224 protein-coding genes, 2 tRNA genes, 3 pseudogenes and 1 riboswitch (2 of these 230 running past the window's edge) are annotated in these 224217 nt (G+C 62.5%); of the genes and pseudogenes, 111 read left to right on the top strand and 118 right to left on the bottom strand.

What is annotated here, in order from left to right:
• Positions 1-1346: the 3' portion of a transglycosylase domain-containing protein gene (locus tag J4E08_RS07115; RefSeq protein ID WP_349537881.1), read on the top strand. It extends 838 nt beyond the left edge of the window; the window shows 1346 of its 2184 coding nt (coding positions 839-2184); its start codon lies beyond the left edge, outside the window; its stop codon occupies positions 1344-1346.
• An 81-nt stretch (positions 1347-1427) separates the two neighbouring features.
• Here J4E08_RS07115 and J4E08_RS07110 read toward each other — a convergent pair whose 3' ends face one another.
• From J4E08_RS07110 to J4E08_RS07085, 6 genes are all read right to left on the bottom strand, one after another.
• Positions 1428-1718, bottom strand: a complete 291-nt coding sequence (locus J4E08_RS07110; protein WP_183962841.1) for a 4a-hydroxytetrahydrobiopterin dehydratase — start codon at positions 1716-1718, stop codon at positions 1428-1430.
• Positions 1715-2914, bottom strand: a complete 1200-nt coding sequence (locus J4E08_RS07105; RefSeq protein WP_349537880.1) for a GNAT family N-acetyltransferase — start codon at positions 2912-2914, stop codon at positions 1715-1717. Before J4E08_RS07105 ends, J4E08_RS07110 begins: the two co-directional genes overlap by 4 nt.
• A 31-nt stretch (positions 2915-2945) precedes the next feature.
• Entirely contained in the window at positions 2946-3701 is a 756-nt protein-coding gene (locus tag J4E08_RS07100; RefSeq protein ID WP_349537879.1) for a glycerophosphodiester phosphodiesterase family protein, read from the bottom strand.
• Positions 3701-4165, bottom strand: coding sequence for a RidA family protein (locus tag J4E08_RS07095; protein ID WP_349537878.1), 465 nt, complete (start codon positions 4163-4165; stop codon positions 3701-3703). Before J4E08_RS07095 ends, J4E08_RS07100 begins: the two co-directional genes overlap by 1 nt.
• Before the next feature lie 124 nt (positions 4166-4289).
• A complete protein-coding gene (locus J4E08_RS07090) occupies positions 4290-5558 on the bottom strand; it encodes an HlyD family type I secretion periplasmic adaptor subunit (RefSeq protein WP_349537982.1) in 1269 nt (422 codons plus the stop codon).
• Positions 5559-5863: 305 nt separating this feature from the next.
• Entirely contained in the window at positions 5864-7597 is a 1734-nt protein-coding gene (locus J4E08_RS07085) for a type I secretion system permease/ATPase (RefSeq protein WP_183962838.1), read from the bottom strand.
• Between the two features lie 204 nt (positions 7598-7801).
• Here J4E08_RS07085 and J4E08_RS07080 point away from each other — a divergent pair, with 204 nt between their 5' ends.
• Positions 7802-8551, top strand: coding sequence for an MlaA family lipoprotein (locus tag J4E08_RS07080; RefSeq protein ID WP_349537877.1), 750 nt, complete (start codon positions 7802-7804; stop codon positions 8549-8551).
• Between the two features lie 55 nt (positions 8552-8606).
• Positions 8607-9206 (top strand): MlaC/ttg2D family ABC transporter substrate-binding protein, encoded by a 600-nt coding sequence (locus tag J4E08_RS07075; protein WP_349537876.1) that lies wholly within the window; start codon positions 8607-8609, stop codon positions 9204-9206.
• An 83-nt stretch (positions 9207-9289) separates the two neighbouring features.
• Here J4E08_RS07075 and panC read toward each other — a convergent pair whose 3' ends face one another.
• The 3 genes from panC to J4E08_RS07060 all read right to left on the bottom strand — a co-directional run bounded on the left by panC (position 9290) and on the right by J4E08_RS07060 (position 12407).
• Positions 9290-10171, bottom strand: coding sequence for a pantoate--beta-alanine ligase (panC, locus tag J4E08_RS07070; protein ID WP_349537875.1), 882 nt, complete (start codon positions 10169-10171; stop codon positions 9290-9292).
• On the bottom strand, positions 10168-10995 hold the full coding sequence (panB, locus tag J4E08_RS07065; RefSeq protein WP_349537874.1) for a 3-methyl-2-oxobutanoate hydroxymethyltransferase: 828 nt from the start codon (positions 10993-10995) through the stop codon (positions 10168-10170). Before panB ends, panC begins: the two co-directional genes overlap by 4 nt.
• Before the next feature lie 173 nt (positions 10996-11168).
• Positions 11169-12407 (bottom strand): hypothetical protein, encoded by a 1239-nt coding sequence (locus J4E08_RS07060; RefSeq protein ID WP_349537873.1) that lies wholly within the window; start codon positions 12405-12407, stop codon positions 11169-11171.
• 166 nt (positions 12408-12573) lie between these two features.
• Between J4E08_RS07060 and J4E08_RS07055 the strand changes: the two genes are divergently transcribed.
• The 5 genes from J4E08_RS07055 (at position 12574) to J4E08_RS07035 (ending at position 18558) form a co-directional block, all read left to right on the top strand.
• Entirely contained in the window at positions 12574-14043 is a 1470-nt protein-coding gene (locus J4E08_RS07055; RefSeq protein WP_349537872.1) for an ABC transporter substrate-binding protein, read from the top strand.
• 21 nt (positions 14044-14064) lie between these two features.
• Positions 14065-15018 carry an ABC transporter permease gene (locus tag J4E08_RS07050; protein WP_349537871.1) on the top strand — a complete coding sequence of 318 codons (954 nt, stop codon included), beginning with the start codon at positions 14065-14067 and terminating at the stop codon, positions 15016-15018.
• A complete protein-coding gene (locus J4E08_RS07045; protein ID WP_349537870.1) occupies positions 15015-15830 on the top strand; it encodes an ABC transporter permease in 816 nt (271 codons plus the stop codon). Before J4E08_RS07050 ends, J4E08_RS07045 begins: the two co-directional genes overlap by 4 nt.
• A gap of 11 nt (positions 15831-15841) precedes the next feature.
• Positions 15842-17398 carry a dipeptide ABC transporter ATP-binding protein gene (locus J4E08_RS07040; RefSeq protein ID WP_349537981.1) on the top strand — a complete coding sequence of 519 codons (1557 nt, stop codon included), beginning with the start codon at positions 15842-15844 and terminating at the stop codon, positions 17396-17398.
• A 170-nt stretch (positions 17399-17568) separates the two neighbouring features.
• The gene (locus tag J4E08_RS07035; RefSeq protein ID WP_349537869.1) at positions 17569-18558 is read left to right on the top strand and encodes a P1 family peptidase; all 990 of its coding nucleotides are present in this window, start codon (positions 17569-17571) and stop codon (positions 18556-18558) included.
• Here the strand turns inward: J4E08_RS07035 and J4E08_RS07030 are convergent.
• Together J4E08_RS07030 and J4E08_RS07025 are read right to left on the bottom strand one after the other, a co-directional pair.
• Positions 18555-19346 (bottom strand): SseB family protein, encoded by a 792-nt coding sequence (locus J4E08_RS07030; protein WP_349537868.1) that lies wholly within the window; start codon positions 19344-19346, stop codon positions 18555-18557. The genes J4E08_RS07035 and J4E08_RS07030 overlap by 4 nt on opposite strands.
• Entirely contained in the window at positions 19343-19924 is a 582-nt protein-coding gene (locus J4E08_RS07025) for a uracil-DNA glycosylase family protein (protein ID WP_349537867.1), read from the bottom strand. Before J4E08_RS07025 ends, J4E08_RS07030 begins: the two co-directional genes overlap by 4 nt.
• 107 nt (positions 19925-20031) lie before the next feature.
• Here J4E08_RS07025 and J4E08_RS07020 point away from each other — a divergent pair, with 107 nt between their 5' ends.
• The 5 genes from J4E08_RS07020 to J4E08_RS07000 all read left to right on the top strand — a co-directional run bounded on the left by J4E08_RS07020 (position 20032) and on the right by J4E08_RS07000 (position 24508).
• Entirely contained in the window at positions 20032-20376 is a 345-nt protein-coding gene (locus J4E08_RS07020; protein ID WP_349537866.1) for an ArsR/SmtB family transcription factor, read from the top strand.
• Positions 20369-21403, top strand: a complete 1035-nt coding sequence (locus J4E08_RS07015) for a permease (RefSeq protein WP_349537865.1) — start codon at positions 20369-20371, stop codon at positions 21401-21403. The genes J4E08_RS07020 and J4E08_RS07015 overlap by 8 nt, the downstream gene beginning before the upstream one ends.
• Before the next feature lie 301 nt (positions 21404-21704).
• Positions 21705-22364 (top strand): ABC transporter ATP-binding protein, encoded by a 660-nt coding sequence (locus J4E08_RS07010; protein ID WP_349537864.1) that lies wholly within the window; start codon positions 21705-21707, stop codon positions 22362-22364.
• Complete coding sequence (locus tag J4E08_RS07005) at positions 22342-24252, top strand: KpsE/RkpR family capsule polysaccharide export protein (protein WP_349537863.1); 1911 nt, start codon at positions 22342-22344, stop codon at positions 24250-24252. Before J4E08_RS07010 ends, J4E08_RS07005 begins: the two co-directional genes overlap by 23 nt.
• Positions 24253-24418: 166 nt before the next feature.
• Positions 24419-24508 (top strand) — tRNA-Ser (locus tag J4E08_RS07000).
• 84 nt (positions 24509-24592) lie between these two features.
• On the opposite strand, the gene J4E08_RS06995 is transcribed toward J4E08_RS07000, so the two are convergent.
• The 4 genes from J4E08_RS06995 to J4E08_RS24500 form a co-directional block, all read right to left on the bottom strand.
• Entirely contained in the window at positions 24593-24721 is a 129-nt protein-coding gene (locus J4E08_RS06995) for a hypothetical protein (RefSeq protein WP_349537862.1), read from the bottom strand.
• 63 nt (positions 24722-24784) lie between these two features.
• On the bottom strand, positions 24785-24970 hold the full coding sequence (locus J4E08_RS06990) for a recombinase family protein (protein WP_349537980.1): 186 nt from the start codon (positions 24968-24970) through the stop codon (positions 24785-24787).
• On the bottom strand, positions 24967-25449 hold the full coding sequence (locus J4E08_RS06985) for a recombinase family protein (protein WP_349537861.1): 483 nt from the start codon (positions 25447-25449) through the stop codon (positions 24967-24969). The genes J4E08_RS06990 and J4E08_RS06985 overlap by 4 nt, the downstream gene beginning before the upstream one ends.
• A 255-nt stretch (positions 25450-25704) precedes the next feature.
• Positions 25705-26367 carry a TrbI/VirB10 family protein gene (locus tag J4E08_RS24500; protein ID WP_502949248.1) on the bottom strand — a complete coding sequence of 221 codons (663 nt, stop codon included), beginning with the start codon at positions 26365-26367 and terminating at the stop codon, positions 25705-25707.
• A 187-nt stretch (positions 26368-26554) separates the two neighbouring features.
• On the opposite strand from J4E08_RS24500, the gene J4E08_RS06975 reads away from it, so the two are divergent.
• From J4E08_RS06975 to J4E08_RS06945, 7 genes are all read left to right on the top strand, one after another.
• Positions 26555-26821, top strand: a complete 267-nt coding sequence (locus J4E08_RS06975; protein WP_349537860.1) for a hypothetical protein — start codon at positions 26555-26557, stop codon at positions 26819-26821.
• A 166-nt stretch (positions 26822-26987) separates the two neighbouring features.
• On the top strand, positions 26988-27275 hold the full coding sequence (locus J4E08_RS06970; protein ID WP_349537859.1) for a hypothetical protein: 288 nt from the start codon (positions 26988-26990) through the stop codon (positions 27273-27275).
• 180 nt (positions 27276-27455) lie between these two features.
• Positions 27456-27716 carry an amphi-Trp domain-containing protein gene (locus J4E08_RS06965; protein ID WP_349537858.1) on the top strand — a complete coding sequence of 87 codons (261 nt, stop codon included), beginning with the start codon at positions 27456-27458 and terminating at the stop codon, positions 27714-27716.
• Positions 27717-27819: 103 nt separating this feature from the next.
• Positions 27820-28665: a glycosyltransferase family protein gene (locus tag J4E08_RS06960; protein WP_349537857.1), complete on the top strand. Its 846-nt coding sequence runs from the start codon at positions 27820-27822 to the stop codon at positions 28663-28665.
• 475 nt (positions 28666-29140) lie between these two features.
• Positions 29141-29287 (top strand): hypothetical protein, encoded by a 147-nt coding sequence (locus J4E08_RS06955; RefSeq protein WP_349537856.1) that lies wholly within the window; start codon positions 29141-29143, stop codon positions 29285-29287.
• Between the two features lie 77 nt (positions 29288-29364).
• Positions 29365-29853: a metallophosphoesterase family protein gene (locus J4E08_RS06950; protein ID WP_349537855.1), complete on the top strand. Its 489-nt coding sequence runs from the start codon at positions 29365-29367 to the stop codon at positions 29851-29853.
• Positions 29854-29947: 94 nt separating this feature from the next.
• On the top strand, positions 29948-30877 hold the full coding sequence (locus J4E08_RS06945) for a metallophosphoesterase family protein (RefSeq protein ID WP_349537854.1): 930 nt from the start codon (positions 29948-29950) through the stop codon (positions 30875-30877).
• A 74-nt stretch (positions 30878-30951) separates the two neighbouring features.
• On the opposite strand, the gene J4E08_RS06940 is transcribed toward J4E08_RS06945, so the two are convergent.
• A complete protein-coding gene (locus J4E08_RS06940; RefSeq protein ID WP_349537853.1) occupies positions 30952-31533 on the bottom strand; it encodes an HD domain-containing protein in 582 nt (193 codons plus the stop codon).
• Between the two features lie 28 nt (positions 31534-31561).
• Here J4E08_RS06940 and J4E08_RS06935 point away from each other — a divergent pair, with 28 nt between their 5' ends.
• Positions 31562-32497: a MurR/RpiR family transcriptional regulator gene (locus J4E08_RS06935; protein WP_349537852.1), complete on the top strand. Its 936-nt coding sequence runs from the start codon at positions 31562-31564 to the stop codon at positions 32495-32497.
• A gap of 14 nt (positions 32498-32511) precedes the next feature.
• On the opposite strand, the gene J4E08_RS06930 is transcribed toward J4E08_RS06935, so the two are convergent.
• From J4E08_RS06930 to J4E08_RS06865, 14 genes and pseudogenes are all read right to left on the bottom strand, one after another.
• The gene (locus J4E08_RS06930) at positions 32512-32691 is read right to left on the bottom strand and encodes a hypothetical protein (protein ID WP_502949247.1); all 180 of its coding nucleotides are present in this window, start codon (positions 32689-32691) and stop codon (positions 32512-32514) included.
• A gap of 104 nt (positions 32692-32795) precedes the next feature.
• Positions 32796-33164: pseudogene (locus J4E08_RS24495) on the bottom strand (aspartate/glutamate racemase family protein); the annotation flags it as partial.
• Positions 33165-33204: 40 nt separating this feature from the next.
• A complete protein-coding gene (locus tag J4E08_RS06920; RefSeq protein ID WP_349537850.1) occupies positions 33205-34113 on the bottom strand; it encodes an ABC transporter substrate-binding protein in 909 nt (302 codons plus the stop codon).
• 19 nt (positions 34114-34132) lie between these two features.
• Entirely contained in the window at positions 34133-35314 is a 1182-nt protein-coding gene (locus J4E08_RS06915) for an ABC transporter ATP-binding protein (RefSeq protein ID WP_349537849.1), read from the bottom strand.
• 4 nt (positions 35315-35318) lie between these two features.
• Positions 35319-36149: a carbohydrate ABC transporter permease gene (locus tag J4E08_RS06910; RefSeq protein ID WP_183962809.1), complete on the bottom strand. Its 831-nt coding sequence runs from the start codon at positions 36147-36149 to the stop codon at positions 35319-35321.
• Positions 36146-37051, bottom strand: coding sequence for a carbohydrate ABC transporter permease (locus J4E08_RS06905; protein WP_349537848.1), 906 nt, complete (start codon positions 37049-37051; stop codon positions 36146-36148). Before J4E08_RS06905 ends, J4E08_RS06910 begins: the two co-directional genes overlap by 4 nt.
• A 32-nt stretch (positions 37052-37083) precedes the next feature.
• Positions 37084-38334: an ABC transporter substrate-binding protein gene (locus J4E08_RS06900; RefSeq protein WP_349537847.1), complete on the bottom strand. Its 1251-nt coding sequence runs from the start codon at positions 38332-38334 to the stop codon at positions 37084-37086.
• Positions 38335-38376: 42 nt separating this feature from the next.
• Positions 38377-39801: a M24 family metallopeptidase gene (locus J4E08_RS06895; protein WP_349537846.1), complete on the bottom strand. Its 1425-nt coding sequence runs from the start codon at positions 39799-39801 to the stop codon at positions 38377-38379.
• A gap of 815 nt (positions 39802-40616) precedes the next feature.
• A complete protein-coding gene (gene cydX, locus J4E08_RS06890; protein ID WP_183962806.1) occupies positions 40617-40751 on the bottom strand; it encodes a cytochrome bd-I oxidase subunit CydX in 135 nt (44 codons plus the stop codon).
• 14 nt (positions 40752-40765) lie between these two features.
• The gene (cydB, locus tag J4E08_RS06885) at positions 40766-41929 is read right to left on the bottom strand and encodes a cytochrome d ubiquinol oxidase subunit II (protein WP_349537845.1); all 1164 of its coding nucleotides are present in this window, start codon (positions 41927-41929) and stop codon (positions 40766-40768) included.
• A gap of 6 nt (positions 41930-41935) precedes the next feature.
• Positions 41936-43555: a cytochrome ubiquinol oxidase subunit I gene (locus tag J4E08_RS06880; protein WP_349537844.1), complete on the bottom strand. Its 1620-nt coding sequence runs from the start codon at positions 43553-43555 to the stop codon at positions 41936-41938.
• 106 nt (positions 43556-43661) lie between these two features.
• Complete coding sequence (locus tag J4E08_RS06875; RefSeq protein WP_349537843.1) at positions 43662-45296, bottom strand: amino acid ABC transporter ATP-binding/permease protein; 1635 nt, start codon at positions 45294-45296, stop codon at positions 43662-43664.
• The gene (gene cydD / locus J4E08_RS06870) at positions 45293-46888 is read right to left on the bottom strand and encodes a thiol reductant ABC exporter subunit CydD (RefSeq protein WP_349537842.1); all 1596 of its coding nucleotides are present in this window, start codon (positions 46886-46888) and stop codon (positions 45293-45295) included. Before cydD ends, J4E08_RS06875 begins: the two co-directional genes overlap by 4 nt.
• Positions 46889-47000: 112 nt before the next feature.
• The gene (locus J4E08_RS06865; protein WP_349537841.1) at positions 47001-47552 is read right to left on the bottom strand and encodes a hemerythrin domain-containing protein; all 552 of its coding nucleotides are present in this window, start codon (positions 47550-47552) and stop codon (positions 47001-47003) included.
• 358 nt (positions 47553-47910) lie between these two features.
• On the opposite strand from J4E08_RS06865, the gene J4E08_RS06860 reads away from it, so the two are divergent.
• Complete coding sequence (locus tag J4E08_RS06860; protein WP_349537840.1) at positions 47911-48600, top strand: response regulator transcription factor; 690 nt, start codon at positions 47911-47913, stop codon at positions 48598-48600.
• Between the two features lie 173 nt (positions 48601-48773).
• Here J4E08_RS06860 and J4E08_RS06855 read toward each other — a convergent pair whose 3' ends face one another.
• Both J4E08_RS06855 and J4E08_RS06850 read right to left on the bottom strand, forming a co-directional pair.
• Entirely contained in the window at positions 48774-49274 is a 501-nt protein-coding gene (locus J4E08_RS06855; RefSeq protein ID WP_349537839.1) for a PASTA domain-containing protein, read from the bottom strand.
• A 48-nt stretch (positions 49275-49322) separates the two neighbouring features.
• Entirely contained in the window at positions 49323-49640 is a 318-nt protein-coding gene (locus tag J4E08_RS06850) for an antibiotic biosynthesis monooxygenase family protein (RefSeq protein ID WP_349537838.1), read from the bottom strand.
• Positions 49641-49844: 204 nt separating this feature from the next.
• Between J4E08_RS06850 and J4E08_RS06845 the strand changes: the two genes are divergently transcribed.
• From J4E08_RS06845 to J4E08_RS06835, 3 genes are all read left to right on the top strand, one after another.
• On the top strand, positions 49845-50552 hold the full coding sequence (locus J4E08_RS06845; protein ID WP_183962795.1) for a DUF484 family protein: 708 nt from the start codon (positions 49845-49847) through the stop codon (positions 50550-50552).
• A 189-nt stretch (positions 50553-50741) separates the two neighbouring features.
• Complete coding sequence (locus tag J4E08_RS06840) at positions 50742-51668, top strand: tyrosine recombinase XerC (protein ID WP_183962794.1); 927 nt, start codon at positions 50742-50744, stop codon at positions 51666-51668.
• Positions 51669-51750: 82 nt separating this feature from the next.
• Positions 51751-52353: a glutathione S-transferase gene (locus J4E08_RS06835; RefSeq protein ID WP_349537837.1), complete on the top strand. Its 603-nt coding sequence runs from the start codon at positions 51751-51753 to the stop codon at positions 52351-52353.
• 35 nt (positions 52354-52388) lie between these two features.
• Here the strand turns inward: J4E08_RS06835 and J4E08_RS06830 are convergent, their stop codons facing one another.
• Positions 52389-53042, bottom strand: coding sequence for an outer membrane protein (locus J4E08_RS06830; RefSeq protein WP_183962791.1), 654 nt, complete (start codon positions 53040-53042; stop codon positions 52389-52391).
• A gap of 234 nt (positions 53043-53276) precedes the next feature.
• Here J4E08_RS06830 and petA point away from each other — a divergent pair, with 234 nt between their 5' ends.
• The 3 genes from petA to J4E08_RS06815 are packed head-to-tail and all read left to right on the top strand — an operon-like array spanning position 53277 to position 56076.
• Positions 53277-53867: a ubiquinol-cytochrome c reductase iron-sulfur subunit gene (petA, locus tag J4E08_RS06825; protein ID WP_183962790.1), complete on the top strand. Its 591-nt coding sequence runs from the start codon at positions 53277-53279 to the stop codon at positions 53865-53867.
• A gap of 12 nt (positions 53868-53879) precedes the next feature.
• Positions 53880-55217, top strand: a complete 1338-nt coding sequence (petB, locus tag J4E08_RS06820; protein WP_183962789.1) for a cytochrome b — start codon at positions 53880-53882, stop codon at positions 55215-55217.
• Positions 55218-55236: 19 nt separating this feature from the next.
• Positions 55237-56076: a cytochrome c1 gene (locus J4E08_RS06815; RefSeq protein WP_349537836.1), complete on the top strand. Its 840-nt coding sequence runs from the start codon at positions 55237-55239 to the stop codon at positions 56074-56076.
• 84 nt (positions 56077-56160) lie between these two features.
• Here the strand turns inward: J4E08_RS06815 and J4E08_RS06810 are convergent, their stop codons facing one another.
• From J4E08_RS06810 to thiB, 3 genes are read right to left on the bottom strand one after another with little or no spacing between them, the layout of a single operon-like run.
• Positions 56161-56865 (bottom strand): thiamine ABC transporter ATP-binding protein, encoded by a 705-nt coding sequence (locus J4E08_RS06810; RefSeq protein WP_349537835.1) that lies wholly within the window; start codon positions 56863-56865, stop codon positions 56161-56163.
• Positions 56852-58363 carry a thiamine/thiamine pyrophosphate ABC transporter permease ThiP gene (locus tag J4E08_RS06805; protein ID WP_349537834.1) on the bottom strand — a complete coding sequence of 504 codons (1512 nt, stop codon included), beginning with the start codon at positions 58361-58363 and terminating at the stop codon, positions 56852-56854. Before J4E08_RS06805 ends, J4E08_RS06810 begins: the two co-directional genes overlap by 14 nt.
• Positions 58339-59316 (bottom strand): thiamine ABC transporter substrate binding subunit, encoded by a 978-nt coding sequence (gene thiB, locus J4E08_RS06800; RefSeq protein ID WP_349537833.1) that lies wholly within the window; start codon positions 59314-59316, stop codon positions 58339-58341. The genes J4E08_RS06805 and thiB overlap by 25 nt, the downstream gene beginning before the upstream one ends.
• A gap of 35 nt (positions 59317-59351) precedes the next feature.
• Positions 59352-59462: riboswitch (TPP riboswitch) on the bottom strand.
• 91 nt (positions 59463-59553) lie between these two features.
• Here thiB and aroC point away from each other — a divergent pair.
• Entirely contained in the window at positions 59554-60657 is a 1104-nt protein-coding gene (gene aroC / locus J4E08_RS06795; protein ID WP_349537832.1) for a chorismate synthase, read from the top strand.
• Here the strand turns inward: aroC and J4E08_RS06790 are convergent, their stop codons facing one another.
• The 7 genes from J4E08_RS06790 to J4E08_RS06760 form a co-directional block, all read right to left on the bottom strand.
• Entirely contained in the window at positions 60658-62622 is a 1965-nt protein-coding gene (locus J4E08_RS06790) for a methyl-accepting chemotaxis protein (RefSeq protein ID WP_349537831.1), read from the bottom strand.
• 93 nt (positions 62623-62715) lie between these two features.
• Positions 62716-63606, bottom strand: coding sequence for a DMT family transporter (locus J4E08_RS06785; protein WP_349537830.1), 891 nt, complete (start codon positions 63604-63606; stop codon positions 62716-62718).
• Positions 63607-63819: 213 nt separating this feature from the next.
• Positions 63820-64920 (bottom strand): site-specific DNA-methyltransferase, encoded by a 1101-nt coding sequence (locus tag J4E08_RS06780; RefSeq protein WP_349537829.1) that lies wholly within the window; start codon positions 64918-64920, stop codon positions 63820-63822.
• 113 nt (positions 64921-65033) lie between these two features.
• Positions 65034-65633, bottom strand: coding sequence for a ribonuclease HII (gene rnhB, locus J4E08_RS06775; RefSeq protein WP_349537828.1), 600 nt, complete (start codon positions 65631-65633; stop codon positions 65034-65036).
• A 633-nt stretch (positions 65634-66266) separates the two neighbouring features.
• Entirely contained in the window at positions 66267-66560 is a 294-nt protein-coding gene (locus J4E08_RS06770; protein WP_349537827.1) for a hypothetical protein, read from the bottom strand.
• Between the two features lie 163 nt (positions 66561-66723).
• The gene (gene groL, locus J4E08_RS06765; protein ID WP_349537826.1) at positions 66724-68367 is read right to left on the bottom strand and encodes a chaperonin GroEL; all 1644 of its coding nucleotides are present in this window, start codon (positions 68365-68367) and stop codon (positions 66724-66726) included.
• Positions 68368-68463: 96 nt separating this feature from the next.
• Complete coding sequence (locus J4E08_RS06760; RefSeq protein ID WP_183962776.1) at positions 68464-68751, bottom strand: co-chaperone GroES; 288 nt, start codon at positions 68749-68751, stop codon at positions 68464-68466.
• 319 nt (positions 68752-69070) lie between these two features.
• On the opposite strand from J4E08_RS06760, the gene J4E08_RS06755 reads away from it, so the two are divergent.
• The 5 genes from J4E08_RS06755 (at position 69071) to J4E08_RS06735 (ending at position 74289) form a co-directional block, all read left to right on the top strand.
• On the top strand, positions 69071-69910 hold the full coding sequence (locus tag J4E08_RS06755; protein ID WP_349537825.1) for a UDP-2,3-diacylglucosamine diphosphatase: 840 nt from the start codon (positions 69071-69073) through the stop codon (positions 69908-69910).
• Positions 69907-71118 (top strand): BtaA family protein, encoded by a 1212-nt coding sequence (locus J4E08_RS06750; protein WP_349537824.1) that lies wholly within the window; start codon positions 69907-69909, stop codon positions 71116-71118. Before J4E08_RS06755 ends, J4E08_RS06750 begins: the two co-directional genes overlap by 4 nt.
• Positions 71119-71121: 3 nt before the next feature.
• Positions 71122-71760: a class I SAM-dependent methyltransferase gene (locus tag J4E08_RS06745; protein WP_183962773.1), complete on the top strand. Its 639-nt coding sequence runs from the start codon at positions 71122-71124 to the stop codon at positions 71758-71760.
• Between the two features lie 335 nt (positions 71761-72095).
• Positions 72096-73025, top strand: a complete 930-nt coding sequence (locus J4E08_RS06740) for an L-lactate dehydrogenase (protein ID WP_349537823.1) — start codon at positions 72096-72098, stop codon at positions 73023-73025.
• A gap of 313 nt (positions 73026-73338) precedes the next feature.
• On the top strand, positions 73339-74289 hold the full coding sequence (locus J4E08_RS06735) for a DMT family transporter (protein ID WP_349537822.1): 951 nt from the start codon (positions 73339-73341) through the stop codon (positions 74287-74289).
• 1 nt (position 74290) lies between these two features.
• Here J4E08_RS06735 and J4E08_RS06730 read toward each other — a convergent pair whose 3' ends face one another.
• Entirely contained in the window at positions 74291-74974 is a 684-nt protein-coding gene (locus J4E08_RS06730; protein ID WP_349537821.1) for a DUF2161 domain-containing phosphodiesterase, read from the bottom strand.
• 79 nt (positions 74975-75053) lie between these two features.
• On the opposite strand from J4E08_RS06730, the gene J4E08_RS06725 reads away from it, so the two are divergent.
• Positions 75054-76043 carry a TraB/GumN family protein gene (locus tag J4E08_RS06725; RefSeq protein WP_349537820.1) on the top strand — a complete coding sequence of 330 codons (990 nt, stop codon included), beginning with the start codon at positions 75054-75056 and terminating at the stop codon, positions 76041-76043.
• Positions 76044-76086: 43 nt separating this feature from the next.
• Here J4E08_RS06725 and J4E08_RS06720 read toward each other — a convergent pair whose 3' ends face one another.
• The 4 genes from J4E08_RS06720 to coaBC form a co-directional block, all read right to left on the bottom strand.
• Complete coding sequence (locus J4E08_RS06720; RefSeq protein WP_349537819.1) at positions 76087-78096, bottom strand: M3 family metallopeptidase; 2010 nt, start codon at positions 78094-78096, stop codon at positions 76087-76089.
• Positions 78097-78197: 101 nt separating this feature from the next.
• On the bottom strand, positions 78198-79235 hold the full coding sequence (locus tag J4E08_RS06715) for a HesA/MoeB/ThiF family protein (protein ID WP_349537818.1): 1038 nt from the start codon (positions 79233-79235) through the stop codon (positions 78198-78200).
• The gene (gene dut, locus J4E08_RS06710) at positions 79235-79693 is read right to left on the bottom strand and encodes a dUTP diphosphatase (protein ID WP_349537817.1); all 459 of its coding nucleotides are present in this window, start codon (positions 79691-79693) and stop codon (positions 79235-79237) included. Before dut ends, J4E08_RS06715 begins: the two co-directional genes overlap by 1 nt.
• Positions 79694-79826: 133 nt before the next feature.
• Positions 79827-81041, bottom strand: a complete 1215-nt coding sequence (gene coaBC, locus J4E08_RS06705; RefSeq protein WP_349537816.1) for a bifunctional phosphopantothenoylcysteine decarboxylase/phosphopantothenate--cysteine ligase CoaBC — start codon at positions 81039-81041, stop codon at positions 79827-79829.
• 95 nt (positions 81042-81136) lie between these two features.
• Here coaBC and J4E08_RS06700 point away from each other — a divergent pair, with 95 nt between their 5' ends.
• Positions 81137-81664 carry a putative metalloprotease CJM1_0395 family protein gene (locus tag J4E08_RS06700; RefSeq protein ID WP_349537815.1) on the top strand — a complete coding sequence of 176 codons (528 nt, stop codon included), beginning with the start codon at positions 81137-81139 and terminating at the stop codon, positions 81662-81664.
• A gap of 1 nt (position 81665) precedes the next feature.
• Here J4E08_RS06700 and J4E08_RS06695 read toward each other — a convergent pair whose 3' ends face one another.
• The 3 genes from J4E08_RS06695 to J4E08_RS06685 all read right to left on the bottom strand — a co-directional run bounded on the left by J4E08_RS06695 (position 81666) and on the right by J4E08_RS06685 (position 85039).
• Positions 81666-82466, bottom strand: coding sequence for a ChaN family lipoprotein (locus tag J4E08_RS06695; protein WP_349537814.1), 801 nt, complete (start codon positions 82464-82466; stop codon positions 81666-81668).
• Entirely contained in the window at positions 82463-83341 is an 879-nt protein-coding gene (locus J4E08_RS06690) for an RNA polymerase factor sigma-32 (protein ID WP_349537813.1), read from the bottom strand. The genes J4E08_RS06695 and J4E08_RS06690 overlap by 4 nt, the downstream gene beginning before the upstream one ends.
• A 327-nt stretch (positions 83342-83668) precedes the next feature.
• A complete protein-coding gene (locus tag J4E08_RS06685) occupies positions 83669-85039 on the bottom strand; it encodes an aspartate aminotransferase family protein (RefSeq protein ID WP_349537812.1) in 1371 nt (456 codons plus the stop codon).
• Positions 85040-85273: 234 nt separating this feature from the next.
• Between J4E08_RS06685 and argE the strand changes: the two genes are divergently transcribed.
• Together argE and J4E08_RS06675 are read left to right on the top strand one after the other, a co-directional pair.
• Positions 85274-86428, top strand: coding sequence for an acetylornithine deacetylase (gene argE, locus J4E08_RS06680; RefSeq protein WP_349537811.1), 1155 nt, complete (start codon positions 85274-85276; stop codon positions 86426-86428).
• Between the two features lie 226 nt (positions 86429-86654).
• On the top strand, positions 86655-88763 hold the full coding sequence (locus J4E08_RS06675; RefSeq protein WP_349537810.1) for a DEAD/DEAH box helicase: 2109 nt from the start codon (positions 86655-86657) through the stop codon (positions 88761-88763).
• Positions 88764-89019: 256 nt separating this feature from the next.
• Here J4E08_RS06675 and J4E08_RS06670 read toward each other — a convergent pair whose 3' ends face one another.
• Positions 89020-91512: a chemotaxis protein CheB gene (locus J4E08_RS06670; RefSeq protein ID WP_349537809.1), complete on the bottom strand. Its 2493-nt coding sequence runs from the start codon at positions 91510-91512 to the stop codon at positions 89020-89022.
• Between the two features lie 152 nt (positions 91513-91664).
• Between J4E08_RS06670 and J4E08_RS06665 the strand changes: the two genes are divergently transcribed.
• Positions 91665-92570 (top strand): hypothetical protein, encoded by a 906-nt coding sequence (locus J4E08_RS06665; protein WP_349537807.1) that lies wholly within the window; start codon positions 91665-91667, stop codon positions 92568-92570.
• Positions 92571-92579: 9 nt separating this feature from the next.
• Here J4E08_RS06665 and J4E08_RS06660 read toward each other — a convergent pair whose 3' ends face one another.
• The 4 genes from J4E08_RS06660 to J4E08_RS06645 all read right to left on the bottom strand — a co-directional run bounded on the left by J4E08_RS06660 (position 92580) and on the right by J4E08_RS06645 (position 98778).
• The gene (locus J4E08_RS06660; protein ID WP_349537806.1) at positions 92580-94925 is read right to left on the bottom strand and encodes a TRAP transporter fused permease subunit; all 2346 of its coding nucleotides are present in this window, start codon (positions 94923-94925) and stop codon (positions 92580-92582) included.
• A 56-nt stretch (positions 94926-94981) separates the two neighbouring features.
• Positions 94982-96034 carry a TAXI family TRAP transporter solute-binding subunit gene (locus tag J4E08_RS06655; RefSeq protein ID WP_349537805.1) on the bottom strand — a complete coding sequence of 351 codons (1053 nt, stop codon included), beginning with the start codon at positions 96032-96034 and terminating at the stop codon, positions 94982-94984.
• A gap of 36 nt (positions 96035-96070) precedes the next feature.
• Positions 96071-97735, bottom strand: coding sequence for a sulfatase-like hydrolase/transferase (locus tag J4E08_RS06650; RefSeq protein ID WP_349537803.1), 1665 nt, complete (start codon positions 97733-97735; stop codon positions 96071-96073).
• A gap of 125 nt (positions 97736-97860) precedes the next feature.
• On the bottom strand, positions 97861-98778 hold the full coding sequence (locus J4E08_RS06645) for a LysR substrate-binding domain-containing protein (RefSeq protein WP_349537801.1): 918 nt from the start codon (positions 98776-98778) through the stop codon (positions 97861-97863).
• Positions 98779-98894: 116 nt separating this feature from the next.
• Here J4E08_RS06645 and J4E08_RS06640 point away from each other — a divergent pair, with 116 nt between their 5' ends.
• Positions 98895-99020 (top strand): hypothetical protein, encoded by a 126-nt coding sequence (locus J4E08_RS06640; RefSeq protein WP_349537800.1) that lies wholly within the window; start codon positions 98895-98897, stop codon positions 99018-99020.
• A 523-nt stretch (positions 99021-99543) separates the two neighbouring features.
• Here J4E08_RS06640 and J4E08_RS06635 read toward each other — a convergent pair.
• Positions 99544-99619: transfer RNA gene (locus J4E08_RS06635), tRNA-Lys, on the bottom strand.
• A gap of 733 nt (positions 99620-100352) precedes the next feature.
• Here J4E08_RS06635 and dapF point away from each other — a divergent pair.
• The 4 genes from dapF to J4E08_RS06615 all read left to right on the top strand — a co-directional run bounded on the left by dapF (position 100353) and on the right by J4E08_RS06615 (position 103940).
• Entirely contained in the window at positions 100353-101189 is an 837-nt protein-coding gene (gene dapF, locus J4E08_RS06630; protein WP_349537799.1) for a diaminopimelate epimerase, read from the top strand.
• A complete protein-coding gene (gene mtaB / locus J4E08_RS06625) occupies positions 101182-102447 on the top strand; it encodes a tRNA (N(6)-L-threonylcarbamoyladenosine(37)-C(2))-methylthiotransferase MtaB (RefSeq protein ID WP_349537798.1) in 1266 nt (421 codons plus the stop codon). Before dapF ends, mtaB begins: the two co-directional genes overlap by 8 nt.
• 92 nt (positions 102448-102539) lie before the next feature.
• A complete protein-coding gene (locus tag J4E08_RS06620; RefSeq protein ID WP_349537796.1) occupies positions 102540-103166 on the top strand; it encodes an FMN-binding negative transcriptional regulator in 627 nt (208 codons plus the stop codon).
• A gap of 66 nt (positions 103167-103232) precedes the next feature.
• Positions 103233-103940, top strand: coding sequence for a CDP-alcohol phosphatidyltransferase family protein (locus J4E08_RS06615; RefSeq protein ID WP_349537795.1), 708 nt, complete (start codon positions 103233-103235; stop codon positions 103938-103940).
• Between the two features lie 260 nt (positions 103941-104200).
• Here the strand turns inward: J4E08_RS06615 and xylB are convergent, their stop codons facing one another.
• Positions 104201-105652, bottom strand: a complete 1452-nt coding sequence (gene xylB, locus J4E08_RS06610; RefSeq protein ID WP_349537794.1) for a xylulokinase — start codon at positions 105650-105652, stop codon at positions 104201-104203.
• Positions 105653-105865: 213 nt separating this feature from the next.
• Entirely contained in the window at positions 105866-106111 is a 246-nt protein-coding gene (locus J4E08_RS06605) for an accessory factor UbiK family protein (RefSeq protein WP_349537793.1), read from the bottom strand.
• A 95-nt stretch (positions 106112-106206) separates the two neighbouring features.
• Here J4E08_RS06605 and lgt point away from each other — a divergent pair, with 95 nt between their 5' ends.
• The 5 genes from lgt (at position 106207) to J4E08_RS06580 (ending at position 110468) form a co-directional block, all read left to right on the top strand.
• Positions 106207-107088: a prolipoprotein diacylglyceryl transferase gene (lgt, locus tag J4E08_RS06600; RefSeq protein ID WP_349537792.1), complete on the top strand. Its 882-nt coding sequence runs from the start codon at positions 106207-106209 to the stop codon at positions 107086-107088.
• Complete coding sequence (locus J4E08_RS06595) at positions 107085-108158, top strand: class I SAM-dependent methyltransferase (RefSeq protein ID WP_349537791.1); 1074 nt, start codon at positions 107085-107087, stop codon at positions 108156-108158. The genes lgt and J4E08_RS06595 overlap by 4 nt, the downstream gene beginning before the upstream one ends.
• A 13-nt stretch (positions 108159-108171) precedes the next feature.
• A complete protein-coding gene (gene pgeF / locus J4E08_RS06590) occupies positions 108172-108927 on the top strand; it encodes a peptidoglycan editing factor PgeF (RefSeq protein WP_183962745.1) in 756 nt (251 codons plus the stop codon).
• A gap of 175 nt (positions 108928-109102) precedes the next feature.
• Positions 109103-109246: a hypothetical protein gene (locus tag J4E08_RS06585; RefSeq protein ID WP_349537790.1), complete on the top strand. Its 144-nt coding sequence runs from the start codon at positions 109103-109105 to the stop codon at positions 109244-109246.
• Positions 109247-109787: 541 nt separating this feature from the next.
• Positions 109788-110468, top strand: coding sequence for a Hint domain-containing protein (locus J4E08_RS06580; RefSeq protein WP_349537789.1), 681 nt, complete (start codon positions 109788-109790; stop codon positions 110466-110468).
• Between the two features lie 63 nt (positions 110469-110531).
• Here the strand turns inward: J4E08_RS06580 and J4E08_RS06575 are convergent, their stop codons facing one another.
• Positions 110532-111032, bottom strand: coding sequence for an Lrp/AsnC family transcriptional regulator (locus tag J4E08_RS06575; RefSeq protein WP_349537978.1), 501 nt, complete (start codon positions 111030-111032; stop codon positions 110532-110534).
• A gap of 317 nt (positions 111033-111349) precedes the next feature.
• On the opposite strand from J4E08_RS06575, the gene trxB reads away from it, so the two are divergent.
• The 3 genes from trxB to J4E08_RS06560 all read left to right on the top strand — a co-directional run bounded on the left by trxB (position 111350) and on the right by J4E08_RS06560 (position 115217).
• Positions 111350-112366, top strand: a complete 1017-nt coding sequence (trxB, locus tag J4E08_RS06570) for a thioredoxin-disulfide reductase (RefSeq protein WP_349537788.1) — start codon at positions 111350-111352, stop codon at positions 112364-112366.
• A gap of 59 nt (positions 112367-112425) precedes the next feature.
• A complete protein-coding gene (locus J4E08_RS06565; protein WP_349537787.1) occupies positions 112426-112776 on the top strand; it encodes a ribonuclease E inhibitor RraB in 351 nt (116 codons plus the stop codon).
• 353 nt (positions 112777-113129) lie between these two features.
• Entirely contained in the window at positions 113130-115217 is a 2088-nt protein-coding gene (locus J4E08_RS06560) for a bifunctional sulfate adenylyltransferase/adenylylsulfate kinase (protein WP_349537786.1), read from the top strand.
• Positions 115218-115617: 400 nt separating this feature from the next.
• Here the strand turns inward: J4E08_RS06560 and J4E08_RS06555 are convergent, their stop codons facing one another.
• Both J4E08_RS06555 and J4E08_RS06550 read right to left on the bottom strand, forming a co-directional pair.
• A complete protein-coding gene (locus tag J4E08_RS06555; protein ID WP_183962739.1) occupies positions 115618-115848 on the bottom strand; it encodes a DUF1150 family protein in 231 nt (76 codons plus the stop codon).
• A 4-nt stretch (positions 115849-115852) separates the two neighbouring features.
• A complete protein-coding gene (locus J4E08_RS06550) occupies positions 115853-116263 on the bottom strand; it encodes an Hsp20 family protein (RefSeq protein ID WP_183962738.1) in 411 nt (136 codons plus the stop codon).
• Positions 116264-116427: 164 nt separating this feature from the next.
• On the opposite strand from J4E08_RS06550, the gene J4E08_RS06545 reads away from it, so the two are divergent.
• Positions 116428-116652 carry a YdcH family protein gene (locus J4E08_RS06545; protein ID WP_183962737.1) on the top strand — a complete coding sequence of 75 codons (225 nt, stop codon included), beginning with the start codon at positions 116428-116430 and terminating at the stop codon, positions 116650-116652.
• A 3-nt stretch (positions 116653-116655) separates the two neighbouring features.
• Here J4E08_RS06545 and J4E08_RS06540 read toward each other — a convergent pair whose 3' ends face one another.
• Positions 116656-116817, bottom strand: a complete 162-nt coding sequence (locus J4E08_RS06540; protein WP_349537785.1) for a hypothetical protein — start codon at positions 116815-116817, stop codon at positions 116656-116658.
• 103 nt (positions 116818-116920) lie between these two features.
• Between J4E08_RS06540 and purE the strand changes: the two genes are divergently transcribed.
• The 3 genes from purE to J4E08_RS06525 all read left to right on the top strand — a co-directional run bounded on the left by purE (position 116921) and on the right by J4E08_RS06525 (position 120281).
• Entirely contained in the window at positions 116921-117409 is a 489-nt protein-coding gene (gene purE, locus J4E08_RS06535; RefSeq protein WP_349537784.1) for a 5-(carboxyamino)imidazole ribonucleotide mutase, read from the top strand.
• A gap of 192 nt (positions 117410-117601) precedes the next feature.
• The gene (locus J4E08_RS06530; protein WP_349537783.1) at positions 117602-118669 is read left to right on the top strand and encodes a 5-(carboxyamino)imidazole ribonucleotide synthase; all 1068 of its coding nucleotides are present in this window, start codon (positions 117602-117604) and stop codon (positions 118667-118669) included.
• 163 nt (positions 118670-118832) lie between these two features.
• Positions 118833-120281, top strand: coding sequence for an MDR family MFS transporter (locus J4E08_RS06525; protein WP_349537782.1), 1449 nt, complete (start codon positions 118833-118835; stop codon positions 120279-120281).
• Between the two features lie 5 nt (positions 120282-120286).
• On the opposite strand, the gene J4E08_RS06520 is transcribed toward J4E08_RS06525, so the two are convergent.
• On the bottom strand, positions 120287-121432 hold the full coding sequence (locus tag J4E08_RS06520; RefSeq protein WP_349537781.1) for an alpha-D-ribose 1-methylphosphonate 5-triphosphate diphosphatase: 1146 nt from the start codon (positions 121430-121432) through the stop codon (positions 120287-120289).
• Between the two features lie 203 nt (positions 121433-121635).
• Entirely contained in the window at positions 121636-125091 is a 3456-nt protein-coding gene (locus tag J4E08_RS06515; RefSeq protein ID WP_349537780.1) for a chromosome segregation SMC family protein, read from the bottom strand.
• Between the two features lie 227 nt (positions 125092-125318).
• On the opposite strand from J4E08_RS06515, the gene J4E08_RS06510 reads away from it, so the two are divergent.
• Positions 125319-125858, top strand: coding sequence for a hypothetical protein (locus J4E08_RS06510; RefSeq protein ID WP_349537779.1), 540 nt, complete (start codon positions 125319-125321; stop codon positions 125856-125858).
• Between the two features lie 27 nt (positions 125859-125885).
• Here J4E08_RS06510 and J4E08_RS06505 read toward each other — a convergent pair whose 3' ends face one another.
• From J4E08_RS06505 to J4E08_RS06475, 7 genes are all read right to left on the bottom strand, one after another.
• On the bottom strand, positions 125886-126266 hold the full coding sequence (locus J4E08_RS06505) for a hypothetical protein (RefSeq protein WP_349537778.1): 381 nt from the start codon (positions 126264-126266) through the stop codon (positions 125886-125888).
• Between the two features lie 151 nt (positions 126267-126417).
• On the bottom strand, positions 126418-127227 hold the full coding sequence (locus J4E08_RS06500) for a division plane positioning ATPase MipZ (protein ID WP_183962728.1): 810 nt from the start codon (positions 127225-127227) through the stop codon (positions 126418-126420).
• A gap of 195 nt (positions 127228-127422) precedes the next feature.
• Entirely contained in the window at positions 127423-127980 is a 558-nt protein-coding gene (locus J4E08_RS06495; RefSeq protein ID WP_183962727.1) for a F0F1 ATP synthase subunit B, read from the bottom strand.
• A 3-nt stretch (positions 127981-127983) separates the two neighbouring features.
• A complete protein-coding gene (locus J4E08_RS06490; protein ID WP_349537777.1) occupies positions 127984-128535 on the bottom strand; it encodes a F0F1 ATP synthase subunit B' in 552 nt (183 codons plus the stop codon).
• Between the two features lie 83 nt (positions 128536-128618).
• Positions 128619-128840 (bottom strand): F0F1 ATP synthase subunit C, encoded by a 222-nt coding sequence (locus J4E08_RS06485; RefSeq protein WP_183962725.1) that lies wholly within the window; start codon positions 128838-128840, stop codon positions 128619-128621.
• 78 nt (positions 128841-128918) lie between these two features.
• Positions 128919-129689 carry a F0F1 ATP synthase subunit A gene (locus J4E08_RS06480; protein WP_349537776.1) on the bottom strand — a complete coding sequence of 257 codons (771 nt, stop codon included), beginning with the start codon at positions 129687-129689 and terminating at the stop codon, positions 128919-128921.
• Positions 129679-130056 (bottom strand): AtpZ/AtpI family protein, encoded by a 378-nt coding sequence (locus J4E08_RS06475; RefSeq protein WP_349537775.1) that lies wholly within the window; start codon positions 130054-130056, stop codon positions 129679-129681. The genes J4E08_RS06480 and J4E08_RS06475 overlap by 11 nt, the downstream gene beginning before the upstream one ends.
• A gap of 297 nt (positions 130057-130353) precedes the next feature.
• On the opposite strand from J4E08_RS06475, the gene J4E08_RS06470 reads away from it, so the two are divergent.
• Positions 130354-130698: an ArsR/SmtB family transcription factor gene (locus tag J4E08_RS06470; RefSeq protein ID WP_183962722.1), complete on the top strand. Its 345-nt coding sequence runs from the start codon at positions 130354-130356 to the stop codon at positions 130696-130698.
• Between the two features lie 57 nt (positions 130699-130755).
• On the opposite strand, the gene J4E08_RS06465 is transcribed toward J4E08_RS06470, so the two are convergent.
• Both J4E08_RS06465 and J4E08_RS06460 read right to left on the bottom strand, forming a co-directional pair.
• Positions 130756-131646, bottom strand: a complete 891-nt coding sequence (locus J4E08_RS06465; RefSeq protein ID WP_349537774.1) for a DMT family transporter — start codon at positions 131644-131646, stop codon at positions 130756-130758.
• Positions 131643-132527, bottom strand: a complete 885-nt coding sequence (locus J4E08_RS06460; protein WP_349537773.1) for a LysR family transcriptional regulator — start codon at positions 132525-132527, stop codon at positions 131643-131645. Before J4E08_RS06460 ends, J4E08_RS06465 begins: the two co-directional genes overlap by 4 nt.
• A gap of 121 nt (positions 132528-132648) precedes the next feature.
• Between J4E08_RS06460 and J4E08_RS06455 the strand changes: the two genes are divergently transcribed.
• Entirely contained in the window at positions 132649-133233 is a 585-nt protein-coding gene (locus J4E08_RS06455) for an FMN-dependent NADH-azoreductase (protein ID WP_183962719.1), read from the top strand.
• Positions 133234-133246: 13 nt separating this feature from the next.
• Here the strand turns inward: J4E08_RS06455 and J4E08_RS06450 are convergent, their stop codons facing one another.
• Positions 133247-133690 (bottom strand): hypothetical protein, encoded by a 444-nt coding sequence (locus J4E08_RS06450; RefSeq protein WP_349537772.1) that lies wholly within the window; start codon positions 133688-133690, stop codon positions 133247-133249.
• Between the two features lie 309 nt (positions 133691-133999).
• Here J4E08_RS06450 and ffh point away from each other — a divergent pair, with 309 nt between their 5' ends.
• The 12 genes from ffh to J4E08_RS06390 all read left to right on the top strand — a co-directional run bounded on the left by ffh (position 134000) and on the right by J4E08_RS06390 (position 142616).
• Entirely contained in the window at positions 134000-135517 is a 1518-nt protein-coding gene (gene ffh, locus J4E08_RS06445; protein ID WP_349537771.1) for a signal recognition particle protein, read from the top strand.
• Between the two features lie 93 nt (positions 135518-135610).
• Positions 135611-136138, top strand: coding sequence for a GNAT family N-acetyltransferase (locus J4E08_RS06440; protein ID WP_349537770.1), 528 nt, complete (start codon positions 135611-135613; stop codon positions 136136-136138).
• Positions 136135-136665, top strand: coding sequence for a GNAT family N-acetyltransferase (locus J4E08_RS06435; RefSeq protein ID WP_349537769.1), 531 nt, complete (start codon positions 136135-136137; stop codon positions 136663-136665). Before J4E08_RS06440 ends, J4E08_RS06435 begins: the two co-directional genes overlap by 4 nt.
• Entirely contained in the window at positions 136662-137171 is a 510-nt protein-coding gene (locus J4E08_RS06430) for a GNAT family N-acetyltransferase (RefSeq protein WP_183962714.1), read from the top strand. Before J4E08_RS06435 ends, J4E08_RS06430 begins: the two co-directional genes overlap by 4 nt.
• Positions 137168-137767: a GNAT family N-acetyltransferase gene (locus J4E08_RS06425; protein ID WP_349537768.1), complete on the top strand. Its 600-nt coding sequence runs from the start codon at positions 137168-137170 to the stop codon at positions 137765-137767. Before J4E08_RS06430 ends, J4E08_RS06425 begins: the two co-directional genes overlap by 4 nt.
• Entirely contained in the window at positions 137764-138366 is a 603-nt protein-coding gene (locus J4E08_RS06420; RefSeq protein ID WP_246429216.1) for a GNAT family N-acetyltransferase, read from the top strand. The genes J4E08_RS06425 and J4E08_RS06420 overlap by 4 nt, the downstream gene beginning before the upstream one ends.
• Positions 138359-138664, top strand: a complete 306-nt coding sequence (locus tag J4E08_RS06415) for a chorismate mutase (protein ID WP_246429215.1) — start codon at positions 138359-138361, stop codon at positions 138662-138664. Before J4E08_RS06420 ends, J4E08_RS06415 begins: the two co-directional genes overlap by 8 nt.
• Before the next feature lie 56 nt (positions 138665-138720).
• The gene (gene rpsP / locus J4E08_RS06410; protein WP_183962712.1) at positions 138721-139086 is read left to right on the top strand and encodes a 30S ribosomal protein S16; all 366 of its coding nucleotides are present in this window, start codon (positions 138721-138723) and stop codon (positions 139084-139086) included.
• A 393-nt stretch (positions 139087-139479) separates the two neighbouring features.
• A complete protein-coding gene (rimM, locus tag J4E08_RS06405; RefSeq protein WP_349537977.1) occupies positions 139480-139983 on the top strand; it encodes a ribosome maturation factor RimM in 504 nt (167 codons plus the stop codon).
• Positions 139984-140181: 198 nt separating this feature from the next.
• The gene (locus tag J4E08_RS06400) at positions 140182-141315 is read left to right on the top strand and encodes a hypothetical protein (protein WP_349537767.1); all 1134 of its coding nucleotides are present in this window, start codon (positions 140182-140184) and stop codon (positions 141313-141315) included.
• Between the two features lie 52 nt (positions 141316-141367).
• The gene (gene trmD, locus J4E08_RS06395; RefSeq protein ID WP_349537766.1) at positions 141368-142165 is read left to right on the top strand and encodes a tRNA (guanosine(37)-N1)-methyltransferase TrmD; all 798 of its coding nucleotides are present in this window, start codon (positions 141368-141370) and stop codon (positions 142163-142165) included.
• Positions 142158-142616 carry a GNAT family N-acetyltransferase gene (locus J4E08_RS06390; protein WP_349537765.1) on the top strand — a complete coding sequence of 153 codons (459 nt, stop codon included), beginning with the start codon at positions 142158-142160 and terminating at the stop codon, positions 142614-142616. Before trmD ends, J4E08_RS06390 begins: the two co-directional genes overlap by 8 nt.
• A gap of 3 nt (positions 142617-142619) precedes the next feature.
• On the opposite strand, the gene J4E08_RS06385 is transcribed toward J4E08_RS06390, so the two are convergent.
• On the bottom strand, positions 142620-143549 hold the full coding sequence (locus tag J4E08_RS06385) for a YihY/virulence factor BrkB family protein (protein WP_349537764.1): 930 nt from the start codon (positions 143547-143549) through the stop codon (positions 142620-142622).
• 177 nt (positions 143550-143726) lie between these two features.
• On the opposite strand from J4E08_RS06385, the gene J4E08_RS06380 reads away from it, so the two are divergent.
• The 4 genes from J4E08_RS06380 to rpmE all read left to right on the top strand — a co-directional run bounded on the left by J4E08_RS06380 (position 143727) and on the right by rpmE (position 145952).
• On the top strand, positions 143727-144059 hold the full coding sequence (locus J4E08_RS06380) for a hypothetical protein (protein WP_349537763.1): 333 nt from the start codon (positions 143727-143729) through the stop codon (positions 144057-144059).
• 69 nt (positions 144060-144128) lie between these two features.
• Positions 144129-145115 (top strand): sensor histidine kinase, encoded by a 987-nt coding sequence (locus J4E08_RS06375; RefSeq protein ID WP_349537762.1) that lies wholly within the window; start codon positions 144129-144131, stop codon positions 145113-145115.
• A 219-nt stretch (positions 145116-145334) separates the two neighbouring features.
• Positions 145335-145718 (top strand): 50S ribosomal protein L19, encoded by a 384-nt coding sequence (gene rplS / locus J4E08_RS06370; protein ID WP_183962704.1) that lies wholly within the window; start codon positions 145335-145337, stop codon positions 145716-145718.
• Positions 145719-145730: 12 nt separating this feature from the next.
• On the top strand, positions 145731-145952 hold the full coding sequence (rpmE, locus tag J4E08_RS06365) for a 50S ribosomal protein L31 (protein WP_183962703.1): 222 nt from the start codon (positions 145731-145733) through the stop codon (positions 145950-145952).
• Positions 145953-146018: 66 nt separating this feature from the next.
• Here rpmE and J4E08_RS06360 read toward each other — a convergent pair whose 3' ends face one another.
• Positions 146019-147383: a sensor histidine kinase gene (locus tag J4E08_RS06360; RefSeq protein WP_349537761.1), complete on the bottom strand. Its 1365-nt coding sequence runs from the start codon at positions 147381-147383 to the stop codon at positions 146019-146021.
• Positions 147384-147701: 318 nt separating this feature from the next.
• On the opposite strand from J4E08_RS06360, the gene J4E08_RS06355 reads away from it, so the two are divergent.
• Positions 147702-149051: an aminotransferase class III-fold pyridoxal phosphate-dependent enzyme gene (locus J4E08_RS06355; RefSeq protein WP_349537760.1), complete on the top strand. Its 1350-nt coding sequence runs from the start codon at positions 147702-147704 to the stop codon at positions 149049-149051.
• Positions 149052-149182: 131 nt separating this feature from the next.
• On the opposite strand, the gene J4E08_RS06350 is transcribed toward J4E08_RS06355, so the two are convergent.
• Entirely contained in the window at positions 149183-150739 is a 1557-nt protein-coding gene (locus tag J4E08_RS06350) for an alanine/glycine:cation symporter family protein (protein WP_502949246.1), read from the bottom strand.
• A gap of 22 nt (positions 150740-150761) precedes the next feature.
• A complete protein-coding gene (locus J4E08_RS06345) occupies positions 150762-151196 on the bottom strand; it encodes a universal stress protein (protein WP_183962699.1) in 435 nt (144 codons plus the stop codon).
• A gap of 566 nt (positions 151197-151762) precedes the next feature.
• Here J4E08_RS06345 and J4E08_RS06340 point away from each other — a divergent pair.
• Positions 151763-153535 (top strand): SulP family inorganic anion transporter, encoded by a 1773-nt coding sequence (locus J4E08_RS06340; RefSeq protein WP_349537759.1) that lies wholly within the window; start codon positions 151763-151765, stop codon positions 153533-153535.
• Here J4E08_RS06340 and J4E08_RS06335 read toward each other — a convergent pair.
• The gene (locus J4E08_RS06335; RefSeq protein ID WP_349537758.1) at positions 153512-154240 is read right to left on the bottom strand and encodes a metallophosphoesterase family protein; all 729 of its coding nucleotides are present in this window, start codon (positions 154238-154240) and stop codon (positions 153512-153514) included. The two genes, J4E08_RS06340 and J4E08_RS06335, sit on opposite strands and share 24 nt — an antisense overlap.
• Before the next feature lie 139 nt (positions 154241-154379).
• On the opposite strand from J4E08_RS06335, the gene J4E08_RS06330 reads away from it, so the two are divergent.
• A complete protein-coding gene (locus J4E08_RS06330; protein ID WP_349537757.1) occupies positions 154380-154748 on the top strand; it encodes a hypothetical protein in 369 nt (122 codons plus the stop codon).
• 62 nt (positions 154749-154810) lie between these two features.
• On the opposite strand, the gene serA is transcribed toward J4E08_RS06330, so the two are convergent.
• The 3 genes from serA to J4E08_RS06315 form a co-directional block, all read right to left on the bottom strand.
• Positions 154811-156409 (bottom strand): phosphoglycerate dehydrogenase, encoded by a 1599-nt coding sequence (serA, locus tag J4E08_RS06325; protein ID WP_349537756.1) that lies wholly within the window; start codon positions 156407-156409, stop codon positions 154811-154813.
• A gap of 105 nt (positions 156410-156514) precedes the next feature.
• Entirely contained in the window at positions 156515-157669 is a 1155-nt protein-coding gene (locus J4E08_RS06320; RefSeq protein WP_183962694.1) for a phosphoserine transaminase, read from the bottom strand.
• A 209-nt stretch (positions 157670-157878) separates the two neighbouring features.
• The gene (locus J4E08_RS06315) at positions 157879-158448 is read right to left on the bottom strand and encodes a TetR/AcrR family transcriptional regulator (RefSeq protein ID WP_349537755.1); all 570 of its coding nucleotides are present in this window, start codon (positions 158446-158448) and stop codon (positions 157879-157881) included.
• 336 nt (positions 158449-158784) lie between these two features.
• Here J4E08_RS06315 and J4E08_RS06310 point away from each other — a divergent pair, with 336 nt between their 5' ends.
• Positions 158785-159132, top strand: a complete 348-nt coding sequence (locus tag J4E08_RS06310) for a DUF2794 domain-containing protein (RefSeq protein WP_183963002.1) — start codon at positions 158785-158787, stop codon at positions 159130-159132.
• Positions 159133-159141: 9 nt separating this feature from the next.
• On the opposite strand, the gene speB is transcribed toward J4E08_RS06310, so the two are convergent.
• The 4 genes from speB to J4E08_RS06290 all read right to left on the bottom strand — a co-directional run bounded on the left by speB (position 159142) and on the right by J4E08_RS06290 (position 162850).
• The gene (speB, locus tag J4E08_RS06305) at positions 159142-160104 is read right to left on the bottom strand and encodes an agmatinase (RefSeq protein ID WP_349537754.1); all 963 of its coding nucleotides are present in this window, start codon (positions 160102-160104) and stop codon (positions 159142-159144) included.
• Positions 160105-160156: 52 nt separating this feature from the next.
• On the bottom strand, positions 160157-161032 hold the full coding sequence (locus J4E08_RS06300; RefSeq protein ID WP_349537753.1) for a C40 family peptidase: 876 nt from the start codon (positions 161030-161032) through the stop codon (positions 160157-160159).
• Complete coding sequence (locus J4E08_RS06295; protein WP_349537752.1) at positions 161029-162411, bottom strand: leucyl aminopeptidase family protein; 1383 nt, start codon at positions 162409-162411, stop codon at positions 161029-161031. The genes J4E08_RS06300 and J4E08_RS06295 overlap by 4 nt, the downstream gene beginning before the upstream one ends.
• Positions 162412-162511: 100 nt before the next feature.
• The gene (locus tag J4E08_RS06290) at positions 162512-162850 is read right to left on the bottom strand and encodes a hypothetical protein (protein WP_183962689.1); all 339 of its coding nucleotides are present in this window, start codon (positions 162848-162850) and stop codon (positions 162512-162514) included.
• Between the two features lie 198 nt (positions 162851-163048).
• Between J4E08_RS06290 and J4E08_RS06285 the strand changes: the two genes are divergently transcribed.
• Entirely contained in the window at positions 163049-163687 is a 639-nt protein-coding gene (locus J4E08_RS06285) for a carbonic anhydrase (protein ID WP_183962688.1), read from the top strand.
• Between the two features lie 21 nt (positions 163688-163708).
• Here the strand turns inward: J4E08_RS06285 and J4E08_RS06280 are convergent, their stop codons facing one another.
• Positions 163709-164047, bottom strand: coding sequence for a hypothetical protein (locus J4E08_RS06280; RefSeq protein WP_349537751.1), 339 nt, complete (start codon positions 164045-164047; stop codon positions 163709-163711).
• An 842-nt stretch (positions 164048-164889) separates the two neighbouring features.
• Entirely contained in the window at positions 164890-165909 is a 1020-nt protein-coding gene (locus tag J4E08_RS06275; RefSeq protein ID WP_349537975.1) for an aspartate-semialdehyde dehydrogenase, read from the bottom strand.
• A 357-nt stretch (positions 165910-166266) separates the two neighbouring features.
• Between J4E08_RS06275 and J4E08_RS06270 the strand changes: the two genes are divergently transcribed.
• Positions 166267-168135 carry a polysaccharide biosynthesis protein gene (locus J4E08_RS06270; RefSeq protein ID WP_349537750.1) on the top strand — a complete coding sequence of 623 codons (1869 nt, stop codon included), beginning with the start codon at positions 166267-166269 and terminating at the stop codon, positions 168133-168135.
• 30 nt (positions 168136-168165) lie between these two features.
• Here the strand turns inward: J4E08_RS06270 and J4E08_RS06265 are convergent, their stop codons facing one another.
• Complete coding sequence (locus tag J4E08_RS06265; protein WP_349537749.1) at positions 168166-169008, bottom strand: LOG family protein; 843 nt, start codon at positions 169006-169008, stop codon at positions 168166-168168.
• Positions 169009-169534: 526 nt separating this feature from the next.
• Between J4E08_RS06265 and dapD the strand changes: the two genes are divergently transcribed.
• Together dapD and J4E08_RS06255 are read left to right on the top strand one after the other, a co-directional pair.
• Positions 169535-170362 carry a 2,3,4,5-tetrahydropyridine-2,6-dicarboxylate N-succinyltransferase gene (dapD, locus tag J4E08_RS06260; RefSeq protein WP_349537748.1) on the top strand — a complete coding sequence of 276 codons (828 nt, stop codon included), beginning with the start codon at positions 169535-169537 and terminating at the stop codon, positions 170360-170362.
• A gap of 118 nt (positions 170363-170480) precedes the next feature.
• Complete coding sequence (locus J4E08_RS06255; RefSeq protein WP_183963001.1) at positions 170481-170804, top strand: DUF8846 family protein; 324 nt, start codon at positions 170481-170483, stop codon at positions 170802-170804.
• A gap of 821 nt (positions 170805-171625) precedes the next feature.
• Here J4E08_RS06255 and J4E08_RS06250 read toward each other — a convergent pair.
• The 5 genes from J4E08_RS06250 to J4E08_RS06230 all read right to left on the bottom strand — a co-directional run bounded on the left by J4E08_RS06250 (position 171626) and on the right by J4E08_RS06230 (position 176527).
• A complete protein-coding gene (locus J4E08_RS06250) occupies positions 171626-172381 on the bottom strand; it encodes a FadR/GntR family transcriptional regulator (RefSeq protein WP_349537747.1) in 756 nt (251 codons plus the stop codon).
• Positions 172382-172389: 8 nt separating this feature from the next.
• Entirely contained in the window at positions 172390-173700 is a 1311-nt protein-coding gene (locus J4E08_RS06245; protein WP_349537746.1) for a TRAP transporter large permease, read from the bottom strand.
• Positions 173701-173702: 2 nt separating this feature from the next.
• Complete coding sequence (locus J4E08_RS06240; protein WP_349537745.1) at positions 173703-174281, bottom strand: TRAP transporter small permease subunit; 579 nt, start codon at positions 174279-174281, stop codon at positions 173703-173705.
• A 77-nt stretch (positions 174282-174358) separates the two neighbouring features.
• Positions 174359-175384 (bottom strand): TRAP transporter substrate-binding protein, encoded by a 1026-nt coding sequence (locus tag J4E08_RS06235; RefSeq protein ID WP_349537744.1) that lies wholly within the window; start codon positions 175382-175384, stop codon positions 174359-174361.
• Between the two features lie 678 nt (positions 175385-176062).
• Complete coding sequence (locus J4E08_RS06230) at positions 176063-176527, bottom strand: hypothetical protein (protein ID WP_349537743.1); 465 nt, start codon at positions 176525-176527, stop codon at positions 176063-176065.
• A 200-nt stretch (positions 176528-176727) separates the two neighbouring features.
• Between J4E08_RS06230 and J4E08_RS06225 the strand changes: the two genes are divergently transcribed.
• The 6 genes from J4E08_RS06225 to J4E08_RS06200 are packed head-to-tail and all read left to right on the top strand — an operon-like array spanning position 176728 to position 181573.
• The gene (locus tag J4E08_RS06225) at positions 176728-177030 is read left to right on the top strand and encodes a type 1 periplasmic-binding domain-containing protein (RefSeq protein WP_349537742.1); all 303 of its coding nucleotides are present in this window, start codon (positions 176728-176730) and stop codon (positions 177028-177030) included.
• A 2-nt stretch (positions 177031-177032) separates the two neighbouring features.
• Positions 177033-177320, top strand: coding sequence for a type 1 periplasmic-binding domain-containing protein (locus J4E08_RS06220; RefSeq protein WP_349537741.1), 288 nt, complete (start codon positions 177033-177035; stop codon positions 177318-177320).
• A 5-nt stretch (positions 177321-177325) separates the two neighbouring features.
• Entirely contained in the window at positions 177326-178765 is a 1440-nt protein-coding gene (locus tag J4E08_RS06215) for a sugar ABC transporter ATP-binding protein (RefSeq protein ID WP_349537740.1), read from the top strand.
• A complete protein-coding gene (locus tag J4E08_RS06210; protein ID WP_349537739.1) occupies positions 178762-179697 on the top strand; it encodes an ABC transporter permease in 936 nt (311 codons plus the stop codon). Before J4E08_RS06215 ends, J4E08_RS06210 begins: the two co-directional genes overlap by 4 nt.
• 5 nt (positions 179698-179702) lie before the next feature.
• Positions 179703-180644 (top strand): ABC transporter permease, encoded by a 942-nt coding sequence (locus tag J4E08_RS06205; protein WP_183962674.1) that lies wholly within the window; start codon positions 179703-179705, stop codon positions 180642-180644.
• Positions 180641-181573: an SMP-30/gluconolactonase/LRE family protein gene (locus tag J4E08_RS06200; protein ID WP_349537738.1), complete on the top strand. Its 933-nt coding sequence runs from the start codon at positions 180641-180643 to the stop codon at positions 181571-181573. Before J4E08_RS06205 ends, J4E08_RS06200 begins: the two co-directional genes overlap by 4 nt.
• A gap of 206 nt (positions 181574-181779) precedes the next feature.
• Here the strand turns inward: J4E08_RS06200 and J4E08_RS06195 are convergent, their stop codons facing one another.
• The 3 genes from J4E08_RS06195 to J4E08_RS06185 form a co-directional block, all read right to left on the bottom strand.
• The gene (locus tag J4E08_RS06195) at positions 181780-182190 is read right to left on the bottom strand and encodes a GFA family protein (RefSeq protein WP_349537737.1); all 411 of its coding nucleotides are present in this window, start codon (positions 182188-182190) and stop codon (positions 181780-181782) included.
• A gap of 204 nt (positions 182191-182394) precedes the next feature.
• The gene (gene map, locus J4E08_RS06190; protein WP_349537736.1) at positions 182395-183144 is read right to left on the bottom strand and encodes a type I methionyl aminopeptidase; all 750 of its coding nucleotides are present in this window, start codon (positions 183142-183144) and stop codon (positions 182395-182397) included.
• A gap of 51 nt (positions 183145-183195) precedes the next feature.
• Positions 183196-184269 (bottom strand): Hint domain-containing protein, encoded by a 1074-nt coding sequence (locus tag J4E08_RS06185; RefSeq protein ID WP_349537735.1) that lies wholly within the window; start codon positions 184267-184269, stop codon positions 183196-183198.
• Between the two features lie 442 nt (positions 184270-184711).
• On the opposite strand from J4E08_RS06185, the gene dapE reads away from it, so the two are divergent.
• The 6 genes from dapE to J4E08_RS06155 all read left to right on the top strand — a co-directional run bounded on the left by dapE (position 184712) and on the right by J4E08_RS06155 (position 191500).
• A complete protein-coding gene (gene dapE / locus J4E08_RS06180) occupies positions 184712-185851 on the top strand; it encodes a succinyl-diaminopimelate desuccinylase (RefSeq protein WP_349537734.1) in 1140 nt (379 codons plus the stop codon).
• A complete protein-coding gene (locus J4E08_RS06175) occupies positions 185851-186279 on the top strand; it encodes a GNAT family N-acetyltransferase (protein ID WP_349537733.1) in 429 nt (142 codons plus the stop codon). The genes dapE and J4E08_RS06175 overlap by 1 nt, the downstream gene beginning before the upstream one ends.
• Complete coding sequence (locus J4E08_RS06170; RefSeq protein WP_349537974.1) at positions 186276-186848, top strand: TIGR04282 family arsenosugar biosynthesis glycosyltransferase; 573 nt, start codon at positions 186276-186278, stop codon at positions 186846-186848. The genes J4E08_RS06175 and J4E08_RS06170 overlap by 4 nt, the downstream gene beginning before the upstream one ends.
• A gap of 184 nt (positions 186849-187032) precedes the next feature.
• Complete coding sequence (gene rnr, locus J4E08_RS06165) at positions 187033-189330, top strand: ribonuclease R (RefSeq protein ID WP_349537732.1); 2298 nt, start codon at positions 187033-187035, stop codon at positions 189328-189330.
• Between the two features lie 43 nt (positions 189331-189373).
• Entirely contained in the window at positions 189374-190072 is a 699-nt protein-coding gene (locus J4E08_RS06160) for a helix-turn-helix transcriptional regulator (protein WP_349537731.1), read from the top strand.
• Positions 190073-190141: 69 nt separating this feature from the next.
• Complete coding sequence (locus J4E08_RS06155; RefSeq protein WP_349537730.1) at positions 190142-191500, top strand: lytic murein transglycosylase; 1359 nt, start codon at positions 190142-190144, stop codon at positions 191498-191500.
• Positions 191501-191516: 16 nt separating this feature from the next.
• Here J4E08_RS06155 and J4E08_RS06150 read toward each other — a convergent pair whose 3' ends face one another.
• Genes J4E08_RS06150 through gpmI form a run of 6 tightly spaced genes read right to left on the bottom strand, consistent with a single transcriptional unit; the run spans position 191517 to position 196801 of the window.
• The gene (locus J4E08_RS06150) at positions 191517-191798 is read right to left on the bottom strand and encodes a hypothetical protein (RefSeq protein WP_183962665.1); all 282 of its coding nucleotides are present in this window, start codon (positions 191796-191798) and stop codon (positions 191517-191519) included.
• Between the two features lie 12 nt (positions 191799-191810).
• Entirely contained in the window at positions 191811-192299 is a 489-nt protein-coding gene (locus J4E08_RS06145; RefSeq protein ID WP_349537729.1) for a hypothetical protein, read from the bottom strand.
• Positions 192299-192793, bottom strand: coding sequence for an RNA pyrophosphohydrolase (locus J4E08_RS06140; protein WP_349537728.1), 495 nt, complete (start codon positions 192791-192793; stop codon positions 192299-192301). Before J4E08_RS06140 ends, J4E08_RS06145 begins: the two co-directional genes overlap by 1 nt.
• 52 nt (positions 192794-192845) lie before the next feature.
• On the bottom strand, positions 192846-194186 hold the full coding sequence (locus J4E08_RS06135; protein ID WP_183962662.1) for a S41 family peptidase: 1341 nt from the start codon (positions 194184-194186) through the stop codon (positions 192846-192848).
• A 3-nt stretch (positions 194187-194189) separates the two neighbouring features.
• Positions 194190-195296 (bottom strand): murein hydrolase activator EnvC family protein, encoded by a 1107-nt coding sequence (locus J4E08_RS06130; RefSeq protein ID WP_349537727.1) that lies wholly within the window; start codon positions 195294-195296, stop codon positions 194190-194192.
• Positions 195293-196801, bottom strand: a complete 1509-nt coding sequence (gpmI, locus tag J4E08_RS06125) for a 2,3-bisphosphoglycerate-independent phosphoglycerate mutase (RefSeq protein WP_349537726.1) — start codon at positions 196799-196801, stop codon at positions 195293-195295. Before gpmI ends, J4E08_RS06130 begins: the two co-directional genes overlap by 4 nt.
• A gap of 270 nt (positions 196802-197071) precedes the next feature.
• Here gpmI and J4E08_RS06120 point away from each other — a divergent pair, with 270 nt between their 5' ends.
• On the top strand, positions 197072-197803 hold the full coding sequence (locus tag J4E08_RS06120; protein WP_349537725.1) for a MipA/OmpV family protein: 732 nt from the start codon (positions 197072-197074) through the stop codon (positions 197801-197803).
• Positions 197804-197913: 110 nt separating this feature from the next.
• Here J4E08_RS06120 and carB read toward each other — a convergent pair whose 3' ends face one another.
• Together carB and J4E08_RS06110 are read right to left on the bottom strand one after the other, a co-directional pair.
• Complete coding sequence (gene carB, locus J4E08_RS06115) at positions 197914-201246, bottom strand: carbamoyl-phosphate synthase large subunit (RefSeq protein ID WP_349537724.1); 3333 nt, start codon at positions 201244-201246, stop codon at positions 197914-197916.
• A gap of 165 nt (positions 201247-201411) precedes the next feature.
• On the bottom strand, positions 201412-201771 hold the full coding sequence (locus tag J4E08_RS06110) for a hypothetical protein (protein ID WP_349537723.1): 360 nt from the start codon (positions 201769-201771) through the stop codon (positions 201412-201414).
• 312 nt (positions 201772-202083) lie between these two features.
• Here J4E08_RS06110 and aspS point away from each other — a divergent pair, with 312 nt between their 5' ends.
• Positions 202084-203865 carry an aspartate--tRNA ligase gene (aspS, locus tag J4E08_RS06105; RefSeq protein WP_349537722.1) on the top strand — a complete coding sequence of 594 codons (1782 nt, stop codon included), beginning with the start codon at positions 202084-202086 and terminating at the stop codon, positions 203863-203865.
• A 58-nt stretch (positions 203866-203923) separates the two neighbouring features.
• Here the strand turns inward: aspS and J4E08_RS06100 are convergent, their stop codons facing one another.
• The 3 genes from J4E08_RS06100 to J4E08_RS06090 form a co-directional block, all read right to left on the bottom strand.
• The gene (locus tag J4E08_RS06100; RefSeq protein WP_349537721.1) at positions 203924-204163 is read right to left on the bottom strand and encodes a hypothetical protein; all 240 of its coding nucleotides are present in this window, start codon (positions 204161-204163) and stop codon (positions 203924-203926) included.
• A 197-nt stretch (positions 204164-204360) separates the two neighbouring features.
• Positions 204361-204837, bottom strand: coding sequence for a hemerythrin domain-containing protein (locus J4E08_RS06095; protein ID WP_349537720.1), 477 nt, complete (start codon positions 204835-204837; stop codon positions 204361-204363).
• Positions 204838-205295: 458 nt separating this feature from the next.
• On the bottom strand, positions 205296-206012 hold the full coding sequence (locus J4E08_RS06090; protein WP_183962653.1) for a response regulator: 717 nt from the start codon (positions 206010-206012) through the stop codon (positions 205296-205298).
• 223 nt (positions 206013-206235) lie between these two features.
• On the opposite strand from J4E08_RS06090, the gene mce reads away from it, so the two are divergent.
• Together mce and J4E08_RS06080 are read left to right on the top strand one after the other, a co-directional pair.
• Complete coding sequence (mce, locus tag J4E08_RS06085; RefSeq protein ID WP_349537719.1) at positions 206236-206640, top strand: methylmalonyl-CoA epimerase; 405 nt, start codon at positions 206236-206238, stop codon at positions 206638-206640.
• A complete protein-coding gene (locus J4E08_RS06080) occupies positions 206640-206930 on the top strand; it encodes a DUF1467 family protein (protein ID WP_349537718.1) in 291 nt (96 codons plus the stop codon). Before mce ends, J4E08_RS06080 begins: the two co-directional genes overlap by 1 nt.
• 40 nt (positions 206931-206970) lie before the next feature.
• Here J4E08_RS06080 and J4E08_RS06075 read toward each other — a convergent pair whose 3' ends face one another.
• A complete protein-coding gene (locus tag J4E08_RS06075) occupies positions 206971-207663 on the bottom strand; it encodes an EI24 domain-containing protein (protein WP_349537717.1) in 693 nt (230 codons plus the stop codon).
• Complete coding sequence (locus tag J4E08_RS06070) at positions 207660-208238, bottom strand: nitroreductase family protein (RefSeq protein ID WP_349537716.1); 579 nt, start codon at positions 208236-208238, stop codon at positions 207660-207662. Before J4E08_RS06070 ends, J4E08_RS06075 begins: the two co-directional genes overlap by 4 nt.
• 101 nt (positions 208239-208339) lie before the next feature.
• Between J4E08_RS06070 and J4E08_RS06065 the strand changes: the two genes are divergently transcribed.
• Complete coding sequence (locus J4E08_RS06065) at positions 208340-208594, top strand: DUF167 domain-containing protein (protein ID WP_183962648.1); 255 nt, start codon at positions 208340-208342, stop codon at positions 208592-208594.
• 7 nt (positions 208595-208601) lie between these two features.
• On the opposite strand, the gene J4E08_RS06060 is transcribed toward J4E08_RS06065, so the two are convergent.
• Positions 208602-208832: a DUF8831 family protein gene (locus tag J4E08_RS06060; protein ID WP_183962647.1), complete on the bottom strand. Its 231-nt coding sequence runs from the start codon at positions 208830-208832 to the stop codon at positions 208602-208604.
• A gap of 136 nt (positions 208833-208968) precedes the next feature.
• Between J4E08_RS06060 and J4E08_RS06055 the strand changes: the two genes are divergently transcribed.
• The 8 genes from J4E08_RS06055 to J4E08_RS06020 all read left to right on the top strand — a co-directional run bounded on the left by J4E08_RS06055 (position 208969) and on the right by J4E08_RS06020 (position 215031).
• The gene (locus J4E08_RS06055; RefSeq protein WP_349537715.1) at positions 208969-209697 is read left to right on the top strand and encodes a M48 family metallopeptidase; all 729 of its coding nucleotides are present in this window, start codon (positions 208969-208971) and stop codon (positions 209695-209697) included.
• A 95-nt stretch (positions 209698-209792) separates the two neighbouring features.
• On the top strand, positions 209793-210062 hold the full coding sequence (locus tag J4E08_RS06050; protein WP_349537714.1) for a DUF6455 family protein: 270 nt from the start codon (positions 209793-209795) through the stop codon (positions 210060-210062).
• On the top strand, positions 210055-210345 hold the full coding sequence (locus J4E08_RS06045) for a DUF6455 family protein (protein WP_349537713.1): 291 nt from the start codon (positions 210055-210057) through the stop codon (positions 210343-210345). The genes J4E08_RS06050 and J4E08_RS06045 overlap by 8 nt, the downstream gene beginning before the upstream one ends.
• A gap of 406 nt (positions 210346-210751) precedes the next feature.
• Positions 210752-211276 carry a hypothetical protein gene (locus J4E08_RS06040; protein WP_349537712.1) on the top strand — a complete coding sequence of 175 codons (525 nt, stop codon included), beginning with the start codon at positions 210752-210754 and terminating at the stop codon, positions 211274-211276.
• Between the two features lie 83 nt (positions 211277-211359).
• A complete protein-coding gene (locus J4E08_RS06035; protein ID WP_349537711.1) occupies positions 211360-212574 on the top strand; it encodes a glutathionylspermidine synthase family protein in 1215 nt (404 codons plus the stop codon).
• 41 nt (positions 212575-212615) lie between these two features.
• Positions 212616-213197, top strand: coding sequence for a DUF1190 domain-containing protein (locus J4E08_RS06030; RefSeq protein ID WP_349537710.1), 582 nt, complete (start codon positions 212616-212618; stop codon positions 213195-213197).
• Positions 213198-213454: 257 nt separating this feature from the next.
• A complete protein-coding gene (locus tag J4E08_RS06025; RefSeq protein ID WP_183962640.1) occupies positions 213455-213925 on the top strand; it encodes a MarR family winged helix-turn-helix transcriptional regulator in 471 nt (156 codons plus the stop codon).
• Positions 213922-215031, top strand: coding sequence for an FUSC family protein (locus tag J4E08_RS06020; protein WP_349537709.1), 1110 nt, complete (start codon positions 213922-213924; stop codon positions 215029-215031). The genes J4E08_RS06025 and J4E08_RS06020 overlap by 4 nt, the downstream gene beginning before the upstream one ends.
• Here the strand turns inward: J4E08_RS06020 and J4E08_RS06015 are convergent.
• Positions 215028-215975, bottom strand: a complete 948-nt coding sequence (locus J4E08_RS06015; protein WP_349537708.1) for a LysR family transcriptional regulator — start codon at positions 215973-215975, stop codon at positions 215028-215030. The two genes, J4E08_RS06020 and J4E08_RS06015, sit on opposite strands and share 4 nt — an antisense overlap.
• Before the next feature lie 185 nt (positions 215976-216160).
• On the opposite strand from J4E08_RS06015, the gene J4E08_RS06010 reads away from it, so the two are divergent.
• Together J4E08_RS06010 and J4E08_RS06005 are read left to right on the top strand one after the other, a co-directional pair.
• The gene (locus J4E08_RS06010) at positions 216161-217822 is read left to right on the top strand and encodes a GMC family oxidoreductase (RefSeq protein ID WP_349537707.1); all 1662 of its coding nucleotides are present in this window, start codon (positions 216161-216163) and stop codon (positions 217820-217822) included.
• Positions 217823-217858: 36 nt separating this feature from the next.
• Entirely contained in the window at positions 217859-220369 is a 2511-nt protein-coding gene (locus J4E08_RS06005; RefSeq protein ID WP_349537706.1) for a CoA transferase, read from the top strand.
• A 277-nt stretch (positions 220370-220646) separates the two neighbouring features.
• Here J4E08_RS06005 and J4E08_RS06000 read toward each other — a convergent pair whose 3' ends face one another.
• The 4 genes and pseudogenes from J4E08_RS06000 to J4E08_RS05990 all read right to left on the bottom strand — a co-directional run bounded on the left by J4E08_RS06000 (position 220647) and on the right by J4E08_RS05990 (position 223296).
• Positions 220647-221114, bottom strand: a complete 468-nt coding sequence (locus J4E08_RS06000) for a TRAP transporter large permease subunit (protein ID WP_349537705.1) — start codon at positions 221112-221114, stop codon at positions 220647-220649.
• A 127-nt stretch (positions 221115-221241) separates the two neighbouring features.
• Positions 221242-221573, bottom strand: a pseudogene (locus J4E08_RS24490) (TRAP transporter large permease subunit).
• Between the two features lie 48 nt (positions 221574-221621).
• A pseudogene (locus J4E08_RS05995) lies at positions 221622-222169 on the bottom strand (transposase); the annotation flags it as partial.
• 185 nt (positions 222170-222354) lie between these two features.
• A complete protein-coding gene (locus tag J4E08_RS05990; protein ID WP_349537704.1) occupies positions 222355-223296 on the bottom strand; it encodes an MYG1 family protein in 942 nt (313 codons plus the stop codon).
• Positions 223297-223466: 170 nt separating this feature from the next.
• Here J4E08_RS05990 and J4E08_RS05985 point away from each other — a divergent pair, with 170 nt between their 5' ends.
• Positions 223467-224150, top strand: a complete 684-nt coding sequence (locus J4E08_RS05985; RefSeq protein ID WP_349537703.1) for a hypothetical protein — start codon at positions 223467-223469, stop codon at positions 224148-224150.
• A gap of 2 nt (positions 224151-224152) precedes the next feature.
• On the opposite strand, the gene J4E08_RS05980 is transcribed toward J4E08_RS05985, so the two are convergent.
• Positions 224153-224217, bottom strand: the end of a protein-coding gene (locus J4E08_RS05980; protein ID WP_349537702.1) for a c-type cytochrome. It continues 343 nt past the right edge of the window; only the last 65 of its 408 coding nucleotides appear in the window; its start codon lies off the right edge, out of view; the stop codon is at positions 224153-224155.

Below are 224217 nucleotides of genomic sequence, written 5' to 3'. Positions count from 1 at the left end.
CACCCTCCACGTTGTCCCCCACCTCGAACCTGGAACGGTCGCAGGCGCGCGCCGCGACGGTGCTGCGCCTGATGGAGGAGCAAGGCTACCTCACCGCCGAGCAAGAAGCAGAAGCGCAACGCAACCCGGCGAGGCTGTCCTCGCAGGCAGACAGTCTGGGCGGCGGGTACTTTGCCGACTGGGTCATGCAGTCCGGGCCGGAGTTCTTTACCAAGGACACGACGGAGGATGTGCTCATTTCCACCACCATGGACCCGCGTTTGCAGCAGGCAACCGAGGACGCGGTGGATAAGATCTTTCGCGAGAAGGTCTCTGACAGCTCAAAGGCGCAGGTGGCCGTGATCGTCATGTCCGCCGACGGGGCGGTCCGAGCCATGGTCGGCGGGCGCGACGTGGACGCCACGGGGCTGTTCAATCGCGCCTTCCAGGCGGTGCGGCAGACCGGCTCTGCCTTCAAGCCGTTCATCTATGCCACGGCGTTGGAACTGGGCTATTCGCCCTACGACACAGTGCTGGACGAGCCTTACTGCCTGAACATTCCCGGGTCGGGACAATGGTGTCCCGAGAACTACACCCGCAAATACTCGGGCCGCGTGACGCTGATCGACGCGCTGAAACGGTCGCTGAACATTCCCGCGATCAAGGTGTCCGAGTCGGTAGGCCGCGACCTGGTGATGCGGGTGGCCCGCGATTTCGGCATCTACCGGGATCTGCAGGATGTGCCCTCCATGGCTTTGGGCACCTCCGGGGCAACGCTGCTGGAAATGACGGGCGCCTATGCCGGCATTCTGAACGGCGGGTCGTCGGTGACGCCCTACGGGCTGAAGGAGCTGCGTCTGAAGGGTGAGCAAGAGCCGCTCATGGGGACGGGCGGTGGCATCGGGGAGCGCGTCATTCAGGAAAGCGCGGCGCGGCAGTTGGCCTGGATGATGGAAAAGGTCGTGAGCGAGGGCACCGGCGGGCGTGCCAAGGTCGACGGCTGGCAAGTGGCGGGCAAGACCGGCACCAGCCAGGAGGCGCGGGATGCATGGTTTGTCGGCTTTACCTCGGAATACGTGGCCGGTGTATGGATGGGCTACGACGACAACACCCCACTGACCGGCGTGACCGGCGGCGGCTTGCCTGCGGAGATCTTTGGCGAAGTCATGGCCCGCGTTCACGACGGGATGACCCCGCAGCCGCTGCCGATGGAGGCCCCGGTGCCCCCTGCCCCCGAGCCGGAGCCCGCCCCGCAGGTCGTCCAACAGCCGCAGGTGCAGCCCGCGCCGCGCTCACCGGGCCGCACGCGGCAGGTGGAAAGCAACTCTCTGGAGGATGTGCTGCGCAGCATCTTTGGCGGCAACTGACCGCCGGGCAGCATGATCGAGACACTAAAAAGGGCGGGGAAAATCCCCGCCCTTTTTGTCATGAGGCTATTGAGGTGGGCCTTACAGCCCGTCCATCTTCCGCGCCAGTTTGGCGTCCAGCGAGGACAGGCCATCCACGTCATGCGTGGTGAGCGTGACCTCTACCGTGTTGTACGTGTTGGACCACTCAGGATGGTGGTTCCACTTTTCCGCGTAGAAGGCGGCGCGCGTCATCCAGCCGAACGCCTCCACGAAGTTTTCGAACTTGTAGGTCTTGCGAATGGCATCGCGCCCTTCGACCATCTCCCAGCCGGTGTCGAACAGGGGGGCCAAGACGGTTTTGCGGCCAGTGTCGGACAGACGTTCATTCATTGCTGTTCTTCCCTTTGGTCTTTGCGAAACGGGCCGAAAGAGGTCATGATTTCAATGTCCTCGTCGATGGCGCGTCTCTCTTCTTCAAGGTAGCGGGCAACGGCGTCACGGAAACCCTCGTTCGCCAGCCAATGCAGCGAATGGACCTGCGCGGGCAAATATCCGCGCGCCAGTTTATGTTCCCCCTGGGCGCCGGCTTCGACCCGGGACAGGCCGTGGGCAATGGCGAAGTCGATGGCCTGATAATAACACGCCTCGAAATGCAGGCAGGGGTGGTCTTCGACACAGCCCCAATAGCGGCCATAGAGCACGTCGCGCCCGATGAAATTCAGCGCGCCTGCCACAGCGGTGCCGTCGCGTTCACACATGACCAGCGCGATATCGTCGCGCAGTGTCTCCTGCGCTGCTTCGAAAAACGCGCGGGTCAGGTAGGGCGTGCCCCATTTGCGACTGCCCGTGTCCTGGTAAAACTGCCAGAAGGCGTCCCAATGTCGGGGCTGAATGTCGTGACCGGTGAGCGTGCGAATCGTGCCGCCAAAGTCCTGCGCGGTGCGACGTTCCTTGCGGATGTTCTTGCGCTTGCGCGACGACAGGTCGGCAAGGAACGCGTCGAAGTCGGCGTAGCCATCATTGTACCAGTGGAACTGCTGGGTGACGCGACGCAGGAGGCCAAGCTCTTCGCCGGTTTCGGCCTCCTCTTCCGTACAAAATGTAATGTGCAGGGAGCTGAGCTCGTGATTGCTGGCGAATTGCACCGCGCCTTGGGTCAGGGCGGACTGCCCCAGCGCCTCGTATCCCGGTTTGGTCAGAAAGCGTCGCCCCGTGGCGGGGGTGAAGGGCACGGCGATCTGCATTTTCGGATAATAGCGCCCGCCCGCGCTTTCCAGTGCATGCGCCCAGTTGTGGTCAAAGATGTATTCGCCCTGGCTATGGCCCTTGGCGTACATGGGCGCGACGGCGACCGTCTCTCCCTCAACCTCGACCGCGAGGTAATGCGGCTCCCACCCGGTGCCGGGACCGACGGAGCCGCTGTCCTCCAGCGCCTTCAGGAACCGGTACGTGGTGAATGGGTCGTTTGGGCGACCGCCATCTGCGGCCTCCGGACAGGCACAGGCATCCCACACCGCCGCATCTATTTGCGACAGGGAGGGTAGAACATTGACGGCGACGTCACGGGCAGCGGTTTCGGTGGTCATGTTGTTGAATTTGGCCCACGGCACGCGGGGTTCAAGCGGCGTAGCCTTCGAAGGTGACATTGTCCGCGATTTGGCGCGCTTGCGCCTCTTCCTCCGGTGTCCGGATCGTCCAGCACAGGATGGGCAGACCGGCTTCGTGCAGTGCCTTCACCCTTGGGTTCGTCAAATCCGTGTGATCGTGACTGATGAAGGCGAGGCGGATCTCGTCCGCCAGGGCGATCCGGGACAACTCCGCGCGCTCCTCGGCAGAGAGGGTCGGGAAATCCTTCGCGGTGCCCGCACAGGTGGTCAGCCCCACGGGGCGATCCGGGCAAAGGTCCCTGAGCAAGCGGACCGTGTGCGGGTTGAAGGACATCAGCGCTGCGGGCCCGTCGTAGGCGGTCAGGGCCTTAGACGTGGCACGCTCCAACGCGCCGGTGTCGGGGCCCATGGCGCCGTCCTGGTCCTTGAGCTCGATCAGCAGCGGCACCTGGCCTGCCACGAGGGTCAGGATGTCGGCCAGCGTAGGGATGCCCTCGTCGGTGCCGGAGAGATGGATGGCCCCGAGCGCCGCAGCATCGCGTTGGCGCAGGGGGCCTGTATCGCCGGTCAGCCGGGACAGGTCATAGTCGTGAAAGACCATGGCCTGCCCGTCTGCGGAGAGTTGCAGGTCGATCTCGATACCGTAGCCCGCCGCAATGGCCGCCCGGATTGCGGCGCGGGAATTCTCCGGCCGCCCCTTCGCGCGATCATGCAGGGCACGGTGCGCGATGGGCGTGGCCAAGAATGCGTCGGGCAGTATTGCCATCAGGCGACCTCGAAGATGCCTTCGATTTCGACAGCGACACCCAAGGGCAGCGACGCAGCGGACACGGCAGAGCGCGCGTGACGGCCCGCATCGCCCAAGACCTCGACCATCAGGTCGGAGGCGCCGTTGATGACCTTCGGCTGGTCGGTGAACTCGGCGGGGGAGTTGACGAAACCCACCAGTTTCACAACGCGCTTGAGGCGGGACAGGTCACCGTCACAGGCGGCCTTGACCTGAGCCAACAGGCTGAGCGCGCAGGCGCGTGCGGCGGCGGCCCCCTCGTCGACCGACAGGTCTGCGCCGACCTTGCCGGTGACAAGTGCGCCGTTGGCCATGCTGATCTGGCCGGAGACATATAGCGTGTCGCCCGTGCGCACGAACGGCACGTAGTTGGCGGCGGGCGCAGGGGCGTCCGGCAGGGACAGTCCAAGTGCGGAAAGGCGATCTTCGATCGGGTTGCTCATGGTGGGATCCTTTGGTCGCGAATTTTCCGCGACCGTATCGCCCGTGCAGCGGATTGCAACGGGATAAGCGCAGGTGGCGATGGGCGCGGCGGATCGGTCGGGAGGCATCCCGACCGAAGCGGGCTCAGCTCTCGCGGAAGGCGCGGGCGAAGTAGTCCATGAAGGGCTTCACCAGATAGGCCAGCGGTGTGCGATCCTCGGTTCGAATGAACGCTTCGACCGGCATGCCGGGGATCAGCTTCGCCCCTTCTGGCAGGCGCTCGATCTCGCCGTCGTTCAGAAGGATTTCCGCGCGATAATAGCGCACGCTGGAGCGTTCGTCCTCAAATGCGTCGGCAGAGACCTGCACCACCTCGCCGAACAACTCGGGCGTTTGTTTCTGGTCAAGCGAGGAGAACCGGAGGCTTACGTCCTGATCGACAAACAGCTGATCGATGTGGATCGGTTCCACCTGCGCGGCGATAACCAGCGGACGGTCCTGCGGCACCAGGTAGAGCACCGGATCAGCTGGCCGGATGACCGAGCGCGGGGCAAAGACCGTCAACCCGTAGACCACGCCGGAGACGGCTGCCTTTATCTCCATCCGGCTGAGCCGCTCACGCAGGGCGCGGCTTTGTTCTGCCAGCTCGCGCTCGCGAAATTGAAGGTCGCGCAGGGTGGTGATGGCCTCTTCGCGGCGGCGGGTGGTGAGAGAGATAATCTGGATCTCTGTCTCCGTGATGCGGCCTTCGGCTTGGGCCTTCTGCGCCACCAGCTCGCCCACGGTGCCCGACAGGCGCGCCAATTCGCGTTGCAGCGCCAACACTTCGGGTTCGCGCACAAGGCCGCTGCGCCGAAGGGTCTGCTTGCTGGCCAGCTCCTGCTCGATCAGGTCGAGTTGTGCGTTCAGCGCGTCTTGTTGGGCCTCGATGCCGCCGACCTGATCGGTGATCTGATCGGTCCGCTTGTTAAGCTGTTCCACCTCCCCGGTGAGCGATTCCGCGCGGGCGAAGAACAGGTTGCGCTGCCCTTCGACAAGTTCGGCGACCTCTGGATCGTTTTGAGCGGCGGTCAGCACAGCCTCGGCAAAGACAATTTCCTCTGCCAGATCGCGTTCTGCGACAAGCCGCGCGCGACGCGCCATGAGTTCGTACAGTTGCCCCTCCACGATGGTCAGTTCGGAGCGCAACAGGGTGGGGTCAAGTTTGATGAGCGTGTCACCCTCGGCCACTGTGTCACCTTCGCTGACAAGGATTTCCGAGACGACCCCGCCGTCGGGATGCTGGACCACCTGCCGGTTCTGATCGACCTCGATCTGACCGGACGCGACGATAGCGCCGGAGATGTTCGTCGTCGCGGCCCAGGTCCCGAAGCCACCGAACAGAATCGCCACGGCAATCAGGCCGACCACCATGGGTGTGCGCGTCGAAAAGCTGGCGTGACCCGTAGGCGGGGGGCTGCCTGGGGGGGCCTTTGGCGCGGCGGTGTTCGGGCCGGAGGGCCCGCCCGCTTGCGGCGCGGAGGGTGCCTTGTCCTGGGTCATCGGCTGCGGCTGCTGTGCGGCCTGAGGTTGCGGGGCGGCTTGCCGTGGCTTTGGTCGAGACTGGGCCGGTGCAGGTTGGCTTTGCACCACGCGGTCAGTCGGGATCTTTCCCAGGATGGCCTTGCCCTCTGGTGCGGGCTGCGTCGGGCGGTTGCCCTTTGGGTTGTCGGCGTCGCTCATCTCACCCCTCCCGGCGTTGCCGCCTTTTGGATCTGCTGATGGTTCTTGACCATCTGTTGCAGCACCTCGTCCTTGGGTCCAAAGGCCACCCGTTGACCGGCCTCCAGCATCAGCAACTTGTCACATTCCTTGATGGCTGCGGGTCGGTGCGCCATGATCAGCACGGATTTGCCCGCCGCCTTGAACCCCTTGATGGCAGTGTTCACCGCCTCCGACCCCTCGTTGTCGAGGTTCGAGTTCGGTTCATCCAGCACAAGGATCACCGGGTCACCGTACATCGCCCGCGCCAGACCGATGCGTTGCATCTGCCCGCCGGACAGGCGCCCCCCGATGGAGGTTACGCGCGTGTCGTAGCCCTGCGGCAGCTTGAGGATCATGTCGTGGGCATCGGCCTTCTTGGCTGCTTCGACCACGGCGCCGGCATCCGGCTGCGGCGACAGGCGGGCGATGTTTTCAGCGATCGTACCGTCGAACAACGTCACGCGCTGCGGCAGATAGCCGATGTGGTGGCCGAGGACATCTGGCCCGTATTGATCAAGCGATGCGCCATCGAGCCGGATCTTACCACCCGCGGGTCGCCAGATCCCGGTGAGCGCCCGCGCCAGCGTGGATTTGCCGGAGCCGGACGGACCGATCACACCGATGGCCTCGCCCGGATTGACGTTGAAGGAAATCATCCTCAGCGCCGCCTGCTGTTCACCCGGGGCGACCACCGTGGCCTGCTGCACGTCAAGCCGCGCGGCGGGTTTGGGCAGGGCTGTGCGCTCTTTCTCTGCGGGGACTTCGGTCAGGAGCTGGGCAAGATTGTCCCACCCCTTGCGCGCCCGTGTCACCAGCGGCCATTGGCCAATGGCCAGTTCGATCGGCGCCAGGGCACGGCCCATCAGGATTGACCCGGCGATCATCGCACCGGAGCTGAGTTCGCCCTGCAACACCAGGTAAGCGCCAAGCCCCAGCATCAACGATTGCAGCAACATGCGGAAGGCTTTGGTGAACGTCGTGAATGTACCCGTGATGTCGGCAGAGGTGATCTGCCCCGACAGGGCCTGTCCACGCGCCCCGATCCAACGGGTGAAGGCATCGCTGCGCATTCCCAATGCCTGCACCATCTCTGCCTCACTGCGGATCTGGTCGGAGGTGCGTTCGGCCTGCATCACCGCCATGTTGCTTTTGAGTGTCGGGTCGCGAGAGATGATCTGGTTGGCAATCGTCACGCAGATCAGAAAGCCACCGCCCACCACCGCAAGAGACCCCATCCAAGGGTGGAAGATGAACAAACCGAACAAGAAGACCGGCGTCCAGGGAATGTCGAATGCCGCCAAAAGCACGGGCGAGGACATCAGACGCTGCACGGATTCCAGATCCCGCAGGCCGGTTTGAGACAACTCATCAGGCTGCACCGCCGCGCGCCGCAGCACCGCATCAAAGACCCGCAAATCCAGCGCCGCCTGAAAGCGCGCAGCGACACGGCCCATGACGCGCCCTCGCACATAATCCAGCAGGCCCATCATCGAATAGAGAAAGATCACCAGAACCGTCAGCGCAATAAGCGTCGCCACCGACCGCGACCCCAACACCCGGTCGTACACCTGCAACATATACATCGGGCCCGTCAGCATCAGCAGGTTCACCAAGGCGCTGAAGATCCCCACAAACCAGTAGTATTGCCGCGACTGCCGGCGTGCGGCGCGCAACTCCTCTCGCCCGGTGTCTTTTGTCTGGCTACTCATAATGCCCCTCTGGCCCCCACAAAATACGTTAACTGCCGACTACGTGCTGCAAAAATCTTAAGACAATCCCGTGCCCCTTGTCGCCATTGTGCCACATGAGACTGGAATTGAGCCCGGTTTCTTGGGCACAATACAAAATCAAATTAAAGAGTCTTGTAAGGAAATATGATAGGTTTCCAAAGGTTTTTGCTGGGGGCGAAAGATATGACCGCACGACGTGGGGTTTTGGCCAGCCTGATGGTGGCCATCGCATTGGCCGGATGCTCCACTCCCGGACCGGGAGAGGCCCCCGATGGCATATGGGATCCGCAAGAGGGCACCAATCGTCGCATTCACGATTTCAACCGGCGGGTCGATGAAAGCTTGCTCAAGGACAACGGCACCGGCCTGTCAGATGGGTTGCCTCAGGGTACAAAGCTGGCCGTGGCTGGCTTTGCCGACACGGCAGGAACGCCGCAAACAATTGTAAATCAATTGCTTCAATTGCGCCTGTGGCGTGCGACGAAAAACACGTTACGGTTTGCCTTGAACACAACCGTTGGACTGACCGTGATGGACCCTGCCTCTGAATGGGGCCTGGTGGAAGACGCAAGCGATTTTGGCGAGACATTGGCGGTCTGGGGCTTGCCCGAAGGGGCCTATGTGGAGCTGCCGCTCCTGGGTCCGTCAACCGAACGGGACGCGACCGGGCGCGTGGTGGACCTGTTCACGAACCCGATCAGCTATATCGTGCCCGCGCCAGAAAGATACCTGGGCCCTGCTGCGAATATCGCCGACAAGCTGATCTCACGCAGCGAATATTCGGACACCGTTGAGTCCGTACTGTATGATAGCGCCGACAGTTATGCGCAGATGCGGCTGATTTATTTGCAGAACCGCAGGTTCGAATTGGGCGAAACCGCGCCAGAGGCCGAGGAGATTGACCCGATGGCGCTGGATACGTCTGGATTTTGAGCCTCGACGTTTCTTGCGGACAAGACCGCTGATTGACCCGAAGGAGTGCTTTTACATGGACCAATTCTTTACCCGCCGCCATTTTTTGACCATTGCAGGCGCGTTGACCATTGCAGCCCCGTTGCCCGCCTGGGCGCTGAACGATTCGCAGGCGCGCGGCCTTGTGGAGGGGCTGGTCGGACAGGTCAATTCCGTTATCGCGTCCGGCAAATCGCCGGGGGCCATGTATGGTGATTTCGAACGTATCTTCCGCCGATATGCCGACACCTCCTACATTGCGGCCTATGCGATGGGGGCGGATGGGCGCAGCGCATCGGCCGCACAAAAGAAGGCGTTTACCGATGCCTTTACCGGCTACATTTCGCGCAAATACGGCTCTCGCTTTCGCGAATTCATCGGTGGACGGCTGGAAGTACAGGGCGTCCGTGCGGTGAAGAACTATTACGAGGTACAAACGATCGCATACCTGAAGGGGCAAACCCCTTTTGAGGTGACATTCCACGTCTCCGACCGTGCGGGCAAACCCCTGATGTTCAACATGTTTATCGAAGGCATCAATATGCTTCTGACCGAAAGGACAGAAGTGGGCGCGATGTTGGATCGCCGGCGCGGCAACATAGACGCCATGATCGCAGATCTGCGCAAGGCGGGGTGACGCGAAACGCGCGGGGTGTCCTGCGGGATGGTGGGCGGGGCGCCTCTGGCGTAGCCAGACAGCGTCCGACCCCATCCCGACACTTATACTGCGATATTATCGATCAGGCGCACGCCATCAATCCATGCGGCGGCGAACAAGCGACCCTCGCCTGACAGGCGTTCCTGGCATTCCAAATCTTCTGCCCTTCGCAGATCGAGATAGTCGACCTCTGAAAAACCATCTTGCAGCAACTGTGCCTCGGCCACGGCCCGCAGGCCGGCGACCCCTCCCCCCGCGCGCAGACCCTCGGCCATCCGGCGCATTTCCCGGATCAAGCCCGCAGCTTGCTGCCGCGCCGTGTCAGAGAGGCGCTCATTGCGCGAGGACATGGCCAGCCCGTCGCGCTCGCGTACGGTGGCACAGCCGATGACCTCAATGGGCAGATCCAGATCGCGAGTCATGCGGCGCACCACCTGCAATTGCTGAAAGTCCTTCTCACCGAAATAGGCCCTGTCCGCGCCGCTTTGCATGAACAACTTGGTCACGATGGTGGCCACGCCATCGAAGTGCCCCGGACGGTGCGCGCCGCACAACACGTCGGTCAGACCGCTCACCGATACGGTGGTGGAAAAGCCCGTCGGATACATCTGCTCCACATCCGGCGCATACAGCACGTCCACCGCAAACGGCGCGAGCTTGTCACAATCGCTGTCTTCGGTGCGCGGATAGCTGTCCAGGTCGGAGGGATTGTTGAACTGCGCCGGATTCACGAAGAGCGTCACGATCACCCGGTCGCAGTCGTCCTTGGCGGCCTTCACCAGCGACAAGTGTCCGTCGTGCAGCGCGCCCATGGTGGGCACGACGCCGATGCGCGCGCCGTCCTTGCGCCATTCAGCAACCTTTGTGCGCAGGTCGCCAAGACTGCGGATGATCTGCGGGTTTCGGGCGGCGTGATCGAAGACGATCTGATCCTGCCGGGTCATGCGGAGCGTTCCACATCAGAGAAGACATGCTCCGGCCCTGGGAATTGGCGCGCACGGACGTCAGCTGCATAGGCCGCGATGGCGGCCTCTCCGTCTTTGCCCAATGTGCCGTAACGCTTGACAAATTTCGGCTTGAAGGCCGTGAACAGCCCCAGCATGTCATCGACCACAAGGATCTGGCCGTCACAGCCTGCGGATGCGCCAATCCCGATTGTCGGGATCTTCAGCTGCGCGGTGACCGCATCGGCAAGGCCCTGTGGCACCTTTTCCAGAACCACGGCAAAAGCTCCGGCCTCCGCGACGGCGCGGGCGTCGGCCATCAACTTGCCGGCCGCTGCACCGCGGCCCTGCACCTTATAGCCACCAAGCGTGTGAATCGATTGTGGTGTCAGGCCGATGTGCGCCATCACGGGAATACCGCGCGCGGTGAGAAAGCGAATCGTTTCCGCCATGTCCACCCCACCTTCAAGCTTTACCGCCGGTGCGCCGGTCTCGCGCAGAATGCGGGCCGCGTTGCGGAAAGCCTGTTCTTTCGATTCCTCGTAAGATCCGAAGGGCATGTCCACGACCATCATGGCCGTCTTCAGGCCGCGCGCCACAGCCTGGCCGTGAAGGATCATCATCTCCATCGTGACACCAAGAGTGGATTCGAGCCCATGCAGAACCATCCCAACGGAGTCGCCCACAAGGACGAAATCCACATGATCGTCCATCATCTGCGCCATCGGCGTCGTGTAGGCCGTCAGGCTCACCAACGGCGCGCCGCCTTTGGCGTTTCGAATGTCCTCAGGCGTCTTGGCCCGAGACTGTCCAGTGGTGCTCATGCTTGGCTCCTCCCTCCAAAACGACGGCAGCGCACGGCTCACGATATGTCGTGAGAAACGCGCCATGCGTCATAAAGTTGCGCGGACGTATCACATGCCGCAGCGCAGCGCTACATATCATTTGGTGACACACACAGGAAGCTCCGAGACTAAAACGCGGCGTCAGACACGTATCAGCGGTGGGCAAGGCGCGCTGAGTAGGGCGTCAATTGCCCATGTGGCAAATACATATGCACGCCGTCTTGTGCCGATTTCAGGGTCGCGCCAGACGGGGTGAGGCGTAACTCAAAGCGCTGCTCCCCGTCGGTCAGTGTCACATGCACAGTGGTGTCATCCGACGGGTCCGGCAAGGACAGCTGCCCGAACCGCGGGTTTCTGACATCCGCATGGCGGCTGGCCAGGACATGCAGCGCGGTGGCGAGATGCATCTGCCCAAGGTGTGTGCACCGAGCAGCGATCTCTGCAGCAGAGAGATGGATCAGCAAATCGTCGGCGATGATGTCCGCTGCCTCGGCGTCTGGCATGGCAAAGAGCGACAGACCGGCATCATCGGTGACAGCCATCAGCGTCGCACCGCTATCCAGTTGAATGGTCTGGGTCGTGGCTTGTGTCGCGCCGGTCCAGCTGTGCACGGGCCGATCCATCTGGCGGATCACATCACCCCGGTTCAGCAGGCGCAGCGCCTCGGCGATGGCGATGGTGTGGCGATCTTCGAACCGGGCCGCGATCTTGTGGAAATCACGTTGTTCGAGACGACGCGCACGGTCCAGGTTATCGTCGCAATAGAGGCCCAGCGCCTGCTTCCAGTGGCGGTCCGGAATAACGACGTGATCTGGATGCTCCGCCATCCAGCGCGCGATGCGCACACCCAGCGGCGCGATACGGTTCAGACGTGCGAAGGGGATATCCAGACGGTCAAGCGCCGGCACATCATCGGGGATCTCCACATGACCATGCGCCTTGCACCATTTTGCCATAGAGCGGGCGAGGATTTCGTAGGGCTCCGCCTTGAGCGCGCGCAGCCCCTGGACAACGTGGCGCACCGCCACATTCCCCAGGCCAAGTGCGATGATCGTGCGTACAAAGCGCGCGTGGCCCCCGGCCAGAACCTCGCGGCGATAGAGGTCCACCATCGCGGCGCGCAGCATGGCCGGGTGAAGCTCATCATGGTGATACAGCCCCTGTTGCGTCAGCGTGGCAAAGGCATCGGCCAGCGCCTCCAACACCGGGTTGGGGTCATGGGGCAACGCGCCCAGCGCGCTACACGGCAGGGGTATTTGGACGACCGTCATCACGGGCGGGACGGCAAAATGCACCTCCGGGAAGGCAAGCGTGATCCCGTCGGAGACGCGCGGTGCGCGATGGCACTGTCCTTTTGTCGTTGTCACGAGATTCAACATCGCTGCCAGCATTCCCGGTCCCCCTTCACCGTCAATTAACCAGGATATCGTGCGCAATCACGGCACAACCGTGGCGCGCAACGGGAGTTTTCGCGACAGTCGAATATCGCAACACGGTTGCAGCGGCGGCGCGAAAGCCTCAACACTGACGTAACCACGTTACGGGAGACGCCTCGTCATGACCTTCAGCCGCCTCATTGTCGCCGCATTTGCATTGTCCGCCAGCGCGGCCGCGGCGCAGCAGACCGACCTGACCATCGCCTTGCAACTGGAACCCCCGCATCTGGATCCGACGTCCGCCGCCGCGGGGGCCATCGACAGTATTTTATATGCCAACGTTTTCGAAGGGTTGACCCGCTTCGACCAGACCGGCGCCGTGCAGCCCGCGCTGGCACAAAGCTGGGAGATCTCTGACGACGGGCTGACCTACACCTTCACCCTGGCGGAGGCGACCTTTCACGATGGCACCAGCTTTGACGCCGAAGATGTGAAGTTCTCGCTCGACAGGGCGCGGGCAGACGACAGTGTGAACGCGCAAAAGCCGCTTTTCGAGGCGATTGAAACGGTGGAGGTCGTTGACGCCCGCACCGTGCGGCTGACCCTGTCAAAGCCGGAGGGCAACCTGCTGTTCAACCTTGCATGGGGCGATGCGGTGATCGTCGCGCCTGAGAGCGTCGAGACCATAAAGAGCGCGCCCGTGGGCACCGGCCCGTTCCGCTTTGCTGACTGGCGGCAGGGCGACAGCATCACGCTGACCGCCTTTGACGATTACTGGGGGAAGGCCCCCGCCCTGACGGAGGCGACGTTCAAATTCATCTCCGACCCGACGGCGGCCTTTGCTGCGGTGATGGCGCAGGATGTGGACGCCTTCGCCGGCTTCCCAGCGCCTGAAAACCTGCCTATCTTCGAGGCCGATCCGCGGTTCCAGGTTCTTGTGGGCTCCACCGAAGGCGAGACGATCCTTGCCATGAACAATGGTGAGGCGCCCTTCGACAATCCCAAGGTGCGTGCGGCCGTGGCGCATGCCATCGACCGGCAGGCGGTGATCGACGGCGCAATGTATGGCTATGGCACCCCCATCGGCACGCATTTCGCGCCGCACAATCCCGATTACCTCGACCTGACCAATCTGTCGGCCTTTGACCCCGAACAGGCGAAGGCGCTGCTGGCAGAGGCGGGCTATCCCGACGGGTTCGAGACCACGCTGAAGCTGCCGCCGCCGTCCTATGCACGCCGGGGCGGGGAGATCATCGCATCGCAGTTGCGTGCCGTGGGGATCGAGACGCAGATCACCAACCTCGAATGGGCGCAATGGCTCGAAGAAGTGTTTCGCGGCAAGGACTTCGGCCTGACCATCGTCAGCCATACGGAGCCAATGGACATCAGCATTTACGCGCGGCCCGACTACTATTTCCAATATGGCGCGCCGGAGTTGGTGGCCGTGTTCGACGCGCTTGGCGCCACTTCGGATCCTGTGGAGCGCACCACCTTGCTGCAGGACGCCCAGCGCATGATTGCCGAGGATCACGTCAACGCATATCTTTTCCAGCTCGCCTTTCCCACGGTGGCTGACGCGCGCCTGGAGGGCCTGTGGCAAAACCAGCCCACGCAGGCCACGGACCTGACGGCTGTGCGCTGGACGCAATAACAGCGCTCCGGGGCCTGTCGCATGTGGTTCTACCTTGCCCGCCGCCTGCTGTCGCTTGGCGTCAGCCTGATTGCCGCCAGTGCGGTGATCTTTCTTGTTGTGGAAATCGCGCCGGGCGATCCTGCCGCCTACATGTTGGGCATCAATGCGCAGCCGGAAACCCTTGCCGCGCTGCGCACCGAGCTGTCATTGGATCTGTCCGCCCCGGCCCGGTACTGGCACTGGATCACGGGGATGCTGAGCGGTGATTTCGGCACATCTTATACCTACCGCACCCCGGTGGCGGATATGGTGGCGGATCGCCTGACCGTCTCCCTGCCTTTGGCGGTAATGGCGCTGGTTCTGGCGGTGGCGGTCGCCCTGCCCGCCGGTTTGTTTGCCGCCTCCCGCCGGGGCAAGCCCGGCGATGTGGCGGTGATGGGGGCGGCGCAACTGGGTGTGGCGGTGCCAAACTTCTGGTTTGCGATGCTGCTGGTGCTGGGTTTTGCGATCACCTGGCGGATTTTTCCCTCCGGCGGCTTTCCCGGCTGGGATCAGCCGCTTCAAGCTTTGCGGGCACTGACCTTGCCCACCATTGCGCTCGCCCTGCCGCAGGCCGCAATTCTGGCACGGGTGTTGCGGTCCTCGCTGATCGACGCGCTGCACGAGGATTACATCCGCACCGCGCGGGCCAAGGGGCTGACCCCGGGCCAAGCGCTGCGCCGTCACGGGTTGCGCAATGCACTGATCCCCGTGTTGACCCTGATGGGGCTGCAATTCTCCTTTTTGCTGGCAGGAGCGATCATCATCGAACAAGTGTTCTACCTTCCGGGATTGGGCCGGCTGATTTTTCAGTCGATTTCTCAGCGTGACCTCATCACCGTGGAATCAGTGACCATGCTGTTGGTCTTTGCGGTGATCGTGGTGAATTTCCTGACGGATATGGCCTATGCGGTGGCCGACCCTCGTCTGCGCCGCCAAGGTCGCCGCGCATGAGCCGCGCGCTGATCCTTGGGGCCGCGCTGACCCTGACGGTGCTGGCAGGCGCGGCGCTGTCGCTGGTCTGGACACCTTACGACATCACACAGATGAGTATTCCCGACCGGCTTCAAGGGCCATCCGGCGCGCATTGGCTGGGCACCGATCACTTTGGCCGGGACATCCTTTCTATGCTGATGCTGGGCGCACGCACCTCGATTGCCGTTGCGCTGGTGGCCGTAGGCATAGGCGCAGGCGTGGGTGTGCCGCTGGGGCTGACCGCCGCCGCACGGCGTGGAGGTCTGGTGGATGAGGCGATTTCCCGTCTGTCGGACCTTGTGTTCGCCTTCCCCAGCCTCGTCATCGCGATACTTATTACAGCAAGCTTTGGCGCGTCTGCACTGAACGCGATCCTTGCCATCGGCATCTTCAACATTCCGGTATTTGCACGCCTGACACGGGGGGCCGCGCTGCCGGTGTGGCAACGAGAGTTCATCCTCGCCGCGCGCACATTTGGCAAGGGTGCGGGACGGATCAGCGTAGAACATATCCTGCCCAACCTCACCAACCTTTTGATCGTGCAGTGCACCATCCAGTTTTCGCTCGGCATCCTCGCCGAGGCCGGTCTGAGCTATGTTGGCCTTGGCGCGCAGCCCCCCACACCAAGCTGGGGCCGAATGCTGGCCGACGCGCAGACCCTGGTGACGCTGGCGCCGCATGTGGCCTTGATCCCGGGATTGACCATCGTTCTTACCGTTTTGGGGCTGAACCTGCTGGGTGACGGTCTGCGCGATGCGCTGGACCCACGTCTGAAAGTGATCCGCGCGTGAGTGTGCATCGGATGCCACACGCCGAGGCCGCGGCCCCGCTGCTATCATTGCGCGACCTGTCCGTAGCGATCAGAGGACGAGGACTTCTGCACGACGTATCGCTGGATATTGCGCCCGGCGAAGTCGTGGCGCTGACAGGCGAGTCCGGATCGGGCAAGTCACTCACCGCTTTGGCCACCATGGGTCTGCTGCCCTCGCGCGCGCAGATCAGCGGGACGTTGCGTTTTGCCGGACAGGAGCTGTTGCCGTTGGCGGAACCGCAGCGCGCGGCATTGCGCGGGCAACATATGTCGATGATCTTCCAAGAGCCGATGACCGCGCTCAACCCGCTTCAGACCATCGGCCAACAGATCGCGGAGGTCTGCGCCATCCATCGCGCGCCACCGCCAGACCTGGCCGCGCTGCTCGACCGAGTGGGACTGGATCTGCCGCCGTCGCGCTATCCGCATGAATTGTCGGGTGGCCAACGGCAAAGGGTTGTGATCGCCATGGCCGTGGCCTTGCGTCCCAAGCTGATCATCGCGGATGAACCGACCACAGCGCTGGATGTCACCACGCAATCGCAGATTCTGACGCTGCTAAAGGACCTCACACGTCAACACGGCAGCGCGCTGATGATGATCACGCATGATCTGGCCGTGGTGGCGGATATGGCGGATCGCATTGTCGTCATGAACAAGGGCCACGTGGTGGAAACCGCTACGACCGCGACACTTTTGGCGGCGCCGCAACACGCCTATACGCAAAGCCTGTTGGCGGCGTCGGCGCATCGCACCAAACTGCCGCCGCGTGCCGTTGGCGGCAGGCTGATGGCCGCACGCGATGTCACCATCACCTACCCCGGAGCGCGTCGCCTTCTGCGCGGCCCAGCGCCGGTCCCTGCGGTGCAGAAGGTGAGCTTTGATATCAGAAAAGGCGAGCGGCTCGGGCTGGTGGGGGAAAGCGGCTGTGGCAAGTCCACCCTCTCTCGCGCGTTGTTAGGGCTTCAACCGCTGGCAGAGGGCGAAATCACCTTGGACGGCGCGCCGATCAACACGCGAGCGGCGCGGCAGCGGATACAGGTCGTATTCCAGGACCCTTACGGCAGTTTCAACCCACGCCATCGCGTGCGCCGTCTTTTGGCGGAACCGCTGCACCTTCTTGACCACCGCCCGTCGCGTCGCGACGTCGATGCCTCCATTGCCCGGGCCTTGACCGACGTGGGACTATCCCCCGACGACGCGGAAAAGCACATTCACGCGTTCTCGGGCGGGCAACGGCAGCGGTTGGCGATTGCACGGGCGCTCGTCATCTCACCGGAGTTGATCGTGCTGGACGAAGCTGTGTCTGCGCTGGATGTGCGGGTGCGCGCAAAGGTGCTGGACCTGCTCGCCGATTTGTCGGCCAAACGGGGCCTTGCCTGGCTGTTTATCAGCCATGATCTGTCGGTGGTCCGTTCGGTCACCGACCGGGTTCTGGTGATGGACAAAGGGCAGATCGTCGAGGATGCCGCAACCCAGGCGCTGTTCGACCGCCCGGCCCATCCGGTCACCCGGCGACTTCTGGCAGCTGCGCCAAGAGGCGTTTGAAAGCAGCACGTGCAGATTGCGGCCTCGGCCTGGAGAGCTGTATCGCGCCACGGATCCAACATCGGCCCGCAGACGTCCTCATGGTGCGATTTTTGATGATCTGCGGATGTTCCTTGGTGCGCCGATCCGTTTAAGTTGCAGATATGCGCCACGCGTTCGAAAGGTACTTCATGCTTCCCGGCCCACGTAATCTGATCACCGATGTTCCCGGCTTGCGGGTCGGCAATGCACACGATTCCATGCTGCGATCCGGCGTCACCGTGGTTACAGCGGATGCGCCCATGGTGGCGTCTGTCGCGGTTCACGGCGGCGCGCCCGGCACACGAGAGACGGACTTGCTCGCACCGGACAAGAGCGCGCCCGGCGTGGATGCCTTGGTCCTGTCCGGGGGCAGTGCCTTTGGCTTGGCGGCGGCACAGGGTGTGATGGATGAATTGCACTCGCGGGGACGCGGGTTCGAGGTCCTGTCCGCGCGTATCCCTATCGTGCCTGCGGCGATCCTGTTCGACCTGCTGAACGGGGGCAACAAAGCGTGGAGTGACAACCCCTACCCCGCGTTGGGCCGCGCGGCATTGGCGGCAGCGGAGACCGATTTTGCCATTGGAACGGCGGGGGCTGGCGCGGGGGCGCAAACCGCACAGCACAAAGGCGGGCTGGGCTCCGCGTCTTTCGTGTTGGACGGGGTGACCGTGGGAGCGCTGGTCGCCGTGAACCCGATGGGCAGCGTCACGACCCCTTCGGGAGGGTATTTTCACGCGGCGCCGTTGGAAATCGCGGGGGAATTCGGCGGTTTGGGTGTCGATCCGGAGCCGTCCTGGCGCATTCTGCCCAGCCGCAAGGTGCAGGCGATGGCCGCGCAAGGGAACACCACCATTGCCATCGTGGCCACAGACGCGCAGCTGGACAAGGCACAATGTCATCGGTTGGCGGTTGCGGCCCATGATGGGATCGCCCGGGCCATCCTGCCAGCGCATACGCCGATGGACGGGGATCTGGTGTTTGCCGCCTCGACCGGCGCGCAGGAGGTCGACCCCGTGGCTTTGGCGATGCTGGGCCATGCCGCAAGCCTGTGTCTGTCCCGCGCCATTGCACGCGCGATATGGGAGGCCAAGCCAGAGCCCGGAGACACCTTGCCAACGCTGCGCGAGACGCTTTCCTAGCGCAGGATCGGCGGCTTGTCCGGATTTGAACCGGGCGCGGGTCGCACGGTTTCCACCTTGCGTTCCGGCGGCTTGGGAAGATCAAAGCGCAGTCCCGTGCGCGCGAGCTCCGCTGCCAACGGATCGTGCTGCGACAGGAAGGTGACGTCGATCGCCCCGGCCTCCAGCCCTGAGAAAACCAACGCCTCCTGTACGGCACCCGCCAAAGCCGGCTCCGCCCCCTCTGGCGCACCAATGATGCCGAGGATGTGCCCCTTGGCCCCACCTTCATAGGTGGCGCCCGAGAGCCACGCGGTTTCGGCCAGACCGGCGGCGGTGGCGAGCTTGGCGTCCAGCGTGGTCAACAGCACCTCGGGCAATCCCTTGGGCGCGTGCAGACGCTCGATCCGGGCCTCATCCGTTTGCGGTGCCTGACCCAATGTGTCAGCCAGCCAGTGCATCGCCTCTGGCGGCAGAAGGGTTTCCGAGGCGGTGCCTGCGTTCAGGGCGATCCCGATGCCCTGCCCTGCCAGCATCCCGGCCAGCGCCCGACCCGACAGCGCGACGTAAGGCACGGCACGGGTGGCGAAATCTGACAGCCGGTGCTCTCGGTCAAAGGCCAAAAGGAAACGTGCATCCGCGATATCGAAGACCTCGGGCGATATATTGTCGCCCTCCGGCTCCTTCTCCAGCATCAGGTACAGCTCGGACGAGGCAAGCCGGTCGTAAAAGCGCAGGCGGATTGCATCGTCGTCCGGCGCGGCCTCCATCGCGGCAAGTGCTTGATCCAGATGGGTTGTCTCGGTCATCTCAGGGCCTCCTGAACATGGGACCGCAGGAGGGGGAGGAGATCCTCGCCAAACCACGGATTGCGTTTGAGCCATGCCGTATTGCGCCAGGACGGATGGGGCAAGGGGATCGCGCCAGGTAAGTGGTCGCGCCAGTGGGCGACGGTCTCTGTCACGCCGGTTTTCACGCCAAGGTGCCATTTCTGCGCGATGCCGCCGATGGGCAGGGTCAGGCGAATGTTCGGCAGTTCCGCCATGAGCGAGGTGCGCCATGTTCGCGCGCAAATGGCGGGCGGCGGAAGATCGGCCCCTTTGCGATAGCCCGGGAAACAGAACCCCATGGGAAGAATGGCAACGCGGCTCTCGTCGTAGAACGTTTCCGCATCCAGCCCCAGCCAATCGCGCAGACGATCGCCGGAGGGATCGGTGAAGGGCTTGCCCGAGGCGTGGACCCGCGCGCCCGGCGCCTGTCCCGCGATCAGCAGCGTTGCGGAGGGCTGCGCCCGCACGACGGGGCGCGGTGCGTGCGCCGTTTCGGTCTGCGCGAACCGTTCAGCACAAAGACGACAACCACGGATTTCAGCAAGCAAAGCGTCCATTGCACGCAAGATGGGTGACGATCGGAGCGATGCAAGGTCTGCACCTTATTTCGAGAGATGGCGAAATAAGACTTGCGCGACTCATTCGTTTCGTCATTTCTAGGTTTATGAAAATGAATGAACAGACTGAATTGACGCCAGAGATCGTCGCGGCCCAGTTCGCGGCGCTTGGATCGGAGCAGCGCCTTGCGGTGATGCAGGTGCTGGTACGTGCAGGCGAACCCGGTCTGCGCATTGGCCAGTTGGGGGAGCGCTGTGGGATCACCGGCTCCACGCTGACGCATCACTTGAAGATCCTCGCAGCTGCCGGGCTGGTGCACCAAAAAAGGCAGGGGCGTGCGACGATCTGCGCCGCGGCCAATTACGGTGAAGTGCGGCTGCTGTCCGACTACCTGTTGCGCCATTGCTGCGCCGATTGCGCGCCTGACACCGAAGGAGGCCGTTATGGCTGACACCTCTGCCCCGACGCCGCTCTGGCCACGCGTGAAAGACGCGATTTTCAACGCCTGGACCGCGATTGTCGTGGTGCTGGTTGCCGTGGCGCTGGTGGAGCCTGCCCAGCTGATGCCCACGGTGAGCTTTGGGCTGGGCGCTTTGGGGCGAACCGCGCCCTACATCCTGTTTGCCGTGCTGGCGGTGGCCTATATGAAGGCCACCGGCGCTGAAACGCTGCTGTCCAAAGCCTTCGAGGGCCGGGAGACGCGGATGATTTTCGTGGCCGCGATCCTTGGCGGGCTGTCGCCGTTTTGCTCCTGTCAGGTCATCCCTTTTATCGCGGCACTTCTGGCCGTGGGGGCGCCGCTGTCAGCGGTCATGGCCTTCTGGATCAGTTCCCCCCTGATGGACCCGGCGATGTATTCGGTGACGGCCGGGGTGTTGGGGTTCGAGTTTGCCAGCGCCAAGATGGTGGCCGCCGTGTCCATCGGGCTGTTCGGCGGCTTTGGCACAATGCTGCTGAAAAGGTCGCCCGTTTTCACCGATCCACTGCGCACTGCGCCCAAGGTCGGGGGATGCTGCGGCGTTAAAAAGCCGTTCCAAGGGGCGCCGCTCTGGCGGTTTTGGCAGGAGCCTGAAAGACGGGAGACCTTTCGCACCGCTGCCATGGACAACGGGTTGTTCCTGCTGAAGTGGCTGGCACTGGCCTATGTGCTGGAGGCGGTGATGATCCGCTACATTCCGGCGTCAAGCGTGGCGATGGTGCTGGGCGGCGAGGGCCTGAAGCCGATTCTACTGGGCGCATTCGTGGGTATGCCCGCCTACCTCAACGGATATGCTGCCGTGCCGCTGGTGCGCGAATTGCTGAACATGGGCATGGCCGATGGGGCCGCCATGAGCTTTATGCTGGCGGGAGGCGTATCATCGATTCCAGCCGCCATCGCGGTCTGGGCTTTGGTGAAGCCGCGCGTGTTTGCCGCCTACCTGGGGTTTGCGCTTACAGGGGCTGTGCTTGCCGGGCTGACATGGAGCGTCGTCGCCTAGCCGGGGCGGCCCTGGCTTCACCCTCCAGCCGTCGAGCCGACCCGCAGGCCGTTCTGGCACAGATGACCGCGATGCTCGACGCGCCAATGCGAAAGGCCTAAGGTACCAAGGCGTGTTCCGTCAGAGCGACGGAACACGCCTTGGCCGTCTCCGGCGGCGCAGAGTTTCTCTGGCCAAAGAGACATGGAGCCACGCGTTGTCATTGTTTCCGCTCAGGGCCATAATGTGGCCTAATTGCTATTTTAATCGAATTGAAACCCCATTTGGGGATAACGAGTGAACACCGGGGGAACCTCCCTGAATGCTAGAATTCGACATGGTATCGAAGTCCTTCTGGACAGGCACCCAGCGCAAGGTGATCCTTGACCGGGCGTCGTTTCGTGTCGAACTTGGGGAATCTCTTGGCATTCTCGCCCCCAACGGCACGGGCAAGACCACGTTGGTCCGCATGATGGCTGGATTGGAAAAACCCGACGAGGGCGAAATCCGGCGGGGGTGTCGTATTTCCTTCCCGCTGGGGTTCATGGGTGGGGTCGTCTCAAAGATCTCGGCCAAGGAAAACGCCCGGTTTATCGCGCGGATGTATGGCCTAGACCCGGACTATGTCGAAAGCTTCTGTCGCTGGCTCTGTGATCTGAAGGAATATTTCGACCAGCCTGTCGGGGTGTATTCCTCCGGAATGCGCGCCCGGTTCACCTTTGCCCTGATGTTGGCACTGGATTTCGACATGTACCTCATCGACGAAGGGATGCCGAATTCCACCGACGCCAATTTCAACAGGAAGGCCGGCGATCTGCTGGCCGAACGGCTTCGGACCACGACGATCATCATCGTCAGCCACCAGCCCGCCATTTTGGAAAAATTCGCGAAAAAGGCCGCCGTGTTGATGGACGGCCGATTGCATATGTTCGAAACCTTGGAAGAAGCGAAACAGTTGTATGACTACGAAACCCAAGGCTAAGAAGTTCCGCATCCGGCGGACGACCGAGAGCGGTGAAGCGGAAGCGTCGTCGACGCAGTCCACAAGCGAGGCGCGCACCACCTCTGGTGAGGCCGCGCGACCTGCCGTCCCGCAATCGACCAGCGCAGCGGGCAAGCCTGCCCCTGCGACGCAGCAAGCAAGCCTTTCGCGCCGCCCTGCCCCCGGCCCTCAGGACGCGCGCACGTCCGCGGTAGGTTCTGCATCGGAACGCCCAAACGCCACATCGCAAGAAGCACGCCCGACCGCCGCACACCCCGCGACGCCGCGGACCGCCGCCACCTCTCGCGCCTCAGTACAGCCGGCCACGTCGCGCCCGCCGTCGCAAACCTCCGCCGTATCAGGCGGTGGCGCCTCAGCCGCTCCCGCCGCCGCACAAGAGGACGCTGCCATGCATGCAGGCGAGGTATCCTCCCCGGCCCAGGTGCAAGGCGAAACCGATATGGAAGCGATCCGTCAAGAGGGCCTCACCGGACGCCAACTCCGCATGGCGCGCCGTGTCGCACAGAAACACGGGCTGGCACCGACATCGGATTTCGACGCGGTGCGCCTGCTGCGCAAGCAGGGCATCGACCCGTTTCAGCGCAGCAACATGCTGGAACTGGTGAATCCCGCTGGGCACAGCCCTGAAAAGCACGCCGCTGATGGCAAGGTGCAATTGCCGCAGACCGTTCAGGTCGAAAAGCAGAAACTGCCATCGACCGAATCCATGCCTCCGTCAGAACGCCGCGCCATTGAAATCGCCCGGATTCAGAAAGAGCTGGCTGCCCGGCGTCGCAAGAAAATGATGCTGCTGCTGGCACGGCTGGCCGTCTTTGTCCTGCTGCCGACATTCATCATGGGCTACTACTTTTACGTTGTCGCCACGCCGATGTATTCCACAAAGTCGGAATTCCTGATCCTCAAAAACGACGGCTCCGGGGCAGCTGTGCCCAGCTTCCTCAGCGGCACATCTTTCGATACGGCACAGGACGCCATCGCGACGCAAAGCTATTTGCAATCCAAGGAAGTCATGCTGCGTCTGGATGCGGACGTGGGATTTGTCGACCATTTCTCACAGGAATCAATCGACCCGATTCAGCGGCTTGAACCCGATGCGTCGAACGAAGAAGCGTACAAGCTGTACAAGAAGAATGTGCAGATCAGCTTCGACCCGACCGAAGGCGTGATCCGCATGGAAATCACCGCCGCCGACCCCGATCTGGCGGCGCAATTCAGCCGCGCCCTGATCACCTACGCCGAGGCGCGCGTCGACAACCTGACCGCACGCAAACGGTCTGACTCGGTCCTGTCGGCGGAGTCGAATTTGATCAAGGCCGAGAACGACCGAATGTCTGCGCAGGAGAAACTCGTGCGCATGCAACAAGAGGGCAATATCGTTGACCCGGAAGGACGCATCGGCGCCTTGCGCGCGCAAATCAACACCCGAGAGCTCGAACTGCAGGAAAAACGGCTTCAGCTGCAGGCCCTGCTCGACAACTCTCGCCCGAACACCGCAAAGGTCGATGGTACGCGCGGAGACATCCGGCGCCTGGAAGCTCTGCTGGCGCAGTTGAACAATGAGATGACACAGGCCACGACCGGGGAACAGTCACTGGCGGAAATGGCGGTTCAGATCAAGCTTGCCGAGGCAGACCTCGCCACCCGCGACCTGATGTTGCAATCCGCTCTGGAGCGACTGGAAGGGGCGCGCCGTGAGGCCGACAACCAGGCGCGTTACATGACCACCTCAGTGGAACCCGTCGCCTCTGAGGATCCCAGCTATCCGCGCAAATTCGAAAACACGATCCTGGCTTTCCTGATCTTTGCCGGAGCTTACCTCATGGTCTCCCTCACGGCCTCGATCTTACGAGAGCAAGTGTCGAGCTAAGGCAGTTTTCAGGATCTCCCCGGCCGCCATGCGGCCGGGACTTTTGTTTCCAGTCAGGGTCTTGCCTGCCGCGCGGCTGATCTGTCGCAGGAAACTATCATAAAACTGAAAAATAGTTGGGAAATGCGCTTGCACCCCCCCACGTCCCTTTGCTAGACGCGTCGACGGAGAGGTGGCCGAGTGGTCGAAGGCGCACGCCTGGAAAGTGTGTAGGCGGGGAACCGTCTCGAGGGTTCGAATCCCTTCCTCTCCGCCATTCAAACCCGAATTTGGGCACACCAATCACACCCGATTGCTGCACGTGTCCGCCTGCGAGCGTCCTCCGCACTTCCATTTTCGATCAGATGATACGCATTGCGTCGTCGGCGAGCTCGACACTTTGCGCCAAGGCGCGGAGGTGATCCCGCCGATAGCCGTGTTCTCGGTTCCGGATACGATCGCGTGCAATCTGCGAGAACTTACGGATCATTGCAGAAATGACAGCGCTGTTGCAGGGGCTGTCGAGCAAGGTCTGTCCGAAGCGTGGAGCCGATCACGACGCGCGCGGGCAGTTCGATCTGGGGTTGCGGGCTTGCAAGTGCTTGTGTTCGGCGTCGAAGGTCTCGCGGTCGATGATCGGCGGGACCGGCACGATGACGATTTCATCGGCTTCCTTGTCCGTCTTGTTCTTGCCGTTCTTGCCCCATTGATACTCTCTCATATAGGTGCGCCGCGTCAGGATGCGGTGAACCTGGCCGACGCCCCAGCGCCGCCGTTCCGCGTGAAGATGCCCTTGGCGTTGAAATGGTTGACGACGGCATTTACACTCATCTGTCCAGCATCGCAGTCGCCTTCAAGTGCGAGCCCATAGATCAGGCGGACGGTGTCAGCGTGCAGAGGGTCGAGTTCCAGCTTCTCCTTGACCTTCGCGCTGCGCTGCTCGGCTGCGAGCCATCCCAGAAGCCGTCCCGCAGGTTTTCCTTCAAGGCGCGCAGGACCTGCTTGGCGGTTTCCTTGGACTGGTCTTCGTCGAACGGCACAATGATCGCGCATGGGGTCGTCTCCCATCACCTGCGTGATGGAGACGAGGCGAATACCGTTCTTCGCCAGCTTACTGACAGAGAGCTCCAGCTCGGAATGATCGCGGAAGCAACGCGAGAAGCTTTGAACCACGACGACATCGAAGGCCGCCGGCTTGGACATTCCCGCCTCGATCATGCGCTGAGTCTGCGGTGGCGGTCATCTGCGGCCGACGCGCCAACCTCCATGAAGGTCTCGTAAGCTGATAGCCCCTCGCCTCGCACCATGCATCGCCCTGCTTGCGCTGGTCGCGGGAGGATCGACACGGCACGTTCGGCCTGCCGGCTGGTGGAGACTAAAGACACGCAGATAGAGAGCGGCTCTCACGGCGACATTGTGATTATGGACTTTCATTTTCGGGTTCCTTTCCTGCGAGGCTTGATCAGCGCAAGACTAGGTCAACCCGGTCATGAATGACCTTGGGATGCCTGTTGAGACCCTTCCCCATTCACATGCGAACGCGGCCGAAACTCTCCAACTTCTTGAGCGGGCGCGAAACGTTTGGCGTGGCACGGCCGATGAGTTGGCCCAGTTGTTCCAGCGAGGCGCTGGTTTCTCCTCATGGATGACGCGCAACAACTCTCGATTGCCTGCCGACAAAAGCCGGGCCGGATGGTCAGTGTCGGCGCGACCTGCAACCGGCAGTTTACAATCTGCGCTCCTGCCTGATTGACGGTATCCTGCACCCCGTCGCGGATCAGCCGGACCTCTGACCGCCAGCTCCGTTCCGACCTTGAGCAGTGTGGAAAGTCCAGCGGCCTTCATCAGACCCCAGCAATGATAGTCGACGCCATGTTCAAGCCGGCGTAACCGCTGCCCCCCGCCCGGCAGGCGCGCCAGAAGAATCAGGCGATGCCATACAAAGAGCACCCTGAGCTGGCCAAAGGTCACGCCGTCATCATATTGACCGATGATGCGGGTTCCTTGCGTGATCAGGAGCAGGGCGCCTGGCTGGAAGAGCACATTGGTCAGCCGCGCGGCTTCTTCCTCGGCGCGGCATCGCTCTTCCTCGGGATCTGCCGCGGGCGTGGTGAGCGAGAAAGAGAGCACCATCATCAATTTGCAGGCGCTGAACGCTTGCGTGCGCGACAGTTGGCAGCTGGCCTATGCTGTGGCGGTGACCGATGGAGCGCGGGCGCTAGCCGTGTCCGGACGCTGGGACCTCAAGGAGAAATAGGACCTGATCATCCCCGAGGTCTACGGCCCGGACCGGATACGGCTCGACGGGCCGCTCACCGACTTCTTGGTGCTGAACTGGTCGCGGGGCGGCGACCGGCTTACGCAGATCGCCCCTGTCACGCTATCGGACCGCATCGACTTGCTCAGCGTCATCATGAATAGCCCCGGCCCCTTCTATCAGCGCACGGGAGGAGGCTTCGAGCCGAAAGGCAATACGCCGGATCCCACCGCCTATCTGGACGCCGTGCAAGGCGTGCGGGTCTGCGAGGTTTTCGGTCGCATCGATCTCGACGCCATAGTGTCCGCAGGCCGGGACCTTTTCCATGGTTGAGACCTGCCATGCCTTTCTAATACCGGGGCCTACGCCCCGGGGAAAGGCGTGCATTCGGCGCGACTGCCTTGGGCGATGCCCGACGATGGCGTGCTACAAGCCCGCGAATCCTGCACGACAGGCTGAGTGATCCTGGTCTGACGCCGGCGCCGGTGATCCTCTGTTCGTGGCAACTTCGGGCCTGGCAGACAGCAGACACCTGATCGAAACGCTGCGTGCCCTGGGCCGCGAGATCGCTGAGCTGCGCAAGACCTTTACGCTGGCTGAACGCGAGCTGGGCTCGACCGCCAACCTGCCCGTCGCGCGCATCGAACAAGCCCTCGCCGCCGATTGCCATCTCTCGGACCAGGGCGTCGAGCCCCTGAACCGCGCGGGCCTGCACATGGCTGGAGGCCACGTGAACAACCACGCGGGCCAACGCCTGCTGGCCAAGCAGGGGCTGCTGCACCTATAAGGCGGCGTTACGCTCGACCGCGCCTCGCGTGCGTTCGAACGGCTGGAGGGGATCGGCGCCGGCGCGACCTTGATTTTTCCCTCTGGAGATGTGATTGGTCTGAGCCGTGACCACCCGCGTGCCAAGCACTTTGCCCCGGAGCGGATGATGACGCACTGACGGCATGGCAAGGACCTGAGCATGAGCACCGACAAGCGTTTCTCTCACGAGTCCCTGCAGGATGCGAAGACGATCAAGACACTGCTGACCGCGCTGCCCAAGGGCGTCGCAAAGGGTGAGATCTCCCTTGGTGACGAGGACGACCTTCTGCTCATGCAGACGGCCGAGCGGATGCGGCTGCAGGGCGAGCGTCTGGATGGCCGTTGCACCGTAAGCCTGCGCGTCAGCTGGGCCGACCCCGAGACACCGCAAACCAGCACAACCGGCAGGCCGCGCATCTGAAGTTGAGGCTGGCGACACGCTGGATCCGCCTGCATCGCATACGCGACACGCGCAAGAAACCAGGTACCCCTGATTTGCGGTGCCCCGCAGGACTTAGAAGACCATGGCCATTATTTCCTTGACCTCCATCCCTGCCCGGTTCTCCGGCCTGCCCGAAACCTTGGCCTCCCTGTTGCGCCAGACGGTCGAAGTCGACGAGATCAGGCTGCATATCCCGCAGGCCTACAGACGGTTCCCGGACTGGGACGGCACGCTGCCAGACGTTCCGAAGGGCGTCCGCGTGATCCGCACGGAGGATGACCTGGGACCGGCGTCCAAGGCGCTGCATGCGGTTCGCGACCTGAAAGGAACGTCCACGCCGATCCTGTTCTGCGACGATGACCGTATCTATCCGCAAGGCTGGGCCAAAGGCTTGCTGAAGGCCCATGCGGAGAAACCCGACTGCTGCATCGCCGTCTACGGGCGTCACTTGCACAAGATTCTGAAGACGGAGCCGCTCCCCTTGCCCGGGCCGCGTGCCAAGGTCGGCAAGGAGTACTTCGACCCCGCCTACCGATGGGAGCGCACCCTGCAGAGGCTCCGGGAGCGCCGCGCGACACCGCTCGGACCACGCCCGAGCCGTCGCCCCGTCGCGCAGCCCGGCTACAGTGAAGTCCTGCTAGGGTATGCAGGTGTCCTTGTGCTGCCGGAGTTCTTCGACGAGACCGCCTTCGACATTCCTCACGATGTTTGGATGGTGGACGACATCTGGTTGTCGGGACAGCTCGCGCGACGCAATGTACCGATCTGGCTGCCGAAACGGCAACCGGTCTGCCTGCGCGCGACCAACGATCCGGTCGCGGCGCTGCGCGACAGCGTGTTCGACGGGGCGGACAGGGATTGTTCGAACCGACGGGCCATCGCGTATTTTCAGCAGACCTACGGGATATGGCAGGCCACCCCCAGCTGACGAAAGGCGATCCGTTCCGGGAAGACGCTGACCAGTGCCCTTCGCCCGGTGTCCTTCGCCCGCTGTCCCGAAATCATGGACCGTTGCCTTGGCCGTTTAGGCGGAAACCGACGCCGACCTCCCGCGGGTGCGATTGGCCCTTCATGCGGCGACGCTGAACCGATCGGCCAAATCGTAAACAAAGCGCTACAGGATCACCTTCCCCCATGCAGGACTCCGCCGCTTGTCGCGTGCGATCAATTATATATTTGGGGACTACCACCATGACCGACCTGAACATTTCGGGCAATGTCGGCGGATATTTGTCCGGCGGCACGCCGAAGGCCGTCGAGCCGACCGCACTCATCGATATTACCCATCTGTCCATCTACAGCCTGGGCGTCGCCAGCAATGGGGGCGGCAGCGACGGCGAAGAAGTCACGCTCTCGGGGCCGCCGTCGCGGGTCAGAAGATCTACGTTGCCACCGAAGCCCCGATGTTCAACGCCTTATTCGGCTTTGACCCGGACTTCACCTCCGACGCGGTCGCGATCAACGGCGACGACGCGGTCGAGCTGTTCAGGGATGGGACAGTGATCGACGTCTTCGGCGACACAAACACCGACGGCACCGGTCAGGCGTGAGAGCATCTCGACGGCTGAGCCTACCGCGTGGACGGCCCCGGCCCGGACGGGTCGACCCGGCGCGGCCCACTGGACCAGTGGATTTCACGCTGGAGCTGCTGCATTTCGCTGAGCGGGAAGCCAACACCGCTGCCGTGTACGACGCGCCGCGCGTGTCAGCCGTGCTGAATGCCCTGCGCGCACAGGATCTGGGCGCACACGGGATCGCCGACAATACGCTGCCCCTTTCGTCCGGTGGCGCGATGCTGCCGGGCGTTTTCCTTGGCGCATCCGAGGACATCTTCGGCTCCGTGGGCATCGCGGATATCCAGATCCAGAACGAGCTGGGCGTTCAGGCCATGGCGCTGGATAACCGCGAATGCGATCAGAATACCGACGTTCTGGCCGCGTCATCGATGGCTCCGCGACCGGTGAGTTCACCGCCCTCACAGGCACCGATCTGGACGGCGCGGACTTTGCCTACATGTCCACCAACCTCGACTTCAGCACCGATGCCAACATGGCACCGCTTGCCGTGGACGGCCGCCAAGCTCCGATGGGCAACGTCGTCAGTTCTTCAATGGTGATCGACGTGAACGCTGAGTTGATCGGCATCGTGGTTTCGGCCACGCCGGCGCCGGGCCGGATATCCTCGCCCGGTGACATCACCATCTCGCCGTCTTGGACGCCCGGCACGCCGACAGCCGACAGCCGACAGCCGACAGCCGACAGCCGACAGCCGACAGCCGACAGCCGACAGCCGACAGCCGACAGCCGACAGCCGAGGAACTCGATGCGCTGGCCGCCCATGTCCATACCCAGGTGGATGCCAACCCCGGCACGAACAAGGTCGGCCTGCTGGCGCACATGCAGCTGATCGGCATCGAGCTGGAGCTGGCCGCGCACCTCTCTGAAGTCGATGTGATCGTAGCGGGCGGATCCACCACGCGCCTCTTCGACGAAACTGACGTGCTGCGCGCTGGTGACAGCGATCAGGGCACCTACCCGATCATCGTGCGCACCGCCGACGGCTCATACAAGTACGTCGGACGCCTTGTGATGAACTTCGACGCAGACGGCCACATCATTGCCGACAGCGGCGACCCGACCGTCTCCGGTCCCCATGCCAGGGACGAGGCGGGCGTTGCGGCGTTGGAGGCCGAAGCCATTGTCGACCCGGAATTTCAGGTCATCGCGGATACCATTGAGACGCAGATCTTCGCGACCGAAGGTTACATGTTCGGCGTGTCGGACGTGTCCCTCAGCTGCAACCGCACCGGCACTTACACCGACGACGATCCCGACGGCTTGCGCACACGGGAAACCAACCTTGGCAACCTGACCGCGGACGCCAACTTTGCGGCGGCACAGGCGGTCGATGCCTCCGTCGTCGTCTCGATCAAGAACGGCGGCGGCGACCGCGACTATCAGGATGTGACCTTCACCGTCACTGTTCCGGATGATGTCCTCGCGGTCCGACGCGGGTGTTTCCCCCTCGCTCAGCCCCGGTCGCATGGTCGGGGCTGTTTGCGTTTGCCTCCGTTCGGGAAAGGGCGCGCTCGACACTCAATCGCTTTGTGCCGCAAAGCTCCGTGGCACGAAAAAAGATAGTACGTTCCCGCCTTCTGACCTGGCCAGCAGCGATGCGGGGTCAGGAGGACGGAGTGACGCCATCTCGCTTCAGGCTATCCGCAGCGACGGAAAAAAGGCAGACGCGCGGTCTTGAGCAGAGCACTGTCGGCTGCAAACAGATCAGCATAATGGAGGATCATGACCTCCGGGTCGGGGCCACGCACCGGGGCATTCGTTGCATGTGTCGCGACGGCGGCCACGATGGCTTCGTCCAACCCGAGTTCGGCAAGCAGTAACGCCCCCAGAACACCATGCGGAATGCGCGACGCAACAGGCGTCTGAAGATCGTTCCCTTCGCACTTTTCCATCAGAAGCGGCTTGTCCACGTCGTGCAGCAATAGAACGGCAAGAAGGGTCTGCCGGTTGACCTGCCATCCCCAGCGTTCCGCCGCCACGGACATCAACGCCAGCCCGGCTTCGGTGACATCGTTGGTGTGGTCGACCAAGCTCGTCCCGGAACCGTAAGAGAAAGGCACATCGACGATCCGCTCAAATGTGGACGAGGCAAGCACCGAGACCCAGGCGGTCACCAGGGCGGCTTGCAGCACAGGCTCCAGCTCCGCGGCGCGGGGAAAGGCCTCGAGCATCTGCCGCGTCTGGCGCGTGTCGGTCTTGACGATTTGGTAGCTTTTCATTTCGCAGGTATCCTGTTCAGATGTTGGCATGAAGAAAGAAACTTCCCAAAGTTCGCCCCCAGGTTCCCCCGCTGCGGACGAGAGGCCGGAGCACTCCGAGAGCACCGGAGACCAGACGCTGGAAGGACGGATCTATCGCGCCTACCCCGAACTTACGCGCTCTGAGCAACGGCTGGCGGATGTGCTGCTCGAGCATCAGATGGACCTGCCGATCTACACGGCCGCCGAGCTTGCCGCGCGGGCGAACGTCTCCAAGAGCACCGCGGCCCGGCTGATCCGCGCACTTGGCTACCGCAGCTATCCGGAGGCCAAGCGGGCGATCCGAAACGAGCAGTTCTGGGGCTCGCCGCAGGGCGGCCTCGGACGCGCGGAACAGCCGCAGGAGGCTTCGTCCAAGCGGATGATGGAGGATGACGTTGAAAACATCCGCCTGACCCTGACCGCCATCCCGGAGGCGCGGATGGCCGAAGCGGCCCGGGATATCGCCACCGCGCGCCGCGTGTGGATCATCGGGCTGCGCAGCGGACAAGGGCTCGGCCTGCACATCGGGCATTATCTCACGCTAATCCGGGGCGACGTGCATATGATGCAATTCGGGGCGGGTTCCCTGTCTCATGATGTCGGCAGCCTCGCGGAAGGTGATCTTTTGCTGGTGATCGCCTTCCGGCGGAGACCCAAGGTGCTGGTCGAACTTCTTGAGGCGGCACGCGATGCGGGCGCACGCACTTTGCTGATCTCCGATCTCTCCGCAGGTGCGAGCGCAAGGGCAGCCGACATCACGCTGCGGTGTCGGACACAAAGCCCCGCCCCTTTCAATACGTTCACGGCCGCGGTCACGCTCATCAACTGCTTAGCGTGGCAAGTTCACGCGATGATGGGCGATGCGGCAATCGCGCGCTATCGCCGCATCGACCAATTGGTGCGCAAGCTCGATGACGTCTCGACCCCGCAGCCGAGGGAATGACGCCGCAGGCCCGTTCAGCGCAAAAGGTGTGCACGCGAGGGGCGCGCCCGGACGCCGCTGCGCGAGGTGTTTGCGCCGAGGGGCGCAAGCCTCCCAGCCAATCCGATGGCCGCGCCAACCCCCTCCACCACCGGCAGACCATGCTGTGCTTCGAGATCGCGGGCAAAGTCAGCCATGCCGGCACAGCCCAGCACGATGCTTTCCGCGCCCCGATCTTTGGCTCGACGATAATATCCGATATCTTCTGTGCGGCACCGGTCAGAGGGTCATGCAGCGCGAGCACGGGGATATCGCAAACCAGAACCGCGCGGCACCGGCTGGAAATTCCGTAGCATACAACGTTGTGTTCGAGCACCGGCACGGAGCGTGACAACGTTGTGATGACGGCAAAGCTATGGCCCACCAGCGACGCGACGTGCATCGCCGCCTCGCCGATGCCGACGACTGGCCCATTGAGAAGCGCGCGCGCGCCTCCAGCCCGGTGTCGTCGAAACAGGCGATCACATGGGCCTTGGCTCTCGGCCTCGCGCATCCGCGTCAGCATTCCCGGCACCGCGAGCGCGCCGCCGAACGGGCCTTGAATGGCATCAGGGCCGCTGGCCGACTGGCCGGCCATCACCTCGACATCCGGGGCGGCGGCACGGGCCGTACGCGCTACACGCTCCATCATCGATGCAGTCGTATTGGATTTGTCACTGAAACGCGGATCATGCGGGCAGGCTCCCGGCCATCGCGCGGGTCGGCGCGTCGTCGATGAGTGCGTCGTAGGAGATCGGGCCATCGCTCAAATGGCCGTCGGCGATGCCCTGTTGCCAGCGCGCATATGATGCCCCGCCGATTTGCGGCGTCGTCCACATCCCGCAGGCGCGGTAGGTGTCGACAACCTGAACGGCGATGCCGGGATCCACCTTCGGGAAGGTCCGTGCGAGAAAGTCACTGAAGCTGCTGGCTGCATGGGCGTTGACCCAGTCCATTCCACGCGCCAACGCGCGTGAGAAGCGCGCTGGCCGGGTGTCATGGGGCGAAAGACCTTCGGTGTAGTAGACGCTCCAGGGAATGTCGCCGCCGTCTTGGGCGAAAACCGCTGCCACGGCCCCCCGGCCTGCCGCCTGATAGGCAAGCGCGCCGGGCAGGTCGATCAGCAGGAAATCCCCCATACCGCCGGCGAAACAGGCCTGAAGAATCCCGCCATCAAGGTCCTGAACGTAATTGACCGACTTCGGGTCCACGCCGGCCTCGCGCAGCATCATCTTGAGGTAAAGCCCCACGCTGGCACCGTTGGACCCTTTCATCAGCACGGTCTTGCCAACCAATGCGGCGGCATCGAAGGCCTCCGCCGGTGTGCGCCCGACCAGAGCCAGCGGCGCACGGTTTGACACCTGGGCGAAGGGCACCAGCCGCCGACCGCGTCCGTGGAACATCGACGGCACCCATATGCCACCAAGAGCCGCCTCGGCCGTGCCGTCGCGGATGTGATCGAGAACCAGATCCCAAGGACGTGGCACCACCTCCGATACGTCCAGCTCTTCATCGCGGAAAAACCCCTGCTCCGCAGCGATGTAATGCGGCAGGTAGTTGAGGCTGTGGCCGGTGGCCGAAACCAGAAAGCGGTCCATGTTGGTCTCCTTCGATATGTCAGGCAATTGCAGCGACCCGGGTGTTGTCCTGCTGTGACGCGATGCGCTGTCCGGTCGGCTTGTCGAACCAGCAGGCATCGGCGTCCGCGTAGTCCAGCGAACAGGCATCCCCATGCGACAGTCCGGGATGCCCGGGCATCCGGACAAAGACCAGATCCTCGGTCGAGATACTGTCGCCCGCGTCGCCGAGGCCCAGCCGGCAGCCCATGATCGTCTCGGCCCCCAGACGCTCGATCACTGCCACGCGCGCGGGAAGACGGCCGGCTTTCTCGGGGCGCAGTTCCAGCTTTTCCGGGCGGATGCCGAAAATGGCCTTTATTTCGCCCACCGGTTTCTGACCGGAGTGTGTCCAGGTGATGCCTTCCCCGGCGGTCAGGACCTTGCCGTTCAATTGGACCGGAAGCAGGTTCATCGGCGGGGCGCCCACGAACTTGGCGACGAAGGTATTGGCTGGCTCGTCATAGATCTCGTCGGGCGTGCCGATCTGCTGGATGGTGCCGCCGTTCATCACCACAATTCGGGTTGCCATTGTCATCGCCTCGACCTGGTCGTGGGTGACGTAAACGAAGGTCTTCTTCACCTTCTGGTGCAGCGTCGTGATCTCTGACCGCATCTGGGTGCGCAGCTTGGCATCAAGGTTCGACAGCGGCTCGTCCAGAAGGTAGAGCGAGGGATCGCGCACCAGCGACCGGGCCAGCGCGACCCGCTGGCGCTGGCCGCCGGACAGGCTGCCAGGACGGCGGTCCAACAACGGCGTAAGTTCCAGCTGCTCGGCCATTTTATCGACGGCGGCCTTCACCTCCGGACGCTTCATCACCTGCCAGCGGTGAATGGTGTTGACGATCGGAATATGATGCCACTTGCGGAAATGATCCATCACCAGCGGAAAGGCGATGTTGCTGCGCACCGTCATATGCGGATACAGCGCGTAGCTCTGGAAGACGAAGGCAACGCCGCGCTGCTTGGGCGTCCAGTCGTTGGCGAGCGTCCCGTCGAACAGCATTTCGCCGCCCGAAATTTCGGCCAAGCCCGCTATCATCCGTAGCAGCGTGGACTTGCCGCAGCCCGACGGCCCGAGAAGGACAAGAAATTCGCCATCCTCGACGGTTGCGTTGAAACTGCGGATGACAGTGTTGGTCCCGAAGGTCTTCGAGATACCTTTGAAGTCTATCTTGGGCATTGGATCATCCCTTGACTGCGCCGGAGGTCAGGCCTGCGACGATCTTGCGTTGCACGAGGAGGAAGAAGACCACGGCGGGAATGGAGAACATCAGCGCTGTGCCCATAACGGCGGAGAGCGGCGTTTCGTATTCGCCGATAAAGCTGGCCAGGCCGACTGCGGCGGGCCACAGGTCCGGGTCCATCAGGAAGGTCACGGCGAACAGGAATTCGTTCCAGCCACCGAAGAAACAGATCACAGCCGCAGCAGCGAGGCTGGGCGCGATGAGCGGGAAGACGATGAAAGACAGGATGCCCAGCCGTGGACAGCCGTCGATGATGGCGGATTCCTCGATCTCGTAGGGGATTGCGTCGATGGCCCCCTTGAGGATGAAGGCCGCGACAGGCAGCGAGAAACCGACATTGGCCAGAATCACCCCCCAGAGGCTGTTCAGCAGCCCCAGAGAGATGAACATCGCATAGAGCGGCACCACCAGCAGCGCCTCGGGGATCACCTGTGTCATGAACATCAGGAACCCGATCGCGCCACGGCCGTGGAACTTGAACCGCGACAGCGCGTAGCCAAGGACGGATCCCAGCATCAGGCTGAGGAAGGTGTTTCCAAGCGCGATGATGGCCGTGTTGGACATCCAGCGCAGAATAGGCACCTCGGCGAGGGCGGAGAACAGGTCCGGCAGGTTGGACAACTGCGGATACGGCACCTGCCCGGTGTTAAAAAGCTGCGTGTCGGTGCCAAGCGCGGTGGTGGCCATCCAGTAGATCGGAAAGCCGGCAAAGGTCACGAGAACCGCGATCAAAATCACACGCAGCAAGACAAAGAGAGGGTTGGTTTTCATTTCAACATCACCAATGCGCGGCGGCGCTCGACAAGAAAGTGGATCGAGGCGACCAATAGGGCGAGGATCAGACCGACGACCCCGTAGGCGGAGGCAAGGCCCAGCTCGAAATCTTCGAAGGCGGTCAGGCGAAGCTGGACGACCAGGGTCGATGTGGACCCGATCGGGCCGCCCCCGGTAAGCAGATATATCACCTCGAACCGGCGGATCGACCAAACCGCAACCAGCAACGCCACCACCTGCATGGTCGGCATGATGCATGGAAGGGTCACATTGCGGAACACGTTGAGCGCATCGGCACCATCGATGCGGGCGGCCTCCCGCACCTCTTCGGGCACCGATTGCAACGCCGCCATCATGACCAGCATGACGAAAGGCGCGACCTGCCAGATGGTGACGAACATGATGGATGTCAGCGCCCAGTCGACCGAGGTCAACCAGGGAATGCGGCCAAGCCCCAGGGCTTCGGTGATGTCGCTGGCAACGCCCGACTGCCCGTTGAAGATCCACAGCCAGACCAGCGTGGCGGCAACCGAGGGCACGGCCCAGCCGAACAGCATGACGGTCCGAAGGATGGCCCGGCCCTTGAACGGTCGATCCAGCGCGACTGCGGAAATCGTTCCAACCAGCACGCCGATGACCACCGTCAGGATCGTGTACACAATCGTGATGTTGAGCGAAGTGTAGAACTGACTGTCGGAGAACAGGTCCTGGTAGTTTTCGAGGCCGATGAAATCGCCCGCGGTCGGGTTCATCAAACGCGTGTCGGTGAAGCTCATCCAGACTTGCTGGATGAGCGGGCCGAAGACGAAGAGCGTCATGTAGGCCAGTGGGACCGCAACGAACGCGTAAGGGACCAGACGCGGCAGCAGCCGACCCCGAAAGAGCAAAGGAGAAGTCATTGGTCGCGGTCCTTTCACCGAAGGTTTGCGGCTCAGTTGCTGTAGTCGGCGTCGATCTCGGCTTGCGCCTGGCTCAGGGCGTCTTCGGTGGTCGCAGCGTTCAGCAGGACCTTTTCAAGGCCGTTCATCAGCGGGCGCATGATCGATTGGGTTTCCATCTCGTAACCCGGAATGAGGGTCGAACGGGAACTCTCCGCCATCTCGGCAAACGTCGTCGCCCAGGGGTTCGCCGTGACGAACTCTTCGGTGACGGGCACATCCGTCGCCAGTGCGTCGGGGCCCGAAGCCGCGCGGAGCGACAGCTGTCCTTCTTCCGAGATCAGCCAGGACAGGAATTCCTTGGCCGCAGCTTGTTCCTCTTCGCTCGACCAGAGGTTCACACCGAGAAAGATCTGCTGGTGCGCCCCGGGGTTCGGGAAGGGCAGCGCGGCCGACCCCAGATCGGTGCCCGGCAATGGCCCCCCGGTGGCAATGTTCAGCGAACCGCCCGAGTTGTCGATCGAAAAGGCCACCTGCTGTTCCTTGAAGCGCGTACGCTGCGTGCTCATCTGGTCGCCGATTGGCATGACACCACTGCCATAGACTTCCTTGAACGCCTCGAAGGCCTGCGCCATTTCCGGCGTGTCAAACGTGATTTTGCCGTTCTCGTCCACCAGCTCGACGCCGTAGCCATAAGCCCAGTTCAGGAAGTCCTGCGACCAGGGGCTGAATTCGTTCATCGAGTGGCGGCCCGTGAAGCCGATGGCACCGGTAGCCTCATTCGCGGCCTTGGCGGCGGCAATCAGGCCATCCACGTCGGTGGGAAGCTCCGCGCCCGTTTTCTCCAGAATGGACTTGTTGAAAATCAGCGCATAAACGGCGCGATGCCAACCAATACCGTAACGGGTGCCGTCGACGACGGCATTGTCGTTTGTGGCGTTCAGGTTTTCAACGCCTTCGGTCACGTCATCCAGCGGGATCAGGAAATCCGCGCCGATCAGGGTAAAGAACAGGTTATCCTGCGCGATGATGATGTCCGGGCCCTGGCGCGCGCCCATCTCCGTGATCAGGCGGTCGTTGAATTCGTTGCGCGAGATCGTGTGCTGTTCCAGCTTGATGTTCGGATGGCTTTCTTCGAACTTCTTGACGGAAGCCCACAGTTTCTCGCCCCGCAGCGCGTCAAGCCACTGGGTGTTGGCAATGGTCAGCGTAACCTCGTCCTGAGCGGCAGCCGGAGCCACCGCGCCTGCGATCATTGCGGCGACGGTTGCGCTCGCCATCAGGGTGCGTCGTGTAAGTGTCATCGGAGTGTCCTCTTGTTGGTGCAGTTTGGCTGGGTGCAGGCGTCACGCGGGAACGCGATGAACGCCAAGGGGCACGTGACAGGAGAGGTTCTCGGCGCCTGTCTCTGTCACGAGATAGCAGTTACCTATGTTCGCACCCGCGGTCAGCGGGTCGAGCCATTGGGAATGCAATACGAATGTCATGCCCTCTTCGAGCTTGTCATGATTGTTTGACTGGATGTTGTAAGGCGGCATCTTGGGCAGGGAGACCGAGTGCCCGACGTTGGGGTTGTGCGGCCCTTTTGTCGCCGGCCAGACATGGTTGACGCTACGGCCCATCGCCTCCCAATCCGGGTCGGGGACGTGTTGCTGCGGCACCAGAAGCGGCGCGCCGTCGTCGCCAGCGCTCCAGTTGTAGGGCATGGTCCGGCTGTCGGCGTCGGACAGGTGGCCGCGGCGGATATAAGGCTCGAACGACGCGTTGGCGACGTCGGAGATCAGCGCGCCGGGTTTGACCAGCGCGGCCGCGGCCTCAACGCCCTCCGTGCACATCGTCAGAACCTCTTCCTGCTCCTCCGTGATGTCGCCGACGGCGATCATCCGCGCGATCTGCGCGGTATAGCCGTGATACTGCACCGCCGAGATGTACAAATTGATGATGTCACCCTCTCGAACAACATGCCCGTAGGGTTTGCTGCAATGTGTGCCGTAGGGATTGATACCGATCTGGTAACCGTCGCCGGTCTCGCCACCCCGGGCCATCTGCGCAAAGGTGAAGGCCGCGTAGATCTCGTGATCTGTCACGCCCGGGCGGATCACGTGATAGGCAGCCTGCATACCAATGCAGGCCAGTTGCGCCGCTGCGCGCACAACGGCCTGTTCGGCCTTCGAGCGGCGGCGCTGCATGCGGTTGACGATCCCTTGGGCCATTTCGAAGCGACAGCCGGGAAGCACAGTTTTCAGCCCGGCCCAGTAGGGCGCCGACGTGGCGTCACCGATCAAACCGATTTGCGCCTTGGAAAAGCCCATGCGGTCGAGATGCCTTGCCGTGGCATCGACAACCCGGTCCAGCCCGCGACCCGGACGGTTGTAGGTCTCGCGGCCCCAAGTGCCCACCTGCCAGATGTCGTCGACCAGCACAGGCTCGCCCGCCGGCGGCAGCAAGACCGAACTGGCGAAAATGGTGTAGAGCGCCAACGGCAGGTCGGTGTCCGTGGGAATGAGCAGCATGCCCTCGCGGGCCCAGTCACAGATGTAGCGGAGATAGGAATTCGACGCCTTATACGAACCGATGCTGTCTGCATGCACCAGAAGAATATCATGCCCTGCTGCGCTGGCCTCCTGCCTGATCCGACGCAAGCGGTCGGCGAACTCGCCTTCTGGCAAGGGCGGCACGGGACGGAATTCGAAATCCGGTTCGAAACCGTCCAGAAGGCGCTCCATCCGGGGCATCGTATGTGTGGCTGAAGCCAGATTAGTCAGTGTCATGGGCAGGCTCTTCTACGTTTACTTAAGCGCCATTTCAGCGCGTTGTAAGGTCAAGAGCCGCTCACCCCGGTGAACGGTCAAGCAGGAAGGAACCCGCTTTCCAGATCTGCTAAAAATTTAACCATCCGCCGATTTCACGCAAAATGACGCATTCTCTGCCTCTTATCGGCACAAGAATACCAAACATGAAAATCGCGCTATCACTATGATAATAATTAACTAAGGCACACATTCCGACCGTGGGTCAGAAGATAAATTGGCATTTTTCTCCAAATTATGGGAGAAAAGTTTCAGGTGTTAAATTAAGCCGTGACGTCGCATTGGGCGCTTCGGAAACGACGCGAGATGGAAATCACCGCTCATGCAACCTCCTCGCTTTCACACTGGACAATGTGATTCCCTAACGCGCAAGCGGGCGCGAGAAGGCCGTGCACCCGGCCAGCGCGCGCCATTGGGCAAGGTAGAGGATACGGCATGGGGATTATGTCCCGCTGATCGCCCCGTACGACGTCGAGCCGTGAACCAAGCGGCAGAAGCTGGGCAATCGCCTAAGGCCGCGCTGCCCCTGCGGTTCGCAAAGCCGGACTCGTCGGAACAACCGGCGCGCACAGTGCATTTCGGAGGCGCCCGCAATTCTAGATGCAGCGCACCAAGGTCGTGAACGCGCTCCGATTGCGCGTCTATGATTTCTGCAATGTCACCCACGAGGGCTTGGCAGTGTGCCGCGCCTTGAGCGGGTTGCCGAAGATTATCACGCCTGCGTTTCTGAGGGGCCCGATTGCGCTTACGAGCCCCCCACGCTGCCCCGAATTGCGTCAGTCGACGAGACCATTCTCACGGTCCGCGTCTTCGGCAATCCGCGCGTCCTCGCGCAGCTCCAGCCACATCGCGTTCAGCACCGCAAAGGCCGCCGCCAAAGCCAGCCCGAGAATCCAAGCGAAATACCACATGTGTCAGGTCCTTTTCAGTACAGGGTTTCAGCGTTTTCGTTCACGTCGTCTTCGGTGACCTTGCCCCAGAGCACCCTGTACACCCAAGCTGTGTACATCAGGATCAATGGCAGGAAGATCGCTGTGCAGATCAGCATGACGAACAGTGTCAAATGCGATGAAGACGCATCCCAGACAGTCAGGGAGGACGTCGGGTCGATGCTGGACGGCAAGATAAAAGGAAACATTGTCAGTCCAACCGAGGACACGATGCCCAGAATGCCCATCTTGGACCACAGCAGGGTGGAAACCTCGCGCCCCGCCTTAAGCCCCAGAACCGCCAGCGCGATTCCGACGAAGCCCATGATCGGTGCGATTGCGATCCACGGACGCTCTGCATAGGCCGACAGCCAAGACCCCTCGCGTGCCACTTCATTGAACAGCGGATTGGAGGGACCGTCGAGGGCGACTTCGTTCACAAAGGAATAACCATCGACCCCCACCGCCAGCCAAAGCCCCGCCAGCGCATAACCTGCGGCGGCGATCATCCCGGCCTTTACGCCGATGGAACGGGCGCGTTGCTGCACCCGACCTTCGGTTTTCAGCGTCAACCACGCGGCGCCGTGCATCAGCAGCATGGAAAACGACACCACGCCCGCCAGCAGTGCGAAGGGGCGCAGCAGCCCCACCAGTTTCATGATCATGCCGCCCTCATATATGGACAGCAGATCCTGCGTCAGACGAAACGGCACGCCGAGCAGCACATTGCCAACGGCCACCCCGAACAACAGTGCCGGCACCGCGCCGCCCGCAAACAGCGCCCAGTCCCAACGCGTGCGCCATTTGGGATCTTCGCGTTTGGAGCGGTATTTGAACGCCACAGGGCGTACGATCAGCGCCGCGAGGATCATGAACATGGCAAGATACAGACCGCTGAACGCGACCGCATAAAGTGGCGGCCACGCGGCAAATATTGCCCCGCCGCCGAGGATGAACCAGACTTGGTTGCCCTCCCACACCGGGCCGACCGTGTTGATGACGACGCGCCGTTCCAAATCCGTTTTTGCCACGAAAGGCAGCAGCGCGCCGACCCCCATGTCGAAACCGTCGGTCAGGGCGAAGGCGATCAGCAGCACCCCAAGCAGGCCCCACCATAGAACGCGCAGAGTCTCGTAGTTGATAAGTTCGTGCATGATCATGGTATGTTACTCCGCCGGTTCCGCGAGGGGGCTTTGATTGCGCCGGGTGGACAGACGCCCCACGTGACGCTCCTGCCACGCGATTGTGGTATCCACATCCTGCGTTGGGCCGATCTTGATGTATTTGATCATCAGCTTGACCTCGATGACAAAGAGGACCGTATAGAACAGGGCAAACCCAAACAGCGTGAACAGCAGGTCGCCGACGGTCAGATACGAAGCCGACAGTGCCGTCGGCAGCATCCCGTCCACGGTCCACGGCTGGCGGCCCACCTCGGCCACGAGCCAGCCCATCTCTGCCGCGATCCACGGCAATGGGATGAAACCCACGGCGGCATAGAGAGACCACTTAGGGTAGGTCATGCGCCTGAACGACGTCCGCCAGAAGAAATAGGCCGTGATGAGGATGAAGCTCATGCCAAGGCCCACCATGATCCGGAATGCCCAGAACAAGGTCGGGACATAGGGGATCGTATCATCTGCGGCCTGTGCGATCTGCGCCTCGGTGGCGTCACGCGGGTCTTCGACGTAGCGCTTCAACAAGAAGGCATAGCCCAGATCATCCGAATTCTGCTCGAAGCGGAATTTGGCCTGGCTCGGGATCTCTTCGCCGGCGGCCCGCGCCTCGCGGATCTCCATCAACGCGTCATAGGCAATGATCCCCATGCGCACGCGGCCCTCGTTTTCGGCCACAAGTTCGTTAATGCCCGCGATTTCAGTATCAAAGCTGCGTGTACCGATCAGTCCCATGACCCATGGGATATGAATCGCGTAGTGGGTCTCGCGGTCCTCCATGTTGGGCAAGCCGACCAATGTAAACGAGGCAGGCGCGGCTTCGGTTTCCCACATCGCCTCGATGCTGGCGAGCTTCATCTTTTGCGTCTGAGAGGCCGAGTAGCCGGATTCATCACCAAGAACGACCACCGACAGCGCGGAGGCAAGACCGAAGGCAGAAGCCACGGCAATCGACCGGCGCGCGAGATCGGTGTGTCGCCCTTTCAACAGATAAAAGGCCGACACCCCCAGCACGAACAGGGACGCGGTGACATAGCCCGCCGACACAGTGTGTACGAACTTGGCCTGCGCCACTTCGTTAAAGACCACCTCGAAGAAGGAGGTCATTTCCATACGCATGGTCTCGGGGTTGAATTCAGCGCCCACCGGATTGGCCATCCAGCCGTTCGCGATCAGAATCCACAGCGCGGAGAAGTTCGATCCGATGGCGACCAGCCACGTAATGACAAGGTGGCCGACCTTCGACAGCTTGTCCCAGCCAAAGAAAAACAGCCCGACGAATGTTGCCTCCATGAAAAAGGCCATCAGCCCTTCCATCGCCAGCGGCGCGCCGAAGATGTCCCCGACGTAATGCGAATAGTAGGACCAGTTCATGCCAAACTGGAATTCCATCGTGATGCCCGTGGCGACGCCCAGCACAAAGTTGATGCCGAACAGCGTGCCCCAGAATTTCGTCATCTGCCGCCAGATCGGGCGGTTCGTCATGACGTAGACGGTCTCCATGATCGCGACGAGGATCGACAAACCCAGTGTCAGCGGTACGAAGAGAAAGTGATACAAGGCGGTCATACCAAATTGCAGGCGTGACAGCTCGACCAAGCCGATTTCCATGGCGTGGCTCCCTTCAATCATCCATGCCCCATCAGCGAGGCTCCGGACTGTTATATTCTATTTGTCGCATGTCACTTTGACGTGCATCAATTCCCATATCTTAGATTCAGGATTTTAACCCTGTGGCAGCCCGTCCCTGCAACCCGATGACGCAGTCCGCCTGTGCGATATCCTCTGCCCGATGCGCTGCGATGAGGAAAGCAGCATCAGGCAGCGCGGCACGCAACCCCGCCATGACATGGCGCGCCGTCTCTCGGTCGAGCCCTTCTGTCGGCTCATCGAGCAGCAACACGCGCGGCTGCGCGAGCAACGCGCGGGCAAGCACAAGCCGCCGGGCCTCTCCGCCCGACAGGCCCGCGCCCCGAAACCCGAGGCGCGCGTCCAGCCCCCCCTTGGCCGCGATGACGTCATAGAGCGCAACGGAGTCGAGCGCAGCCTGCATCGCCTCGTCGGGCGACGGTCCGGCCATCGCAAGGTTATCGCGCACGGTGCCTGCGATCAGCGCGTGGCGTTGCGGCACCATGACGACGGATTGCCGCCATATGACTTCGGCGTCCGGGGCTTGGCTGCCCAGCGAGACCCGTCCCTCCGCCGGGACCAGGACGCCCGCGGCCATATAAAGCAAGGTCGATTTGCCGCGTCCACTTGGCCCGGTGAGGGCCACGGTTTCACCCGGCGCGACACGGACTGTGACAGGCGCAAAGCGGCCCGAGGTCACGGCATCCAACATCAGCACCCCTTCGGGCGCGACAGCGGAAGGCACCGCCCGGACCGTTGTCAGCGACGGAGCAACGCGCCGCGCCGCCTGTGTCATGCGCCCGACCTCGGCCAGCGCGCGGCGCACGGGTGCGACCGCCTCGCCCAAAGCGAGCGCCGCCAAAGCGCCCAGCGCCACCTGTGATGCGCTGAGCGTGCCGGCCTCTGCCAGCGTCGCGCCGATGGCCAGCGCTCCGCCGACCACAAGCGTGCCGATCATGTCGAGGCCGAAGCCCATGCGCCGCTCCACCGCGTCAAGTGCGCGTCTGGCCGTGGCCTCCCGCCGAAAGGCGTCGTCCACACGGCGTTGTGCCGTCGACAACTGACCATAGACTGCAAGGTCTTCGCGCGCGGCGACCATGTCCACCATGCGGGACCGGGCGGCCTGAAGCGCAGCCTCCTGCCGCCGGGCGGGCTTACGTGCCAGACGTTGCCCAAGAACAAAGATCAGCGTCGGACAGAGCAACCACATCCCGGCGACCCACAGTCCGACCCAAGGGTGCACAAGCCACGCCAGAACGCCCCCTGCCCCCGTCACCACAAGCACACCCGCCGCACCCGGCAGCACCAAGCGCAACAGCACACCGTCCAGCGCATCCACTTCTGCCGTCACCCTGTTCAGCACGGCATTGGCGCGCAGTCTTTCCAGGGCGCGCCACGGTTGCGCCAACAAACCCCGCAGCAAGGAGACCCGCAGGTCAGAGAGCGCCCGCAGCGTCGCATCATGGGTGAGCACACGCTCGCCGTATCGGGCCGCCGTGCGCCCCATGGCAAGGAAGCGCACCATTGAGGATGGAACAAACACATTGAACAGTGCGCCCGTCCCGGCCAGCCCTGCCACAGAGGCCGCCGTGATGAACCATCCCGACAGGCCCAACAGGGCCGCGCCCATGGCCAGCACCGTCACCGAGAGGGCAAACCCGCGCAGCAGCGCCTTGGACTGGCCGCGCAGGATCAGCGTCACAATCTGCCACAGAGCGTTCATTGCGTATCTCCGAGGTCAATCACGCGGTCCATCTGTGCCGCCAACCGCAGATCGTGGGTTGCGACAATCAGCGTTCCCTTGTGGGACAACAGACCGCGCGTGACGGCCTCTGCCGTGTCATCATCCAGATCGGCGGTGGGTTCGTCCGCCAGCAAAACCTGTGGCGTCCCGTGCAATGCGCGCGCCAAAGTCACGCGCCGCGCCTCGCCGCCAGACAGGCCCGCGCCGCGTTCGCCAAGGGGTGTCAGCTCACCTTTGGGCAGACCTTGCACCACGGGGCCCAGCGCTGCTTGCGCAACCTCCCCGCCGAGCGGCGCGCCGAAGCCCACGTTGTAGCGCAGCGAGCGGGCGAGAAAATGCGGCGCTTGCGGCATCCAGCCGAGCCCCGCGCGCCAATCGTCCAGCCGATCCGCCAAGGGCTGACCATCCAGCGTAAGCTCCCCGGTCTCCGGTCGTTCCAATCCGGCGAGCAATCGCAGCAGTGTCGTCTTGCCCGCCCCACTCGGCCCGGTCAGGGCGATGCGCGTGCCCGGCCTGATCTCAAGATCGGGCAAATGGATCTTCCGGTCCCCGCGATGCAGCGAAATGTTATTCAGCACCAGGACGCCCGTGATGGCGACACCGCCCTGTCCGTGACCCGGCATGGCAGCCCGTTCCTGACCACGCCAGTTTTGCAGCTCTTCCTGCACTGCGTCGGCAGCGGCCTTGTCATGCCACGCGCTGGCGAGGTCGCGCAGCGGCTGAAAGAACTCCGGTGCCAGCAACAGCAGCCAGATGCCGGTGGTCGGGGTAACGTCTCCGCCCCATTGCACCTGCTCCAGCAAGGAAAAGCCGGTCCAGACGGCGACCATGGCGACGCCCAGCGCGGCGAAAAGCTCCAGCACGGTGGAAGATAGAAAAGCGACGCGCAGCACGGCCATTGTCTTGCCGCGCAACCGTTCAGAGGCTTCGGCGAAGTCGTCCGTCACGGTCTCCCCCGCGCCAATCAGCCGGAGGTCGGCCAGCGCGGCCAACCGGTCCACCAGCAAATCCCCCAGAGAGCCGATTTCGTCCATCTGGCGGGCGCTGGCATCCTTGGCCGCCCAGCCGACCAGCGCCATGAAAAGCGGGATCAGCGGGCCAGCCAACAGCAAGACCACACCCACCGCCCATGCGTTCCAGAATGCCAGAACGAGGATCATCAAAGGCACCACTGTCGCGCGCAAGCGGGCTGGACGATAGCGCATCAGATAGGGACGAAGCGCCTCTGCTTTTTCCGAGACCAGGGCGGAGAGCGCTCCGGGGCCGCCGATGGACGAGGCGTCCAATGTACGGCGCTCGCCCCCCACGACTTCTTTACGGAGGCTCGCCAAAACGGTGTCAGCATGGCGCGCCAAGGCAGCGTGAGATCCAGCCTCCAACGCGGCGCGCACCAGCCCCAAGGCCACGAAACCGGCGACCGTTGGCCAAACCAAAGCGGCCTCTCCCGACAACAGGCGCCCGAGCAAAGCGGCCACCAGCCACGCCTGAAACGGCCAGATCAACGCCGCCGCCAAGGAAAGGGCCGCACCGATCAGACCTGCTCTGTTGGTATCCTGTTGTCTCTGTGTCACGCGCTCTGCCCCGGCCATGGCTTTGGCGCAACGCTACGGCCCCATGACGGCGAGGAAAACCCAAAGCTCCGCGTCCAAGCGCCCCACCCGGTGCCGCGCAATCACAGATGCTTCAGTGCATTCCGTCCGGACCATGCTTCAGGATCACCGGCACGATCAGGTCCTCTTCATCGGCCAGATGGCGCATCAGCAGACTCTCGAAGCTGGTCAGCTCTTGACGAAAGCGGCCCGTCTCGAGGTTGCCTTGCAGGACGCCATTTGCGCCATCGGCAAAGCGGGTCATCAGGCCGTCCATCGCGTGGTGGTCGCGGTCCAGAATGTCGAACCCGCGATCCAGGGTTTTCTCACGCTTTCGCAGCACCGGGAAGTAATGCGCATCTTCGATCTGGTGATGCCCGTGCAGTTGCTGCAACAGCGCCCCGCCATATTGGCTCAGTCTTTGCTGCATGGCGCGCGGGTCCATCTTCTTGTCCATCACAGCCTCCGCGTCTGTGCCCATGACAGCGCAGAGTTTGCGGAACATCTCGTGCCGATCCAGCCAAAAGGCCACAAGCCCCGCGAAATTCGGATGCGACTCCCACTCTTCACGTGGGAAGGTCTCCAGCAGTACCCGCAGCGATTCTGGAAGGCCGTCTCGCTCGGTCAGATCATAAAGTTTGTCCATACGTTTCGTTGTAGCGCTGCGGGGGCCAAGTCAACGCCACCCGTGCACAGCCCCCGTGTCGGGGTGCACATCTGTGCGCGCAGGTGCTTCTTGCACGAAAGCATAGCGCAGCTGTCCTTTGGAGAGCGGTTAATGGGGGCTTTGCCGTGGCTTCGCCCAAAGCACGTCACATTCCGCGCGCAATCTGAACTTAGACCATTAAGACAGGTTGCAGAACGCAGCACCTCCTCGGGCACATCGGTTAGAACATCGCTTCCGTGCCCCTCCGACCGCCATGTGTGTGGCCCCGGACCGGGGTTGCACCGGCGGGGTCGACACGTCCCGACGAACCGACCCTACTCAATGTGAGGACGAGCAAATGCGTTATCTGATCGCCGAAACCAACTGGACCATGATGACTCTGGCCGCCGAGCTCGCCGCGAACGGCACGCTTATGACGCGCACCGACCGGATCGAAGACATCGCTCATTTCATGAAACATGGCGAGGCTGATCTTTTGATCCTTGCCGCCGATCAGGTGGGAACGGCGGCGCTTTCCCTGGCCACGCTGCGCCGACAGTCAAACGACATGCCCATCGCCCTGGTCGCAGATAAACCACGGGCAGAGCAGATCACCGCGTGGCTGGAGGCCGGCGCAGACTGCGTAATCGACGCCACCCGCCCGCCGGAAGAGGCGGTGGTCACCCTGCAGGCGGTGGCACGACGCTCCCTGGGTTTGTCTGTGCCGCAAATCCAACATGGTCCGCTGCGCGTCGACCTGCTGACCCGAAAAGCCTACCTCATGGGCTGCCCGCTGAAGCTCTCTCCGAAGCTGTATGAACTGCTGGAATACATCACGTTGCGCCCGGGCCAGCTTATCACCCGTGCCGAGCTTTTGTCCCACATCTACGGGTTGGAGAATGAGCCAGATGCCCGCGTCTTCGACGTCTACATCTGCAACCTGCGGTCATGCTTGCAGGCGTCGTCCGGGGCCGTGGACATCGAGACCGTGCGCGGCGCTGGTTTCCGCTTTTCGGCCTCCGACGCTGTGGCAGCAGAGGCTGCGTAAACCGGCAAAGCGTCTCAGTCTATAGCCACCGGCACACCCAATCCGGTGTCGCCGGGGCCGCGGACGTGAGGCCTGCAATCAGGGCTGGGGATGATCGTCTCCGCCCGCAAAGACAGCAAAACAACACTTTGCAGCTTGACCATGCTCCCAGACGGGGGCGTGGTTGAAGTCACTTAGACATAGCGGCGATTGTAGTCACATTCCGCGCCGGACCGTTCATACGAATACTGGGGCGGATCCTGGTCCTGCCGGGGTGAAAACCCTTTCTTACGCAGCGTTGTTTCCGCGTCGTGGGCCAACATACCCTCGACGTCTGGCACAATCGCGTACCCCGGTGCGATACCCTTTGATCTTTTCAGCTGGATCATGACCTCGTGGGGTTGCGTGAAAACATGGCCGGGCGGCGGGGATTGTTCGGCAACCAGCCCCTTGCCGTAAACACTGTAGACAAACCCGACAATGGCGATTTTCTGTTCACTTCCGCTGAGGATCTCCTGCGCATCTTCCATGGTGACGCCGCGCAGCTCTGGCATGTAGAATGGCAGTCGCTTGCTATCATCTACCGCAGTGCTTCCATCTTCTGCGGCAACGCTGGTCACCGCGAAGAAAGCAGCCCCCACAAAAGCCCAAAATAGTCGCTTCAACATGCCAGACTCTTTTTCAGTGTTTTTCACATCCGACCTTAGTCACACAGATGCGGGGATCAAGGATTTGATCTCCGGTCAAAACACCGCTGCCACTTCATACAAGACAGGCTCAAACGACCGGCAGAGGCTGTTGAACGTTCGGTTGGTGGCGCGCATTTCGGGGGCGCGCAGCATGGCGAGGAAATCCTCTCGCCGTCGCCATTGGCTGTAGTTGGCGATCCGCGTCTGCGCGTCGTTCACGTGCAGCGCTGCCGAGACGAAGCCCGGCTGTTTCGATATGAATTTGCCGTAGGCGTCCTCCAACGCCTCCAGCAAGTCCTGACAATTGCCGGGACTGGTCTCGAAGGTGGTGACAACGGTCTGAAGGTCGGAACTGATGGTGATATTTGGCATATCGGGCCCTCCTCTGATCCAACTTTGCACAAAATCTGCCGTGCCCAAAGCGCCCCGCTCACAATAGGATGACGAATTGGCGCTTGGAATTCCTTGACACCCTGACCCGCGATGCGGCAAAAAATCTGCAATTCACGACAACAGGCGCGGCAAACGTGTCAGAGCAGCGACCGGTCCCAAAACGGGCCAGAGACAGGACAGCACATGACCAGCACCGCCCGAATCGAGGAGTCCCTCCGCGAAACCATCATTTCGCGTCCGGATATGATCCTCGACGACAAGGACCTGATGCACGCTCTGATCGCGGCGAACGAACGCGCCATGGGCGGCAACATCGTCGACCTGCGCGGCATCGCCATGGAACGGCTCGAAGCACGGCTCGACCGGCTGGAGGACACCCATCGCTCCGTCATCGCGGCTGCCTATGAGAACCTTGCCGGGACCAACCAGATTCACCGCGCCATTCTACGGATGCTCGACCCGTTGGATTTCGAACCCTTTCTAAAGGATCTTGGCGGCGAAGTGGCCCAGATCCTGCGTGTGGACGTGATCAAACTGGTGCTGGAATCGCAGCAAAACGACAGCGAGCCGGTGATCCGCCGTTTGGGCGACGTCCTGTCGGTGGCAGAACCTGGGTTTGTGGAGACCTTTATCGCCGGCGACCGCGAGGCTCCGATCCGTCCCGTGACATTGCGTCAGATCAGCCACGGCGACGGGCGCGTCTACGGCACGCGCGCCGAATGGATCCGCTCTGAGGCTTGCCTGAAGCTCGATTTCGGGCCCGGACGCCTGCCCGGCCTGCTCGTCATGGGCGCCGAAGACCCGCACCAGTTCACGCCGCAGCAGGGCACCGACCTCTTGGCGTTCTTTGCGGGTGTCTTTGAACGTGGTATGCGCAGATGGCTAAGCTGACTGCGGACCAACACCTTTCACTCCCGGGCATTGTCATGTTTCCGCACGAAATGTGACGCCCGCGCCTCTCGGCTCCGGGATCTGACCGCTCAGAAACATCCGGTGCCACAAGCCAAAGAACAGGCGCTGCCAGCCTGAAACGTCACCATCGGGGGAAGTTGACCGCGCAGCCGCGCGAAGGATGATCCGATGACGCTCGACATTTCGCAAGCTGCCCGTCACGCGCTGGCCACATGGCTCGACCACACCCGCGCGCTCAAGGACAGGTCAGACAACACCGTGACGGCCTACCGCGCCGATGTGATGGACTTCATCTCGTTTTTGACCGCGCATCATGCGGAACCGCAAGGGCTGGCGCCATTGGCACGGGTGACGACCTCTGACATGCGGGCGTGGATGGCTCACTTACGTGGGCAGGACATCGCGCCCCGGTCCATGGCGCGCAAGTTGTCGGCGGTGAAAACCTTCTACCGTTGGCTGGCGGAACGTGAAGGCTTCGAGCCCACCGCAGTTCTTGCGACACGCTCTCCGAAATTTCAAAAGAAGCTGCCGCGCCCCCTGACCGAAGACGCCGCCCGCGCCATGATCGATACCGTTGAACTGCAAACGCAGGACAGCTGGCAAGGCGCGCGGGATGCAGCCGTGACGACGCTGCTGTACGGCTGTGGCCTGCGGATTTCAGAGGCTCTGGGGCTGAAAGGGCGCGACCTGCCGTTGACGGACAGTCTGCGCATTCTCGGCAAGGGCAAGAAGGAGCGTTTGGTGCCGGTGCTGCCCATCGCACGACGCGCCGTCGAAAGCTATCTGACGCTCTGCCCTTACTCGATGTCGCCGGATGAAGCGGTATTTCGCGGCGCACGCGGTGGCACGCTGAACGGGCGTCACATCGCCAAGGTGACAGAGCGCGCGCGGATGCAGCTGGGCCTGCCAGCCACGGCGACGCCCCATGCCATGCGGCACAGCTTTGCCACGCATCTGTTGCAGGCCGGCGGTGATTTGCGGGCGATTCAGGAACTGTTGGGCCATGCCTCCCTGTCGACAACGCAGTCTTATACCGCCGTCGACCAAGTGCATCTGATGCAGGTCTACGAGGCCTGTCACCCCAAGGCGGGTTAGCGCTTGGCACAGTTGACCACCCTTGAGGGCGGCCCCAACCTCTGACACGCTGCACAAAATTAAACATCCCAAAGGCACTGCCATGAAACTGATGCACTCCCCCGCTTCGCCCTTTGTGCGCAAGGTGATGGTTACCCTGATCGAGACTGGCCAGCTTGACGATGTTGAACGCGTTAACGTTGCAACGTCTCCGATCGCGACCGATGCAGAGCTGGCGTCGGCCAACCCAGTGGGCAAGATCCCGGCGCTGATCCGCGAAAACGGACCGACACTTTATGACAGCCGGGTGATTTGCCGCTTTCTGGATGCGCGTGCAGAGGCCGGGTTGTACCCGGAAAAACGTATTTGGGACACGCTCACACTGGAGGCGACGGCCGACGGGCTGACGGATGCTGCGGTGGCCATCGTTTACGAGGAACGCTTTCGACCGAAAGAACACGTGTCGATGGACTGGATCGAAGGACAGTGGGCCAAGGTGAGCCGTGCGCTTGATGCCTTGGAAACCCGGTGGATGAGCCACCTCAACGGGCCGCTCGACATGGGGCAGATCGCCGTGGGCTGTGGCTTGGGTTATCTCGACTTCCGCCACGACGTGCGCAGCTGGCGCACGGGTCGCGAGGGGCTAAGCGCGTGGTTCGAGAAGTTCGGGCAGCGCGAGTCGATGCTCTCCACCAAGCCCGGGTAGTCGCCAAGCGCCGCCCGTCGGGGCGGCGCAATTGTTCAGAAACTCAGCGATACACCAACGTTCAGAGCATTGGTCTTGATGTCGGTGTCGAAGCTGCCGCCATCGTCGAAGTCGCCTTCGTTCGTGGAATACGTGAACTGATATTCCCCGAAGACAGAGTAGCGGTCATTGATCGGCAGACTGGCCCCGGCTGTCAGACGCACGGCGGGACCCGTGACCTGAAACCCATAGGTGCGCGACCCGGAGTCATGCTTTGCATCCACATGCGGAAACGCAATGCCGAGACCGCCACCGACATACGGCGTCACGTTGCCCCACTGCTGATCCCACCGCTTCGCGACATTGGCAGTCAGAACGTTGTGCCCGTCCGTGAATTCCAACCGTGAGAAGCCCAGATCATCCTTGGTGTCATCGGGCGCGTAGGCCTTCGTATGGGTGTATTCCACGCCAAAGCCCAAGCCGCTTGGCTGCCACCACATGGCGCGCGCGCCATAATAAGGCGGCATTTGAAAGGATTTCCCCTTCCAGCCAACCAGCTCGTCATAAGACCCACCGCCATTCGGCAGCTCGCCCGAAATCCGGCTGTGCGGCAGGGTCTGCCAACCAGTATAGATAGACAATTCTGTCTCTGCCGCAACGGGTGCGGCCATCGCGACGGCAAGGCTCGCACCCAGAATCACACGCTTCATTCGACAAACTCCGTTCTCGTTGGGTGCCAAGTAGCTTTGCATCAAGTGCGTTTCAACCGCGACACATCCGCACGACTATCAAAGTGTGCCTTTTGTTGACTTTACCACACCAAAGGTGACGGGTAGATACGCCACTGAAATCGCGCGGGAGAGTCGGCAAGGACTCGCCCGTGCGTTTTGACGTATCTTGGCCGGAGGGCGCTTCCTCGGGCCCCGAACTAGGGAGCGAAAATCGTGTCACACGCTGACGATCATGATGCCACCCGCAGGGACTTCCTCTACTACGCCGCAGCCGGCGCCGGGGCCGTCACCACGGGCGCTGCGGTCTGGCCGCTGGTCAACCAGATGAACCCCTCTGCCGACGTACGGGCCATGTCCACCATTCGTGTGGATGTGTCCGGCGTGGCTCCGGGCACCCAGTTGACAGTCAAATGGCTGGGCAAGCCGGTGTTCATCCGCCACCGCACCGCGGAAGAGGTCGAGAAGGCCAAGCTTCAGGACGAGGAAGCCATGGGCGACCTTGTGGATCCGCTGGCACGGAACGACAACCTCGATCCGTCGGCGCTGGCCGTTGACGCAAACCGCACAATGCCGAGCCCGGAAGGGTCCGATGAACCCGCCGAGACCTGGCTGGTCCAGATGGGCGTCTGCACTCACCTCGGCTGCGTGCCGCTGGGTGATTCTGGCGATTTTGGCGGCTGGTTCTGCCCCTGCCACGGGTCGCACTACGACATGGCTGGCCGCATCCGCAAAGGTCCGGCCCCGCAAAACCTGCACATCCCGCCGACCTCATGGGTCGATGGCACCACCATCCTGCTGGGTTAAGGAGCGCATCACATGGCTGGAATCCCGCACGATCATTACGAGCCAAAGACAGGCATCGAAAAGTGGACGCATTCGCGCCTGCCCATCGTAGGCCTGCTCTATGACACGATCATGATCCCCACCCCCAAGAACCTCAACTGGATGTGGATCTGGGGCATTGTCCTGACCTTCTGCCTTGCCCTGCAGATCATCACCGGCATCGTCCTGGTGATGCACTACACACCGCATGTGGATCTGGCCTTTGCCTCGATCGAACACATCATGCGCAACGTGAACGGCGGTCACTTCATCCGCTACCTGCACATGAACGGCGCATCGCTGTTCTTTGTCGCGGTTTACCTGCACATCTTCCGTGGTCTGTATTACGGGTCGTACAAAGCCCCGCGCGAGATCACATGGATCATCGGCATGCTGATCTACCTGTGCATGATGGGCACCGCCTTCATGGGCTACGTTCTGCCCTGGGGTCAGATGTCCTTCTGGGGTGCGACCGTGATCACCGGCCTGTTCGGCGCGATCCCGGGCATCGGTGAGTCGATCCAGACATGGCTGCTGGGCGGACCTGCCGTGGACAATGCCACGCTGAACCGCTTCTTCTCGCTGCACTACCTGCTGCCCTTCGTGATTGCGGCGCTCGTTGCCGTGCACATCTGGGCCTTCCACACCACGGGCAACAATAACCCGACCGGTGTCGAAGTGCGCCGCGGCTCCAAAGCCGAAGCAGAGAAAGACACCGTTCCGTTCTGGCCCTACTACGTGATCAAGGACCTGTTCGCGCTGGTGCTGATCCTGGCGATCTTCTTTGCCATCGTCGGTTTCATGCCGAACTACCTGGGCCACCCGGACAACTACATCGAGGCAAACCCGCTTTCGACCCCGGCGCACATCGTGCCTGAATGGTACTTCCTGCCGTTCTACGCGATCCTGCGGGCCTTCACCTCCGAAGTGTGGGTTGTGCAGATCGCCTCGTTCATCACGGGCGGCATCATCGACGCGAAGTTCTTCGGCGTTCTGGCGATGTTTGGCGCGATCCTGGTCATGGCTCTGGCGCCTTGGCTGGACACATCCCGCGTGCGTTCGGGCAAATATCGCCCGATGTTCAAGTGGTGGTTCGGCCTGCTGTGCATCGACTTCATGGCCCTGATGTGGCTGGGGGCGATGCCCGCAGAGGAGCCCTACGCCTCCTTCTCGCTGATCGCATCCGCCTATTGGTTCGCGTATTTCTTGGTCATCCTGCCTCTGCTGGGTGTGTTCGAGAAGCCGCTGCCGCGTCCCGCCACCATCGAAGAGGACTTCGACGCGCACTACCCGCCGAAGACCCACGCCGCTGGCACCACCCCGGCGGAATAAGCAACAAGGATCGCAAGAGATGTTCAAGAAACTCAGCCTCGCGGCCCTTACGGCCATCGGCCTGTCCACCGGCGCATATGCCGCCGGTGGTGAGGCACACGTCGAGGACTACTCCTTCTCCTTCGAAGGACCCTTCGGCAGCTACGACCAAATGCAACTGCAACGTGGCCTGAAGATCTACACCGAGGTCTGCTCTGCCTGCCACGGTCTGCAATATGTTCCGATCCGCGACTTGTCGGCGCTTGGCTACAACGAAGACGAAGTCTTCGCCTATGCTTCGCAATTCGAAGTCTGGGATCCGGAGCTGAACGACGGCGACGGCGATTTCCGCACGGCCCTTCCCACGGACCAGTTCCCTGCGGTAACCTCGGCCAACGCACCGGACCTGTCGTTGATGGCAAAGAAGCGCGCTGGCTTCCATGGCCCCTACGGCCTTGGCATCAACCAGTTCTTCAAGGGTATGGGCGGCGCCGAATACATCGCGTCCCTGCTGCACGGCTACGAAGAAGCACCTGAATGCGCTCCTGAAGATTTCCCGGGGAGCTACAACACCGTCTTCACCGCAGGTGGTTATCCGCCCTCCTGCCTCAATGAAGAGGGTCACCACACTGTTCCGGGATCGTGGATCGGCATGGGGCAGCCCTTGTGGGGCGAAGATGTGGAATTCGACGACGGCCATTCCAACTCGCTGGAAAGCGAAGTGGAAGACGTCGCAGCTTTCCTGATGTGGACGGCCGAACCGAAGATGATGCAGCGTAAGGAAGCAGGCTTCATCGGTGTGTTCTTCCTGCTCCTCATGTCCGTTCTGCTGTACCTCGTGAACAAGCGCATCTGGGCTCCGATCAAACGCAAGGGCTGATTGCCTTCGCATAACGACAACGACAAAGCCCCGCCAATTCGGCGGGGCTTTTTGGTGTGCCGACTGTGATGTGTGGACCAGCGCCTATCCCGGCTCCCCAAGGTATTCGCGGAACGCCTTGGACGGGATCGAAAAAAACGGCTCGACTGGCACCGGCGGATGCACCAAGCCATCGGATACCAGCACAACATCTTGCGCAAAGGCACGGGCATCATTCGGGTCATGCGTCACCATGATGGTAAGCGCGCCGAGGGTCTCTGCCACCTCCCGCACGACCGTCAGCATGTCCCGCTTCAACCCCGGCCCCAGTGCGGCGAAGGGTTCGTCCAGCAACAGCACGGGCCGTGCCATCAACAAGACACGTGCCAGTGCCGCGCGACTTTGCTGACCGCCCGACAAGGTGCCAGGCTTACGCCGCGCGAGCCCCTCCAGCCCCACCCGTGCCAAGGCTCCTTCGATCCGCGGCATCTCTTCGGCTCCGGGCTTGCGCCCGTCGGGCCGCAACGCCAATCCTAGATTTCGCGCCAGATCCAGATGTGGGAAAAGATTGCTGTCCTGAAACAGGATCGACACCGGACGTGCCTGCGGCGGCACCTGTGTCAAATCGCGGTCCCCCCAAGCCAAACGCCCGGAGATCGGTGTTCGGAATCCGGCGATCACGTCGAGCAGCGTCGACTTTCCAGCGCCGGATGGACCCAGAACGGCCACGCGCCGTCCCGGTGCGATGGACAGGTCCGCATCCAGTGTTCCGCCCCCCATATCAATGCGCAACTCCTCAAGCCTCAGCAAGCCGGCCTCCCCTGTCCAACACCACAAACGCTCCGAGTGACAACGCCAGCAGCAGCAAAGCCGCACCGGCGGCGGCTTCCATCTGATACGATCCCATCAACCGATAGACCTGCAACGGCAGTGTCGCCCGATCCGGGTCAGCGAACAGGGCAATCACGCCAAGGTCCCCCATCGCAAGCGCGGCGACCAGACCAGCGGCAAACCCAAGCGGGCGGCGCAAGCGCGGCACCCAAATCAGACGCAGCCACGCCCAGCCGGTCAACCCCAGAGAGGCCCGCAGCCGCCCGTAATCCGTCTTCAACGCCTCTGCCTGTGGCGTGATGATCCGAAGCGCAAAGGGCAGGCCCATCAACGCATTGACCAATGCTGTCACCGGCAGCGCCATGGTGAACGGATTGACGAAGGGTCTCAGCATCAGGAAAAGACCGGTGCCCAACACGAGAGGCGACACAGTGATCGCGGCCAAGGCAAGCAGTTCCCCTCGCCGGTTGGCCAGCGCCACGGCCCAGATCATGCATAAAACCGTCGACGCGCCGGCCACCGCCACCGAATGCCCCGCGGCAACGATAGTGTCCACGCGTAGCAACATCAGTCCTTGCAGGCCTCTCAGGACCACAGCGCCAAGCGGCACGAGCAAAAACAAGCCCGCGAGCGCAATCCACATTCCATCCGTCCAACGCCGCCATCCCGCACCATCGCGACGAACCAACGCACGGTCACGGCCCAGACCAAACCCATCTGTCTGCGTCACTTTCAACGCCAGTATTCCCGCGCCGAGCCCAAGCGCCAATTGGATCAGACCCAGCGTGGCAGCTCGGCCAAGATCAAAGTCGAACCGCATGGCTTGGTAAATCGCCAGTTCAACGGTGGTTGCCCTTGGCCCTCCGCCCAATGTCAAAGCCACGGCAAAACTCGTCAGGCAAATCACAAAAATGACCACAAGCGCGCCCGGCGCAACGCGCAGGATCACCGGCCCGTCAATCACCCGCCACAAGGCTGCGCGGCTCAGGCCCAGCGATGTCGCAAGACGCAACCGCTCCCCAGGAACCGCTTGCCACCCGGTGAGCAGCATGCGCACTGCCAAAGGAAGGTTGAAAAAGACGTGAGCCAGCAGAACCCCGTGAAGCCCGTAAATGTCCACAAGCGGAAGACCGAGCCCCCCAAGGACGTCGTTCACCAGCCCGGCACGGCCAAACACGGCGATCAATCCCATGACGGCGACGATCACTGGCAAAATGAATGGAGCGCCCATCAGGGTTACCAACGCGGCACGACCGGGAAAGCGTTGACGCACCAGCGCGCGCGCCACCGGAACGGCCAAAGCCACGCTGAATACAGCTGACAGGAGGGCCTGCCAGACTGTAAACCGCAGCGCCAGCCAATCACCGGGCGCAAGCGCTGACAGGCCCCCCGCCCGGATCAAAACCACGGCGACGGGCCCCAGCGTCAACGCCGCCAAAGTCAGCGCGGCGGTTATTGCGAAAGGGCTGCGCGCCATGCTTCGATAGCCTCATCCCGCAGGGCCGCTGCCTCGGTTTCGTTGTAAAACAACACGCTTTCCGGCAGGTCGAGCTTTTGGAAACCCTCGGGCCAAGCACTTTGATCAAGCGCCGCCGGGATCGACCAGTTGCCCGTGGCAATCATCGACTGGAAATCCTCGCCAAGGATGAAATCCATGAAGTCCTGCGCCAGTTCCGGCTGGTCCGTTCCGGCAACTTTTGCCGCGAGTTCTACCATGAAATAGTGACCTTCGGGGAAAATAGCCGCCTTCTTGGTCTCATCCCCTTCGGCGATGATGTGATAGGCGGGTGAGGTCGTATAGGAGAGGACCATATCGGCCTCGCCGTCCGTGAACATCCCGTAGCTTTCAGACCAACCCTTTGTCACTGTGACGATTTTCGGGGCGAGCTTCGCCCACGCGGCTTGCGCTTGGTCACCGTAAACTGCCTGTACCCACAGGACCAGCGCAAGACCGGAAACCGAAGTGCGCGGATCTTGGATCACCAACCTCAGGTCGTCGTCGGCATTCAGCAAGGCATCGAAGGACGCTGGCGCTTCCATCTTCGTCGTGTCGTAGACGAAAGCAGTGTGCCCATAGTTAAACGGCAAGAATGTGGCATCGGTCCAGTCAATCGGCAACGTCAAGCTGGAGAGATCGACGCCGTGCTCCGCGAACAGCCCGCTTTCGCGCGCCTTCTTGGTCACGTCAGTGTTCAGACCGATGACCACATCAGCCTCGGTGCGATCACCTTCCAGCAGCAGGCGCGGCAGCAATTCGCCGGGTTTGAACTGTAGGTCACACTCACATTGCGCCTCGAACAGCTCTTCGATTTTTGGACCCGGCCCCCATTCGGAGGTAAAATAGTCAGGAGCGTAAACAGTCAGTACGTTTTCCTGCGCCACCGCACTGGTGGCCAGCAAAAGTCCCGCTGCAAATGTGAAGGTCTTCATGGACATCTCCAAATCTGCGGCGAAAGGGCAAGATCCGGGTGTCCCGATACCTTCCCTCCGCCGGTGTTAACCGGTTCAGGTTCAACGGGTTGATGCGATTGCGCAAATCTCAGACGGATCCTGTTCCGCCACCCCGAGGTAGGGCACAAGCTATGGCCACACCCCGCAGGGCGCAAGGCGAAACCACTTGAGCGGCGCAAGCCCGTGCCCTAGACCACGGCGCAAAGGAGACTGACCATGAGCCTCAACACCTTCGGCCACTTGTTCCGCGTCACAACTTGGGGCGAAAGCCACGGTCCCGCGCTTGGCGCGACCGTCGATGGCGTGCCGCCGGGGATCAATGTCGACGAGGCGATGCTTCAAAATTGGTTGGACAAGCGCAAGCCGGGCCAGAACAAATACACCACGCAACGGCGAGAGCCGGACGCCGTGAAAATCCTCTCGGGCGTCTTTGAAGGCCAGACCACCGGCACGTCGGTTCAGCTGATGATTGAGAATACAGATCAAAGGTCCAAGGATTACGGCGATATCGCGGAGAAGTTCCGCCCAGGTCACGCCGATATCACCTATTTTCAGAAATATGGCGTCAGGGATTATCGCGGCGGCGGTCGGTCTTCGGCACGGGAAACCGCCGCACGGGTCGCTGCTGGAGGGATCGCTCGGGCAGCCTTGAACACCTTGATGCCTGGGGTCGAGATTACTGGGTACATGACCCAAATCGGGCCTCACAAAATCGACCGAAACCGGTTCGACTGGGACGAGATTTCAGAGAACCCATTCTGGACGCCGGATGCAGTCTCCGCCGAAGTTTGGGCCGGCTACCTTGATGACCTGCGCAAGTCAGGCAACTCAGTTGGCGCTGTTGTCGAAGTGGTCGCACGCGGCGTACCAGCGGGCCTCGGCGCGCCAATATATGGCAAGCTCGACACGGACCTCGCAGCAGCGATGATGTCGATCAACGCGGTCAAAGGCGTTGAGATTGGCGAAGGCATGGCTGCAGCAGAGTTAACGGGCGAAGATAACGCTGACGAAATTTTCCTCGGGAATGATGGCCAGCCGGTGTACTCATCGAACCATGCGGGGGGCGTTCTTGGCGGTATTTCCACCGGACAGGATGTAGTTGTACGCTTTGCGGTAAAGCCGACTTCCTCGATTCTGCGGCCTCGGCAGACGATTACCAAGACAGGCCAGGCCACCGAAATAATTACCAAAGGTCGCCACGATCCCTGTGTCGGTATTCGTGCTGTCCCAGTGGGCGAAGCCATGATGGCCTGCGTTCTTCTGGATCACCTCTTGCTGCACCGTGGTCAGGTCGGGGACGCGGGCGGCACGATCGGCTGATCAAAAATCAGCCCACTCTCCGCCCCCTTGCCCTACTGGCGCGGGCGCGTTTACGGCCCTTTTTGCGCCCGCCGGGTCAGGCGACGCTTTAGCCGGGGCCGGTGAAGTGTCCCATCCGTCATCATTTTTTGCAGCCGGTGCCGAGGGTTTGGCCGCCGGCTTTGGTGGCGCGGTGGCAGGCACGGTTTTCTCGAAGTCGCCAAATAATTCCGGGACGCCGTGCACTTGGGATGGATCCAGGCGGACAATTTGCGCCCCTCCGGTGAATTGCGTGAGCACATCGGCAAGCCGCGTCGCCTCGACCGTCAACTGCTGGCTTGCGGTGCTGGTTTCGCCAACCATTGCGGCATTCTGCTGCGTGACCTTGTCCAGTTCTGCGATGCCCAAGTTGATTTCTTCGACGCCGCCCGCTTGTTCTTTGGAAAGCGTTGCGATGCCTGAAACCATCTCCGACACTTCGGTCACGTTTGCCACGATTGCAGTCAAGGTTTCGCTGGTCTTCTGCACCAGCTTTTCGCCATCTTCCACTTGCGCCACGCTGTTCAAGACCAAAGATTTGATCTGGTTCGCAGATTCCGAGGCTCGCTGCGCAAGCCCGCGGACCTCGGAGGCCACAACAGAGAAGCCCTTGCCTGATTCACCGGCCCGCGCAGCTTCGACCCCAGCGTTGAGAGCCAGCAAATTGGTTTGAAAGGCGATGTCGTCAATAACGCCAATGATCTGACTGATCTGCTCGGAAGACTTGGCAATCGAGCTCATCGCTTCAAGCGCGCGTGTCATAACTTCGCCGCCTTGCTCCGCTTGCCTCCGCCCGTCCACGACCTTGACGTCGGCCTCTTGGGCACGAGCAGAAGCGGTTTTCACGCCGACCGCGAGCATATCCAGAGCCGCAGCCGACTGTTCCAGCGTTGCGGCCTGTGTCTCGGCCCGGCGGGCCATCTCATCGGACATGCCAGAGAGTTCGGCAGCGTTTGACTGCACGGTTTCCGTGCTGGTGCGTAGCGACTCGACAAGATGCTCCAGTGCGCCGGCCAACTCGTTGAAATCGCTGCTCAACTGGACGTAGCTAGGCCCAAGACCCGTCCAGCTTTCACTGTCTATGCGCGCATCCAGCGTGCCTTTGCGAAGCTGGCTCATGGCAGACCCCAAAGTTTGGAACAATTCAATCCGACGGGTGTTCTCATCCGCAGCGGCCTGCTCCGCCTCGGCGCCCACGCTAAGTTTAGCACGTAGCGTTTCCAACCCGCGCGCCATAGAACCGATTTCATCACCGCGTGTCGTGCCACTTGGCGGCTGGCTGTAGTCGCCGTCTCCCAGCGTCTGGACCGTTTGGGCCGCCTGCCGGATCGGTCGTGACAAAAGACTGCCAAATACAAACGCCAAACCAAAAGCCAGCAAAATTACCACGCCGTTAGAGACCAGAAGCAAAGTTTCACCATCCGCGATCTGGCGCCTGGCAGCCTGTGAGATTGCGCTGAACTCGGCCTGCTTGATCTCCTGAAGTGCGTTTACCCCATCCCTTAATATGGCGAAGTCTGGCAGATATTCTCTGTCCACTATCACTTTGCGATCAAACAGCATGAGCCCTTCGAGCGTTTGAGAACGCGCCGCAAGATCATCGCTAAAGGCTTTTAGATCCAGAACTGAGGTCCGAACCTCCGATCCTTCAGGAAGCAGCGAGTAAGCAACTTCGAGCTCAGTCGAAATCTCTGCAAGGTTGCCCATAAGCGACCCGTGCGCCTCGTCCCGCCCAGCAGCAAAGGACAGCAGATCACCGATCCCTTGCTCAACGTCTTCCTTTACCGCGTTGAGGCTCTCGAACTGTTTTACAAACTGTTCATACTCGCGAAAGACACGTGCCGTGCTTTCGTTGGTCGTCCAAGATAAGGCCGATACTGTCACGAGGCACAAAATGAATGTGCACGCAAAAAATAGCACCTGAATTCGGATCGAGAACTTGCTCATGTCTTGCCTCAGCGTTGTTCAGCGAGGACACTAGCGACCGTTGGTAAAGAACATCTAGAAACGCCGCAAAAACTTCATCGAATTTGGCACACTTTACCTTTTGGCGGAGGTTTCCACTGTCGCGGGCAAACGCGCAAGTTGCACCATTAGAATGCCCGCTGCGATCACGGCCACGCCCACCATATCGAGCACCCTCAGTTCCTCGCCAAGCAAAACGGCCGCGATGGCGACGCCGAAGAACGGGTTTAGAAAATGGAATGTCGCACCACGCACGGCTCCGATCCGGTCCACGAGACGCACCCAGACAAAGGTTGCGGCCAGCCCCGGTATCAACGTCGTGTAGGCAAAAGCGGCAGTCAGACGTGGCGTCCAGGTCACGTCCCAGGTTTCCAAAATCAGCGCGGGGCCCCAAAGCGCGGCAGAGCCCACCAGCATTTGCAGGCCGACCACCATCATGAAATTCCCACCCGAGGTCGCCCCGCGCAGCGACAAGGTCGCGATCGAAAGCGCCAAAACACCGCCAACGCACAGCGCCACCCCATACACATCCATCCCGCCGCCGAAACGCGCGCCCATGATCAACACAACGCCACCAAGGCCCGCCAACAGGCCCACCGCCGCTTGCACCACGAGTTTTTCCTTGAAGACGGCCCACCCCACCAGCGCCACAACCAGCGGCATGGTCGAGGCAACGATGGCGGCCAGGGAGGCCTCAATCGTTTGCATGGCAACGAAATTCAGACCCAGATACAAAGCGTTCTGACACACGCCAAATATGATCGTCGCGCGCCACTGTGTCCGCGTCAGCCGCCAGCTTTGCCCCAGCGCCAACGCAATCCCCACAGCCAAAACCCCGGAGATCAGGAAACGCAGCGCCAGCGCGCTGAGCGGTGGCGCCTCTGCCACGATGATCCGCGCCGAGGTGAAGGCCGAGGACCACATCACAGCGAAGGCCAGGCCCATCAAAATTGATCTTATATCCATGCCAGGTGTTTAGGCCTCCAAGACAATCAAGGGAAGCACTGGCCATCTGTTTTCTCATGACCCCATGACCAAAAAAGCCCCGTCTGCACGAGGGCAGACGGGGTCAGGTGTGGTGCCCGAGCGCAGCACATGGCTCAGGGCACCGGCGGTGTTCTTAATTGGTGTAACTGTAGGATGGATCCAGACGCGGTCGGTGGCCCGACAGGACTCTGGTCACTGCATGTCGGCGCGGATCTGTTGGCGCAGCACGTCGATAGGCACAACCTTGCCCTCGCGCTTGAAGTGCCAATACGTCCAGCCGTTGCAAGAGGGCGCACCTTCAAGCTTGGCCCCCACCTGGTGAATGGAGCCGGTGATGCCATCGCCCACCAGCGTGCCGTCGGCGCGAACCTTGGCCATCTGGCCGCGTGCATTCATCAACATCTCGCCGGGGCGCAGCATGCCACGCTCGACCAGCTGACCAAAGGGCACACGCGGTTCGGCACGCTTGGATGTGCTGACCTGCAAGGCGGAATTGTCGTAGGGGCGAATGTCGGCGATGCGCTTTTCGGCAACCTTGCGATAGGCGTCCTCGCGCTCGATGCCAATGAAATCACGGCCCAACATCTTGGCCACAGCGCCGGTGGTTCCGGTGCCAAAGAAGGGGTCAAGCACGACGTCGCCGGGATTGGTCGAACCGACGATAACGCGGTGCAACAGGGACTGGGGCTTTTGCGTCGGGTGGGCCTTGTCGCCGTTATCATCCTTCAGGCGCTCGCCGCCGTTGCAGATCGGCAGAACCCAATCGGAGCGCATCTGCACACCTTCATTCAGAGCTTTCAGCGCCTCATAGTTGAAGGTGTATTTTGCGCCCTCGGCTTTCGACGCCCAGATCATCGTCTCATGCGCGTTCGTGAACCGCTTGCCGCGAAAATTCGGCATGGGGTTCGACTTGCGCCAGACCACATCGTTCAGGATCCAATAGCCGGCGTCCTGTAGCGCAGCCCCAACCCGGAAAATATTATGATAGCTGCCGATCACCCAGATCGCCCCGTCGGGCTTGAGCAACCGGCGCGCCGCTTTCAGCCAGTCTCGGGTAAAGCTGTCGTAGGCGGCAAAACTGTTGAACTGGTCCCAATGGTCATCAACCGCGTCGACCTTGGAGTTATCAGGCCGATGAAGATCACCCCTCAACTGAAGGTTGTAGGGCGGATCGGCAAAGATCAAATCCACCGAGCATTCCGGCAAACTGTTCATCATCTCGATGCAGTCGCCAGACATAATTGTATTGATCGGGAGCGCTGGAGCGCTCTTCGCACGTGTCATCGTCGTCATACTCTGCCTCTGTCCCGGCGTGTTTTCACGCTCGTTCGTTGGCTCTAAATCTGATTCGAAAAGGATTCATGGTCAATTATTTTAGTTTAACAAAGGGTTGCTAATTCATCTTGTCACAAGATATCGCGTATCGGCTTGAACGAACGTCTATGGAGAGGGGTGACCCCAAGATTTCGGAGGGCAGATTTGTGACACTTTGTGGGATAGCCTGCGTTTGTTTCCCAACCATATCCTGGCCACTGTGTCGCGGCCTCCTTCATGACATTATCTCGCCAGATTTTTGCCACAATTGAAGCCGCCGCGATGGAAGGTGATTTACCATCCCCGCCCACGACAGCCGTCGCCCCACACGGGAAACCATCAGGAATCCGATTTCCGTCGACGAGAACGTGATCCGGCTGAACCGAAAGCCCGTCAACTGCACGTTGCATGGCGAGCAAGCTCGCTTGCAGGATATTGATGGCATCTATCTCTTCGACCGTGGCCATGCCGATCGAGACGCGGGCCGACTGCCACAACAGCGGCGCAAGAAATTCACGCCGCTTGATTGATAGTTTTTTTGAATCGTTCAGCCCCTCCGGGACCGAGTCGCGGTTCAGTATCACTGCTGCGGCCACAACGGGGCCTGCCAGCGGGCCGCGACCGACTTCATCCACACCAGCCACATGGCGCATGCCTTGGGCCCACAGGCGCTCTTCAAACATCATATCCATAGAGGGGTTAACACCGATTCTCTGTTTGCCGACAACCGCCACGGAGGGGCAAACAGTGTTTGCGTTGGTCTCCTCCCATCCTTAACGGGTCTTGGCGCAGACATTCATGCCTGACTGTGCGGTTGTCGCGCTCACTGTCGGCGTTTTGCTGTGGCTGGCCCGGCTACGCGGCCGAACGCGATGCCATCCCCAAGCAGATCTCCATGAGGCCCCTCGACCGGATTTTATTTGCGCCTCAGTCAGTCCGGCACATCCCTGTTCGGCGTTTGCGCGGCTTGCGACCCAGCTCCGGCTCTGGGGCACAGTCGTTCCAATAGATGGGTCTATGGCATCAATGACCCGGGCGTTCCGGACCAGCCATTCTATCCAAGCACACTGCCCCCAAGCCCACTGTGAGCGAGCATACGACGAGCGGCATGAGCTTCTGGCGCAGGGGCCGCGCCGCCGACCTGTGACCGTTACGAACGCCTCGCAACAGACTGGTGTGAGTCACGTGAGATTTTGCGCAGGAAGTTTGAGGTCACCTGATCCTTGAACAGCTTCTGCATTCACAGACTCACCTCTATATGTGGAATGCATCATGGGATCGGCATGGAGCCTTATGGCAGGTTCAACGAGAAACCCACCGAAACGCTAGACCACCGCGCCAATCAGGGACAGCACGGCCACCTCTGGCAGCACGTCGTGGCGCGCGATCCACATGTCCAGGCGCGCACGTTCCTCTGCGGACAGCTGCAACAGAATGGGACGCGCAGGACCGGGTCGCACTTCTTTTTGCCACTGCACGCCCTTGTCCATGGCCTGGCGCAACGCCTGCCGGGCGAGGTAGGCCAGCGGCAAGTGCTGTTGCGTGGTTTTGACAAGACGCCGACGCAAATCGTCGGGCAGGTGCAATTCCAGTGCTTTCCTTCCGTCTCTGCGACTCATGCGGCCTCCACTTGCGACGAGCGTAAGGGTATCGAAGGTCTTATGAACACGCGAGACTCAATTACGGTGCATCCAGTACAACTTGTGCAAGCGACAAATGCAACAAAGGGGCCCGAAGGCCCCTTTGCGCTTACGCGTAGGTAAAACGTCCCGTCAGGGCGTCTTACATCATGCCGCCCATGCCGCCCATGTCGGGCATGCCGCCACCGGCGCCTGCACCGTCTTTGGCCGGCTTGTCAGCCACCATCGCTTCGGTGGTGATCAGCAAGCCTGCAACCGAGGATGCATCTTCCAGAGCGGTACGGACAACTTTCGCCGGGTCGATCACGCCGAATGCGAACATGTCGCCGTATTCGCCGGTCTGAGCGTTGTAGCCGAACTTCAGGTCGCTGGATTCGCGAACCTTGCCTGCGACGACGGACCCGTCGACACCAGCGTTGGATGCGATCTGACGCAGCGGTGCTTCCAGCGCGGCGCGGATGATGGCGATACCACGATCCTGGTCAGCGTTGTCGCCTTTCAGGCCGTCGAGCGCCTTGGCACCCTGTACCAGAGCAACACCGCCACCAACGACGACGCCTTCTTGTACGGCAGCGCGAGTCGCGTTCAGAGCATCGTCCACACGGTCCTTACGCTCTTTCACTTCGACTTCGGTCATGCCGCCGACGCGGATCACGGCAACACCGCCTGCCAGCTTGGCAACACGTTCCTGCAGCTTCTCACGGTCGTAATCGGACGTGGTCTCTTCGATCTGCGTACGGATCTGGGAAACACGCGCTTCGATTTCCGCCTTCTCGCCATGGCCGTCCACGATGGTGGTTTCGTCCTTGGTGATTGTGACGGTCTTGGCGGTGCCGAGCATGTCCATGGTGACATTCTCGAGCTTCATGCCCAGATCCTCGGAGATCACCTGGCCGCCGGTCAGGATCGCGATGTCCTGCAGCATGGCCTTGCGACGGTCACCAAAGCCCGGTGCCTTGACGGCTGCGATCTTCAGGCCGCCACGCAGCTTGTTGACCACGAGGGTCGCCAGCGCTTCGCCTTCGACGTCTTCTGCAATGATCAGCAGCGGCTTTTGCGACTGGATCACCTGCTCGAGCAGCGGAACCAGCGGCTGGAGCGAAGAGAGCTTCTTCTCGTGCAGCAGGATCATGCAGTCATCCAGCTCGGCAATCATCTTGTCCGGGTTGGTGACGAAGTAAGGGGACAGGTAGCCGCGGTCGAACTGCATACCTTCGACGACATCGGTCTCGGTCTCAAGGCCTTTGTTCTCTTCGACGGTAATAACGCCTTCGTTGCCGACTTTCTGCATCGCGTCTGCGATCTGGCGACCGATTTCAGCTTCGCCGTTGGCGGAGATGGTGCCAACCTGGGCAACTTCGTCGGAATTCTCGACGGTGCGCGCTGCGTCCTTGATCGCCTGCACAACCTTGGCTGTCGCCTGGTCAATGCCGCGCTTCAGGTCCATCGGGTTCATGCCAGCTGCAACAGCTTTCAGGCCTTCTTTGACGATGGCTTGAGCAAGAACGGTCGCGGTGGTGGTGCCGTCGCCGGCTTCGTCGTTGGTGCGGGAAGCAACTTCCTTCACCATCTGTGCGCCCATGTTCTCGAACTTGTCTTCCAGCTCGATCTCTTTGGCGACAGAGACGCCGTCTTTCGTAATGCGCGGTGCGCCGAAGGACTTGTCCAGAACCACGTTACGGCCTTTGGGGCCAAGGGTGACTTTAACTGCGTCGGCGAGAATGTTCACGCCACGAAGCATCTTGTTGCGGGCGTCGGTATCGAACTTTACGTCTTTTGCAGACATGTGTGTTCTCCTTGATACGTATTCGGTTTGCGTAGATCGGGACGGGCCCCGACCCTCTTCGAGAAAAGCGCGGGCGCCTCAGTGGGCGCCGCCGCCTCAGCTGATAATGCCGAGGATGTCGCCTTCCTTCATGATCAGCAGCTCGTCACCTTCGACGGTAACCTCGGTGCCGGACCATTTGCCGAAGAGGACTTTGTCACCTTCGCTCACAGCCATTTCGATCAGCTCGCCGCTGTCTTTGCGAGCGCCTTCGCCACACGCGACGACCACGCCTTCTGCCGGTTTTTCTTTGGCGCTGTCGGGAATGATCAGCCCACCGGTCGTTTTTTCATCGCTTTCGGTGCGACGAACAAGCACGCGGTCATGAAGCGGTTTGAATGCCATCTCTGAAGTCTCCTGACTCAAAGTTAGAACTGTGGCCCCTCGTCATCGAGCGAGCCGTTATCACTCATCCGCGGAGAGTGCTAACGATGCAGGAGGTAAGGATCGTAGGTGAGTCTGTCAACAAGCACGTATAAAAATTTGTGCCCATCTTCGGTCTTCGGTCTTCGACGAGAGGTGGGGTCTTCTGCGCCGCTGTAAACCCGGGGCGGGGAAATTCCGCCTACCCAATGGCGTCACACAACAGAAACAAAACTGTCACGGGACCGAAACACCGGTGCCATATCCACGCATCAACCGCCAAACGACGGAGTGCTGCAGTGTGACCGACCGGACGATTTTCCTCTCCGATGTGCATCTGGGCACGCGGGGCTGTCGCGCGCAGTTGCTGGTGGATTTCCTCGCCAAACACGATGCAAAGACGCTCTACCTCGTGGGCGATATCGTCGACGGCTGGAAGCTGCGGCGCGGCTGGCATTGGCCAGAGGACCATAACGCCGTCATTCAGGCGATCCTTGAAAAGGCACGGTCCGGCACGCGGGTGATCTTTATCCCCGGAAATCATGATGAGGTGTTCCGCGACTACATCGGCCTGCACCTTGGCGGGATCGAGGTGATGCGCAGGGCCGATTTCACCTCCGCCACGGGCAAGCGATACCTCGTGACCCACGGCGATGAGTTCGACGCTGTGGTCGCCAATGCCAAATGGCTCGCCTACCTCGGCGACCGCGTCTACGGCACGCTGATCTGGCTGAACCCGCGCATAAACCAGTTTCGCAGACTTTGGACCCATCGGTATTGGTCCTTGTCCAAGTGGTCGAAGGCGCAGGTGAAACAAGCGGTGAACTTCATCGGGAAGTACGAAGAGGCCCTTTCGGAATCCGCCCGACAAAAGGGGTATGACGGCGTGATCTGCGGCCATATCCACCATGCCGAAATCCGCCAGATCGGCGCGGTGCATTATATCAACACCGGCGACTGGGTCGAAAGCTGCACCGCCGTCATCGAAAACGACGCGGGCGAGATGCGGCTGGTGGATTGGGAAGCGCGCAAGAACCGCGCCTTTGCCATCGAACGTCTCCAGCGCCGCCGCAGCCGCAGCGCGACCGATCGGCACACCCCGGCCCGCCTGCGCACCTCATTTGAACAGGATGCCCAATGACTGACACCACGGGAACGCTCATCGGTGCAGCCGTCCACGACAATGCTGAGCGCCCAAGCCTTGGCGAAAGGGTTTTTGCCCGCCTGTTTCACGGGTTGGTCTATGCGCAAATCTGGGAAGACCCCGTTTGCGACATGGACGCGCTGGACCTACGGCCAGAGGACCACATCACCTGCATCGCCTCGGGCGGCTGCAACATGATGAGCTATCTCACCACGCGCCCCGCCGTGATCACCGCCGTCGATCTGTCGCCTTGGCACGTGCGCCTGAACCGGCTCAAATTGACAGCCGCGCAGGCCCTGCCCGATCACGCCAGCTTTTACGACCTGTTCGGACATGCCGACAGGCCCTCGAACAACGCGCTGTTCGACCGCTATCTCTTGCCGCAGATGAGTGCAGAGGACCGCGCCTTTTGGACCTCCGGTCAAGCCCGCCAGCCGCGCAAGACCATGTTCGCGCGCAGTTTCTACAGGTTCGGGGCGCTCGGCGGCTTCATTGCCATGCTGCACCACATCTGCCGCCTGTCGGGGGTCCGGTTCGATGCCCTTCTGGGCGCGCAAAGCCTCGACGAACAACGCGCCTTCTTTGATCAGCACATCGCGCCCCTGTTCGACACATGGGTGGTCAAGGCGGTCGCCCGCCAGCGGTCGTCGCTCTTTGGTCTGGGCATCCCGCCCGCGCAGTATGACAAACTCGCCGCCGATGCGGACGGCGATATCCTTCGCGTGCTCCGGGACCGCACGCGCAAACTGTTCTGCGACTTTCCGATTTCGGACAACTACTTTGCGTGGCAGGCAGCCAATCGTGGCTACAAGGGCGACGGCACCGGCCCTGTGCCGCCCTATCTTGAGGCACGTCACTTTGACACCCTGCGCGAGATGGCCCCGCGCGTGAGCGTTCTGAACCGCTCCATCACAAAGGTTCTCGCAGACGCCCCCGCCGCCTCACGCTCCGTTTACGTGCTGCTCGACGCCCAGGACTGGATGAGTGACGCGCAGCTTTCGGCGCTTTGGCAAGAGATCACGCGCACCGCCCGCCCCGGCGCCCGCGTGTTGTTCAGAACCGGCGGCGCGGCAAACATCCTGCCGGGTCGCGTCCCGGCGGATCTGCTTGATCAATGGCGCTATGACGAAGACGCCTCCACCCATGCCTTTGCGACCGATCGGTCGGCCATTTATGGCGGCGTTCACCTCTATCGAAAGGTCTGAGCCATGAGCCACATCGCCGATCACGGCCAGCTGATGGACAATACATACCGCACCCAGCGGCTGTTTTACGATGCGACCCGCAAATATTACCTGCTGGGTCGAGACCACCTGTTAGACCAGATGCAGGTCTCGCCCGATGATCGCATTCTGGAGGTCGCATGCGGCACCGGGCGCAACCTCGCCGTCATGAAGCAGCGCCACCCGCACGCACGTCTGTACGGCTTGGATATCTCGCAGCAAATGCTCCGCTCCGCCAGGCGCAAGCTGGGGCTGAAGGCCAGGCTGGCTCGTGCGGATGCATGTGCATTTGATCCGCAGACGCTGTTCGATGTGCCCAGCTTTGACCACATCGTGTTCAGCTACAGCCTGTCGATGATCCCGGACTGGCAGGGGGCGCTGGACGAGGCCGCGCGTCACCTCGCGCCCGGTGGCACATTGCATATCATTGATTTCGGCGACCAGGGCGCATTGCCTCGCTGGACAAAACGCGGCTTGCGGGCGTGGCTTGCCCGCTTTCACGTCACGCCGCGCGATGCCCTGCCAATCGCCTTGCAAAACCTGCCACGTCACGGCGGCGTTTTGCTGCAAGACGGGCTGTTCCGCCGCTACGCCTATTACGCGCGTCTGGAACGACGCACCTGACCATCGGTGCGTTACAGACGGTCTGGCGCGCTATGTCTGCGCGGGTTTCAGCAAAGAAACGCTGCCCGCCCGTGAACAGGCTGCATACGCTCGACCCGATGCAGAGCCGCGAAAGCAGGTTGCAGATCTCAGGCTGCAATATCCCACCCGTCATCAACCATGTGACGTTGCGCGATGCCGGATCCTGAGGCAAAGCGCTCAATGAGGAAAACTGCAACATGAGCAAGCGTTGCCCGAAAAGGATCCGTAAAGGACCCGCTTGATATAGGAAAACCGTTGCCCCGTCCCGGCGCACCGGCCTAGCCTGACCCCACGTGTGACCGGCAGGAGGCCCCATGAAACTCGGAATTATCGGAGCCGGCATGGTCGGCTCGGCGGCCGCCTTTTCCTGTGTCATGCGCGGCGCAGCCTCGCGCATCGTGCTTGTAGATCTCAACGAGGCCCGCGCCCGCGCCGAGGCAGAAGACATTGCACATGCCGTGCCCTTTGGCGCTGCGGTGCAGATCGACGCCGGAACCTACGCCGACCTAAGCGGTGCGGGTGTGGTGATCCTCGCCTGTGGCGTCTCACAAAAACCCGGTGAGACGCGACTGGAGTTGTTGTCTCGCAATGCCGAGGTGTTCTGCACCGTCGTCGCCGAGGTCACACGCCATGCGCCAGATGCAATCTTGCTCGTGGCCTCCAATCCCGTCGACATCATGGGGCAGGTCACACAGGCGCTGTCCGGTTTGCCGAAAGCAAGGGTGATCGGCTCTGGCACGATCCTGGACACCGCAAGATTTCGCTGGCTGTTGGGTCGGCACCTTGGCATCGCACCGCGCTCCGTCCATGCCTACGTCCTGGGGGAGCACGGTGACAGCGAGGTTCTGGCATGGTCCGCCGCGCGCGCTGGCTCCGTCAGTCTCGAAAGCTTCGCCGCGCAGATGCGCAGCCCTCTGACCGACGCCGCCCGCGCCGAGATCGACGCCGGCGTGCGCCGCGCCGCCTACACGATCATCGAGGGCAAAGGCGCCACATGGTATGGCATCGGGGCCGGGTTGGCCCGCATCGTGGCCGCGATTTCTGCCGATGAACAGGCTGTGCTGACCGTCTCCACCGTGTCTGACGTTCTTGGCGTTAAAGATGTGGCCTGTTCACTGCCCCGCGTCGTGGGCCGCGAGGGCGTCAGCGCCGAACTGATGCCCGACCTGTCACGACCCGAGCGGGAGGCGCTGGCCACCTCGGCCGGGCTGCTCAAGGACAGCTTTGACAAGCTTGGTCTTTGACCGCGCGGCCCGTCCCACTCTGACGCAAGTGCAGCACCAAAGCGATGGCAGCGCCGGCGGTCAGCAAAGCCGCCGCGTCCCAAAGCCTGCGCATCGCAGGGATCTTTGAAACCCGCGGTCATCCTTGAAATCCACGCGCCATGGCGTCGAACCTGTCGGATGATATGGGTCACAAGGCTCCGTCGCAAAATAGATTGGCACAGAGCACGTCTTCACGCTGCGTGCCTTGGGCACAAATATGCAGCCCGCAAGCTTTTGCTTGAAAGGTCATGGGCGCTGACCTACCCTGAAGTGACCCAACCGCGAGTTCCCCATGACAACCCTGCACGCGACGCCGATCCACACCGCGCCCGGCTCCAGCGCGCCGGATAACCTGCGCGGCCTCGTGCTTATGGCGCTGGGCTTTTTCGCCTTTGCAGCCTGCGATGTGCAGGCCAAGTACCTCGCAGACAGCTTTCACCCGGCGCAGGTGGTCTGGTTCCGCCAGATCGGCCTGTTCCTTGGGGTGGTGGTGCTGATCGCGATCAAGGGCACGCATTTGCTGCGCTCTCGCTTGCCCGGCATTCAGATCACACGCGGCGTGACGGCGGTTATTTCGGGGCTCTGTTTTGTATTGGCCGTGCGCAGCGTGCCCTTGGCCGATGCCGTGGCCGTGACCTTTATCGCGCCGTTCATCGTCACGCTGCTCAGCGCCCTTTTCCTGCGCGAACCTGTGGGCCCGCGCCGTTGGGCGGCCGTGGCGGTAGGGTTCGCGGGCATGCTGGTCGTGATCCGCCCGGGCTTTGGCGTCTTCGACCCTGCGATCTTTTTCGTTGTCGGCGCGGCCTGTTTTTTCTCGATGCGCCAGGTCTTGTCCCGCAGCCTTGCCGGAGCCGACAGCGTGTCGACCACAGTGGCCTATACCTCTATCACTGCAACGCTTTTGCTGTCGCTGTCACTGCCATTCGTGTGGACCACGCCGCAGACGCTACAGCTGTGGGCCGTGATCGTCGGACTCACGGCGACAGCCGGTTTGGGCGAAATCCTGGTGATCCGCGCGCTGGACATTGCACAGGCCAGCGTGGTCGCGCCCATGCAGTATTCGCTGATCATCTGGAGCACCTTTTACGGCTTCGTCGTGTTCGGCGACTTGCCGGATCACTGGACGTTCGTGGGCTGCGCGATCATCGTGGCCTCCGGCCTCTATACCCTGCACCGAGAGCGCCTGAACGCCCGCGCCGCCAAGCAGCAAGCTCAGGCCGACACGGCCAAAGCACCGGCCTAAATCACTCCGCCTCGGCGGGATCTTCCCAGGAATGCGCCCAATGCGTCAGACCCGCGTGGCCCGCATCATTCAGCGCGTAGACCCCCACCGACACCTTGTCGAACCAGCCGTAATGGTTGTCGCGCATAACCTGCGTCGCGCGCGTGATGCGGGTCGCTTTGGCCACGTCACGCCCTCGGGACGGTCCCTGCTCCGCCAAATAGGCCGCGCAGGCCAGAGCATCCTGTCGGTAGGCGGTCACGATGCCGTGCCGCGTGGCGCCACCCTCGTTCGGATCACCACGCAGGGCGTGGAATTCGCGCAGCAGCCGCGCGGTCTTGGCCTTTGTCTGGCGGGGTTTGAAAGGACCCGGATCGCACAACACCTCCACCCGGCCATCCGCCAACACAACGATGAACCCAAGTCCCAGACGCCGACACATGGTCAGGTTGTCCTTCAGCGCACGTCGCGCCATTTTACCGGTCGGCTTCGGCACCGCGATGTAGACGTGATCGGTCAGCCGCAGCCGCGTACAGGCCTGATGATACAGCGACAAGGTGATGCGCAGCTTCAGCTCAACGATCACCGGCGCATCATCACCGCGCACGCCAACCATGTCCGCCGCGCCGACCTCGCCCTTCACCATGTAACCCTGCTTTTCCAGCAGCGCCTTCACCGGTGCATATAATTCACTTTCCCGCTCCATGCGCCTGTTGTTTCCCGCCCATGCGCCCTTGTCCAGCCTTCCCATTCCAGAGAGAGTGCACCCAACTCAAGGAGCCTGTATGACACGTCTTTTTTCCCTGTTGCTGGGCGTATGCCTCGCCACATCCGTTCAGGCGCAATGCAACGGTGTCTCGCTCGCCGAAGGGCTGACCGAGGCAGAGCGCGCCGCCGTCAATGCTCAACTGGACGGGCTTCCCTATGCCACAGGCAACCACTGGATTGCCCGAAAGGACGACGAAGAACTGCACCTGATCGGCACCGTTCACTTGTCGGACGCGCGCCTTGATGGCCCGACCGAGCGCCTGTCGCCCATCGTGGCCGATGCCGCGCTCCTCATGCTCGAAATGAACGCCGAGGACATGGACGTGATGCAGCAGGAGATCACCACCGATCCGGCGATCTTCATGTTGTCTGACGGCAGCCTGCCCGACCTCATGCCCGAGCAGGACTGGGCCAAGCTCTCCGAGGCGATGGAAGCGCGCGGAATGCCCCCTTTCATCGGCGCAAGGATGCAGCCATGGTATGTGTCCATGCTGCTGTCCGTCCCGGCCTGCATGGCCGCACAGTTGGAGCAACAGGACGGGCTGGATGCGCGCCTCGAAGATGCGGCCGAGGCCGCTGGCGTGCCAACGATGTCGCTGGAACCCTATGACACCGGGCTGCGTCTTTTTGCCGAAATCCCCATGGACATCCAGCTTTCGATGATCCGCGCGGCGCTGGCCCCGCCGGACGTGAACGAAGACCTGTTCGAGACGCTTCTAAGCTACTATTTCGCCGAGGATCACGCCGAAGGTCAGCTGGTGCTCGAGGCCGTCTCAGCCCGTCTGACGGCGCTTGATCCGGAGGAGAACGAGACCGTCTTTCGCGCCATGGACGATGCGCTGATCGTTCAGCGCAACAGCAATTGGCTGTCGGTGCTGTTGAGCGCGCTGGACGACACCGAAGGCCCCGTTGTGGCGGCCTTCGGCGCGGCGCACCTGTCAGGGGAGAACGGCGTGCTCGCGCTGCTCGAAGGCGAAGGGTTCGCTCTCGAACGCGCTCCGTTCTGACCCATGTGCAGGTCGGGGCGATTGCGCGCCCCGACCCGTTCGATCAAGCGGCCAGCCCACGGCCTTTCAGCAGCGCATCCACGCCGGGCATCCGGCCACGGAACTTGGTATACAGCACCTCCGCCTCCACCGAACCGCCTTTGGACAGGATGAATTCCTCCAGCCGCTCCGCCATTTGGGCATCAAACGCGCCGCCCGCTTCCTCGAAGGCGGCAAAGGCATCGGCGTCCATGACCTCTGACCACATGTAGCTGTAATAGCCGCTGGAATATCCGTCGCCCGCGAACACATGCGCGAACTGCGGCGTGGCGTGGCGCATGACAATGGCGCGCGGCAGCCCCATGTTTTCCAGCACCTCAGCCTGCTTCTGCATCGGATCGGCTGGGGCCGGACCGCTGTGGAATTCCAGATCGACCATGGCCGAGGCCACGTATTCCACCGTCTGGAACCCCATGTCGTAGGTCGCCGCCGCCAGCACCTTGTCCAGCAGATCCTGCGGCATCGCTTCGCCGGTCTCGTAATGCGTGGCGTATGTCGACAGCACCTCCGGCACTTCCAGCCAATGCTCGTAGAGCTGGCTCGGCAGCTCCACGAAGTCGCGCGCGACCGAGGTGCCCGAGACCATCTCGTAGGTCACATCCGACAGCATCTGGTGCAGCGCATGGCCGAATTCATGAAACAGGGTGCGCGCGTCGTCATAGGACAACAGCGCCGGATTGCCTTTGGCGAAGTTACAGACGTTCACCACGATCGGGATCTGCACATCCGGGAACTTGCGCTGCGCCCGCATCGCCGAACACCAGGCGCCGGACCGTTTCGACCCTCGCGCAAAGTAGTCACCGATGAACACAGCCACGGTCTCGCCGTCCCGCTTCACTTCCCACGCCCGGCAGTCCGGATGATACAGCGGCACATCCAGCGGCGCAAAGCTCAGGCCGAACAGCCGTTCCGAACAGGCAAAAGCCGCTTCGATCATCTTCTCAAGCTGAAAATACGGTTTGACCGCGCCCTCATCCAGATCGTGCTCCGCCTGCCGCCGCTTTTCCGCATAGTAGCGCCAATCCCACGGTTCCAACGGACCCTCGATGCCGTCGGCGTGCAGCATCTCTTCCAGCACGGACTGATCGGCCAACGCGGCCGCCTTTGCCGGGGTCCAGACCTGCATCAGCAGATCGCGCACCGACCCCGCATCGCCAGCCATTTCGGTTTCCAGCTTGTAGGAGGCGAAATCCGCGTAGCCCAGCAGCTCCGCCCGCTCCTGCCGCAGCTTCAGCGTCTCGGCGGCGATATCGCGGTTGTCGGTCTTGCCCCCGTTTGCGCCGCGCGCGGCCCAGGCGGCAAAGGCCTTCTGCCGCAAATCCCGGCGCGGGCTGAACTGCAAGAATGGCGTGATGACCGAACGTGACAGTGTCACACACGGCCCAAGGTCACGCTCCTCACCCGCGCCCCGCAGGGCGGAGATGACAAAACCCGGCAGCCCCTCCATATCCGCCTCGGACAGCTCCATGAACCAGGACCGTTCGTCCGCCAAAAGATTTTGCGTAAACGCCGTGCCAAGCTCTGCCAGCCGCCCTTTGACGGCGGTCATACGCGCGCCGTCGTCCCCGTCCAAAGCCGCTCCCGCCCGCACGAAATTGCGGTGCATCAACATCAGCACGCGCGCCTGCTCCGGCGTCAGTTCAAGCGTCTCACGCGCCTCCCAGACGGTTTGGATACGCCGGAACAGCGCCTGATTGGAGTAAATCGCAGAGGAATGCGCCGACAGCTTGGGCGCGATGTCGCGCATCAGGGCCTCTCGCGCGTCATTGCTGTCCGCGCCCGCGACGCTGTAGAAGGTGCCCGCCACCTGATCCAATGCTGCGCCTGTGCGCATCATCCCTTCGATGGTGTTTTCAAAGGTCGGCGGCTCCGTGCTGTTGGCGACCTTTTCGACCTCGCCCAGATCCTCGGCCATGGCGGCCTCAAAGGCAGGGGCGAAATCATCGTCGGAAATCCGGTCGAACGGCGCGAGGCCGAAGGGCGTATCCCAGTCGGCAAGCAGGATGTTGGTCATGAAGCGTCTCCAATAGGCTTGTCCTGAAGCTAAGCTTCAATCCAACCCGCTTCAATCGTACGAGACGCTTTCTTCCCGGCTGGCCGCGGGATTGATCCCTGTCACCCGCCGCAACACGGGCACCCCTCGCGCCGTTTCAGCCCGATCTTTCGCGTCTCGCCCCAGAGTGCATCGTAGATCAACAACTCGCCGCGCAGGACCTGCCCCGCCCCGGTAATCTGCTTCACACATTCCACCGCCATCATGGAGCCGACCACACCGGGCAGCGGCCCCAGCACCCCAGCTTCGGCACAAGATGGAGCCAATCCCGGCGCAGGTGCCTCAGGAAAGATGCACTGGTAACAAGGTCCGCCGCCGGCAGGGTCGAAGACGGACAACTGCCCTTCCCACTGGCTCAAGGCACCGGAAATCAGCGGTTTGCCCGCCGCCACGCAGGCCGCGTTCACCATGTAGCGCGTGTCGAAGTTGTCGGTGCCGTCCAGCACGACGTCATAATCCTCCAGCAGTGCGCCAACCGTGTCGGCATCCAGGCGGCGTTCATAAGGACGGACCACCACGTAAGGATTGACCGCCTCCATCGCCATCTTGGCAGAGAACACCTTGGCCATGCCAATCCGCCCGTCTGTATGCGCCACCTGCCGTTGCAGGTTGCCTGCATCCACCACGTCATCGTCGATCACGCCAATGGTGCCGACCCCTGCCGCCGCCAGATACAGCAGCGCAGGTGACCCCAGCCCGCCAGCGCCCACAACCAGAACACGCGCCTGCTTCAGCCGTTTCTGTCCCGGGCCGCCCAGCTCTCGCAGCACGATGTGGCGGGTGTAACGCTCCAGCTCACCGGTCCGAAAACGGCCCGGCTCCGGCGCTTCGGGCGCCTCCTGATCCTCCACCCGTGTGCGCAACCGTCTCAGCACCAGCGCATATCCCGCGCCCAGCGCCACAAAGCCGCCAAGGATCAGCCACCCCTGCAAACTGCCGCCCGTGGCCATACGCAGCGGATGCCCAACGGGCAAAATAAGATGAACCACCAGCACAAGCGCGTACAGCGCGGCCAAGGTGGCAAACCGGGCCCGCACCGACGTTCCCATGACGACGCCCAACCCCCAAAGCGCCGCAGCGATGACCAAAACCAGCGCCATCAGCCGGACACCCCGGTAGAGCCAAAGCCCCCGGTCCCACGCGCCGTATCGTCCAGATCGTCAACGACGCGAAAAGCGCCCTGCACCACGGGGGCCACCACCATCTGCGCAATCCGGTCGCCATGGGCGATGACGAACGTTTCCGGTCCAGCGTTCATCACAATCACTCCCAATGGCCCTCGATAATCACTGTCGATCGTGCCGGGGCTGTTGGGCAAGGTGATCCCGTGCTTCAACGCAAGGCCGGAGCGCGGGCGAAGCTGCACTTCAAATCCCGCAGGGATCGCAAGCCGCAGGCCCGTGGGCACCAAGACCCGCGCGCCGGGCGCAAGGTCCACCTGCCCGCGATCTCTGAAATTTGCACGAATATCCGCTCCCGCCGCGCCCGGCGTCGCATAGACCGGCAGCCCCAAGGCCTGATCCGCCTCAGGCTCCCAGGCAAAAACTATCTCGACCATTCCGCTCTCCGTCTGCCTGAAACACACCCGATGCAAGGCGCACCTTCGGCTTCTTTGATTTTCAAATACTCGCAAGCCCGTCCCACGCGCACCACACCGCTGCGTGACGCGCCGGGCGGATCGTTTGCCCTGCTTATGTCGCGCTTGTGAGGGCGGCTGCGATCCGGTCCGCGAGCTTGCGGGCAACCTCTGCCTTGGCGGCACGCGGCCATGTCTCTGCCCCGTCTTCCGAGATCAGGACCACTGCATTCTCCGTACCCCCCATAATCCCCGTCGCGGGGGAGACGTCGTTGGCCACAATCCAGTCGCATCCCTTGCGCGCCCGCTTCGCGGTCGCATGGGCCACCACGTCGTCCGTTTCCGCGGCAAAGCCCACCACCAGAGCGGGCCGCCCGACCTCCAGCCGCGAAACCTCGCGCAGAATGTCGGGGTTTTCCTCGAATTCCAACACCGGCAGCTTGCCGGCCTCTTTCTTGATCTTCGAGCCGCTTTCCCATGCCACACGCCAGTCAGCCACAGCAGCGGCAAAGATCCCGGCGTCCACAGGCAGCGCAGTCATCACTGCGGCGCGCATATCGCGGGCGCTTTGGACCTCGATCACCTGCACACCGCTGGGACGCGCCACATCCGCCGGTCCCGTGACAAACACCACCTCGGCTCCCAGATCGCGCAGCGCCTCGGCAATCGCCGTGCCTTGCGCCCCGGACGACCGATTGGCGATATAGCGCACCGGATCAATGGGTTCATGCGTCGGGCCAGAGGTGACCAGCACACGCTTGCCACGCAACGGCCCATCGCCCAGCGCGGTCTCGACAGCTGCGACAATCTCCAGCGGTTCGGACATGCGTCCCGGACCGAATTCGCCACAGGCCATGTCGCCGGAGTTCGGCCCCACAACCGTAACGCCATCGCCCCGCAGCACCGACAGATTGCGCTGCGTCGCCGGGTGATCCCACATGCGCACATTCATCGCAGGCGCGATCATCACCGGCGTATCCGTCGCCATCAGCAACGTGGTCGCCAGATCATTGGCGTGGCCGCCGGCCATTTTCGCCATCAGGTCTGCCGTAGCGGGCACCACCAGCACCAGGTCCGCCACGCGGGACAGTTGGATATGGCCCATCTCCGCCTCCTTGGTCAGGTCAAAGAGGTCGCGATGCACCTCTTCCCCCGCCAGGGCCGACACGCTGAGGGGCGTGACAAATTGCTCCGCCGCGCGTGTCATCACCGGTGTCACCGACGCCCCGCGTTCGCGCAAGCGGCGGATCAGGTCGAGGCATTTGTAGGCCGCAATCCCGCCACCAATCACCATCAGGATACGCTTGCCTGCAAGTGTCATTGTGCTCATCCCGGCTTTCCCGTCTGCGTGAGAAAGGGCGTATCTTAGGACGCCCTTAACGGCTGTACCCTACCCTTGCAGCGTCGCGAAAGGAAAGCCAACTCATGCAGGTTCATGACAGCGAACAGAAATCCGGCTGGGCCGCGCTGGCGCCCCTGATGGCGGCCTACCAGGCCAAGATCGCAGAGGCGCGCACAGCAGACGCCAAATCCGCCGCGCAGGACAACAAGGTGTCGGAGGCCAAGAGCCTCGCGCCGACCGACGCGGAGGCACGTATGGTCTCAGAACTCAAAGCCCGCGACCGCGAAGTGCGCACCCACGAACAGGCGCATATGGCTGTTGGCGGGGCGCATGCGGGCGGGGCGAGCTACACCTACCAGATCGGCCCGGACGGCAAGCGATACGCCATCGGTGGCGAGGTGCCCATCGACGTCTCTCCCGTGCCCAACGATCCGGAGGCGACACTCGCCAAGATGGATCAGATCAAGGCGGCAGCCTTGGCCCCTGCGGACCCTTCCAGTGCGGACCGCAAGATCGCCGCCCTCGCAGACGCCGCGCGAGCAAAAGCGCAGGCGGACCTGAACGCCCTACGCGCGGATGAACGCAGCGGCGACGTGGACAGGACCGCGTGAGCTACTGAAAGGCCGCGCAGGGATCGTCACGCTCAACGGCAGGGGCATCGGCGACCGCATCAAAAGTGCCGTCGGGTGCGCGACCATCTTCGCCCTGCCCCAACGCGTAGATCGTCAGATCCGGCATGGCCCGCGACAACGCCTCTGGCGCGCCCCAATCCTTGCGGGCATGGCCGTTTCCGGTGATGACCGCAACCGGCCCGCCTGTGGCGACAATGGCCTCGCGGATCACAGCCGCAATCCGCGCGTCCCGCAGGCGCTGAATGTCCACCATCCTTGCCAGCACCTCCTCTGGCAAAGCATCGCAATGCGCCGACATTTGCATGGACTCGCGCGCCTGCTGTTGGCTCTCAGGCAGATCCCGGTCCAATCCGAACAGCGCGGCATTGGTGCCAAACACCTCCGCCACGGGCGCACCCATCACACGACGCGCCTCCTCCCGAGGAAGCGCCGCGCCGAAATGTTGCGCATCAGGGGCGGCCGCGAAAATCGGGTAATACATGGAGAAATCCGGCCAGCCGTTTTCCTCCCAGTACAGAAACGGGCCAAGCACCGCCTCGGCCCCCAGCATCTCTGGCGTGACGGCAGAGGCGCGCACCCCTGTCAGCATCTCCCAGACGATGCCACGTGGTTGTAATTGCGCGACAATATCGGCCTGCCGCATGTGGTGATCGGGATTGTCATGCACCTCTCCCAGGAAAACCACATCCGCACCGCGCATATCTTCAACGGAAAAACCCCCGTCAGCCTGCGCTGCGGGGGTCATCGTGATCAGGGCCAAAATGGCGATAAAATATCTCATGCGAGGAAGTGTTCGACTTCACTGCTTTGCGCCTGCAACGCCTTGCGCATCTTGCCAAAGGCGGCGGCTTCAAGCTGTCGGACGCGCTCTTTCGAGAGACCCAGTTCAGTCCCCAGACTTTCCAGCGTACGGGCCTCTTCGCGCAGCTTGCGTTCGCGAATAATGAAACGCTCGCGCTCATTCAGACCGTTCATCGCATCCACCAGCCAGTTGCGCAGACAGGCCGTGTCATGGGTGTTTTCCACAAGCTCGGCACTTTGGGCGCTGTCGTCTTCGAGGGTGTCGATCCACTCGCGACCTTCATCTTCCACCGACTGTGTTGCATTCAACGAAAAATCGGACCCGGACAAACGCCCTTCCATCATCTCGACGTCGCGCAGCGGGACGCCGATCTCGGTGGCGATCATGTGGCGAAGCTGATAGCCGTCCAGCTTTTCGCCGGAGGCCTGCGCCTCACGCTCCAGACGCGCCTGAACCCGGCGCATGTTGAAAAACAGGGCTTTCTGCGACGAGGTCGACCCGGTCCGCACCATTGACCAGTTGCGCATCACGTAGTCCTGGATCGACGCCTTGATCCACCAGACGGCGTAGGTCGAAAAGCGCACACCGCGATCAGGATCGAACTTGTCTGCGGCTTTCATAAGACCAAGACCGGCCTCCTGAATGAGGTCGTTCATCGGCGCGCCGTAACGCTTGAACTTGGACGCCATCGAAATCGCCAAGCGCATGTAGGCCTGGATCAGCCGGTGCAGCGCCTGTTCATCACCGTGGTCGCGCCACGCATAAGCAAGACGGAGTTCTGTCTCTGCATCGAGCAGTTCGGCCTTCATGGCCCGGCGGGAAAGAGTTTGGTCGTTGAAGCCGTCGAGTGCCATGAGAACCCCCAGTCATATCAAATTCCCCTTGATTGGGGATTTGAAAGTACTACGCACGGGGACCGCATTTGGTTCAGTCGGATCGGCGAAAAACTTCTTTACGGGCCGGTCGAGGCGTTCATATTTTCTTTCCCATCATCGGTTGCGGCAGAATTTTTCCGCTGATTGACAACCAGTTGGCGCGCCTTTGATCTTTCGATCAAAAGTCAAATCCATCCGCAGGAGTTTTCCGACCGGGAAAATGACAACGGGGAAGGCGAAGCCTCCCCCGCGTCTTAAATTATTGCCTCCGCATCGGAAACATTTGGCATCGCAGCACGACCAGGATCAGCCGAGAACCTCGCGCACGACGTCGCCGGTCTTGGTTGCGATCTCGTCGGCTTCCGCCTCGGTCAGGCACAGCGGCGGCGCGAAGCCAAGGATATCGCCCTGCGGCATGGCGCGAGCGATCAGGCCCTTGGACGCCAGCGCAGCGGATAGCTGCGCGCCGACCTTTTTCGCCGGGTCAAAGAAGGTGCGGCTCTCGCGATCTTCGACGAATTCAACGGCGCACAGCATACCTTCGCCGCGGACTTCGCCCACATGCGCATGGTCGCCCACAGCCTCTTTCATGACCTTGTTGAGATACGCACCGGTCTTGCCCGCGTTCTCCACCAGTCCCAGCTTGTCGATCAGGTTGAGGTTGGCCACACCCGCAGCTGCCCCGATCGGGTGCGCCGAATAGGTCCAGCCGTGGCCAATGGGGCCGTTTTCGTCTGTGCCCTGCTCCAGCACCTTCCACATCTTTTCGCCCACGATGGACCCCGACAGCGGCGCGTAGGCAGAAGTCAGGCCCTTGGCGATGGTGATCAGGTCGGGCTTCAGCCCGTAATGGTCGGACCCGAACATGGTGCCCAGACGGCCAAAGCCGGTGACGACCTCGTCCGCGATCAGCAGGATGTCATGCTTTTCCAGCACGGCCTGGATCGCTTCCCAGTAGCCAGCGGGCGGCGGAACGATACCGCCGGTGCCCAGAACCGGCTCCCCGATGAAGGCAGCGATGGTGTCCGCGCCTTCCCGTGCGATCAGTGCTTCCAGCTCGGATGCGCAATGCGCGACGAAATCCGCTTCCGACATGGCGGTGTCTTCGCGGCGGTAATAATAGGGGGCCTCGGTGTGGATCACCTGCGACAGCGGCAGGTCGAACTTCTTGTGGAACAGCTCAAGACCGGTCAGCGAGCCGGTCATCAGGCCCGACCCGTGGTAGCCACGCCAGCGCGAGATGATCTTTTTCTTCTTCGGCAGGCCGCGGATGTTGTTGTAATACCAGACCAGTTTGATGTTGGTCTCGTTCGCGTCGGACCCGGACATTCCAAAGTAGACCTTGGACATGTTGTCAGGCGCGCGGTCGAGGATCATCTTGGACAGGGTGATCGAGGCCTCGGTGCCGTGGCCGACGTAGGCGTGGTAATAGGCCAGCTCCTTCGCCTGCTCGGCAATCGCCTCGGCGATTTCGGGACGGCCATAGCCCACGTTGACACAATACAGGCCGGCAAAGGCGTCGAGCATCTTGTTGCCGTCGCGGTCTTCGATGTGGCAGCCCTTGCCGCCGGTGATCACGCGAGTCGCGGTTTCGCCGCGGGCGTGCTGGGCAAGGTGTGTGGACGGGTGAAAGAAGTTCTCGCGATCCCATTGGGACAACTGGTCATTGGTCAGCATTCTGGCCTCCGTTTGCGGCAGCGCGCCGCGTGTTTTGGTGTTCGGGAGCCGTCTGCCGCGCGTCATCGGGTGCCTCAGGCTCCGTCCCCCCGGCAGCAGCGCGCATTGCCTTTATTGACAGGGTTGCGCGCTGTCTAACCGATTTGGCACCACTTGAACAGTGGGTCACGGATGGATTTGATCTCCGGGCGGTGATACTCCGACTCTCAGGGACGGCAAGGACAGGAAATCACCATGGATGCCATGCATCGCACCGAAGGCCTGCTGGGCCAGCTTATCGCCTATCCGACCGTGTCGGCGGACAGCAACCGTGGCCTGATCGACTGGGCGGCGGACCACCTCACCCACCTTGGGGCGCGCTGCGAGGTGATGCAGGATGACACCGGAACCAAGGCGAACCTCTGGGCGACCTTCGGCCCCGAGCAGGACGGTGGCCTCGTGCTGTCCGGCCATTCCGATGTCGTTCCGGCAGAGGAGCCGAACTGGACCTCCGATCCCTTCACAATGGTCGAACGCGACGACAATCTCTATGGGCGCGGCACCTGCGACATGAAGGGCTTCATTGCCTGCGTCATGGCCATGGCGCCCGAGTTTGCCGGGTGGGAACTGAAAAAACCTATCCACATCGCCCTGACCTATGACGAAGAAGTCGGTTGCTACGGTGCGCGCGATCTGGTGGCGGCGCTGACCCAAAAAGGCGTGCGCCCGGCCATGGCGCTGCTGGGAGAGCCGACGCTGATGCGGGTGATCGACGGGCACAAGGGCTGCTGCGAATACACCACGCATTTTCACGGCCGCGAGGGCCATGCCTCTGCGCCGGACAAGGGCGTCAACGCCGCCTCCTATGCCACCCGCTATGCGTCGAAACTGCTCTCGCTTGAGGCCGAGCTGCGCGGTCGCGCCCCCGCTGACAGCCCGTTTGACCCGCCGTGGTCCACCATCAACATTGGCCGCATCACGGCTGGCGCGGCGCGCAACGTCATCGCCAGCCAGGCCGAGATCGAGTGGGAAATGCGCCCCGTCACACCGCGCGACACCGTGCAGGTCCTTGCCGAAATCGACCGCTACGGCGCGGAGCTTCTGGCCGAAATGCAGGCACGCGACCCGGCGGCCAACGTTCTGCGCGAGGTCATCGGCGAGGTCGCGGGCCTCGTGCCCGAAGACCGCAACCGCATGGCGGAAATCGCCTGTGCCCTGACCGGCGCGAACGGCTGCGATGTGGTGAGTTTCGGCACCGAAGCCGGACTGTTCCAGTCGCTTGGCACGCAATGTGTGGTCTGCGGTCCCGGCTCGATCGAGCAGGCGCACAGGGCGGATGAATTTGTCGCGCGCTCGGAACTGGCCGCCTGCCTCGATATGCTGGCAGGCGTGCAGCGCTACATGGTCTGACCGAGGCAAAGCACGATTTCGCCCTCCGGTGCAGGGCGGAGCCGCCATTCCGCACCCAGTAGCGGCCCGCGTCCCGGCCTCAGCCCGTCCGCTCCGGACGGCCAATGCCGGAGGCGCGACAATCCACCGCGGCGTTTCCCGTTTCCGGCGTGGACAATTGCGGTGACTTGGGCTAGGGCAGGCGCTTCTGCCGCGAAACCGCGTGCACCCCTGATGGAATTCCCCGATGCTGACCCCCCTACAAGAAGCGCTGACCGAGCGCGGATACGCCACGTTGACCGATGTCCAGGAGGCCGTTTCCGCGCCCGAACTGGCTGAACGGGACCTGCTCGTGTCCGCCCGCACCGGGTCGGGCAAGACGGTGGGTTTCGGTCTGGCCATCGCGCCCACCCTGATGAAAGGCGGCAGCCTGCCGCCCCCCGCCGCGCCGTTGGCGCTGGTTGTTGCCCCGACGCGCGAACTGGCGCTTCAGGTCGAACGCGAGCTGTCATGGCTTTACGCCAAAACCGGCGCAAGCGTTGTGTCCTGCATTGGTGGTATGGATGCCCGCGCCGAACGCCGCGCCCTGGACCGTGGCACACATATCGTTGTGGGCACGCCGGGCCGTCTGCGCGACCACATCGAACGCAACGCGCTGGACCTGTCCGACATCCGCGCGATCATCCTCGACGAAGCGGATGAGATGCTCGACCTCGGCTTCCGCGAAGACCTTGAATACATGCTGTCCGAGGCCCCGGCCGCGCGCCGCACATTGCTGTTTTCGGCCACGGTTCCGCCGGCCATCGCCCAGCTTGCCAAAAGCTTTCAGCGCGATGCCGAGCGTATCACCACGCAGGTCAAAGGCGAGCAGCACACCGACATTGAATATCGCGCCATCCAGGTGTCTGCCAACGACACAGAGCACGCGATCATCAACATGCTGCGGTTCAGCGACTCGCCGACCGCCATCATCTTTGCCAACACCCGTGCCGCCGTGGCGCGCCTCACCGCGCGTCTGGCGAACCGTGGCTTCTCCGTGGTGTCGCTCTCCGGCGAGTTGAGCCAGGATGAGCGCAGCCATGCGCTTCAGGCGCTGCGCGACGGGCGGGCCAAGGTCTGTGTGGCCACCGATGTCGCCGCACGCGGCATTGACCTGCCCAACCTCGATCTGGTGATCCACGCCGATCTGCCCACCAACACCGAAGCCCTGCTGCACCGGTCCGGCCGGACTGGCCGCGCGGGCCGCAAGGGCATCTCGGCCCTGATCGTCACAGACCGTGACGTGAACAAGGCGCGCCGCATTCTGGGCTGGGCGAAGATCTCCGCGACCTGGGCGCCCGCGCCCTCGCCCGAGGAAATCCGCGAAAAGGATCAGCAGCGCCTGCTGTCCGATCCGGCATGGACCGCAGAGCTGACCGACGAAGAAAAAGTCTTTGCCACGCAGCTTCTGGAAACCCACTCGCCGGAACAGATCGCGGCGGCCTGCCTGCGCCTGTATGAATCGCAGCTGTCCGCACCGGAGGAGCTGAACGCGCCCATGGCCAAGGGCGAGCGCCCGGAGCGGAAAGCCTTTGGCCCGTCCAAATGGGTCGCGCTTTCGGTGGGTCGCAATGACGGAGCGGAGCCGCGCTGGCTGCTGCCGCTTCTGCTGCGCGCCTCCAACATCGACAAGGCACAGGTTGGCCGGATCAAGGTCGAAGACTCCGAAACCTATGTCGAAGTGGCCGAACCTGCATTGAAGGCCGTGCTGGACGCCGTCGATGGCCAGGGTGTTCTGGAAAAGGACATCAAGCTACGCGCGCTGGACGAAGCCCCCGAATCCGCACTGCGCGCCGGTGGCAAGCGTGACGGCAAACCGGGTGGGAAGCCCGGCGGCAAATTTGGCGGCAAACCCGGCGGTCGTCCTGATCGCAGCGGCCCGCGCCCTGATCGCAAGCCGCGCGACGACGCCCGCCCGCCCTACAAAGGCAAGCGCGACGATGACCGCCCGGCCCGCGCGCCGCGCCCCGCTGCCTCTGACGCCGCTGCGCCCAAGGCGGATTCCCGTCCCGACCGCCCGCGCCGGGACGACGATGGCCCTCGCAAAAGCTTTGGCAAGCCTGCCGGCAAACCCGGCGGTGGCAAGCCCTTTGGCAAATCGGGCGACGATAAACCGTTTTCCAAAGGCCCTAAAAAGACCGGTGACAAGCCGTTTGGCAAAGGCCCCGGCAAACCCGCTGGGAAACCGTTCGCCAAATCTGCTGATGCCAAGCCTGCGGCCAAGGGCAAACCGCGCGCCAACCTGTCCGATCCGTCCGTCAGTGTGCGGGCCCGTGGCGGCGACGCCGCCCCTAAGCGGAAGCCTCGCAAGCCATAATTTTCCGGCAATGGACTGAAATCGAAACCCCGGCGGGCCTTGTGCTCATCGGGGTTTTTCTTTGCCTGGAACCGCCGCCTGAACCGCAAAGCCCACCCCACAAACGCGGGCCGGGCACCGAGAACGGGTACACCTTCTTCACTGGCGCAATGATAACACGACAGCAACGCCCGCGTGCGCACATCGTCACGCGGCCGTTGATGTCGCGGCCCAGATCGCCATCACGCTCCCGGATACCCGGAGGCGTCAAGACCCTTCAGTTCATCCCCTCGATCGTCACGACCAGCCCCGTCAACTCGGTGTCCCGAATGAAATACGGCGCGGCACTAAGCGTATGCACCGCGCCATCCACTTCGTAATCAACGGTCTGTATGGTGCGCTTGGCCAGCACCTCGCTACACAGCTTCACAATGTTGGGAAAACCCGGACTGGGCAAACTGGCCTGACTGATATGCCCCATATCCGCGCCATGCGCCGTCAGTTCGAACAAAGCAATGGCAGGCTGAGAGGCGTGCTTGATGTTCAGCCTCGAATCGAGCGCCAAAAGCGGCACCAGCATGGATTCCAAAATCGCAGTTTGCACAACGACCAGCCTGTTCAACTCGTCGGTGTTGATCAGCAGCTCTTCGTTCACCGTGATCAACTCTTCGTTCGTGGATTGAAGCTCCTCATTCGTCGTCTCCAATTCCTCGTTGGTGGATTGCAGCTCTTCATTCGCCGATTGCACCTCCTCGTTGGTGGACTGAAGCTCCACGTTCGAGGCCTGCAATTCCTCCATGGTAATCTGCAACGCCTCGCGCGCGTCAGCCAGTTCGTTCTCCACGTGCGCGAGGTACACTGCCCCCTGCCCGTTGGAGTCTTTCTCCGACGGGGACCGCGCATCGTGTTGCACCAGTTGGGTCTCGATGCTCACCAGGACGTAGCGCATGTCATTCTCTGTCGGCGTTTGGATCGGATAGCCACGCAATCGGACACGATTGAAGCCGGCTCCCTCCATGACGCGCCAAAGCCCCTTGCGGGCGGACTTTTGCTTCAAACAGAGCGGGATCAGACTGGCCGCGTCTTGCGCCAGTTCCGCCTTCAAAGTGTTGGTGGTCAAGCGCCCGCGCACCGCATCTGTCACCCGGGTAAAGGCGCTGATGTCACCAAAAATGCGAACCAGATCCTTTTGCTCACAGACAAGAAAGCCCGTCGGCGCCACCGACATAGCCAGGGTTTCGAACATGGCGCCGTTGACGCCGCTTTCGTTTTCAGGCCCGCGCGCTTCGCTGCTTTCTCTCTGCCGCCGCTGCGGAATGCCAAAACGCACAAGCGAAGTGCGATCAAACGATTTGCTGGCGGTCTTTCGGAACAGCTTTGCTTGATCGGTCACTGCGGTAAAATAGGCGTCCAGTTTGCCGACATTTTCCGAGGTGCCCAGGAACAGCAAGCCGTCGGGCCGCAGCGCATAAAGTATGCGCGACATGACTTTCACCTGCAGGGCACTCTCGAAATAAATCAGCGCATTGCGAAAGCTCACCAGGTCGATGTCAGAGAACGGCGGGTCTTGGATCACGTCGTGCTGCGAGAAAAGGACCAGCTTGCGCACCTCGGGGTTGATCCGCAGCTGGCTGTCCCTTTGCGTGGTGAATTTCTCTCGCAGATGCTCCGGAATGCTGGTTGACGCCGCCGCAGGATAGAGCCCGGCCCGGCCTCGGGCCAAGGCCGCGGTGTCCAGATCCGTGGCAAAGATCTGGATGGCACGACCGGCCTCGCTCGCTGGGATGCCAAGCAGGTCGCATAGGATAAACGCGATGGAATAGGGTTCCTCGCCTGACGCGCATCCCGGCACCCAGACGCGGATCGGACGATGGTCTGTCGCCGCGACGTAGCGCGCCAGTTCTTCTCGCAAGACCTCGTACTGATCCGGATCGCGAAAGAACCGAGTGACTGAAATCAAAAGATCGCGATAAAGCGCGTCCAGTTCTCCGGTATTCTCCTTACAAAAGGCGACATAATCCCCGTATCCGTCAAATCCCTTGACGAACATGCGTCGCTTGATTCGTCGGCTGACGGTGGTCTCTTTGTATTGTCGAAAATCAACCTTCGTGTGCGACTGCAACATCTGGAACAGGTCGTCATATTCTGTCGGCTGTTCGATCATCACCTGCAAGTCCGCGAAATCGCGCGGCCGCGCAAGGATCTGACGCAGATGCTCTCCGATCTGGCGCGGCGACAGCACCAGATCTATGAACCCACTTTGCACCGCAGACGATGGCATTGTGTCGTATTTCGCTGACGATGCGTCCTGCGCAATGGTGATGCCACCCACCTCCTGGATAGCCTGCACGCCGTAGGTGCCATCGCTCCCCGTGCCCGACAGAACCACGCCAACGCTGTGCTCACCAAAGCTTTCGGCCACGGACCGAAACAGCCGGTCGGCGGAGGGCTTCGGCTCCGCAGGACGGCCCGCCGGTTCGCATCTGTGCACCATGCCGTCGCGCACCTCCAGATCCGAGCCCGGTACGGGAACATAGATCGCGTTCGCCTCCAGCGGCGTCTTGTCCTCCACGGTCAAGACCTTCAGGCGTGTCTCCCGCGAGAGCAGCGTTTGCAGCATGCTGGCGTGATGCGACGACATATGTTGCGCAAGCACATAGGCGCAATTCAGGTCTGTCGGCAGGTGGTGCGCCATGAGCGACATGGCCTCCAACCCCCCGGCAGAAGCTGCAATGCCCACGACTGTCTGCACCGTATTCGTTTCCCCCATTCACTCGCCTCTTGCAGTGTCGATCTTGACGTCTCCGGATCGTATTAAGTCATTCTTCACCATTTAGGTTTACGTATGCTTAACGACTGGAAACCGCTTACTTTTGTCGGCGTCCGGCCAAACCCAACGAGCCGTGTGGAGCCGTCTCAACCATGAATAACTCGCCTCTTGCCGACAGCGGCACATTGGAAATCTGGCTGACCCGGGCCGGACCTTATGCGCAATGGTTTCTGGCCAATTCCCGAATCCGCTATCGCACGCATTCTAATCGAATGACCCTTGATTCGCCCATTCCTATTGCCGAAGTCGCCCACCGAGAGGTTGCGATACTCCTGCAGGAAAGGCTGGCATCCGTGGACTCCTCCACCGTGTTCAGCGATTCTGATTTCCGGCTGAACCTGCCGGGGCTGGCGTTGCACGGGCTTCGCGTGCTGACCCATGTGGCCAACGATGGCGCGGCCTCTGCCAGCGTGCGATTTGTTCACACGCTCGGCGACATCGACGGCTTTTTCCGCGCCCCTTATGGCGGCGCGCTGCGGTCAGAAAACAGTGTCGAGGACATGACCGTCCCAGTGCTTCATGACCTGCTTTTGCCCGCGCTTGAGGTCTTTGATCACATTCTGGACCACGGGTTGACCGACGATCAGGCAAAACTGCTCGCCGCGCGGGTGAAAACCATGCGCTCCCGGCGGGATGAACTGAGCGACTACATTTCCTTGCTCACCCAATACATCGAAAGCGCCCGCGCACTGGAAACGATGCACGCCACCGACACGCCGGAGGCGCTGTCAGGTTCCAAGCCCCCCGACCTTCCCTCTTTGGGTCCGACCCTGCCGCCCAGCGAACAGCATCGGCATCTCGAACTGCCACCACAGCTTTGCGGGAGCGGCGGCAACGACCTGGCGCATCGCACGCGCCACGACAGCCGCCGTCATCAAAGCCTGGAGGTTCAGGTCAGCAGTCGCGGCCGCCCCCTGCGCTGGACCCCCAAGGGTGGCCTGGCCCGTGGCGAAGGCCTTGGCATCCTCCACGGGCATCACTCCAAGTCCGAGGGCTGACCTCAAGTCTCAGGCGATGCGCGCTCCGCCTTTGTTGTCGCGCAACGCCCCCAAGACGTGCCAGCCGATATACAGCAACGCCAACACCAACGCCGGCCCCCAGATCACCAGGGCCTTGGCCACGACAGCCGCTGCCAGCACCAGCCGCAGCACCTGCTCGACGCGCGTCATGGGCCGCATGTCGTAGCGCGACAAAGCGCCCGCCATAAGGTACAGCCCCAGCCCAACGCGCCCCAGCACAAGCAGCAGCCCGCCCCAATCGATCCCCGGGCCGTAGCCGTCCAGAAACGTCATTGCGCCGGGTGACGCGTTCGGGTCCAGCTTTGCCGCATCAATCAACAGCAGCTCGGGGTAAAAGGCAAAGACGAAGGGCAATACGAACATCACGATCCCTGCCCGCACGGCGGCAAAGCCTGTTTGCATCGGATCCGCCTTCGTGATCGACGCCGCAGCAAAGGCCGCCACCGCCACTGGTGGGGTGATCGCGCTCGCCACCGCAAAGAAGAAGATGAACATATGCGCGGTGAAGTTCGCGATGCCGAGGCCCACCACCAGTGGCCCCATCAGCAGCGCCACGTTCACGTAGGCCGGCACCGTCGGCATCCCCATGCCCAGTAGAATTGCCAGCAACATGGTCACCACCAGCGCCGCAAACAGGAACACGCCGCCGCTTTGGACCTGTGCGCCGAAGTCGCGCAACAATCCCAGCACGTCGCGCGCCACGAAGCCGCTCAAGCCGGTGAAGTTCAGGCTAAAGTCGATCACCGACACCGACAGGAACATCAGATACAACGTTGCGATCAGCACACCCGCATCCGCGAACGCCGCGATCAACTGTCGCGGTGCCTTGCGAAAGTCCGGGTCCAGCCAGAACAACGCTGCCAGCAGGATCACCGCCCACCAGCCCGCGCTGCCTGCATCCCCGGCAGAGTTCTGCACGATCTGAAAGAAGAACGGCAGATCCTGCGCGACACAGGCCGCGCCGACCCCGGTGCGCTCCACCCCGAACAGGGTGCCGAAAACGCCGCAGCCCACGGCCTCCTTGGGGGTCACAAGCAAGAACAGGATCAGCAGGATTGGCAGGAAGATCATCATCAGGTTGATGCGGTCCTGGCCGTTCAACATCATGTCAGGTGTCTTGTCGCCCACCGCCGGGATGTTCTGCTTGCGCGCCTGGAACACCACCGTCAGGAACAGGCAACCAAAGTAGGCCACCGCCGGAATGATCGCGGCAATAATGACTTCGCGGTAGGGCACCACCGTCATCGCCGCGAGGACAAAGGCCGCAACCCCCATCACCGGCGGCATGATTTGCCCCCCGGAGGAGGCCGCCGCCTCCACCCCACCGGCAAAGCGTTTGTCGAAACCGCGCTTGAGCATCATCGGAATGGTCAGAACCCCGGTGGACAGCACGTTGACCACAGGCCCGCCAGAGATCGTGCCGAACATGGCGCTGGACACGATGGCGGCGTGGGCCGGTCCGCCCTTCAGCCGCCGGGTCCACAAGAACGCCAGCTTGATCAGCGACTTGCCACCGGCAGAAATGCCGAACAATGACCCAAGCACGATATAGGGAAACACCGTCGACAGCAGAATGCCCATGAAGCGCCCCAGCAAGCCCTGGGCGTTGTTCACCAGGATGTCTTCGACGTTGGGCCGACCGTCCAGCAGGCTGCGCGGTTCGCCCCCCAGCTTGGTGATCAGGTACTTGTCCATGTCATCGGCGCCAAAGACATACCAGATGGCCACGGTCAGCAGCGTGTAGGCAAAGATGGCGATGGCCACGCCCACCAGCGGCAGCCCCCAGACCTTGATGTTGTACCCCAGGAACACAGCGATCCCCAGGCCGACAACCAGAAACAGCCAAGGCCCCAGTTCGTTGATGCAGGAGGGATCGTCCACGGACGTCGGCGCAGGCAGCCCGAACATTTCGGCAAAGGCGATCTCCTCGGACAAGGCGCGCGCAATCAATGCCTCCCGTTCGCCGGTCATCTGGTCGATGATGCAGATGGAATCGATTTCGATGATGTAGGTGGCAGAGATCACGACGGCCATGACCACCAGCGCCACATCCATCACGGCACCAAAGCGCACGCGACCCGGGCTCATGTCGCGGGACCGCCAGTCCGCCCACCACGAATGTTGTGCCGCAACGGTCAGCATCATCAGGACAAAGGCCAGCGGGTACAGCCACTCGTAGGGGAATTTGCGGATGCTCACGCCCCAGCTGTCCAGCAGCCAAGCGTCAAGACCGGGGATCGACGGGATGGTGTTGAACATGCCGATCACCACCAGCACAAGCCCAAGGGCCCGCGCGGCGCGCTTCAGCGGCGGAAAGGGGGCGGTATCGCTCATCGCTCTCTCTTATCAAAAGGGGGTTGGCCCCGACCCTCCCGAGCCGGGGCACGGGGTCATTCCGCGCAGTCGGGAATGTCGTAGCCGGCCTCTTCCCACGCGGCGATGGCCCCGGGGTGGTACTTGAGGTTGAGCTGCCCGCAAAAGCCGGTGGCCCGCTGTTCCACCACGTCAAAGTTCACGTTCCCCGCGTAGGGCGCGCGCTTTTCCAGCTCCGGGATCGACGCGATATAGGCGGCGGTGATCTCCTTGACCAAGGCCTCGTCCATATCTGCATGGACCATCGCCGCAAACGGGACGCCCGGCGACCGGAAAACGCCGTCCTCGGAAATCAGCGTCACGCCCTGATCGGGACCGTAGCCCATGTCCTCTTCGCGGACCTCGACCGGCGCGTTGCCCGGCGCGGACAGGAACCGCTGCATGCCCTCGCTTTCCCAGATGTCCTTGGGGAACGACACGATGTTCACGTCGCCCGCTGACAGCGCGGCGATCACACGATCCGATGGCATGGTGATCGGCACCATGAAGGCTTCGGCCGACCCATCGACAAGGGAGGTCATCAGCTGCCCCCAGTTGGTCTGCACGCCGGTGTAGCCTTCGCCTTCCTTCAACCCGCCAGAGCCGAGCATCAGCGTCTGCCGTCCAACCGTCAGCGCCGCGCCACGGGGCGGGCCGTTCCAGATGGTGCGCCCTTCGATATCGCTATAGCTCTTGATGCCCGACGCAACCGGCGCGAAGAGGCCATATGCCCCTGCGTTAAACGGCGCGATGGCGCGAATGTTGCCCGCCAGAGCCTTGCCGTCTTCGCCCAGCGCGCTGAACGGGCCACGACCGTTTTCCAACAGGAAATACAGGATGGTCGGCGCGGTCACGATGTCGGATTTGCCCTCGCCCACGTTGACGATGGAATTTGTCGCGGTCTGCCCTTCCTGCACCTGCATGTCGGCCAGCCCGTCTCGCGACAGCACATCGGCCAGATGCAACATCATCAGATGCGGCGAATTCCCCGCCGAAGACGTCTCGGCGCTCAGGTTCGCTTGCGCATGTGCACCGCCCGCAGCCAGCGCCATCGCGCCTGCCAAAAGGGCCCTCTTCATCAGTCCAGCCATGTTTTCCTCCCTATGGTCCGGTTGCGGCCTTGCCGCTTATGTCGTCATGTCCGGGGCTTTGCGGCCCCGATACTTCGCCGTCAGCGCATCAGGCAGTTCGTCCTCCTCGACGATGCCGATCAGCACCCCAGTCCGTCCCGGCCCGGCTGTGCGGGCCTTGCGGATCTCCTCACTGGTGATGGTGGTGCGCGCCGCCGGCCGCCGCGCCCAGGCGTCCAGCCGCGCATACATCTCGTCGATGACCGCTGCATGATCGGCGCTGGCGCCAAGATCCTTCACCTCGTCGGGGTCATTCACCAGATCGAACAGCATCGGGCGATGCCCGGACTCGAAATGGATCATTTTCCACGCCTTGGTGGCGACCATCATCATCCGCGCTTCTTTGGGATCAAGGTCCAGTTTCCCCGCCAGAGGACTGCTCGAATAGTCATATTCGCAGATCACCTGTTCACGTTCTGCCGGATGCCCCCCGCGCAAGAGCGGCAACAGCGACGTGCCTTCCAGAACGTGATCCAGCTTGTCGGCATCGCCGCCCGCCACCTCAACAAAGGTGGGAAGGAAGTCGAGACATTCCACCAACGCATCGCTGACCGTGCCGCGCGTGGCATCGGCCTCGGGCGCAGGGTCATACACGATCAGCGGCACCTTGACCGACGCATCGTGGAAAAACGTCTTCTCGCCCATCCAGTGATCGCCCATGAAATCGCCATGGTCGGAGGTCACCACGATCATCGTGTCCGCCATCCGGCCCGAGGTTTCGAGGTAGTCGAACAGCACGCCCATCTGGTCGTCGCACTGCTTGATCAGCCCCATGTAGGCGCCCAGAACCTTGTCGCGCACATCATCGCGCGAGAACGCCTTGCCGATGACCGACTGCTGAAAGCCCCGGAACACCGGGTGATCCGTTTCACGCTCCGCCTCCGTGCGCACCGGCGGCAGGAAATCCTCCGGCCCGTACATGGAGGCGTATGGCTCCGGCACGATATAAGGCCAGTGCGGTTTGATATAGGACAGGTGGCAGCACCACGGACCGTCCGCCTGCTCCATGAACTCGATCCCCCGGCGCGTCAGGTAGGGTGTCTCCGAATCGTCCTCGCGGATATTGGCCGCCTTGTCGGAGTTTTCGAGGAACCAGCCCGACAGCACATTGCCCTCGTCGTCACGCGCGGAATTGGCAAAGTCATGCCATGGGTTGTCCGACTCATACCCCTTGTCGCGCAGATATTCGTTGTATTTCAGCGCGCCGCCTTCGTCATACAGACCGTCCGGCCCTTCCGGGCGCATCCCGTCGTCACGTTCGAACACGTCGAATCCGCATTCGCTGACCCGTGCGCCGATCACCGAATCCGGCTCCAGCCCCAGCCGCCGCATCCCTTCGGAATCGGCCGCCATATGGGTCTTGCCCACCAGCGTACAGCTCATGCCAAGATCACGCAGGTGGTCGCCCATGGTCAGCTCCCCAACCTTCAGCGGCGTATTGTTCCAACTCGCCCCGTGGGAATGTACATAGCGCCCGGTATAGGTCGACATCCGCGAGGGTCCGCACAGCGGCGACTGGATGATGCACCGGTTGAACCGCACGCCCTTCGATGCCAGCCGATCCAGGTGAGGGGTCTGCAAAGACGGATGCCCGTAGCACGACAGGTAATCCCATCGCAGCTGATCGAACATGATGAAAAGGATATTCTTCGGTGCCGCCATGTGCTCCGGTGCCCTCCCTGAAACGGTATCAGTGCCCTCCCCGGCACTCTTCTTTCCCAGACTAGCCTGTTAAATCACCTCAGGAGAAATAGAATTCGTGATGCACCTATATCAAAAAAGGCATGTCACGCATACACCTTCGCGGCCAAACGCACCTCCGCGGCAAAGGCCTCCGCCGCCGGGCTCAGCCCGCGGCCTGTGCGATAGGATATGCCGACCGACGACACCAATTCCTCGCCCGTGGTGTCCAGAACAACGAATTCGCCAGCCGCAACCTCCTGCCGGATGGCCCCCAGCGGAACGGCCGCCACCGCCTCCGAGCGGCGCAACAAGGCGCGGGTGAACTCGAAGGAAACCGTCTCGATCACATTGGGAAAGGCGTTGATGCCGCGGGCCGTGGCGAACTTGTCCAGTTCCCGCCGGATGATGGTTCCGGGCAGGGGCAGCACGATCAGCCCCTCCGCCACCTCGCCCAGCGTCACCACCTCCGCCCGCGCGGCCAGCGGATGATCCGCGCGCACCGCAAAGACGATCGCCTCGGTGAACAAATGCTCGAACGACACGCCTTCCATGTGGTTTAAACTTAGAAGCCGCCCCAACAGCATGTCGATGTCGCCGCGGTTCAACCGCTCGATCAGCTCCGGCACAGTGGCCCAGTGCAAGGATAAAGGCACGTCCGGCCTTGCGGTCTTGAACGTGGCGGCGGCCTCGACCCCGATTGTGCGTGCCACATTGGGCAGCATCCCCACGGAGACACGCGCCCCTTGCTTGATCGGACGCAAACCCTCGGCGATCTGCGCCATGGCCGGGTCAAGATGCCGGTGCAGCCGCGTGCCTACCTCCGTCAGCGTCAATTCCCGCCCACCCCGCAGGAACAAGGGTGCGCCCACCAGGGCCTCCAACTCCGCCAGCGACCGCGATACGGCGGGCTGCGAGCTGTGCATCTCTTCCGCCGCAGCGGTCATGGACCCGGTCCGCGCGGTCGTCAAAAAGCACCGCACATGCCGCATCCGCAAGCGTGCCGCGATGTCCCGCGCGGTCACGGTCGCACCTGTTTTTGCGATAAATTCATAACAAACCCTCCCCGCCGGTCAGGGTTGCGCGAAACGCCCCGGCCTCGCAAGGGCAACCCTATCGAACAAGAGGGCCGCGCCCATTTATGCGCCAAACGGCAGGTTGCCAGCCAATCGAAGCGATTACAGGGTTGCCCGAAATCGTCTTTAACAACATGCCCTTCGTGCCCGATCCTGCCCCTGACAACTGGCGCAATGTCCTGCGCTGCTAAATGATGGGGCAGCCGCTCGCTGAAGGGGTTGCCGATACCCCGCCCGATGTCCTGCGGTGCGTCGAGACCGAATTAACCTACGAGCTGCCTCGGGGTATCGAGACAATCAAAGTTCGAATGCAAACCGATGGTGACACCATTGGCGATCCCGGCATCTTCACCATGGACGATTTCGAGACCGGCCCGACCGTTCCGGCCATCGCGACTGGCACGCTCAACAGCAATGCCGCGAACGCCCGCCCTCCGCCGGGCCTGCGGAGCCATAAGTGCGGGGAGGCCCACCGTTCGGGTCTGCTTTCAGCTGGCTGCAATCTTGCCCAGCTTCAGATTCGATTTCCCGTTGAGGACCGGCAGTGGCTTAGCGCCTGTCCACAGATGCTCATGGCGAACTCTACGAATTTTTTTCAAATGACAGGAAAAACCGGTGATCCAAGAAAAGCAAAAGCGCCAACCGACATGTCGATAGGCGCCGAACTTATCTTAAAAACGACAATCTTATTGTCGCCCATCAAGGATGGTACAGTGGTGAGCCGTGCAGGATTCGAACCTGCGGCCAACTGATTAAAAGTCAGTTGCTCTACCAACTGAGCTAACGGCCCACTGTGTGACGCGGTGTCTAAAAGGAACGGCCGATACCGTCAACCCTGTTTTCCGGCTTTTTGTCACGGAACCTACATTTTTCTCGAAGCTCATGTTTTTCAAATGAAAAACGTCTGCCGTGAGAGGTCGTCGACACCCACACCGTCCGGTTGCAGCGCGGCGGTAACGCGCGGACATGGCGCCCCCCGCATTGCTTCGGGACATGTGTCTACGCTTCGCCCAGTGACCTCTTGTGCCGCGGCCGCGTCGAACGCTTTGAGGCGCTCGACCTCGGTCACCACGTCATCAAACGACACCTACATCGGCAGCTCGCCCGGCCAGGTTTCGCCCTCCTCGACCGCAAAGAGGACGTCGCGTGGCAAGGCATCCGGGTCGTGGGGCGCGGCCAAGCAGGGCAACCCAAAGACCTCACTCAAGGCACGTGCCTCCTGCCGGCACCAGTGCCTCGGCACCGAAATGCAGAATGCACGCGGCGCGCACGCTTCGACACACCCTGCAAGGCGCGGCAATGTTCCCCATCGGCCAGAGGAGGATGGCGCACAGGCGCGACACGCGCACCGGTGCCGATGCGACGCCAACGCGGGCAAGATCTGAGTCACAAGACCAAATCGTTTCATCCTCGAATTGATCTAAAAACTGCCCGTAAAGCCCTCTCCGGCCCCGGTTCACGACACTGTAACAGGCCGCGCAGGCCTCTGGCGAAACCCATCTGACAGGCGTATAGGCGCGGACATGGACCAGACGCGCACACAGACCGGATTGCCCTTCATGAAGATGCATGGCCTCGGGAACGACTTTGTCGTGATCGACGCCCGTGTGCAGCCTGTCGAGGTCACGCCCACACTCGCCAAGAAGCTGGCCGACCGGCATATGGGCGTGGGCTTTGACCAACTCGCGCTCATCGAGGACGGCGGCAATGCCGACGCGCATCTGGTGTTCCTGAACTCCGACGGCTCCACCTCGGCGGCCTGCGGCAACGCCACCCGCTGCATCGCGCGCTTTCTGATGGATGAGACCGGGCGCGACGCGCTGACCCTGACCACCACCCACGGTGCGCTTCGGGCGGTGGACGCGGGCAACGGCCTGACCTCGGTGAACATGGGGCCGCCGGTGCTCGACTGGGCCGCGATCCCGCTGGCGCGCGATGTGAACACCCTGCATTTGCCCATCGACGGCGACCCGGTGGCGACCTCCATGGGCAACCCGCATTGCACCTTCTTCGTGGACGATGCCGAGGCCGTGGACCTCACCACCTTTGGCCCCAGGATCGAACATGACCCGCTCTACCCCGAGCGCACCAACGTACAGGTCGCCTCCCTCGTCGGTGAAAACCACTTGCGGATGCGCGTCTGGGAACGCGGCACGGGTCTGACGCTGGCGTCTGGCTCCTCCTCCTGCGCGACCGCCGTGGCCGCCGCACGCCGTGGCCTCACCGGGCGCGCGGTGCGCATCGACCTCGACGGCGGCACGTTGCACGTGGATTGGCGCGAGGACGGCGTCTGGATGACCGGCCCAACCGCGCATGTCTTTACCGGCGTGCTGACCCCGGAGTGGCTGAGCCATGACTGACGCACCCAAATTCACCACCCTCGGCTGCCGCCTGAACGCGTATGAGACCGAGGCCATGAAGCGCCTCGCCCAAGACGCAGGCCTCACCGACGCGATGATCGTGAACACCTGCGCCGTGACCTCCGAGGCCGTGGCCAAGGCGCGCAAGGAAATCCGCCGCCTGCGTCGCGAAAACCCCGATGCGCCGCTGATCGTCACCGGCTGCGCCGCGCAGATCGACCCGGACTCGTTCAGTGCCATGGACGAGGTGAGCCACGTCATCGGCAACACCGAAAAGCTCGACCCGCAGACCTGGACCCGCCTCACGCCGAACTTCATCGGCGAGACAGAGCGCGTGATGGTCAACGACATCATGTCCGTGCAGGAAACCGCAGCCCATCTGATCGACGGCTTCGGCACCCGCTCGCGCGCCTATGTGCAGGTGCAAAACGGCTGCGACCATCGCTGCACCTTTTGCATCATTCCCTACGGTCGCGGCAATTCCCGCTCTGTTCCGGCGGGCGTGGTGATCGACCAGATCAAACGCCTCGTGCAGGAAGGCTTCAACGAAGTCGTCCTGACCGGCGTCGACCTCACCTCCTGGGGCGCGGACCTGCCAGGTGAACCCCGCCTTGGCGATCTGGTCATGCGCATCCTGAAGCTGACCGACGTGCCGCGCCTGCGCATTTCCTCCATCGATTCGATCGAGGCGGACGACAATCTGATGCAGGCCATCGCCACCGAACCCCGCCTGATGCCGCACCTGCACCTGTCGCTCCAGCACGGCTCTGACCTGATCCTGAAGCGGATGAAGCGCCGGCACCTGCGCGACGACGCCATCGCCTTCACCGAAGAGGCGCGCAAACTGCGCCCCGGCATCACCTTTGGCGCGGACATCATCGCCGGCTTCCCGACGGAGACCGACGACCACTTTGCCGACTCGCTCAGCCTTGTGGAGGCCTGCAACCTGACATGGCTGCACGTCTTCCCCTACTCCGCACGGCCCGGCACGCCTGCGGCAAAGATCCCGCACCGCGTCGACGGCCCCACGATCAAAGACCGCGCCGCCCGTCTGCGCGCCGCAGGAGGGGCCGCCGTCGCCCGTCACTTCAGCGCCCAGCACGGCCAGACCCATCGCATCCTGATGGAGGCCCCGGACATGGGCCGGACCGAGCAATTCGCCGAGGTCAGTTTTGCAACGCCGCAACCCGTGGGTCAGATCATCAACGCGCGGGTAACTGGCTACCAAGGCAATCGGCTGACCGCGACCCCCTGTTGACGCCAGGCCATAATCGCGCGCCCATCTGAGCGCGCGGGCTTTACCCAGCGGCAGCATCGTGAGACCCATATGGAAACGACAGGGGACAGCCGATGCACCCGAATCCCAACTTTCGCAAGACCAACCCCGCTGCGGCCATCGCCTTCGCCCGCGCCCGCAGCTTTGGCATTCTGACCGCCTCGACCGAGGGCGCGCCGCTTCTGGCGCACATCCCCTTCCTGCTCGACGAGGGTGGCACGGAGGCACAGCTGCACCTTGCCCGCTCCAACCCCATCGCACGCATCTGCACGGAGGCGCCGCTGCCGGTCACGCTCGCCGTGTCTGGCCCGGATGGTTACGTCTCCCCCGATTGGTACGGCATCGACGATCAGGTGCCGACGTGGAACTACGTCGCCGTCCACCTGACCGGCCTTCTGCACCCCCTGCCCGCCGACGCCCTGCCAAGGATGCTCGCCGCGCAATCCGCCGCCTTCGAGGACTACATCCCCGGCAAGGCCCCCTGGACCATGGACAAGATGACGGCAGAGACCACCGACCGCTTCATGCGCATGATCTTGCCGTTCCGGTTGCAGGTCACGGACCTGCACAGCACGTTCAAGCTGAACCAGAACAAACCCGACGCGGTCCGCCAACGCGCGGCCCGTCATGTGCAGGACGGCTTTGGAATGGAGCTGGAGCAGCTGAGCGACCTCATGCGCGCGCCCCCGCAGGACGGATGACATACAACCGGAGGCAAGGCATTTGGATCAATTGCGTTCCGTCCTGAAATCCGCCATGACACCGCAATGAGCACCGCATCCCTCCAGACCCGCGCCCTCCTCGTGCACCTGTTGACCGCCACCGGCGCGGTCTTTGCCATGCTGGCCCTGCTGGCCGCCGCGCAGGAGGACTGGTCCGTCATGTTCCTCTGGCTGGTGGTGGCCTTCGCCGTGGATGGTGTGGACGGCCCGCTGGCGCGCAAATACGACGTAAAGGTCAACGCCCCCCGGTTTGACGGCGTGCTGCTCGACCTCATCATCGACTACCTGACCTATGTGTTCATCCCGGCCTTTGCCCTGTTCCAAAGCGGCCTGCTGCCCGGCTGGACCGGCTGGTTGGCCATCATCGTCATCACCTTTGCCTCCGCGATGTATTTCGCCGACAGCCGGATGAAGACAACGGACAACTCGTTTCAGGGCTTCCCCGGATGTTTCAACATGCTGGTGCTGGTCATGTTCGCGGTGCAGCCCGGTTTCTGGGTCATCATGGGGCTTGTGCTCCTGCTGTCCGTGGCGATGTTCCTGCCGCTGAAGTTCATTCACCCCGTGCGGACGGAACGCTGGCGCAAGGTGTCTCTGCCCATCGCGCTGGCCTGGACCTTCTTTGCAGGCTGGGCCGCCTGGGTCGATTTCCACCCCGAAAGCTGGGCGCACTGGGGTCTGATCGTGACCTCGGTCTACCTGATCCTCGTCGGCATGGCGCAACAGCTCATCCCGATGCGCGACGCCACGTAAACCCAAACCTTACCGAAAAATATTCACGTGCAACGGCTTTGCCCGACCCGGATCGCGATCCGGGTTAACAACCAACCGGTTTTTACCGTCTAACCGGTCGGTTTGCAGGTTAATGCCCTCCACAAATGGGTTAAGTTCTGTTTACCCGTTGTGGCATCGCCCCGAAGCTACCCCAAGATATGGCAGCAAAACAGCGCACGCAGGGTTAACCCCACCGTGCGCTGCCCTCTTGCACCGGCCTCAAACCGCGCAATTAACCCTCAGGCCAGATCGCGAATCGCCGGATAGCTGGCGCGATACGCGGCGAAGGCCTCGGCATAGGCCTCCGTCAATTCCGCCACGGGCTGAACAGTGGCCCGCACCTCCGGCTTCACCATGATCTCGTCGACCGATCCGGCGCCGCAGCCCACCATGGCCAGCCGCGCAGCGCCCAGCGCCGCCCCGAAATCGCCCGCCGCCGGCAGGTCCAGCGGCTTGCCCAGCACCGTCGCGATGGTCTGCACCCAATAGGACGAAGCCGTCCCGCCGCCGATCGCCAACAGGCTGCGCAAGTCCGCGCCGGTCTTTTCCAAGGCCAGCGCACAATCGGCCAGCGCAAAGGCCACGCCCTCCATCACCGCCTGTGTCATGGCGCGACGATCCGTCGCCTGCTCGATGTTCAAAAAGCCGCCACGCACACGCGCATCATTGTGCGGCGTCCGCTCGCCCGACAGATACGGCAGGAACCGCAACCGCGCCGGGCCGGTGATCTCCTCGCCCAATTCGCGCGACAGATCCGCCGGCGACGCGCCTGTCACTCGGCTCAACCAGTTCAGCGAATCCGTCGCTGCAAGGATCACGCCCATCTGATACCACTGCCCCGGCACCGCATGGCAAAACGTGTGCACAGCACTTTCCGGCAGCGGCGCATAGCCATCACGCCCGGTCAGCAATACGCCAGAAGTTCCCAGCGAAACAAAGCCTTCGCCCTCCTTCATGGCCCCGACACCACAGGCGGACGCCGCGTTGTCCCCGGCCCCGCCGACGACGGACACGGTCCCTTTCATGCCCCATTTCTGCGCCAGATCAGGCCGCAGCGTGCCGCCAACCTCTGACCCTTCCACCAACCGAGGCATCTGCCCCCGCGTCATGCCGCCGGCGCCCAGCAGCACCTCGGACCAATCCCGCGCGCCCACATCCAGCCAGGACGTGCCGGCACTGTCCGACATATCGGCAAACAGCTCACCCGTGAGGTGATGGTTCATGTATCCGGCAGGCAGCACGACGGTCGCCACACGCTCGAACAGTTCCGGCTCATGCGCCGCCATCCATGCCAACTTTGGGGCGGTAAACCCCGGAAACACGATGTTCCCTGACAGCGCGCGCACCTGATCCGTGCCATCCAGCGCCGCCGCCTCGGCAAAGCTGCGCGTGTCATTCCACAGGATGCAGGGCCGCAAAACCGACCCGGCCGCATCCAGACAAACCGCGCCGTGCATGTGACCAGACACACCGATCCCCTGCACCGCGGCCATCTCGTTGGGATGCTGCGACGCCATCTGCGTCAGCACCTTGTCCACCGCAGCAACCCAAACCGCAGGGTCCTGCTCGGACCAGCCCGCGTGGGGATTCGCCGTCGCGTAGCTTTCCGAAACGGAATCCACCGGCACACCCGCGCCATCCACCAACAGCGCGCGCAGCCCCGAAGTCCCAAGGTCCAGTCCAAGATACATGCCATGCCTCCATGTTTGCGCTCACACAAACACCAAAGCAGCCCATCAAGTCAAACCGAAGCCCCCGGTTTCCTTGCTTTCCAGATCCTCAAGCCCACCGGGCCTCTGGACGCACACGCCGGCCCCCAAAGCGCACCGATAGAAAAAAAAGCGGGCACGGATCGTCAGATCCGCGCCCGCCCCCCGGCGATGAGCATGGCTCAGCGCAAAACCTTACTTGGATGCGGCGTCCAGAGCGTCCAACCGCGCCTTGAGCGCTGCGTTCTCTTCGCGGGCCTTCTGGGCCATGCCGCGCACCGCGTCGAATTCTTCGCGGGTCACAAAGTCACGATCCGCCAGCCAGCGGTCGATCATGCCTTTCATGGCGGTTTCCGCCTCGTCTTTTGCTCCCTGCGCGACGCCCATGGCGTTGGTCATCAGCTGAGAAATATCGTCAAATACCTTGTTGCGCGTCTGCATAACATCACTCCGGGTTGCGTTCCCAACCTATATGGGCTGCAAAGCGCCAATCCTCAAGGTTGACCTCCCACGTGATCCAACGGCAAGAGACGGATATGATCGCAGCCATCCCCTTCCCCGACCTCTCGTCCGAACTCTTCTCCATCGAGATCTTCGGCATGACCTTCGCCCTGCGCTGGTACGCGCTGGCCTATATCGCGGGCATTCTCATCGGCTGGCGCATCGCCGTCACAGCCGTCAAACGCGCGCAGCTTTGGCCCGGCAACCATCCCCCCGCCACCCCCACGCAGATCGAAGACCTGCTGACATGGATTATCCTCGGGGTGATCCTGGGCGGACGCTTTGGGTATGTGTTTTTCTACAATGCGCCCTACTATCTCGCGCATCCGCTGGAGATCCCGATGATCTGGCAAGGCGGGATGGCGTTTCACGGCGGCCTCCTCGGTGTCGTGATCGCGACCTGGATCTGGTGCCTGCGAAACCGTGCGCCGATCCTCTCCACTGCCGACCTGCTGGCGCTGGCCACACCGCCGGGGCTGCTGCTCGGCCGTCTGGCCAACTTCGTCAACGCCGAGCTTTGGGGCCGCCCGACAGACCTGCCCTGGGGCGTGATCTTTCCCGGCGCTGCGGCGCAAAACTGCGGCCAGGCCGTCGGAGAGCTCTGCGCCCGCCACCCCTCTCAGCTGTACGAAGCAGGCCTCGAAGGCCTCCTGCTTGGCCTGCTGTTGCTTGTGCTGGCGTGGCGTGGCGCGTTGAAACGACCCGGCGTGATCGCGGCCACTTTCTTCATCGGTTACGCCTGTGCGCGCATCTTCGTGGAATTCTTTCGCCAGCCCGATGCTCAATTCACGTCTGACACCGACGCCGTGGGCTACGCGCTGCAATTTGGCGGCGCGGGTGTAACGCAAGGTCAGTTGCTGAGCCTCGCCATGATCGTCGCGGGCCTCGTCTTTATCCTGCGGTCGCGGCGCACATGACCCCACTGCAGGACATCCTGATCCGACAGATCAGCCGCACCGGCCCTCTCTCGCTGGCCGAGTACATGGGCCTGTGCCTGTCGCACCCGGAACACGGCTACTACACCACCCGCGATCCGCTGGGCGTTGCGGGGGATTTCACCACCGCCCCCGAAATCAGCCAGATGTTCGGCGAGCTTCTGGGCCTCGCCCTCGCGCAAAGCTGGCTGGACCAAGGGGCACCATCGCCCTTCATCCTCGCCGAACTCGGCCCCGGACGTGGCACGCTGATGGCCGACATGCTGCGCGCCACAGCCCGCGTTCCCGGGTTTCAGGACGCCGCCCAGCTGCACCTCGTCGAAACCTCCCCCGCTTTGCGCCGCGAACAGGCACAACGGCTGCCCGGCGCCACCTTCCACGCCAGCCTGTCCGATCTGCCCGAAGGTCCGCTCTGGCTCGTGGCAAACGAGTTCTTCGACGCCCTGCCCATTCGCCAGTTCCAACGCCACGCCAACGGCTGGCAAGAGCGCGTGGTCGGCCTCAAGGACGACCGGCTGACGCTCGGCCTCACCGACCCCGCCCCGGTGGAGGCGCTGGACCACCGGCTCGACACCACTACCGAGGGGCAGATCGTCGAAACCTGCGCCTCTGCGCAGGCCTTGGCGCAGGACGTGGGACGACGCATTGCCGACCACGGCGGCGCGGCGCTGATCGTGGACTACGGCGGCTGGCGCAGCATCGGGGACACCTTCCAAGCGTTGCAAAAACACACCTCGGTCGACCCGTTCAAAACCCCCGGTCAGGCCGATCTGACCGCTCATGTGGATTTCGAGGCGCTGGCCCATGCCGCCATGCCCGCCGCCCACACATCCCCCACGCCGCAGGGCGTTTTCCTTGAAAGGCTGGGCATCACCGCGCGTGCGCAGGCGCTGGCCCGTGGCCTGAAAGGTGACGCGCTGGAAAGCCACATCGCCGCACATCGCCGGTTGACGCACCCCGATGAAATGGGGTCACTGTTCAAGGTGATGGCCCTTCACCCCGAAGGCACGCCCGCTCCACCCGCCCTCGACCCTCCTTTTCCGCTTCCATAGACTGCCACTCGCCATGACGCTCGAGATCATCACCGCCGACAGCCTGTCCCCCTTTCGCCACGGGTTCTTCACCCGGCGTGGCGGCGCGTCCTCTGGCGTGTTTTCCGGCCTGAACTGTGGGCCCGGGTCTTCGGACCAGTCAGAGATCGTGCAGATCAACCGCGCCCGCGTGGCCGACGCGATGGAGGTCGACATGCCCTCCCTCGTCACGGTGCATCAGGTGCATTCGGCCGACGCCGTGACCGTGGACGGGCCGATGTCCGACCCGCGCCCAAAGGCAGATGCGCTGGTGACAGCCACGCCCGGGCTCGCGCTGGCCGTGCTCACCGCGGATTGCCAACCCGTGCTGTTCGCGGATGCCGACAACGGCGTGATCGGCGCGGCGCACGCCGGCTGGCGTGGCGCGCGCGATGGTGTGCTGGAGGCGACGATCGACGCCATGGTGGCCCTCGGGGCAGAGCGCGACAGCATTTGCGCCGCCATCGGCCCGTCCATCAGCCAGCGCGCCTACGAGGTCGGGCCGGAATTTTTCGAGGATTTCCTCGCCGAAGACATGGAAAACGCACGTTTCTTTGCCGGTGGCGAAGGCGACCGCATGCATTTCGACCTGCCCTCCTACGGGCTGCACCGGATGCGCGCCGCAGGGATAGAGGCGGAGTGGACACGCCACTGCACCTATGCCGACCCGGACCGCTTCTACTCCTTCCGCCGCGCGACTCACGCGAAGGAGGCGGATTACGGGCGGTTGATCTCTGCCATACGCCTCTGACCCCCATACGCCTTTGACCCAAGGTGTTTCCGGCGCCCACCTGCTTCCGGAAACAATTGAATTGGCTCCGCGATATTATCCCATTCGGGTCACAAGTCCGCCCCATTTGAGGGGCAGTTTCAGTCTCAACGCAGCAAGGCACAGACCTTGGCAGACAGACCGGAAGGACGCTAAAATGAAGACCCGTTTCATCAAGTCGATCGTCGCCACCGCCAAGGCAAACGAAACCATGCGCATGCCGTGGGAACGCGGCACCGCGCGCTCGACCATGATCGCGTCGCGCAAGGCCCCGACGCCAAGTTCCCTCAAACGCGCCTGAAGGCTGATCATCACGCGAACGGACGGGCCGCAACACGCGACACCGTCATGACCCGCCCTCAAAGATCCCAAACAGCACCGTGCTCACCGACCTTGCAGAAGACCGGGCCAGATCGCCTTCCGGCAACGACCGGCTTCCATGGCACCGGGCCGCGCCAGAGGCAAAGCCCGGAACGCCCAGCACCGTGGGCGAATCGATGCACGCCTGTGCGCAGCCGATTCGCCTGATGTTTCTGCGGCCATGTTTACGGATGATGAACAATGGCACCGCTCAGCTTTGGATTAGGATGCGCAACAAACAGTTTTCACGATCAATTTTGACTAACGCCGAGAATTGAGGCTTATTCGGCGCCAATGAAGACGCGTAACCGTCCTTCTGTCGTTGTTGGTGGGGGCCAGCACGGATGTGACCAGCCTATAAAAGGTATCACATGACCAGTTTCCATCGCGGGTTCGCGCCTGCTGTTTACCCGGGCGGTCCTGCCCTCCCCTCCGAACACACTCAGCCGCTACATGACAGCGCCTCCCGAGCCGCGACACACATGCGCAAGTTCGAGATCGCCGTGCTGCGCCCTGATCTCTCGGTCGACTTCACCGAAATGCGCGCCCCGGCGACCCCGCTGTTCGAAGATTGCGCCGCAGCCTTTGCGCGCGGCACGCTGATTGACACGGTGCGCGGCCCTGTCGCGGTCGAGGACCTGATCCCCGGTGACTACATTCACACCGCAATGGGCCCGGAACCTATCGTCTGGATCGGCTCTACCAGTTACATCCCGAACCGCGCCGACGATGCCACCTCCCTGACCCGGCTGACCCGCGTGACGTCCGGTGCCATGGGGCCCGGCAATCCGCCGATGGACCTGTTGCTTGGACCGGCGGCACGGATGATCGTCCGCCACGCCAAGCTGAAAACCCTGCTCGGCCAGGAGGCTGTGCTGGCCCCGGTGAAAGACTATACCGACGGCGATCGCTTCCTGGAGGTCATGCCAGGCGGGACCGTACAACTGTATCATCTGATGGTGAAACGGCACACAACGCTGAAGATCGGCGGCATGGAGATCGAAACCTTTCACCCCGGCAACGCGGCGAGCCAGCAGTTGGGGGCAAAGACACGGGCGCTTTTCATGGCGATGTTCCCGCACCTCGAAGCGCTGGGTGACTTTGGTGAAACATGCGCGACGCGCACCACACGCGAGGTCATCGACAGCCTCATCAACACCTGATCGGGCAAGACGCGCGGCGGGGAAAGCCCCGCCCACGTCATTCGCAATGCCGCACGGTTCCGCTCAGGCGGAGCGACTCAGCCGTTCTTCAAGCACATCAAAGGGCACGCCCGGCTCATCCTTGGCGCCGCGAATGACCAGCGACGTCTTTACGCTGGCCACATTCGGCGCGGTCAGCAGATCACCTGTCAGAAAGCTCTGAAACGTCGAAAGATCCGGCGCAACGCACTTCAGGATAAAATCCACTTCGCCGTTGAGCATATGGCACTCACGAACCAGCGGCCATTGGCGACAGCGCCCCTCGAACGTGGACAGATCCGTTTCCGCCTGACTTTGCAGACCGACCATGACGAAAACCTGAACCTCGAATCCCAGGGCGCGCGAATCAACGTCTGCGTGATAGCCTTGGATGTAGCCCTGCTCTTCGAGCACGCGAACACGGCGCAAACACGGCGGGGCAGATATGCCCACCCGCTTGGCCAGTTCAACATTCGTCATGCGCCCGTCAGCCTGCAATTCAGACAGGATCTTGCGGTCTATGGGATCGAGCCGGTGCGACGGCATTGAGTTCTCCAAAAATCTCATATGCGACGCGGCTTGCTACAGCCGTTCAGGATTGACCTTGCCCGTCTGATACGGGAAACAGCTTCTTCCCGGGAAACACCTTCGCCCGTCGCGTTTTCGCGTTTGTTATACCAGCCGCGGGGGCGCACGCAATAATATTTCGCGAATGCGCAATATTATTAAAGGTAACTCGGAAAATCGCCCAAATTGACCGCAGCCACGCCGCGCGCCTGTCGGGCCGCGCACGGGCCTCTCATTGCACACACCCACCCAGTGGTTATATGGCAAGGCGAAACACGACTGTCCGGAGGCACCCCATGTCCGATACCCGTCATACGAAGGTTCTTATCATCGGCTCCGGCCCGGCAGGTTACACCGCCGGTGTCTACGCCTCGCGCGCCATGCTGAACCCGCTTCTGGTGCAGGGGCTGGAACCCGGTGGCCAGCTGACAACCACAACCGAAGTGGAAAACTGGCCCGGTCACTCCGAGATCCAGGGCCCCGACCTGATGGTCAACATGGAGGCCCATGCCCGCGCCATGGGCACCGAGATTGTCGGCGACATCATCACCAGGATCGATTTCGACGTGCGTCCCTTTGTGGCGCATGGCGACAGCGGCACCACCTACACGGCCGATTCGATCATCCTTGCCACCGGGGCCCGCGCCAAATGGCTGGGGCTGGAGAGCGAAGAGGCCTTCAAGGGCTTCGGCGTCTCGGCCTGCGCCACCTGTGACGGCTTCTTTTATCGCGGCAAGGAAATCGTCGTGATCGGCGGCGGCAACACCGCAGTCGAAGAGGCGCTGTTCCTGACCAACTTCGCCTCCAAGGTGACGCTGATCCACCGCCGCGATGAACTGCGTGCCGAAAAGATCCTGCAAGACCGCCTGTTCAAACACCCCAAGGTCGAAACGCTCTGGCATCACCAGCTTGACGAAGTGGTCGGTGACGACATGCCAAAGGGTGTCACCGGCGTGAAGGTGAAGAACGTGAACACCGGAGAGATCAAGGACATCCCCTGCGCTGGCGTGTTTGTCGCCATCGGCCACGCCCCCGCCAATGAGCTGGTGAAAGACGTGCTGGAAACCCACATGGGCGGCTATGTGGTGACAAAGCCTGACAGCACCGAAACCTCCATCCCCGGCATCTTTGCCGCCGGCGACCTGACCGATCACAAGTACCGACAAGCGGTGACAAGTGCCGGCATGGGCTGCATGGCTGCGCTGGAGGCCGAGCGCTGGCTGGCCGAACAGGGGTTGGAGGATGCCTCGACCCCCGACAAGGACGAGACCGAGCCACTGGGCTACGGCGCGCCTGTCGAAGCTGGTCACTAAATACATAAGCCCCCGGCCCACGCGCCGGGGGTTCCCTTTTGCCCATAGCGGAGCACCCCATGTCCGAACACGACTACACCGCCCAGCGCGCCGAAACCCGCGCTGAATACGCAGAGCTGCGCGACGGCCCCGGCTTGCCGGAATTTGCCGACGTGGATTATTTCCTCATCCCCGACACGAAAAAAGACTGGGCTCCCCTGGCCGACGCGCTCGCCAAGGAAGGCTACGACTGCGAATGGGTGGAGGATGACGAGGAGTCTGATGAACCCTATCTGGTCGCCACGCTGTATGAGCAGATCATCTCGGCTGACGGAATCTGGCTTGGCGAAGAAGTGGCCACACGCATCGCCCTCGAACATGGCTTTCAGCCGGACGGCTGGGGCCTTCTGGGCGACGAAGACGACGAGTAAACCCACCGGCCTGGCGGGGCAGCACTGCCCCGCCAGCGCCTGAAACGCATGGATGATCCGTCGCCCAGCAGGCGGTTCATCGCGCACTCGCTTGAGCGCACAACACCTGCGAAGCAGCAATGCGGCGCGACGTCAGCCGACCATCGGCCAGCCCCGCCACACCTCCGAACCCAAAATTTCAAAAACCACTGCTCACCTGCCCCGCCGTCCCCGGACGCGCGGCGCCGCTGCTGCTTGCACTCTGCTACCCTCGTTCTTTCGCGCATAAAAACGCAATTGTTCCAAAATAATGGTTTTCTGCACCTGCAAATGGTGACATGTGTTCATCCGTGAACACACATTGAGTCTCCGGAATGAATGCGTACCCAAACCCGACGCCTGCCAAGGCCGTGACCCCGGAAGACGACCAGCTGTTTCGGCTGTTGCGTCAACTGGAGCGCGCGCCAGAGGTCAGCCAGCGCGCCACTGCCGAGGCTCTCGGCGTGTCGCTCGGACGGCTGAACGCGCAGCTCAGGGCCGCATCCGAGGCCGGCCTCATCGCTGTCACGGAACGCAAAGGTCAGGATCGCCGTCAGCGGTTCGCCTATGCGCTGACCGACAAGGGCCACCAGACCAAGAACCGACTGGTCCAATCCTTTCTGACCCGGAAATTTGCCGAATATGCGGCACTGCACGCGGAGCTGACCGGCTCCGTGGGCGACCTGATGCCATTGAAGTACAGGAGCACCCTGATGCAATCCAACCTCGCCCCCATTCCGGAGCTGTATGTCTCCTACGACAGCGCCCAGAAGCTGAAAGTCGAAGCAGGTGACTTGACCTCGCACGATCTGACGCCGCGCCAGATCTGCGATCTGGAGCTGCTGATGAACGGCGGTTTCAACCCGTTGAAGGGCTTCCTGACCGAAGAAGACTACAACGGTGTTGTCGAGGACATGCGCCTCGCAAACGGCACCCTGTGGCCGATGCCGATCAACCTCGATGTGAGCGAAGCCTTCGCCGAGACCATCGAACTTGGTCAGGACATCGCGCTGCGCGACCAGGAGGGCGTGATCCTCGCCACCATGACCGTCACCGACAAATGGGTGCCGAACAAATCGCGCGAGGCCGAGAAAGTCTTTGGCGCGGACGACGAAGCGCACCCGGCCGTCAACTACCTGCACAACACCGCAGGCAACGTCTACCTTGGCGGCCCGGTCACCGGCATCCAGCAGCCCGTGCACTACGACTTCCGCGGTCGTCGCGATACGCCAAACGAGCTGCGCGCCTACTTCCGCAAGCTCGGCTGGCGCAAGGTCGTGGCCTTCCAGACCCGCAACCCGCTGCACCGCGCGCACCAGGAACTGACCTTCCGCGCCGCGAAGGAGGCACAGGCCAACCTGCTGATCCACCCCATCGTCGGCATGACCAAGCCGGGCGACGTGGACCATTTCACCCGCGTGCGCTGCTACGAGGCCGTTCTGGACAAATACCCCCAGTCCACCACCAGCATGTCGCTGCTGAACCTCGCCATGCGTATGGCCGGCCCGCGCGAAGCCGTCTGGCACGGTCTGATCCGCGCCAACCACGGCTGCACCCACTTCATCGTTGGCCGCGACCACGCTGGCCCCGGCAAAAACTCCGCCGGTGAGGATTTCTACGGTCCCTACGACGCACAGGATCTGTACCGCGCCAACCAGTCCGAAATCGGCTGTGAAATGGTCGACTTCAAGCACATGGTCTACGTGCAGGAACGCGCCCAGTACGAGGCCATCGACGAGATCGAAGACAAGGATGACATCACCATCCTCAACATTTCCGGCACCGAATTGCGTCGCCGCCTGCGCGAAGGTCTGGAAATCCCCGATTGGTTCTCCTTCCCGGAAGTGGTCAACGAGCTGCGCCGCACCTCCCCGCCGCGGTCGGACCAGGGGTTCACCGTGTTCTTCACCGGCTTCTCCGGCTCCGGCAAATCGACCATCGCCAACGCGCTTATGGTCAAGCTGATGGAGATGGGGGGCCGTCCGGTGACGCTGCTCGATGGTGACATCGTGCGCAAGAACCTGTCGTCAGAGCTGGGCTTCTCCAAGGAGCACCGCGACCTGAACATCAAGCGGATCGGCTACGTGGCCTCCGAGATCACCAAGAACGGCGGCATCGCCATCTGCGCGCCCATCGCGCCCTACGCGGCCACCCGCCGCCACGTGCGCGAAGAGATCGAACAGTTCGGTGCCTTCATCGAAGTGCACGTCGCGACCTCGCTCGAAGAATGCGAACGTCGCGACCGCAAGGGCCTGTATAAGCTCGCCCGCGAAGGCAAGATCAAGGAATTCACCGGCATCTCCGATCCCTATGACGTTCCCACGAACCCTGAAATCGCCGTCGAGACCGAAAACCTGGATGTGGACAACTGCGCCCACCAAGTGATTCTGAAGCTCGAAAGCATGGGCCTGATCGCCGGGTGACAAACCACACCGCTTGAGAATGCGAAAAGGCCGGGCCACGCGCCCGGCCTTTTTTGCATCTGAACGTCTACGATTTGAACGAGTTGTTTGGGGGCTGCGTGCCAATACGCGCTCTGAACGATGCGCCCGGGAATGCTAACCGATGGCTGACAACAAGATTGGCGGCGGCCTGAACCCAGCCCCTTGTAGGGGCTGAACACCCGACGATCAGGACACCCCGGAAATCGAACCGCCGAAGACGATGGTTACGCGTGCCTCGATAACACCTGAATACAGTGCAGGATGACCGAGAATGCGACTCGGCATCCCCTTCATCTACCTAAAAATGATTTGGGGGCCCGAAAGCCCCCAGTCGAAAAATCCGATGTGTCGCCAGCCTGCCGCAAGAGGCAGCGCCGGGTCAGTGCGCTGTTACCGGCGCAAGATCGTTCTGCCGAGCAAGAGCAAAGGCCAGACGACGGTCCTTGACCAGCGCCAGACGCTCACCATCCGCGCGGTGTACCGCATACAGCGTGTCACGCCCGCCCACCTGCGCCTGAACATCCTCAGGAAGGTCCTCAGCACGGACAGAGCGCACGTAAACCGTGTTGCCTTCGTCCATCAGCTTGGAAAAATCATATTTAACATGCATTTTCTCACCCCTTCCTAATCTTGATCGTCTGCACCACAGTCTCTGGCGCGCTTTGTGTCAGATCGACGTGCAGCAGTCCGTTCTCCATCACAGCTTCGCCCACTTCGACATTGTCTGCCAAAACAAATGTGCGTTGAAATTGACGGGCGGCAATGCCGCGATGCAGAAATACGCGTTCTGCGCTGTCATCCCGTGACCGCCCCCGGATCACAAGCTGGCGGTCCTCAACCGTGATGGACAGATCTTCCTCGCGGAACCCCGCTACGGCCAACGTGATTCGGTAAGATCTGTCAGAGGTCTGTTCAATATTGAAGGGCGGATACCCCTCAGAGGATTTCGCCGTCCGCTCCAGCAACCGCTCCAGTTGCTCAAAGCCCAGCATGTGGGGATAAGACCCCAACGTGAGTTTGCTCATGTCGTCCCTTTCAGTCCTTGATACAAGCGACCGTTTTGCATCAGTCCCGTCAGGCAACCGCTGCCATTCAAATATGGGAAAGGGTCTGTCTCGGTGCAAGGGGCTTTGCGTGAAGCCTTCGGTTCGCTATGTTGAAGATCACAAAGATTGTCAGGAGCACTGCCATGAACGCGCCATCGGAGCTCGCTATGAAAAGCGAAGACGTTCTGCGTGTGGAACTCGAAGTGTTTCGTCGCGAACACCGTGACCTCGACGAGTCGATCCGCGCCCTTCAGACAACCGGAACGGCAGATCAGATTACCCTGCAACGCCTCAAGAAGAAGAAATTGCAGTTGAAGGACAAGATCGCCCTGATCGAAGACCGGCTGTTGCCCGACATCATCGCCTGATCCTCACTGACCCGCACGCATGACCTTGACCATGCCGTCGGTGATCCGGGCAGTAATGATCTGGCTCAGCGCCTGAATCATGGCCGCGCGCCGCTCAGGCGGCAACATCGTAATCCGCGCCTGCCGCGCGCTGGTCTCAGGCCAAGGGTCTGTCAGAACGTTCATCGCGTTGCATCAGGTCCTCATCCACATTCCCTGGCGTCGCATCCGGCTTGTCGCCGGTTTAAGGCTCTGTATAGTCCACCTTTCCCGCGATCCGGAGTGAATTATGGCAGAGATCAAAATCGGCATCATCATGGGCAGCCAATCGGACTGGCCCACCATGCAGGAGGCCGCGGACGTCCTCGACGAGCTGGGCGTCCCCTACGAGTGCAAGATCGTCTCCGCCCATCGCACCCCGGACCGTCTTTGGGACTACGGCAAGACTGCGGTCGACCGCGGCCTGAAGGCGATCATCGCAGGCGCAGGCGGTGCAGCCCACCTGCCCGGCATGATGGCCTCTAAAACCCGGGTGCCGGTCATCGGTGTCCCCGTCCAGACAAAGGCGCTCTCCGGCGTCGACAGCCTGTATTCCATCCTGCAAATGCCACGCGGCTTCCCTGTCGCCACCATGGCCATCGGTGCCGCAGGGGCGAAAAACGCAGGTCTGATGGCCGCCGCCATCCTCGCAAACGAGGACGAGACCCTCGCCAAACGCCTCGACGACTGGCGCGCCGCGTTGTCTGCCTCAATCCCCGACACGCCAGAGCGCGACTGACTGCAGACATAGCCGCCAACGCTCCGGGGCGGCGACAGCCCCGGAGTATTCGCGAAGGCAAAAAGGGGTGCAAGCGACGTCTTTGCTTTCCCAGATACCTATGGGGTGAGGCCGCGAGCCGACGGGCCGCGCCCCTCCCCCTTGCCTCGCCCGTCATCTCGGGCCAAAAGCCTGACAAACAGGAGGCCCGTCATGACCACTCCCCTACCCACCGGTTCCACCATAGGCATCCTTGGCGGTGGCCAGCTCGGCCGCATGCTATCGGTCGCGGCATCGCGACTGGGGTTCAAGACCGTCATCTTTGAGCCGGGCGGCGATTGCCCCGCCTCTCATGTGGCGAACTACCACTTGCAGGCCAGCTACGATGACGAAGAGGCGTTGAAGCGGTTCGCAGAGTCCGTCGATGTCATCACCTACGAATTCGAGAACATCCCGACCTCCGCGCTGGATATCCTCGAACAGATCAAACCGATCCACCCCAACCGCGAGGCACTGCGGGTGTCGCAGGACCGCCTGACGGAAAAGACCTTCCTCCAGGGGCTGGGCCTGACGGTCGCGCCCTTTGCCGACATTCCCGACCGGGCGGCGCTGGACGCCGCGCTCGACACCATCGGCACCCCGTCGATCCTGAAAACCCGTCGCTTCGGGTATGACGGCAAGGGCCAAGCCCGCCTGAAATCGCCCGAGGACGCAGAGCAGGCACTGGCCGACATGAATGGCGCGCCTGCGGTGCTCGAAGGTTTCGTGGACTTTTCTTTGGAAATCTCCGTCATCGCCGCTCGCAGCCAGGACGGTCAGGTTGCGGCCTTCGATCCCGGCGAGAACGTGCACGAAGGCGGCATCCTGCGCACGACCACGGTTCCGGCCAAGGTCCCCGCCCGCCTGCAAACTGACGCCGTTCTGATGGCGGGGCAGATCCTCAATGCGCTCGACTATGTGGGCGTCATGGGGCTGGAGCTGTTTGTCACGCCGGGCAAGCTCATCGTGAATGAAATAGCGCCTCGGGTGCACAACTCCGGCCACTGGACACAGAATGGCTGCACCGTCGACCAGTTCGAACAGCACATCCGTGCCGTTGCGGGCTGGCCGCTGGGCAATGGCGCGCGCCATTCGGACGTGTTGATGGAGAACCTGATCGGCGACGATATGGACCGCGTGCCCGACCTGGCCCGCGATGGCGCCTGCGCCCTGCACCTTTACGGCAAGGCGGAGGTTAAACCGGGCCGCAAGATGGGCCATGTGAACCGCGTCACAAGCTGACGGAGGGCGGGGCACGGCCCCGCGGCTCACATCTCACTTCACATATATGTCAGCAACAAATAGCTGCCATTAACATCTATTTTCTTGCCAGACCGCTCAGGCGTGGTTAGGTCACGACCAAAGGCCCGCTCTGCGGGCCGTTCCTGTTTTCAAGAGCCGCATTATGTCCGTGACCACCTCCCCCGATGCCATCCCCCCCGTCGAAGACAACACCAAACGTGACAAGCAGGTCATTTTGCTGCTGTTGGTGTCTGCCTTCACCGTCATCCTGAACGAGACGATCATGGGCGTTGCTTTGCCGCGCCTGATGGCCGATCTGGGCATCACCGCCAGCGCGGGCCAATGGCTGACCACCGCCTTTCTGCTGACCATGGCCGTGGTGATTCCGATCACCGGATTTCTGCTGCAACGGCTCGCCACGCGGCAGGTGTTCCTCATGGCCATGGGTCTGTTTTCCGCCGGGACGCTGGTCTGCGCCACCGCGCCGGGGCTTGGTCAGCTGATCCTGGGGCGCGTCGTGCAGGCCACCGGCACCGCCATGATGATGCCGCTGCTGATGACCACCGTGATGAGCCTCGTGCCCCCGGAAACCCGCGGCAAGACCATGGGCAACATCTCCATCGTGATCTCCGTCGCGCCCGCCATCGGGCCCACCATCTCCGGCATCATCCTCAACGTGCTGGACTGGCGCTGGATGTTCTGGCTGGTGCTGCCCATCGGCCTCAGCGCGCTTGCGCTTGGCTACGCCCGCCTTGTCAACGTGAACGAACCCAAGGAGCGCCCGCTTGACCTGATCTCCGTTCCGCTCTCCGCTATCGGTTTTGGCGCGCTGGTCTACGGCCTGTCCACCATCGGCGAAAGCCACGGCGACGCCGCTGTTCCCGTCTGGGCGCCGCTGGCCCTCGGCATCGTGGTCATCGCGATCTTTGCCCTCCGCCAGCTCAAGCTCGGCCCCAAGGGCCGCGCCCTTCTGGATCTGCGCACCTTTGGCAACCGCGTGTTCACCGTGTCGGTCGTGATGATGGGTTTTTGCATGATGGCGTTGTTCGGGATGATCATCCTGCTGCCGATCTACATGCAGAACGTCCTTGGCATGGCACCGATCGAGGCTGGCCTGCTGCTGCTGCCCGGCGGCTTGCTGATGGGCCTTCTGGCCCCCACGGTCGGACGCCAATACGACAAGATCGGCGCCCGCAAACTGGTCATTCCCGGCGCGATGTTCGTCAGCAGCGGCCTGTGGCTGATGGCCACCCTGAATGCCGAAACCGCGGTCTGGCACGTGCTGGTCGCCCACGTGATCCTGTCCATCGGCCTGTCCCTGCTGTTCACGCCGCTGTTCACCTCCGCGCTTGGGTCCGTCCCGAAGGAGCTGTATTCCCACGGCTCCGCCGTCCTCGGCACCACGCAGCAGGTGGCAGGCGCCGCAGGCATCGCGCTGTTTGTCTCTGTGATGTCGCTGGCCTCTGCCGCGGCAACCGCAGGTGGGGCGGATCTCGTCCATGCCACGGCCGCCGGCACGCGCGCGGGCTTCATGACCGGCGGTGCGATCTCGCTGCTGCTGATCGTGGCCGGGTTCTTTGTGCGCCGCCCGCCGGACATGCGCGCGGACTAAGCGCCCTATCCAACAAAGCGGCCCGCCACAGGGCCGCTCATCCACGCCACCTGCCCGCCCGCAAGGGTCGCCACGATCCGACGGCTGTCGCGCTCCATGACCACCAGATCGGCACGCTGGCCGGGCGCGATCACACCGCGATCCGTCAGCCCCAACAGCCGCGCAGGCCCGCTGGACACCAGCGCCCAGGCCCCCGCCACATCCAGCAGCCCAAGCTCGACACAGCGCCACGCCGCGCGCGCCGGTGACGGGTAATGGTAATCCGACGCCAGCGCATCACACAGCCCCGCCGCGATCAGATCCTGAGCCGAGGCGTTGCCCGCATGGGATGCCCCCCGCACCACGTTCGGCGCGCCCAGCACGGTGAAATCGCCGCCGTCCCGCGCCGCCTGCGCCGCCTCCAGAGTCTCGGGAAACTCCGACACACGCGCACCACGCTCCCGCCAAACGGACCGGTCCGCCTCAGTCTGATCGTCATGGCTGCCAAGCGTCACGCCCTGCGCCACCAACCGTGCACAGAGCGCCTCCACCGCCGGGCCAACCTCCGGCCCGCGCGCGTGCAGGTCCAGCAACAGGCGGAAATAATCCTCTGGATTGCGCCGGCTTTTCAACGCCTGCCCCGTCAGACGCGGCGGCTTGCGCCCCTCGGCCAGACGCGCGTGCGGCAGGTGATCGTTGAACACCACGTAGCGGATGCCGAACCGCGCAATGGCCGCCTCAGCTGCCGCGAACTCATCCAGATAATGCGTCTCCAACCGCAGCTGCAACCGCATGTCCACCGGCACGCTGCCGCGCATGACATCGACCGATTCGAACACCTCTCGGGCAAAATCCGGCCCGCGCAGGCCGCCTTCCCAAGACCAGAACTGTGCAATCACAGCCGTGGTGATGCCACAGGCCGCAAGCTCGGCGGCCACCGCCAGCATCCCCGCATCACGTTCGCGCAAAGCGCCCCGGCGCGGTGCCATGTGCCGCTCGAACCCGTCGCCATGAGCATCCACGAGTCCCGGCAACAGGTCGTATCCCGACAGATCGACGGCGCGCCCCACGGCGCAATCCGCGATCACACCGCCGCTCACAGGCACAGCGCAGCTGTCCCACCCCTCAGGCGTCAGCACCCGCGCGCCATTCAATGTCATATCCAAACTCATGCGCGTTCCCATAGACCGACCGCCGCGCCCGCGAAACCCATCATCGTGCCCCCACAACCGGCCCCATCAGCCCGGCCCGACGCCCCCGCGTATTGCTCCGAAAAGCCACAAGCCGCCGCCATCGTCACGCAGAGCAGGCCAAGCGCACTACGCGCCCTGCGTCTTTGCTTTGAAAACACGCACTGAAACGGTCCAACCCGCTGTCACGCCACCAGCTTTTCGGCGCGTTTGAGGTCCACAGACACCAGTTGCGACACCCCTTGCTCCTGCATGGTGACGCCAAACAGCCGGTCCATCCGGGCCATGGTCACAGCGTGGTGGGTGATGATGAGGAACCGCGTCTCCGTCCGGCGGCACATCTCGTCGAGCATGTCGCAGAACCGCGTCACGTTGGCATCGTCCAGCGGCGCGTCCACCTCGTCGAGCACGCAGATCGGCGAGGGGTTCGCCATGAACACCGCAAAGATCAGCGCCAGACAGGTCAGCGTCTGTTCCCCCCCCGACATCAGTGACAGCGTCGACAGCTTCTTGCCCGGAGGCTGGCACATGATTTCCAGTCCCGCGTCCAGCGGATCGTCGGATTCGACCATCACAAGGCTCGCTTCGCCGCCGCCAAACAGATGCGTGAACAACATGGTAAAGTTGCTGTTCACCTGCTCAAAGGCCGTCAAAAGCCGTTCACGCCCCTCCCGGTTCAAGGAAGCGATTCCCGTGCGCAGCGCCTTCACCGCTTCTTCAAGGTCGTTCTTCTCCGACACCAGCGTATCGTGCTCGTCCTGCACCTCCCGCGCGTCGTCCTCGGCCCGCAGGTTCACGGCCCCCAACGCATCGCGCGCGCGTTTCAGGCGGGCAACTTCACTCTCGATCTTCTCCGCATCGCCGACGTCATCGGGCGTCGCATCCAACGTCGCCAACAGCGCTTCGGGCGTGGTCTCCAACGCCTCTTCGATGCGCGCGGTGGCCGCTTGCACGCTTTCGCGCGCGGCATCCGCGCGGGCCTCGGCGCGGGCGCGGGCCTCGCGGGCCTCACCGGCCAAACGCTCCGCATCGCGTTCCGAGGTCACCGCCTCCCGCAGCACGCTCTCCGCCTCGATCAGCCGGTCCTGCGCAAGGGACTTGCGGTCTTCAGCCGTGGCGATGCTGTCAGACAGCTCCTCGCGCTGCGTCGCCAGATCGTCGGGCACCTCGTAGGCATCGGACAGATCGTCCTCGGCTTCGGCCTTGCGCTCCGCCAGCTCCCCGGCGCGGGCCGTTGCATTCTCCAACCGCTGCGTCCAGCCGGACAGATCCTTTGCCACCTGCTGCGCGCGCGCCTTGCGGGCCTCGCCCTCGCGTCGCAGCTCATCTGCGGCAGAGCGGCGCGTCATCATCGTCATGCGCGCGGCCTCGACCGTCATCTTCACGTCTTCGGCCTTGGCGCGCACCTCGTCGAGATCGTCGAGCTGGTCCAGCGCCCGCTCCGCCTCCGTCAGCTGCGCCCGCGCGGTGCTTCCCTCGTCCTCGTAGCGCTTCACCGCCAGAGTGGCACTCTCCAGCTTGCCGCCCGCCATGTCGTGATCCGCTTCGGCCCGGGACAGCGCGCGCGCCGCCTCGGTGACGCGCTGATCCGCCATGCGCCGCGCCTCGCGCGCGTCCTTGTCCGCACGGGTCAGCTCCGCCAGACGCGCCACCAACGCATCATGCGCCGCGCGCGTCCCGTCCAGCCGCGCCGAGGCCTCCGCCATTTCCTGCTTCAACCCTTCGAGCCGGTTCAACTGCTCCAACCTCAGCGCTGCCGCCGAGGGCTGGTCTTCGGCCCAGGCGCGGAACCCGTCCCAGCGCCACAGATCGCCCTCCAGCGACACCAGCCTCTGCCCCGGCGACAGCTGTTGTTGCAGCCTCGGGCCGTCCTCAGCCTCCACCAGTCCGATCTGCGCAAGACGACGCACCAGGACATCGGGCACCGACACATGCTGCGCCAGCGAGGTGACCCCCATCGGCAAAGGCTGCGCGACGTCGTAGCCCGGCATGACCAGCCAACCCGACGGCCCATCGGCCTCCACCTCGGGCGCGCGCAGATCGTCCGCCAAAGCCGCCCCAAGCGCCTTTTCGAACCCCTGTTCAACCTGCAACCGGTCCATGATCTGACCGCCCTCGGCCGTGTCCCGCTCCAGCAACCGCGCCAAAGCCGTCACCTCGGCGCTCAGCGCGTTCATCAGACCCTCGGCCTCGGACCGCTCGCCGCGTGCCTCCGCCTCGCGCGTCTGGCATTCGGCGCGCGCGCTTTCCGCGTCGGTCAGCAGCATCTCCGCCCGTTCCGCCATGGCGTCCGCATCCATCTGGCGGGCGCGGGCATCTTCGGTGGCCTCACGCGCCTGGCCAAGCCTGTCCTGCACATCCGCGACCAAGGCGCGCGCCTTCTCCGCCTCCGCCTCGTTGCGGGCAACCAGGCGCTGGCAATCCGCCAGATAGCGCTGCGCAGACTGGTGACGGGCCGCCAGACGCGCCACATCCTCGGTCATCTGGGTCAGATCCGCCTCGCGCATCTGCAACACGTCAGAGGCCTCGTGAGCGGCCTCAATGGCCTCCTCGACCTTGTCGTCGTGCCCTTCCGACGCCTCCGCCAGCTCGCGCGCCTCCGCCTCAAGCCGTTCGATGGTCTCGCCGGCGTCGCGGTTCAGGGTCTCCTCGCGGGCCATGTCCTGATCGAGCTGGGCAATGCGCTTGCGCAGCGTCTCGATCCGCTGCTGTGCCTGCTTTTCCTGATCCGACAAAGCATCCCGCTGCACCAACAACCGTTGCAGCACCGCGGCGGCAATGGCGTCCTCCTCGCGCAACGCAGGCAGCGACTCCTCGGCAGCCGCCCGAGCGGTTTCCGCCGCGCGCGCGTCCCGTTCCGCGCTTGCCGCGGCCGTCACCAACTCACGCAACGCAGCCTCCGCACTGGCCCGCGCCTGATCCGCCTCGTGCCAGCGCCGATACAGCAGCATCCCCTCAGCCTGCCGCAGCTGCTCGCCAATGGCCCGGTAGCGCGCGGCCTGCTTGGCCTGTCGGGCCAATTGCCCCAGCTGCCCGGCCAACTGCTCCACCACATCGTCAACACGCAGCAGGTTCGCCTCTGTGCTGCGCAGCTTCAGCTCCGCCTCATGACGCCGCTGATACAGGCCGCCGATCCCGGCCGCATCTTCCAGGATCTTGCGCCGATTCTTTGGCTTGGCGTTGATCAGTTCGGAAATCTGCCCCTGCCGCACCAGCGCGGGCGAGGTCGATCCTGTGGCCGCATCCGCAAACAGCATCTGCACATCGCGCGCGCGGGTGTCCTTGCTGTTCACCTTGTAGGCGCTGCCCACGTCGCGGGTGATGCGACGCACCACCTCCAACTGGTCGGTCTCGTTAAAGCCCGCCGGCGCAAGCCGGTCCTGATTGTCGATGATCAGCGACACTTCGGCAAAGTTCCGGGCCGGACGGGACGCTGCACCGGCAAAGATCACATCCTCCATGCCGCCGCCGCGCATGGCCTTGGCCCGCGTCTCACCCATGACCCAGCGCAGCGCTTCGAGCAGGTTGGATTTGCCGCAACCATTCGGCCCGACCACGCCGGTCAACCCGGTCGAGATCAACAGATCTGTCGGGTCCACAAAGCTTTTGAAGCCTGTCAGACGGAGCTTTGAAAACTGCACGCGCGCGATTCCTTTTGAGACCTGCAATTTGGCGGTTTCATCGGGTCCGAGTCAATCAGATCGCGCCGGATTTGGCAGAGCCTTGCCACTTGTCCCCAAGATATTGTGGCAAAACACAGCATCCGGCTGTGCACGCAAAACACGATGAAAGACGGAATGCGTCTGCTCACTTTTTTGAAATATGACTTCGCGCGACTGAGAGTGTTCAAAGCTCAAGGATTCCGAAAATGAAGCGTTTCATGATTTTGGCACCGTTTTTATCGTTGATGGCCTGCGCCAATGCGGAAATTTCGACCCCACCGGTCACGGTTGTCCCGAAAGACCGAGCCGCAGCCGTCGGCATCGACGTCTACGGGCGCGCGCGCGCAGCGGGCAATCCGGTGCCGCGCTTCCGGGGGCAGGAAACGGTTCAGATAAGAACCTGGGGAAATGGCGAAAAGGGCAGCACTGAATTGACCGGCGTTCCGTGTCTGATCGACAGCGGCACCTATGCTGCGAACTTCACCACGCCGGCCAATGTCATCGTGCCCGATTACGGCCCCAACTCCCCGGCGCTCTTCGTTCGGTGCGAGACTGAAACGCAGTCCGGCTCGATCACGGTGAACGTCTACAACGCCACCAACCAGCAACGTCAGCAAAGCGCGGCAGGCGCCGGTGTCTTGGGTGCCATTATCATCGGGGCGGTTGCCGCAGCGAACACCGATAACGAAACGGACGATTTCAAATACCCGGCGCTCACGGTCAACCTGAAGAAAAAGAAGGACTAAAGCGCCTCTACCCGCGCCTGAAACACGTCAGGCGCGGATGCATTCCAAATCCAAAGCGCCCTGCCCCGCATCGAAGTATTCGCAAAACAGCGTGTGCTTGCGACGGGGCAGAGGCGGCGCACGATGACCATCGCATTCCAGCCCAATGGTCATCATCGTCGGGTCACCCAGCACCCAATCGGCGCGGCACCCCGTTTGCGCCTGTGTGGCGACCCCGGCGTTTCGGGCAACATCCTCGAATTTCGGCAGCATATGAGAGCTGGTGCGAATAGCCTCGACGAAGTTGCCGCGCCTCCGAAGGGTAAACGACGTGCCCGCCTCAACGACCTTGACCGCAGGCGCGCCAGAAAAGCCCGGTCCGGGCGTATCGCAGGCGGTTAACAAAATCAGGGGCACAAAAAGGATCATTCGCATCAGGCCAGCGTGCGCCACGATGGTTAGCAAATTCTTAATCGCGACCACACAGGCAACTGAACCGCTCAGGCCGTTGTGCGTCCACCACAAAAGACGTCCGAATTTACGAAACCCGCTCCATCAGTCGCGGTGGGCGCGGGAAAGGTCAGAACGTGACCTCGACCCCCGGCAAATTCAGCGCCTTGATCAATTCGCGCAGCTCCTGGCGTGCCGCCACGTTCGAGATGTTGAGCTGCTTCACGCCCACATCCTTGAGATCCAGAAGCGTCAGCCCGCGCGGGAACAGCTCCCGGAACACAACACGCTCCGAAAAGCCCGGCGCCACGCGAAAGCCGATCCGCTTGGACAGACGGTCCAGCGCCTTTTCGATCTTCATCTTGTTGACCATCTGCTGCGCGCCCAGACGGTTGCGCAGCACAACCCAGTCGATTGGCTGCAAGCCCGCCTGCGCCCGCACCTGACGCGCGGCCCAGACCATTTCGGAATAGACGGAGGGACCGATGATCTTGTCGCCCTCCGAATCGATATGCGCCAGCAGGTCGAAGTCGATGAAACTGTCGTTCAGCGGCGTCACCAGCGTGTCCGCCAGCGAATGCGCCACCTGTGCCAGCCGCGTGTGCGATCCGGGGCAGTCGATCAGGATGAAATCATTGGTCTCGCCCAACCCCGCCACAGCCTCGCTCAGACGACGGTCGTTGGCGTTCTCATTGGGGCCAAGGGCCTCTTTGTCGATGTTCGGCAGATCCGTATGACCGGGCGAGGGCAGCTCCAGCCCGGCTTTGGCCAAGAAGGCCGCGCGGTTGTCCAGATATCGGCCAAGGCTGCGCTGTCGCAAGTCCAGATCCAGCGTCTGAACCCGATGTCCCAGCCGCGCCAAGGCGGTTGAGATATGCATCGACACGGTGGATTTTCCCGCGCCGCCTTTTTCATTCCCGACAACGATGATGTGTGCCACGCTCGACGTCCCTCAGAAAACACCACGTGTTGCCCGTGGTTGGCTGTGCCGCACCCTATAAGCTGGGGACGGCCATGGAAAGGTGCTGCGATGCGGCGGCGCGCCGGAAACAGTGCGTTCGCGCTTTCCGCCCGGTCCTTGAGACAGAAAAACCCGACCAATCGGCCGGGTCCTTCGATGCCATGGATGGCAAGGTCAGTGCAGCTTGGCACCGACTTCGCTGATCGAGTTGTCGATCATCTGGTCGGCCTTCGCCGGATCCATCTGCTCGGCAATGACCTGACGCGCCGCGGCCACGGCCACCACGGCAGCCTGATCGCGCACGTCCTTGATCGCTGCGGCCTGCGCCGACTCGATCTGGCTCTCGGCAGCGGCCAGACGGCGCGCAATCGAGTCCTTCATGTCAGCCTTGGCCTGCTCGGCGGCCAGTTCGGCCTCCTGCTTGGCGTGGGCCACGATCCGGTCCGCCTGGTCCTGCACGTCACGCTGCTTGCGCTCGTAGGAGGCCAGCAAGGTCTGCGCCTCTTCACGGATGCGACGGGCTTCGTCCAGATCGGCCTGAATGCCTTCGGCCCGCTTGTCGAGCAGCTTGGCCAGCATGCCCGGAACCTTGAAGTACACCAGCACCACGAGGAACAGGATAAAGCCGATCAGCACCACGAAATCGGTGTTGCGCAGGCTGAAGAACGGGCCAGTCGCAGCATGTGCCGGAGCAGCGGCCAGCAATGCGAGGGGAAGAATGAAACGAGTCATGATTTATCCCTTCAGCTGGCGGTCAACGGCCGCGTTGATCTTCGCTTCGTCCGCAGTCATGCCCAGTGCAGACACGATGGCAGCGGCGGTGTCCTTGGCAACGATTTCGACGTTCTCCAGGGCGCTGGCGCGGATGGCGTCAATGGCCTTCTGCGATTCAGCGGCTTTGGCAGAAATCTCTGCGTCGGCATGCGCCTTTTCCACGTCAAGATCGGCCTTGATATCGTCACGAGCGCGCTGTGCAATGGCATGTGCCTCGGTGCGGGCATCCGCCAGCGCCTTGTCATATGCCGCCTCGGCGTGCTGCGCCTTCGACTTCAGATCTTCGGCTGCGGCGATGTCGTTCGTGATGGTGCCCTGACGTTCAGCCAGAACAGACGCGATCCGCGGCAAGGCGACACGCGCCAGAATAAAGTAGATCACCACGAGGGTGATGATAAGCCAGAAAACCTGGTTGCCGACCCAGTCACCGCAGAGTTGCGGCATCCCGATCGCGGAGCCGCCTGCGTCGACGCAGGTGCCAGCCAGTTCTTCCTGATACGGTTCAACCGCCATGTCGTCCTCCGTCGGAACTTGGTCTCTACATCGGGCGGCCCATGTCAGGCCGCCCGCGCGTAAGGATCGTCAAATTCCGTGGATCAGACGGCGAACATCAGCAGCAGAGCGATCAGGAACGAGAAGATGCCCAGTGCTTCTGCGAATGCGATGCCGATGAAGAGGGTCGCGGTCTGCGAGCCAGCAGCGGAGGGGTTGCGCAGAGCGCCGGCCAGGAAGTTGGCAGCAACGTTGCCCACACCGAGGGCCGCGATGCCCGTGCCGAGACCTGCAATGCCTGCGCCGAGAAATTGAATGCCTTCCATGGTGGTATCTCCTTACGATTGGAAGTTTGTAGTCTGGTTGTTCTGTCGGGGGAGGCGCGGGATCAGCCCCGCACCGCCTTAGTGAGAGGGATGCAGCGCGTCCTTGAGGTACACGCAGGTCAGGATGGTGAACACGTAGGCCTGGATAAAGGCCACGAGCACCTCAAGACCGTACATCGCGGTGATCGCGAGGATCGAGATGGGCGAGACAGCGGCCAGCGCGGCGAAACCGGCGAAGACCTTGATCACGGCGTGACCCGCCATGACGTTGCCTGCAAGACGAATGGAGTGGCTCATCGGACGCACGAAGTAGGAAATCACCTCGATGATCGCCAGGATCGGACGCAGCGCCAGCGGGGCGGAGGACACCCAGAAGAGGCCAAGGAAACCGGGACCGTTCTTCACGAAACCCAGAACGGTCACGCCGATGAACACCGCCAATGCCAGCGGCACGGTCACGGCGAAATGCGACGTGGTGGTAAAGGCCATCGGGATCAGGCCAAGGAAGTTGGCGAAGACGATGAACATGAACAGGGTCATGATGTAGGGGAAGTACTTCAGACCGTCCTTGCCTGTGACGTCTTCGACCATCTTGTAGACGAAGCCGTAGGCCAGTTCGGCGACCGACTGGGAACGCGACGGCACGATGGCGCGGCGCGATGTGCCCACAACCATCAGCAGCACAATGGCGACGATCGCCAGAAACAGCCAAAGCGTCACGTTGGTGATCGTGAACAGACCTACATCACCGTGGCCAAACAGCGGCTTGACGATGAACTGGTCCATCGGGTGAAAGACCAGGCCCGTGCCTTCGGTCGCGTGCTCTGCACCGTGCGTCTCAGTCGCCATGCGTGTTCCCCTCGTTTGCGCCGCCTGCGGCGCCCTTGTCAGCCTCAGGCGCGTCCGCCTCGTTCAATTCCTGCTTCGCCTGCAGTTCTTTCGCTGTGCGCAGCATCACTTTGATGCCGGCGGCGATGCCCAGCAGTGCGAAAATGACCATGAGCCACGGACCAGTGCCAAGCAGCCAGTCCAACCCGTAGCCAATGCCGAACCCGATCCCGAGTCCGGCAACCATCTCCGTCACCATGCGCCACGCCATATTGGCCTGACTGTAGTGTTCCTCCTGGTGAGGCTTCACCTGCCCCGTGGCCTTCTTGTAGGCGTTGATGCGGATTTCGAGGTCCTGCATCTGTCGCTTCGGATCAGGCGCGCTCATGGGCTGTTTGCTCCACCAGAGTTCGCAAGGGGGATAGGCGGTGCAGCCCCCGGAGTCAACGACGGGTTAAGCCTTAATTCACACCCAGCAAGCCTATGAAATTTATGGTTTTTCCAAATTGCCAGCTGACAATTTTCAAAGCACCTCACCCCTGTTAGCGCCCCAGCCTGCTGCGTTTGCATATTCAACTCATCAGTTGACCTTGCCATCGGGCTCCTGCATCCCCATGGCGCAGACGGCTCTCGCCTCTTTATATATGCTGTGCAAAGCCCGCGTTCCGGTCTATCTGCAAAGCCCATGACCGCCCGCCTCGACGCCACCTTCGCCGCTCTCGGCGACCCGACCCGCCGCCGCATCCTGTCGATGTTGCTGGAGGACGACATGGCCGTGACCGATGTGGCGGAGCCTTTCGAGATGTCGCTCGCCGCGATCTCCAAACACTTGGCCGTGCTCACCAACGCAGGCCTCATCAGCCAGGAGAAGCGCGGTCGGGTGAAGTGGTGCAAGCTGGAACCGGACGCCCTGCGTGAAGCGACCATCTGGATGCAAAGCTTCGGGTTGTTTGAGCCGGTGAACCTCGATGCCTTCGAGCGCTTCCTTGAAGCGGAGCTTTCTCCGGCCACAGGCGCGCCGAACGAGTGAACCCTTGGAGGCGCGAAGAGACAAGGCACGGTGCTGGCTTCTCTGCTTCCTGAATGCTCAACTGTCTTGCTCTTCGTCCTTGATCAAAAGCAGAAGCGACAGGACTGTCAGCGCAACGCCGGGCAGGACTATGGTGGATGGCACGCCCTGCCCCAGCGCCAGCTGCCAGACGATGACAAAGCACGGCACGATATACGTATAGGCCATCACCTTGGCCGACGGCAGACGCAGCGTCGCGTAGCGCAGGATCAGGAAGGTCACGCCGGTGGCGACGATGGCCGTGTAGGCGATGACCTGGTAGACGATCACCGGCATCGCGGCCCAGTCGGTCTCGACGATATCGCGGGCGGCATAGACACCGAGGATCACCGCCCCCGCCGTCAGGATCGAGGCGGTGAAGGCCAGCGCCGGCTCGCCCCGGCTGAGCTTTCGCAGCAACGGAGAATAGAGCGCGTGGGCGAGGCAGCCCCAAAGGTACACCTGCTCGCCGCGCCCGATCTCGAACCGCAGGGCAAGGTTCGGATCACCGCGAAAGATCACCCAAAGCGCGCCAAGACCGCCAACCACGATGGCCAGCGCCATACGGCGGGTGGTGACCTGGCGCACGACAACCCACCCAAAGACCGCGGTCAAAGCCGGGTTCAGGGTGAAGACCGCGGCCATGCTGACGGGCTCTGCGGTTTTCAGGCCCTCGAACATGGTGACGAAGTAGATGGCAAACAAACCGGCGAGCGCAAAGTAACGCCAGGGCGCGCGGAACACGCCCTCGGTGCCAGTGCCGCTGGCCAGCGCCACCGCCCACATCGCTGCCGCGGCCACCGCAAAGCGCACCGCGTTCAGCACCACCGGATCAATGTAGGGCCCGACCATCGCGCCGAATGGGAACGAGCCTGCCACCAGCGCAGCGAAGCAGAGCATCGCGAGATGTCCCTTGGCCGCCTCGCTCACTTCTTCGCTGTGCCTTCTCCCGCATATGCCTTGAGGTGCGACAGGAACGCCTGCACTTTGGCCGTGCGGTGCAGGTCCACATGCGTCACCAGCCAGAGCGGCGCGGTCCAATCGTCGCTGGGGGGCAGCACCTGAACCAGATCCGTATGCAGCGCCGCTTCGCGCGTGCCCATGAAGCCCAGGCCGGCACCGGCCAGAAGAGCACCTTCGAGAACGCGCGAGTCGACACTGCGGAACACCATCCGGTCAAAAGGCACGCGCGCATTAAGCCAGCGATAATGCGGCGCGCGGTTGTCCGGGTCGTCGTGCCCGACGAAATCGTGCTCTGCGAGATCCTCTTCGCCCTTTGGGGTGCCTCTGCGCGCCAGATAGTCCTTGTGGCCGTACAGCGCCACATCCTGCTTGGCAAAGGACTGCGCCACGTTGTCCAGCTCCTGGGGGGCAGGCCCGGCGCGCAGCGCGATATGCGCCTCGCCGTATTCCAGCCGGAACACCCGGTCGCCGGTCAGGTAGCGCACCACCACGTCCGGATAAGCCGCGCGGAACGACGTCAACGCCGGCACCATCAACGGCGAGAAGGCAATCAACGAGGTGACCAGCAACTCGCCCGACACGTCAGAGCCGCGCCCTTTGATGCGCCCTTCGAGCTGTTGAAACTGCTCATCGGTGGTCTGCGCCACGCGCAACAGGTCTTGTCCCGCTTCGGTCGCGGTGTAGCCGCGCGCATGACGCTGGAACAGCTTGACGCCCAGACGTCCCTCAAGCGCGTCGATGTGGCGGATCACCGTGGCGTGGTGCACGCCCAGAACATCCGCTGCCCCGCTGACCGTGCCCATCCGCGCCACTTGAAAAGCTGTGCGGATTTCATCCCAATTGTCCATCTTGCGTCCTGTGCAAATATAAACAGTGACCTTCCTTTTGCTCAGATTGCGTTCGGTCGAGCAAGAGCCAAGTTTAGGGACAGACCGCAACAGCAGTTTGCTTTGCCGAAAGGACGACACAATGACCGAGACACTTCTCCGTATCGACACTTCCGCCCGCCACGAAGGGTCAGTGACCCGCGAATTGGGCGACCGGATCGAAGCCAAGCTGAACGCCGGCAAGATCATCCGCCGCGACCTGGCCGATCAGGTGATCCCGCAGCTTGACGCGGGCTGGCTGCACGCCGCCTTTACCAGCGACGAAGAGCGCACCACCGAACAGCGCGACCACCTGGCCCTGTCCGACCGCCTGATCGCCGAGATTCAAGAGGCAGACACCCTGCTGCTGACCGTCCCGGTCTATAACTTCAACGTGCCTGCCTCGTTGAAAAGCTGGGTCGATATGATCGCCCGCGCCGGTATCACGTTCCGCTACACCGAATCGGGTGCCGTGGGTCTGCTGGACGGCAAGCGCGCCATTCTGGCCATTGCCAGCGGCGGCACCGAGGTGGACAGCGCCATCGACCACGCGACACCCTGGCTGCGTCAGGTGCTGAACTTTGTCGGCATCACCGACATTCAGGTTGTGCGCTCCGACAAGCAGGCCGTGGACCCCGAGGCGTCCAAAGCCCGCGCCGAGACCGATCTGGAAAACCTCGCCGCATAAGACCTGCGGCCGTTCAGAATGCTGCGCGTCCTATCGTCGGGACGTGCAGCAACCGGCGGGCTGCCGGATCACGCGGGTCCAGCTCCGCGTAGCGCAGGGCATCCTCTGCGGTGCGCGAGACCTCCAGCGGATAGGGCATCCGCGCCTTTACGGTATCGCGGTACAGCTTGCAGATCCCGAAGTTGACCTTTCCCGGTGCATAGATCGAGGTGCGTGCGCGTGGGTCGCGCGCGGTGTGAAACGCGGTCAGCCGATCTGCGAGACGCTGGGTTTCCTCAAAGAACCGTTCCGGAAATGTGCAGTTGGCAACATCGAGAAGGATGTGCTGACCGCCGTCGAACTGTGGATCTTCGCGATAGGCTCCGAGACAGTCTACATTCTGGTCGACGGTGATGTCGCCCTCGAACCGCACCAGAACGATGTTCGTTTCCGTCAGGATCTTGAAACTTGCGGGCATGGGTGGCCTTGTGGGCATGAAGGGCTGACCTGACGTATATGCACGCAGTCCCTGCCGCCGCGCAACTATCCAGATGAGAGCCGCGCAGGCCAAGGCGCCCCCTCATTGACAAAAGCCTGATTTCCCCTTATCCGCAGTCGCAACCCCGGAAGCGTTGAGTCTTCCGGTCCCTTGGGCATGGCCCGGGATCGCCCTCCGTCAGCGCGTTGCGCCCACGGGGGCATTTCCGCTTTGCCCATTTGCGATGCCGGTCCGGCCGTCTTACGTAGACGAGCGACCAACAGAGACAGAAAGAAAGGCGTAAAGCCCATGTTCGAAAATCTCTCCGAACGCCTTGGCGGCGTGTTCGACCGGCTGACCAAGGCGGGCGCCCTGTCCGAAGACGATGTAAAGACCGCCCTGCGGGAAGTGCGCGTGGCCCTGCTGGAGGCGGACGTCTCTCTGCCGGTGGCGCGCCAGTTCATCAAGGCCGTCGAGAAGAAAGCCACCGGCGCGGCGGTGACCAAGTCGGTCAGCCCCGGCCAGCAGGTGGTGAAGATCGTCCTTGACGAGCTGATCGCCGTGCTGTCGGGCGAGGATGACACCCCCGGCAAGCTGAAGATCGACAACCCGCCCGCGCCGATCCTGATGGTCGGTCTGCAAGGTGGCGGTAAGACCACGACCACTGCAAAGCTGGCCAAACGCCTGAAAGAGCGCGACGGCAAGAAGGTCCTGATGGCCTCGCTCGACGTGAACCGCCCGGCGGCGATGGAACAGCTTGCGATCCTTGGCACGCAGATCGGCGTCGACACGCTGCCCATTGTCAAGGGCGAGGACCCTGTCGCCATCGCCAAGCGCGCCAAGACACAGGCGGGTCTGGGCGGCTATGACGTCTACCTGCTCGACACCGCCGGCCGTTTGTCCATCGACGAAGAGCTGATGACCCAGGTCGAAGCGGTCCGCGACGTGGCCAACCCGCGCGAGACGCTGCTGGTGGTCGACGGCCTGACCGGTCAGGATGCCGTCCACACCGCCGAGAACTTTGACAACCGCGTCGGCATCACCGGCGTCGTGCTGACCCGGATGGACGGTGATGGTCGCGGCGGTGCCGCCCTGTCCATGCGCGCCATCACCGGCAAGCCGATCAAGTTCGTCGGCCTGGGCGAAAAGATGGAAGCGCTGGAAACCTTCGAGCCGGACCGCGTGGCGGGCCGTATCCTTGGCATGGGCGACATCGTGGCGCTGGTCGAGAAGGCGCAGCAAACGCTTGAGGTCGAACAGGCCGAGCGCATGATGAAGCGCTTCTCCAAGGGGCAGTTCAACATGAACGACCTCAAGACCCAGCTTGAGCAGATGATCAAGATGGGCGGCATGGCCGGGATGATGGAAATGATGCCCGGCATGGGCAAGATGGCCAAGCAGATGGACAGCGCCGACATGGACGACAAGATGATCAAGCGCCAGATCGCGCTGATCCAGTCCATGACCAAGAAGGAGCGCGCCAACCCTGCCCTGCTTCAGGCCAGCCGCAAAAAGCGCATCGCCGCCGGTGCGGGCATGGAGGTCTCCGACCTGAACAAGCTGCTGAAAATGCAGCGCCAGATGTCCGACATGATGAAGAAAATGGGCAAGATGGGCAAAGGTGGCATGATGAAACAGGCCATGAAGGGCATGTTCGGCAAGGGCGGGATGCCTCCCGGCATGGACCCCTCCCAGATGGACCCCAAGGCCCTCGAAGCCGCAGCCAAGCAGATGGGCGCCAAAGGCGGAATGCCCGGCGGCATGGGGGGAATGGGTGGCATGGGCGGCCTGCCCCCCGGCCTTTCCGGTCTTGGCAAGAAGAAGTAAGGACCGGCAACCGCGCCCCTCGGCTTTCAGTCTTCCGAAACACTCTCGTCGGACGCATCCCGCAGCAACCACAGGCACCCAAGCCCCGATACCATGACCAAACCCGTTCTCCATACCGAGCGCCTGACCCTCAGGCTGCCCCTGCAAGCTGATTGGCCTGCGGTGCGCGCCTTCATGTGCTCGGAGCGGTCGGCCTACGTGGGCGGACCGATGGAAGATGAAAATGCGGCGTGGCGGGCCTTTCTGGCCTCCGCCGGGCATTGGACGATGAAGGGCTTTGGCTATTTCACAGTGCTGCACGACGACGCCCCTGTGGGCCGCGTGGGCATCGTGGAGCACCCGGCGTGGGACGAACCTGAACTGGGCTGGCAGCTTTTTGACGGCTTCGAGGGACAGGGATACGTGACCGAGGCGGCCACCGCCGTGCGCGACTGGGCCTATGGCACCCTGCGCATGGGGCCGCTGATCTCTTATATTCACCCCGACAACATCGCGTCGCAGCGCGTGGCGCAGCGGCTCGGCGCGCAGATCGAACGGGAAACCACCTTGCTTGGCGGTCCGGCGCAGGTCTGGCGTCACCCCTCCGATGACGATGATGGCAACCCCGAGGCCTACGCATGAGCCTTGTGACCGCGCCCGTTCTGGAGACCGAAAACCTGCTGCTGCGTGGCCCTGAGAAGGGCGACGCCGATGCGGTCATGACCTTCCTGCGCGACCCGATCCGCAGCGCGGGCTTTGGCACCTCCCCCACACAGGGCGATGCGTGGCGCTGGTTCACGCTGAACGTCGGTCACTGGCATTGGCACGGCTACGGCTATTTCACCATCGTTGACCGTTCCAGCGGCCAGCCCTGCGGCATCACCGGGATCTGGAATCCCGTGCCCTGGCCCGAACCGGAATTGGGTTGGGTGGTCTTCGAGGGCTTTGAGGGGCGCAGTCTGGCCTACGAGGCCGCCCAGCGCGCCCGCATCTGGGCCTACACCGAGCTTGGCATGACGACGCTGACGTCGAACATCGTGCCGTCGAACACCCGGTCCAAGGCGCTCGCCGCGCGGCTTGGCGCGCAGTACGAGCGCACCTATCACAACGAACACATGGGTGAAGACGAGCTGTGGCGGCATCCGTCCGCGCAGGAGGTGCTGGGATGAAGGCACATATCTCGATCGCCACCGACCGTCTGGTGCTGCGCACCCCGGAAGAAGAAGATTTCGACGCAGTGGCGCGGTTCATGGCATCGCAGCGCGCGCAATTTGTCGGTGGTCCGCGTACGGATCGCTTTGACATGTGGCGTGGGTTCCTGTCGCAATTCGGCCATTGGGGGCTGCGCGGCTACGGCATGTTCACCATCACCCGCAAGGGCGAGGTGATCGGGCGCACCGGTCTGCTGAACCACGTGATGTGGGAAGAACCGGAACTGACCTGCCACATCTTCGACGCTGGCGAAGAGGGCAAGGGATACGCCACCGAGGCCATGCGTGCCGCCCGTCTTTGGGCCTGGGAAGCGCACGGTTTGAACCGGCTGGCGTCTTTTGTGCACCCGGACAACGGCGCGGCACAGGGCGTGGTGCTGAAACTCGGTGCCGTCCCGGAACGCGAGACCACCCTCTTGGGGCGGCCCGTGCACCTGTGGCGCCACCCGGAGGCGCGGCAGTGACGGAGATCGCAAAGCGCCCCACGCTACACGCCCCCTGTGAAAAGCACCGCCCCGGCCCCGCCGCGCGCACGGCGGCCCGCATGGGCGGCAAGGTGCCCGTGCTGGACACCAGGCGGCTGCAACTGCGCGGCCCGCGGGTCTATGACTTCAAGGCCTATGCCGATATCCTGACGTCGGATCGGGCGGTGTTTTGGGGTGGACCGTATTCACGCAAGGACGCCTGGGACGACTTCACCAATTACGTTGCTTGCTGGATGCTGCACGGGCACGGGCTGTGGACCATCGACGCGGCCACCACGCCGACCGCCGGCTTTGTTCTGCTGGGCTATGGCTGGGACGATCCGGAGCCGAAGCTGAGTGTGTTCATGTCCGCCGGTGCAGAGGGTCAGGGCTACGCCTTGGAGGCGCTGGAGGCCGCGCGCGACCATGCGTTTTCGGCGCTGAACTGGGACAGCGTGGTCAGCTCTGTCGCCCCTGACGACGACCGCGGCATTCGCCTGATGAAGCGCGCCGGGGCACGTCGCGACGCGCAGGCCGAGGCAGCCTTGGGGACCGACCACCGGCACATCTGGCGCCACGCGCAGGGGGCCGCATGAGCATCGTGAACATCCCTGTTCTGGAAACCAAACGGCTGCTGCTGAAGGCCCCGCAGCCGCAGGATTACCCCGATTTCAAGGCGACTTTCGCGTCCTATCGCTCGCGCTTCATGGGCGGGCCGCTGAACGCCTATGAGACCTGGATGCTTTATGCCGCAGAGATCGGCCATTGGGAAATCCGTGGCTTTGGCATGTGGATGATCCACCTGAAGGAGACCAGCGAGACCGTCGGCATGGCCGGCGGATGGTTCCCGGCAAAGTGGCCGGAGCGGGAGATCGCCTGGATCATCTGGCCCGACCGCGCCGGCAAGGGCTACGCGCTGGAGGCCACCGACCGGGTGCGCCGCCATTTCTATCAGGACATGGGGTGGGACACGGCGGTGTCCTACATCGACCCCAAGAACCTCGATTCCATTCGACTGGCCGAGCGGCTGGGCTGCGTCAAGGACCGCGACGCGCCTTCCATCGACGGCAGCGATGCGGTTTACCGGCACCCGACGCTGGCCCAGTTGCAGGGCCAGACCGGCCACGGCATCGACATGGAAATCGCCCACTACCAGGACCCGCTGTTCAAACCGAAAGGCTTTGCAATTGACTGACGCACCCAATGACGTTACCCGCGCGGCGCAAATCCTCAAGGAACACCGCGAGTCCATTGATCGCCTCGATGCGATCCTCGTCTACACCCTGGGCGAGCGGTTCAAGCACACGCAGGCCGTTGGAAAGCTCAAAGCCGACCACGACCTCCCGCCCTCCGACCCTGCGCGCGAAGAGCATCAGATCGCGCGGCTCGAAGACCTTGCGAAACGGGCCGATCTCGACCCGGATTTCGCCAAGAAATTCCTGAATTTCATCATTCAGGAGGTGATCCGACACCATAAGGAACACCAAGCCTAACCCAGACCTAACCGGACCCCGGTCCGGCCCTGCCATTCAGTTCAAGGAGAAATACAATGGCCGTTAAAATCCGTCTCGCCCGTGGTGGTTCCAAGAAGCGCCCCTTCTACCGTATCGTTGCAGCTGACTCGCGCATGCCGCGTGATGGCCGCTTCATCGAGAAGCTGGGCACCTACAACCCGCTGCTGGCGAAAGATTCCGAAGACCGCGTGAAAATGGACATCGAGCGCATCCAGTACTGGATGTCCCACGGCGCGCAGCCGACCGACCGCGTGTCCCGCTTCCTCGAAGCGGCTGGCGTGATCGAGAAGAAAGAGCGCAACAACCCGAAGAAAGCCGTTCCGGGCAAGAAAGCTCAGGACCGTGCAGAAGAGAAGGCCGCCAAGGCCGCCGCAGCGGAAGAAGCTCCCGCCGAGGAATGAGTTCGGTTCGGTTCCCGCCATTTTGCGGGGCCGTGCCCAGCGTGCCCCCGCCCACCGGGGGCAGGCCCTAGCCCCGGCGTCCGCGCGGACCGCCGGGGCTTCTACATTTTGAGAGGTCGTGCAGCCGCATCCCGCGAAGGCAATCGGCGGTTTGTCGACCATCAGCCACGCGCGGGCATCGCCCCTCTGGTGCAGCGGCCTGTGCCGTGGCAGACCTGCGGCCATGTTTCGCCTGATCCGTCTTCCCATTCTGTTCGTCATCGCCTTTGCTGTAGGCGTGTTCTATGAGCGTGGACAACAGCAGGCGCTGTGTGACACATCTGGGGGCCAATGGATGCGGTCCGGATTTTGTTCCGTGAAATGAAAGGCATAACGATGCACGACGGGGATGACATGGACGATCAGATCTGCGTTGGCGCAATTGCCGGGGCCTTTGGGGTGCACGGCGAAGTGCGGCTGAAAAGCTTTACCGCCGACCCGCTGGCCATTGCCGATTACGCGCCACTGAGCGGCGACAACGGCACGAGCTACGATCTGGAAATCTCACGCGAGATCAAGCAGGGCTTTTCCGCCCGACTGACCGGTGTCCGCACCAAGGAACAGGCCGACGCGCTGAAGGGCGTGCGCCTGTATGCGCCGCGCGACCGCCTGCCCTCGCTGCCCGATGACGAATATTACCACGCTGACCTGATCGGTCTGAGCGTCTTTGACACCGGTGGTGTTGAGCTTGGTCAGGTGCGGGCCGTGCTGAACCACGGCGCCTCTGATTTGCTGGAGGTCATCCGCCCCGGTGAATCTCGTACCGTTCTGTTGCCCTTTACGATGGCCTGTGTGCCGACGGTCGACCTGGCAAGCGGGCGTCTGGTGGCCGACCCGCCCGAGGGTCTTTTGGACTGACGTTGATCGTCACGGAATCGCGTGTCGCGATTTCGCCGTCATTTTTGTCGCGTTATTGAATACAATTTTAGAATGCAGGCAGGATTGTGCAATCAACCGTCCAAATTAACCTAATAAACCGGTGAACGCGTCTACTTCCCGCCATTCTTTTCGTACAGTTTTGCCATTAATCGAGTCGCAATTTATGAGAGTGTTATAGTGGATAGGACGTCGCACAGACAGCTGCTCTCCAGCCTGGTTCTGGTCCCTGCACTTGCCGCAGTGGTGATTGCCGTGGGCTATAGCGTGCACCTGCCCACCGCCGTGTTGGCCACATTTGGCGGTGTGGCGGCAGTATTTGCAGCGTTGACCTATCCCAAAGCCAAAAAGCGTCCCCTCCCCCTGACGAAGATGATGCCCCTGCGCGGCATGCCCAGTGACCTGCCTTCGGAAACACGGCAACGCAGCGCAGTCGCGAGTGCCTTGGAAGCAGCGCAAACACTGGAACCCGGTCCGTCCACCCGCGAGCAGGCCGTCGCATGGACCCTGTTGCGCGTGATACAGGCCTGGCAGCCGATGACGCTGTCGGAGGCGACGGAAACCCGCCTTGCCACCCTGTACATGCTGGAGCGCCTCCTGACCTCAACGCCGGGGGAAGCCGGACGGCTGGCGCAGTATTTTCGACGCCCCGACAGCGTCCTGAGCCTGCGCGACGAGATTGATCAAATGGCCCTTATTCGTGCCGAGTGGGACCGCTGCAATCGACTATTCGTTGCGACACAAGGGCTGTGGACGCGCCAGATCAACGATCAGACGACATGGCGGCTGATTGACAGCCTGCAGGCCCTTGGCCCCGCGGACGTGGACCTGTGGCACCATGTGGTTCTGCACCACGATTCGACCGATCCACAGCAACGAGAGGCCGCCTTGTGGTGTTTGCGGCACGCTGCCTGCGACCAGACGACTGTGGCGACCTATCTGGCGCACATCGTCACGGATGGCACGCTGGTGGCCGCCGCACAGCGAGGCGATTCGGCCTACCTCTGCGAGATCCGCACCCTGATCGAACGCTGGAACGCGGGGTATTACCGCGATGGGCTGCTGGAGTTGGACGCCTCGGATGCCTTGAACGCGGCGAGCAGTCGCACGGAAGAGGCCCTGCAACAGGTCGCGTCGCTGACCCGCAGCGACTGGCCGCGTCCGCATGGCGCGTTCCTGCCGCGTCAGGGCCGCCCTGCCCGGATGCGTCCCGGCTGGAATTTGCGTCAGGGGCGCATGGTGGCACCGCCGAAGCGCAAAGATTATTTCGATCCCGCGACTGAGCCCGCCACGCAGATGGACACACCCGTCTGACACACGCATTGGCCGCTTGCCCCCCGGCCATGGCTCGGGCTAAGGCAACGCCATGTCGACGCCCACGAAATCACATGGCCGCAAGACCATCCGCCCGAGCCTTACGCCGCGCGACCTGATGGAACCTGCGCCCGATCTGGCCCGCGCGTGGCGGGCCCAGGTCATCACCCTGTTCCCCGAAGCCTTTCCCGGCATTCTGGGCATGTCCCTGACCGGCAAAGCGCTGAAAGACGGGCTGTGGCAGTTGCAGACCGTGCCGCTGCGCAGCTTTGGCGAGGGCAAGCATCGCAATGTCGATGACACGCCCACCGGCGGCGGTGCCGGGATGGTGTTGCGCCCCGATGTGATGGCCGCCGCGATCGAAACCGCGCGCGCCACGCAGAATCGCGCGGCGCCGCTGATCTATCTCAGCCCGCGCGGGCGCCCGTTTACCCAAGGCATGGCGCGCGATCTGGCACAACGGCCCGGCGCGACGCTGATTTGCGGCCGGTTCGAGGGGCTCGATCAGCGGGTGATCGACCGTTACGACATCACCGAAGTGTCGATGGGCGATTACGTCCTGACGGGCGGTGAGCTGCCTGCACAGGTGTTGCTGGACGCAACGGTGCGCCTGCTGCCCGGCGTTCTGGGCAACGCGGAGTCCACGGAGGAGGAGAGCTTCTCCCACGGTCTTCTGGAACATCCGCAGTACACCCGGCCCAGCGACTGGGCGGGGGAGAAGGTGCCCGACGTGCTGCTGTCCGGCAACCACGGCGAGATCGCCAAGTGGCGGCGCGCACAGGCAGAGGCGCTGACCCGCGACCGCCGCCCCGACCTGTGGGATGCCTTTCAGGCGCGCAAGAATGACTGATCTGCTGATCCGCCCCGCGCGGGTCACGGACATCGGCGTGATCCTGGCGCTGCTCGCCGATGATACGCTGGGCCAGACGCGCGAGCTGGTCGGGGAGACAGTCGATGCGGGATACATCGATGCCTTCAACGCGATCGCGCGGGATGAGAACCAGCACCTGATGGTCGCAGAGGCGGACGGGCGCGTGGTCGGGACGTTCCAGCTGTCCTACCTGCCCGGCCTGTCGCATCAGGGGGCGTGGCGCGCGCAGATCGAGGCGGTGCGCGTGGCCTCTGATCTGAGGGGGCAGGGCCTTGGGCGGCAGATGATGACCTGGGCGATCGAGGCGGCACAGGCGCGCGGTTGCCGCATGGTGCAGCTGACCTCTCACAAGACGCGGCACGATGCGCATCGGTTTTACGAGAGCCTCGGCTTTGCTCGTTCGCACGCGGGATTCAAGCGGGTGCTGTGAGCGTCAGCCCTTGACCTGATCGGCCTTGACCGCGTTGCGTTTGCCCACGGGGCGCGGCTGGCCGGTTGTGGTGTCGGGGCGGACCTGGGCCTCCAGCTCGGCGTTCAGCTCTGCGCCCAGCAGGATCACCCAGGCGGAGATCCACAACCAGAACAGCATCACCACGGCGCCCGCGAGCGAACCGAAGGTTTCCTGATAGCTGCCGAAATTTGCCGCATATAGCGCGAAAAGCGCCGAGCCGATCACCCACAGCACGCTTGCCAATACCGCGCCCGGCAGGGTCCACGACCAGCGCGGCGATCGGCGATCGGGACCATAGCGATAAAGCACCGCAGCCCCCAGAACGGTCATGGCGAACAGCAGCGCCCAGCGGATCAGCCCGACGACCGCTTCGGTGCCGGCTCCCAGGGGGAAAATCGCCAGCAGACTGGGCAGCACCAGCACCGCGCCCAAGCCCGCCACAAGGCCGATCACCAGCATCGCCGTCAGCGCCAGAGTGACCAGTTTGCCTTTGATGAAGCCGCGCTCGTCGGTTTCTTCGTAAACGATATTCAGCCCTTCCACCAAGGTGGAGACCCCCCGTGAGGCCGACCAAAGTGCAAGGCCGATACCGATCAAGGCGGTCAGCCCGAGGCCGCCGCTTTCGGTTCCGGCGACGGAGGCGGCCTGTTCGGTGATGATCTCTGCGGCGCGCTGCGGCAGCAAGGCGGCCACCTGGTCCAACTGAGCGGCAACTTCATCGGGTGCAATGAACAGGCCCCCGATGGCCATGACGGCCGCGATGGCGGGAAAGATCGCCAAAAGGCCGTAGAACGCCACCCCGGCCGCCACCAGCCCGACGTGGTCGCGGTCAATGGCGTCCTTCACCCGAAAGGCGACGGACTTCCAGCCGCTGAACCCCAGACGGGTCGGTCTTTTCGCGGTGTCGCTCATCGTGGCCTCATGTGTTTGGATGCCTGCCTCAGGCACGTTGCAACGTCTTCTAACGTCAACTTGAACCAGACGGCTTTCGTTCCGCGCGCCCTTGTCAGCCGAGTTTGCGCTAAAGCGCTTGGCAGAGGCGGGCGGCTCTGCAACACCTCTGAAATCCAACCCGGAGGGGGGACCCCGATGCGCGCGCCGATCCTTTGCCTGATGCTTGTCCTGCCGTTGCCTGCCATCGCTTGGGAACACACGGTGGAATATCGGTTTTCCGGGGCTGAGTTGTCCACCTTTGCCGTACTGCCCCAAGAGGTCGAGGCCCCTGAGACGCTGGCAGTCACCCTCGCGTCAGAGACGTCCGGCCCGCTGGAATTCCTGGTGGAGGCAGACAATGGGCTGGGCGAGTGTTCCGAGATCCTGGCCTATGCGCAGGGCAACCCTGACGTTACAGTGGTCATCACCATGCATCTGAATGCCCAAACCATGAATGGCGTCACGCTCAGCCGGTGCGCGCAGCACTAGTACCGCGTAACCGCTTGCAAATCACCCACAACTCGTGAAAATTGAGCACCACTCAACGATGTAACTGTGATGTATAGCCAGATCCCATTCAACGCCATTACACGCATGACCGGAGACGGTCTTTGTCTTGCCGAGATCATCACAGATCCCGATGGCAACCCCGTCGATTACCGGTTCCTTCGCATCAATGATCTGTTCGCGGAGTTCACCGGTCTCAAGAATGCCACAGGGCGGACCGCGTTGGAAATGGTGCCCGAGCTGGAACGCAGCTGGATCGACTATTACGCACGTGTCGGATTGGGGCGCGAAACCCTGCGGTTTGAAAACCACTCCCCCGTCATGAAACGCTGGTTCGAGGTTCAGGCCAGCCCGGCAGAGAAACACGGGCAGCTGTATATCATGTTCCGCGACATCACCGCCCGAAAGCTGGCGGATGAGGCTCGGGAACATGCGCTGGAGCAATCGCAGCAGCTGTTTCAGGAACTTGGCCACCGGGTGAAGAACAGCCTTGCCGTGATTTCGTCGATTACAAAGATGGAGGCGCGCTCCGCCGGGCCAGAGGCCAAAGAGGCGTTGGATCGGGTGCGGGCGCGGATCTCTGCGGTGGCACAGCTATATGCGGCGATGCACACGGATCAGACAATCGATGCCATTCAAATGGACGACTATCTGACCTCCATCATCCACGCCTTGCGCAACAGCGTCGAGGACCATGGTCGACTGAGCATCACAACCGAGGTCGAGCCGATCCTTCTGAACAGCCATCAGGCGGTGAACGTGGGTCTTGTGGTCAACGAATTGGTGACCAACTGCGTGAAACACGCCTTTGCCCCCGACCAAAATGGCGAAATCACCGTGGCCCTCAGTGCGGCAGAGGGCACCGCGCGTCTGGATGTGCACGACAATGGCAACGGCGGCGCCAGCCGGGAAGGCTCCGGCCTTGGCCACCGGCTGATCACGGCCTTTATCGGCGACCTTGGCGGGACGCGGGACAGCCGGACACGCCCCGAAGGCGGCAGCACCGTGTCCGTGACCTTTCCCATCAAACGCGACTGAGGGGCCTGCCCTTTCAAAGCCCTTGAAACATGAGGGTTTGGCGCGTAAGAGAGCGCATCCAAAGGCTTCGAGGCGACTCGGGGCCTTTGGATTTAGCGGTCCTGTTTCCTGCGGACCGCGGCAACAAACCAATAGCTGGCCGGCTGAAATCCGATGCGGATCAATCGCTTACCAGACATTTCCGTGGGCAAACCGCGCGTAACATGAAGGAGAGATCAGATGGACCTGATCGCAGAACTCGAAGCGGAGCAAATCGCTGCGCTGGGGAAAGAGATCCCCGACTTCAAAGCTGGCGACACCATTCGCGTCGGCTACAAGGTGACTGAAGGCACGCGCACCCGTGTTCAGAACTACGAGGGTGTCTGCATCTCTCGTAAGCATGGCAAGGGCATCGCGGGCGCATTCACCGTTCGCAAGATTTCCTTCGGTGAAGGTGTGGAGCGCGTTTTCCCGCTGTACTCCACCAACATCGAATCCATCACCGTCGTGCGTCGCGGCCGTGTCCGTCGTGCGAAGATGTACTACCTGCGTTCGCGCCGCGGTAAGTCGGCTCGTATCGTCGAGAACACCAACTACAAAGCCCCCAAGGGCGCAAAAGCGTAAGGACCTGACGAGATGAAAAAGGATCTGCACCCCGCATACCACCTCGTCACCGTCAAAATGACCGACGGGACAGAGTTCCAGACGCGCACCACATGGGGCAAAGAGGGCGACACGCTCGTTCTCGACATCGACCCCACCGCGCACCCGGCATGGACCGGCGGCACGGGCCGTATGCTCGACCAGGGTGGCCGCGTCTCCAAGTTCAAGAAGAAGTACGAAGGCCTCGGCTTCTGATCGAACGACCATTCGATTTGTCGAAATGCCGCTCCTTTGGGGCGGCATTTTGCGTTTGTCCGCTCGTTATGGGGCGATACCTGAATTATCGGGCAACGCGGCGGCCTTCGTGTCCGGGAGTGGCGCACCCTGGATTTCGCGCGCGGGAATAAGCATGGTCACTGCGGTGCCCGCCGTATCGCTGCGCACGCACAACCCGCCGCCCGCCGATTGCAAAAAGCCCGCCACCATCGACAGACCCAGACCGGTGCCCTTGCCCGTCGGCTTGGTGGTAAAGAACGGTTCGGACACGCGGGCGAGAATCTCCGGCGGAATTCCACTGCCGCTGTCGCGCACGCAGATCGCCACGTATTTACCGGGTGCCAAACGCGCTCCGCTGGCCAAGAGACGCTCCTCCCCGACATTTTCGAGCGACAACTTGACCAACAGCGTCCCCTGCCCGCTCATCGCATCCACGGAATTCTTTACCAAGTTCAGCAGCGCGGTCGCAAATTGCCCGTCGTCCACCTCCATCGGCAAGCGGTGGTGCCAACGGTCCACCCGTTTCTCGATCCCCTCGGGCACCATGGTCCGGATCAGCGTCATGGTCTTGACCACCGCCTCGTTGGCATCCATCACCCGCGGCCGCATCGGCGCCTTGCGCGCGTAGACCAACAGGTGATGCACGACCTCCTCTGCCCGTTCCGCCGCCATCTGGGCCTCGTGGATGGCATCCGCGCGATCCTGCGGGTCGTCGAGCAGATGGTACAGTTCCAGATTGCCTTTCACCACGGTCAGCATGTTGTTGAAATCATGCGCCACCCCCCCGGCCAACCGGCCGATGGCGGACATCTTCTGATCCTGCGCCAGCCGCTGCGCCGCCTCTTCCGTCTCCAGCCGAGATTTGCGCGCATAGAGCATCGCCAGCCCCACGTAGACAAACCCCGCGCAGGTGACGAATATGGCTCCGATCCATTCGATCGGCCTGGTGAAATCGTGCAAGTGACTGGCCATAACCACCGTGACCATCACCGCAAAGATCAAGATTTGCGCCCAACTCAGCCACAGGTGCCGGTCACCGCGCCGGATCTGGTACACCATCGTCGAGGCAATGAGCACCGTCCCGATGTAAAGATGGATCGGTTCATGCTGCATGGCGTAGTAGGATGGCAACCACATGAAGCTCACCACGACCACCAGATACAGCACCCCCGCCGTCACCAGATCGTGGGGTTCCGCCTGATCCAGCCGCGACGTGACAAAGCGATAGTGCACCGCATGGGACACCAGGTAGCCAAGACACCACGCCACCGGCAACAGGCTTGCATCGTAGATATACATCATGACAGCGCCGATGCAGATCCCCACAAGGCGCATGATCAGCTCCTGCGGGACGCCATACTCCACTTCATGAAGCAGTTGCATGTCCTGGCGGGCGTCCTGCGGCATCATCGCAAAGCTGTCTCCTGTCGAGTGATGCGGCCCGGCACGGCCGCAATATGGTGAATATCACGCTAAGATCGAAGCCGCGCGCCCCTAAACCTAGTCCAGCATCCAGCGATCTCGCAATGTCGGAAGTTGGTTAATGAGCAGTAACATCCTGAGGGAGAACGGTTTGCGAATGTTCACCTGAAATGCATCAATCGCCTTGGTGCGGCGGCATTCCGTACACCTTGCAAATGCGCCACCCGGTTGCTTTCGCTGGACATCAGCATGGGTCGGTGGCTAATTTTGATCAAATTCAGGCATCAGTCGTCACGGAGTCGCGCCATGAAGGACGAGAACTTTCTCAAGGAACACAACGCCCGCCAGCTTTGGCACCCCATGGCCCACCCAGGCGAGGCACAGGCACATCCGCCGCGCATCATCACCGGGGCCGAAGGCGTCAATATCACCGACATCGACGGCCATAGCGTGGTGGATGCGGTCGGCGGCCTGTGGTGCGTGAACCTTGGCTATTCCAATGACGTGGTCAAGGAAGCCATCGCCAAGCAGCTCTATGATCTGCCGTATTACTCCGCCTTTGCCGGGACAACGAACCCGCCCGCAATCGAGGCCGCCCATGCCGTCCAGGAATTTTTTGCCGACGATGGGATGGAGCGCGTCTTCTTTACCTCCGGCGGGTCAGACAGTGTGGAAACCTGCCTGCGTCTGTCACGACAATACCATCGCCTGCGGGGGGAGCCGACGCGGACCAAGTTCATCTCGTTGAAAAAGGGCTATCACGGCACACATTTCGGCGGCGCGTCGGTCAATGGCAACAATCGGTTCCGCGTAAACTACGAACCGCTGCTGCCCGGCTGTTTCCACCTGCCAGCGCCCTACCCCTACCGCAACCCGTTCAACGAAACCGACCCGGCGCAGCTGGCGCAGCTGATTGCGCAGGCCTTCGAGGACGAGATTGCCTTTCAGGGGGCCAACACCATCGCCGCCCTGATCATGGAGCCGATCCTCGGCGCGGGTGGCGTGCTGGTCCCGGACCAGAGCTTCATGCCCATGATGCGCGAGATCTGCGACCGTCACGGCATCCTGTTGATCTCTGACGAGGTCATCACCGGCTTTGGCCGCTCGGGCGATTGGTCCGGCGCGCGGCATTGGGGGGTGAAACCGGACATGATGAGCACGGCCAAAGGCATCACCTCCGGCTACTTCCCCGTTGGCGCGGCGCTGATGTCCGGCAAAGTGGCGGAGGTGTTCGAGGGCAGCACCGCAGACGGTACGATCAGCCACGGCTACACCTATTCCGCCCATCCCGTGGGCGCCGCCGCCGTCACCGCCTGCCTGTCGGAGACGCTGCGCCTGAACCTGCATGACAACGCGGCCGAACGCGGCACCCAGCTTTACGACGGTCTGCGGCGCTTGTCCGAAAAGCACGGCCTCATCGGGGATGTGCGCGGCGGACACGGGCTCATGAGCGGGCTGGAACTGGTGTCTGACCGCGCCAAGAAAACTCCTCTCGACGCCGCCACCGTCAAACGCATCCACGACGCCACGTACGATGCGGGCGCCATGGTCCGCGCCAGCGGCCACAACATCCTGATGTCGCCCCCGTTGACCATTTCCAAGGCCGAAATCGACACCATCCTGACGGCCCTGGACGCGGGCTTCGCGAAGGCCTGAGCGTTACGCTTCCTTGCTTTCAGAAATACTTCGGGGTTCGGGGCAGAGCCCCATGGGGCTCCTCAGGTGCCCGAATACAAAGGGGCCGTCGCTTGATGCGGCGGCCCCCCTCCCTTTGCATTACGCCAAGATCACTCGGTGAATTTGCGGATCTCGCCTGATTTCAGCCGCGACTGGTAGCTCGACAGCTCCCGCTTCACGACGGGCATCAGGAAATACAGGCCAAAGATGTTCACCACCGCCATGGCAAAGATCGCCGCGTCGGAGAAGTCGATCACCGGGCCAAGGCTCGCCGCCGCGCCGATGACAACGAAGAGGCAGAAGATGATCTTGAACGTCAGCTCCTTGGCCTTGCCTTCGCCGAACAGGAAAGTCCACGCCTTCAGACCGTAGTAAGACCATGAAATCATGGTGGAAAAGGCGAACAGGATCACCGCGATGGCCAGAACCGTCGGGAACCAGCTGAAGGTCGCACCAAAGGCCGCGGCCGTCAGGCTGACACCGGTGTTGCCGTCGACCGTGGCGATGGCTGTGCCCGCCTCGTTCAGCATGTACAGGCCGGTCGCCTCATCCACCATCAACTGCTGCGTGATGATGATGACCAGCGCCGTCATCGTGCAGATCACGACCGTGTCGATGAAGGGCTCCAACAGTGACACGAAACCTTCGGTGATCGGCTCCTTGGTGCGCACGGCAGAGTGGGCGATGGCGGCAGACCCGACGCCCGCCTCGTTGGAGAACGCCGCCCGTTTGAACCCCTGGATCAGCGCCCCGACAAAGCCGCCCGCCACACCCAGACCGGTAAACGCCCCGGCAAAGATCTGGCCAAAGGCCCAGCCAATCATGTTGGCGTTCATGATCAGGATGATCAGTGCTGTGCCCACATAGATCACCGCCATCAGAGGCACGACCTTTTCGGTCACGCTGGCGATGGATTTCAGGCCACCAACGATGACGATGAACACGATCACCGCAAAGATCACGCCCGTGATCCAGCCGGGATACTCGCCCAGCACGCCGGTCAGCGCCTGGTGCGCCTGGTTCGACTGGAACATGTTGCCGCCGCCGAGGCTGCCCAGGATGCAGAAGATCGAGAACATCACCGCAAGGAACTTGCCCCCCGGCAATGAGCGCTCCGCAAAGCCTTTGACCATGTAATACATCGGGCCGCCGGAGACGGTGCCATCAGGGTACTCGTTGCGGTATTTCACCGCGAGCGTGCATTCCGTGAACTTCGACGCCATGCCCATCAGGCCCGCAAGGATCATCCAGAAGGTCGCCCCCGGCCCCCCGATGCCAACGGCCACAGCCACACCCGCGATGTTGCCCAGGCCCACCGTGCCCGAAAGCGCGGTCGCCAGCGCCTGAAAGTGGCTGACCTCGCCCGCGTCGTTGGGGTCGGAGTAGTCACCTTTCACCAGCGCGATGGAATGCGGAAAGGCGCGGAACTGGATGAAGCCGAAGTAGATGGTAAAGATCGTCGCCGCGGCCACCAGCCAGCCCACGATCCAGGGAAAGCTCGTTCCCGGGATGGGGCTGAAGATCCCGTTGACGAACCAGCCGGTCGCCCCGGCAAAGATCTCGTTGACCTTTTGGTCGATGCCGACCGCATCCTGCGCCTGCGCGCCGTGGGCCAGCGCCATGAACGCCATGGCCGCCAGCGCGACCCGTGTGAAAAGTCGTGTCATTGCAATTTCCTTTGGCTTGGCGTCAGGGGACGATCGTGCAGGGCACCGGTGAAATCTGGACCAGTGAGCCCGCGACAGAGCCGAACACCCGGCTGCCGAAACTCGACTGGCCGTCGCGGCCCAGCACCAATTGCGTGGCACCTTCTGTCTTTGCCAGTTTGGAGAGCGTTTCCGCGATGTGGCCATAGCGGATCACTGTTTCGACCTCGATCCCGGCCGCCGCGACCTGCTTTTTGGCGGGGGTGAGAATGGCGCTTTCGGCGCGGGCCATCTCGTCCTTGCGGCGGGCGTGGCGCTCCTCCAACTCGTTGGGGGTGAGGAACGAATAAGGCGACCACTCAAGAACATGGGCAATCAGCACGCTGCCCCCTTGGGCGGCGGCCCGGCCCGTGGCAAATTCCAGCGCACGTTGTGCTGGTTCACTGCCATCGAAGCCGACGATAAATTTGTCGGACATGTTGTGTCACTCCCCTGATTTTTTACTCGTTATTCAATTGTGACAAACTATCGCACACCGAGCAGGCGAATTTACGGAATCCGGCGCATCAGCCTTTAATTTCGCCAAATACGTCATGCCAAACCGTGCATTCGGCGCGTATGTTAGCGGTTTGTTAGGACCGTCGGCGGATTCTTGCGTCAACAATCATAGCGGGAGTACGCTTCATCTGGCCAAAATCGCCAATCTGACCGGCTGATCCGTGACCGATTCCCCGGACCGCAGGGACGCGCATTGGAACTTTGACAGACACATGGCGATATCACTGGCTCGGCTCAGATCACCGTCGAGCCCTTCCCCTACATCGCGGGCGCCGGATATCGATTGATCCCCTGCACCTGCTCCGATGACCAAGGCGCGGACCAAACTTCCTTTGCCGTTGTCGCCACGACCGCCAGGGCGCAAGGTGTCGGGGCCTTCACCAACAGGTTTGGCGGAAAATTCAGGCCGTGCACCTTTCAAATTCTATTTTTAGAATGTATATGAAGACAAAGCCGACCTTTCGCGTCATATAGCAGGACACTTCAATGAAACTTCCCCGGATGTCCGCCCGCACCTTTACGCAATACATGCCGATCCTCACCTGGGGCCGCGCCTATACGCGGGAGCAGGTGACATCTGACATGGTGGCAGCAGTGATCGTGACCATCATGCTGATCCCTCAGTCGTTGGCCTATGCGCTGCTGGCGGGCCTGCCGGCGGAGATGGGGCTCTATGCGTCAATCCTGCCGCTGTTTGCCTACGCGCTTTTTGGCACCTCGCGCGCGCTGGCCGTGGGGCCGGTGGCCGTTGTGTCGCTGATGACTGCCGCGGCCATCGGCAATCTGGGGCTGACCGACCCGGTGCAGATCGCTTTGGCCGCCGGGACACTGGCGTTCATATCCGGCGTCTTCCTGCTGGCGATGGGCGTTTTGCGGTTGGGCTTTGTGGCAAATTTCCTGTCGCATCCCGTGATTGCCGGATTCATCACCGCCTCGGGCATCCTGATCGCGACCTCGCAGTTAAAGCATGTCCTTGGCGTGCAGGCCTCCGGTCACAACCTGATAGATACGGTGGGCGCGCTGCTGTCCAACATCGGCCAGACCAATGTCATCACACTTGTTATTGGCGCAACGATCACCGCGTTCCTGTTCTGGGTGCGCAAGGGGCTGAAGCCGCTGCTGATCTCCAAGGGGCTGGCCCCGCGCACGGCCGATATCATGGCGAAGGCCGGACCCGTGGCCGCCGTTGCCGCGACCATCCTGGTCACATGGGCCTTTAGCCTGAATGAACATGGGGTGAAGATCGTCGGCGAGGTGCCCATGGGCCTGCCACCGATCACCCTGCCTTCGCTCAACGGGACGCTGTGGGGGCAGCTCCTGCTGCCGGCGATCCTGATTTCCATCATCGGGTTTGTTGAATCGGTGTCCGTGGGGCAAACCCTTGCCGCGAAAAGGCGTCAGCGCATCGTTCCCGATCAGGAGCTTATCGGCCTTGGCGCGGCCAACATCGGCTCTGCGCTGACCGGCGGCTATCCGGTGACGGGCGGCTTTGCGCGATCCGTGGTGAACTTTGACGCCGGGGCCGAAACGCCCGCCGCCGGGGCCTATACCGCCGTGGGCATTGGGTTGGCCGCGCTGCTTCTGACCCCGCTGCTGTACTTCCTGCCCATTGCGACCCTGGCCGCGACGATCATCGTCGCCGTGCTGTCGCTGGTGGATCTGTCGATCTTGTCCAAGGCCTGGGGCTATTCGCGCATGGACTTTGCCGCCGTGGCCGCGACGATCTTTCTGACGCTGGTCATGGGGGTGGAAGTCGGCGTCTCCGCCGGTGTTCTGATCTCCATCGGGTTGCACCTGTACCAGACGTCGCGCCCGCATGTGGCCGAGGTCGGGCTGGTGCCGGACACGCAGCATTTCCGCAACATCCTGCGGCACGACGTGGAAACCCGTCCGCATCTTGTGACGCTGCGCGTGGACGAAAGCCTGTATTTCGCCAACGCCCGGTTTCTGGAGGACTACGTGCTCAACCGCGTCACCTGTGATCAGCCGATCAAACATGTGGTGCTGCACTGCGCCGCCGTGAACGAGGTCGACATGTCCGCGCTTCACACGCTGGAAGAGCTGAACCGCCGGTTGTCCGACATGGGCATCCTGCTGCACCTGTCAGAGGTCAAAGGACCGGTGATGGACCGCCTGATACGGTCGCACCTGCTGGAGGATCTCAGCGGCCAGGTCTTCTTGTCGCAGTATCAGGCGTGGAAGGCGCTCAGCCCTGCGCCGGGCGATGATGGCCCGTCAGCCGAGGCGAACGCGGCCTGACTCCCTGAGGATTGAGATTTCTTCGCCCTCGAACACGGCCACGGACAACGGGTGTCCTTTGCCCGCGCCGGTATCAAGGTTCAGACGGTTGGCGTGCAGCTCCGGCGCATCGACCGGCGTATGGCCATGCACCACCAGTGCGCCGTGATCGCGGGTATCCTTCAGGAATTCGTCGCGGATCCAGACCATGTCATCCTCGACCTGATCTGCCAGCGGCACACCCGGACGCACGCCCGCATGAACGAAGAACTTGCCCGCCTCACGGTGCGAGAGCTTGAGACCGTTCAAGAAGGTCAAATGATGATCCGGCACCTTGGCGCGCACCTCGTCAGCCAATTCTTTAGACCGGATGCGCTCTGGCACCTCGATTCCATAGGATTGCATGGTTTCGCGCCCGCCGATGTTGGGGTGCGTCCAGTCGTAGCCGATGATCAGATGCGGATCATTGCGCGGATGGGGCGGGGTCACGAACCACTCAAACAGGCGATCGTGGTTGCCCTTGATGCAGGTCCAGTTGCGGCCCTCGGCCACCCCTTGCGCCAGGATCTCTATCACGCCTTTGGAATCCGGACCCCGATCAACGTAGTCGCCCAGAAACACGATGCGCGCATCACGCCCACCGTCTGCTTCGATCAGCGACAAGGCGCCTTCCAGCATCTCGCGCTGCCCGTGAATGTCGCCCATGGCGTAGAGTTTTTGCGTCATGCCGGTGATCTAGCACGCAGGCGCAAGGCCGACCATATCACCGCGACCAAGAAATTCTTGTCAGATTGGCGGAAGCTGACATTCTGAGAGTCGTTTCGCTCTTTGTTTATTAGCAATCATTTACCGAAAGGACCCTGTCATGAGAGGAATTTCACTCGCATTCATGCTGCTCGCCGTGGTGTCCGCCCTGCTGGGCATGGGATGGGGCATTCAGATGTCGGCCACCGATGACCACTCTTTGTCCATTGCGCACGCCCACCTGAACCTGCTGGGCTGGGTCGGCTTTGCCATCTTTGCCGGGTTTTACCAAATGGTGCCGCTGGCCAGAGGGCGGCTTGCATGGGTGCATTTCGCCATCGCGCTTGCGGGCGTGGTGATCATCATCCCCGGCATCGTCATGGCCCTGACCGACAACGGCGCCGCAGTGGCCAAGATCGGATCGGTCCTGACGTTTTTATCCATGGCGGTGTTCTTGTTGGTGGTGATCCGTTCACGCAACACCGCGTAAGGCGCACATGAAAACGGGCGACCCGAAGGCCGCCCGCATTTCGTCGTTCCAGACTGCGCCAATCAGGCGACGTCGAATTCCAGCGGTTTCACCTGCTTGAACATGCCGGTGGCCTTAAGCGCGTCGATCGCTTTCTGCGGCATCGCGTCGTCGATGTAGAGCAGCGCGATGGCTTCGCCCTTGGCGCTCGCCCGGCCCAGGGTAAAGTTCGCAATGTTCACGCCGTTCGAGCCACAGGTGTTGCCCAGCGTGCCGATGATGCCCGGCACGTCTTCGTTCGTGGTGTACACCATGTGACGGCCCACTTCGGCGTCGATGTTGATGCCCTTGATCTGGATGAAGCGCGGCTTGCCATCCGAGAACACGGTGCCGGCGATGGACCGCTCCTTGGTGGCTGTCACGACGGTCACCTTGACGTAGCCCTCGAAGGCACCGGATTGCGCTTGGTTGGTGGTGGCGATCTTGATGCCACGCTCCTTGGCGATCAGCGGCGCGGAGACCATGTTCACGTCCGGGTTCACCGACTTCATGATGCCGGCGATGAGCGAACAGTTCAACGCTTCGAGGTTCATGGTCGCGGCTTCGCCATCGTACAGGATGTTGATCGCCTTGATCGGCTCCTGATCGGACATCTGACCGATGAAGTTGCCGAGGTGTCCGGCAAGGTCGATCCACGGGCCCATGACCTTGGCTTCCTGCGCGGTCACGGACGGCATGTTCAGCGCGTTTTCTACGGCACCGGTCAGCAGGTAGTTGGACATCTGCTCGGCCACCTGAAGCGCCACGTTTTCCTGTGCCTCGGTGGTCGACGCGCCAAGGTGCGGTGTGCAGACCACGTTCGGCAAACCGAACAGGACGTTTTCCTTGGCCGGCTCTTCGGCGAAGACGTCAAAGGCCGCGCCAGCCACATGGCCGGATTTCAGCGCCTCTGCCAGGGCCTCTTCGTCCACCAGACCGCCGCGGGCACAGTTGATGATGCGCACGCCCTTCTTGGTCTTCGCGATGTTTTCCTTGGACAGGATGTTGCGCGTGCCATCGGTCAGCGGCACGTGCAGCGTGATAAAGTCGGCGCGCTTGAGCAGCTCGTCCAGCTCGACCTTTTCGACCTGCATCTTCTCGGCCTTCTCTTCGGACAGGAAGGGGTCATAGGCCACGACCTTCATCTTCAGGCCGCGCGCACGGTCGCAGACGATGCCACCGATGTTGCCCGCGCCGATGACGCCCAGCGTCTTGCCGGTCAGCTCGACACCCATGAACTTGGACTTTTCCCACTTGCCCGCATGGGTCGATGCGCTGGCCTCCGGGATCTGGCGGGCCACGGCGAACATCATCGCAATGGCGTGCTCCGCGGTGGTGATCATGTTGCCGAACGGCGTGTTCATGACGATCACGCCCTTCTTCGACGACGCTTCTTTGTCCACGTTGTCGGTGCCGATGCCGGCGCGGCCAACGACTTTCAGGTTGTCGGCGTGCTCCAGCAGCGAGGGCGTGACCTTGGTGTTGGAGCGGATGGCGAGGCCGTCGTACTTGCCGATGATTTCGGCCAGCTTGTCCTTGTCCTTGCCCAGATCGGGCATGAAATCGACCTCGATGCCACGATCACGAAAGATCTGGACGGCGGTTTCGGAGAGTTTGTCGGAAACGAGAACTTTGGGAGCCATGTGTCTGGTCCTTTGGATATAGGGGGAGCGGGCGGTGCGCGGAATGGCGTACCGGACTGTGTTCTTGGGAGGGGAGAGGTGCGCCGCGACGGGCGCACCAGACGCTTACGCGGCTTCGGACTGCGCTTCGAGGCAGGCCTCGAACGCCCACTTGATCCAGAGCGTCAGGGCCTGAAGGTCGCTGTCCTCGATTGTTGCGCCACACCAGATGCGCAGGCCCGCCGGGGCATCGCGATACGCGCCGATGTCGTATGCCGCATTTTCCGCGTCGAGCTTCTTGGCCACGGCCTTTGCAAACGCGGCGCCATCCTTGATGCGGTCATCGGTGAACTTCAGGCAGACGGAGGTGTTCGAGCGCGTCGCCGGATCAACGGCGAGGTTTTCGATCCAGTCGTGTTCGTCACAGAAGTCCCAGATCACCTTGGCGTTGGTGTCCGCGCGCTTCATCAGACCCTTGAGGCCACCGACGGAGCGCGCCCAGTCCAGCGCCACGAGGTAATCCTCGACCGCCAGCATGGACGGGGTGTTGATGGTCTCACCCTTGAAGATTCCGTCGATCAGCTTGCCGCCTTTGGTCATGCGGAAGATCTTCGGCAGCGGCCAGGCGGGGGTGTAGGTTTCGAGACGTTCGACCGCACGCGGGGACAAAACGATCATCCCGTGCGCGGCTTCGCCGCCCATGACCTTCTGCCAGGAGAAGGTGGTCACATCCAGCTTGTCCCACGGCAGATCCTGCGCGAAGGCGGCGGATGTGGCGTCACAAATGGTCAGACCTTCGCGGTCCGCCGGGATCACGTCGCCATTGGCAACGCGCACACCGGACGTGGTGCCGTTCCAGGTAAAGACAACGTCCGTGTTGTAGTCGATGGCGGCCATGTCGACGATCTCGCCATAGGGCGCTTCGAGCACGGAGGCGTCGATCTTGAGCTGCTTGACCACGTCAGTGACCCAGCCAGCGCCGAAGGATTCCCATGCCACCATGGTCGCCTTGCGAGCGCCAAGCATGGACCACATGGCCATCTCGACCGCGCCGGTGTCGGACGCGGGCACGATGCCAATCTTGTAATCTGCGGGGATGCCCAGGATTTCACGGGTGCCTTCGATGGCATCCTTCAGCTTGTCCTTGCCGACGGCGGCGCGGTGCGACCGACCAAGCGCAGCATCGGACAGCTTGTCCAGCGTGAATGTGGGGATCTTGGCACAGGGGCCAGAAGAAAAACGCGCGTTTTTCGGCCGCGTGACCGGAGTATTCGTAGCCATAGCTGAGCTAACCTTCCAGATAGATGCCCTTCGTTGGGGAAGGGTGTCCCACCGATGCCTCTATGCGAGTCGATGAGGCGCAGCAAGCGCGAAGTTGTCGCGTTCTGGCCCGAAGGTGTCGTATTTGATTTTTACGCTGCGCGGATGGAGTGCATCGGAAATTTCCGCACGCCGCCTGCCCCTCGCCTGCTTTCGCAAATGGGCCGCGGCTAGAGGTTCCTCAGCCCACCTTCGGCAAAGTCGGCGGCGAGGTCGGCGAACTCCGCCCGGCTGAGCCCCTTGTCCGGACGGTGCCAGGTGTAGACCCAGTTGATGATGCCAAAGACGGTCATGGTCGCAGCGCGCAGGCGGTCGCCGGTCAGGTCGGGCCGCTGCTGTTGCAACGCGCCGGACATCAAACGGACCAGCGTGCGCTGGTGTGACAGGATCGGCTCCTGCAGATCGTCAGGCAGGGTGGAGAGGGCTTCGAGCAGCAGCTTGTGCTCGGCATCCGCATCCTCGAAGGCGTCGAGCAGGGTGGCCATCAGGCTGCGCAGGCCATTGGAGGCGGTGCGTTCGGCCCGTTCGACGACGCAGTGAAAATGCGTGGCGAGAATATCGGCAAGCAGCGCCTCCTTGCTGTCGTAGTAATGATAGATCAGCGCCTTGGACACACCACAAACCTTGGCCGCCCCCGCCATCGAGGCGCGATCAAAGCCGTTTTGTGCAAAGTAGTCCGCCGCCCCCCGGCGCAGGATGTCGCGCTTTTCCGCGTGATCGCGCGCCAAACCGCGTCCCATCAGGGAGCCTTTTCGTCGAAAAGCGCAGCGTCGAGAGTGCGGCACATGCGGCGTTTCGGCGCCACGGTTCGCCCATGCCGCGCCGTGTCCGTTGCATCACAGACGCCAAGGCGACCCATGCCGGCGATCCTGTCCAAAGCCCTTCCCGGATGCTGTGATGCGGGATCGACCTCAAACACGGTGCACACCAAGCGCGCGGCGCGGTCCTGTGGTGGCATTGACGGCGTCCTCCCCACGGGCACGATGCACACAGCCGACCAGACGGTCAAGTCTGCCAAAGGCGGGGTCTTGCTGTGCCCCCTTGATTTGGCGGCAGAAGAGCGCAACTCTACCATCATGAACAGTCTCACACCCTTTCCCGGACAGTCGAGCGCCCCGCAAGTCGTGGCCTTTCACCGGACAGAGCTGAGCGTCATCCTGTCCCTGTATGGTCGCATGGTGGCCGCCGGGGAGTGGCGCGATTACGGGATATCCACCCTGCGCGACGTGGCCGTTTTCTCGGTATTCAAACGCACCGCCGAAAATCCGCTGTACCGCATCGAAAAACGCCCAAAGCTGCGCACCAAGCAGGGCGAATACGCGGTCATCGGCGCCGATGGTCAGATGCTGAAGCGCGGGCACGATCTGAAAACCGTGCTCCGGGTTCTGGAGCGCAAGCTGATACGCGCGGTGGATCTGGACTGATCCGAATGGTCAGTCCGGCGTTTGCGACAGCATGGCGCAGAGCAGCTCGAACATGATCGACGCGCCGAGGTAGGCGGTGTTGCCGCTTTGATCGAAAGGGGGCGAGACCTCTACCAGATCGGCGCCAACGATGTTCAGCCCCGCCAACCCACGGCAGACCTGAAGCGCCTCGTAACTGTTGGGCCCGCCAACCTCCGGCGTGCCGGTTCCGGGCGCGAAGGCCGGATCGACAAAATCAATGTCATAACTGACGTAGGTGGCGGAGGTGCCAACGATATCGCGCGCCTCTTGCATGACGTCGGCATGACCGCGCTGGAAATATTCCTCTATCTCGACAATGCGGATGCCTTCGGCCTTGGCAAAGTCAAGGTCTTCGCTGTCGTACATTGTGCCGCGAATGCCGATCTGTATGACCCGTTTGGGATCCAGAAGCCCCTCTTCGACCGCGCGGCGAAAGGGCGTGCCGTGGGTGTACATCTGCCCGTTGAAATAGCTGTGAAACAAATCGGTGTGGCTGTCGAAATGCACCATGCCAAGCGGGGCGTCCCGGGCCAGGGCGCGCAGAACGGGAAGAGAGGTCAGGTGGTCACCGCCCGCCGTAAGCGGCCGAATGCCCGCCCCGTGCAGATTGTCGTAGACATCGGTGATGCGCGCCATGCTGTCCTGAATGTCCGCCGGGTTCGGGCCCACATCGCCAAGATCGGCGCAGTTGGCCGCCTCGAACGGGCGCAGACCTGTAGCCTGATGCTGCGCGCGGATCATGGTGGAGGCATCGCGCAGTTGCCGTGGTCCGTGACGCGGACCCGGGCGGTTGGTGGTGCCGCTGTCCCATGGCACGCCCACCAGCCCCACGTCGACCTCGGAAAAGCGCGGGTGGTCCGGGGTCACCAGCGGCAGCCGCATGAAGGTCGGCACCCCCGCAAAGCGTGGCAGTTCAAATCCGGACACGGGATGGAAGAAGCTGTCAGACATGGTGTGTTGCTTTCTGAAAGGGAACAGGGGCGCTGCCCCTCCGCCCGCGGTCTCACTCCGGAGTATTCTGGGAAGCAAAGACACCAAGGCGCGCATGGCGGGTGACGGGACCGTCCCCCTGGCGTTCAATGCGCGCGATGGCGGCAGTGATCGGCTCATAGGCGGTGGCCATGTGGTAGGCGTTGGCATGCAGCAGCGTGTCCGCGTCAGCAACCCAGGCCACATGCCCCTTCCAGAACAGCAGGTCACCGCGTTCGGGCGGCGTGCCCGTGGCAAGCGTGTCCCCAAGGGCGCGCTCTTGCAGGTCACTGTCACCGGGGGCAGCCATGCCGACGCCCGTGAGGGCGGCCTGCACAAGCCCGGAACAGTCAATCCCGAAGCTGGAGTTCGCCCCCCACAGATAAGGTGTCCCCAGGTACAGCGCGGCCACGGCCACCGGGTCGCGCGCAGTGTCCTGCGTGAGGTGCGCGGTCGGCACCCAGCCCAATTCGGTCAGAGAAAAGCGGTTCTGCGTCTGCTGGACCCGGACAGCGGCACCGTGTGGCAGCGACGGCCCTTCCGGGCATTTGAAATCGGGGGCCGGGTAGACATGCGTTGCGCGTGCACTCACCGTAAAGAGATCGCCTTGGCGGGCATCTTCGGCCCGTAGGGCGGCGACATCCACCCACCCGACGTAATTCGCGGTGAGCGCCGTGCCAAAGGCATAGCCATCGCGGCGTTCCAAAACGTCGAACGCCTCGCCGTAGCGCAGCTGCCTGTCCCGGCGGCCTCCGGGATCCAGCGACAGGTCCAGAACCGGCGTCGCGACGAAATGCGCCCGAGGTTGCACCGCAACAAGCTGCGGGTTGCGGTCCGCCAGCCAATCCGCCGTAACGCGGTCGTTCCACTGGCGGCACCGGCGATCATCGAACCCCGGCAAGCCGATCACAGGTCGAGGACCTTTGGCAAGGCTGCGAGAATTGCACGCGACCCCTGCCCCAATCCTCCCTTGGACCGGCCGGGTGCGGCGCTCGGCTGCCACGAATAGATGTCGAAATGGGCGTAGCGCGCGGCGCCTTCCGTAAAGCGGCGGAGAAACAGTGCGGCCGTGATGGACCCAGCAAAACCGCCTGAAGGCGCATTGTCCAGGTCTGCGATCTCCGGCTCGATCATCGTTTCGTAGGGGTCGTGGAAGGGCATCCGCCAGACCGGATCGGCCTGCGTGAGGGCCGCCTCCGCCACTTGTGCGGCGACGTCGTCATCATCGGTGTAAAACGGTGCAAGGTCGGGACCGACCGCCACCCGCGCGGCGCCTGTCAACGTTGCCATGGACAGCATGAGGTCGGGCGCGTCCTCCGCGCCGTAGGCCAGCGCGTCTGCCAGAACCAAGCGCCCTTCGGCGTCGGTGTTGTTGATCTCCACCGTCTTGCCAAGCCGCGAGGTCAGCACATCACCGGGACGAAAGCTGGAGCCGGAGACGCTGTTTTCAACGGCGGGGATCAGCAGGCGCAGCTGCACTTTCAGCCCTGAGGCCATGATCATCTGCGCCAGTCCAATGGTGTTGGCCGCGCCGCCCATGTCCTTTTTCATAATCCCCATGGAGCTGCCCGGTTTCAGGTTCAGCCCACCGGTGTCAAAGCACACGCCCTTGCCCACCAGCGTCACCTTTGGCCCTTCGCTCCCCCAACGCAGGTCGATCAGACGGGGTGCCTGTGCAGCTGCGCGGCCCACCGCGTGGATCATCGGAAAATTCTGCGCCAGCAGGTCTTCGCCCGTGATGACAGTCATCTCGGCGCTGAAACGATCGGCAAGGTCGCGCACGGCCTGCTCCAATGCCTCCGGCCCCATATCCTGAGCCGTGGTGTTCACAAGGTCCCGTGTCAGCCATTCCGCTTCGGCCATCGTTTCCAGACGGGTCGCATCGACACCCTCGGGTGCGATCAACAGCCGATCTGCTTCCGGCGCATCCTTGTAGCGCGTGAACCGATACATGGAGAACAGCCAGCCAAGCGCCTCGGTTTCTGCATTCTCCAAATCACCAGAGACGAGACGATAGCGGCCTGGCGCAAGCGCCGGGACAGCCGCGGCCAGCGGAAATCGCTGGCGCGCCCGTTGCGCGGGCGTCCCGTAGCCCGCCAGCGCGGCCTCAGGCTGACCGTCGCTGCCGGGGATCATCAACGCCGTGCCCAGCGCCCCGCTGAACCCGCTGGCAGCAACCCAGGTCTGGACCATGTCAGATTGTGATGCGAGCCAATCGCCAAGCGCGTCCGGGGTCAGAACATGCAGGGGCAAAGCGGCCGTTTCAGAAGAAGCAAAACAGGAAGACATGGGGGCACCTCAGCTTGGGACAGTTGCGCCAAGCCTAGTACGGGAGGATGGCACCGCAAGTGCCATTCGTTGCGATCTGCTGGGGGTGCATGATGGAGCGTTAAATAGAGAACTCATTTAAATCCCATAGCCGCGTCAATGAGCGCTCGCCCGTGCGGGCGAGGCGGGCAAGAGTCGCGGCCTCGGCCACGAAATCCCCCAGTTCAAGGCAGTCGATCACGTCGTAAGAGACCTTGCTCAGCGATCTCATGCCAATTTGATCCGCAATCGCTGACAGCGAGCGCAGAATTTTTTGCATGTCCTGGCGGGGACCGGACAGGGCCATGTCCTGCACTTGGCAGAGCCGTTGAGCCAGTTCCTCCATTGCGCGGCAGATCACGTCTTCCGCAGCATGCGGGCCGAGGTCCGTATACAACGTCTTGATCTGGGCCGGGTCCATATCCGGTCTTTCCACCGGCGACAGATATGTCACCTGTTTCACATCTCACCCCATGTTTTGGCCCCCACAGCCGATGCCTAGAATGGCGTCAGTCCGTTCCCAAAAGGTTATTTCCACAAGCCGAATTCCCTCGCATTTCACGCGAATTCAGCATAGTTGGACCGTCAGATTTTCGACATATTTCAGACGGAGACCGAGATGCCTTTCAGCAAGCCCCTGCCTGCTTACCTTGTCACACGCTATCACGGCTGGAAGGCAACAACCCACGCCGAAAACCGCGCATGGTACAAGCGACTTGCGGATGAGGGCCAGCGGCCGCGTGCCATGGTGATTTCCTGCTGTGACTCCCGCGTGCATGTGACATCGATCTTCGGGGCCGATCAGGGAGAGTTCTTCATCCACCGCAACATCGCAAACCTCGTGCCCGCGTACGAACCCGACGGCCAGCATCACGGCACATCGGCAGCGGTCGAGTACGCCGTCCTGGCACTGAAGGTCGCGCATGTCATCGTGTTGGGACACTCCAACTGCGGCGGCGTGCAAGGGTGTCTGGATATGTGCCAGGGCCGCGCGCCGGAGCTTGAGGAGGAGTCGTCTTTCGTTGGACGCTGGATGGATATCCTGAAGCCCGGGTACGAGGCGGTGAAGGATGATCCGGACATGCCGCGCGCGCTGGAGCACGAGGCCGTGCGCGTGTCACTGCGCAACCTGATGACCTTCCCGTTCGTCCAGAAGGCGGTGGAGGACGGGACATTGTCGCTGCATGGGCTGTGGACCGACATCGGCGAAGGCGACCTGCTGAACATGGATTCGCGCGGCGATTTTGTCGAAATCTAAAGAGTGATGGCGCGTCTTGGCTCAGGCCTTGGCGCGTCGCAGTGCGCCCGTCTCACCATCGGGATGCGCAATGATGCATGGACGTCCTAGACGGCGCGACAGCTCCGACATGGGGATCCCGATGTCCGACCCGGTGCACAGCGCCTGACCAATGTCGTTGTAAACCACCATGCGCCCCTCGCAGAACCCAAGTTCGTAGCCCCGCTCTTCAAGGCGCGCGGCAACGTCTTGCCAGCTCTCGGATTTTTGCAGGATCGGGGCCAGGAAAAGGCGCAGCATCGCGCGCGTTTCGCAATCCAAAGGGATCGGCAGCCCCACTTTATACGGGCTGTGCAACCATACGTCAGAGTGGCGTTCCATGTCGGCGCTCCTTGCGTGCGTCTTTTCACATGGCCAGTTCAAATAGCGCCCACAAGGGCCGATACCAGCCTTGATCGTTTCCAAGCGTGCCAAGCGATTGCGGCTGAAATGTGGCAGCGCCGCTCCTTTTGCCTCAGCTTTTGCGAAAAGTAGAAACCTCGCGCTAACGTTGCGAGCGGCATGCACAGAGCATGGAAGTCAATCTGCGCGTCCGTACAGCCAGAACGCCACAGCGCACACCCTGAACGGCTTTCCCACAGTCCGAGGCGCCCGTTTGCCCAGACAGCGCAGCTTCCGAGACGGTCTGCTTCATCATGTTTGGGGATAAAAATTCCGCTGCGGCCTGCGTGGGAGAGAGATGGAGAGCGTTTGGCAGACCGCAGCGCGGACGACGTCAATTGAATTGCAGACGGGTAACAAAAGCGCGCCTTTGTCGGGGCGCACTTGCCCGCATCTGTCATGTTTCGAAACGGTCTGGCCAGATCCCCCGACAAGAGAGAGAGGTGGAGAGAGAGAAGCCGGTCATGTCCGGGCCGTCTCGTTTGCCATTCTGGCGTCGCGTCACTGCGCGTTCGATGAAAGTTTTATACACCTCGGTGAGCCGCATCGAAACCGCCCAATCGGCGAGGTTTCAGCTGCCAACGTATAGGGCTGCGATGATCGCACACGCCAAAGCTGCGACAACATATCAAACCGGAAACAAGCACTCGACCGTCTTGGAACAGTTAACCCTCTTCCCGGAGAAAAGCGCCGCGCAAGGGGACCGTCCCAAAAGCGGAAACGCCCCCGCAGAGCAATCTGCGAGGGCGCTTTATCCATGCGTTTCACGTCGATGGGCTGGATCAGCCCTTTTTGAGGATTTCGCGCCCAAGAACTTCGGCAATCTGCACCGCGTTCAGCGCCGCGCCCTTGCGCAGGTTGTCGGACACGCACCACAGGTTCAGCCCGTTGTCGATCGTGCTGTCCTGACGGATGCGGGAAATGAACGTCGCGAAGTCGCCAACGCATTCCTTCGGCGTGACGTAGCCGCCGTCCTCACGTTTGTCGATCACCATGATGCCCGGGCTTTCGCGCAGGATGTCACGGGCTTCGTCTTCATCGAGGAAGTCCTCGAATTCGATGTTGATCGCCTCGGCGTGACCGACAAAGACCGGCACCCGAACGCAGGTCGCCGTGACCTTGATCGACTTGTCGACGATCTTCTTGGTTTCCGCGACCATCTTCCACTCTTCCTTGGTGGAGCCATCTTCGAGGAAGACGTCGATGTGCGGGATCACGTTGAAGGCGATCTCCTTGGGGTACTTTTTCGGCGGCACGTCGGACACCGGGTTGTAAACCGCCTTGGTCTGCTCCCACAGCTCGTCCATGCCTTCCTTGCCCGAGCCGGAAACCGACTGGTAGGTGGACACGACGACGCGCTTGATCTTTGCGCGATCATGCAACGGCTTCAGCGCCACGACCATCTGCGCGGTGGAGCAGTTGGGGTTGGCGATGATGTTCTTCTTCATTTCGTGCACGGCGGAGGCGTTGCACTCCGGCACGATCAGCGGCACGTCCGGGTCGTACCGATAGAGGGACGAGTTATCGATCACGACGCAGCCGGCTTTTGCCGCCTTCGGTGCAAATTCCTTCGTCGCCTCGGAGCCCACCGCAAACAGCGCGATGTCCCAGCCGGTGAAATCAAATGTGGCAAGATCCTGGGTCTTCAGTGTCTTGTCGCCAAAGCTGACTTCTGTACCCAGCGACCGGCGCGAAGCCAGTACGGCGATCTCGTCGACGGGAAATTCCCGCTCATCGAGGATGTTCAGCATTTCGCGGCCCACGTTGCCCGTGGCGCCTACGACGACGATCCGGTAGCCCATTTGCCCCTCCTGTAAGGTGTCGGCATCAAACAGGCCCCTGCCTGCCCGATAGGCGCGGGTCATACCGTAGCTGCGGCGTGTGTGAAAGGCCTGTTTTTTCGGGAGGTTGTGCATCCCCTTCGGAAGTATCCCGCATTCCCTATCGCCAGTTTCGCTCAAAAGCTGAGTGTTTTTGAGCGGCACGAACGTCGACAGAAGGTTCGCGAGGCAGGCAGCTTTAATGCCTTTTTAACGCGTTCCGTGCTTTAGATCGGCAGATCGTTTTGCAGCATCTCGGCACGTGTTTGAAGTTACAGCGATTGATCTTCCGCTTTGCGCAAGGATCGATAAAGCGTTGATAGGAAACGGAAGGTGAGGATGTTTTTTGGGCTCGTGACGGGCTTGACCCGTTCCCAAAAACAAGCAGCGTTCGTCGTTATCGATGCCGTGGTCATCGCCGCGTCGCTTGCAATAGCTGTGCTGCTTGTCACCCCCACTGGCCCGGAACAGGTGTTCCTTTTGTCCAGCATCTGGCCGCTCGGTGTCCTGTTGGTCATCGCGGGCTGCATGAGCGGCTGGTGGCTTGGGCTGACGCGGATGAAGCTGAAAGCCTATGAAATGCGCGGGATCGGCAGGACCGCCACCTATGCCTGCTGGCTTGGCACTATTGGCATAGCGGCAGAAAGGCCCCTCTCCGTACACCTGCCTGTCGGCACATATGTGCTGTTTACGTTGCTGGTGCTTGTCCTCTCCGCAGGGTGGCGTGTCGTTCTGCGCCACATCACCGAACAGGTCTATCTGCATGGCGGCGAAAGCCTGCGCATCCTGATTTATGGTGCAGGCGCCACTGGCCGGCAATTTGCCGCGGCGCTGCGTCATGACAATTCGATCATTCCGGTGGCCATGATCGACGACCACCCAACCCTTCAGGGTCAGTTCGTGTCCGGTCTGCGTGTCCATGCGCCGTCCAGCATCCCCCGCTTGGTGGCGGAAAAGCGCATTGACCGCGTGGTTCTTGCCATGCCGTCTGTCAGCCAGCCGAATACTGCCCGCATTCGCCACAAGCTGCGCGCCATCGGCTGCGAAGTCTGTGCATTGCCATCTTTTGCCGCGCTGATCGGAGAGGGTCGGCACGGCGCACCGGGCAGCCCCGTTTCCATAGACGACCTGCTGGGGCGTGGGCGGCTGGAGCGTGAACTGCCGGGCGTCACCGAATTCTACACAGGCCGGCGCATCCTTGTCAGCGGCGCCGGCGGCTCCATCGGATCGGAGCTTTGCCGTCAGTTGGCGGCCTGCCACCCGCAAAGCGTCGTGCTGGTCGATCACTCCGAACTGGCGCTTTACACCATCGAGAAGGAAATGCGCGACCTGGCCTGCGACCTTCAGATCACGGCTGTGCTCGGCTCGGTTCTCGATGAGCGCCTGATGACGGATATATTGGAGCTGCATGACATTGATGTCGTCCTGCACGCGGCCGCATACAAACACCTGCCGCTGGTCGAGTCCAACCCTTTGGTCGGACTGCAAAACAACGTCTTAGGCACGAAGATTCTGGCAGAGGCCGCGCGGCGCAGTGGTGTCGAACGCTTCATCCTCGTGTCCAGTGACAAGGCTGTGCGCCCGACCAATGTCATGGGCGCCTCCAAACGGCTGGCAGAGCTCGTGATCCAGGACCTCGCCGCCCGCTGCGCCGATACCCGTTTTTCCATGGTACGCTTCGGCAATGTGCTGGGGTCCAGCGGGTCTGTGATCCCTCTGTTTGAGGAACAGATTGCCCGTGGCGGTCCCGTCACCCTCACTGACGAAAACGTAACGCGCTACTTCATGACCGTCTCAGAGGCCGCGCGGCTGGTGCTGCTGACCGGCTCTTTTGCGCGGGGCGGCGATGTCTTCGTGCTCGAAATGGGCAACCCGGTACCGATCAGCAAAATCGCGCGCCAGATGATCGAAGGCGCCGGCTTCACCATCAAGAGCGCCGACACACCCGATGGTGACATAGAGATCAAGGTGACCGGCCTGCGCCCCGGCGAAAAGCTGCACGAGGAGCTGCTGATTTCCTCAGACATGCTCACCACGCCGCACCCGAAAATCCTCCGCGCTCAGGAAAGCGGCGTGTCTGAATTCGAAATGGCCACCGCGCTCAAGGATCTGCGGCACGCCATCACCACCGGCGATGAAGAGGCCGCGCGCAATGTCATCGGGCGATGGGTTGAAAGCGCCCGCATGGACGAGGCGCAAAGCGGTTGAACCACCTCGCGCCTGTAGTGCGTTGAACCTTCAGCGACCGGGGATCTCCCCCCGACGTGGCTGCGGCTCCCACGCGTCGATGATGTCCACCGCTTCCTGCGCACTGTCGACAAAGCGGAACAACTCCAGGTCTTCTGCGCTGATCGTGCCCGCTTCGGACAAGGCGTCCCAATTGATGATGGTCTTCCAGAACTCCGACCCAAACAACAAGAACGGCACCGGGCGCATCCGTCCTGTCTGGATCAATGTCAGCGCCTCGAACAACTCGTCCAGCGTGCCAAAGCCCCCTGGAAAAACGCAGACCGCGCGCGCGCGCATCAAGAAGTGCATTTTGCGGATGGCAAAGTAGTGGAAGTTGAACGCGAGGTCCGGCGTCACGAACAAGTTCGGGGCCTGTTCATGTGGCAGCACGATATTCAGACCGATGGACACGCCACCCGCCTCGTCCGCGCCTTTATTGCCCGCTTCCATCACGCCGGGGCCACCGCCCGTGGCGATCACCCAATGGCGGTTCTCTGTCTTCAGGGATTTCTCGGTCATCAACTGGGCAAAGATCCGCGCCTCTTCATAGAAATGCGACAGATCCGCGAGCGTCTTGGTGCGCGCGGTGTGCTTTTCCTCGGGCGAGGGAATGCGCGCGCCGCCGAACAGAACAACGGTTGAATTGATATTATGCTCATCCATGAGCATCTCGTATTTCAGCAATTCCAACTGCAGACGCACCGGGCGCAGCTCATCCTTGGCGAGGAAATCTTCGTCGGCGAACGCCAGTTGATAACTCGGGGACATAGACTGCGGCGTCTGCGGCACATGCCGGGCTGTGTCGATATCGGTGCCAGCATCGCGAAGCGGGCTGCGGCGAGAGTCTTTCATGCCTGTCTCCTGAACGGGGGACCGCGCCCGGACGGCGCGCTTTTGTCCTTTGGTTCAGAAGTATAGCGTCCACGGCAAAGAAACCAGCGGCACCGGCATATTCACGGAAAACTCGAAACTGTCATCACGGGCAAGAGCGCGCAGGGAAAGACCGCCTGCGCCGTCTCGAACCTTGGAGGTGTACGCCGAGTGAACGCCCTGATTTATGCAGGATAGCGGCGACACCAAGGACAGCGCCGCACAGCGCATGTCATTGCCGGGCGTGGCGTATCAGACGCTGTACACACGCTCGAACGGTCAAACGGGTGTGATGATCGGGGGCCGGCCGCTGATGGCGTGCTTATCCTGCGCTCGATTTCGGCCGCACCGTTTCAGGCGATACCGCTGCACTTACGCGGTTTCTGTCGGACATCATCGCAGAACGACAATAACGCGACACGCAACCGATCCGACCTGACGAATTGCCCAAGGGGCTTTGCATCGCTATAGGGCGTTCAACCAGTTTTGCCCGAGGGGAGAGGATACCATGTCCAACGCACAGCTCGAGACCGCCATCGAAGCCGCCTGGGAGGCGCGCGACACCATCACACCCGCCACCACAGGCGAAACCCGCGAAGCCATCGAAGACACGCTGAACGCGCTCGATTCCGGCAAGCTGCGCGTCGCGGAAAAGCAGGAAGACGGCAACTGGCACGTCAACCAATGGGCCAAGAAGGCCGTGCTGCTGGGCTTCCGCATCAAGGACATGGAACAACAAGACGGTGGTCCGCAGGGCTCCGGCTGGTGGGACAAGGTCGATTCGAAATTCAAGGGCTGGGGCGCCAACCAGTGGAAGGCCGCGGGCTTCCGCGCCGTGCCAAACGCCATCGTCCGCAAATCGGCCTACATCGCGCCCGGCGTGGTGCTGATGCCGTCCTTCACCAACCTCGGCGCATACGTTGACGAAGGCACCATGGTCGACACATGGGCCACCGTCGGTTCCTGCGCGCAGATCGGCAAGGGCGTGCACCTGTCCGGCGGCGTCGGCATCGGTGGCGTTCTGGAACCCATGCAGGCTGGCCCGACCATCATCGAGGACAACTGTTTCATCGGCGCGCGCTCTGAGGTGGTCGAAGGCTGCATCATCCGCGAAGGGTCTGTTCTGGGCATGGGCGTCTACATCGGCCAGTCCACCAAGATCGTCGACCGCGAAACCGGCACCGTGACCTACGGCGAAGTGCCGCCCTATTCCGTGGTGGTTTCCGGCTCCATGCCGTCGAAGAACGGCATCAACCTGTACTGCGCCGTCATCGTGAAGCGCGTCGACGAGCGCACCCGCTCCAAGACCGGCATCAACGAACTGCTGCGCGACTGACCCCGCGCATCACGCATCCACCGGGGGCGGTCCGAACGGGCCGCCCTTTTGCGTCTTTGGGGGGCCTTCGCCCGCCTGTATGCTTGACATCCCGGCCCGTCCGGCGCATCCGCGCAGCATGGAAAAGAAGACGCGCACACAACAGGTCTACACCCTTCTGGTCGAAGTCGGTCGCAAGGCCGAAGACGGTCTGCCCGACAAGGCCACTGGCGCCGCGCTGATGTGCTACGCCTCCGGCGTGGACGAGGCAGAGGCCGTGCGCGAAACCGTCGCCATTCTCAAGCAGGCCGATCTGGCCCCGCTCGACGTCACCGGCTATGGCACGCGCGAAGAACGCATCGCCCAAGGGCATGAGATCGACGAGGAAGAGGCCGACCTGATGGACCGCGCCCTTGCCGAGAACTCTGTCATTGTGGCGCAGGTCACGCCCTTTTACGACTGATCGCCCCCATTGGGTCAGCGTAGCGCGGCGGCCACTCCTGTCGCGCCGCGCTCAGGTGTCAGACTCGTTCGCAGGCCCTGCGCTGCAAAGCTGCATAAAACCGCCAAACAGTTCTGACTGGATCCAGACATCCAATGTTCCACGCTCGAAAATCGGGACGGCGGGACGAAGCGGGCATCGTCTGGAGGCGCAACCAAAACCGCCTTCGCGGTGGAGGCGGTGTCGATCACCCTGCTTCGTTTACTGCATACAGATGGCACACCGCCACCTCCTCAGACCTTGCGAATATAGCTGCACGATTTCGACGCCAGAGCCAAATTGCTTCACTCTGGGTCCATCTCATGCCGGGGCTGAACACCGGGCCTTTCTGCGCTGTGGCGCGCATGTTGGACGTGGGTGGGTGCCGCAGCGAACGGCTGCGACACCCGCTTTTGCACGGGCACTCGGATCACGCTATTCCCCGCGCAAAAGCCTTGGATAAACGGAGGAAACTCAGCTGGTTATCAGAGCAAAAGGCGTTGGAACTGCACCCTTGATGCCTTTGGTCCCAGATACCTTGGTTCTGGAGCATCCGGTGCGCTGAACCAAAGCCGCTCTGCAAAGCAAAGGCGTAGGGGGGGGCGATGGCGACAGTGGCCATTGGCGCGGCGATGCCTGTCCCAGCCGCAAACCAGTGGTCTGCACGTCAGCCGTCCACGGGATGAAGACCCAAGTCCGCCTTGGAAAACCCAGATCGCGGTCGTGCGTCACCGTGGGCCGTGCCCGCTTTTGCCTATCGGGTGCATCCGATCAGAAGCCACCGATGCAGCCACGCCTTGTTCCTACGGCGCCTCGGCCTTGTCTTCTGGACCACTTGAAGGCTCGGGAAACGTCGCCAAACCCTTTCGCAGGTGCGTGCGGGTAAGATATTGGAATGCAAGATGATCCGAGGCCGCCACCGCCTCGAGGATGGCATCATGTTCCATGGAGGTCTCGCCCTCGATGATCCGTCGCGTCTTGCCGTGCTGCATGATCCGCAGGATCACCGGTTTCATGATGCCGTAAATATCGAGAATCGATTGGTTGCCGATCAGCGAAATCAGCTTGATGTGGAACTGGAAGTCGAACTCCGACGCCTCCACAATGCTGCGCGCCTGAACCATCTGGCGGTTCAGCGCACGCAGCTCGGCCAGGTCGTCCCTGGTGACAGCGTCGAAGATGGCCAGCGCGGTGCCCGTTTCGATCAGCTCGCGAAAGCCCTGGATGTCACTGAAGGTCCGGCGCGATATCTCGCCTACGTTGAACGAGAAGATGTCGAAGGCCCGGTTGATCCGCTGGTCGATAAGTGTCGCGCCGACCTTGGGACGCACATCGACGATGCCATAGGCCTTCAGCATCCGCATCGCCTCGCGCACCGTGTTGCGGCTGATTGCGAACCGGCTGCAAAGCTCTCGTTCGGTCGGAAGCTTGTCGCCCACGGTCAGCCCGTCGGTGTCGATCAGCTGGCGGATCTGGGCCACCACCTGATCGACAGCCGATCCTCCCCCGGTGTCTTCGGAGGTGTCGCACAAGTCTGACCCATCGGATTTTTCGCTCAAGACATCCCTCATATCAGCCAGGTGGCGATTGGCGGGAAGAACAGGATCGTCGCCAGGACCACAAGTTGCAATGCGATAAAGGGCAGAAGTGCGACATAGATGTGCTTCAGCGTGATTTCCTTTGGGGCCACGCTTTTCAGGTAGAATGCGGCGGGGCCGAAGGGCGGCGTCAGGTAGGACACCTGCATGTTCACCGCAAAGAGGATACCGAACCAGATCGGATCATAGCCCAGCTGCACCACGATGGGCACGAAGATCGGCAAGGTCAGCAGGGCGATGCCGATCCAGTCAAGGAACATGCCCAGCACCAGCAGGATCATCATCATGACCATGATGATGAACACGGGTGCAGCGTCGATCCCCAGGATCGCCTGGGCCACGAAGCGGTTGCCGCCCATCAGGTTGTAGACGCCGACAAGCACGGCGGCGGCGATCCCGATCCAGATGATCATTCCGCAGGTCTCGAGTGTATGCACAAGGCTGTCCTGCACCATCTTCAAAGTCAGCTCGCGCCGCAGCAGGGAGATGATCAACACGGCCGAGACACCCATGGCCGCCGCTTCGGTGATCGAGGCGATGCCGCCGTAGATCGACCCCAGCACGACGAAGACGATGAACAGGGGCGCCGCCAGCGCGCGCAAGGCAGAGGACACGGATTCCTGCGCCATTTCCTCGCGCGACATCGGCGGGCCAAACTGCGGGTTGCGCCAGCAGAGGAAAAGCACATAGGCCACGTAAAACCCCAGCAGCAGCAGCGCTGGCGTGATCGCGGCGATAAAAAGATCCGCAATCGAGGTATTTGCCACCAGCCCGTAGATGATCAGCACGATGGAGGGCGGCATCATCGTTCCCAGCGATCCGCCGGCACACACCACGCCGATGGACAGGCTGCGGTCGTAGCCAAGCCGCAGCATTTGCGGCAGGGCGAGGATGCCAAGCAGCACGATCTCGCCGCCGATAACGCCGGACATGGCGGCCATCAGGATCGCGACGATCAGCGTCTGGACCGCAACGCCTCCGGGCAGGCGCCCGGCAAGGATACGCATTCCGTTAAAGAGAGACTTCGCGATGCCGGACCGATCCAGCAGCGCCGCCATCAGGATGAACATCGGAATGGCAACAAGGGAATACTCGGTGATGAAGCCGAAGATCCGCGAGGTCACCAGCGGCAGGGCCATGGGGCCGAACCAGCCGAATGTGAAGACAAGCGCGACACAGCCGGTGACCCAGGCCAGCGGCTGGCCGGTCAGAAGCAGCAGGAAGATCGCGCCAACAAGAAGGTAAGACCCGTATTCGATCCCGATCGAGCTGAGATCCATGGTCAGTGCCCCCTTTCAGTCGCAGAGGTGTCGGGTGTTTCGCGCCGGATTGCCGCGATCAGGTGAAAGACGGTCTGAACGAACATCACCACCACACAAATCAGCACCAACAGTTTCAGAAGCGCCGGCGTCGGCGGGTTCCAGGACGTTCCGGTGCCCTCGAGATGCAGCGCACCCGACGGGTTGAACCAGGATTTTCTGACCATGATCCAGCTCGCAAAGGCCAGGCCGGCAAAGAACATGAGCGCGACCAGAGAATTGAAGATATCGAGCATCCGCCGCCGCCGTGGGCTGACGGAATCGTAGAACATCCGCACCCGGATATGCTTGTCACGGGCCAGGGCGACCGGGCCGCCGATCAGGAAGACCCCGGCAATCAGGAAGGACGTCGTCTCATGCGCCCAGAACGTCGGGCTGTTGAACACGTAGCGTGCGAAGACTTCGATCACGGTGATGAGAAAGGCGGCGAAGATCGCCCACGCCAAGACCTTCGTCGATCCGGCGATGGCCCTGTCCAGTCCTGTGCGGATCTCGGCTTCGTCCTGCCCGGCTGTGTCTATTATATCGCTCTGATCGGCCATTTCCGGCTCTCCTCCTGCCTGTATGGGCCACGCCCGGCAGATGGATGTCCGGGCGAGGTCGTTTTTTTTCGAAATGATCAGAGCAGGTTGCGCCCCTCAAGGTAGGCGGTCACAGCGTCGTAGTAGCGTTGCGTCATCTCGGTCTTGGGCGCCCAGTTCTGCCATTCCTGTTGCGCGATGCGACGGAATTTGGCGCGCTCGTCACCCGACCAGTTGATGATCTCGATCTCGGGATTTTCCTTGGCCTTCTCTACCGCGGCGGCATCAAGCTGACGCACCGAATAGATGTGGTTGAAGCTGAACTGCTTGACCGAGACTGTCAGAATTTCTTGCAGATCCTCGGGCAGGCTGTCCCAGACGCCCTTGTTGATCGAAATGTCGATCATCGGCAGCGAGTGGAAACCGGGGTAGAGCGGATAGTGCGCGATGTCGTTCATCCCAAGCGACTGGTTGGTCGCAAAGACGGTGTTGTCCGCAGCATCCACCACGCCCTTGTCGAGCGCCGAGAAGATCTCGGACCCGGGCAGCGACACCGGCGCGGCGCCGGCTTTCGAGAAGATCTCGTAGACCATACCTTCGGGCGCGCGCAGCTTGACGCCCTTCAGATCTTCGACCGTGCGGATCGGCACCCGCGACACGAAGGCTTCGGGCTCCGTCGCCGCGGCTCCGATGAACTGGACGCCGTAGGGCGCGACCAGCTCGGCATAAAGCTCGTTGCCGCCGCCGCTTTCCATGAAGCCCAGAAATTCGAACGGATCGCTCCATGCTCCGACGAGGTTGCCCATCATGGCAAAGGCCGGGTCCTTGCCCGAGAAGTAGCTGGGGTCGGTCAGGTGGCCCTGCAGGATGCCCGCGCCAACCGCCTCGAGCGTGTCCGTATGCGGCACAACCGCGCCGATCGGCAGGATCTCGATCTCGATGCGGCCACCGGACAGGAGGCCGACCTCGTCAGCCCATTTCTGCTTGTTCTCGAACCCCGGTTCGCCGGCGGTTTCCGAGGTTTGGAACGTCCAGTCGTAGTCCGCCGCCGCCGCGGCACTGGCAAGGCTCAGCGCCGAAATCGCAACGGCGGCCAGCCCGGAAAGCCTCTTGATGAAATGCATGTCTTCCTCCCTTTGATCCAATCCCGGTTCCCCTCCTCCAGAGCGCCGGGTGGGCTTTCCAGCCCTTTTGGTTGGACAAATAAGACATAGACCCGATTCAATATCAACATTGCGTGTGTACCCTTAAGAATGTTTTCACGCGCCCCGACTTGCCGAATTGGGGAGTAATCTCTCTTTTCATGCGGACTTACGCAAAACATGCTGCGGTATTGTGCCAATTTGCGCCTCGTGGCCTGAGAAAAAAGGAGGTCACTCGAATCGGCAATCTTCTCCGCCCAAACCCGCATTTGTCGCCCAGATGGGTTGAACAGCGCCCGAAGCGCGCCCTCGAATTGAGGACACATCAAGGTGGCTCGTGCAGTTCGCGGGCTGCTTGGCGTCATTCGGGCCGCGGATCACACCTGCCGCAGGGCAAACCCTCGGCCAATGGCATCGTGAAACAAGGCGGCACCGATCGTCCGGAACGGCCAAACCGGTCTGTCAGGCGTTCGGGTGCCAGCGTACCGAGCGCTGCGGTCGCGATCCAAGGCGATTTCGGACTGCCGGCCTTTCGAGAGGCATGTTTCTCGTTGCGACCTTTACGGACCGGATGACACGCCATGCCTGCTCCTGAAACCGCCGGCTTTGCTGATCCCTGGCAACTGGGGTCAGCGCCGCTGCCCTCGTCTCAGGACCGGTCTATTGGTCACGCTGTTCCAGCCAAAGCTCCAGGGCGCGTGCGGCAGCGATCATCGTTTCCACGTTGATGGTGCGGGTCACAAGCGCCCGATACACGGCACACGCACGTTTGTTGACCAAGTCCTGGTCGTCCTCTTCGACTTCGAGCTTCTGGTAGATGGACAGCAGACGGTTCTGAACCGAACGCACCGACATGGCGCGCCTTTGGGCGATGCCCTTGTCCGTCATGCTGATGGCCAGATCGATCAGGACGTTTTGCTCGGAATCCGTCAGCCCATCGCGGGTGGCGCTGGCCCGCGCCTGAAACCGATGCACGCCGGGGTCGACCATGATCTGCCCCTCGACCCTCACTGCACGCAGGGCTGCAACAGCCTCGCAAACGTTGTCTTTCATGGTGGTGTCGGCCTCTCCTGCATGGGCCAGCCCATGTTTCCTGCGGTCGATGAAGGCCGGTGTGCGCATCATTGCGATGCGAGTTCCCGCAAAAATTGTGCGCGCGCCTTAGTTTACAGGTCAAGCGTCGCCGCAGAACATCTGCCTCGGACCGTCGCCGGAAGGGAGGCCCCAAAACCAGCGCCTGTCCTTGAATGACGCGCCCAAGGGAGGAAACCGTCCAATGAAGACCTTGCTGCTTGGCGCGGCAGCCATTGCCATGGCTGCAACCGGTGCCCAAGCTGATACGTCCGGAAAACGCATCGCTCTGTCCAACAATTACGCCGGAAATTCGCGGGCTGGCCGGGGTTTTCTTCGATGAAGAAATCTCCGCCGGCATCCAACAGGGGATCGAGGAAAATCCGCAGTTCACCATCAGCGGATCGGTGTACGGCGACTGCGCCCAGGGCGTGGCCCAAAAGGCCGTGGCGGGCATCCTGCCGTCGCTGGAAGTTGTCGGCGTCGTGACGCAGGGCGGTGACGGTTATGGCACGGCAAGGGCTTTTGACGCGGCCGGGCGCGACACCCCCCCCTGATCGTGCTGGGCAACCGCCAGGACGAGCTGCTCTGGTGGGCGGAACAGCGGGATGCCAACGGCTACGAGACGATGTCTCTGTCGATTGCTCCGGGTGTCGCATCGCTGGCCTTCTGGGTCGCACAACAGATCCTTGACGGAGCAGAGGTTCCCAAGGATCTGACCGTGCCGTTCCTGACCGTCACGCAGGATACGCTGGACGACGTGCTGGCTGAAACCCCCGAAGGCTCTGTTGCCAGCACCACCTACGAACAGGCCGACGCGCAGGCCGTCATCAAAGCGGCCGAATAACCGCCATGACGCTTGCGACTTCGCCCAGCGCGTCGATTGTCACCCTGACCAACGTCGAAAAGCATTTCGGCCCGGTCAGGGCGCTTTCCGGTGTCAGCCTTTCCATCGGTCCGGGCGAATGTGTCGGACTTGTGGGCCACAACGGTGCCGGCAAATCCACGCTGGTCAACCTGATCAACGGTGGGCTGGCGCCCTCGGCGGGGGAGGTTTCCTTCCCTGCCTCCGGCGCGACGCGGGCGCTGGAGGCAGGCGTGCGGTCGGTCTTTCAGGAGCTGTCGCTGTGTCCGAACCTCACCGTCGCCGAGAACCTGCGTATCTCTCACGACAACCTTCGCGGCGTGGGATGGCGCAAACGCGCGCGCACTGAGATCGCAGCCAGCCTGGACAGCATCTTTCCCGGTCATGGCATCGACGCCGATACGACCGTTGACCGCCTGACGATCGCAGAGCGGCAGATGGTGGAAATCGCCATCGGCTTTGCGCCGCGGGGACGGGATGCGCGGCTTGTCATCCTTGACGAGCCGACGTCATCGTTGGACGCTGGCATCGCGCAGCAGCTTTTGACGCATATCCGCACCTTTTGCGCCAAGGGCGGCGCGGTCGTCTTCATTTCCCACATGATCGGAGAGATCTTTCAGGTCGCCTCCACCATCGTGGTGATGAAGGACGGCAGGATCGTCGCCTCTCGGCCCACCGCCGAATTTACGCGTGCGACCCTGGTCGACCAGATGGGCCACGTCGCGGCAGAAACCACGGACGCCGTCGCGCAACGCAGGGCCCCGGGCGAAGAGGTCCTGCATACGGGTGACGGGCTGGTGGCAAGAAAGGGCGAAGTCGTGGGGCTTGCGGGCCTTGCGGGGCACGGCCAGGCCGAGGCGCTGGCGCAACTTTACCTTGAACGGACCTCTGCCTGGTGGGGCGCCAAGGTGCCAAAGGTTGTCTTTGTCGCCGGGGACAGGGGCCGTGACGGCATTCTGCCGCTCTGGTCGATCCTGCGCAATGCGACGGTCTCCATCCTGTCGCAAACCGCGCGGCACGGCCTTGTGGACCGCGCGGCAGAAGCGCGCGTCGCCGCCGCGTGGAAAACCCGGATCGGCATCCGCACCGACGATGTCCGCAACCTGATCCTGTCGCTTTCCGGCGGCAATCAGCAAAAGGTCCTGTTCGCGCGGGCACTGGCATCGGATGCGCCGATCGTCATCATGGACGACCCGATGCGGGGCGTCGACATCGGGACCAAACAGGACGTCTACGCCATGATCCAGTCCGAAGCCGCCCGTGGCCGAACCTTCCTGTGGTATTCGACCGAGACCGAAGAAGTCTGCCAGTGCGACCGCGTCTTTGTCTATCGCGACGGACGGATCTCGGCCCGGCTGGACGGCGCGGACATCACCGAAGACCGCATCCTCGAGGCCTCTTTCCAGATGCAGGAGGCCGGCGCATGATCCAACTGTTCGCCCGCCATCGCATCCTGCTGCCGGCCGTGTCGCTGATCGTGCTGCTGGCCGCCACCTTCTATATGCAACCTCGCGCAATGAGCTATTTCGGGATCAACCTGCTGTTCAACCTGGCCATTCCCATCGCGCTGGCCACGCTTGCGCAGATGATGATCATGATGGTCAACGACATCGACCTGTCCCTGGGCGCCTTCATCAGTCTCGTGGCGTGCGTCACCGCGACGGTCCTGCATGACCAGCCGGTGCTCGGGGTGGCGATCCTTGCCGCCTTGATCCTGGCTTACGCCTGTCTGGGCGCCCTGATCCACTGGCTTGAATTGCCCGCCATCGTCGTGACGCTGGGCATGTCCTTCGTCTGGGCGGGGCTGGCGCTGATGATCCTGCCCTCCCCCGGAGGCTCTGCGCCAGCCTGGCTGCGGACGGTGATGACGGTCAAACCGCCGCTGTTTCCGATGGCGGTGGTCGCAGCGGTGCTGATCGCGGGCCTGTCCCATGTCCTTGTCATCCGTTCCGGCATCGGCACCGTCCTGCGTGGCGTCGGTGGCAACGCGGCCTCGGTCGGGCGCGCCGGCTGGCCCTTGCTGCGGCTCAAGGCGCTGGCCTATGCGCTGGCCGGGGTCTTCGGTGTCCTGGCCGGCATGGCGCTGGTCGGGCTGACGACCTCTGCGGATGCCAATATCGCGCTGCGCTATACCCTGCTGTCGATTGCAGGCGTCATCCTCGGCGGAGGCGAGTTCGTGGGCGGACGGGTCAGTGCTGTCGGGGCCGTCATCGGGGCCCTGACCCTGACGCTTGCTGCCTCGTTCCTGTCGTTCCTCAGGCTCAGCCCGGATTGGCAGATCGGGGCACAGGGCGCGATCCTGATCCTGGTGCTGACGGCACGGCTGATCTTTACCCGACGCGATCGCACACAAGGATGATGACGATGGTAAAAACCTTGCTGGGCCGGAGCTGGATCTGGTCCTGGATTGCCGCCGCGGCCGCCTTTGGCCTCATCATGCTCTTGACGCAAGGGCGAGGCGCGGAAGAGCTGGCCTACGCGGCCCTGTCCTTCGGGGCCTTCGCAGCCATCGTCGGCCTTGGGCAGATGATGGTCATCACGCTTGGGCCGGGCAACGTGGATCTGTCGATCCCCGCCACCATGACCCTTGCGGCCACGCTGGCGCTGAAGGGAATGGGATCCGATCCGGGCACCTCGCTGCTGGGTCTCGCCATTGCCATCGGCGTCGGCTGCGGTGCGGGTCTGGCGAATTTCGCGTTGATCTACCTGCTTCGCCTGCCGCCCATCATCGCGACGCTGGCCGCCTCGCTGATCTACCAGTCGCTCGCCATCTGGTCGAACCGCGGCTTGCGGATCAAACCGCCCGCAGATCTGGCGGATTTCGCAACGGGGCGCACCATCGGCATCCCCAATGTAGCCCTGATCGCACTTGTGCTGTCGGTTGTCGTCTGGATCGTGCTGGAACGCAGCGTCTTTGGTCGCTGGTTGCTGGGCTCCGGCCAGAACCTGCGCGCCGCGCGTCTTGCGGGCATCCCGACCCAGCTTGTGCGCGCCGTGACCTACACAAGCGTCGCAGTGCTGGCCGCCGTCGCCGGCTATCTTCTGGCCAGCTTTTCCGGCGGCGCTTCGCTGAACATGGGGCAGGAATACCTGCTCAGTTCGATTGCCGTTGTCGTGATCGGCGGAACCTCCATTGCGGGTGGCAATTCCAATGTCCCCGGCATATGGGGCGCGTCATTGTTTCTGTTCCTGGTCGTGTCCATGCTGAATTCCTACGGCCTGGGGGCCGGAGTGCGCATGTTGCTGACCGGCCTCATCATCATCGGCATCGTCATTGCCGCCAGCACCAGAAGGGGTCGCGCATGACTGCCCTGCCGCCACATCTTCAACTGCACGACGACCGGTTTGCGGGTCTCGTCCATCCGATGTCCCGGCTCGACCGGATCGCCAGCGGCCTGACCTGGACCGAGGGGCCCGTCTGGATCGGCGATCACGCCTGCCTGCTGTTCTCGGATATTCCGTCGCAACGCATCCTGCGATGGAGCAACGAGGACGGCGTCACGGTCTTTCGCCACCGGTCGCAATTCACCAACGGCAACACCCGTGACCGTCAGGGCCGGCTGATAAGCTGCCGCCACGGGCCACGCGATGTGGTGCGCACCGAGTGGAACGGATCCCTGACGATTCTGGCGCAAAGCCACGATCATGCGCGGCTGAATTCACCCAACGACGTTGTCGTGTCGTCGGATGGAGCCATCTGGTTCACCGATCCGACCTACGGGATCCTGTCCAACTTCGAAGGCTACCGCGCCCCGGCCGAGCAATCGGCCAACCACGTGTTCCGCATCGATCCCGACAGCGGCGCGCTCAAGGCCGTCGTTTCAGATTTCACGCAGCCCAACGGGCTGGCGTTCTCACCGGATGAAACCCGCCTTTATATCGCCGAAAGCGGGTCCAGCCACGATGCGTCGGTGCCCAGTATAATCCGTCAGTTCGATGTTGCCGGCACGGACCTGCGGGACGCCGGGGTTTTTGCAACGATCGATTGCGGCCTGCCGGACGGGATGCGCGTCGACGTGGACGGGAACCTCTGGACCTCGGCCGGGGATGGTGTCCATTGCTTTGCCCCGGACGGAACGCTGCTGGGCAAGATACTGATACCCGAAACGGTCGCCAACCTGTGTTTCGGAGGGGCGGACGGGCAATCGCTGTTCATTACGGCCTCTACTGCGGTCTACCGTGTCTTCGTTGAGGTCAAAGGCGCAGAACCCTGGACGCGTTCGGAGCAGGCTTGAGACAGCCGCGATCAGGGTGTCCCGCCAATGGCTGACTGGCAGGCAGCAACGGCGTGATGCGCCCGTCAGCACCACGCCATCGATGGGCCACGTGGGCACCCACCGTCATGGCGTCGTCCTGTTCGCGGATGATCCTGCACGCCCGAATGCGCAAACCACGGGCTTGTCAGTCGAAGAGGCAGGCGATGCACCATCGGACCGACCGTTCAGCCAGGGAGCCCGTCGATCTTCTCGATGGAGGCCAGGTCGTTATCCCAGTTCGCGCGACTGCTACAGCAGATGTGCGCGTTGGGTTTCATGTCGATCGGGCTATCAAGCGCCCCCGCTGGCACCATCAGCAAACCGATCTCCGGCTGCGAAACCGGGAGAGCGGACCCGCAGTTGGAGCAAAAGCTTTTCACATGGCGAGACCCGGATAGCTGGAACACCTTGGTGTTTTCTTCGCCTGAAACCCAGGTGATTTCAGCCGTGGACGAGAACAGGTTCGCCGAATGGGCCGAACCGCTGTCCTTGCGGCAGCGGGCGCAATGGCACAGAAAAAAACTCTCGAATTCTCCGGATATGCGGAATTTCACAGCGCCACAAAGGCATTGTCCAGTGACCGGGTCCTTGTCCATTCACACTCCTCCCTACAGGTCAGCCGCCTGAAGCCAGTCGAACGCAGTTTCATTCAGCCTTTGTATTCGCCTGTCGGATCAAGGTCAAAATGGGACTCCAAGCCGATCTTCGCCGCGCTCAGCGTGATGACCCGCAGGCTCTAGACCACCTGCGCTTCTGGTCAGCATCGTGACGCAACACCCGGTTTGCCTGCGACCCTGCGCTCAGCCGGGCACAGTCACCACGATGGATCCGCGCTGCGTCGCAACCACGGTATGCTCATACTGCACCACCGCCGCGCGCGGTTCGCTGAAAAGGGTCCAGCCATCGCGGCCCTCGCTGGCAAACATGCCCCCTGTCGACAGGAACGGCTCCACCGTCAGGACAAGCCCCTTGGTGATGCGTCGCCTGTCGCCCGTGGTGGCCCATGTGGGGATTTCCTCGGGGTATTCGTGCAGCGACCGCCCTACCCCGTGACTGGCAAGGTTCCGGATCAGCGTATAATTCCGCGCCTCGGCAAAGCGTTCGATGGCGCGCCCGATCCCGGCCAAAGGCTTGTCCGCCGCCACCTGATTGATGCCGATCTGCATGGCGCGTTTGCCATCGCGGCACAGACGATCCAGCGCAGGCGTCACCGGACCGACCCGAAAGCTCGCACCGTTGTCGGCGAAATAGCCGTCCTTGGAGGCCGACACGTCGATGTTCACCAGATCCCCTGCGGCGATCACGCGGTCGCCGGGAATGCCGTGGGCGATTTCCTCGTTCACGCTGATGCAGGTGGCTCCGGGAAAGTCATAGACCGCCTCAGGCGCAGGCTCTGCGCCCTCAGCCTCCAGCAGGGCGCGCCCGATCTCGTCCAGTTCGCGGGTGGTCATCCCCGGCTCCAGCGCGCGGGCCATGGCGTGCATTGTATTCGCAACGATGCGCCCGATGACCTTTAGCCCGTCGAGCTCTTCTGCCTTGGTGATGGTCATGCGCCGCTCCCGCTGTGTGTCGTAGGAGTTTAACAGATCGCCGCAGCGATGTCAGGCCGCGCGCGCTTCGGCCAAGGTGATCGCCTCGAAAGGCCGCAACACCTTCAGACCGGCCCGCGCGTGTTCCGGGATCAGATTGCCCGGCACCTCGGACAGCAGGCTATGGCGGATCAGGTCCTTGCGCCGTCGCATCCGCCCCACATACAGGCTTTCAAGCTCCGCCTCGGCAGAGATCATCGGCTCATGCCCCGGCAGCAACAGCTGGTGGTAGCGGATCATCTGCGCACCGTGTTCATACACTGCGGCGAAGCCATTCGCGAGCGAGATTGCCGGGATCAGCACCTCCTCTCGGCCAAAGATATATTCCACCTCTGCGCCACCGATCACCAACCGCTGATAGGGCGCGACCACCAGATCGCGGTGCAGGCCGAAATAGGGCGCGCGCAGCCGCACCGGTTGAAAGCTGCCCAGCGCGGGCACCCGGCGCGTCACCCGTGCCAGCACCGGCACGATGCCGCGCGACCGCGTCTCCACCGTATCCCCGCAGCGCAGCGTGCTGATCGGGCGATAGCCCTGCGGCGTCAGCACGGGCACCTGCCCCACCAGCGTTGCCATCGGCCCCACAGGCTCAATCGCGTCAGAGACGGCAAAGAACACCACGTCCTTGTCTTTCTCGACAAGCTGCGGTCGGCGCACCAGCGAGTAGATGTCCTCCAGCAGCAAGGGCGGCGGCGGCGGCGTGTCCTCCACAACCATGGTGTCGGCGTCCGGGCGCTCTGCCGTGATCCGCCCCCAGCGCGCCTCGCTGTCCCACGAAAAGGTCACGCGCAGCACGTCGGTTCGTTCATCGTGGCCGTGTTGCAGAACGCTGTGGACCACGTCGTCCCCCTGGCTCAGCTCCAGAACGATTTCGCCTCCGGGCATGGCGCGCACGGAGAGCGCCCCTTTCCACGGGTGCACGCGCTCGTAGGCCAACAGCGTCTGCGGGCGCGCGGCGGAGGACAGCCGCGTCTCGATCACAATGGAGCCCCGTGGCATCAGGATGTCGCGGTCGTGCGCCATGCCACCAAACCGGTCCGGGCAGACCCAGGACGCCCCTTCCCCGGAAACCGCGATCCAGCTCATGCGGCGCCCCTGCGCGGGGCAACCGCGTCAGACGTCTTGGGGATGCGTCGCGCCCGCGGGCCGTTGACGCCACCTGCCGACCGCCACCCCCCTGTAAACCTAGCGGAAACCACTGCCACCCCCTCGCCAAACACGGCCTGCCCCACCTGGCCTGCCGATGCATTGGTGTGCCGTGGCAACTCTGATAAAGCACCCATTGCCTGCCTCGTGTGTTGGCCGCGACAGGGAACGTCCGGGATACCCCGGATTATGCTGAGAATAGACCGCTTGCCTGTCGAAGCTTTTCTGCTTCTTTTCCGCAAGCTTACGTCGCAGCCGCACAAATGGTTAGGCTATCCTCTCGAAGGTCGCCACATTTCGCCTCAATTGCGATGTATTTGCGCCACATTTGCCAAGGCCCGTTGCGCGCGGTAGCCAAGAGCAAACCGCTGGAGTGTTTCCGATGACCGATCCCGTCGACCTGACCGCCCGCCTTGTGCGCTGTGCCTCTGTCACCCCCGAAGAAGGCGGCGCGCTGGTGCTGCTGGCAGACCTGCTGGAGGGCGCGGGCTTTGACTGCGCGCGCGTGGACCGCAACGGCACCGCCAACCTCTTTGCGCGCTGGGGACAAAAGGGCCACGTGAAAACCTTTGGCTTTAACGGGCACACCGATGTCGTCCCCATCGGCAACCGCGACGACTGGAAACACGATCCCTTTGGCGCCGAGGTGGTGGACGGCATGATGTACGGGCGCGGCACCACCGACATGAAAAGCGGCGTGGCGGCTTTTGCGGCGGCGGCGGTGGATTTCGTCACCGACACGCCGCCGGACGGCGCGGTGATCCTCGCCATCACCGGTGACGAGGAAGGCGATGCAACAGACGGCACCGTTGCCCTGCTCGACTGGATGTCGACGGAGCAAGAGCGCATGTCGGTCTGCCTCGTGGGCGAACCGACCTCCCCCGACACCATGGGCCAGATGATGAAGATCGGGCGGCGCGGGTCGCTGTCCGCCTGGTTCACCGTGACCGGCACACAAGGGCATTCGGCCTACCCGCACCGCGCGCTGAACCCGATGCCTGCCATGGCGCGGCTGATGGACCGCCTCGCCAGCCACGAACTGGACCAGGGCACCGACCATTTTGATGCCTCTACGCTCGCCATTGTGACCATCGACACCGGCAACCCGGCGACCAACGTGATCCCGGCGCAGACACGCGCCTGCGTGAACATTCGCTTCAACGACACCCACACCGGGGCCGCCCTGTCTGACTGGCTGCGCGATGAGGCCGCCAAGGTGGACGCCGAGTTCGGCACCGCGACCGAGGTCACCATCAAGATCTCGGGCGAGAGCTTTCTGACACCGCCGGGGGAGCTGTCCGACATGGTTGGTCGTGCGGTGGAGGCAGAGATTGGCGTGAGGCCGGCCCTGTCCACCACCGGCGGCACCTCTGACGCGCGCTTTGTCAAGGATCACTGCCCCGTCGTGGAATTTGGCCTTGTGGGCCAGACCATGCACGCGGTGGACGAGCGCGTCAGCGTCGAACAGATCGGCCAGCTCAAGGCGATCTACGGGCGGATGCTGCGGGACTATTTCGCCTGATGTCCGGCTCACTGACCGTCGAGATCACCGAAGACCTGGCAGAGCCGCATCACGTCCGCCGCGTGGTATTCATCGAAGAGCAGGGCTTCTCCGAGGATGAGGAGTGGGATGACCTCGACGCAGAGGCGGTGCAACTGGTGATTCGCGAGGCAGGCAAGGCCGTGGCCTCTGCCCGATTGCTGCGCGACGGAGAGACCGGCAAGATCGGGCGTATCTGTGTGCTCAAACCCAATCGCGGACAGTCCTTGGGCGCGGCACTGGTGCGCTTCGGCATCAAGCAGTTCCGGGACACGCCCGGCGTCACCCGCGTCTACCTGAGCGCGCAGGAGCACGCGCTGGGCTTTTACGAGAGGCTCGGGTTCGTGGCCTATGGCGCGCCTTACCTCGACGGCAGCGTGTCCCACCGCGACATGGAGTTGCGCCTCTGACACCGACGCTGATTATCATGGTCAAGGAGCCGCGCCCCGGTCGGGTCAAGACCCGCCTTGGCCGCGAGATCGGCCATACGGCCGCTTGCTGGTGGTTCCGTCACCAAGTCACCCGCCTGCTGCGCCGGATCGCAGACCCGCGCTGGCGCGTTGTGCTGGCAGTCGCGCCGGACCAGGCCGTCCTGTCACGCGCATGGCCCGCCCATGTGCCGCGCATGGCCCAGGGCAGCGGCGATCTGGGCGCGCGCATGGCGCGGATGCTGCGCCGCTGTGAGGGCCCCGTCTGCCTGATCGGCGCGGACATCCCCGAGGTCGGACGCACGCAGGTGGCACGAGCGTTCAAGGCGCTGGGCGACCATGATGCGGTGTTCGGCCCCGCACCGGACGGAGGCTTTTGGCTGGTGGGAGCGCGGCACCCCTCCCGCCTGCCGCACGGGTTCTTTCGCGCGGTGCGCTGGTCCACGGAACACGCATTGTCCGACAGCCTTGGTACGCTGCCCGGCTGGCGTGTGGCACAGGTGGACGTGTTGCGCGACGTGGACACGGCGGCGGATCTGGGGCGGTCATAAGGGCGCTGCCCCCAGCCCCCGGCCTCCCCCGGTGTATCTTGCAAGCAAAGACGGCGGGCGAGGCGCGCGGCTGTCAAGACTTTCGAAACGAAAGGATGAACGGGCGTTAACGGTTGTCAGCTGACAATTTGCCTTCGTCGTGTTTCGACATGACGACGACATGGGGCCGTGCTACCTGAGGGGGATGAGCACCTTGCCGACAAAGCAGGAGGTCCTTGACTGGATCTCCGAGAACCCGACCCTCACCGCGAAGCGCGACATTGCCAAGGCTTTTGGCATCAAGGGCGCCGCGCGCATTGACCTCAAACGTATCCTGCGCGAGCTGGAGGATGAGGGGCATCTGGAGAAACGCAACAAGACCTATCGCGATCCTGACAGGTTGCCGCCTGTCAGTGTGCTTCAGGTCAAGACACCGGACGCCAATGGCGATCTCTTCGCGCGCCCCCTGGAGTGGCACGGCGAGGGCATAGAGCCCGTGGTGCTGATGGTGCTGAAGTCATCCGATCCGGCGTTGGGCGATGGCGACCGCATCCTCGCGCGTTTGCAGCAGGTGCAAGAGGAAGATCACAACTACGAGGCGCGGTTGATCCGGCGCATCGGCGTGTCCCCGCGCCGCGTCGTGGGCATCTATCGCCACGGCGCCGAAGGTGGGCGGATCATGCCCATCGACAAGGGCTCCGACAAGGAATGGGTCGTCGGGCCAGACGCCACCGGCGGTGCGCAGGATGGCGAGCTGGTCGAGGCGGAGCAGGCCGGACCCAAGGGTCGCATGGGCCTGCCCAAGGCGCGCATCGTCGAGCGTCTGGGCGACCCCACCGCGCCACGCGCCGTGTCGCTGATCGCCATTCACCAACATGGCATCCCGGACGCGTTTCCGCAGGAGGTGCTGGACGAGGCCGACAGCAAAAAGCCTGCGGGACTGTCGGGCCGTGAGGATCTGCGCGAGCTGCCCCTGGTCACCATCGACCCGAGCGATGCGCGGGACCATGACGATGCGGTCTTTGCGCAGGCCGATGACGATCCGAAGAACAAAGGCGGCCACATCTTGTGGGTCGCGATCGCGGATGTGGCTTATTATGTGACGCCCGGCTCTGCCTTGGACCGTGAAGCGCGCAAGCGGGGGAACTCGTCATACTTCCCTGACCGCGTTGTGCCAATGCTGCCGGACCGGCTGTCGGGCGACCTGTGTTCGCTGCACGAGGGTGTGCCGCGCGCCTGTATCGCCGTGCGCATGGTTATCGACGCCGAGGGCAACAAGACCGGGCAGACCTTTGTGCGCGGCCTCATGCGCTCGCCCGCCTCGCTGACCTACCAGGAAGTGCAGGCCGCGATGGACGGTCAGCCGACCGAACGCTGCGCCGAGATGATGCAGGACGTGATCCGGCCGCTTTATGCCGCCTATGCGGCCCTGCGCTCGGCGCGGGAACGACGGCAGCCGCTGGAGCTTGACCTGCCGGAGCGCAAGATCGTGCTGTCGGATGAGGGCAAGGTAACTTCCGTCGACTTTTCAGAGCGGCTGGATGCTCACAAGCTGATCGAAGAGTTCATGGTTCTGGCCAATGTCGCCGCCGCCGAGACGCTGATCGCCAAGAAGACCCCACTGCTGTTCCGCGTCCACGAGGAGCCGCCGGAAGACAAGATGGAGGCGCTGCGCGAGACCGCCGGCGCGGCGGGCTTTACCCTTGCCAAGGGGCAGGTTTTGCAAACGCGCCACCTGAACAAGCTGCTGACGTCTGCGGCCGGGTCGGATCAGGCAGAGCTGATCAACCTCGCGACGCTGCGGTCCATGACGCAGGCCTATTACGGGCCGAAGAACTTTGGCCACTTTGGTTTGGCGCTGCGGGATTACGCGCACTTCACCTCTCCGATTCGGCGCTATTCCGACCTGATCGTACACCGGGCGCTGATCACCGCGCATGGCTGGGGCAAGGACGGTCTGACGCCGGAGGCCATCGAAGGGCTGGAGGAAACCGGCACGCATATCTCCGACACGGAACGCCGGTCGATGATCGCGGAACGGGACACCACGGACCGCTATCTTGCTGCGTTCCTGTCGGATCGGATCGGGGCGGAATTCACCGGCAGCGTCGCGGGCATCGCCAAGTTCGGCCTGTTCGTCAAACTCGACGAGACGGGCGCTGACGGGCTTGTGCCGATCTCTACCCTTGGGAACGAGTATTTCGATTTTGACCGCGACGCCGGGACGCTGATGGGGTCGCAATCCGGGCGCATGATCGCGCTGGGGATGCGCGCCAAGGTGAAGCTGACTGAGGCCGCGCCGGTCACGGGTGGCATCGCCTTTGAGCTGCTGGAGCTGGAGGGCGATGCCTTTGAAAGCCGTGGTGGCGGGCGTGGGCGCGGCGGGTTCCGCAAGGGACGCGGCAAGACGCCCGGCACCTCCCCCCGACGCAAAGCGGCCAAGGCGAAGGCCAAGGACAGCAAGACCAAACGCAAGGTCACGCGGCAGCGGCGTCAAAAGTGAGCTGCTGACAGAAACTGACAAGTGCGTGTAGGATAGACCGACCATGTCCCGCACGCATCGCCTGTTCCAACTGATGACGGCCCTGCGCTGCCTGCCCTCGCCCGTGACGGCGCAGCGGCTGGCGGCGGAAACCGCCGTGTCGCCGCGCACCCTGTACCGTGACATCGACACGCTGCGCGAATTGGGCGCGGTGATCGACGGTGAGGCGGGCTATGGCTACACGCTGATCGAGGACGCCCATCTGCCGCCGCTGGGCTTCGAGGACGACGAGCTGGAGGCGCTGATCCTGGGGCTGAAAGAGGTGGCTTTTGTCGGGGATCCGGCGCTGGCACGGGCCGCCGAAACCGCATTGACCAAGCTGCGCGCGCGCCTGCCGGAGCGTCAGGCCCATCGGTTAAGGCACGCGGTGCTGCACGCCCACCGATTTGCCCCCCCGCCCGCGCCCACCGTTGATGCGGGCGCCTTGCGTCAAGCCTGCTGGGATGAAGAGCAGATCAGCTTTGACTACAGTGACAAAAACGGCACGGCGACGCGGCGCGAGGTCAAACCGCTCGCCATCATGCTGTTCGACCAAAGCCATTGCCTGCTGTCGTGGTGCTGCCTGCGTGAAGAGTATCGTGCCTTTCGGCTGGATCGCATGACTGGCATGGCGCGCACCGGCCGGTCGTTTCGCCCCCAACGGGTGCCAATGTTGCGGGTGTATCGGGAGATGATGGACGCAAGAGTTGGCCAATCTTGGTAAGCCCCCTCCCCAAATCACCTGAGAATCGCTATACTGTTTCCAAAATATAAAAGAGCAGTAGGTTACAACATGATCAGGCACATCCGCCTTGCGCTGGGGATTAGCATCCTTGGCACTGCGGCGCTGCACGCGGCGCCCCCCGACAGATCGCTGCGCCCACAGGCGCGCGCCTACAGCCAGCTGACCGCCGTCGAGGAGGTTGTGAGCCGGGCCGTGGGTCTGGACAGCGTGCCGCTCGTGGCTCCGGCGCAATCGCTGCGGCCCTTTTTGCGGCCTGCCGTTCTGCGCGCCCCGGTGCAGGCGTCCGGCGCGACCAACGCTGGATTTCAAAACTGGATCCGCGGGTTTCGCCCAAGGGCGTTGGCGCAGGGGGTGTCCGGGCGCACCTTTGATCGCGCGTTTGCCGGTGTGCGGTTCGATCCCGACATCGTGGCCAAGGATCAGACGCAATCGGAATTCGCCAAGGGCATCTGGAGCTACCTGGACAGCGCTGTTTCGGACTCGCGCATTCAAACCGGGCGCGAGATGCTGCGCAAACATGGCGCGCTGCTGACCCAGATCGAGCAACGCTACGGTGTCGACAAGGAAATCGTGCTGGCGGTCTGGGGCATGGAGTCGAACTACGGCACCTATCGCGGGTCCGAGCATGTGGTGGAGGCCATGGCGAGCCTTGCCTATGACGGGCGGCGGGCGTCGTTTTTCGAGACACAACTGGTGGCCACGCTGCAAATCCTCGAAGCCGGGGACACGACGCCGGAAAACATGAAAGGCTCCTGGGCCGGGGCAATGGGGCATACGCAGTTCATGCCCACGTCTTTCCAGAGCCTGGCGGTCGACTTCACCGGCGACGGGCGGCGCGACATCTGGAGCGACAACCCGGCGGATGCGCTGGCATCCACGGCGAATTACCTTGCCAAGAACGGCTGGATCAAAGGCATGCCTTGGGGTGTCGAGGTCACCTTGCCGCGCAATTTCAACTACGAGAACGTCGGAATCGACCGGATGCCGTCCGAATGGGCGCGACTTGGGGTCATGGGCATGAACGGGCGTCCGGTGCCCGACCACGGGTCGGCGCAGGTGCTGCTGCCGGCCGGGCACAAGGGCGCCGCGTTTCTGGTGTTCAAGAACTTCCGTGTGATCAAGCGCTACAACGCGGCGGATGCCTACGCCATGGGGGTCGGCCATCTGGCGGACCGCGTCAAAGGTGGCCCGGCGTTCAGGGGCGACTGGCCGCGTGAGGATCGCCCGCTGACCCGGTCCGAGCGCAAGGAATTGCAGGCGCGGCTGACGCGGGCCGGGCATGATACGCAAGGCGTGGATGGGCGCATTGGTCCGGCGTCGGTCGCGGCCATTCGCGGCTATCAGCGGCGGGCCGGTGTCGTGCCAGACGGGTATGCGTCGATGTCGCTTCTGACGCGCTTGCGCTGAGCCTTGGCGTGGCGGCCTAGCGTCGCCACGCTCTGACCGCATCAAGGATCGCCGGTCCGATGGGAGAGGCGTGCGCGATGGCCTCCGGGACGGCGCGGGCCATGCCGTCGGCATCTTCGGCCAGCCTTTGGTCACGTGCGGCAGAAGTCTGGGACATGCGTTCCAGCACCAACAGGATCTGACGCCCCTGGGCCGAGGACATGAAAGCCTGATCCTGCGGGCGTTTCCCCAGCTCGTCATAAACCAGCGACAGCGCATGTGCGATCAGGCTGGCCTCTGTCTTGTGGCGGTTGGTCATTTGGTGCTGCGCTTAGGGCAAAGGCCAGTCGGAAACGCAGGCCTCCCCGGCGAAACAGCTTTGCATCCTGGCCAGATCAGCGGCGGAGGGGTTGGCGAACAGCTTCGTCCCGCAAGGGTCGGCATAAGCGCGCTGGCCATCAGAAGTATTTTCGAGGAACACGAGGTAGGTCTGGCCGCTTTGAGGCTGCGCGCACCACGGGCCAAAGCACTGCACATGCAGGTCAATGTCGCGGTCAAAAGGCGTGGCAAAGCCATCCGCCCCAAGCGCCTGCCCGTCAAGCCGCGCGCGCAGTTGTGTCAGCGGCGGCGCGTCATTGGGATCGTCTGCGGGGGCCTTGGGCAGCTTTGTCGCATCAAAGTTGAGCGTGCCAACCACCAGCCCCCAGCGGGCATCATCCGCATCCGCCGCCTGATAGGCGGCGACCGCATCGGGCCGCAGGCAGGACAGGGCACTGGCCTGCGTCGCCGCCAGCACCAATAGAGCCACAGCCCACCGCATCACAACTTGTCCCGAAATGCAGCGATCACACGTTCGTAGACGTCACGCTTGAACGGCACGATGTTTTCGATGACCTCGTCGGCGGGCGACCAGCGCCATTCGGAAAATTCCTGATGATCGTCCGCATCGAGGCGCACATCGCTGTCCTGGCCGTGAAACCGCAGCAGGAACCACTTCTGCTCCTGCCCCTTGTAGCGACCTTTCCAGATCCGCGGCACAAGGTCGTGCGGCAGATCGTAGGCGATCCAACCGTCGGTTTCCGCCTCTACAGTTACGAGGTCCGGGGTCACGCCGGTTTCCTCCTGCAATTCGCGCAAGGCCGCGTCGCGGGCCTCCTCGCCCTTGTCGATGCCCCCCTGCGGCATTTGCCAGGCGGGCGGTTCATGCGGCTGGCGGTCGGTGCGCTGGCCCACAAAGGCGTGGCCGTCCGCGTTCACCAGCATCACGCCGACATTGCGGCGATAGGGCAGTTTTGCGATGTCTTCGGGGGTCATATGAGGCGTCCTGATAGAAGAAGGGCGGGGTCTGACCCCCGCCCTACGTCACTTAGTCCTGTGGGGCCAGCGCCGACAGTCCCTTGAGAATGTCGATGGCGTAGGCCAGCTGATAATCCTCTTCGCGCAGGGCGGCAGCGGCTTCGGCCTTGGCCCGGTCCGCTTCGATCTGCTCGATCTCTTCCTCGGTCAGCGAGTCGTTGTCGAGGCTGCCGCGCAGGTCTGCTTCCGAACGGGAGAAGATGTTTGTGGCCTCTTCTTCCTCCTCCTCGGCATTGGGATCACGGCGCGGCTGTTCCACCACGATATCCGGCGACACGCCCAAGGCCTGAATGGAACGGCCCGACGGGGTGTAATACCGCGCGGTAGTCAGACGCATGGCGCCCTCGCCCCGCAGCGGCATCACCGTCTGTACCGAGCCTTTGCCGAAGGATTTCGTGCCCACGACGATGGCGCGGCGGTGATCCTGCAATGCCCCGGCGACGATTTCCGATGCGGAGGCGGAGCCACCGTTGATCAGAACCACCAGCGGCTTGCCGTCAATCAGGTCGCCCGGCGTCGCATTGTAGCGGTCGCCGTCTGCCGGATCACGGCCACGGGTGGAGACGATTTCGCCCTTTTCGAGGAACGCATCCGAGACGCGGATCGCCTGTGTCAACAGGCCGCCCGGGTTGTTGCGCAGGTCGAGGACGACGCCGTTGATGGCGTCGATGCCACCGGCAGCTTCGATCTGCTCGGCCAGACCTTCTTCGAGGTTCGGGTAAGTCTGGTCGTTGAAGGTGGTGACGCGCAGCACGGCGGTGTCGCCTTCGGTGCGGGCGCGCACGGCGGTCAGCTTGATCGTGTCGCGGGTGATGGACACTTCAAACGGCTCGTCTTCGCCTTCGCGGACCACGGTGATCAGGATTTCAGAGCCCACCGGCCCGCGCATCAGATCCACTGCCTGGTCCAGCGTCAGGCCCAGCACGGATTCGCCATCGACATGGGTGACGAAATCACCTGCTTCGATGCCTGCTTCCATGGCGGGGGTGCCGTCGATGGGAGAGACGACCTTGACGAAGCCATCCTCTTGCGTGACCTCGATGCCCAACCCGCCGAATTCACCACGGGTCTGCACGCGCATGTCCTCGGCATCATCGGGGGGCAGGTAACTGGAGTGTGGGTCCAGAGAGGTCAGCATGCCGTTGATCGCAGCCTCGATCAGGTCTTTTTCATCGACGTCCTCGACATACTGCGCGCGGATGCGCTCAAAGATGTCGCCAAAGAGGTCGAGCTGCTCGTAGACCGTCAGGCTACGCTCCTCCTCCTGCGCCAACAGCGGCCCAACGAACTGGGTCGTCGCCACGACGGAGGCGAAGGTGCCCACGCAGGCGGCCATCACGAATTTCTTCATATCTCATCCCTTGTCGGTTGCGAACCACACCAGTGGATCGTTGGGGGCATCGCCCTCTCTGACCTCTATGTAAAGCGTTTCCGAGCGGCCAGCGCCACCCCCCTCACTTTGAAGTGACGGGTTTGTCGGAACGGGCATCAAGCCCACCGGACTGCCGGCTGGCAGCACCTCTCCGATGTCGCCATAGACCGTGTCCATTCCCGCAAACACGAACAATACGTCAGGAGAAGGTTCAAGAATGGTTACCAAACCATAATCCAGCAGCGGACCGTTGTAGCGAATCGTCGCAGCGGTGGGCGTGGTCACCAACGCGCCGGGGCGGGTCGCCAGCACGATGCCGGGGCGCGCAACGCCGGCTGCGTCGGGGTCGCCTGCTTCGCGCAGCACAACGCCGCGCACCGGCAGAGGCACCTTGCCGCGCAGCCCTTCGATGGAGGACGCGGCCGCAGTGCTGTCGTCCTCGCCGATCTGGGTGAGGCCGGATGCGAAGCCTTCCAATGTTTCAGTCGCAGAGATCAGCAGCGCGGTGCGCACCGGGTCTTCGGTGAAGCGTTGCGGCAAGTCCGTGCGGTCGGCGATGGCCTGGCTCAGGTCGGTGCGCGCCTGTTGCACCCCGCGCAAGCCTTCGGACAGGCGTTGCGCGGCGTTCTGTTGCACATCGCGCAGGGCACTGACCTCTTCGAGATCGGCGCGCAGATCCGCGGCCTGTTGCGCCAGTCCCGGCGCGACGGCGGCCACCAACATGCCCGAGCGCGCCGTGCCCAATGGCCCCTTCGGGTGCACCATCGCGCCGGGCGATGCGCGTCCACCCATGGAGGTCAACACACCCAAAAGTTGGGAAATCTCCTGATCCTGCGCGGCGAGCTTTCTGGTCAGCTCCGTCTCGCGGATGGCGGCGCCGCGCAACCCGTCGCGCATGGCGGCAAGCCCGTCCTCATAGGCGCGGATCGTGTCGGTCAGCGCTGACACCCGATCTGAGGCGTCATCCGCGCTGTCGAGCAGAACGGAAGCCGCTTCGAGCGCTTCGGCCGCGCGGCTTGCATCCTCCCCCGCCGTTTGCGCAAAGGCAGGGGAGGTCAAAAGCGCAAGAAGCAGCGTGAACCGTCTCACTTGATCAGGCTCTCCCCGGTCATTTCCTCGGGTTGGTCGAGGTCCATGAGTTGCAACAGTGTCGGGGCCACATCTGCGAGGCGTCCGTCTTTCAGCGTCGTGCCCTCAGGCGCGCCATAGAGGATCACCGGCACGAGGTTCGTGGTATGCGCCGTGTGTGGCCCGCCGGTTTCGGGGTCAACCATGGTCTCGCAGTTGCCGTGATCCGCGATCACCAGCAGTGCGCCGCCGGTTTGCTCCAGCTTATCAACCACTTGACCAAGGCCATTGTCCACCGCTTCGCAGGCGGCGATGGCTGCGTCCAGATCGCCGGTGTGGCCCACCATGTCCGGGTTGGCAAAGTTCACCACGATCAGATCATAGCCGTGGTCGATCGCTTCGAGGAATTTCGAGGTGACTTCGCCGGCGCTCATTTCCGGCTGCATGTCGTAGGTGGCGACCTTTGGCGACTTCGGCATGAAGCGGTCTTCGTGCGGTTCCGGCGTCTCTTTGCCACCGTTCAGGAAGAACGTGACGTGCGGATATTTCTCGGTTTCTGCGAGACGGAACTGCGTCTTGCCTTGCTTGGCCACCCATTCGCCCAGAGTATTGACGATCTTCCGCTTGGGGAACGCGGTGGTCATGTAGGCGTTGTGGGCGTCGGAGTATTCCACCATGCCCAGCAGGGCAGAGAGCGATTTCCGGTCACGATCGAACCCGTCAAAATCAGGCGCGCCAATGGCGGCGAGGATCTCGCGCGCCCGGTCGCCACGGAAGTTCACAAAGAACAGACCGTCGCCATCTGCCAGACCGGCATAGTCGCCCACGGTGAACGGCAGGACAAATTCGTCATTCTTGTCGGCGCTATAGCTGTGCTTGATACCGGTGACCGCGTCGGGCTGCTGGCTGTCGCCCTGCCCTTCGATGGCGGAGCGGTAGGCCTTTTCCACCCGGTCCCAGCGATTGTCCCGGTCCATCGCGTAGTAACGGCCAGACACGCTGACGATCTTTGCCCCTGTGGGCAAGGCCGCCTCAAACTGTGCCACCTGGTCAGCGGCGGAGGTCGGCGCCACGTCGCGGCCATCGGTGATGACGTGAACGGCGACATCAAGCCCTTGATCGACAAGGGCTTTGACCGCTGCCAGAATGTGATCGGTGTGAGCATGGACGCCACCGTCAGAGGTCAGCCCCATGACATGCGCCGTGCCGCCAGATTGCTTAACAGTCTGTGCGAAATCCAGGATCGCCTTGTTTTTGAAGAAGCTCCCGTCCTCGATGGCGAGGTCGATCTGGCCAAGGTCCATGGCAACAACGCGGCCCGCGCCGATGTTGGTGTGTCCCACTTCGGAGTTGCCCATCTGCCCGGTGGGAAGCCCCACATCCGGACCATGGGTGATCAGCGTCGCGTGGGGACAGCTGGACATAAGCCGATCAATCGTCGGGGTTTTTGCCAGCGCAGGGGCATTGTTTGCCGTGTCGTCGCGCAGGCCCCAGCCGTCGAGAATGGTGAGGATGACGGGTTTCATGTCTGGCTCTCCCACATGTCTTTGGCTGCGGTGTAGCAGAGCCGGGAGAGGATGTGGAGAGCACAAGGCTTAACGCATCGGCAGGCGGCTTAACCCTGCCACTGTCAGAGCAGCCGACCGGCCCCGTCGGGTGGAACGGCGTGGTTGGACGGTCGGACAGCCCCCAAGACATCGCCACTGTGGCCAGATTGCACCACCGACCTGAAACCCGTGGCGACGCACGTCCGCCATGCTATGTGAGGCTTAACCCCTTATGAATGGAGCCCCTCGATGCGCCTGCCCCTTTGCCTGACTGTCGCAGCCCTGACCGTCGCCACCCCCGCCCTTGCGCAGGACCGTGCGCTGGCGTTCGAATTGGGTCTCGGCGCACGTGTGTCGCCGGACTACGAAGGCTCCGAAGATTACTCCACCGGGCCGTCCGTGACCGGCGCCGTCAGGAGCCTGAACCTGCTCGGCCTGAATATCGACCGCGGCGACGGCCTGGGCTTTGGCTTTGGCCCGTCCTTCCGCTACATCGGCGAGCGGACCGAAGACGACCACAGCCGTCTGGCGGGGATCGATGACGTGGACGCGGCGTTCGAGGTCGGCGGGCGCGTGTCCTATCGCTGGGAAAAGGTCGAAGTCTGGGGTGCGGTGCGCAAGGGCGTGACCGGCCATGATGGCGTGACAGGCAACATCGGGTCCGATTTCGTTCACGATTATGGCCAAGGCACAGAGGTCCGGGTCGGCCCGCGACTGGCCTTTGCCAATGACGAATACATGGACACTTACTTCAACGTGCCAGCGGGCGCGTCGCTGGCGGAATATTCCGGCGATGGCGGTCTGTACAAGGCAGGTTTGGAAATGGTCGTGCGCCACGATTACAACGATGCCTGGGCGGTCGAAGGCTCGCTGGGCTGGAACCGTCTGGTCGGTGACGCGGGCGACAGCCCCATCGTTGAAGAGCGCGACTCCGGCACGGTCGGGATCATGCTGATCCGAAAGTTCGACTGGGCATTCTGATCTGAAAGGTGGGGTTTCGGCTCCACCTTACTTCTTTCATCGGCTGCGCAGACCAAGCGAACCAGTGCTGCACCAAAGCGAATGCCGGGCCTCTCAGCCCGGCATTTTGTTTATCCCTGCAGTGACTTCACCACCAGTTCGCCTTCTTCACGGGCCTTCATGGCCATTGCTGCGGCATGGGCGCCTGCGGCAGTCGTGAAGTAGGGGATCTTGTCATACAGCGCGACGGAGCGGATTTCGCGGGAATCCTCCACAGAGGCCGCGCCTTCGGTGGTGTTCAGGACCAGTTGAATGCCGCCGTCTTTCATCAGATCGACGATGTTCGGGCGCCCTTCGTAGACCTTTTTGACCGTGGTGCAGGGAATGCCCTGCTCTTTCAGGAAAGCCGCCGTGCCGCTGGTGGCGTTCAGCGTAAAGCCAAGCGCCGAAAGCGTCTGCGCCGCTTCGATCATCATCGGACCTTTGTCATCGTCCTTGATGGAGATGAAGACCGCCCCTGTGGTCGGCAGGTCGATGCCCGCGCCCATCTGCGCCTTCAGGAAGGCACGCGGGAAGGATTTGTCCCAGCCCATGACTTCGCCCGTAGAGCGCATTTCCGGGCCGAGGATCGTGTCCACGCCGGGGAAGCGGGCGAAGGGCAGCACGGCTTCCTTCACCGAGAACCACGGCATGTTCGGGTCGGCCAGCGTCATCGGGTCCGCCATCGGCACGTCGGTGTCGTAGTCGGTCGCTTCGGCGTGGGGGGCGCGCATGGGGAAGGCGGAGAGCTTTTCGCCCGCCATGAGACGCGCCGCGATGGAGGCGATGGCGCTGTCCGTCGCCTTTGCCACGAAGGGCACGGTGCGGGATGCGCGCGGGTTGACCTCGATCAGGTAGATTTCGCCGTCCTTGATGGCGAACTGGACGTTCATCAGGCCGACCACGTTGAGCGCCTTGGCCAGCGCGCGGGTCTGGACTTCGATCTCGGCGAGGATGTCCTTGGACAGCGAATAGGGCGGCAGCGAGCACGCGGAGTCGCCGGAGTGTACGCCCGCCTCTTCGATGTGCTGCATGATGCCCGCGACGTGTACGTCGGTGCCGTCACACAGTGCGTCCACGTCCAGCTCCACCGCGCCGGACAGATAGCTGTCGAGCAGCACCGGGCTGTCGCCGGAGACCACGACGGCCTCCGCGATGTAGCGTTTCAGGTGGTCCATATCGCGCACGATTTCCATGGCGCGCCCCCCCAGCACATAGGAGGGGCGGATCACCAGCGGGAAGCCGATCTGCTCGGCGATCTTCAGTGCCTCGGCGTCGGTGGAGGCGATGCCGTTCTTTGGCTGCTTCAGACCCAACTTGTTGACAAGGTTGAGGAACCGGTCGCGGTCTTCGGCAAGGTCAATGCTGTCAGGCGAGGTGCCAAGGATCGGGATGCCTTCTTCCTCCAGCGCGTTGGCCAGCTTCAGCGGGGTCTGGCCGCCGAACTGAACGATGACACCGTGCAGCGTGCCGTTCTGCTGCTCGACGCGCAGGATTTCCATGACGTGCTCGAACGTCAGCGGCTCAAAGTACAACCGGTCAGAGGTGTCGTAGTCGGTGGACACGGTCTCCGGGTTGCAGTTGATCATGATGGTTTCGTAGCCCTGATCGCTCAGCGCGAAACAGGCGTGACAGCAGCAATAATCGAACTCGATGCCCTGACCGATCCGGTTCGGTCCACCGCCCAGCACGACGACCTTCTTGCGATCAGACGGACGCGCCTCGCATTCCACCTCGCCCATCATGGGTTCTTCGTAGGTGGAATACATGTAGGGGGTCTGCGCCTCGAACTCGGCGGCACAGGTGTCGATGCGTTTGAACACGGCGTTCACGCCAAGGTTCTGACGGGCGCGGCGCACCTGTCCTTCTTCGCGGCCCGTGAGTTCAGCCAGACGCGCGTCGGTGAAGCCCATCATTTTCAGGTCACGCAGCGCGTCTTCGGTCACGGGCAAACCATTCTTGCGAATGCCTTCCTCGGCTTCGACGATCTCGCGCAGGCGGTCGAGGAACCACGGATCGTAGGACGTGACGCCCTGGATTTCGTCGTTGGTCAGGCCGTGGCGCATGGCTTGCGCGATGGTACGCAGGCGGTCGGGAGTGGCCTCGGACAGCGCCTTGATGACGGCGGATTTTTCCGGCGCGCCGGGGATGTCCACCTCGTTGAAACCCGTCAGACCGGATTCCATCGAGGCCAGCGCCTTTTGCATGGATTCGTGGATCGTGCGGCCAATGGCCATGGTCTCGCCCACGGACTTCATTGCCGTGGTCAGCTTTGGCTCGGAGCCGGGGAATTTCTCGAAGGCGAACTTCGGGATCTTCGTGACGACGTAGTCGATGGTCGGCTCGAAGGAGGCCGGCGTGACCTTGGTGATGTCGTTGTCCAGCTCGTCGAGCGTATAGCCCACGGCGAGCTTGGCCGCGATCTTGGCAATCGGGAAGCCGGTGGCCTTGGACGCCAGCGCAGAGGAGCGGGAAACGCGCGGGTTCATCTCGATCACGACCATGCGGCCGTTTTCCGGATTCACCGCCCACTGTACGTTGGAGCCGCCGGTTTCGACGCCGATCTCACGCAACACGGCAATCGAGGCCGTGCGCATCATCTGGTATTCCTTGTCGGTCAGCGTCAGCGCCGGGGCAACGGTGATCGAATCACCGGTGTGCACGCCCATGGGGTCGACGTTTTCGATGGCGCAGACGATGATCGCGTTGTCCGCCTTGTCACGGACGACTTCCATCTCGAATTCTTTCCAGCCCAGCAGGGATTCGTCCACGAGGATCTGGTTCACCGGGGAGGCGTCCATGCCCGAGCGGCAATAATGGATGTAATCCTCGCGGTTGTAGGCCACGCCACCGCCGGTGCCACCGAGGGTAAAGGCCGGACGGATGATCGCGGGCAGACCCACATAATCCAGCGTTTCCAGCGCCTTGGCGACGCCAGCATCCAGATCGGCCTTGCCGTCCACTTTCTTGGGCGCGGTGACGATGGTGGCCTTGGGGTTTTCGAGGCCGAGACGGTCCATCGCCTCGCGGAACAGCTTGCGGTCTTCGGCCATTTCGATGGCCTCACGCTTCGCGCCGATCATCTCGACGCCGTATTTTTCCAGTACGCCCATCTCTTCGAGTGCGAGGGAGGTGTTCAGACCCGTCTGGCCGCCCATGGTGGGCAGCAGCGCGTCGGGACGTTCCTTTTCGATGATCTTGGCGACCATCTCGGGCGTGATCGGCTCGATATAGGTGGCATCGGCCAGACCGGGATCGGTCATGATCGTCGCCGGGTTCGAGTTCACGAGGATGACGCGGTAGCCTTCTTCGCGGAGCGCCTTGCACGCTTGTGCGCCGGAGTAGTCAAACTCGCAGGCCTGTCCGATGACAATGGGACCAGCGCCGATGATCATGATGGACTTGATATCGGTACGTTTGGGCATGGGAGGACCTCTTCGTCAACACGGCAGGGGGCATCGGGCGCATGACTATCCGTCACCGCCCAAATTGTCGTGCGTTATAGAGATCGCAAGGTCGGGTTCAACCCCTCAAAGCGGTCAATCGAAGGCGGCGGGCGGTCGCCCGGCGTGCCACGCCTTTGCGCAACGTCAGGCGCGGCGCAGCAAACGCCTCAGCAGACCGCGTCCGGGGGCCGGATTGGACAGGACAGAAGGATCTGGCGCAGCCGGGTCTACAGAGCGCTGCGCTGGCTCCCGGAGCGGATCGTCCGGGGCATACATTTGCCGTGGTGGCACTGAGGTGGCGCGCAGTTCCGCGGCTGCGGGGCGGTTCCATCTTGGGGTGTCCGCAGTTTTCACCGCGCCCGGACGCTCGGAGGACGCAGAACTGCGGGGCGGGCTGGGGTCGACACTGTACTCCTCGACAAGGGAATGGATGATGTCGAGCGCTTCGGCCGTCAAACCGGGGCCGGGTGTACCTTGAATGAGGTTGGCAGGTCGGCGTTTCATTGGAAAAACTCTGCAATAGATTAAAAACTATACAAAAGGGTAATAGTTAATTGGGGCGGCTTTGCGGCAGCGCCCGTGTGATGGAGGTGGTCTTGTCAAACTCACGACAAAGGATCGCCTGTCAGCGCCCTTTATGGCGAGTGCGCCTGAAAACCTCGCCAGCAGCCTCGGGTCCCCGACGCATCCAATGGGCTGTTCCACGTCCGACCGAGCGTCATTTGCGGTAAATTCGGGCTGTTCGCTTGACTTCACCCCCACGGCACGGTGTATCCGCGCGTGACCGAGCCATTCCCTTTTCAAAGGTGAGAAATCATGCACGCCTATCGCAGCCATACCTGTGTTGACCTGACCAAGGCCAACGTGGGCGAAACCGTTCGCCTCTCCGGTTGGGTTCACCGCATCCGCGATCACGGTGGCATCCTGTTCATCGACCTGCGCGACCATTATGGCACGACGCAGGTTCTGTGCGACCCCGACAGCCCGGTGTTTGCCGAGGTCGAGAAGGTCCGCTCCGAATGGTGTATCCGCATCGACGGCACCGTAAAGGCGCGTGATGCCGAGCTGGTGAACAGCAAACTGCCCACCGGCGAAATCGAAGTTTTCGTCCGTGACCTCGAGGTGCTGGGCAAATCCGATGAGCTGCCGCTGATCGTGTTCGGCGACCAGGAGTACCCGGAAGAAACCCGCCTGAAGTACCGCTATCTCGACCTGCGCCGCGAGGCGATGCAGAAGAACATGACCCTGCGCTCGGACGTTGTGGCGTCTATGCGTAAACGCATGTGGGATCGGAACTTCCGCGAATTCCAGACGCCGATCATCACGGCCTCCTCCCCCGAGGGCGCGCGCGACTTCCTCGTGCCGTCGCGTCTGCACCCGGGCAAATTCTACGCGCTGCCGCAGGCGCCGCAGCAGTTCAAGCAGCTGATCATGGTGTCGGGCTTCGACAAGTATTTCCAGATCGCACCCTGCTTCCGCGACGAAGATCCGCGCGCCGACCGTTCACCGACCGATTTCTACCAGCTCGACCTTGAGATGTCCTTTGTCGAGCAGCAGGACGTGTTCGACACGATTGCCCCGGTGATCGCAGGCGTCTTCGAAGAATTCGGCGAAGGCAAAAAGGTCGACGCGCCGCATGAGTGGCCGCAGATCCCCTACAAGGAAGCGGCGCTGAAGTACGGCACCGACAAGCCTGACCTGCGCAACCCGATCGAGATGCAGGACGTTTCCGAGCACTTCCGCGGCTCCGGCTTTGCGATCTTTGCCAAGCTGCTGGAGCAGGATGGCACCGAGATCCGCGCCATCCCCGCCCCCACCGGCGGCTCGCGCAAGTTCTGTGACCGGATGAACTCCTGGGCGCAGAAAGAGGGCCTGCCGGGGATGGGCTACATCTTCTGGCGCGATCAGGGCGACGGTATGGAAGCCGCCGGTCCGCTGGCCAAGAACATCGGCCCCGAGCGCACCGAAGCGATCCGCGAACAGCTGGGCCTTGGCGTGGGCGACGCGGCGTTCTTCCTTGGTGGCAAGCCTGCGTCCTTCACCAAGGTTGCCGGCCGTGCGCGCGACGTGCTGGGCCACGAACTGAAGCTGATCGACGAAAACCGCTTTGCCTTTGCATGGATCGTGGACTTCCCGATCTACGAAAAAGACGAGGAAACCGGCGCGATTGACTTTGAACACAACCCGTTCTCCATGCCGCAAGGCGGGATGGATGCGCTGATGGGTGATCCGCTGGAGGTCAAAGGCTACCAGTACGATCTGGCCTGCAACGGCTACGAGCTGGTTTCCGGCGCGATCCGGAACCACAAGCCTGACCTGATGCTCAAGGCGTTCGAGATCGCGGGCTACGGTGCCGATGAGGTGAAGAACCGGTTTGGCGCGCTGTTCAGCGCCTTCCATTTCGGCGCCCCGCCGCACGGTGGTTGTGCTGCGGGCATCGACCGGATCACCATGTTGCTGGCTGGCACATCGAACATCCGCGAAGTCATCATGTTCCCGATGAACCAGCGTGCCGAGGATCTGATGATGAACGCGCCCTCTGATCCGTCGTCGGATCAGATGATGGAACTTGGGCTGCGCGTGATCCCGCAGGAATAAACGCGAAGTTGAGATCGAGCTATCGGGGCGGCCTTCGGGTCGCCCTTTTTCGTCGAGATCAGTGCAGGGCGAGCAAATCGGCAGCGACCGCGCCGGGGCCAAGCGCGACCGCGCCGAGCGCCACAATCACCGTGGCCGATCCGATGATGAAAAAGCGCATCGCCCGTTCCCGGCGGACCACAACGGTTGGCGAAAGCTCGCGCCAGAGCACCCGTTTTACCATCAATTTGCCGATCTGCATAAAGCTGACAAAGCCGAAGATCGCCAGTGTCATCAAAAGTGCTGCATCAGTTGCCATTGCAAAAGCCTCCGCTGGCGCGTTCCACCCATACCACCTAGGATTGAGGAGAACTGTGGCGCAATCGCGGCAGACTGCTACGCAAATAGCAAAAATTTAACGAAAATTCGGGTCTGAAACGACAAACGCCGCCCCGGGAAACCGAAGGCGGCGTATGAGAGGCCCCGTGCAAAAGCCCCCTGCCAGAAAATGTCAGCTCAATCTTCGAGCGAATCTTCTTTCTTCTTCTCAATCAGGCCAGACTCTTCTTCCTTACGCTTAAGGAAGCGTTCGCCATAGCCTTTGATTTCGCCATCGTCGATAACTTTTTTGGCGCGGGTGAAGACTTCGTCTTCTTCCTCGTCAATGTGGTGCAGGTAGTCGTGCTGCAACGTCTTGAATTTGTTCAGCCAACCAGAGGAAGACATATCCATCTCGTTGAGCTCTTCCATCAAGTCGTCAAGTTGCTGGTGCTCGTGCACCGAGTGACGCGCACTGTCCTGGCCCCATGTTTCGGAGATCAGTTTGGAGTAAAACGTCTCTTCCTCAGCAGCGGCGTGGGCTTTTACGTCGTGGTAGAATTCGTCCCACGCCTTTTTGCGCGTATCGGAAGCGCCGGAGGTGTCTTCGATGGTGGACAACAGCTCGCGGTGGCGATCATGGTCCGATGTGATGGCACTGTAGATATCGGTCATTTGTGTCCCTTGGCTTATCACTGGCTAGGCCCTGCGCGCCTTGATTTGCGCGGTTTCGCCGAGGTAACGCGGGTCCGCCGGGAAGGTTCCGCCGAATTTCGATTTTCCTGTAAGCGGCGCGGCGCGCCAGAGGGTATCGACAGGTTCATGCCTTCCTAGGCGGCTCAACTTCAGAAACACCAATGAGCGCAAATTCGTCGAGATCGCACCAGGGCCGAGCTTGCCGCCGTTGCGGCAAGAAGCCCGACGACAGTGGCTGGCCGCGCTGCTGTCCGCGAAAAGCCACAGACAACCTGCGCGCCGAGACGCAATCTGCTGGCGATTGTGAACGGCGGGCAGGCCACCCTGCGCTGCACGCCGGATATAAATCTGCCCTTTTTGCCTGTCTCAGCATCGACGAGTGGGACAGGCATGCCGGGCAAAATCACATCCCAGACGGATCAGGGGATCAACTCGGCTCAGATGGCGACCCGATCAGCCAGTCGATCTTGGACCAATGACGCAACGCGGGCGATGGTCGGCTGTGTGGGCTTACCTGTTCGCCGTGCGCTGGCGAGGTCCTCGGCTGCTTTTTGCAGCGCGCCGTCGCCAGCGCTGCGCGCGACCCCAGCAAGAAATTGCGTCACGTAGCGCAGCGATCGCTCATTCTCCTGGTCGACCAGCACTTCCGCCGCATGGGCCATGTCGTCGCGATAGGCCATGGGATCGGGCAAAATCGGCTCATCGGTTACAAGTCGCGGGCCGGTAGGACGACGTTCCGGCGGCAATCCGGCAAGGATCGTGTTCTGGAAGTGGGAAACCGACGACACAGGTTTTGCCAGAAATCCGTCGGCCCCGGCAGCAAGCGCCACCTCTTCGGAAAAGCTGTCGCCAGAGGTGCCGATGACAACATCCACACGAGGGCACGCCACGGTGAGTTCAGAGATCAGCTCCGCCCCGGAACCGTCTGGCAGTCCGAGATCGACGATCACGACAGACGGCCGATAGACCTGCAAATGACGACGCGCGGATTTCAAACAGTCGGCGCGTCGGATGCGTGCGCCGGAGCGCAGGCAAAGCAGCCGCATGGCGTCACAGGCGTAGCGACTGTCCTCGACAACAAGAACGGTCAGGCCCAGCAGGGGCCGTGTCGTGGTGGGCCGCAGGTGCGCGGCAAGGTGTGAATTCGTGTCCATCTTTCCCTCCAGGCGGTGTGTCTCTTGCGAGTCGCAGCCATGATGCGGCCTGTCAGATGAACAACGCGTTAAGGTTGATATTCGCTAAGGAGGCGGTTGCACGGCGGTGATACATTTCCTTAATGCCTGAACCGGTGAGGGCTGCTGTGTCGCGGCCCCCTGCCCTTGCCCCCTGCCCATTGACGAGGCCATATAGCCCGCAACAGGACAGAGGAGAGTTGTCATGATCGGACGCCTAAATCATGTGGCCATCGCCGTGCCCGACCTTGAAGCCGCCGCAGACCAGTATCGCACCGCGCTCGGCGCGAATGTCGGCGCGCCGCAGGACGAGCCGGATCATGGCGTGACGGTGATCTTTATCGAGCTGCCCAACACCAAGATCGAGCTGTTGTACCCGCTCGGCGACAACAGCCCCATCACCGCGTTCCTTGAAAAGAACCCGTCCGGCGGCATGCATCATGTCTGCTACGAGGTGGACGACATCATTGCCGCGCGCGACCACCTGAAAGAAACCGGCGCGCGCGTGCTGGGATCAGGCGAACCGAAAATTGGCGCCCATGGAAAGCCTGTATTGTTCCTTCATCCGAAGGATTTCAACGGCTGCCTCGTGGAATTGGAGCAGGTCTGATGGGTGTGACATCGGGCATCGTTCTGTTTGCCGTGATTTGGTTCATGACGTTTCTGTGCGTCATTCCTGTGCGACTGGAAACGCAGGGCGACCGCGGTGAGATCGTGCCGGGCACCCACGCGGGCAGCCCGGAGGTCCACAACCTCAAGCGCAAGGCGTGGATCACCACCGGGATCTCTGTCGTGATCTGGGGAATTCTCGCGTCGATTATCTTGTTCGAGCTGATCTCTGTGCGCGATCTGGACAGATGGATGTTCAACAGGATGGAGCCTCGGGAGATCATCGACTGATACGGCGATCAGGTCGGGGCCAGGCCCCGACCACTGCCGCTCAGGCCTTGTTTGTCAGGCGGTGGAAAACATGCGTAAACGTCGCGGCCCCCAGCACGGGCACCAACAGGTTCACCACCGGCACGGTCAGCGGCAGCGCCATCAGCACGCCGCCGATCCAGATCGTGGCGATGTGGCGTTTCCATAGCTTTTTTGCCTGCACCCGGCCGACACGACGCATGGCCGCAAGGATGAAATACTCTCGCCCCAGCAAGAAGCCGTTCAGCCCCCAGAAGATAAAAGGCGCGAGCGGCGCAAACAGCAGATAAAGCACCAGCGCCACGATGTTGGCCAGCGCCAGCACCCCCAGAAATCCCAAGCCATCCATGATGCTTTCGGAGATCGGGACCTGTTCGGCGCGGCCCAGATGCGGGTAGTGGCGATCTTCGACGGCCTGCGCCACGTCTTCGAGGAACAGACCCGTCACCGCAGAGGCCACAGGCACCATCAGGAAAACCGACAGAACTGCGGTCACCGGCACCATGGCCCAGCTCAAGACATTGTCGACCCATGTAATTTCGCCGATCCACGGGAGGGTGAGGCTGTCACCCACCAACCAGCCCGCGCCCCAGACCAGAAACGCCGCAAAGGCGAAGAGCACCAGCAGCGTAAAGCCGATGCCCTTCGCCAGAACCTTGCGAAACTTGGGATCGTCAAGCTGGCCGATGGCCTTCAGAAACGCGGAAGGGATCATGCGTCAACCCAAGTGGTGATCTGGTCAAGGTCGGGGCGCGGACGATCCGGCGGGGCGCTGCGCTCGGTGCCCAGATGCATGAAGCCCGCGACGGATTCATTCTCTGCCAGCGACAGGGCCTCTGTCACGAAATCGCGGTCATGGCTGGCCCAGCCGGACAGCCAGTTCGCCCCCCAGCCGGATGCCAATGCGGCGTTCAGCAGCGCGAGGCAGACGGCCCCGGCCGAGTAGGTCTGCTCCACCGGCGGCACCTTGTCGGAGGGTTTTTGCACCTCGATCACCGCAACGCACAGCGGGCTATCGCGCCACGTGCTTTTGGCTTTGGCGATGGCGTCTGCGTCCTTGCCCAGCCGCACGCCAGCTTGTTCGGTCGCCTCGGCCATGCGTGTCAGAGCCGCGCCTTCGAGGACGATGAAGCGCCACGGCTCCAGCTTCCCATGGTCTGGCGTGCGGGCGGCGGCGGTCAGCAGGGTTTCCAGCGTGGCGCGGTCAGGCGCGGGTGCGACCAGGGTCTTGGCGGGGCGCGACCGGCGGGTCAGCAGGAAATCCATGGCGGCGGTGTTGGGCGTGGGCAAGGGGCCTCTCCTTCTGGTCTTGTAACGGTATGAAGGGCGTTTGGCGCCCGGATTCAACCGCCAATGTTGCGCAACGTCATTCCGGGTGGTAGCGCAACCCCATGCAAAAGGGTGAATTGTCCGACCTCGCGGTGCCAGGTGCGCTGATTGCCTGCCGCGTGACACCAAAAGCTGCACGCAACGCCATCACGCGCGACGGGGATACGCTGCGCGTCTATGTCACCACGGTGCCAGAGGGCGGCAAAGCGAACGCCGCCGTACAGAAATTACTGGCCAAGGCGTTGGGACTGCCGAAATCGCGTGTGACACTGGTGCGGGGCGAGACCGCGCGGGACAAGCAGTTTCGGATCGACTGAGCCGCGCCTAGTCCTCGCGCCGATACAATCCCTCAGGCAAGTTTACCGCCGCGACGAGATCCTGCATCTGGCTGATGCTGAGGGTGACGGACATCTCCCTGTCGGTGCGTGGGTCGTATTGCACGACGGTTACGCATTCTTCGAAGGACGTGATGATCACATCCTCCTGCAGGGGCGCTTTGCCTTCGTCGACGAGGGTGACAACGGTGGCGTCAAATTCGTGCTCTATGCTGAACATGACGGAATCGTAGCGCGCCTTGCTGCGGAGCGAAACCACAAACGGCGGTCTGTCGCTTTTGTGTAGCACGATGGCTGGCGCGACATGCGAGGGCCGCCTATGCTGAACTCAACACTTTGACGATTTGGGACATTCAATGAGATTCTCTCCCCTGCGCCTGCTGGCCGCCTTGTCGCTGTCTGCCGTGACCCTTGCGGGCTGTGCCGTGCCGTCCGCGAACATGCCTGTGCCCTCGCCGATGAGCAGCGACGCCAGCCCGGCGCAGTTGCGCGCCAATGACGCCGCCCGGCAATTCGTTCAGGTGGTGGAGACCGTGGAACCAGTGGCTGAACAACTGTGCCGGTCGCAGACACGCGGGGTGAATTGCGACTTTCAGATCGTGGTGGATGACCGGCTGAATCAGCCGCCGAACGCGTTTCAGACGGTGGACAGTTTCGGCCGCCCGATCCTCGCCTTTAACCTCGGGTTGATCAATTCGGTGCGCAATGCCGACGAGCTGGCCTTTGTCATGGGGCATGAGGCTGCGCATCACATCGAAAGCCACCTGACCAAAACGCGCGAGACTGCAACGCTTGGCGCGGTCATCTTTGCCGGGACGGCCGCCGTGATGGGCGCGGATGTGGAGGTTATCCGCAATGCGGAGCAGATGGGGGCCGCCGTGGGCGCACGCACCTATTCCAAGGATTTCGAGCTTGAGGCCGACCAGCTCGGCACCATCATTGCGCACCGTGCGGGCTATGATCCGGTGCGCGGGGCAGCCTTCTTCAGCCGCATTCCCGACCCGGGCAACCGTTTCCTTGGCTCTCACCCGCCCAACGCCGCGCGGATGGAGATCGTGCGCCGCACGGCGGCGAAACTGCAATAGACCAGCCCTCGCGCCTGTTGACCTGAATCAAAGCGGCACATGGCGTCATCCCCTAGGTTGTGATCACCAACAGGACACATCAAGGGAGTGGCGCCATGCAAAGCCCAGCCGTTTTGAAGAAACATGCAGAGCTCGTCGACCGAATGGCCACCGCACAGGGCATCGACCTTGAAGAGCAGATGATGCGCGGGCGGGTGACCACCCCCGATCTTGCCGACGCCGTGCTGCGCTGCACTGGCTGTTCCAACCCCGAACACTGTCGCTCCTGGCTTGCCAGTCAACAGCGCGTCGCACAGGGCACCCCGGACTATTGCCGCAACACCGAGATGCTGGATGACTTGCGCAAGGCGTTGGATCATGGCTGACGGGACCGCGCATCCGCCCGTGCTGGGGGCGGAAATCGATCATTACTGGCTGGTGCAGCGCATGGCCAAGGCGACGGGCGTGGACCTCGTGCGGGCCATGGATGCCGGCGTGCTGGACCACAGCCACTGGGCCGACATCGTTACGCGCTGCCGTGGTTGCCAATGGGCCGAAGGCTGCGATCACTGGCTGGCCACCCCCTCGGAGGACACGCGCGCCCTGCCCGAACCTTGCCTCAACCGCGACCGTTTGGCCGGGCTGAAGGACAAGCTGCGGGACATCTGAGCGGGCGCAGAGGCCCGGCGGTCCAAGCGGTATTTACCCGCTGCCTGGCGGGCACCCTTAATGTCAACTTGGCCGACACGCTCGGGTAAGGGTCCGTCGGTCAAGAACAGCCACGCACAAATGCTCCCGCTGTTTCGGCGGCGCATGGGTAGACGCATGTGAGCACTGGCCATCGTCCAAAACCGGGGACCATGCCGCACCGCTGCAACGCGACGGAAGTGGCTTGAGTGAAGAGCCACCGGATCAGATGAAGCGTCCTGCCCCCCTCTAATGTGGCCGAATGTACCATCCGGGCCGCCGCAGGTGCTCTTTTGGGAAGGGGTCCGAGGCTTGCATTCCTCGGCTGATGTGAGAGATGTCGTGGCCCAGTCCCCCGTCCAGCAAAAGTTGGGAACCGAGAGCCGCCATGCCCCAGACCGACCTTCTCAAGACCGACTGCTCGAAATGCGCGGCGCTGTGTTGCCTCGCGCTGGCGTTCGACAAGGGCAAAGATTTCGCATTTGACAAGAACCCTGGCGAACCATGCCGCAATCTTTCGGGGCATCTTTGTACGATCCATGACAGGCTGACCGAAAAAGGCATGCCGGGCTGCGTGGCATACGACTGTCTGGGCGCGGGCAATCGTGTGGTTCAGGAGGTCTTTGCCGGACAATCGTGGCAGACACAGCCGCACCTGACGCGCCTGATGATGGAAGCGTTTTCGGGGATGCGCGAGGTTCACAAGCGCATCGACCTGCTGCGCGCCGCCGGGACAGCGGCCCTGCCAGCCAACGACGAAGAGACCCGGCAGGCGCTGCTGAACCGGCTGGAACAGACCACCTGGAGCGGGCCAGAACTGAACGCGTTCGAGGTCGGGCTGGCGCTGGAAATCGACATCTTTGTCTACACGATCCTGGAGCATCTGCCGTTTGATGCCTTCGCAGAGGCCTGACTGACCTGGGCTGAAATGCTGCGCGCGTCTGGTGGCGGCCACCATGAGTGCTTATATCAAGCGAGAAAACTCAGGAGCTATTGATGCAAAAAACATCCCTGCCCGAACGCCCGCATTGGCGGGAGCATGCCAGGGAGGTGGGCTTTACCTTTGCCGACATGCATGGGGAGCCTTACTGGGATGAATCCTCGGCCTACGCATTCTCGCTTGAGCAAATAGAGACCGGGTTGGAAGATCCGGCCACCGAGTTGCACAGTATGTGCCGGGAGGCCGTGGCGCACATCCTGACGACCGAAGAGCTGCTGGACAAGCTCGCCATTCCGGAGGCGCATCGCGACCTGATTGCTGACAGCTGGCGCAATAACGACCCAGAGATCTACGGGCGGTTCGATTTCGCCTATGATGGCAAATCGCCTGCCAAGCTTCTTGAATACAACGCTGACACGCCGACATCGCTTTACGAAAGCGCCGCGTTTCAGTGGCAATGGCTTGAGGACCAACTGGCCGCCGGCGTTCTGCCTGAGGGTGCAGACCAGTTCAACGGCATCCACGAAGCCTTGGTGGCGCGGTTCGCAGAGCTGTTCGAGAAGGACAGCAATCTGCATTTCACGGCTGTCGGAGGCAATCCCGAGGATTACGGCACCGTCGAAGCCATGGGCTGGGCCGCCCGCGAAGCCGGGCTGGGGGCGCACTACGCCGACCTCGACAAGATCGGCCTGAGCGACGACGGTCACTTTCTGGATGATCAGGACCGACGCATTGGCGTCTTGTTCAAACTGTATCCGTGGGAAGACCTGCTGCGCGACGATTACGCCGCACATATCGCCGGATCAGGCTGCCTGTTTCTGGAACCGGCCTGGAAAGCTCTGTTGTCGAACAAGGGCCTGTTGCCCGTGCTTTGGCAGATGTTCGAGGGGCACGCAAATCTGCTCCCCGCTTTTTTCGAGGCCGATCTTGAGGATCTCGAGGCCGGGCGCGGCGCGCATGCCGACAGCTTTGCCCGTGCGCAGGCCGAGCTGGAGGCAGGGCACGTGCTGAAGCCGATCCTGTCGCGCGAAGGGGCCTCGGTGTCGATCCTCAAGGCCGGACAGTTGGTCGAACAGTCTGCGAATACCGAGTACGCGGAGCATCCCCGCATCCTGCAGGCCTATGCACCTTTGCCGCAGTTCGACGGGTTTCGGCCCGTGGTCGGCGCATGGATCGTGGGGCAAAGCTGTGTCGGGATCGGTATCCGCGAAGACCGCTCCCGGATCACGCAGGATTTATCCCGCTTCAAACCGCATTATATTACGGCCTGACCGAACGCTCCCCGCCCGCTCTGGCCAAGAAAAGGACTTCCATGACCAAACGTTCCAGACATGTCGCCATCGCAATCCTCGGCGCCGCCGCCTTTACCGTTGCGGGATGCCGCGAAGAGCAGGTCGATGCCGCCGCCTTTCCGGATCTGCAAAGCTGTCAGGATCAGGTTCAACCGGGCGGCATGTTCTCCGCTCAGGATTGCGAAACCGCTTTTGCCGATGCGCAGACCCTGCATGTGGAGTCCGCGCCGCGCTATGACAGCCTGACCGTCTGCGAGGAGCAACATGGCGAAGGGGCCTGCGGGACGGAAGCCGCGGCGACGTCCGGCGGCTCTGGCGGGATCTTCATGCCCCTGCTGGCCGGCTACCTGATGGGGAATATGCTGAGCGGTCGATCCGGCATGGCCGCGTCGCAACCGCTGTATAAGACGTCCGACGGGCGATTTACCAATGCTGCGCGCACCAGCACGTTTTCCAGCAATTCCGGGGCAACCAAGATGGGCACCTCGCAGTTCGTCCGACCGACCTCGACGGCGGGTAAGGCACCCATGTCCCGCGCGACCGCGACGTCGCGTGGCGGCTTCGGCACCACAGGTTCCGGACGCACGGGCTTTGGTGGGTAAACACCTTTCTTTGGCGTGACTTCTTGCAGAGCTCGCGGCTGGCATTTTTGCCCGGTCGCGCCTGCTCGTGCGACGTGGGCGCGCCAGCGGCAGGGATAGCAGTGATTAATACCCGCGCTTGGTGACATGAGGATAGGCATCGTCGCTTCGGTCGCCAACGCGTTGCAGCCATGAAATCTACGCAACTCCGCTCTGCACCGCGCAATCCAAATATGATTTGAATTGCAATGCAATTTAGTTTGCGTCACTCACGGCGCATGTCTGATCAAAACCTTTCCACCCGCGCGCGCTTTGGCCTGCGCTTTTCCCTCGTTGCGCGGCGCTGGCGTCGGGCGCTTGATGCGCATCTCTCGGACTCCGGAGTGACCGGCGCGATCTGGGTGCCGCTTGTCCACCTGCATGAAACCGGCGGAGGGCTCACACAAAAAGCCTTGGCGCTGCTGGTGGGTGTCGACAGTTCAAGCCTTGTGCGGATCATCGACATTCTGTGTCGGGAGGGCCTTGTGGAACGTCGCCCTGATTCCTCGGACGGACGTGCCAAGCTCGTCTACCTGACCGACGCAGGCCAGGACCGGGTGGCCAAGATCCGCGCGGAACTGATTCAGGCGGAGACAGAGATCCTCGCCGATCTGTCTGACGATGAGATCGAAACGATGACAACGCTGATTGGACGCATCGACGCCCGGCTCGTTGCAGCAGAGACCGACCGGAAAGGCACAAAGCCATGAGCACCGCTGCCGCCATTGCCCCGATGGGGCGCCTCGAAGCCTTTCGTCACCTCATGGCCCCCGATCATCTTCGATCCGGCTTCACCGTCGCGAAGCCTGCCTTTTTGCGCAATTCATTGCTGGCGGGCTTTCAAGCGGGTGCAACGAGCGCAATTGCCCTGCCGCTGATTTTGATGTCGCCCGCTGCGCATATGGTGGGATACGCGGCATTGGGTGGGATGGTCGCGCTGTTCGGGCGGTTTGACACGCCTGTGGGACGGGCAAAGGTTGTGGCGCTCGCCGGTTTGACGCAGGTGCTCATGGTTTTGCTCATGAGCCTTGCCTCGCTGTACGCGGAGCCGTTGTTTCAGCTTGGCGCGCTGTCACTGGCGTTTGGCGTGGCCTATTTCATCACCATCAGCGGGCGGTTCGGTCCTCCCGGCGCGCTGATCTTTGCCTTTGCCGGGGGCGCGTCGCTGGCACCTGTAACCGATGTGGCCGTCGCATTCGAACGCACCGCAGCCACGGCGGCGGTCGCCTTGCTGGCCTTCGTGATCTGCGTGGCCACCGACCGATTGCGCCTGCGCCCATCAGCAGAACGTCCTTTGCCCATGGAGCAATTGCGCCCGCTGCGGCATCGCCTGATCGCCTCCGCCCGTATCCTCATTGGCTGTGGAGTGGCGTTGATCGTCAGCCACGCATGGGGGGCAAATCACCCGGTCTGGGCCGGCATGGGGGCGATGGTGGTGCTTCAGGGGCCGTTCCTGAACATCAATATGCACCGTGCCCTGCAAAGGATGGCAGGGGCAGTTGTCGGATCAATGCTCGCGTGGGTCATACTGACACAAGAGCCGTCGGCTTTGACCGTGGTCGCGCTGATCTTTGTTCTGCAAATGCTGACGGAACTGGTGATCGGCGCGAACTACTGGCTTGGCCAGATTTTTGTGACGCCGATGGCGCTCATCATGAGCGACCTTGCTGCGCCCGGTTTGTCCGGGGCAGATCTGGCGTCGGAAAGGGTTCTGGATTCCCTGCTTGGCGTGGTGATCGGCATCGTGGCGGCGGTGATGCTATCGTCCATGGACGACCGACATCATCTGGCGGAACTGAGGGCTGGCGCACGCTAAATCTGTTCCGTGGCAAAGGACGACCCGTTCGGGCTTTGCCGCCAGACCGCTTCCAGCTGATCAAAAAGCGCGGAAACCACGGGCGTATCGCGACGCTCCTCCAACGTCAGCATACCAAGGCAAGCCGGCACGCTCAGATTGTCGCAGACAACGAGGCCAAAGGTCTGGCGTTCGTGCAGCGCGATGGAGTCCCGGCTCAGGCTAAGACCCACGCCGGAGCGGACCATTTCCAGCATCGACGCCTCATGATCCACCAACGCCACGACGTTTTGCGCACATCCATGCTCTGCAAAAATCTTTGACAGAAGGCGATTGTGAACGGATGCGGGCGGCGTCCCGATCCACGGCAGCGCGGCGAGGTCGCGCCACCCTGCCCCCGCAACGCGGCTTTCCCACCCCGGCGGGGCAATGATCCGATACTTGAATTCGGCCAGGCGGCGCACATGCAGAGGCTGCTCTGACGGGAGGGTGTCGAAACCGCCCGCGTCTGACAGGAAGAACCCCGCATCAATTTGATGGCGCTGCACTTTTTCAAGGATCTCACCGCTGACGCCATGCACCAGCGCGGTGGAAATCAGGGGATACACCGCCCCAAGCTGGCTGAGCAGGCGGCCGAGCCGGATGAACGACGGATCGACGATCGTCCCGATCCGCAACGTCCCGGAGACCTGCCCGATCTGCTGGCTGGCGCTGCGACGGAACTCTGACAGGGCGGCCAGCACCTGCTCCGCCTTGGGCAGGATGGCCGTGGCGTCCGGCGTCAGCACCAGGCCACGCGGCGTGCGGGTGAAGAGCGTGAGGCCGATGTCCTCGCTCAGGCGCCTGATCTGATGGCTGACCGCTGGTTGGGTCAGATTCAAAACGTCTGCGGCGCGGGACACGCTGCCCTCACGGGCGACGGTCACAAAGGCCAATATGCTGTTCGGGTTCGACACTCTCTCCATATTACAATCTTTAATATCACGTCTAGAAATTTGTCATTGGAAATGTCTCATTCAGTTTTCTACTCCAGTGTAAGTTGCTGCGCCGGGAGGAGTGCATCAGCCGCATGGATCTCCGCGCCAGCTCGTTCGGAGGACATTTGTGTGCCACCCTCCTGTCGCAGCTGAACATGCAGGGAGACACCACCATGACCGAGACGGGACCGCAATTTGATTTCATCGTGATTGGTGCTGGCTCTGCGGGGTGCCTGCTGGCCAACCGGCTGAGCGCGGATCCTGCCAACAAGGTGCTGCTGCTCGAGGCGGGCAAGCCTGACAATTACCACTGGATTCACGTCCCCGTCGGATACCTTTATTGCATCGGCAACCCTCGCACCGACTGGATGTATTCCACCGAACCTGACAAGGGCCTCAACGGGCGCACCCTGCTGTATCCGCGCGGCAAGACGCTGGGCGGCTGTTCCTCGATCAATGGCATGATCTACATGCGCGGGCAGGCACGCGACTACGACAACTGGGCGGAGCTGTCGGGGGATGACGCATGGGGGTGGGAGCGCTCTCTGGCCGACTTCATGGCGCATGAGGACCACCACAAGCTTGACGATGGCAACGATCCGGTGACCGGCGACAACAGCCGGTTCTCTGACATGCATGGCTCCGGTGGCGAATGGCGCGTGGAAAAGCAACGTCTGCGCTGGGACCTGCTCGACAGTTTTGCCGACGCCGCCACCGAGATCGGCATTGAAAAGACCGACGATTTCAACAGCGGCGACAATGCCGGTGTGGGGTACTTCGACGTCAACCAAAGGTCCGGCTGGCGGTGGAACACCTCCAAGGCATTCCTGCGCCCTGCCAAGAAGCGCCCGAACCTGACCGTCTGGACCGAAGCGCAGGTCGAAACCCTGACGTTCGAGACCAAAGACGGCCACCTGCGCTGTACCGGGGCAAAGGTCAATCACAAGGGACGGACCGTGCCCGTCACCGCTCGGCGTGAAACGGTGCTGTCGGCTGGCGCGGTGAATTCCCCGCAGATTTTGCAGCTGTCGGGGATTGGTCCGGCGGCGGTGCTGAAGGAGCACGGTATCGAGGTGCTGCGCGATGCGCCGGTGGGCGAGAACCTGCAAGATCACCTGCAAATCCGCGCGGTGTACAAGGTCAACGGCACAAAGACCCTGAACACTCTGGCCGCCAACCTGTTTGGCAAGGCGATGATCGGCGCGGAATATATGTTCAAGCGCACCGGCCCCATGAGCATGTCGCCCAGCCAGCTTGGCGCGTTCACCCGGTCGGACCCGAGCCGCAGCCATGCCAATCTGGAATACCACGTACAGCCGCTGAGCCTTGAGGCCTTCGGCGACCCGCTGCATGCCTTTCCGGCGATGACGGTCAGCGTGTGTAACCTGAACCCGACAAGCCGGGGCACGGTGCGAATTCGGTCGGCCAATTTCCGTGATGCACCGATGATTTCGCCCAACTACCTGGACACCGCCGAGGATCGCAAAGTCGCCGCCGACAGCCTGCGACAGGTGCGCAAGATCATGGAACAGCCCGCCATGAAGCGCTACAAGCCCGAAGAATACAAACCCGGTCCGCAGTATCAGACCGATGAAGATCTGACGCGGCTGGCGGGTGATATTGCCAGCACGATCTTTCATCCCGCAGGCACCGTAAAGATGGGGCGCGACGATGATGACAGCGCCGTTCTGGACCCGCACTTGCGGATGAAGGGCGTGAACGGTCTGCGCGTTGTGGACGCCAGCGTCATGCCTGAGATCACCAGCGGCAACACCAATTCACCGACCTTGATGATCGCTGAAAAAGCGGCTCGCTGGATTTTGGCGGGGCACTAACCCTTTCAGACCCCTCTCTTTCCCTTCGGAGGCCACATGCGTCAGTCATTTTCCAACCTGCCCTTGACCGGGGTCAAAGTGGTCGATTTTGGCCAGTACATCGCAGGCCCCGCCGTGGCGATGCTGCTGGGAGATCTGGGCGCGACCGTGGTGCATATCGACCCGCCCGATGGTCCGATGTGGGACAGTCCGGCCAACGCCACGCTGATGCGCAACAAACTGATCGTGACGCTTGACCTGAAGACGGAGGAAGGGCTGGAAAAGGCGCGCGCGCTGTGTGCCGAGGCTGACATCATCGTCGAGAACTTTCGCCCCGGAAAGCTGGCCGCGCTGGGGATCGACTTTGCCATGATGCGCGAGGAACGCCCGGAACTGATCACCATTTCGCTGCCGGGCTTTGCCTCCAACGACGCGGAGCGCCGTGAGCAGCGGGCGTTCGAAAGTGTGGTTGCGGCCAGCTCTGGCGTGTTCACCGATATGGGGTTGAACCGGGTTTTGATGGGGCTGAGCCCGTCGTTTTCTCCGCTGCCTCTGGCGTCGGCCTATGCCTCGCAAATCGCGGCATCAGCCACGGTTCTGGCGCTGCAATCGCGGCAGTTGACCGGGCTTGGCGATCAGATCGAAGTGCCGCTGGCCGCCGCCGTGATGGAGGGGCTGTGCTACAACTCCATCAAGGTCTCGGACATGCCGGAGCGCTATCTGACCCAGCGTGAGACGGAAATCGAGCGGCGCCGCATCGAGGGGCTGCCCATGAACGTGTCCTACGAGGATTTGCAGGAGCTGCTGGACCCGTTTTTCCGCAGCTACATGTGCAAGGACGGACGTATGTTCTACGTCGTCTGCCCCAGCCACAAGCATCATGCGCGACGTTGTCTTGAGGTGCTCGGCATATACAACGAGATGATCGAAGAGGGGCTGACCGAAGAAGAAGACACCTACAAGCCGGTGTCCGAGTGGGAAACCGACACCTCGCTTGGCGTCTATCCCATGCCGAAATTCTGGGCCGACAAGCTGGCGGCGCGGATGAAAGAGATCTTTATGACCCGCACCTCGCACGAGTGGAAGCGGATGTTTGGCCGGGCGGGCATTCCCGGCGCGCCGCAGCGCTGGCTGCAGGAGTGGATCAACGACGAATACGCCGAGGCCGCCGGTTTGATGATCGACGTCTGGGATCCGGAATACGGAGAGATGACGCAGCCCGGCCCCATCGTCTGGATGGAGGAAAGCGGCGAAGAGGCACTCAGCCCCGCGCCGCGCCGGTGGGTCGAATTCGATGAGGCACTGAAAAAGCTCAAAAAACTGCGGACCGACATCCCGGATCCAGAGGACGGCATCGCGCAAGAGGGGTGGCTGTCGGGTGTGCGCGTGCTGGACATGTGCAACGTCATCGCGGGGCCGCACTCTGCCAGCTACCTTGCGCGTTTTGGCGCGGAGGTGATCAAATTCGATCCGGCGGTGCCGCTTTATGACAGTTGGAACACCGTGACCTATGGGCTGAGCCAAGGGCGTGGCAAGAAATCCATCCTCGCGGATGCCAAGTCGGAACACGGGCGCAAGGTGCTCGAAGATCTGGTGAAATCCGTTGACGTGATCTTTTGGAACGCTCCGGACAGCCAGATCAAGCGGATGGGACTGGACGCCGAAAATCTGCGCAAGCTGAATCCGGAGGCGATCTTTTGCAAGCTGGACTGTTTCAGCGGTGTCCGGCGCGGGGTGCGGACTGACTACATCGGCTACGACGATCTTGTGCAGGCAACCACGGGCATCATGCTGCGATTTGGCGGGGCGATGGACCGCCCCGAAGAGCATGCGCATGTGGGCACCATCGACGTGATGTGCGGCTTTGGCGGAGCACTGGCGGTCGCGAGCGCCCTGTATCAAAAGCACCGCTTTGGCCGCATTGGGCGTGGGCGCACGTCGCTGAGCGCCAACAGCGGTCTGTTGCAGATCCCGTTCGCCTATGACTTTCGCGGGCGCGGCTTGTTCGACGAGCCGTCGGGGCCGGAGGTCAACGGCTACGACTCCCTTTCGCGGTTCTACAGCACGGCGTCGGGCATCTACATGCTGCTCTGCGCTTACGAATCCGACCTGCCAAGATTCCGAAATGTCGAAGGGCTCGAAGAGCTGCCTGACATCCCCGAAGAAGAGCGTGCGGCCTTCCTTGCCGGGGCCTTCCAGATGCATCCTGCGACGGAATGGATTACGCGCCTGCGCGCGGCGGACATCGGCTGTGCGATCTGCAACAACATCGACGCCCTGCGATCCGAGAACCTGCGCGAACCCGATGGTACGCCCGGCACCGACAACGGCAGCTATTCCTTCTCACATTACGCAGATCACCCCAGCGGCCATGAGATCATCCAGCTGGACCCCTACGCGGTACGCCCCACCCGCGGGAAGGTCTACGCGCTTTCACCGACGGAAAAGTTTGGCACCTCGACGCGCACCATCCTCAACGACCTTGGCTATTCTGACGCGGCCATCGAGCGGATGCTGAAGTCCGGTCAGGTCAGCGAAAGCTGGAGCAAGGAATACTTGCCAAGCTAAAGGCACATCATATCGGGTGCATCCGCGTGGGGAAAACACGTATTCCTCACGCACCGCCCAGCACGACGTGAACAGGCCCTTTGCAAACGGGATCAAGCAGAAGCGACAGCGCGCGACCGGCTTCGAAAGCGGCCTTCAGGGCCAGATTGCGCCGACCCTATGGGGACCGGGCGGCGCAGATCAACTGGCTTCGCGTGAGTTCCATGTGTGTGACTTTGCGGGCTTTGATACGCCACGGCAGATGCCCTTCGACAGGTTATGCCGCGCGTCCTCCGTCTCAGGCCACCGCAAAATCGTGTCTGTGTTGGTTTTGATCCGGCTCACACGCCTGCCAAGCCCGTTGATGCAACGCGCTGACGGCCGTCACGACGAGCAAAGCCACACACACACGAAATTCAGAACGAACAGGCCCCCCAAAATGCAGCGGGTCAATGCCATGGCTGGCCGTGATAGAAACAAACAAAGGCACCTGCATGATATCGGCCCCTTTGAATTCCATGAACATGCCATGGCATTCAGCCAAGAGGCAGAGGAACACAAAGGGGCGTCGCGCGCCGTCCTGAAGCAGAGCTGCCAGCTGGAACGCGTGCATATCGACGGTGAACAAAAACGTGACGGTCGCGGCGATGGCAATCATCGCTGCAACCAGCGTCTGCGTTTTCGCTGCGGTCAGAAGCACGCCCGGCAGATTTGAAAATTGTAGTCTTCGTGTGACCAAAAGCCTGATGAACGAGGTGTAGACCACGCCTTCTTGCGATCAGCCGGCACAACGCTGGCCATAAACGTGTCCGCCGAGGCTTATGGATGAGCCCGCCATGAAGGCCTAGACGATCATCGCACCGGACTGAACCCAAGGCTGTCAGCCGCCGCGATCACACCACGGGAAGCCCCAGTCCGTACTGCTTGCGGAGCCATAGCGCCAAGGACAGGGCTGAGGCATCTGCTACCGCCCCTGACACCGAAGCAAGTCCAGCCCTGGACACGATCGCCACCTGAGCCATCCCGCTGCGCATCCGCCCGATGATGGCATTCAAAAGTTCACCAACCTCACAATGATGCCCCCCATGAGCATCCACTCGCCTGCCATCATGAACAACGGGATGGAGATCAGCAGAACAGAATTAACCTCATTCATCAGCCGCGGTGGGAAAACGAGAGCGCCAATCCCGGCCATCCACAGAACTGCAAGCGCCGAAACCCGCAGCGAAAAGGCCAGCGGTAGCCCAAACAGGACGAGGATCAGGAATGTGATCGTGACGAACAGGTTGAGCGGACGTCCCCGGCTGTCGCAAATGGCATGCAACTTGGTCCCTGTCGGGACATTGCTGCGCACTGCCCTGCTGGGCAACGGTTCATGCCGCCCTTGGTGAGACCGATCAAGCGTCCACACCCCCCCCTTTTTCGCGGCCATGCTGGTCGCGGTACGGTGGGCCTTCAGGTGGGTGGCGTCCACTGCCCGGCAGGGTACCACGAAGCGATGGCCCGAGAGGGGATCATCGCAGTCTTCTCTTCGCCGTGTTCGGCAGCTAGGCCGACCATCATCCGGGCGAAGATGCCTTGTTCGTGGCGGCACTCGGATCGGTGGCGTTTGCCACTAGCCCCATCGCTTACAACGATTATAGAGCGTTTTGTGTGGGCCCTAGGCCGATGGGGCGTCGCGCCAACTCAACCCGTTTCGATTAATGAAGATAATGCCGCTAAACACACGTCGATCATCACGCGTGGCTTGCCGTGGGACTCGGGGAAGAAGGGCTCAAGACTCGTCACCTGCGCATCCGTCAGCCGGAAGAGATCAGACATGGTCACCGCGCGTTTTTCGAAGCGTGAAACAGGCCGCTGGACGGAAATCAAAGGGTCCTGACCCTAGACAGCCCGTCTGACAAGGCGCCCAACGATCAATGACAGCGCGGAAGAAAAATCCGGCTGCGACATTGTGCAGGGCTCATAAGTTCAAGAGCGGAAACAACCCGAGCGCAGCGCGCCTTTCAACCTACGTGAGCAGCCGAATCTGCCTCAGCCGCGGTCACGGCGATCTCTGCCATTTTCAGAACCGCCTCACGCGAGCTTGCCACGGCGATGAAACGACCGTTGTGGCAAAACTTTGCGCCCTTGACGCCACTCGCCGCCTCCAAGGCCTCATCCGTCAGCCCGGCCCAGGCTTCTGGCAGATTGGCGCGCTGCTCAAAGCTGTCACCGCTGACGCGAATGCCGGTCAGCGCCCAGTCGGCGTCGCGGGGGTGCACCACAAACAGCAGGTGGTCCGCGCCGGTCTCTTCGACGGCAGAGCGAAATGGCATCCCCATCGGCAGTTCCAGAACGCGCCCCGTACCGGCGGCTGTGATGGCGTCCTTCACCATGTCAGAGGCACGCAGTTTCGCGTGTTTGCCACGCACTGACGCCTCCACAAAGCTGCGCGCAACAATCAATGCATTGGCAAAGGCCGCATCATCAGCACCGTCTCCGCGATCATCGAACACCGGTTTGAGCGTTTCCAGCAGCACCGGCAGGGTCAGCCCGGCCAACGGACCGGCGACGGAGGGTTCCATCGCGCCGTTGTCCATCAGGTCGATGGGCAGGACAAAGCCCGTATCCATCTTAAAGTGCACATCGGCACGGTGCTCCTCCGGCACGCCCATCGCCTCCAGGTAGGCGAGGCCATAGTGCTTCCAGATCAGGCCAAAAGAGCTGTAGGGCTGACCGTCCTCTCGGCTGGGCGCGGGACGTTGATGGTGATCAAAGACCTGCTGCGCCGCGTCATACTCCCGGCCCACATCATAGACGATACGATCCGGCGAGGCGCTGATCCATTCGGGCTCGCGACTGCGGAGGATGGTTGCGTCAGGATAAAGCCGGGTGAGAATTACGGAGGACAGAAGCTCATCAGCGTGGAAACCGCCCGAGTGGGTCACGAGGTGCGTAATGGTCATGTCGGTCCCGTATTTTGATGTCGCCGCGCTCATACAGCTTCACGACTTTACAAAGCCCTAAATAGGGACGCAACGGGTCTGCTGGGTAAAGCCATTGGCATTCCATTCAAAACGGACCCTACCGCGGTCGTGACTGGACAAGGCACGCATGCCGGGTGATGCTCTGCCTCATGCGCGCGATGATGCTTTTGTTCCTTTTCCTGGCAGCTTGCGGGCGTCCCTTGACGGACCCCGAAACCGCCTATCTGCAGGCCATTCACGGCGAGGATCTGGACACCTCCAGGATCCGGCTTGTCGATGGGCACTTCGCGGGAGAGATGACCTATCGCATCCCGGTGCGCCCCCGCACCACGTGTCAGGAACGGATCTGGCCGCCGCTGACAAAGGAAACAGAGATCACCGTTGCCCCGGCTGCCACGGTTCTTTTCAACAAGGTGCTGATCCGCGACGATATCTTTCGTGAAGATTTCCTCAAAGGCTACCCCGAAGAGGTCGATCTTTATAATGCGATGCTCCTTGCCCATGAGGCGACGCACGTCTGGCAATGGCAGAACCGCAAGCGCACCGGCTACACACCGCTGAAGGCGCTGAATGAACATGTGACGCAGACAGACCCTTATCTGATTGACCCGGACAGCGACACGCGGTTCCTTGATTTCGGCTACGAGCAGCAGGGCGCCATCGTGGAGGAATACGTCTGTTGCCGCCTGCTTGATCCAGACGCGCCGCGCACCGCGCGACTGCGTGCGATGATCGGCGCGGAGATGCCCGTAGACCGACTGGACCGCGCCCTCGGCGCACCGCGCGTTCGGGTGCCTTGGCCCGGCGTTCAGACCAAGGATATTTGCCGCTAGCATCATTCGATGCGCTGAATGTCCAGCAAATAGGCCACCAGATCCACCACCGGCTGGGACGTCTGAA

The organism is Sagittula sp. NFXS13, from assembly GCF_040148795.1.
GTDB classification, from domain to species: Bacteria; Pseudomonadota; Alphaproteobacteria; order Rhodobacterales; family Rhodobacteraceae; genus Sagittula; species Sagittula marina.
The sequence above is the reverse complement of the archived record's forward strand: the minus strand, read 5'-3'. Positions and strand labels throughout refer to the sequence as shown.

Excerpts from the sequence above, each read along its gene's own strand:
- J4E08_RS07110 (WP_183962841.1), bottom strand. The coding sequence starts at position 1,718 with ATGAATGAACGTCTGTCCGACACTGGCCGCAAAACCGTCTTGGCCCCC.
- J4E08_RS07105 (WP_349537880.1), bottom strand. The coding sequence starts at position 2,914 with ATGACCACCGAAACCGCTGCCCGTGACGTCGCCGTCAATGTTCTACCC.
- J4E08_RS07100 (WP_349537879.1), bottom strand. The coding sequence starts at position 3,701 with ATGGCAATACTGCCCGACGCATTCTTGGCCACGCCCATCGCGCACCGT.
- J4E08_RS07095 (WP_349537878.1), bottom strand. The coding sequence starts at position 4,165 with ATGAGCAACCCGATCGAAGATCGCCTTTCCGCACTTGGACTGTCCCTG.
- J4E08_RS07090 (WP_349537982.1), bottom strand. The coding sequence starts at position 5,558 with ATGGTGGTCGGCCTGATTGCCGTGGCGATTCTGTTCGGTGGCTTCGGG.
- J4E08_RS07085 (WP_183962838.1), bottom strand. The coding sequence starts at position 7,597 with ATGAGTAGCCAGACAAAAGACACCGGGCGAGAGGAGTTGCGCGCCGCA.
- J4E08_RS07080 (WP_349537877.1), top strand. The coding sequence starts at position 7,802 with ATGACCGCACGACGTGGGGTTTTGGCCAGCCTGATGGTGGCCATCGCA.
- J4E08_RS07075 (WP_349537876.1), top strand. The coding sequence starts at position 8,607 with ATGGACCAATTCTTTACCCGCCGCCATTTTTTGACCATTGCAGGCGCG.
- panC (WP_349537875.1), bottom strand. The coding sequence starts at position 10,171 with ATGACCCGGCAGGATCAGATCGTCTTCGATCACGCCGCCCGAAACCCG.
- panB (WP_349537874.1), bottom strand. The coding sequence starts at position 10,995 with ATGAGCACCACTGGACAGTCTCGGGCCAAGACGCCTGAGGACATTCGA.
- J4E08_RS07060 (WP_349537873.1), bottom strand. The coding sequence starts at position 12,407 with ATGCTGGCAGCGATGTTGAATCTCGTGACAACGACAAAAGGACAGTGC.
- J4E08_RS07055 (WP_349537872.1), top strand. The coding sequence starts at position 12,574 with ATGACCTTCAGCCGCCTCATTGTCGCCGCATTTGCATTGTCCGCCAGC.
- J4E08_RS07050 (WP_349537871.1), top strand. The coding sequence starts at position 14,065 with ATGTGGTTCTACCTTGCCCGCCGCCTGCTGTCGCTTGGCGTCAGCCTG.
- J4E08_RS07045 (WP_349537870.1), top strand. The coding sequence starts at position 15,015 with ATGAGCCGCGCGCTGATCCTTGGGGCCGCGCTGACCCTGACGGTGCTG.
- J4E08_RS07040 (WP_349537981.1), top strand. The coding sequence starts at position 15,842 with ATGCCACACGCCGAGGCCGCGGCCCCGCTGCTATCATTGCGCGACCTG.
- J4E08_RS07035 (WP_349537869.1), top strand. The coding sequence starts at position 17,569 with ATGCTTCCCGGCCCACGTAATCTGATCACCGATGTTCCCGGCTTGCGG.
- J4E08_RS07030 (WP_349537868.1), bottom strand. The coding sequence starts at position 19,346 with ATGACCGAGACAACCCATCTGGATCAAGCACTTGCCGCGATGGAGGCC.
- J4E08_RS07025 (WP_349537867.1), bottom strand. The coding sequence starts at position 19,924 with ATGGACGCTTTGCTTGCTGAAATCCGTGGTTGTCGTCTTTGTGCTGAA.
- J4E08_RS07020 (WP_349537866.1), top strand. The coding sequence starts at position 20,032 with ATGAAAATGAATGAACAGACTGAATTGACGCCAGAGATCGTCGCGGCC.
- J4E08_RS07015 (WP_349537865.1), top strand. The coding sequence starts at position 20,369 with ATGGCTGACACCTCTGCCCCGACGCCGCTCTGGCCACGCGTGAAAGAC.
- J4E08_RS07010 (WP_349537864.1), top strand. The coding sequence starts at position 21,705 with ATGCTAGAATTCGACATGGTATCGAAGTCCTTCTGGACAGGCACCCAG.
- J4E08_RS07005 (WP_349537863.1), top strand. The coding sequence starts at position 22,342 with ATGACTACGAAACCCAAGGCTAAGAAGTTCCGCATCCGGCGGACGACC.
- J4E08_RS06995 (WP_349537862.1), bottom strand. The coding sequence starts at position 24,721 with ATGATCCGTAAGTTCTCGCAGATTGCACGCGATCGTATCCGGAACCGA.
- J4E08_RS06985 (WP_349537861.1), bottom strand. The coding sequence starts at position 25,449 with ATGATCGAGGCGGGAATGTCCAAGCCGGCGGCCTTCGATGTCGTCGTG.
- J4E08_RS24500 (WP_502949248.1), bottom strand. The coding sequence starts at position 26,367 with ATGATGGTGCTCTCTTTCTCGCTCACCACGCCCGCGGCAGATCCCGAG.
- J4E08_RS06965 (WP_349537858.1), top strand. The coding sequence starts at position 27,456 with ATGAGCACCGACAAGCGTTTCTCTCACGAGTCCCTGCAGGATGCGAAG.
- J4E08_RS06960 (WP_349537857.1), top strand. The coding sequence starts at position 27,820 with ATGGCCATTATTTCCTTGACCTCCATCCCTGCCCGGTTCTCCGGCCTG.
- J4E08_RS06955 (WP_349537856.1), top strand. The coding sequence starts at position 29,141 with ATGTTCAACGCCTTATTCGGCTTTGACCCGGACTTCACCTCCGACGCG.
- J4E08_RS06940 (WP_349537853.1), bottom strand. The coding sequence starts at position 31,533 with ATGAAAAGCTACCAAATCGTCAAGACCGACACGCGCCAGACGCGGCAG.
- J4E08_RS06935 (WP_349537852.1), top strand. The coding sequence starts at position 31,562 with ATGAAGAAAGAAACTTCCCAAAGTTCGCCCCCAGGTTCCCCCGCTGCG.
- J4E08_RS06920 (WP_349537850.1), bottom strand. The coding sequence starts at position 34,113 with ATGGACCGCTTTCTGGTTTCGGCCACCGGCCACAGCCTCAACTACCTG.
- J4E08_RS06915 (WP_349537849.1), bottom strand. The coding sequence starts at position 35,314 with ATGCCCAAGATAGACTTCAAAGGTATCTCGAAGACCTTCGGGACCAAC.
- J4E08_RS06910 (WP_183962809.1), bottom strand. The coding sequence starts at position 36,149 with ATGAAAACCAACCCTCTCTTTGTCTTGCTGCGTGTGATTTTGATCGCG.
- J4E08_RS06905 (WP_349537848.1), bottom strand. The coding sequence starts at position 37,051 with ATGACTTCTCCTTTGCTCTTTCGGGGTCGGCTGCTGCCGCGTCTGGTC.
- J4E08_RS06900 (WP_349537847.1), bottom strand. The coding sequence starts at position 38,334 with ATGACACTTACACGACGCACCCTGATGGCGAGCGCAACCGTCGCCGCA.
- J4E08_RS06895 (WP_349537846.1), bottom strand. The coding sequence starts at position 39,801 with ATGACACTGACTAATCTGGCTTCAGCCACACATACGATGCCCCGGATG.
- cydX (WP_183962806.1), bottom strand. The coding sequence starts at position 40,751 with ATGTGGTATTTCGCTTGGATTCTCGGGCTGGCTTTGGCGGCGGCCTTT.
- cydB (WP_349537845.1), bottom strand. The coding sequence starts at position 41,929 with ATGATCATGCACGAACTTATCAACTACGAGACTCTGCGCGTTCTATGG.
- J4E08_RS06880 (WP_349537844.1), bottom strand. The coding sequence starts at position 43,555 with ATGGAAATCGGCTTGGTCGAGCTGTCACGCCTGCAATTTGGTATGACC.
- J4E08_RS06875 (WP_349537843.1), bottom strand. The coding sequence starts at position 45,296 with ATGAACGCTCTGTGGCAGATTGTGACGCTGATCCTGCGCGGCCAGTCC.
- J4E08_RS06865 (WP_349537841.1), bottom strand. The coding sequence starts at position 47,552 with ATGGACAAACTTTATGATCTGACCGAGCGAGACGGCCTTCCAGAATCG.
- J4E08_RS06860 (WP_349537840.1), top strand. The coding sequence starts at position 47,911 with ATGCGTTATCTGATCGCCGAAACCAACTGGACCATGATGACTCTGGCC.
- J4E08_RS06850 (WP_349537838.1), bottom strand. The coding sequence starts at position 49,640 with ATGCCAAATATCACCATCAGTTCCGACCTTCAGACCGTTGTCACCACC.
- J4E08_RS06845 (WP_183962795.1), top strand. The coding sequence starts at position 49,845 with ATGACCAGCACCGCCCGAATCGAGGAGTCCCTCCGCGAAACCATCATT.
- J4E08_RS06840 (WP_183962794.1), top strand. The coding sequence starts at position 50,742 with ATGACGCTCGACATTTCGCAAGCTGCCCGTCACGCGCTGGCCACATGG.
- J4E08_RS06835 (WP_349537837.1), top strand. The coding sequence starts at position 51,751 with ATGAAACTGATGCACTCCCCCGCTTCGCCCTTTGTGCGCAAGGTGATG.
- J4E08_RS06830 (WP_183962791.1), bottom strand. The coding sequence starts at position 53,042 with ATGAAGCGTGTGATTCTGGGTGCGAGCCTTGCCGTCGCGATGGCCGCA.
- petB (WP_183962789.1), top strand. The coding sequence starts at position 53,880 with ATGGCTGGAATCCCGCACGATCATTACGAGCCAAAGACAGGCATCGAA.
- J4E08_RS06815 (WP_349537836.1), top strand. The coding sequence starts at position 55,237 with ATGTTCAAGAAACTCAGCCTCGCGGCCCTTACGGCCATCGGCCTGTCC.
- J4E08_RS06805 (WP_349537834.1), bottom strand. The coding sequence starts at position 58,363 with ATGGCGCGCAGCCCTTTCGCAATAACCGCCGCGCTGACTTTGGCGGCG.
- thiB (WP_349537833.1), bottom strand. The coding sequence starts at position 59,316 with ATGAAGACCTTCACATTTGCAGCGGGACTTTTGCTGGCCACCAGTGCG.
- aroC (WP_349537832.1), top strand. The coding sequence starts at position 59,554 with ATGAGCCTCAACACCTTCGGCCACTTGTTCCGCGTCACAACTTGGGGC.
- J4E08_RS06790 (WP_349537831.1), bottom strand. The coding sequence starts at position 62,622 with ATGAGCAAGTTCTCGATCCGAATTCAGGTGCTATTTTTTGCGTGCACA.
- J4E08_RS06785 (WP_349537830.1), bottom strand. The coding sequence starts at position 63,606 with ATGGATATAAGATCAATTTTGATGGGCCTGGCCTTCGCTGTGATGTGG.
- J4E08_RS06780 (WP_349537829.1), bottom strand. The coding sequence starts at position 64,920 with ATGACGACGATGACACGTGCGAAGAGCGCTCCAGCGCTCCCGATCAAT.
- rnhB (WP_349537828.1), bottom strand. The coding sequence starts at position 65,633 with ATGGATATGATGTTTGAAGAGCGCCTGTGGGCCCAAGGCATGCGCCAT.
- J4E08_RS06770 (WP_349537827.1), bottom strand. The coding sequence starts at position 66,560 with ATGAGTCGCAGAGACGGAAGGAAAGCACTGGAATTGCACCTGCCCGAC.
- groL (WP_349537826.1), bottom strand. The coding sequence starts at position 68,367 with ATGTCTGCAAAAGACGTAAAGTTCGATACCGACGCCCGCAACAAGATG.
- J4E08_RS06760 (WP_183962776.1), bottom strand. The coding sequence starts at position 68,751 with ATGGCATTCAAACCGCTTCATGACCGCGTGCTTGTTCGTCGCACCGAA.
- J4E08_RS06750 (WP_349537824.1), top strand. The coding sequence starts at position 69,907 with ATGACTGACACCACGGGAACGCTCATCGGTGCAGCCGTCCACGACAAT.
- J4E08_RS06745 (WP_183962773.1), top strand. The coding sequence starts at position 71,122 with ATGAGCCACATCGCCGATCACGGCCAGCTGATGGACAATACATACCGC.
- J4E08_RS06740 (WP_349537823.1), top strand. The coding sequence starts at position 72,096 with ATGAAACTCGGAATTATCGGAGCCGGCATGGTCGGCTCGGCGGCCGCC.
- J4E08_RS06735 (WP_349537822.1), top strand. The coding sequence starts at position 73,339 with ATGACAACCCTGCACGCGACGCCGATCCACACCGCGCCCGGCTCCAGC.
- J4E08_RS06730 (WP_349537821.1), bottom strand. The coding sequence starts at position 74,974 with ATGGAGCGGGAAAGTGAATTATATGCACCGGTGAAGGCGCTGCTGGAA.
- J4E08_RS06725 (WP_349537820.1), top strand. The coding sequence starts at position 75,054 with ATGACACGTCTTTTTTCCCTGTTGCTGGGCGTATGCCTCGCCACATCC.
- J4E08_RS06720 (WP_349537819.1), bottom strand. The coding sequence starts at position 78,096 with ATGACCAACATCCTGCTTGCCGACTGGGATACGCCCTTCGGCCTCGCG.
- J4E08_RS06715 (WP_349537818.1), bottom strand. The coding sequence starts at position 79,235 with ATGGCGCTGGTTTTGGTCATCGCTGCGGCGCTTTGGGGGTTGGGCGTC.
- dut (WP_349537817.1), bottom strand. The coding sequence starts at position 79,693 with ATGGTCGAGATAGTTTTTGCCTGGGAGCCTGAGGCGGATCAGGCCTTG.
- coaBC (WP_349537816.1), bottom strand. The coding sequence starts at position 81,041 with ATGAGCACAATGACACTTGCAGGCAAGCGTATCCTGATGGTGATTGGT.
- J4E08_RS06700 (WP_349537815.1), top strand. The coding sequence starts at position 81,137 with ATGCAGGTTCATGACAGCGAACAGAAATCCGGCTGGGCCGCGCTGGCG.
- J4E08_RS06695 (WP_349537814.1), bottom strand. The coding sequence starts at position 82,466 with ATGAGATATTTTATCGCCATTTTGGCCCTGATCACGATGACCCCCGCA.
- J4E08_RS06690 (WP_349537813.1), bottom strand. The coding sequence starts at position 83,341 with ATGGCACTCGACGGCTTCAACGACCAAACTCTTTCCCGCCGGGCCATG.
- J4E08_RS06685 (WP_349537812.1), bottom strand. The coding sequence starts at position 85,039 with ATGCTGACCAATGACCAGTTGTCCCAATGGGATCGCGAGAACTTCTTT.
- argE (WP_349537811.1), top strand. The coding sequence starts at position 85,274 with ATGGATGCCATGCATCGCACCGAAGGCCTGCTGGGCCAGCTTATCGCC.
- J4E08_RS06675 (WP_349537810.1), top strand. The coding sequence starts at position 86,655 with ATGCTGACCCCCCTACAAGAAGCGCTGACCGAGCGCGGATACGCCACG.
- J4E08_RS06670 (WP_349537809.1), bottom strand. The coding sequence starts at position 91,512 with ATGGGGGAAACGAATACGGTGCAGACAGTCGTGGGCATTGCAGCTTCT.
- J4E08_RS06665 (WP_349537807.1), top strand. The coding sequence starts at position 91,665 with ATGAATAACTCGCCTCTTGCCGACAGCGGCACATTGGAAATCTGGCTG.
- J4E08_RS06660 (WP_349537806.1), bottom strand. The coding sequence starts at position 94,925 with ATGAGCGATACCGCCCCCTTTCCGCCGCTGAAGCGCGCCGCGCGGGCC.
- J4E08_RS06655 (WP_349537805.1), bottom strand. The coding sequence starts at position 96,034 with ATGGCTGGACTGATGAAGAGGGCCCTTTTGGCAGGCGCGATGGCGCTG.
- J4E08_RS06650 (WP_349537803.1), bottom strand. The coding sequence starts at position 97,735 with ATGGCGGCACCGAAGAATATCCTTTTCATCATGTTCGATCAGCTGCGA.
- J4E08_RS06640 (WP_349537800.1), top strand. The coding sequence starts at position 98,895 with ATGCGCCAAACGGCAGGTTGCCAGCCAATCGAAGCGATTACAGGGTTG.
- dapF (WP_349537799.1), top strand. The coding sequence starts at position 100,353 with ATGGACCAGACGCGCACACAGACCGGATTGCCCTTCATGAAGATGCAT.
- mtaB (WP_349537798.1), top strand. The coding sequence starts at position 101,182 with ATGACTGACGCACCCAAATTCACCACCCTCGGCTGCCGCCTGAACGCG.
- J4E08_RS06620 (WP_349537796.1), top strand. The coding sequence starts at position 102,540 with ATGCACCCGAATCCCAACTTTCGCAAGACCAACCCCGCTGCGGCCATC.
- J4E08_RS06615 (WP_349537795.1), top strand. The coding sequence starts at position 103,233 with ATGAGCACCGCATCCCTCCAGACCCGCGCCCTCCTCGTGCACCTGTTG.
- xylB (WP_349537794.1), bottom strand. The coding sequence starts at position 105,652 with ATGTATCTTGGACTGGACCTTGGGACTTCGGGGCTGCGCGCGCTGTTG.
- J4E08_RS06605 (WP_349537793.1), bottom strand. The coding sequence starts at position 106,111 with ATGCAGACGCGCAACAAGGTATTTGACGATATTTCTCAGCTGATGACC.
- lgt (WP_349537792.1), top strand. The coding sequence starts at position 106,207 with ATGATCGCAGCCATCCCCTTCCCCGACCTCTCGTCCGAACTCTTCTCC.
- J4E08_RS06595 (WP_349537791.1), top strand. The coding sequence starts at position 107,085 with ATGACCCCACTGCAGGACATCCTGATCCGACAGATCAGCCGCACCGGC.
- pgeF (WP_183962745.1), top strand. The coding sequence starts at position 108,172 with ATGACGCTCGAGATCATCACCGCCGACAGCCTGTCCCCCTTTCGCCAC.
- J4E08_RS06585 (WP_349537790.1), top strand. The coding sequence starts at position 109,103 with ATGAAGACCCGTTTCATCAAGTCGATCGTCGCCACCGCCAAGGCAAAC.
- J4E08_RS06580 (WP_349537789.1), top strand. The coding sequence starts at position 109,788 with ATGCGCAAGTTCGAGATCGCCGTGCTGCGCCCTGATCTCTCGGTCGAC.
- J4E08_RS06575 (WP_349537978.1), bottom strand. The coding sequence starts at position 111,032 with ATGCCGTCGCACCGGCTCGATCCCATAGACCGCAAGATCCTGTCTGAA.
- trxB (WP_349537788.1), top strand. The coding sequence starts at position 111,350 with ATGTCCGATACCCGTCATACGAAGGTTCTTATCATCGGCTCCGGCCCG.
- J4E08_RS06565 (WP_349537787.1), top strand. The coding sequence starts at position 112,426 with ATGTCCGAACACGACTACACCGCCCAGCGCGCCGAAACCCGCGCTGAA.
- J4E08_RS06560 (WP_349537786.1), top strand. The coding sequence starts at position 113,130 with ATGAATGCGTACCCAAACCCGACGCCTGCCAAGGCCGTGACCCCGGAA.
- J4E08_RS06555 (WP_183962739.1), bottom strand. The coding sequence starts at position 115,848 with ATGCATGTTAAATATGATTTTTCCAAGCTGATGGACGAAGGCAACACG.
- J4E08_RS06550 (WP_183962738.1), bottom strand. The coding sequence starts at position 116,263 with ATGAGCAAACTCACGTTGGGGTCTTATCCCCACATGCTGGGCTTTGAG.
- J4E08_RS06545 (WP_183962737.1), top strand. The coding sequence starts at position 116,428 with ATGAACGCGCCATCGGAGCTCGCTATGAAAAGCGAAGACGTTCTGCGT.
- J4E08_RS06540 (WP_349537785.1), bottom strand. The coding sequence starts at position 116,817 with ATGAACGTTCTGACAGACCCTTGGCCTGAGACCAGCGCGCGGCAGGCG.
- purE (WP_349537784.1), top strand. The coding sequence starts at position 116,921 with ATGGCAGAGATCAAAATCGGCATCATCATGGGCAGCCAATCGGACTGG.
- J4E08_RS06530 (WP_349537783.1), top strand. The coding sequence starts at position 117,602 with ATGACCACTCCCCTACCCACCGGTTCCACCATAGGCATCCTTGGCGGT.
- J4E08_RS06525 (WP_349537782.1), top strand. The coding sequence starts at position 118,833 with ATGTCCGTGACCACCTCCCCCGATGCCATCCCCCCCGTCGAAGACAAC.
- J4E08_RS06520 (WP_349537781.1), bottom strand. The coding sequence starts at position 121,432 with ATGAGTTTGGATATGACATTGAATGGCGCGCGGGTGCTGACGCCTGAG.
- J4E08_RS06510 (WP_349537779.1), top strand. The coding sequence starts at position 125,319 with ATGAAGCGTTTCATGATTTTGGCACCGTTTTTATCGTTGATGGCCTGC.
- J4E08_RS06505 (WP_349537778.1), bottom strand. The coding sequence starts at position 126,266 with ATGATCCTTTTTGTGCCCCTGATTTTGTTAACCGCCTGCGATACGCCC.
- J4E08_RS06495 (WP_183962727.1), bottom strand. The coding sequence starts at position 127,980 with ATGACTCGTTTCATTCTTCCCCTCGCATTGCTGGCCGCTGCTCCGGCA.
- J4E08_RS06490 (WP_349537777.1), bottom strand. The coding sequence starts at position 128,535 with ATGGCGGTTGAACCGTATCAGGAAGAACTGGCTGGCACCTGCGTCGAC.
- J4E08_RS06485 (WP_183962725.1), bottom strand. The coding sequence starts at position 128,840 with ATGGAAGGCATTCAATTTCTCGGCGCAGGCATTGCAGGTCTCGGCACG.
- J4E08_RS06480 (WP_349537776.1), bottom strand. The coding sequence starts at position 129,689 with ATGGCGACTGAGACGCACGGTGCAGAGCACGCGACCGAAGGCACGGGC.
- J4E08_RS06475 (WP_349537775.1), bottom strand. The coding sequence starts at position 130,056 with ATGAGCGCGCCTGATCCGAAGCGACAGATGCAGGACCTCGAAATCCGC.
- J4E08_RS06470 (WP_183962722.1), top strand. The coding sequence starts at position 130,354 with ATGACCGCCCGCCTCGACGCCACCTTCGCCGCTCTCGGCGACCCGACC.
- J4E08_RS06460 (WP_349537773.1), bottom strand. The coding sequence starts at position 132,527 with ATGGACAATTGGGATGAAATCCGCACAGCTTTTCAAGTGGCGCGGATG.
- J4E08_RS06455 (WP_183962719.1), top strand. The coding sequence starts at position 132,649 with ATGACCGAGACACTTCTCCGTATCGACACTTCCGCCCGCCACGAAGGG.
- J4E08_RS06450 (WP_349537772.1), bottom strand. The coding sequence starts at position 133,690 with ATGCCCGCAAGTTTCAAGATCCTGACGGAAACGAACATCGTTCTGGTG.
- ffh (WP_349537771.1), top strand. The coding sequence starts at position 134,000 with ATGTTCGAAAATCTCTCCGAACGCCTTGGCGGCGTGTTCGACCGGCTG.
- J4E08_RS06440 (WP_349537770.1), top strand. The coding sequence starts at position 135,611 with ATGACCAAACCCGTTCTCCATACCGAGCGCCTGACCCTCAGGCTGCCC.
- J4E08_RS06435 (WP_349537769.1), top strand. The coding sequence starts at position 136,135 with ATGAGCCTTGTGACCGCGCCCGTTCTGGAGACCGAAAACCTGCTGCTG.
- J4E08_RS06430 (WP_183962714.1), top strand. The coding sequence starts at position 136,662 with ATGAAGGCACATATCTCGATCGCCACCGACCGTCTGGTGCTGCGCACC.
- J4E08_RS06420 (WP_246429216.1), top strand. The coding sequence starts at position 137,764 with ATGAGCATCGTGAACATCCCTGTTCTGGAAACCAAACGGCTGCTGCTG.
- rpsP (WP_183962712.1), top strand. The coding sequence starts at position 138,721 with ATGGCCGTTAAAATCCGTCTCGCCCGTGGTGGTTCCAAGAAGCGCCCC.
- rimM (WP_349537977.1), top strand. The coding sequence starts at position 139,480 with ATGGACGATCAGATCTGCGTTGGCGCAATTGCCGGGGCCTTTGGGGTG.
- trmD (WP_349537766.1), top strand. The coding sequence starts at position 141,368 with ATGTCGACGCCCACGAAATCACATGGCCGCAAGACCATCCGCCCGAGC.
- J4E08_RS06390 (WP_349537765.1), top strand. The coding sequence starts at position 142,158 with ATGACTGATCTGCTGATCCGCCCCGCGCGGGTCACGGACATCGGCGTG.
- J4E08_RS06385 (WP_349537764.1), bottom strand. The coding sequence starts at position 143,549 with ATGAGCGACACCGCGAAAAGACCGACCCGTCTGGGGTTCAGCGGCTGG.
- J4E08_RS06380 (WP_349537763.1), top strand. The coding sequence starts at position 143,727 with ATGCGCGCGCCGATCCTTTGCCTGATGCTTGTCCTGCCGTTGCCTGCC.
- J4E08_RS06375 (WP_349537762.1), top strand. The coding sequence starts at position 144,129 with ATGTATAGCCAGATCCCATTCAACGCCATTACACGCATGACCGGAGAC.
- rplS (WP_183962704.1), top strand. The coding sequence starts at position 145,335 with ATGGACCTGATCGCAGAACTCGAAGCGGAGCAAATCGCTGCGCTGGGG.
- rpmE (WP_183962703.1), top strand. The coding sequence starts at position 145,731 with ATGAAAAAGGATCTGCACCCCGCATACCACCTCGTCACCGTCAAAATG.
- J4E08_RS06360 (WP_349537761.1), bottom strand. The coding sequence starts at position 147,383 with ATGATGCCGCAGGACGCCCGCCAGGACATGCAACTGCTTCATGAAGTG.
- J4E08_RS06355 (WP_349537760.1), top strand. The coding sequence starts at position 147,702 with ATGAAGGACGAGAACTTTCTCAAGGAACACAACGCCCGCCAGCTTTGG.
- J4E08_RS06350 (WP_502949246.1), bottom strand. The coding sequence starts at position 150,739 with ATGACACGACTTTTCACACGGGTCGCGCTGGCGGCCATGGCGTTCATG.
- J4E08_RS06345 (WP_183962699.1), bottom strand. The coding sequence starts at position 151,196 with ATGTCCGACAAATTTATCGTCGGCTTCGATGGCAGTGAACCAGCACAA.
- J4E08_RS06340 (WP_349537759.1), top strand. The coding sequence starts at position 151,763 with ATGAAACTTCCCCGGATGTCCGCCCGCACCTTTACGCAATACATGCCG.
- J4E08_RS06335 (WP_349537758.1), bottom strand. The coding sequence starts at position 154,240 with ATGACGCAAAAACTCTACGCCATGGGCGACATTCACGGGCAGCGCGAG.
- J4E08_RS06330 (WP_349537757.1), top strand. The coding sequence starts at position 154,380 with ATGAGAGGAATTTCACTCGCATTCATGCTGCTCGCCGTGGTGTCCGCC.
- serA (WP_349537756.1), bottom strand. The coding sequence starts at position 156,409 with ATGGCTCCCAAAGTTCTCGTTTCCGACAAACTCTCCGAAACCGCCGTC.
- J4E08_RS06320 (WP_183962694.1), bottom strand. The coding sequence starts at position 157,669 with ATGGCTACGAATACTCCGGTCACGCGGCCGAAAAACGCGCGTTTTTCT.
- J4E08_RS06315 (WP_349537755.1), bottom strand. The coding sequence starts at position 158,448 with ATGGGACGCGGTTTGGCGCGCGATCACGCGGAAAAGCGCGACATCCTG.
- J4E08_RS06310 (WP_183963002.1), top strand. The coding sequence starts at position 158,785 with ATGAACAGTCTCACACCCTTTCCCGGACAGTCGAGCGCCCCGCAAGTC.
- speB (WP_349537754.1), bottom strand. The coding sequence starts at position 160,104 with ATGTCTGACAGCTTCTTCCATCCCGTGTCCGGATTTGAACTGCCACGC.
- J4E08_RS06295 (WP_349537752.1), bottom strand. The coding sequence starts at position 162,411 with ATGTCTTCCTGTTTTGCTTCTTCTGAAACGGCCGCTTTGCCCCTGCAT.
- J4E08_RS06290 (WP_183962689.1), bottom strand. The coding sequence starts at position 162,850 with ATGGACCCGGCCCAGATCAAGACGTTGTATACGGACCTCGGCCCGCAT.
- J4E08_RS06285 (WP_183962688.1), top strand. The coding sequence starts at position 163,049 with ATGCCTTTCAGCAAGCCCCTGCCTGCTTACCTTGTCACACGCTATCAC.
- J4E08_RS06280 (WP_349537751.1), bottom strand. The coding sequence starts at position 164,047 with ATGGAACGCCACTCTGACGTATGGTTGCACAGCCCGTATAAAGTGGGG.
- J4E08_RS06275 (WP_349537975.1), bottom strand. The coding sequence starts at position 165,909 with ATGGGCTACCGGATCGTCGTCGTAGGCGCCACGGGCAACGTGGGCCGC.
- J4E08_RS06270 (WP_349537750.1), top strand. The coding sequence starts at position 166,267 with ATGTTTTTTGGGCTCGTGACGGGCTTGACCCGTTCCCAAAAACAAGCA.
- J4E08_RS06265 (WP_349537749.1), bottom strand. The coding sequence starts at position 169,008 with ATGAAAGACTCTCGCCGCAGCCCGCTTCGCGATGCTGGCACCGATATC.
- dapD (WP_349537748.1), top strand. The coding sequence starts at position 169,535 with ATGTCCAACGCACAGCTCGAGACCGCCATCGAAGCCGCCTGGGAGGCG.
- J4E08_RS06255 (WP_183963001.1), top strand. The coding sequence starts at position 170,481 with ATGGAAAAGAAGACGCGCACACAACAGGTCTACACCCTTCTGGTCGAA.
- J4E08_RS06245 (WP_349537746.1), bottom strand. The coding sequence starts at position 173,700 with ATGGATCTCAGCTCGATCGGGATCGAATACGGGTCTTACCTTCTTGTT.
- J4E08_RS06240 (WP_349537745.1), bottom strand. The coding sequence starts at position 174,281 with ATGGCCGATCAGAGCGATATAATAGACACAGCCGGGCAGGACGAAGCC.
- J4E08_RS06235 (WP_349537744.1), bottom strand. The coding sequence starts at position 175,384 with ATGCATTTCATCAAGAGGCTTTCCGGGCTGGCCGCCGTTGCGATTTCG.
- J4E08_RS06230 (WP_349537743.1), bottom strand. The coding sequence starts at position 176,527 with ATGATGCGCACACCGGCCTTCATCGACCGCAGGAAACATGGGCTGGCC.
- J4E08_RS06215 (WP_349537740.1), top strand. The coding sequence starts at position 177,326 with ATGACGCTTGCGACTTCGCCCAGCGCGTCGATTGTCACCCTGACCAAC.
- J4E08_RS06210 (WP_349537739.1), top strand. The coding sequence starts at position 178,762 with ATGATCCAACTGTTCGCCCGCCATCGCATCCTGCTGCCGGCCGTGTCG.
- J4E08_RS06205 (WP_183962674.1), top strand. The coding sequence starts at position 179,703 with ATGGTAAAAACCTTGCTGGGCCGGAGCTGGATCTGGTCCTGGATTGCC.
- J4E08_RS06200 (WP_349537738.1), top strand. The coding sequence starts at position 180,641 with ATGACTGCCCTGCCGCCACATCTTCAACTGCACGACGACCGGTTTGCG.
- J4E08_RS06195 (WP_349537737.1), bottom strand. The coding sequence starts at position 182,190 with ATGGACAAGGACCCGGTCACTGGACAATGCCTTTGTGGCGCTGTGAAA.
- map (WP_349537736.1), bottom strand. The coding sequence starts at position 183,144 with ATGACCATCACCAAGGCAGAAGAGCTCGACGGGCTAAAGGTCATCGGG.
- J4E08_RS06185 (WP_349537735.1), bottom strand. The coding sequence starts at position 184,269 with ATGAGCTGGATCGCGGTTTCCGGGGAAGGGGCGTCCTGGGTCTGCCCG.
- dapE (WP_349537734.1), top strand. The coding sequence starts at position 184,712 with ATGACCGATCCCGTCGACCTGACCGCCCGCCTTGTGCGCTGTGCCTCT.
- J4E08_RS06175 (WP_349537733.1), top strand. The coding sequence starts at position 185,851 with ATGTCCGGCTCACTGACCGTCGAGATCACCGAAGACCTGGCAGAGCCG.
- rnr (WP_349537732.1), top strand. The coding sequence starts at position 187,033 with ATGAGCACCTTGCCGACAAAGCAGGAGGTCCTTGACTGGATCTCCGAG.
- J4E08_RS06160 (WP_349537731.1), top strand. The coding sequence starts at position 189,374 with ATGTCCCGCACGCATCGCCTGTTCCAACTGATGACGGCCCTGCGCTGC.
- J4E08_RS06155 (WP_349537730.1), top strand. The coding sequence starts at position 190,142 with ATGATCAGGCACATCCGCCTTGCGCTGGGGATTAGCATCCTTGGCACT.
- J4E08_RS06150 (WP_183962665.1), bottom strand. The coding sequence starts at position 191,798 with ATGACCAACCGCCACAAGACAGAGGCCAGCCTGATCGCACATGCGCTG.
- J4E08_RS06145 (WP_349537729.1), bottom strand. The coding sequence starts at position 192,299 with ATGCGGTGGGCTGTGGCTCTATTGGTGCTGGCGGCGACGCAGGCCAGT.
- J4E08_RS06140 (WP_349537728.1), bottom strand. The coding sequence starts at position 192,793 with ATGACCCCCGAAGACATCGCAAAACTGCCCTATCGCCGCAATGTCGGC.
- J4E08_RS06135 (WP_183962662.1), bottom strand. The coding sequence starts at position 194,186 with ATGAAGAAATTCGTGATGGCCGCCTGCGTGGGCACCTTCGCCTCCGTC.
- gpmI (WP_349537726.1), bottom strand. The coding sequence starts at position 196,801 with ATGAAACCCGTCATCCTCACCATTCTCGACGGCTGGGGCCTGCGCGAC.
- J4E08_RS06120 (WP_349537725.1), top strand. The coding sequence starts at position 197,072 with ATGCGCCTGCCCCTTTGCCTGACTGTCGCAGCCCTGACCGTCGCCACC.
- carB (WP_349537724.1), bottom strand. The coding sequence starts at position 201,246 with ATGCCCAAACGTACCGATATCAAGTCCATCATGATCATCGGCGCTGGT.
- J4E08_RS06110 (WP_349537723.1), bottom strand. The coding sequence starts at position 201,771 with ATGAAACGCCGACCTGCCAACCTCATTCAAGGTACACCCGGCCCCGGT.
- aspS (WP_349537722.1), top strand. The coding sequence starts at position 202,084 with ATGCACGCCTATCGCAGCCATACCTGTGTTGACCTGACCAAGGCCAAC.
- J4E08_RS06100 (WP_349537721.1), bottom strand. The coding sequence starts at position 204,163 with ATGGCAACTGATGCAGCACTTTTGATGACACTGGCGATCTTCGGCTTT.
- J4E08_RS06095 (WP_349537720.1), bottom strand. The coding sequence starts at position 204,837 with ATGACCGATATCTACAGTGCCATCACATCGGACCATGATCGCCACCGC.
- J4E08_RS06090 (WP_183962653.1), bottom strand. The coding sequence starts at position 206,012 with ATGGACACGAATTCACACCTTGCCGCGCACCTGCGGCCCACCACGACA.
- mce (WP_349537719.1), top strand. The coding sequence starts at position 206,236 with ATGATCGGACGCCTAAATCATGTGGCCATCGCCGTGCCCGACCTTGAA.
- J4E08_RS06080 (WP_349537718.1), top strand. The coding sequence starts at position 206,640 with ATGGGTGTGACATCGGGCATCGTTCTGTTTGCCGTGATTTGGTTCATG.
- J4E08_RS06075 (WP_349537717.1), bottom strand. The coding sequence starts at position 207,663 with ATGATCCCTTCCGCGTTTCTGAAGGCCATCGGCCAGCTTGACGATCCC.
- J4E08_RS06065 (WP_183962648.1), top strand. The coding sequence starts at position 208,340 with ATGCAAAAGGGTGAATTGTCCGACCTCGCGGTGCCAGGTGCGCTGATT.
- J4E08_RS06060 (WP_183962647.1), bottom strand. The coding sequence starts at position 208,832 with ATGTTCAGCATAGAGCACGAATTTGACGCCACCGTTGTCACCCTCGTC.
- J4E08_RS06055 (WP_349537715.1), top strand. The coding sequence starts at position 208,969 with ATGAGATTCTCTCCCCTGCGCCTGCTGGCCGCCTTGTCGCTGTCTGCC.
- J4E08_RS06050 (WP_349537714.1), top strand. The coding sequence starts at position 209,793 with ATGCAAAGCCCAGCCGTTTTGAAGAAACATGCAGAGCTCGTCGACCGA.
- J4E08_RS06045 (WP_349537713.1), top strand. The coding sequence starts at position 210,055 with ATGGCTGACGGGACCGCGCATCCGCCCGTGCTGGGGGCGGAAATCGAT.
- J4E08_RS06040 (WP_349537712.1), top strand. The coding sequence starts at position 210,752 with ATGCCCCAGACCGACCTTCTCAAGACCGACTGCTCGAAATGCGCGGCG.
- J4E08_RS06035 (WP_349537711.1), top strand. The coding sequence starts at position 211,360 with ATGCAAAAAACATCCCTGCCCGAACGCCCGCATTGGCGGGAGCATGCC.
- J4E08_RS06030 (WP_349537710.1), top strand. The coding sequence starts at position 212,616 with ATGACCAAACGTTCCAGACATGTCGCCATCGCAATCCTCGGCGCCGCC.
- J4E08_RS06025 (WP_183962640.1), top strand. The coding sequence starts at position 213,455 with ATGTCTGATCAAAACCTTTCCACCCGCGCGCGCTTTGGCCTGCGCTTT.
- J4E08_RS06020 (WP_349537709.1), top strand. The coding sequence starts at position 213,922 with ATGAGCACCGCTGCCGCCATTGCCCCGATGGGGCGCCTCGAAGCCTTT.
- J4E08_RS06015 (WP_349537708.1), bottom strand. The coding sequence starts at position 215,975 with ATGGAGAGAGTGTCGAACCCGAACAGCATATTGGCCTTTGTGACCGTC.
- J4E08_RS06010 (WP_349537707.1), top strand. The coding sequence starts at position 216,161 with ATGACCGAGACGGGACCGCAATTTGATTTCATCGTGATTGGTGCTGGC.
- J4E08_RS06005 (WP_349537706.1), top strand. The coding sequence starts at position 217,859 with ATGCGTCAGTCATTTTCCAACCTGCCCTTGACCGGGGTCAAAGTGGTC.
- J4E08_RS05990 (WP_349537704.1), bottom strand. The coding sequence starts at position 223,296 with ATGACCATTACGCACCTCGTGACCCACTCGGGCGGTTTCCACGCTGAT.
- J4E08_RS05985 (WP_349537703.1), top strand. The coding sequence starts at position 223,467 with ATGCGCGCGATGATGCTTTTGTTCCTTTTCCTGGCAGCTTGCGGGCGT.